The 230,686-nt window shown below is 42.1% G+C and carries 197 protein-coding genes, 3 tRNA genes, 3 rRNA genes, 1 other RNA gene and 4 pseudogenes (2 of these 208 running past the window's edge); 90 read left to right on the forward strand and 118 right to left on the reverse strand.

Translation table 11 applies throughout. The features are described 5' to 3' along the window. The 3 genes from ACGE0T_RS16285 to ACGE0T_RS16295 all read left to right on the forward strand — a co-directional run. Positions 1–1,477, forward strand: the 3' portion of a protein-coding gene (locus tag ACGE0T_RS16285) for a toxin-antitoxin system YwqK family antitoxin (RefSeq protein WP_459187654.1). The gene continues 410 nt to the left of window position 1, outside the view; the window shows 1,477 of its 1,887 coding nt (coding positions 411–1,887); the start codon falls outside the window, past its left edge; it ends in the stop codon at positions 1,475–1,477. Positions 1,478–1,627: 150 nt separating this feature from the next. Continuing rightward, on the forward strand, positions 1,628–2,134 hold the full coding sequence (locus tag ACGE0T_RS16290; RefSeq protein ID WP_459187655.1) for a DoxX family membrane protein: 507 nt from the start codon (positions 1,628–1,630) through the stop codon (positions 2,132–2,134). Between the two features lie 4 nt (positions 2,135–2,138). Further along, the gene (locus ACGE0T_RS16295; RefSeq protein WP_459187656.1) at positions 2,139–3,791 is read left to right on the forward strand and encodes a Gfo/Idh/MocA family oxidoreductase; all 1,653 of its coding nucleotides are present in this window, start codon (positions 2,139–2,141) and stop codon (positions 3,789–3,791) included. 764 nt (positions 3,792–4,555) lie between these two features. On the opposite strand, the gene ACGE0T_RS16300 is transcribed toward ACGE0T_RS16295, so the two are convergent. Both ACGE0T_RS16300 and ACGE0T_RS16305 read right to left on the reverse strand, forming a co-directional pair. Then, on the reverse strand, positions 4,556–6,655 hold the full coding sequence (locus tag ACGE0T_RS16300) for a TonB-dependent receptor domain-containing protein (RefSeq protein WP_459187657.1): 2,100 nt from the start codon (positions 6,653–6,655) through the stop codon (positions 4,556–4,558). A 90-nt stretch (positions 6,656–6,745) separates the two neighbouring features. Beyond that, on the reverse strand, positions 6,746–6,970 hold the full coding sequence (locus ACGE0T_RS16305; protein ID WP_459187658.1) for a hypothetical protein: 225 nt from the start codon (positions 6,968–6,970) through the stop codon (positions 6,746–6,748). Positions 6,971–7,331: 361 nt separating this feature from the next. Here ACGE0T_RS16305 and ACGE0T_RS16310 point away from each other — a divergent pair, with 361 nt between their 5' ends. The 5 genes from ACGE0T_RS16310 (at position 7,332) to ACGE0T_RS16330 (ending at position 13,368) form a co-directional block, all read left to right on the forward strand. Further along, the gene (locus ACGE0T_RS16310; RefSeq protein WP_459187659.1) at positions 7,332–8,399 is read left to right on the forward strand and encodes a tyrosine-type recombinase/integrase; all 1,068 of its coding nucleotides are present in this window, start codon (positions 7,332–7,334) and stop codon (positions 8,397–8,399) included. A 562-nt stretch (positions 8,400–8,961) separates the two neighbouring features. Next, a complete protein-coding gene (locus ACGE0T_RS16315; protein ID WP_459187660.1) occupies positions 8,962–9,759 on the forward strand; it encodes a DUF6261 family protein in 798 nt (265 codons plus the stop codon). Between the two features lie 84 nt (positions 9,760–9,843). Continuing rightward, the gene (locus tag ACGE0T_RS16320) at positions 9,844–11,739 is read left to right on the forward strand and encodes an InlB B-repeat-containing protein (RefSeq protein ID WP_459187661.1); all 1,896 of its coding nucleotides are present in this window, start codon (positions 9,844–9,846) and stop codon (positions 11,737–11,739) included. Positions 11,740–11,827: 88 nt separating this feature from the next. Further along, positions 11,828–12,106: an HU family DNA-binding protein gene (locus tag ACGE0T_RS16325; protein ID WP_459187662.1), complete on the forward strand. Its 279-nt coding sequence runs from the start codon at positions 11,828–11,830 to the stop codon at positions 12,104–12,106. Positions 12,107–12,159: 53 nt separating this feature from the next. Further along, positions 12,160–13,368, forward strand: a complete 1,209-nt coding sequence (locus ACGE0T_RS16330; protein WP_459187663.1) for a M12 family metallo-peptidase — start codon at positions 12,160–12,162, stop codon at positions 13,366–13,368. Positions 13,369–13,550: 182 nt separating this feature from the next. Here the strand turns inward: ACGE0T_RS16330 and ACGE0T_RS16335 are convergent, their stop codons facing one another. Continuing rightward, a complete protein-coding gene (locus ACGE0T_RS16335; protein WP_459187664.1) occupies positions 13,551–15,215 on the reverse strand; it encodes an AMP-binding protein in 1,665 nt (554 codons plus the stop codon). Positions 15,216–15,509: 294 nt separating this feature from the next. Here ACGE0T_RS16335 and mtaB point away from each other — a divergent pair, with 294 nt between their 5' ends. From mtaB to ACGE0T_RS16350, 3 genes are read left to right on the forward strand one after another with little or no spacing between them, the layout of a single operon-like run. Next, positions 15,510–16,829 (forward strand): tRNA (N(6)-L-threonylcarbamoyladenosine(37)-C(2))-methylthiotransferase MtaB, encoded by a 1,320-nt coding sequence (gene mtaB / locus ACGE0T_RS16340; protein ID WP_459187665.1) that lies wholly within the window; start codon positions 15,510–15,512, stop codon positions 16,827–16,829. Positions 16,830–16,842: 13 nt separating this feature from the next. Beyond that, positions 16,843–17,742, forward strand: a complete 900-nt coding sequence (locus ACGE0T_RS16345; RefSeq protein ID WP_459187666.1) for a lysophospholipid acyltransferase family protein — start codon at positions 16,843–16,845, stop codon at positions 17,740–17,742. 10 nt (positions 17,743–17,752) lie between these two features. Next, positions 17,753–18,772, forward strand: a complete 1,020-nt coding sequence (locus tag ACGE0T_RS16350) for a glycosyltransferase family 2 protein (RefSeq protein WP_459187667.1) — start codon at positions 17,753–17,755, stop codon at positions 18,770–18,772. Here ACGE0T_RS16350 and ACGE0T_RS16355 read toward each other — a convergent pair. From ACGE0T_RS16355 to ACGE0T_RS16365, 3 genes are all read right to left on the reverse strand, one after another. Continuing rightward, complete coding sequence (locus ACGE0T_RS16355; protein WP_459187668.1) at positions 18,767–19,414, reverse strand: MarC family protein; 648 nt, start codon at positions 19,412–19,414, stop codon at positions 18,767–18,769. The two genes, ACGE0T_RS16350 and ACGE0T_RS16355, sit on opposite strands and share 6 nt — an antisense overlap. Before the next feature lie 62 nt (positions 19,415–19,476). Further along, positions 19,477–20,721, reverse strand: a complete 1,245-nt coding sequence (locus ACGE0T_RS16360) for a PNGase F N-terminal domain-containing protein (RefSeq protein WP_459187669.1) — start codon at positions 20,719–20,721, stop codon at positions 19,477–19,479. A 6-nt stretch (positions 20,722–20,727) separates the two neighbouring features. Beyond that, on the reverse strand, positions 20,728–22,170 hold the full coding sequence (locus tag ACGE0T_RS16365) for a monomeric [FeFe] hydrogenase (RefSeq protein ID WP_459187670.1): 1,443 nt from the start codon (positions 22,168–22,170) through the stop codon (positions 20,728–20,730). Between the two features lie 237 nt (positions 22,171–22,407). On the opposite strand from ACGE0T_RS16365, the gene ACGE0T_RS16370 reads away from it, so the two are divergent. The 9 genes and pseudogenes from ACGE0T_RS16370 to ACGE0T_RS16410 form a co-directional block, all read left to right on the forward strand. Then, positions 22,408–22,599 (forward strand): hypothetical protein, encoded by a 192-nt coding sequence (locus ACGE0T_RS16370; RefSeq protein WP_459187671.1) that lies wholly within the window; start codon positions 22,408–22,410, stop codon positions 22,597–22,599. Next, complete coding sequence (gene lpxK, locus ACGE0T_RS16375; protein WP_459187672.1) at positions 22,590–23,699, forward strand: tetraacyldisaccharide 4'-kinase; 1,110 nt, start codon at positions 22,590–22,592, stop codon at positions 23,697–23,699. The genes ACGE0T_RS16370 and lpxK overlap by 10 nt, the downstream gene beginning before the upstream one ends. Next, positions 23,696–24,727: a thiamine-phosphate kinase gene (gene thiL / locus ACGE0T_RS16380; RefSeq protein WP_459187673.1), complete on the forward strand. Its 1,032-nt coding sequence runs from the start codon at positions 23,696–23,698 to the stop codon at positions 24,725–24,727. Before lpxK ends, thiL begins: the two co-directional genes overlap by 4 nt. A 75-nt stretch (positions 24,728–24,802) precedes the next feature. Continuing rightward, positions 24,803–24,875, forward strand: a tRNA-Phe gene (locus ACGE0T_RS16385). A 246-nt stretch (positions 24,876–25,121) separates the two neighbouring features. Next, positions 25,122–26,240 (forward strand): site-specific integrase, encoded by a 1,119-nt coding sequence (locus ACGE0T_RS16390; RefSeq protein ID WP_459190496.1) that lies wholly within the window; start codon positions 25,122–25,124, stop codon positions 26,238–26,240. Positions 26,241–26,495: 255 nt separating this feature from the next. Next, on the forward strand, positions 26,496–27,248 hold the full coding sequence (locus ACGE0T_RS16395; protein WP_459187674.1) for a hypothetical protein: 753 nt from the start codon (positions 26,496–26,498) through the stop codon (positions 27,246–27,248). After that, the gene (locus ACGE0T_RS16400) at positions 27,238–27,828 is read left to right on the forward strand and encodes a hypothetical protein (RefSeq protein ID WP_459187675.1); all 591 of its coding nucleotides are present in this window, start codon (positions 27,238–27,240) and stop codon (positions 27,826–27,828) included. The genes ACGE0T_RS16395 and ACGE0T_RS16400 overlap by 11 nt, the downstream gene beginning before the upstream one ends. Further along, positions 27,825–28,823 (forward strand): radical SAM protein, encoded by a 999-nt coding sequence (locus ACGE0T_RS16405; protein WP_459187676.1) that lies wholly within the window; start codon positions 27,825–27,827, stop codon positions 28,821–28,823. The genes ACGE0T_RS16400 and ACGE0T_RS16405 overlap by 4 nt, the downstream gene beginning before the upstream one ends. A gap of 314 nt (positions 28,824–29,137) precedes the next feature. Next, a pseudogene (locus tag ACGE0T_RS16410) lies at positions 29,138–29,387 on the forward strand (transposase); the annotation flags it as partial. Between the two features lie 103 nt (positions 29,388–29,490). Here the strand turns inward: ACGE0T_RS16410 and ACGE0T_RS16415 are convergent. The 6 genes and pseudogenes from ACGE0T_RS16415 to ACGE0T_RS16440 all read right to left on the reverse strand — a co-directional run. Then, positions 29,491–30,279 (reverse strand): annotated as a pseudogene (locus ACGE0T_RS16415) (DUF5712 family protein); the annotation flags it as partial. A 4-nt stretch (positions 30,280–30,283) separates the two neighbouring features. Then, positions 30,284–30,868 (reverse strand): BfmA/BtgA family mobilization protein, encoded by a 585-nt coding sequence (locus ACGE0T_RS16420; RefSeq protein ID WP_459187677.1) that lies wholly within the window; start codon positions 30,866–30,868, stop codon positions 30,284–30,286. 254 nt (positions 30,869–31,122) lie between these two features. Further along, positions 31,123–31,473, reverse strand: coding sequence for a helix-turn-helix domain-containing protein (locus ACGE0T_RS16425; RefSeq protein ID WP_459187678.1), 351 nt, complete (start codon positions 31,471–31,473; stop codon positions 31,123–31,125). Positions 31,474–31,602: 129 nt separating this feature from the next. After that, on the reverse strand, positions 31,603–32,013 hold the full coding sequence (locus ACGE0T_RS16430) for an RteC domain-containing protein (RefSeq protein ID WP_459187679.1): 411 nt from the start codon (positions 32,011–32,013) through the stop codon (positions 31,603–31,605). Continuing rightward, a complete protein-coding gene (locus ACGE0T_RS16435) occupies positions 31,976–32,215 on the reverse strand; it encodes a hypothetical protein (protein ID WP_459187680.1) in 240 nt (79 codons plus the stop codon). The genes ACGE0T_RS16430 and ACGE0T_RS16435 overlap by 38 nt, the downstream gene beginning before the upstream one ends. Positions 32,216–32,246: 31 nt before the next feature. After that, positions 32,247–32,768: an HXXEE domain-containing protein gene (locus tag ACGE0T_RS16440; protein WP_036614702.1), complete on the reverse strand. Its 522-nt coding sequence runs from the start codon at positions 32,766–32,768 to the stop codon at positions 32,247–32,249. A 166-nt stretch (positions 32,769–32,934) separates the two neighbouring features. Here ACGE0T_RS16440 and ACGE0T_RS16445 point away from each other — a divergent pair, with 166 nt between their 5' ends. After that, the gene (locus tag ACGE0T_RS16445; RefSeq protein WP_459187681.1) at positions 32,935–33,876 is read left to right on the forward strand and encodes a helix-turn-helix domain-containing protein; all 942 of its coding nucleotides are present in this window, start codon (positions 32,935–32,937) and stop codon (positions 33,874–33,876) included. A gap of 266 nt (positions 33,877–34,142) precedes the next feature. On the opposite strand, the gene ACGE0T_RS16450 is transcribed toward ACGE0T_RS16445, so the two are convergent. Together ACGE0T_RS16450 and ACGE0T_RS16455 are read right to left on the reverse strand one after the other, a co-directional pair. After that, positions 34,143–35,471 carry a site-specific integrase gene (locus ACGE0T_RS16450; RefSeq protein WP_459187682.1) on the reverse strand — a complete coding sequence of 443 codons (1,329 nt, stop codon included), beginning with the start codon at positions 35,469–35,471 and terminating at the stop codon, positions 34,143–34,145. A 25-nt stretch (positions 35,472–35,496) separates the two neighbouring features. Continuing rightward, the gene (locus tag ACGE0T_RS16455) at positions 35,497–36,729 is read right to left on the reverse strand and encodes a site-specific integrase (RefSeq protein WP_459187683.1); all 1,233 of its coding nucleotides are present in this window, start codon (positions 36,727–36,729) and stop codon (positions 35,497–35,499) included. A 319-nt stretch (positions 36,730–37,048) separates the two neighbouring features. Here ACGE0T_RS16455 and ACGE0T_RS16460 point away from each other — a divergent pair. Continuing rightward, positions 37,049–37,222: pseudogene (locus ACGE0T_RS16460) on the forward strand (tyrosine-type recombinase/integrase); the annotation flags it as partial. 54 nt (positions 37,223–37,276) lie between these two features. On the opposite strand, the gene ACGE0T_RS16465 reads toward ACGE0T_RS16460, so the two are convergent. The 13 genes from ACGE0T_RS16465 to ACGE0T_RS16525 form a co-directional block, all read right to left on the reverse strand. Next, positions 37,277–37,858, reverse strand: coding sequence for a hypothetical protein (locus ACGE0T_RS16465; protein WP_459187684.1), 582 nt, complete (start codon positions 37,856–37,858; stop codon positions 37,277–37,279). Positions 37,859–37,863: 5 nt separating this feature from the next. Then, positions 37,864–38,889: a ComEC/Rec2 family competence protein gene (locus ACGE0T_RS16470; RefSeq protein WP_459187685.1), complete on the reverse strand. Its 1,026-nt coding sequence runs from the start codon at positions 38,887–38,889 to the stop codon at positions 37,864–37,866. A 105-nt stretch (positions 38,890–38,994) separates the two neighbouring features. After that, entirely contained in the window at positions 38,995–39,273 is a 279-nt protein-coding gene (locus tag ACGE0T_RS16475; protein WP_459187686.1) for a helix-turn-helix domain-containing protein, read from the reverse strand. Positions 39,274–39,286: 13 nt separating this feature from the next. Further along, the gene (locus tag ACGE0T_RS16480) at positions 39,287–39,580 is read right to left on the reverse strand and encodes a DUF3876 domain-containing protein (RefSeq protein ID WP_459187687.1); all 294 of its coding nucleotides are present in this window, start codon (positions 39,578–39,580) and stop codon (positions 39,287–39,289) included. Further along, complete coding sequence (locus ACGE0T_RS16485; RefSeq protein ID WP_459187688.1) at positions 39,577–39,855, reverse strand: helix-turn-helix domain-containing protein; 279 nt, start codon at positions 39,853–39,855, stop codon at positions 39,577–39,579. The genes ACGE0T_RS16480 and ACGE0T_RS16485 overlap by 4 nt, the downstream gene beginning before the upstream one ends. Before the next feature lie 389 nt (positions 39,856–40,244). Further along, positions 40,245–40,589, reverse strand: coding sequence for a GNAT family N-acetyltransferase (locus tag ACGE0T_RS16490; protein WP_459187689.1), 345 nt, complete (start codon positions 40,587–40,589; stop codon positions 40,245–40,247). Positions 40,590–40,608: 19 nt separating this feature from the next. Next, on the reverse strand, positions 40,609–41,487 hold the full coding sequence (locus tag ACGE0T_RS16495) for a DUF5712 family protein (RefSeq protein WP_459187690.1): 879 nt from the start codon (positions 41,485–41,487) through the stop codon (positions 40,609–40,611). A gap of 3 nt (positions 41,488–41,490) precedes the next feature. Continuing rightward, entirely contained in the window at positions 41,491–42,075 is a 585-nt protein-coding gene (locus tag ACGE0T_RS16500; RefSeq protein WP_459187691.1) for a BfmA/BtgA family mobilization protein, read from the reverse strand. Between the two features lie 254 nt (positions 42,076–42,329). After that, positions 42,330–42,680 (reverse strand): helix-turn-helix domain-containing protein, encoded by a 351-nt coding sequence (locus ACGE0T_RS16505; RefSeq protein ID WP_106831478.1) that lies wholly within the window; start codon positions 42,678–42,680, stop codon positions 42,330–42,332. 129 nt (positions 42,681–42,809) lie between these two features. Continuing rightward, positions 42,810–43,220: an RteC domain-containing protein gene (locus ACGE0T_RS16510; RefSeq protein WP_459187692.1), complete on the reverse strand. Its 411-nt coding sequence runs from the start codon at positions 43,218–43,220 to the stop codon at positions 42,810–42,812. Then, positions 43,183–43,422, reverse strand: a complete 240-nt coding sequence (locus ACGE0T_RS16515; RefSeq protein WP_005645933.1) for a hypothetical protein — start codon at positions 43,420–43,422, stop codon at positions 43,183–43,185. The genes ACGE0T_RS16510 and ACGE0T_RS16515 overlap by 38 nt, the downstream gene beginning before the upstream one ends. Positions 43,423–43,433: 11 nt before the next feature. Further along, a complete protein-coding gene (locus tag ACGE0T_RS16520) occupies positions 43,434–44,315 on the reverse strand; it encodes a 23S rRNA (adenine(2030)-N(6))-methyltransferase RlmJ (protein ID WP_459187693.1) in 882 nt (293 codons plus the stop codon). A gap of 75 nt (positions 44,316–44,390) precedes the next feature. Beyond that, entirely contained in the window at positions 44,391–44,957 is a 567-nt protein-coding gene (locus tag ACGE0T_RS16525; protein ID WP_032583302.1) for a Crp/Fnr family transcriptional regulator, read from the reverse strand. Between the two features lie 614 nt (positions 44,958–45,571). Between ACGE0T_RS16525 and ACGE0T_RS16530 the strand changes: the two genes are divergently transcribed. Next, the gene (locus tag ACGE0T_RS16530) at positions 45,572–46,024 is read left to right on the forward strand and encodes a DUF3795 domain-containing protein (RefSeq protein ID WP_459187694.1); all 453 of its coding nucleotides are present in this window, start codon (positions 45,572–45,574) and stop codon (positions 46,022–46,024) included. A gap of 26 nt (positions 46,025–46,050) precedes the next feature. Here the strand turns inward: ACGE0T_RS16530 and ACGE0T_RS16535 are convergent, their stop codons facing one another. The 3 genes from ACGE0T_RS16535 to ACGE0T_RS16545 all read right to left on the reverse strand — a co-directional run bounded on the left by ACGE0T_RS16535 (position 46,051) and on the right by ACGE0T_RS16545 (position 49,037). Continuing rightward, positions 46,051–47,007, reverse strand: a complete 957-nt coding sequence (locus ACGE0T_RS16535; protein WP_459187695.1) for a ketopantoate reductase family protein — start codon at positions 47,005–47,007, stop codon at positions 46,051–46,053. Continuing rightward, entirely contained in the window at positions 47,004–47,870 is an 867-nt protein-coding gene (locus tag ACGE0T_RS16540) for a DUF6597 domain-containing transcriptional factor (protein WP_459190497.1), read from the reverse strand. Before ACGE0T_RS16540 ends, ACGE0T_RS16535 begins: the two co-directional genes overlap by 4 nt. Positions 47,871–48,104: 234 nt before the next feature. Further along, positions 48,105–49,037: a sugar phosphate isomerase/epimerase family protein gene (locus ACGE0T_RS16545; RefSeq protein ID WP_459187696.1), complete on the reverse strand. Its 933-nt coding sequence runs from the start codon at positions 49,035–49,037 to the stop codon at positions 48,105–48,107. Positions 49,038–49,203: 166 nt separating this feature from the next. Between ACGE0T_RS16545 and ACGE0T_RS16550 the strand changes: the two genes are divergently transcribed. Together ACGE0T_RS16550 and ACGE0T_RS16555 are read left to right on the forward strand one after the other, a co-directional pair. Continuing rightward, positions 49,204–49,485: a cupin domain-containing protein gene (locus ACGE0T_RS16550; RefSeq protein WP_459187697.1), complete on the forward strand. Its 282-nt coding sequence runs from the start codon at positions 49,204–49,206 to the stop codon at positions 49,483–49,485. A gap of 40 nt (positions 49,486–49,525) precedes the next feature. Further along, a complete protein-coding gene (locus tag ACGE0T_RS16555) occupies positions 49,526–49,594 on the forward strand; it encodes a hypothetical protein (RefSeq protein WP_459190498.1) in 69 nt (22 codons plus the stop codon). Between the two features lie 248 nt (positions 49,595–49,842). Here the strand turns inward: ACGE0T_RS16555 and ACGE0T_RS16560 are convergent, their stop codons facing one another. Then, positions 49,843–50,901 carry a 6-bladed beta-propeller gene (locus tag ACGE0T_RS16560; RefSeq protein ID WP_459187698.1) on the reverse strand — a complete coding sequence of 353 codons (1,059 nt, stop codon included), beginning with the start codon at positions 50,899–50,901 and terminating at the stop codon, positions 49,843–49,845. A 224-nt stretch (positions 50,902–51,125) separates the two neighbouring features. On the opposite strand from ACGE0T_RS16560, the gene ACGE0T_RS16565 reads away from it, so the two are divergent. Both ACGE0T_RS16565 and ACGE0T_RS16570 read left to right on the forward strand, forming a co-directional pair. Then, entirely contained in the window at positions 51,126–51,935 is an 810-nt protein-coding gene (locus tag ACGE0T_RS16565) for an MBL fold metallo-hydrolase (protein ID WP_459187699.1), read from the forward strand. 124 nt (positions 51,936–52,059) lie between these two features. Beyond that, positions 52,060–54,249: a glutamine synthetase III family protein gene (locus ACGE0T_RS16570; RefSeq protein ID WP_459187700.1), complete on the forward strand. Its 2,190-nt coding sequence runs from the start codon at positions 52,060–52,062 to the stop codon at positions 54,247–54,249. 80 nt (positions 54,250–54,329) lie between these two features. On the opposite strand, the gene ACGE0T_RS16575 is transcribed toward ACGE0T_RS16570, so the two are convergent. From ACGE0T_RS16575 to gltX, 7 genes are all read right to left on the reverse strand, one after another. Further along, positions 54,330–55,688 carry a TolC family protein gene (locus ACGE0T_RS16575; protein WP_459187701.1) on the reverse strand — a complete coding sequence of 453 codons (1,359 nt, stop codon included), beginning with the start codon at positions 55,686–55,688 and terminating at the stop codon, positions 54,330–54,332. A 15-nt stretch (positions 55,689–55,703) separates the two neighbouring features. Continuing rightward, complete coding sequence (locus ACGE0T_RS16580; protein ID WP_459187702.1) at positions 55,704–56,810, reverse strand: efflux RND transporter periplasmic adaptor subunit; 1,107 nt, start codon at positions 56,808–56,810, stop codon at positions 55,704–55,706. Between the two features lie 31 nt (positions 56,811–56,841). Next, on the reverse strand, positions 56,842–58,098 hold the full coding sequence (locus tag ACGE0T_RS16585; RefSeq protein ID WP_459187703.1) for an ABC transporter permease: 1,257 nt from the start codon (positions 58,096–58,098) through the stop codon (positions 56,842–56,844). A gap of 28 nt (positions 58,099–58,126) precedes the next feature. Further along, the gene (locus ACGE0T_RS16590) at positions 58,127–59,392 is read right to left on the reverse strand and encodes an ABC transporter permease (protein ID WP_459187704.1); all 1,266 of its coding nucleotides are present in this window, start codon (positions 59,390–59,392) and stop codon (positions 58,127–58,129) included. Then, positions 59,385–60,068, reverse strand: a complete 684-nt coding sequence (locus tag ACGE0T_RS16595) for an ABC transporter ATP-binding protein (RefSeq protein WP_459190499.1) — start codon at positions 60,066–60,068, stop codon at positions 59,385–59,387. Before ACGE0T_RS16595 ends, ACGE0T_RS16590 begins: the two co-directional genes overlap by 8 nt. A gap of 471 nt (positions 60,069–60,539) precedes the next feature. Continuing rightward, positions 60,540–61,778 carry a 3-deoxy-D-manno-octulosonic acid transferase gene (locus tag ACGE0T_RS16600; protein WP_459187705.1) on the reverse strand — a complete coding sequence of 413 codons (1,239 nt, stop codon included), beginning with the start codon at positions 61,776–61,778 and terminating at the stop codon, positions 60,540–60,542. A gap of 157 nt (positions 61,779–61,935) precedes the next feature. Further along, positions 61,936–63,453, reverse strand: coding sequence for a glutamate--tRNA ligase (gene gltX / locus ACGE0T_RS16605; protein WP_459187706.1), 1,518 nt, complete (start codon positions 63,451–63,453; stop codon positions 61,936–61,938). Positions 63,454–63,549: 96 nt separating this feature from the next. Here gltX and ACGE0T_RS16610 point away from each other — a divergent pair, with 96 nt between their 5' ends. Continuing rightward, complete coding sequence (locus ACGE0T_RS16610) at positions 63,550–65,580, forward strand: HD family phosphohydrolase (RefSeq protein WP_459187707.1); 2,031 nt, start codon at positions 63,550–63,552, stop codon at positions 65,578–65,580. Here ACGE0T_RS16610 and ACGE0T_RS16615 read toward each other — a convergent pair. Together ACGE0T_RS16615 and priA are read right to left on the reverse strand one after the other, a co-directional pair. After that, a complete protein-coding gene (locus tag ACGE0T_RS16615) occupies positions 65,555–66,049 on the reverse strand; it encodes a low molecular weight protein-tyrosine-phosphatase (protein ID WP_459190500.1) in 495 nt (164 codons plus the stop codon). The two genes, ACGE0T_RS16610 and ACGE0T_RS16615, sit on opposite strands and share 26 nt — an antisense overlap. Positions 66,050–66,086: 37 nt before the next feature. After that, on the reverse strand, positions 66,087–68,549 hold the full coding sequence (priA, locus tag ACGE0T_RS16620; protein WP_459187708.1) for a replication restart helicase PriA: 2,463 nt from the start codon (positions 68,547–68,549) through the stop codon (positions 66,087–66,089). A 229-nt stretch (positions 68,550–68,778) separates the two neighbouring features. On the opposite strand from priA, the gene ACGE0T_RS16625 reads away from it, so the two are divergent. The 5 genes from ACGE0T_RS16625 to ACGE0T_RS16645 all read left to right on the forward strand — a co-directional run bounded on the left by ACGE0T_RS16625 (position 68,779) and on the right by ACGE0T_RS16645 (position 77,734). After that, positions 68,779–70,458, forward strand: a complete 1,680-nt coding sequence (locus ACGE0T_RS16625; RefSeq protein WP_459187709.1) for a TldD/PmbA family protein — start codon at positions 68,779–68,781, stop codon at positions 70,456–70,458. Positions 70,459–70,487: 29 nt separating this feature from the next. Then, positions 70,488–72,191 (forward strand): metallopeptidase TldD-related protein, encoded by a 1,704-nt coding sequence (locus ACGE0T_RS16630; RefSeq protein WP_459187710.1) that lies wholly within the window; start codon positions 70,488–70,490, stop codon positions 72,189–72,191. Between the two features lie 114 nt (positions 72,192–72,305). Next, the gene (locus ACGE0T_RS16635; RefSeq protein WP_459187711.1) at positions 72,306–75,305 is read left to right on the forward strand and encodes a tetratricopeptide repeat protein; all 3,000 of its coding nucleotides are present in this window, start codon (positions 72,306–72,308) and stop codon (positions 75,303–75,305) included. Positions 75,306–75,311: 6 nt separating this feature from the next. Then, a complete protein-coding gene (locus ACGE0T_RS16640) occupies positions 75,312–77,063 on the forward strand; it encodes a TonB-dependent receptor (RefSeq protein WP_459187712.1) in 1,752 nt (583 codons plus the stop codon). Between the two features lie 17 nt (positions 77,064–77,080). Beyond that, entirely contained in the window at positions 77,081–77,734 is a 654-nt protein-coding gene (locus tag ACGE0T_RS16645) for an HAD family hydrolase (protein ID WP_459187713.1), read from the forward strand. Here ACGE0T_RS16645 and ACGE0T_RS16650 read toward each other — a convergent pair. Next, positions 77,726–78,700, reverse strand: coding sequence for an alpha/beta hydrolase (locus ACGE0T_RS16650; RefSeq protein WP_459187714.1), 975 nt, complete (start codon positions 78,698–78,700; stop codon positions 77,726–77,728). The two genes, ACGE0T_RS16645 and ACGE0T_RS16650, sit on opposite strands and share 9 nt — an antisense overlap. Before the next feature lie 266 nt (positions 78,701–78,966). Here ACGE0T_RS16650 and ACGE0T_RS16655 point away from each other — a divergent pair, with 266 nt between their 5' ends. The 4 genes from ACGE0T_RS16655 to ACGE0T_RS16670 all read left to right on the forward strand — a co-directional run bounded on the left by ACGE0T_RS16655 (position 78,967) and on the right by ACGE0T_RS16670 (position 83,159). Next, positions 78,967–80,367: a C1 family peptidase gene (locus tag ACGE0T_RS16655; protein ID WP_459187715.1), complete on the forward strand. Its 1,401-nt coding sequence runs from the start codon at positions 78,967–78,969 to the stop codon at positions 80,365–80,367. 200 nt (positions 80,368–80,567) lie between these two features. After that, a complete protein-coding gene (locus ACGE0T_RS16660) occupies positions 80,568–80,828 on the forward strand; it encodes a hypothetical protein (protein WP_459187716.1) in 261 nt (86 codons plus the stop codon). A 76-nt stretch (positions 80,829–80,904) separates the two neighbouring features. Continuing rightward, positions 80,905–82,026 carry a 6-bladed beta-propeller gene (locus ACGE0T_RS16665; RefSeq protein WP_459187717.1) on the forward strand — a complete coding sequence of 374 codons (1,122 nt, stop codon included), beginning with the start codon at positions 80,905–80,907 and terminating at the stop codon, positions 82,024–82,026. Further along, positions 82,023–83,159, forward strand: a complete 1,137-nt coding sequence (locus ACGE0T_RS16670; protein ID WP_459187718.1) for a 6-bladed beta-propeller — start codon at positions 82,023–82,025, stop codon at positions 83,157–83,159. The genes ACGE0T_RS16665 and ACGE0T_RS16670 overlap by 4 nt, the downstream gene beginning before the upstream one ends. An 8-nt stretch (positions 83,160–83,167) precedes the next feature. Here ACGE0T_RS16670 and ACGE0T_RS16675 read toward each other — a convergent pair whose 3' ends face one another. Then, the gene (locus tag ACGE0T_RS16675; RefSeq protein WP_459187719.1) at positions 83,168–83,431 is read right to left on the reverse strand and encodes a tetratricopeptide repeat protein; all 264 of its coding nucleotides are present in this window, start codon (positions 83,429–83,431) and stop codon (positions 83,168–83,170) included. Positions 83,432–83,612: 181 nt separating this feature from the next. Between ACGE0T_RS16675 and topA the strand changes: the two genes are divergently transcribed. The 3 genes from topA to ACGE0T_RS16690 all read left to right on the forward strand — a co-directional run bounded on the left by topA (position 83,613) and on the right by ACGE0T_RS16690 (position 88,296). Continuing rightward, positions 83,613–85,958, forward strand: a complete 2,346-nt coding sequence (topA, locus tag ACGE0T_RS16680; protein WP_459187720.1) for a type I DNA topoisomerase — start codon at positions 83,613–83,615, stop codon at positions 85,956–85,958. Positions 85,959–86,255: 297 nt separating this feature from the next. After that, on the forward strand, positions 86,256–86,693 hold the full coding sequence (locus tag ACGE0T_RS16685; protein ID WP_459187721.1) for a LytR/AlgR family response regulator transcription factor: 438 nt from the start codon (positions 86,256–86,258) through the stop codon (positions 86,691–86,693). 160 nt (positions 86,694–86,853) lie between these two features. Further along, positions 86,854–88,296 carry an endo-alpha-N-acetylgalactosaminidase family protein gene (locus ACGE0T_RS16690; RefSeq protein ID WP_459187722.1) on the forward strand — a complete coding sequence of 481 codons (1,443 nt, stop codon included), beginning with the start codon at positions 86,854–86,856 and terminating at the stop codon, positions 88,294–88,296. A 20-nt stretch (positions 88,297–88,316) separates the two neighbouring features. On the opposite strand, the gene ACGE0T_RS16695 is transcribed toward ACGE0T_RS16690, so the two are convergent. Both ACGE0T_RS16695 and ACGE0T_RS16700 read right to left on the reverse strand, forming a co-directional pair. After that, on the reverse strand, positions 88,317–89,516 hold the full coding sequence (locus ACGE0T_RS16695; protein WP_459187723.1) for a hypothetical protein: 1,200 nt from the start codon (positions 89,514–89,516) through the stop codon (positions 88,317–88,319). Then, positions 89,503–90,819: a DUF4270 family protein gene (locus ACGE0T_RS16700; RefSeq protein WP_459187724.1), complete on the reverse strand. Its 1,317-nt coding sequence runs from the start codon at positions 90,817–90,819 to the stop codon at positions 89,503–89,505. The genes ACGE0T_RS16695 and ACGE0T_RS16700 overlap by 14 nt, the downstream gene beginning before the upstream one ends. Before the next feature lie 250 nt (positions 90,820–91,069). Here ACGE0T_RS16700 and ACGE0T_RS16705 point away from each other — a divergent pair, with 250 nt between their 5' ends. From ACGE0T_RS16705 to ACGE0T_RS16720, 4 genes are all read left to right on the forward strand, one after another. After that, positions 91,070–92,071, forward strand: coding sequence for a Kelch repeat-containing protein (locus tag ACGE0T_RS16705; protein ID WP_459187725.1), 1,002 nt, complete (start codon positions 91,070–91,072; stop codon positions 92,069–92,071). Further along, on the forward strand, positions 92,061–92,405 hold the full coding sequence (locus ACGE0T_RS16710) for a DUF4907 domain-containing protein (protein WP_459187726.1): 345 nt from the start codon (positions 92,061–92,063) through the stop codon (positions 92,403–92,405). Before ACGE0T_RS16705 ends, ACGE0T_RS16710 begins: the two co-directional genes overlap by 11 nt. A gap of 201 nt (positions 92,406–92,606) precedes the next feature. Then, a complete protein-coding gene (locus ACGE0T_RS16715) occupies positions 92,607–92,786 on the forward strand; it encodes a hypothetical protein (protein WP_459187727.1) in 180 nt (59 codons plus the stop codon). A 105-nt stretch (positions 92,787–92,891) separates the two neighbouring features. Then, on the forward strand, positions 92,892–93,653 hold the full coding sequence (locus tag ACGE0T_RS16720) for a hypothetical protein (protein ID WP_459187728.1): 762 nt from the start codon (positions 92,892–92,894) through the stop codon (positions 93,651–93,653). A gap of 60 nt (positions 93,654–93,713) precedes the next feature. Here ACGE0T_RS16720 and eno read toward each other — a convergent pair whose 3' ends face one another. The 38 genes from eno to ACGE0T_RS16910 form a co-directional block, all read right to left on the reverse strand. Continuing rightward, positions 93,714–94,997: a phosphopyruvate hydratase gene (gene eno / locus ACGE0T_RS16725; RefSeq protein WP_459187729.1), complete on the reverse strand. Its 1,284-nt coding sequence runs from the start codon at positions 94,995–94,997 to the stop codon at positions 93,714–93,716. A 566-nt stretch (positions 94,998–95,563) separates the two neighbouring features. Next, positions 95,564–96,046, reverse strand: a complete 483-nt coding sequence (gene rplQ, locus ACGE0T_RS16730; RefSeq protein WP_459187730.1) for a 50S ribosomal protein L17 — start codon at positions 96,044–96,046, stop codon at positions 95,564–95,566. A gap of 8 nt (positions 96,047–96,054) precedes the next feature. After that, a complete protein-coding gene (locus tag ACGE0T_RS16735; RefSeq protein ID WP_459187731.1) occupies positions 96,055–97,047 on the reverse strand; it encodes a DNA-directed RNA polymerase subunit alpha in 993 nt (330 codons plus the stop codon). Between the two features lie 12 nt (positions 97,048–97,059). Then, a complete protein-coding gene (gene rpsD / locus ACGE0T_RS16740) occupies positions 97,060–97,665 on the reverse strand; it encodes a 30S ribosomal protein S4 (RefSeq protein ID WP_459187732.1) in 606 nt (201 codons plus the stop codon). Between the two features lie 123 nt (positions 97,666–97,788). Next, the gene (rpsK, locus tag ACGE0T_RS16745; protein WP_005634781.1) at positions 97,789–98,178 is read right to left on the reverse strand and encodes a 30S ribosomal protein S11; all 390 of its coding nucleotides are present in this window, start codon (positions 98,176–98,178) and stop codon (positions 97,789–97,791) included. Positions 98,179–98,189: 11 nt separating this feature from the next. Then, a complete protein-coding gene (gene rpsM, locus ACGE0T_RS16750) occupies positions 98,190–98,570 on the reverse strand; it encodes a 30S ribosomal protein S13 (RefSeq protein WP_459187733.1) in 381 nt (126 codons plus the stop codon). A gap of 35 nt (positions 98,571–98,605) precedes the next feature. After that, positions 98,606–98,722: a type B 50S ribosomal protein L36 gene (ykgO, locus tag ACGE0T_RS16755; protein WP_005645768.1), complete on the reverse strand. Its 117-nt coding sequence runs from the start codon at positions 98,720–98,722 to the stop codon at positions 98,606–98,608. 14 nt (positions 98,723–98,736) lie between these two features. Then, positions 98,737–98,955: a translation initiation factor IF-1 gene (infA, locus tag ACGE0T_RS16760; protein ID WP_005634776.1), complete on the reverse strand. Its 219-nt coding sequence runs from the start codon at positions 98,953–98,955 to the stop codon at positions 98,737–98,739. 10 nt (positions 98,956–98,965) lie between these two features. After that, on the reverse strand, positions 98,966–99,751 hold the full coding sequence (map, locus tag ACGE0T_RS16765; protein WP_459187734.1) for a type I methionyl aminopeptidase: 786 nt from the start codon (positions 99,749–99,751) through the stop codon (positions 98,966–98,968). Positions 99,752–99,755: 4 nt separating this feature from the next. Beyond that, the gene (secY, locus tag ACGE0T_RS16770) at positions 99,756–101,096 is read right to left on the reverse strand and encodes a preprotein translocase subunit SecY (RefSeq protein WP_459187735.1); all 1,341 of its coding nucleotides are present in this window, start codon (positions 101,094–101,096) and stop codon (positions 99,756–99,758) included. A gap of 3 nt (positions 101,097–101,099) precedes the next feature. After that, positions 101,100–101,546 (reverse strand): 50S ribosomal protein L15, encoded by a 447-nt coding sequence (rplO, locus tag ACGE0T_RS16775; RefSeq protein ID WP_459187736.1) that lies wholly within the window; start codon positions 101,544–101,546, stop codon positions 101,100–101,102. Positions 101,547–101,575: 29 nt separating this feature from the next. Next, entirely contained in the window at positions 101,576–101,752 is a 177-nt protein-coding gene (rpmD, locus tag ACGE0T_RS16780) for a 50S ribosomal protein L30 (protein WP_459187737.1), read from the reverse strand. A gap of 17 nt (positions 101,753–101,769) precedes the next feature. Continuing rightward, the gene (rpsE, locus tag ACGE0T_RS16785; protein WP_459187738.1) at positions 101,770–102,288 is read right to left on the reverse strand and encodes a 30S ribosomal protein S5; all 519 of its coding nucleotides are present in this window, start codon (positions 102,286–102,288) and stop codon (positions 101,770–101,772) included. Between the two features lie 5 nt (positions 102,289–102,293). Further along, positions 102,294–102,638 (reverse strand): 50S ribosomal protein L18, encoded by a 345-nt coding sequence (rplR, locus tag ACGE0T_RS16790; RefSeq protein ID WP_459187739.1) that lies wholly within the window; start codon positions 102,636–102,638, stop codon positions 102,294–102,296. A 21-nt stretch (positions 102,639–102,659) separates the two neighbouring features. Next, positions 102,660–103,211 (reverse strand): 50S ribosomal protein L6, encoded by a 552-nt coding sequence (gene rplF / locus ACGE0T_RS16795; protein ID WP_459187740.1) that lies wholly within the window; start codon positions 103,209–103,211, stop codon positions 102,660–102,662. 16 nt (positions 103,212–103,227) lie between these two features. Then, positions 103,228–103,623: a 30S ribosomal protein S8 gene (gene rpsH / locus ACGE0T_RS16800; RefSeq protein WP_459187741.1), complete on the reverse strand. Its 396-nt coding sequence runs from the start codon at positions 103,621–103,623 to the stop codon at positions 103,228–103,230. A gap of 57 nt (positions 103,624–103,680) precedes the next feature. Continuing rightward, positions 103,681–103,950, reverse strand: a complete 270-nt coding sequence (gene rpsN / locus ACGE0T_RS16805; RefSeq protein ID WP_459187742.1) for a 30S ribosomal protein S14 — start codon at positions 103,948–103,950, stop codon at positions 103,681–103,683. Between the two features lie 6 nt (positions 103,951–103,956). Continuing rightward, the gene (gene rplE, locus ACGE0T_RS16810; RefSeq protein ID WP_459187743.1) at positions 103,957–104,514 is read right to left on the reverse strand and encodes a 50S ribosomal protein L5; all 558 of its coding nucleotides are present in this window, start codon (positions 104,512–104,514) and stop codon (positions 103,957–103,959) included. Continuing rightward, on the reverse strand, positions 104,514–104,834 hold the full coding sequence (rplX, locus tag ACGE0T_RS16815; protein WP_459187744.1) for a 50S ribosomal protein L24: 321 nt from the start codon (positions 104,832–104,834) through the stop codon (positions 104,514–104,516). Before rplX ends, rplE begins: the two co-directional genes overlap by 1 nt. 19 nt (positions 104,835–104,853) lie before the next feature. Then, a complete protein-coding gene (gene rplN / locus ACGE0T_RS16820; RefSeq protein WP_459187745.1) occupies positions 104,854–105,219 on the reverse strand; it encodes a 50S ribosomal protein L14 in 366 nt (121 codons plus the stop codon). Position 105,220: 1 nt separating this feature from the next. Beyond that, positions 105,221–105,478 carry a 30S ribosomal protein S17 gene (gene rpsQ, locus ACGE0T_RS16825; protein WP_115497989.1) on the reverse strand — a complete coding sequence of 86 codons (258 nt, stop codon included), beginning with the start codon at positions 105,476–105,478 and terminating at the stop codon, positions 105,221–105,223. Positions 105,479–105,487: 9 nt separating this feature from the next. Continuing rightward, positions 105,488–105,685 (reverse strand): 50S ribosomal protein L29, encoded by a 198-nt coding sequence (gene rpmC, locus ACGE0T_RS16830; RefSeq protein WP_459187746.1) that lies wholly within the window; start codon positions 105,683–105,685, stop codon positions 105,488–105,490. 6 nt (positions 105,686–105,691) lie between these two features. Beyond that, entirely contained in the window at positions 105,692–106,126 is a 435-nt protein-coding gene (rplP, locus tag ACGE0T_RS16835) for a 50S ribosomal protein L16 (protein WP_005634742.1), read from the reverse strand. A gap of 20 nt (positions 106,127–106,146) precedes the next feature. Further along, positions 106,147–106,884 carry a 30S ribosomal protein S3 gene (gene rpsC / locus ACGE0T_RS16840; protein WP_459187747.1) on the reverse strand — a complete coding sequence of 246 codons (738 nt, stop codon included), beginning with the start codon at positions 106,882–106,884 and terminating at the stop codon, positions 106,147–106,149. A gap of 7 nt (positions 106,885–106,891) precedes the next feature. After that, the gene (gene rplV / locus ACGE0T_RS16845; protein WP_005634739.1) at positions 106,892–107,302 is read right to left on the reverse strand and encodes a 50S ribosomal protein L22; all 411 of its coding nucleotides are present in this window, start codon (positions 107,300–107,302) and stop codon (positions 106,892–106,894) included. 49 nt (positions 107,303–107,351) lie between these two features. After that, positions 107,352–107,621 carry a 30S ribosomal protein S19 gene (gene rpsS, locus ACGE0T_RS16850; protein WP_368340565.1) on the reverse strand — a complete coding sequence of 90 codons (270 nt, stop codon included), beginning with the start codon at positions 107,619–107,621 and terminating at the stop codon, positions 107,352–107,354. A 20-nt stretch (positions 107,622–107,641) separates the two neighbouring features. After that, positions 107,642–108,466: a 50S ribosomal protein L2 gene (gene rplB, locus ACGE0T_RS16855; protein ID WP_459187748.1), complete on the reverse strand. Its 825-nt coding sequence runs from the start codon at positions 108,464–108,466 to the stop codon at positions 107,642–107,644. An 8-nt stretch (positions 108,467–108,474) separates the two neighbouring features. Next, positions 108,475–108,768, reverse strand: a complete 294-nt coding sequence (gene rplW, locus ACGE0T_RS16860) for a 50S ribosomal protein L23 (protein ID WP_115497986.1) — start codon at positions 108,766–108,768, stop codon at positions 108,475–108,477. A gap of 11 nt (positions 108,769–108,779) precedes the next feature. After that, positions 108,780–109,409, reverse strand: coding sequence for a 50S ribosomal protein L4 (rplD, locus tag ACGE0T_RS16865; protein WP_459187749.1), 630 nt, complete (start codon positions 109,407–109,409; stop codon positions 108,780–108,782). Then, positions 109,409–110,026 (reverse strand): 50S ribosomal protein L3, encoded by a 618-nt coding sequence (rplC, locus tag ACGE0T_RS16870; RefSeq protein WP_459187750.1) that lies wholly within the window; start codon positions 110,024–110,026, stop codon positions 109,409–109,411. Before rplC ends, rplD begins: the two co-directional genes overlap by 1 nt. 21 nt (positions 110,027–110,047) lie before the next feature. Next, positions 110,048–110,353, reverse strand: a complete 306-nt coding sequence (rpsJ, locus tag ACGE0T_RS16875; protein ID WP_005634728.1) for a 30S ribosomal protein S10 — start codon at positions 110,351–110,353, stop codon at positions 110,048–110,050. Between the two features lie 21 nt (positions 110,354–110,374). After that, positions 110,375–112,501 (reverse strand): elongation factor G, encoded by a 2,127-nt coding sequence (gene fusA, locus ACGE0T_RS16880; protein ID WP_459187751.1) that lies wholly within the window; start codon positions 112,499–112,501, stop codon positions 110,375–110,377. A gap of 31 nt (positions 112,502–112,532) precedes the next feature. After that, complete coding sequence (rpsG, locus tag ACGE0T_RS16885) at positions 112,533–113,009, reverse strand: 30S ribosomal protein S7 (protein WP_459187752.1); 477 nt, start codon at positions 113,007–113,009, stop codon at positions 112,533–112,535. Positions 113,010–113,164: 155 nt separating this feature from the next. Then, the gene (rpsL, locus tag ACGE0T_RS16890) at positions 113,165–113,566 is read right to left on the reverse strand and encodes a 30S ribosomal protein S12 (RefSeq protein ID WP_459187753.1); all 402 of its coding nucleotides are present in this window, start codon (positions 113,564–113,566) and stop codon (positions 113,165–113,167) included. A gap of 314 nt (positions 113,567–113,880) precedes the next feature. Beyond that, on the reverse strand, positions 113,881–115,170 hold the full coding sequence (locus ACGE0T_RS16895; protein ID WP_459187754.1) for an FtsX-like permease family protein: 1,290 nt from the start codon (positions 115,168–115,170) through the stop codon (positions 113,881–113,883). Positions 115,171–115,177: 7 nt separating this feature from the next. Further along, complete coding sequence (locus ACGE0T_RS16900; RefSeq protein ID WP_459187755.1) at positions 115,178–116,482, reverse strand: ABC transporter permease; 1,305 nt, start codon at positions 116,480–116,482, stop codon at positions 115,178–115,180. Between the two features lie 71 nt (positions 116,483–116,553). Then, positions 116,554–117,834 (reverse strand): ABC transporter permease, encoded by a 1,281-nt coding sequence (locus ACGE0T_RS16905; protein ID WP_459187756.1) that lies wholly within the window; start codon positions 117,832–117,834, stop codon positions 116,554–116,556. Positions 117,835–117,849: 15 nt separating this feature from the next. Beyond that, positions 117,850–119,154 carry an ABC transporter permease gene (locus tag ACGE0T_RS16910; protein WP_459187757.1) on the reverse strand — a complete coding sequence of 435 codons (1,305 nt, stop codon included), beginning with the start codon at positions 119,152–119,154 and terminating at the stop codon, positions 117,850–117,852. A 160-nt stretch (positions 119,155–119,314) separates the two neighbouring features. On the opposite strand from ACGE0T_RS16910, the pseudogene ACGE0T_RS16915 reads away from it, so the two are divergent. Next, positions 119,315–119,554, forward strand: a pseudogene (locus ACGE0T_RS16915) (DUF4469 domain-containing protein); the annotation flags it as partial. Between the two features lie 118 nt (positions 119,555–119,672). On the opposite strand, the gene ACGE0T_RS16920 reads toward ACGE0T_RS16915, so the two are convergent. The 6 genes from ACGE0T_RS16920 to ACGE0T_RS16945 are packed head-to-tail and all read right to left on the reverse strand — an operon-like array spanning position 119,673 to position 126,762. After that, positions 119,673–120,338, reverse strand: a complete 666-nt coding sequence (locus tag ACGE0T_RS16920) for an ABC transporter ATP-binding protein (RefSeq protein WP_459187758.1) — start codon at positions 120,336–120,338, stop codon at positions 119,673–119,675. Positions 120,339–120,380: 42 nt separating this feature from the next. Continuing rightward, a complete protein-coding gene (locus ACGE0T_RS16925; protein WP_459187759.1) occupies positions 120,381–121,649 on the reverse strand; it encodes an ABC transporter permease in 1,269 nt (422 codons plus the stop codon). A 24-nt stretch (positions 121,650–121,673) separates the two neighbouring features. Next, the gene (locus ACGE0T_RS16930) at positions 121,674–122,936 is read right to left on the reverse strand and encodes an ABC transporter permease (protein WP_459187760.1); all 1,263 of its coding nucleotides are present in this window, start codon (positions 122,934–122,936) and stop codon (positions 121,674–121,676) included. A gap of 40 nt (positions 122,937–122,976) precedes the next feature. Next, complete coding sequence (locus tag ACGE0T_RS16935) at positions 122,977–124,245, reverse strand: ABC transporter permease (RefSeq protein ID WP_459187761.1); 1,269 nt, start codon at positions 124,243–124,245, stop codon at positions 122,977–122,979. Then, a complete protein-coding gene (locus ACGE0T_RS16940) occupies positions 124,238–125,506 on the reverse strand; it encodes an ABC transporter permease (protein ID WP_459187762.1) in 1,269 nt (422 codons plus the stop codon). The genes ACGE0T_RS16935 and ACGE0T_RS16940 overlap by 8 nt, the downstream gene beginning before the upstream one ends. 11 nt (positions 125,507–125,517) lie before the next feature. Further along, complete coding sequence (locus tag ACGE0T_RS16945; RefSeq protein WP_459187763.1) at positions 125,518–126,762, reverse strand: efflux RND transporter periplasmic adaptor subunit; 1,245 nt, start codon at positions 126,760–126,762, stop codon at positions 125,518–125,520. Between the two features lie 194 nt (positions 126,763–126,956). Between ACGE0T_RS16945 and ACGE0T_RS16950 the strand changes: the two genes are divergently transcribed. Continuing rightward, complete coding sequence (locus ACGE0T_RS16950; protein ID WP_459187764.1) at positions 126,957–127,793, forward strand: PepSY-like domain-containing protein; 837 nt, start codon at positions 126,957–126,959, stop codon at positions 127,791–127,793. Between the two features lie 300 nt (positions 127,794–128,093). Here ACGE0T_RS16950 and galB read toward each other — a convergent pair whose 3' ends face one another. After that, complete coding sequence (gene galB / locus ACGE0T_RS16955; RefSeq protein WP_459187765.1) at positions 128,094–130,598, reverse strand: beta-galactosidase GalB; 2,505 nt, start codon at positions 130,596–130,598, stop codon at positions 128,094–128,096. 92 nt (positions 130,599–130,690) lie between these two features. Here galB and ACGE0T_RS16960 point away from each other — a divergent pair, with 92 nt between their 5' ends. After that, positions 130,691–131,995 (forward strand): anaerobic C4-dicarboxylate transporter family protein, encoded by a 1,305-nt coding sequence (locus tag ACGE0T_RS16960; RefSeq protein WP_459187766.1) that lies wholly within the window; start codon positions 130,691–130,693, stop codon positions 131,993–131,995. Between the two features lie 160 nt (positions 131,996–132,155). Here ACGE0T_RS16960 and ssrA read toward each other — a convergent pair. From ssrA to ACGE0T_RS16975, 3 genes are all read right to left on the reverse strand, one after another. After that, positions 132,156–132,556, reverse strand: a transfer-messenger RNA (tmRNA) gene (gene ssrA, locus ACGE0T_RS16965). Positions 132,557–132,614: 58 nt separating this feature from the next. Then, positions 132,615–133,496 (reverse strand): alpha/beta hydrolase, encoded by an 882-nt coding sequence (locus ACGE0T_RS16970; RefSeq protein WP_459187767.1) that lies wholly within the window; start codon positions 133,494–133,496, stop codon positions 132,615–132,617. Positions 133,497–133,517: 21 nt separating this feature from the next. Further along, a complete protein-coding gene (locus ACGE0T_RS16975; protein WP_459187768.1) occupies positions 133,518–135,065 on the reverse strand; it encodes an arylsulfatase in 1,548 nt (515 codons plus the stop codon). Positions 135,066–135,254: 189 nt separating this feature from the next. Here ACGE0T_RS16975 and ACGE0T_RS16980 point away from each other — a divergent pair, with 189 nt between their 5' ends. The 3 genes from ACGE0T_RS16980 to ACGE0T_RS16990 are packed head-to-tail and all read left to right on the forward strand — an operon-like array spanning position 135,255 to position 136,577. Beyond that, positions 135,255–135,620, forward strand: coding sequence for an ISAon1 family transposase N-terminal region protein (locus tag ACGE0T_RS16980; protein WP_459187769.1), 366 nt, complete (start codon positions 135,255–135,257; stop codon positions 135,618–135,620). Positions 135,621–135,642: 22 nt separating this feature from the next. Then, positions 135,643–136,290, forward strand: coding sequence for an ISL3 family transposase (locus ACGE0T_RS16985; RefSeq protein WP_459187770.1), 648 nt, complete (start codon positions 135,643–135,645; stop codon positions 136,288–136,290). Next, positions 136,173–136,577: an ISL3 family transposase gene (locus tag ACGE0T_RS16990; RefSeq protein WP_459187771.1), complete on the forward strand. Its 405-nt coding sequence runs from the start codon at positions 136,173–136,175 to the stop codon at positions 136,575–136,577. The genes ACGE0T_RS16985 and ACGE0T_RS16990 overlap by 118 nt, the downstream gene beginning before the upstream one ends. A gap of 140 nt (positions 136,578–136,717) precedes the next feature. Here ACGE0T_RS16990 and rrf read toward each other — a convergent pair. The 10 genes from rrf to ACGE0T_RS17040 form a co-directional block, all read right to left on the reverse strand. After that, positions 136,718–136,828, reverse strand: a 5S ribosomal RNA gene (gene rrf / locus ACGE0T_RS16995). Positions 136,829–136,928: 100 nt separating this feature from the next. Further along, positions 136,929–139,806 (reverse strand): 23S ribosomal RNA (locus tag ACGE0T_RS17000). A 163-nt stretch (positions 139,807–139,969) separates the two neighbouring features. Next, positions 139,970–140,043, reverse strand: a tRNA-Ala gene (locus ACGE0T_RS17005). Positions 140,044–140,174: 131 nt separating this feature from the next. After that, positions 140,175–140,248, reverse strand: a tRNA-Ile gene (locus ACGE0T_RS17010). Positions 140,249–140,399: 151 nt separating this feature from the next. After that, positions 140,400–141,924: ribosomal RNA gene (locus ACGE0T_RS17015) — 16S ribosomal RNA — on the reverse strand. The 16S, 23S and 5S rRNA genes sit together here with 2 tRNA genes alongside, the layout of an rRNA operon. Before the next feature lie 438 nt (positions 141,925–142,362). Further along, positions 142,363–143,958, reverse strand: coding sequence for a beta-N-acetylhexosaminidase (locus tag ACGE0T_RS17020; RefSeq protein WP_459187772.1), 1,596 nt, complete (start codon positions 143,956–143,958; stop codon positions 142,363–142,365). Between the two features lie 208 nt (positions 143,959–144,166). Then, positions 144,167–145,384, reverse strand: a complete 1,218-nt coding sequence (locus ACGE0T_RS17025; RefSeq protein WP_459187773.1) for a glycosyltransferase WbsX family protein — start codon at positions 145,382–145,384, stop codon at positions 144,167–144,169. A gap of 18 nt (positions 145,385–145,402) precedes the next feature. After that, positions 145,403–147,112, reverse strand: a complete 1,710-nt coding sequence (locus ACGE0T_RS17030) for a RagB/SusD family nutrient uptake outer membrane protein (protein WP_459187774.1) — start codon at positions 147,110–147,112, stop codon at positions 145,403–145,405. A gap of 26 nt (positions 147,113–147,138) precedes the next feature. Beyond that, positions 147,139–150,663 (reverse strand): TonB-dependent receptor, encoded by a 3,525-nt coding sequence (locus tag ACGE0T_RS17035; protein ID WP_459187775.1) that lies wholly within the window; start codon positions 150,661–150,663, stop codon positions 147,139–147,141. Positions 150,664–150,919: 256 nt separating this feature from the next. Next, entirely contained in the window at positions 150,920–151,978 is a 1,059-nt protein-coding gene (locus tag ACGE0T_RS17040; RefSeq protein ID WP_459187776.1) for a FecR family protein, read from the reverse strand. A gap of 700 nt (positions 151,979–152,678) precedes the next feature. Here ACGE0T_RS17040 and ACGE0T_RS17045 point away from each other — a divergent pair. The 5 genes from ACGE0T_RS17045 to ACGE0T_RS17065 all read left to right on the forward strand — a co-directional run bounded on the left by ACGE0T_RS17045 (position 152,679) and on the right by ACGE0T_RS17065 (position 159,304). Then, the gene (locus ACGE0T_RS17045) at positions 152,679–153,230 is read left to right on the forward strand and encodes an RNA polymerase sigma-70 factor (protein WP_459190501.1); all 552 of its coding nucleotides are present in this window, start codon (positions 152,679–152,681) and stop codon (positions 153,228–153,230) included. 101 nt (positions 153,231–153,331) lie between these two features. Further along, positions 153,332–156,127: an outer membrane beta-barrel protein gene (locus tag ACGE0T_RS17050; protein ID WP_459187777.1), complete on the forward strand. Its 2,796-nt coding sequence runs from the start codon at positions 153,332–153,334 to the stop codon at positions 156,125–156,127. A gap of 186 nt (positions 156,128–156,313) precedes the next feature. Further along, complete coding sequence (locus ACGE0T_RS17055; RefSeq protein ID WP_459187778.1) at positions 156,314–157,867, forward strand: sulfatase family protein; 1,554 nt, start codon at positions 156,314–156,316, stop codon at positions 157,865–157,867. 134 nt (positions 157,868–158,001) lie between these two features. Further along, positions 158,002–158,661: a LysE family translocator gene (locus ACGE0T_RS17060; RefSeq protein WP_459187779.1), complete on the forward strand. Its 660-nt coding sequence runs from the start codon at positions 158,002–158,004 to the stop codon at positions 158,659–158,661. Between the two features lies 1 nt (position 158,662). Further along, positions 158,663–159,304 (forward strand): carbohydrate-binding family 9-like protein, encoded by a 642-nt coding sequence (locus ACGE0T_RS17065; RefSeq protein WP_459187780.1) that lies wholly within the window; start codon positions 158,663–158,665, stop codon positions 159,302–159,304. A 151-nt stretch (positions 159,305–159,455) separates the two neighbouring features. Here ACGE0T_RS17065 and ACGE0T_RS17070 read toward each other — a convergent pair whose 3' ends face one another. The 7 genes from ACGE0T_RS17070 to ACGE0T_RS17100 all read right to left on the reverse strand — a co-directional run bounded on the left by ACGE0T_RS17070 (position 159,456) and on the right by ACGE0T_RS17100 (position 169,566). Continuing rightward, a complete protein-coding gene (locus ACGE0T_RS17070; protein ID WP_459190502.1) occupies positions 159,456–160,505 on the reverse strand; it encodes a glycoside hydrolase family 43 protein in 1,050 nt (349 codons plus the stop codon). A gap of 82 nt (positions 160,506–160,587) precedes the next feature. Beyond that, complete coding sequence (locus ACGE0T_RS17075) at positions 160,588–163,116, reverse strand: glutaminase domain-containing protein (protein WP_459187781.1); 2,529 nt, start codon at positions 163,114–163,116, stop codon at positions 160,588–160,590. Between the two features lie 103 nt (positions 163,117–163,219). Continuing rightward, positions 163,220–163,828 (reverse strand): response regulator transcription factor, encoded by a 609-nt coding sequence (locus tag ACGE0T_RS17080; RefSeq protein ID WP_459187782.1) that lies wholly within the window; start codon positions 163,826–163,828, stop codon positions 163,220–163,222. A 4-nt stretch (positions 163,829–163,832) separates the two neighbouring features. Continuing rightward, the gene (locus ACGE0T_RS17085; protein WP_459187783.1) at positions 163,833–164,525 is read right to left on the reverse strand and encodes a hemerythrin domain-containing protein; all 693 of its coding nucleotides are present in this window, start codon (positions 164,523–164,525) and stop codon (positions 163,833–163,835) included. Positions 164,526–164,697: 172 nt separating this feature from the next. Continuing rightward, positions 164,698–166,554, reverse strand: coding sequence for a hypothetical protein (locus ACGE0T_RS17090; RefSeq protein WP_459187784.1), 1,857 nt, complete (start codon positions 166,552–166,554; stop codon positions 164,698–164,700). A 12-nt stretch (positions 166,555–166,566) separates the two neighbouring features. Further along, positions 166,567–167,826 (reverse strand): coiled-coil domain-containing protein, encoded by a 1,260-nt coding sequence (locus ACGE0T_RS17095; protein WP_459187785.1) that lies wholly within the window; start codon positions 167,824–167,826, stop codon positions 166,567–166,569. A gap of 594 nt (positions 167,827–168,420) precedes the next feature. Next, on the reverse strand, positions 168,421–169,566 hold the full coding sequence (locus ACGE0T_RS17100; RefSeq protein ID WP_459187786.1) for a Rid family hydrolase: 1,146 nt from the start codon (positions 169,564–169,566) through the stop codon (positions 168,421–168,423). A gap of 516 nt (positions 169,567–170,082) precedes the next feature. On the opposite strand from ACGE0T_RS17100, the gene ACGE0T_RS17105 reads away from it, so the two are divergent. The 3 genes from ACGE0T_RS17105 to ahpF all read left to right on the forward strand — a co-directional run bounded on the left by ACGE0T_RS17105 (position 170,083) and on the right by ahpF (position 173,287). Next, positions 170,083–171,006, forward strand: a complete 924-nt coding sequence (locus tag ACGE0T_RS17105; protein ID WP_459187787.1) for a cation diffusion facilitator family transporter — start codon at positions 170,083–170,085, stop codon at positions 171,004–171,006. A gap of 150 nt (positions 171,007–171,156) precedes the next feature. Beyond that, positions 171,157–171,723 carry an alkyl hydroperoxide reductase subunit C gene (ahpC, locus tag ACGE0T_RS17110; RefSeq protein ID WP_459187788.1) on the forward strand — a complete coding sequence of 189 codons (567 nt, stop codon included), beginning with the start codon at positions 171,157–171,159 and terminating at the stop codon, positions 171,721–171,723. Positions 171,724–171,733: 10 nt separating this feature from the next. Then, positions 171,734–173,287 (forward strand): alkyl hydroperoxide reductase subunit F, encoded by a 1,554-nt coding sequence (gene ahpF, locus ACGE0T_RS17115; protein ID WP_459187789.1) that lies wholly within the window; start codon positions 171,734–171,736, stop codon positions 173,285–173,287. 98 nt (positions 173,288–173,385) lie between these two features. On the opposite strand, the gene ACGE0T_RS17120 is transcribed toward ahpF, so the two are convergent. Beyond that, positions 173,386–175,716 carry a glycoside hydrolase family 20 protein gene (locus ACGE0T_RS17120; protein ID WP_459187790.1) on the reverse strand — a complete coding sequence of 777 codons (2,331 nt, stop codon included), beginning with the start codon at positions 175,714–175,716 and terminating at the stop codon, positions 173,386–173,388. A 157-nt stretch (positions 175,717–175,873) separates the two neighbouring features. Beyond that, a complete protein-coding gene (locus tag ACGE0T_RS17125; protein ID WP_459187791.1) occupies positions 175,874–176,731 on the reverse strand; it encodes an MBL fold metallo-hydrolase in 858 nt (285 codons plus the stop codon). Positions 176,732–176,915: 184 nt separating this feature from the next. On the opposite strand from ACGE0T_RS17125, the gene ACGE0T_RS17130 reads away from it, so the two are divergent. The 11 genes from ACGE0T_RS17130 (at position 176,916) to ACGE0T_RS17180 (ending at position 193,586) form a co-directional block, all read left to right on the forward strand. After that, entirely contained in the window at positions 176,916–177,836 is a 921-nt protein-coding gene (locus ACGE0T_RS17130) for a Mur ligase family protein (protein ID WP_459187792.1), read from the forward strand. Positions 177,837–177,838: 2 nt separating this feature from the next. Further along, the gene (locus ACGE0T_RS17135; protein WP_459187793.1) at positions 177,839–178,387 is read left to right on the forward strand and encodes a DUF4924 family protein; all 549 of its coding nucleotides are present in this window, start codon (positions 177,839–177,841) and stop codon (positions 178,385–178,387) included. Between the two features lie 4 nt (positions 178,388–178,391). Continuing rightward, on the forward strand, positions 178,392–179,258 hold the full coding sequence (gene rfbD / locus ACGE0T_RS17140; protein ID WP_459187794.1) for a dTDP-4-dehydrorhamnose reductase: 867 nt from the start codon (positions 178,392–178,394) through the stop codon (positions 179,256–179,258). Positions 179,259–179,274: 16 nt separating this feature from the next. After that, positions 179,275–179,862, forward strand: a complete 588-nt coding sequence (locus ACGE0T_RS17145) for an RNA polymerase sigma-70 factor (RefSeq protein WP_459187795.1) — start codon at positions 179,275–179,277, stop codon at positions 179,860–179,862. A 76-nt stretch (positions 179,863–179,938) separates the two neighbouring features. Next, positions 179,939–180,919 (forward strand): FecR family protein, encoded by a 981-nt coding sequence (locus ACGE0T_RS17150; protein WP_459187796.1) that lies wholly within the window; start codon positions 179,939–179,941, stop codon positions 180,917–180,919. Between the two features lie 116 nt (positions 180,920–181,035). Further along, on the forward strand, positions 181,036–184,452 hold the full coding sequence (locus ACGE0T_RS17155) for a TonB-dependent receptor (RefSeq protein ID WP_459187797.1): 3,417 nt from the start codon (positions 181,036–181,038) through the stop codon (positions 184,450–184,452). A gap of 18 nt (positions 184,453–184,470) precedes the next feature. Further along, positions 184,471–185,994, forward strand: a complete 1,524-nt coding sequence (locus ACGE0T_RS17160) for a RagB/SusD family nutrient uptake outer membrane protein (RefSeq protein WP_459187798.1) — start codon at positions 184,471–184,473, stop codon at positions 185,992–185,994. A 127-nt stretch (positions 185,995–186,121) separates the two neighbouring features. Next, on the forward strand, positions 186,122–188,134 hold the full coding sequence (locus ACGE0T_RS17165) for an MGH1-like glycoside hydrolase domain-containing protein (protein WP_459187799.1): 2,013 nt from the start codon (positions 186,122–186,124) through the stop codon (positions 188,132–188,134). A 10-nt stretch (positions 188,135–188,144) separates the two neighbouring features. Continuing rightward, positions 188,145–191,327, forward strand: a complete 3,183-nt coding sequence (gene lacZ, locus ACGE0T_RS17170) for a beta-galactosidase, LacZ type (RefSeq protein ID WP_459187800.1) — start codon at positions 188,145–188,147, stop codon at positions 191,325–191,327. Between the two features lie 81 nt (positions 191,328–191,408). Further along, on the forward strand, positions 191,409–192,989 hold the full coding sequence (locus ACGE0T_RS17175) for a peptide chain release factor 3 (protein ID WP_459187801.1): 1,581 nt from the start codon (positions 191,409–191,411) through the stop codon (positions 192,987–192,989). A gap of 3 nt (positions 192,990–192,992) precedes the next feature. Continuing rightward, on the forward strand, positions 192,993–193,586 hold the full coding sequence (locus tag ACGE0T_RS17180; RefSeq protein ID WP_459187802.1) for a rhomboid family intramembrane serine protease: 594 nt from the start codon (positions 192,993–192,995) through the stop codon (positions 193,584–193,586). On the opposite strand, the gene ACGE0T_RS17185 is transcribed toward ACGE0T_RS17180, so the two are convergent. The 3 genes from ACGE0T_RS17185 to ACGE0T_RS17195 form a co-directional block, all read right to left on the reverse strand. After that, positions 193,583–194,857 (reverse strand): DUF6080 domain-containing protein, encoded by a 1,275-nt coding sequence (locus tag ACGE0T_RS17185; RefSeq protein ID WP_459187803.1) that lies wholly within the window; start codon positions 194,855–194,857, stop codon positions 193,583–193,585. The two genes, ACGE0T_RS17180 and ACGE0T_RS17185, sit on opposite strands and share 4 nt — an antisense overlap. Positions 194,858–195,040: 183 nt before the next feature. Continuing rightward, positions 195,041–195,781, reverse strand: a complete 741-nt coding sequence (locus ACGE0T_RS17190) for a DNA-binding domain-containing protein (protein ID WP_459187804.1) — start codon at positions 195,779–195,781, stop codon at positions 195,041–195,043. Between the two features lie 111 nt (positions 195,782–195,892). Then, positions 195,893–198,835 (reverse strand): fimbrial protein, encoded by a 2,943-nt coding sequence (locus tag ACGE0T_RS17195; RefSeq protein ID WP_459187805.1) that lies wholly within the window; start codon positions 198,833–198,835, stop codon positions 195,893–195,895. 513 nt (positions 198,836–199,348) lie between these two features. Between ACGE0T_RS17195 and porV the strand changes: the two genes are divergently transcribed. From porV to ispF, 3 genes are read left to right on the forward strand one after another with little or no spacing between them, the layout of a single operon-like run. Then, positions 199,349–200,521, forward strand: a complete 1,173-nt coding sequence (porV, locus tag ACGE0T_RS17200; RefSeq protein WP_459187806.1) for a type IX secretion system outer membrane channel protein PorV — start codon at positions 199,349–199,351, stop codon at positions 200,519–200,521. A gap of 9 nt (positions 200,522–200,530) precedes the next feature. Further along, complete coding sequence (locus ACGE0T_RS17205; protein ID WP_459187807.1) at positions 200,531–201,706, forward strand: DUF418 domain-containing protein; 1,176 nt, start codon at positions 200,531–200,533, stop codon at positions 201,704–201,706. A 23-nt stretch (positions 201,707–201,729) separates the two neighbouring features. Then, the gene (ispF, locus tag ACGE0T_RS17210) at positions 201,730–202,206 is read left to right on the forward strand and encodes a 2-C-methyl-D-erythritol 2,4-cyclodiphosphate synthase (RefSeq protein ID WP_459187808.1); all 477 of its coding nucleotides are present in this window, start codon (positions 201,730–201,732) and stop codon (positions 202,204–202,206) included. Between the two features lie 7 nt (positions 202,207–202,213). On the opposite strand, the gene ACGE0T_RS17215 is transcribed toward ispF, so the two are convergent. Beyond that, a complete protein-coding gene (locus ACGE0T_RS17215; RefSeq protein WP_459187809.1) occupies positions 202,214–204,562 on the reverse strand; it encodes a sensor histidine kinase in 2,349 nt (782 codons plus the stop codon). Between the two features lie 130 nt (positions 204,563–204,692). On the opposite strand from ACGE0T_RS17215, the gene ACGE0T_RS17220 reads away from it, so the two are divergent. From ACGE0T_RS17220 to ACGE0T_RS17240, 5 genes are all read left to right on the forward strand, one after another. Then, positions 204,693–205,037: a translation initiation factor gene (locus ACGE0T_RS17220; RefSeq protein ID WP_459187810.1), complete on the forward strand. Its 345-nt coding sequence runs from the start codon at positions 204,693–204,695 to the stop codon at positions 205,035–205,037. Between the two features lie 9 nt (positions 205,038–205,046). Then, complete coding sequence (locus ACGE0T_RS17225; protein WP_459187811.1) at positions 205,047–208,271, forward strand: UvrD-helicase domain-containing protein; 3,225 nt, start codon at positions 205,047–205,049, stop codon at positions 208,269–208,271. Between the two features lie 73 nt (positions 208,272–208,344). After that, positions 208,345–209,007, forward strand: a complete 663-nt coding sequence (locus ACGE0T_RS17230; protein WP_459187812.1) for a phosphatidylserine decarboxylase family protein — start codon at positions 208,345–208,347, stop codon at positions 209,005–209,007. Positions 209,008–209,017: 10 nt separating this feature from the next. Continuing rightward, positions 209,018–209,716 carry a CDP-diacylglycerol--serine O-phosphatidyltransferase gene (gene pssA / locus ACGE0T_RS17235; protein ID WP_459187813.1) on the forward strand — a complete coding sequence of 233 codons (699 nt, stop codon included), beginning with the start codon at positions 209,018–209,020 and terminating at the stop codon, positions 209,714–209,716. A 52-nt stretch (positions 209,717–209,768) separates the two neighbouring features. Further along, on the forward strand, positions 209,769–210,032 hold the full coding sequence (locus ACGE0T_RS17240; protein ID WP_459187814.1) for a DUF4834 family protein: 264 nt from the start codon (positions 209,769–209,771) through the stop codon (positions 210,030–210,032). 99 nt (positions 210,033–210,131) lie between these two features. Here the strand turns inward: ACGE0T_RS17240 and ACGE0T_RS17245 are convergent, their stop codons facing one another. Together ACGE0T_RS17245 and ACGE0T_RS17250 are read right to left on the reverse strand one after the other, a co-directional pair. Continuing rightward, positions 210,132–210,575, reverse strand: a complete 444-nt coding sequence (locus ACGE0T_RS17245) for a nucleoside deaminase (RefSeq protein ID WP_459187815.1) — start codon at positions 210,573–210,575, stop codon at positions 210,132–210,134. Further along, complete coding sequence (locus ACGE0T_RS17250) at positions 210,572–210,799, reverse strand: hypothetical protein (protein WP_459187816.1); 228 nt, start codon at positions 210,797–210,799, stop codon at positions 210,572–210,574. The genes ACGE0T_RS17245 and ACGE0T_RS17250 overlap by 4 nt, the downstream gene beginning before the upstream one ends. A gap of 71 nt (positions 210,800–210,870) precedes the next feature. Between ACGE0T_RS17250 and ACGE0T_RS17255 the strand changes: the two genes are divergently transcribed. The 10 genes from ACGE0T_RS17255 (at position 210,871) to rsgA (ending at position 222,747) form a co-directional block, all read left to right on the forward strand. Then, positions 210,871–211,236 (forward strand): YraN family protein, encoded by a 366-nt coding sequence (locus ACGE0T_RS17255; RefSeq protein WP_459187817.1) that lies wholly within the window; start codon positions 210,871–210,873, stop codon positions 211,234–211,236. A gap of 20 nt (positions 211,237–211,256) precedes the next feature. Then, entirely contained in the window at positions 211,257–211,610 is a 354-nt protein-coding gene (locus tag ACGE0T_RS17260; RefSeq protein ID WP_459187818.1) for an MmcQ/YjbR family DNA-binding protein, read from the forward strand. Continuing rightward, positions 211,603–212,352, forward strand: coding sequence for a biotin--[acetyl-CoA-carboxylase] ligase (locus ACGE0T_RS17265; protein WP_459187819.1), 750 nt, complete (start codon positions 211,603–211,605; stop codon positions 212,350–212,352). Before ACGE0T_RS17260 ends, ACGE0T_RS17265 begins: the two co-directional genes overlap by 8 nt. A gap of 278 nt (positions 212,353–212,630) precedes the next feature. After that, on the forward strand, positions 212,631–213,341 hold the full coding sequence (gene pyrH / locus ACGE0T_RS17270; protein WP_459187820.1) for a UMP kinase: 711 nt from the start codon (positions 212,631–212,633) through the stop codon (positions 213,339–213,341). A gap of 3 nt (positions 213,342–213,344) precedes the next feature. After that, entirely contained in the window at positions 213,345–216,068 is a 2,724-nt protein-coding gene (locus tag ACGE0T_RS17275; RefSeq protein WP_459187821.1) for a substrate-binding domain-containing protein, read from the forward strand. Between the two features lie 370 nt (positions 216,069–216,438). Next, positions 216,439–217,308 carry a carbohydrate kinase family protein gene (locus ACGE0T_RS17280; protein ID WP_459187822.1) on the forward strand — a complete coding sequence of 290 codons (870 nt, stop codon included), beginning with the start codon at positions 216,439–216,441 and terminating at the stop codon, positions 217,306–217,308. A 2-nt stretch (positions 217,309–217,310) separates the two neighbouring features. Beyond that, a complete protein-coding gene (locus ACGE0T_RS17285) occupies positions 217,311–218,474 on the forward strand; it encodes an MFS transporter (RefSeq protein ID WP_459187823.1) in 1,164 nt (387 codons plus the stop codon). Positions 218,475–218,495: 21 nt separating this feature from the next. Continuing rightward, on the forward strand, positions 218,496–220,142 hold the full coding sequence (locus ACGE0T_RS17290) for a DUF4980 domain-containing protein (RefSeq protein WP_459187824.1): 1,647 nt from the start codon (positions 218,496–218,498) through the stop codon (positions 220,140–220,142). 1,030 nt (positions 220,143–221,172) lie between these two features. Beyond that, positions 221,173–221,736 (forward strand): ribosome recycling factor, encoded by a 564-nt coding sequence (gene frr / locus ACGE0T_RS17295; RefSeq protein WP_459187825.1) that lies wholly within the window; start codon positions 221,173–221,175, stop codon positions 221,734–221,736. A 78-nt stretch (positions 221,737–221,814) separates the two neighbouring features. Continuing rightward, entirely contained in the window at positions 221,815–222,747 is a 933-nt protein-coding gene (rsgA, locus tag ACGE0T_RS17300) for a ribosome small subunit-dependent GTPase A (protein WP_459187826.1), read from the forward strand. Here the strand turns inward: rsgA and dgt are convergent. Next, positions 222,744–224,069, reverse strand: a complete 1,326-nt coding sequence (gene dgt, locus ACGE0T_RS17305) for a dGTP triphosphohydrolase (protein ID WP_459187827.1) — start codon at positions 224,067–224,069, stop codon at positions 222,744–222,746. The genes rsgA and dgt overlap by 4 nt on opposite strands. Before the next feature lie 382 nt (positions 224,070–224,451). Here dgt and ACGE0T_RS17310 point away from each other — a divergent pair, with 382 nt between their 5' ends. From ACGE0T_RS17310 to ACGE0T_RS17320, 3 genes are all read left to right on the forward strand, one after another. Further along, complete coding sequence (locus ACGE0T_RS17310) at positions 224,452–227,451, forward strand: SusC/RagA family TonB-linked outer membrane protein (RefSeq protein WP_459187828.1); 3,000 nt, start codon at positions 224,452–224,454, stop codon at positions 227,449–227,451. Positions 227,452–227,465: 14 nt separating this feature from the next. After that, positions 227,466–229,160, forward strand: coding sequence for a SusD/RagB family nutrient-binding outer membrane lipoprotein (locus ACGE0T_RS17315; RefSeq protein WP_459187829.1), 1,695 nt, complete (start codon positions 227,466–227,468; stop codon positions 229,158–229,160). 512 nt (positions 229,161–229,672) lie between these two features. Continuing rightward, positions 229,673–230,686 carry the 5' end (the start) of a SusC/RagA family TonB-linked outer membrane protein gene (locus tag ACGE0T_RS17320; protein WP_459187830.1) on the forward strand. It continues 1,986 nt past the right edge of the window, so 1,014 of the gene's 3,000 nt are visible here — the first part of the coding sequence; its start codon is at positions 229,673–229,675; the stop codon falls past the right edge of the window.

A 230,686-nucleotide genomic window follows, 5' to 3' on the forward strand; every position in this document is an offset into this window, starting at 1 on the left:
TACAGTGAACCATTACAGCCATTTTTACCATTGCCTGACAAGCCGTAAGATCACCCTCGACAGTATTCGTGAAGTTTATCAATCTTATCATACCAACGGACAGCCCTATATTTTTTACCAGGCCACGCGGGGCAAGCTCGATGGGGTACGCCAACGGTGGAACTTTGATGGAAAGCCTGATTGGTTCGAACATTATAAAGACGGGGAACTCCACGGGGAAGAGATGAAATGGTATCCGAACGGACATCTGCTACTGGTTAACCATTATATTGATGGTAAGGAAGTATATCCAAAGGAATACTGGTATTCTACAGGAAATGATTATTATTCCAATGAAGCTCCTGACCGTTACGAGTATAAATATCAGGCATCAGAAGGTCTCCCTTCCTACTACATTGAAGAATCTTATGCTTTGGAGAACGGCAAGAAAAAATATCTCTTTGAGCGGAAGTATTTTGAAGAAAATTCCGACGAACCGATATACTACACAGGCGGCAGATATGATTCTGTAAAACGTGATATAGCGACTATCGGCTCTCAGAAGCGACTGGAAATAAAGAATTACTCCGATGGGCGGCTGCTTCGTTTCGAGAGTTATCCATACTCGGAGAAAGGAGCGCCGGGTGTCATGACTGAAAGTTATTCGGAAGAAGGCAATCTGATAGAAAAGAGTATGTACGACTATCATAGCGGGCACATGATACCTTTGCGCATCTATAACAGTAGAGGGGCGGACGTTAAGAAGATTGAATTTGCGGAATACATAAATCTAAAAGCGGACAGTTGCAACAAACGACTTGATTCCGGTAAAAATCATTATACAAATAGTAAAGACAAATTGTCCATACATTGGGAAAGAGGGGAGCTCTCATTATTGAATTCTCAAATGAAGGAAGATGAAGACGGATTTAAAGAATGGTATTATGATGGTTATCAACCTGACTTCGGTCTGCATTTCTTTCATTATTCGGGCTACGAAAGTTGGGGCTATTTCGCGATGAGCCATACTACGGGAGAAGTTTACGAATATCGCAGCAGAGATATTCCTTTGTTCTGTGGAAAATCCGGTCTTTTCCTTGTTGTCGATGAAGATCCGTATGAAGGATTATGCTGTGTGCGTATCTATCAAATACTTTCCGAAGGACGCCTGGCCGAAGTTGCCGTACTCGACCGGGGAGGATTTAACTTTAGCGAAGTTGATTTGAAAGATTTTATCTGGATAGGTCAAAGTTCATTCATAGCAAAGAAAAAGACTTTTGAGGATGAACTACAATACGATTTTTACGGTGAATGTACAGATAGTTGTTTGGAAGAGTACATTAAACAGGGTTATCTGCAAGAAGACGAGAATGGATGGGGATATGTGCAAGTTGATCTTCGTCCTGACGCCTTGCAGACCAGGCAGGAGGTTCCATCTTCACTGGAGGTTATTAATATGATGAATGCATGGGTCACATCATTATGCAATTCCGATTAATAAGATCACGCGGTTTCCGTTGGCTTCATTCCGTTTTTGCCATATATCCTAAACTCTCTGTTTTTCAAACTGATTGTTTCTTTTTTCTCCATCTTGCATTTTTATATTATATTTGTTGCATATCTTAAAATATGAAACAAATAATATGAAATGACACAAAAAGATTCTTACTCTGCAATGCAGTTGACTGCAATGGTTATACTGCGGTTATTCATTGGCTGGCATTTTGCTTACGAAGGATTGGTGAAAATCCTGAATCCGAAATGGACCTCGCTTCCTTACCTTCTCGATTCTAAAGGCTTTATGTCTGATTTTTTTGCCGGACTGGCCAGCGACCCGGCGATGATGAACATGGTAAACACACTGAATGAATGGGCTTTATTGCTAATCGGGCTTGGACTGATTACAGGTGCTTTCAGCAAACTCTCTTCTATTGGGGCTATGATATTGCTTGCGTTTTATTACCTCTCCCACCCTTCATTTATCGGAGCACAATATATGATGCCGTTTGAAGGCTCTTATTTATGGATAGACAAAAACCTGGTAGAAATGGCGGCATTGGCAGTACTGCTGGCTTTCCCCACTTCCCATATTATCGGGCTGGACCGCTATCTGAAAAAAGCGATACCTCTATTGTCTAAACTCAAATTAATGTAATATCATGGCTACAGAAAACAATAATATACCGAAGGATAAAGAAAATAAAGGACCACAATCAGAAGGGCGCCGCAATGCCTTGAAAGCATTAGCGACGATTCCGGTATTAGGAGCATTGGGATACGGAGTCTACAAGAAGCAGACATACGACAAACAATCGAAAAGCTTAGGCAGTTCTTTTAAATTCAATAAGGAGCATTATATGATTCCCGCCCAACCGGATGGGAAAAAAATTCGCATCGGAATGATCGGATTCGGTATCCGCGGCAAACAGTTGATGCGTGCAGCCGGTTTTGCCGAACCATCGTGGATTGACGGCCTGATTGAAGGTGCAAAAAACGACAGTAAAGACAAACGTTATGAACAATTCCTCCAACAGGATGACCTGAATATCGAAGTAACCGGCGTATGTGATATTTTTGATGTATATGGCGAAGCAGCTGTACTGGCAGCTTCCAATATATATCGTGAAGGTTCGAACGGTAAATTCGGCAAACGCCCGAAACGTTACAAAACCTATAAAGAATTATTGGCGGCAGACGATATCGATGCCGTTATTATTGCAACCCCCGACCACTGGCACAGCACCATGGCAATGGAGGCAGCCAGAGCAGGAAAGCATGTCTATGTCGAGAAACCTTTATCATGGACAGTTCCGGAAACATATCAGGTACGCCAAGTGGTTAAAGATACAGGCATAGTATTCCAGTTGGGCCACCAGGGACGGCAGACAGACAGTTATATCCGCGCAAAAGAAATTATCGATAAAGGTTTGATTGGCAAAGTATCGTTAATCGAGGTTTGTACCAACCGCAACGACCCGAACGGAGCTTGGGTATATCCGCTGATAGATGGGGCTTCTCCCGACACAATCGACTGGAAACAGTTTGAAGGGCCCGAAGAACGCATTAAAGAATATACCGACTACATGACATCAAACAACCTGCAACGGTATATAGGTCCGGATGCCCGCGACAAATTCAGTCTGGAACGTTTCTTCCGCTGGCGTTGCTGGTGGGACTACAGTACAGGTCTGAGCGGCGACTTGCTGACGCATGAGTATGATGCCATCAACCAGATATTCGGTGTAGGTATCCCCCACTCGGCTACTTCTTCCGGCGGCGTTTATTTCTTCAAAGACGGACGTACGGTACCTGATGTATTACAAACCACTTTCGAGTTCCCCGACCGGGATATGACCATGTTGTATAGTGCAACACTGGCAAGCAACCGTCCACGCGGCAAAGTGATTATGGGACATGATGCCCAGATGGAGTTGTCCAACACGATTACTTTGAAAGCAGACCCTGCTTCCGAAATCTATAAAGAAAAGATAGACAAAGGCATCATCAAACCGAACGAACCGTTCTACACGTATGTGCCGGGACAGAGTTCTGTGGATGCTATCACATCACCTACCGAATTATATTTTGCCCAACGCGGCTTGCTTTATACCTATGTAAGCGGTAAGCGCTATGATACGACTCACTTGCATATCCGTGAATGGCTGGAATGTATCCGTCAGGGTAAACAACCGAGCTGTAACATTGATGCTGCGTTTCAGGAAGCCATGACTGCCCATATGGGAACACATGCTTATCTGGAAGGACGTACAATGTATTGGGATAAAGAAAAAGAAGAAATAGTAAGAGGATAAACCTCCTTTTCAGAATAAACAGAAAGGTGTACCAAAAGCCCGTCAGGACATTTTGGTACACCTTCTTTCTTTTTCACAAAGTTATCATTTCAGGGCTTTAAGTGACATATTTATCAAATCTCCCCCTTTTTACTAACCGACCATCTATACACACGGTCTGTTTCAGGAAGAAACCGGCTCTTTTTCAGGATAAATAGGAAGAAATTCTATACTATCCGGTACCTTTTCACATTTACCCGGAAGGTATTTTCAATTAGTAGCGGTACTAATTCCAACTGTCTGCGCATAAAAAAGCAATAATCCGCGCGGCAAAACACCTATGTTTTAACTTTAAAGCATATATGTTTCGAAATCAAAACATATATACTCCGTTTTCAGATGTTATTGAGCATGACTACAACTCTGGAATGGTTCAAAAATCAGACCAGACGCAGATATTAAATAGATTATTATTCCCTTGGAAACAAGACTATATGATTAGACGCGGATGACGCAGATAAACGCGGATTAAGAGACGTAAAATATGTATTAATCCGCGTTTATCTGCGTCATCCGCGTCTAATAAAAATTCCCGCGTCATATCAATTCGCAAGAACTGCGTCATTTTCAGTAACAAACAGGCAAATCCCAACTCTGCGAGAACAGCGTATTTCCAATCTATCCCGAAGGGAGGCCCATACAAACAAAGCAGAGACGGGGTGTTTTGTCATTCTGTCATTTTGATAAAATGTCCGTATTCTCAATATCCAGCCCGGACAACTCTCCTACAAATTATAAGTCAGCGTCAACCAGGTTACTTGTGCATCCCGGTTGCGAACCTGTGTCATCTTCAACGCTTCGGTATCGACAATCGTTGTTTCTTCCAAAGTATTGAAGATATTGTTAATACTTACATTGGCACGGAGTTTCCGTTGGAAGAAATATTGGGACAGACCCGCATTCACGCTGGAACGATGTTTAATTTTTCCTTGTGGAGTCAACTGGTCGGATACATAGAAACCATCTATTTGCAATTCCGTAGTTGGAGTGATAGTTATATTTACGCTCCCTTTGACATCCGCACACACCATCGATTTCTTTTCATCATACCCGATCGAACGTCCGTCAATCTCATCACGATACACATTTCCGGCAAAGCCGATTGCCAACAAACGTACCGGACGCCACGTACCCGACAGTTCAAATCCTAAGGCCTGGCTATGGCCTATATTTTGTTTCTGCCAGATTTCAACGCCTTTTGCATCTTCCCGCAGTACATCCATAATACGGTTCGATTTATTACGATAATACAAGCTCGGGCTCAAACTGAATGTCCGGTTTGTAAACAGATAGGCCAACTCCAGAGAATGAATCATTTCATCTTTCAAATCAGGATTTCCCTGGCGGATATGAGTAGCATCACTTTGGTCGACAAACGGGTTCAGGTCTGCTCCATAAGGACGGATCGCACGTTGGATATAGCTCAACGAAAATTCTCCACCTTTCTCCACATGATAGGCAAACTTCGCTCTCGGATAAACACGGAAGCGGGAGGTCGTTTCATCATACGGTACTTTATCTCCGGTATTCTCATTCAAAGTTGTTTTAATATTCTGCCAGTTTAATTCACCCTGGACACCTACCTCTGCCGTAAAAGGATTCCATTTCTTCACAACGGAAGCATACAGAAGATTTGTACGACGGTAGAATTGGTATATATTTTCTTTCTGTATATCCGGTCCCCATACGCCACCTGTTTTCTTATTGCCTCCGGCATTGTATTTCTCATCTTTAAAAGTACCTATATAGCCTGCGTTAAACGACCAGTCCTCATCAAACATCTTACGGAACGCTCCGGATACATAGTAAGTATTCTTATTCTGATGGATAGCATAGTTGTCTTCTGCTATAATAGCTCCGGTTTCGGGCTTTTCATTCTGGTAGTCATTCCCTTCATCATAACCGAAATTATTATAGTTGAATACAACACTCAACTGATCCCGTGGATTACTGAAAGTATGGTTCCAACGAGCTTCGGCAGCATAGGCTTCCTGCCGTTGGTCATTATAACGGTGGCGGAACATTACCGGTTGGACGGAGCCATCGCTTGCCAGCTTTCCATTATTTATTTTACCGTAACGGCTATAATCCATCAAATAATACAGCCCGTATACGGAAATCAGGTCATTGGCACTCAGTTCATAACCGACATTCAAATCTGCCAAATGCACATCCGGCCTTGCTGCCGCATTATTATTCATTACGGTTGTTCCCGATTTATTGGTAGTTGTTTTACTGAACGTACGTTTACGGAACTCACGACGATAATTATATTTTCCAACAATATGGAATCTCCCGGGATGCAGGTTCACTACTGCCCCGGCATTATAGCGTTCCTGAAATCCCGCACCTACATTCAATTGCAGCGGAGAATCGCTTTTACGGTATAAAGCAGAAGACAAGTTTAGCAACCCGGCATCCCCGTCCGGAATCAATTCAATGGAAGGCATCGATGTCATAGACAAGCGGTTAAAGAACGAAGCCGGAAGTTGAATCAGCATATCCCCGCTATTCTCCTCCATCAATCCGTAAGGGACTCCATTTATCAATAAACCGGGATGGTTCGATCCACGGTAAGTAATGCCTCCCTCTATATCTGTTATTACAGAAGGCAGCAAACGGAAAGCATCCGCTGTTGTTACGGTTATGCTGCTCAGGTTTTCATCCACCTGCATCCGCTTTACTTCTCCCCCGCTCAATCCGCCAAAACGTTTTCCCTGGATTTGAATCGTATCCAAAGATAAGGTCCTGTCGACCGGAGTCTGTGAAAAAGAGGGCAGGCAGAATAAAGCAAGCACCGGAAGGATTAGGGTAATATGTCTCATAAATTATAAGTATTGTATATCGGTTTATAAACAAAAAAAGTCTGTATGTTATGCGCATACAGACTGTCCTTCTTCACTGTTTACTGAATATTATTCAGCAGGAGCAGCTTCAGTTGCCGGAGCTTCAGTAGCTGTAGCTGTAGAATCAGCTTCAGCAGGAGCAACTTCTTCAACAGCTGTTTCTTCAACAGCAGGAACTACTTCTTCAACTGTAGCAGTTTCTGCTACTTCTTCTGTAGATTCTGCGGATTTGTTTCCACAAGATGCGAATGAAACAGCTGCGATAACAGCAGCAAATGCAACTAACTTTTTCATTTTGTTCTTAATTTAAACGGTCTATAATATCTTCGTGTTGTAAAACGATGCAAATGTATGTATTAATTATACATGTTGTACAACATAAAGTATTTTTTTTTGAACTTTTTTTAAAGCTAAATACAAGCTGCTGATTATCTGAACCCTTTATTATAATCCATCCATGAGTCTCATGTCGACATTCGAACCGGAGGATGCGGGGACATCTTCCGGTTTACTTTTTATTTTTTTCATACAGCCATTGTTTTTCAAATTCAAGGCCTATTTTAGAATACTTCCCCTATGCCCCACCCCTCTTCCACTGTCGTGAAAAGGGGCTATCTTTATACCTTTTTGATACGATTTTATATATGTAATACGAATGGGAAAAAAGAAAAGGGAAAGACCTACAGGGAAAAGAGAATTGATACTATTGGAAGAATGGTTAAATTGTTTGGCGGCAAGGGAGCGTGCCGCCGGCCATATGCATACGGCATCCAATTATGAGAGCGCCTTGAGCTCGGTACAAAAGTATTTGGGAGCGGATGCAGGAAACTTCCTCCTTTCGGAGGTAGTGCCGGATTGGGTAGAAAGATATGCAGTCTACCTGAAAATGCAGCAGGGGCTGAAAGCGGGCAGTGCAAACTGCTATTTCCGTAACCTGCGTGCCATATATAACAAAGCAGTGAAGGAAGGGATACTGCCACCCTCGGCTATCCCTCCATTCCGCGGGGTGTCCATTCCGGTACCCCCTACCGCCAAGCGCACGCTGTCGGCAGAGGATATGCGGAAAATAACAGAGGCAAGATTGCCGGAAGGGACGCCGCCCCACACTAAAAACAATCTGGCCCGTGCACGGGACATCTTCTTGTTTCTCTTCCATGCGCGCGGCATGTGCTTTGTAGACGTGTTCAACCTCAGGAAAGAAAATGTACATGGCGACTATATCGGTTACAGCCGCAGTAAAACAGGAGTGGCATTGCAAGTTAAAATAACCCCCGAGCTGAAACTGTTGATGGAGCGTTACGAGGATGCCGACAGCCCCTACCTGTTTCCTTTCCTTCGCGAAAAGCTTCGCGGCAGTGGCAGCGGTATCTGCTGTAAATCCGCCCTCAGGCGCACCAACCGGTACCTTGGGAAATTAGGAGGCATGCTTGGCATCAGCAATCTGGTCACCACCTATTCGGCACGCCATACCTGGGCATCGCTTTTAGAATCGTGCGGGGTAAATACGTCGGTCATCAGCCAGGGATTGGGGCATAGCTCCGAACGGGTGACGCGTATCTATATGAAAGGCATGCCTTCGCATGTGCTGGATGGGGCAAATGAGCAGATGTTGGACTGTTTTTTACGTGGGCAAAAGAAAAAAGAAAAGGAGATAAATAAAAAATGTCCCCTTCTTTGTAAGAAAGGGACATTCCATATTTTCAAGTCTGCCTTTTTATTGTAAATCAAGGCTTATATGGCTGCAAATGTACAAGTTATTCCGACAAAAACAAATTATTCCGGTAAAAATGTAAAGAAACGCTAATGCATATTATTTAATAAATAACTTTCTAAAAGATTGATTTTATTTAGAAGTTGACTCTTAATATCCTGAATTTCAGCAAGGAGTGCATTGTCTTTATCCTTTGTCCCTTTCTTACAAAGAAAGAGACAATACTAAAGGGTAACAGATTAGATAATGACAAAGACGAATCCTCAAACCCCACTAAGGGTATTGCTGAAGATTTTGCTGCTATACACGGCTGTATTTTACAGACAGCCGCGTGTTGGGGCCCGGACAGGTGCATCCCATTCCGCAGGCATGCGAAAACAGGACATAGCGCCATTTTACACCGGCGGATGCATAAAAAAGCGCAAAAAACGCCTCCGCATCCCTGCGAAACTACAAAATAGCACTATAAAACACCTTCGCATGCCAACGAAAGCATCAAATAGTGCTATGTCCTGCTTTCGCATGCCTGCGGAACAATTCCCGGTTATTAAATATCTTCTAAAACTTTATTCACATGGCTAAAATTCAAACAATTCCCAAATCAAGGTTACGAAACAACGAATGGCTGGCAACAGGACGGGCCATCGAACAGCAAATCCAAGCAGCAGGTGCCGCTGCTTTAGGCGTAACCGCTCCCTTTGAAAATTTCAAAAGTGCACTGCAGGCTTACGATGACAGCCTGGTCAAACTATCCAAAAGTGCGCTGACCGCAGAAATGGGGACCGCCGACAAAAAACGAGACTCCATGCAATCCGCTATCCTTGGCCAGATACGCACCTTTGCCAACCATTTCGATGCCGACAAGCAAACGGCGGCAAAACGCCTGATTCCTTTTGCCGACAAATATAAAAATACAACCCAACTGAGCTTTAATGACCAGACCGGCATGACGGAAAACTTTATACAAGCAGCCGAATCCGATGCCATGAAAGCGGATTTTGAAACCCTCGGGCTGACCGCATGGATTGGCGAACTCAAAATAGCGAACGCCCGATGCGCCGCCCTCTCCGATGCACGCCGTACAGAATCCGGCTTGCGCAACACCCCGCAGAAATCTGCCGAAACCCGCCCGGCTTTTTACGCGGCCTACGATGCACTGGTGGGAGCCCTGAATGCGCTGGCCCTGGTGAACGGCGACGGCAAATACCTGGAACTCTTCACCTGGTGGAACGCCATGATAGACGAATACCGCGTATCCGTATCCCTGCGCCTCGGAAAAGGCAAAGGCGGAAAAACAGATGGCGGAAGCAGCAACCGCCCCAACCCCGATGCCGGAGGCGGAAGTGACGGGGACAAACCGGAGGAGCTTTGAAAGTTCCACTCCCCATAAATGTGTTTTCAGGATTATACGTCCTGATTTATATATTAATTATTAACAACTAAACAAACAGTTAAAATGAAAAGAACATTATTACTATTACTGTTATTAACAGTAGCGTTTTCAAGCTGTAAAAAGGATGACCCTGTAATTGTAGAATACACGGTGTCTTTTGAATCCAACGGAGGCAGCGGCCTGTCTCCCGTTAAAGTACCCGAAGGGGGCAAAGTGACCAAACCGGGCGACCCGATCAAAGAAGGTGAGACTTTCCTCGGCTGGTATAAGGAAACTGCTTTTACCACTGTTTGGGATTTTGAGAAGGATGTGGTTACTCAAAACCTTTCCCTGTATGCCCGCTGGGCCAAACCGGAGCAGCAGGTTTATACCGTAAGTTTCGAAACGAACGGCGGTAGCGAGGTGGCTCCGTTGAAGGTCATTGAAGGTGACAAGCTGGCCAAACCCACCGACCCTGTTAAAACGGATTGCAGTTTCCTCGGTTGGTATATTGATGCCGCGCTTACTGAAGCATGGCAGTTCAATACGTATACCGTAAAAGGGAACCTGACGTTATATGCCCGCTGGTCTAATCCGGGTGAAGTGGTTTATACGGTATCTTTTGACACGGATGGAGGCAGTGAGATAGAAGCAGTATCCGTTTTAGATAAAGAGACAGTGCTAAAACCTGCCAATCCTGAAAAAACAGGTTTCGAGTTTAAAGGCTGGTATTCCGATCCTGAGAAAGTAACGGTGTATGACTTTGAGTCTCTTGTTACTGCCGATATTACTTTGTATGCAAAATGGTTGAAATCCGAAGTAGCCTTAGTCGATTTTAATGTATCTGAATTGGCTGCGAACGGTATAGAGTGGGATGCTGTAACCAAGACGCTTGATATAACAAATGCGACCGGCAGTGCTACCCTTTATTTTAATGTGTCAGGAGTTTCTTCTGTAGATGTTAAACCAATCCACGCATATGACACACATGCTAAATCTATCGGAGGTGTCAGCGTGTTGGACGATATGGTAATAACAGGCGCAACAGTAGATGGCAAGATTGGTATGGAAGTCAAAGTCCCCGTTCAGGATAAAAATTTGAGAGTACCTTTGGATGTGTATGTAACGATCAGTGACGCCGGTAATGCGGGTAAACCAGAAATCATCACCATCACGAGCCGCCCTGATTATAACGGAACAGGTATCCAGCCTGTCATGATGAAAACAACAGATGATAAATTAGTCTTCTGGGCTCCGGTTAATGCGGAGGCAAAAGTAATGCCTGAAAAGGTATCATCGGATGCCAATACCGATATAACCGAGTCTTGCGGTCAGTTATTCCAGTGGGGCCGTAAGTTTGGTTTTGCTGCAACGAATAAAGCTTCAACGACTGATGCTGAGAAATTCGATGGTACAACCGATCCGTTAGGTTTTCCAAAAGGTCAGGGTGCCCTTGCTGAAATGAGCAAATGGGATGGCAAGTTCATCTTTAGTAGTTCTTCTACTCCAAATACCCAGTATAACTGGTTACTTTTTAATGAAGATGGCAGCGACAATCCTGCCAATACTGATATGGTTGATGGCGAATGGTATCAGAAATTGTGGAATAAAGGTACTGAGGATGCTCCTGTTAAAACCGAGTACGATCCTTGCCCAGAAGGTTGGCGTGTTCCGACCCTTACAGAGTGGAAGGCTATTGGTGCCGGTACTACTTTACCTACTGAAAGTTGGGATGGTACCAACAAGTTACTGTCCATCGCCGGTGCCGAAAGTGGTCAGAAGCTCATTTTGCCTGCTGCGGGCAACCGTCTCAGCAGTTCCGGCGCTTCCAGCGGTCAGGGTAGCAACGGCTACTACTGCTCGTCGTCGGTTCCGTCAGGCAGTGTCTACGCGCGCAGCGTGCACTTCGGTAGTGCCTCGCTGAACACGGGCACGGGCACCCGTGCCGGCGGGTTCTCGGTGCGTTGCGTCCAAGAATAAGAAAGGTCGGCGAATTGCCGACCGCATTCGATTGCCGCAACCGGGTAAAATCCGGCTATTGCGGCAATCTGATATAATAATAAATAATATGAATAAAACAGAATTGGCAAAACGGATATCTGAACGGATGTCTTTACCTTATCAGGAGATAATCTGTTTTCTGGAAGCATTCCATGCCGAACTGGCGGAAGTCTTCAGGGAAGAAGAGCGCCTCATAATTAAAAGCTTCGGCACATACTCGCTTTGGAAGCAGGCCGGACGCATGGGGCGTAATCCGAAAAACGGGAAGATGTATATGATACCTCCACGCATAAGCCTGAAATTCAAACCGGGCAAGGGACTGCTTGAGCGGTTGAATGAAGAGTAGGCTCCCCCGCAGGTATCTTTGTTGGAAAATTAATTAATAGAAAGGAATTTATTATGAAAAAAGTATTGTTGGCGGCAGGCATCCTGCTTGCACTCTCGTCTTGCAGCAAAGACGACCGTCTTATACCGAATGGGCCGGAACAGGCTGCGGCACCGGTCCGTATCGACCTCCGTACCCTGAATTATGAGGGCGTGATGACGCTCCTCTCCGAACAGACTTCATTAAAAGAGGTGACGTTTACGGACGGGGAGTTCACCCGCACCGTGCCGGAACTGGTGGCTTCGGAAAATCTGGACCCCGACCAGGCGGAATTGTTGGTCTTTAACTCGTCCAATCCCACCGATTCGGTGGAACTGGCCGTTTCGCCCGAATATGTTGCGGTACGGCTTACGGCGGACAGCAAGCTCCTTGCTTATCTTTCTTATGCGGACGGCAGGCAACAGGCAGAGGTGGCCGGTTTGTATGGACAGATAGCCCCTGCCACCCGCAGCGGCGACCCCCTGATGACGCGCAGTGCAGACAATAACTCCCTCCGTCTGGACCTTAGCGGCATACGGGAGGAAATGAAAGCCGGCAACGTGTACGAACTGCCTGAAAAGGAGCTTCAATACCACTCGCCTGTAGCTACCCGCGGCTTTTTCTCTAATCAGTACAAAAAGGTGACGCAGATTTTTAAACCCGCACCTGCTCCTGCACCTGCGCCTACTCTCAAAACACTTGCTCTCAAAACACCTACAGTCAATATTTATTTGCTCCGTGAGAAGGGTAGCAATCCACTTACCCACGAAATGAACTGGCAGGTAAATGACGCGATCAGCGCGTTGAAGGATGTACAGGGAAATGTAAAGTTCAATGTGAGTATCCTGAACTGTGATTTTAAGGGGTCAAGCAATAGCAAAGAAACGCTACCGAATTTCCGTACCTGGGTGAACAACAGCCAGTACAAAAACACGAACGGCATTTTTATATTATGCCGTTGGGGGGGCTGGAGCGATAATACTTTAGGCCGGGCTTATCTGAGGGATTATAATGTGAACAACGATGAGAAAGCCTATGGCATATCCTGTACCAATGCTTTTAATTGTTATACTATGGCCCATGAAATAGGACATATTTTTGGGGCAAATCACGTAACAGTAAAGTGGTATCAAATGTGGAACTCTGATGTAATGACGGTTCAAGATTTTGATTGGATAAGCAGCGGCAAACACAAAGACAATGCGAACCGGAAAGAAATCAAGAAAAGGTTGACACTGAATTAATACATCCGGTTGTAAACGTTCCATCTTATAAAAAAATGCCGGCCCTTTTTCCCTGTGGATGGGGAAAGAGGGTCGGTTTTCAAAACCTGGTAACTAAAAATAATCATTTTTTCGGAAAGAGGAAATACTCTTTTTATTTCAAACCGGCAAATTTAAACAGGCTCTCAACAAAATCTCAAATATCAATAATTTGCGTACAAATATCTCTTGATACTCTTCTTGGGAGTTTTCTCAAACTCGGTAGGATACAACTGGAGTTCGGAGACAGACTCGTAAGGAGCCAATAGTTTGTTCAATTCAATACGGTTCTGTTCCATGATAACCGGAAGGTCGGTATGGGAGATACCTGTTCCATCCACTGTATCATAGTCCGGATACACCAATCCTACCAACTTTCCGCCTCTTTCGATAATGATACTTTCCATTACAAAAGGAAGGTTGTTCAGTTTTGATTCGATTTCTTCCGGATAAATATTCTGTCCGCTCGGGCCAAGAATCATCGTTTTGCTACGTCCACGAATATAAATGCGGTTGTTTGCGTCGATTGTTCCCAAATCGCCGGTACGCAACCAGCCATCTTCCGTAAAGACATTACTTGTCGCTTCCTGGTTCTTATAATATCCCTTCATCACGTTTTCACCCTTAACCTGGATTTCTCCCACCGTATTATACGGGTCATCGGAATCGATACGTACCTGCATAATGCCTTTCAGTACCTGGCCGCAAGAGGTCGGGACATATTCCGCATTATTATCATAACTGATCAACGGGCCACATTCGGTCATTCCATAACCGATTGTAAACGGAAATTTAATCTTATATAAGAAATCCGCTACTTCCTGGTTCATTGCAGCCCCTCCTACAATTACTTCCCGGAAAGCTCCACCCATTGCATTTACCAGATGCTTACGGACCTGGGCATAGATACGGGAATCCAGCAAAGGAATATTCAAGGCAAGTTTCATAGAGGTCTTGCTAAGCTGCGGAAGGATCATCTTCTTATATATCTTCTCCAAAATCAAAGGAACGGTCAGAATCAAATTCGGCTTTACTTCCTCAAATGCCTTCAACAGGATTTTAGGAGACGGCACTTTTCCCAATAAATACACATGGGCACCTACAGCCATAGGCACCAGGAAATTGAAAGCACAACTATACGCATGAGCCAACGGCAGGAAACACAATTCCTTATCTCCCTGGAATAATAAATCCAGTGTCTTGGCATAAGTGACATTACCGGCAAGGTTATTCCCTGTCAGCATCACTCCTTTACTAAAGCCTGTTGTTCCTGATGTATAATTCAACAAAACAACTTTGTCGTTATCCAGCTCCGCATATTTAATATCATTCTTAGAGAAGCCATTCGGATATTTCTCAATCATCTTCTCATCCAATGCTTTCATTAATTTCTGGATGCTTTCGCCATCGCGCTGATGCAAGCAGCGGAAATCATTTAATGAGAATACCCCGCGAACCTCCTCTATCATATCTTCTTCCAGCGAATCCCAGATACGGTCGCTGACAAACAGAAAGACGGATTCCGAATGATTGATTATATGATGTACATCATTCGGGCTGAAATCCTGCAGGATGGGCACAATAATCGCTCCGTAAGTGACAGCAGCCATATAAACAATGCACCAACGCGCACTATCTTTACCAATTAAGGCAATCTTATCTCCACGCCGTATCTGGCACTCTTTAAACAGTATATGGATACGGGCTATTTCGGTAGCTACATCTCCGAATGTGAAGCTGTTTCCTTTACTATAATCGGTAAGTGCAGGAAGGCCCCAATTCTTCTTGAAACTCTCCTCATAGATTTTGATAAAATTCTCTTGTATCATATAGCACATTGTCTTGTTAAGTGTGCAAAAATACAGACTATCTGACAAATACACAACAGGTAAGCGGAGTTTAACCTGTTCCTCCCGTCTTCTCAGCCGGTTTCTTACCTTTCATCAAGCAGCCACTCACCAAAGAGCAATCGCTCAATCTCAAGCGGAACACACTTATTCCCCGTTGGGCAATAGATGCAGGAAAATGATGAGAATCCGGTTATCATCCTGGCCGAGCGATAAGAAGGCAGAACTGTCTTTATCCGAATATTTTCGCTAAATTTGTGCGATAAATAAAAGACAATGATTGACAAAACTGTTTTCGAAAATAAAATAGCCGCTTATTACACACTGGGGTGTAAACTTAATTTCGCCGAAACTTCGGCTATTGGAAAGACGCTTGCCGAACAAGGGGTTCGTAAAGCCCGTCCGGGAGAAAAAGCTGATATATGCGTTGTCAACACCTGTTCCGTTACAGAACTGGCTGATAAGAAATGTCGGCAGGCCATCCGCCGTATCAGCAAACAACATCCGGACGCATTTATCGTAGTGACCGGTTGTTACGCCCAACTAAAACCGGAAGAAGTCTCACATATAGAGGGTGTGGACCTTGTACTCGGCGCCGAGCAGAAACTGGATATATTAATGTATCTGGACGACCTGAAGAAAAAAGAAGCCGGAGGGGCTATTATCGCCTCCCAGACAAAAGATATACGGACATTTTCCCCTTCTTGTTCAGCTGACGACCGGACCCGCCACTTCTTGAAAGTGCAGGACGGTTGCGATTACTTCTGTTCCTACTGTACCATCCCGTTCGCCCGCGGACGGAGCCGCAACGGGACAATAGAGAGTATGGTAAAACAAGCACAGGAAGTTGCAAACAAAGGTGGGAAGGAAATTGTTCTAACAGGTGTAAACATCGGGGATTTTGGCAAAAGCACAGGGGAAACGTTTATCGACCTTATCCGCGCCCTTGATGAAGTGGACGGGATTCTCCGTTACCGTATTTCCTCTATCGAACCGAATCTGATTACTGATGAAGCAATTGATTTTGTGGCATCCAGCAAACGCTTCGCCCCGCATTTCCATATACCGCTGCAAAGTGGTAGTGATGCAGTATTAAAGTTGATGCGCCGCAGGTACGATACGGCTCTGTTCCGTCATAAAATCGAGAAGATAAAAGAAATCATGCCACATGCTTTCATCGGCGTAGATGTGATAGTAGGTACACGCGGAGAAACAGATGAATTGTTTGAAGAAGCACGTGCTTTTATCGATAGTCTGGACATCAGCCAGCTACATGTATTCAGTTATTCCGAACGTCCAGGCACGCAGGCTCTAAAAATAGACTATGTTGTCGCCCCGAAAACAAAACATGCACGTAGCCAGCAATTGTTGGATATTTCAGACCAAAAGTTCCATGCATTCTATGAAGCTCATATAGGTCAAGAAGCAAGCGTGCTGTTCGAACATACCAGGAAAGGAGGATTGATGCATGGTTTTACTGAGAATTATATCAAAGTGGAAGCACCGTACAATGCCTTATGGGTAAATGAAGCTCATTTGGTTACTTTAGGGGGATGGAATGAGGATAAGACGGCGTTACTGATTAAAAATAAATAATAGAAAATATTCCATGTGGACTAAAATACAATATGCGCTTATATTCTGCTGGGCAAAAGTTCACGCCTTGCTCCCTATGCGTGTATTATACCTTCTGTCGGATATCTTATACATTATAATATATAAGATTGCACGATACCGTGTAAAAGTTGTACGTGCAAATATGAAAGCGTCCTTTCCGGAAAAAACAGAAAAGGAACTACGCCGGTTGGAGCGGGACTTTTATCATCATTTCTCCGATTATATAGTCGAGACTATTAAGTTGGCGCATATTTCCAAAGAAGAGATACTGAGTCGTGCCGTTATCAGAAATCCGGAACTTATGGATGACCTGGCAGATAAAGGATATACTTGTTTCGTACTGTTAATGGGGCATTATGGTAACTGGGAGTGGTTTACCGCCGCAAGCCATTTCTTCAAAACACTAAGAGTATACCAAATATACCGTCCGTTGAAGAACAAAGCGTTTGACAAACTCTTTGTATATCTCCGTACCCGGTTCGGTTCTTGTGGCATAAAGAAAAACGATACCATACGCGATGTCATCAAATTAAAGAAAGACAAAACGCATGCTCTGGTTATATTTATAGCAGACCAGACCCCCAGTAAAGCCAACCTGCATTACTGGACCACTTTCTTAAATCAGGAAACATCTATTCTTACAGGACCTGAACGTATTGCCCGTAAAATGAATCTTCCGGTAGTATTCCTCGATGTAAAGAAAGTAAAAAGGGGGTACTACACAATGGATATGAGCCTGCTCACTCTTACTCCTAATGAAACTCCTGAAAATCAAATTACCGAACAATATGCCCGGTTAATGGAAAAAAGTATCCTGAACAATCCGGCATACTGGCTATGGACCCATAAGAGATGGAAACATAAAAGAGAAAATACAGCAAACCCTAATTAACCTGCATACAATGAAAAAAAAACTGTCGGTCGTCATCCTTAACTGGAACGGAAAAGAATTAATGGAAAAATATCTTCCATCTGTACTTGCGAACACTCCCGAAGAGTGGGCACAGGTGATTGTTGCCGACAATGGCTCTACCGATGGTTCACTCGATATGCTGAAAGAAAGATTCCCGGCTGTCGGAATCATAAAATTCGACCGTAACTATGGCTTTGCCGGTGGTTACAATCTTGCAATGGAACAAATAAACAGCGAATATACCGTTCTCCTTAACAGTGATGTTGAAACCCCGGCCGGATGGATAGACGCCCCGATGGCAGCGCTGGAAGCAGATTCCTCCATTGCATGTGCACAACCTAAAATCCGTTCGTTATGGGATAGGGAAAGCTTTGAATATGCAGGGGCTGCTGGTGGGTTCATAGACCACTACGGTTATCCTTATTGCCGCGGACGAGTCCTTCATATTGTCGAAAAAGATAACGGGCAATACGATACTCCTGCGAATTTACTTTGGGCTACCGGGGCCTGTATGTTTATCCGTACAGCCTTATATAAAGAAATGGGGGGTCTCGATGCTGAATTTTTCGCACATCAGGAAGAGATAGACCTATGCTGGCGCTTACGTTCACGCGGATACCGGATTGTATGTACACCGGAGTCTGTGGTCTACCATCTGGGAGGAGGAACACTTAACGCAGAAAGTCCGCGTAAAACATTCCTGAATTTCCGGAATAACCTGTTGATGCTATATAAAAATCTACCGGACAAGGAACTAAGGCAAGCCATGCGTGCCCGTTTCATCCTGGACTATATCGCAGCAACAAAGTTTCTGTTTTGTGGGCACATCTCCAATGCGAAAGCGGTATATAATGCACGGCAGTCTTTCTTTAAACTCAGAGATTCTTACCTGCCGGTCCGTCAAGAAAATTTACAGAAAGCGACCCTCAGCAATATACCGGAAATCTATCAGAAAAGCCTGATTGCCGCCTTCTATCTCAAAGGGAAAAGGAAGTTTACGGATTTATAAAGCCATTGCCGATTTCAACACATCAATCATAATCGGTTTGAATCCGCTGACAAAACATTCTACGGCTATAACCATCAGAATAAGTCCCATCAAACGCATCATTACATTATTTCCGGTCTCTCCCATATAACGGTTCAGACGGGTTGATGCCCTCAATATCAAGAAGGTAATAAAATAAATCAGAGCAATCGTCCCTATCAGTATTGCTTTTTTAGCCATAGTAGTTGCATCATCCATCAACATAATGGCATTTGCAATGGCTCCCGGACCGCAAAGCATCGGAATGGCAAGTGGCGTGATTGAAATATCATTCACATACCTCTTTACCTCATCTTCTTTCAGCTTGGCCTTCGCATACCGCGCCTGCAACATATCAAAACCAATCGTAAAAATGATAATGCCTCCGGCTATACGGAAACCATTCGTCGATATGCCAAAAAACTTAAAAAGGAACTGGCCGGAAAAAGTAAAAACCATCAGTGTAATAAAAGAAACAATCGTAGCTCTGCGGACTATCGTATGACGCTCCATCTCACTCATACCATTCGTCATGGTAAGAAACACCGGCATTGTACCCAACGGGTTCGTCAATGTAAAAAAGGAAGTAAAACATAACAGGAAGAAAGGCAGTAGTGTATCCATAATATTTTAATTTATCGGTTATCTATCGCAGGGACAGGTTGAACCTGTCCCTATTATATTAATCATTCGTCCCAAACCAAATAAGCCGATACCAGCCAATGGTTCAGTTTATTCCCATCTATTTCCTGGGCTTCCGGAATACTTACCGTAAATGTATGTTTTCCCGGTTGAATATCAAAAAGCTCCACTTCTTCCGGCATTACATCCGAACCCGGACACCAGTTGGAACGGGATAAGTCAGAAGATCCTAACGGTTCCTCCACCATCTTCTCCGAATACCCGTCCTTATCGATATAAGAAGCCAGACGCTGCTTTAACCAAACTCCTGTTCCCGGATTAAAACGACGGAAAGAAGCACAATCCGAACGCCATGGGACAAAGTTAAGAACTTCTTTTCCATCTACCGAAACAATATTCCTTTTTTGAACAAACTCATCACCTCCGGAATGCCCCCCATGTCCTGTAACGATATATTTCAACCGCACATTACGGGCACCATCCGGCACATCAAACTCAGTAGAGACATCTTTGCGTGCAAAAATATCCGGATACGTCTGTCCTTCATAATAAACCGTATTCATCAATGGCTCCACATGGCGGCGTTGCATCGGGTCGTAAGCAAGCTTCGACTCTGTGACATCGATATTCATGCTAACCACATAGCCTTCCGTTGTCCAGGTATCAATAAAAACACCCACATATGCTTCTCCTTCCAACAAAGGATACAAATCCGTTATATCCTGTTCCCAGCTTACACTGTCGGCCCACTGGTCTATATAAACAGGTTTACGGTGTTTTGTCAGGCTATCGTCCGGAGAACTATAATGCCCGACACCGAAAGGAGTCATAAAACGCATCAGTTCCACAGTCGGTTTATAATCGGGACCTGCTATAATACCGATCATGTTTTCAAGTTTCGTACTGTCCACTGCCGGGAACTGTTTTTCTCCACGGGCAATGTCCAATAAGTTTATACCCGATTCTTTTGGTAAAACAAAACAGGAACCGGATTTATCCCAACGGTCACCATTTGATGCGAGCGTTACCTGCAAATTAACAGATACGGTTCGTTTATAGTCCGGCAATGTTATCTTCTTCAAGATAATACGTCCGTTCATAAGATGATAAATACTGTCCGGCCCGGGAACATTATAAGCAGCCGGATACATATCCGGAGCAAAACGTACAGGCGTTTTGGCGAAAACCTGTACGGAATAATCTCCTGTCGCCGGAACTTCACGAGGACCGCATGCCGTAAAAAGCAATGCTCCCGCCAGCGAAAAGAGTAAAACGAGTTTTTTGTTCATTTATGTTTAGAATTTAGTAAGTTCCTTCATCAGTTGTTGCTGACTGGTAGCTTTATCACCATGGATACACGGACCGGTAACACATCCGCCTTCACATGCCATAACTTCTATAAATTGTGCCGGTGCTTTACCTGTCTTTGCATAAGCACGCAACAAAGCGACATTTTTCTTAGTCAGATTCGCCACCTGGATAGCTTTAACATCCTCGGCCTCATCCTTCAAATAAACCTTTACCGCATTGATCACACCACCACTTTGGGCAAAACCATGTGCTTCACGCACGGCATTGAATAAAACAGAAAAAGGTTGTGCTTCTTCTATCTTAATGCCTAAGCCGTCCAATACGGAACCGACTTCTTCAAATGTCATGGTAAAATCTACGGCAGGGTCCATTTTAACTTCTTTACGCTTCGCTACACACGGGCCGATAAAGACGATTTGGGCATCCGGATATTTCTCTTTAACAATCCGTGCCGTATAATACATCGGTGAACCGGTAGTAGAAATATACTTTTTCAAATCCGGTATATGCTTCTCTGCCAATTGAATATAGGAAGGACAACAACTGGTTGTCATAAAAGGCTGGCCTTCCGCTAATTTTTCTTTTAATTCTTCTGCTTCATGCTGGGTTGTAGCCATAGCACCCTGGGCAACCTCTACCACTTCAAGGAAACCCATTTCTTTAATCGCCCCGTATACATTTTCCACTGGAGCCTTAAACTGGGCTAAAATAGAGGGAGCAACAATTGCAACCATAGGCTCCTTATTACGCAACCGCTGAAGAATATCAAATACCTGGGAGATTTCGAAAATAGCACCAAACGGACATGCATTTATACATTTTCCACAATAGATACACTTCTTCTCATCGATATGCTCCACGCCATACTCATCTTTGCTGATTGCCTTTACCGGACAAACTTCCTCACAAGGAATCGGGATGTATACAATCGCATGATAAGGACAATTCTGATGGCATTTTCCACAACTGATACAAGTATCATGGTCTATTTCCGCCTGTCCGTTTTTCTTAAAACGGATCGCATCTTTCGGACAGTTCATATAACAACTGCGGGCCACACATCCACGACATAAATTAGTAATCTCATAGTTCACCGATACGCAGGAAGAACATGCTTCATCAACCACGCACATCAGGTTATCTTTTTTATTTTCGGAACGCAACAATGCCCGTTTGGCATATTCGGACAAAGGAGTCAATTCGTCCACTTCATCCTGCATATCAAACCCTAACAACGGCAAAGTTTTATACTTCCATACTGCCCGTTCCTTGTGAATGCAGCAACGACCTATTACCTTTGATTTCCTGGGACTTAATTCTATTGGCAGACGGTCAATTTCCCCTAATAGGCGGTTTTCTTTCCAAAGTTTTACTAACTTCGCCATCAAACCGTGGCGAACAATCATTACGTTATTGGTAAATGCCATGTATCTATAATTATTTGTGCTAACTATTATAAGAGCCACAAAGATAGAGAATTCCCTTCATATATACTAATACGACATTCCGAAGTAAACGGGCTTATTCTGTCAACGGTTTCCCCTGTCCGGTTATCAAGCGGCAAGGATATAAATCCTTCTTTATTACATTAATATAATCTAAATTACATTAGCATCAATAAGTTATGTTATCTTTGTAGCTTGATTAAAGTTCTTCGCTCAATTATGAAACAATTTTTAAAAATAATGTTTGCTTCGGCATTGGGGGTATTTGTAACAGTGAAATTGGTTAGTACCGCTTTTATTTTCATGCGGATAGGTATTGCCGATACAATGAAAAATACAGCCAATCCCCAAAACCTGTTCGACCGTTTCATAAGCATACCATATAAACCCTTTATAAACAGATGCCAATGAGCAATGATATCAAAATAAATTCCTGGTTGATACCGTTTACCTGGCTATACGGAATCTGTATACAAATACGTAATCAGCTTTTTAACTGGGGGATACTGCCTTCCGAGCAATATTCAGTTCCGATTATAAGTGTTGGAAACCTGGCAGTGGGAGGAACGGGAAAAACCCCACATACGGAATATCTGATTCGCCTATTGGAAAAGCAGTATCGTATAGCCGTGCTAAGTCGCGGGTATAAGCGAAAAACCTCAGGATTTATTTTAGCAGATGCACAAAGTACAAGCCAGGATATCGGGGACGAGCCTTATCAGATGAAAAGTAAATTTCCGGAGATACTGGTGGCTGTAGACAGTAACCGCCGCCGCGGTATCAGAAATTTATTAGACTTGCCCCATGACATACAGCCGGAAATTATTTTATTGGATGATGCTTTCCAGCATCGCTATGTTACTCCGTCACTGTCTATTATCCTGACAGATTACCATCGCCTTTTTTATTATGACAAACTAATGCCCAGCGGACGGTTACGTGAACCGGTAAGCGGCATACGGCGTGCGGACATTGTTGTTGTAACCAAATGCGAAAAAGAAATGAAGCCCATCGAGTTCCGTATCATCGAAAAGAATATGAAGCTCCAGGCAAACCAGCAACTTTTCTTTACCGGAATTTCTTATGGAGAAATCGAGCCGGTGTTCCCGGATATAGCCCGTCCGCTCACACACAATGAGATAGGAAAAGAAGACGACATGCTACTTATATCCGGTATCGCCTCTCCTGTCCATTTCATTCATGAAGCGCAGAAATATTCCAATAAAACATATATCGCAACTTTTCCAGACCATCATATTTTCAATAAATCCGATATTAAAAAATTAGATACGATTTATGAGCAAATGGAATCGCCCGGCAAGCTGATTCTTGTGACGGAAAAAGATGCGGCACGGTTAAAAAACACCCCGTTTATCCCGGAGGAGTGGAAGCAATCTTTATATTATTTGCCTATCACTATCGAATTTTATACGGAAAATAATTTTGACGAATTAATTAAAAGACATATAATCAACGTACAAAAAACAGCATTATACGCAAATACAAAATGAGTAACAGAACAGAAATAGCAACTTTAGGCGAGTTTGGTTTAATCCGCCATCTGACTGACAAAATTGAATTAAAAAATGCAAGCACAATCAAGGGAATAGGCGACGATGCAGCCGTTCTTTCCTACGAAGACAAGCAGGTACTTGTAACTACCGATTTGCTACTGGAAGGTATCCATTTTGACCTTACCTATGTCCCAATGAAACATTTGGGATACAAATCCGCTGTAGTAAACTTCTCCGACATTTATGCGATGAACGGGCTGCCTAAACAAATAACGGTATCTCTTGGCATCTCCAAACGTTTTTCAGTGGAAGACCTGGATGAATTTTATGCCGGAGTCAAACTGGCTTGCGAAGTTTATGGAGTTGATTTGGTTGGAGGGGATACTTCCGCTTCATTAACAGGCTTGTGTATCAGTATCACTTGTATCGGAGAAGGGGAAAAAGGCAAAGTTGTATTCCGCAGCGGAGCAAAAGAAACCGACTTAATCTGTGTTTCCGGAGATTTGGGTGCAGCTTATATGGGCTTGCAACTGCTGGAACGGGAAAAAAGAGTTTTTAAAGGAGAAAAAGATTTCACTCCCGATTTCTCCGGTAAAGAATATTTATTGGAACGCCAGTTAAAACCCGAAGCACGTAAAGACATCATAGAATTATTACATAATGCAGGAGTTGTTCCAACTGCCATGATGGATATTTCAGACGGTCTTTCTTCCGAATTACTCCATATTTCCAAAGAAAGTAATGTCGGTTGCCGGGTTTATGAAGATCGTATTCCTATCGATTATCAAACGGCAATCATGGCAGAACAATTTAACATGAGTCTCGTCACAGCTGCACTAAATGGTGGTGAAGATTATGAACTACTCTTTACTGTTCCTCTGACCGAACATGACAAAGTATCTGAAATGAAAGGAGTTAAAGTCATCGGCCATATCACGAAACCCGAACTTGGTAATTATTTAGTTGGTCGTGATGGTGGCGAAGTTGAACTGAAAGCCCAAGGCTGGAACTCCCTGAACGATTAAAATTTCAAGTTTTTTCTTTCAAACTATTGCAAAAACAAAAAAAGTCTCTATCTTTGCACCCGTTAAACAAAACAAGGTGCCATAGCTCAGTTGGTAGAGCAAAGGACTGAAAATCCTTGTGTCCCCGGTTCGATTCCTGGTGGCACCACTTTTAGAGAAAGCAAAAAGAAGTAAACTCCTGATATTCAATGAATATCGGGAGTTTTTATTTTTACCCACTACGCAAAAAACAGCAAATTTTGACCTACTTCGGTGGAGCAAAAGGTGGAGCAAATCAGGAGATAATACATCTCCACCTTTTGTCTTTGTTTGACTCTGTTTGTCAGCATGTTACATAGCGAAACTCTCTCCACTTTTCCATAATTTTGTATCACTTAAAACAAGTAGAAAAATGATGGAAAGAAATTCATTTAGTGTTTTGTTTTTCCTAAAGAAAACAAAACTATTGAAGAATGGTGAAGCTTCTGTATGTATGAGAATTACGGTTAATAATGTTCGTTCTGAAACGAATATCCGTAAAAGTATTACCCCTTCCCTATGGAATCAGGCGAAAGAATGTTCTCGTGGTAAAGACCGCAAATCAAACGACCTGAACAAGTATATCGAAGAAGCCCGAATCAAGTTATATAATATACATGCAGAGCTGAAAAAGGAAAGTCTACCTATAACAGCTACCATTCTTCGGGATAAATTCTTTAACTTGGAAGAAAAAGAAGAACCTAAAACACTTATAGCTACTTTTCAAGAGCATAACGACCAATGTCGCCAGTTGGTGGGTAAAGACTTCGCTTTGGTTACTGTACGTCGTTATGAAAGCTGTAAACGCTATTTAACTGAACTTATTAAAATCAAGTACGACAAAGACGATTTACCGCTCAAAGATATAAACGGAGAATTTATTCGGGCTTTTGACTTTTACTTGAAAACAGAAAAGGAATGTGCTCAAAATACCGTTATCCGTTATATGAAATGCCTGAAAAAGATTGCTAATCTATCTCTTGCCAATGAGTGGATTAGCAAAGACCCTTTTATTGGTATCAAGTTCCATGAAAAGGAAGTCAATCGGGAGTTCCTGACTTGGGATGAACTGCAAATCATAACAAATAAGAAATTTGATTTACCTCGTATTGATTTAGTACGTGATATTTTCATTTTTGGATGCTTCACGGGCTTGTCATTTATAGATATTAAGCAACTAACGGCTGAACATATCGTAAAAGACAGAGAAGGTAACTTTTGGATTCGCAAGGCTCGGCAGAAGACAAAGAATATGTGTAATATTCCGCTACTGGATATTCCTTTGGCCATTATTGAGAAGTATAAGGATAATCCAAAGTGTCAAAAACAGAATGTTTTACTGCCTGTTCCTTGCAATCAGAAAATGAATAGTTATCTGAAAGAAATCAGCGATTTGTGCGGGATTCATAAGGAAATTTCCACGCACACAGCCCGCCACAGCTATGCCACTACTGTGCGCTTACAAAATATCCAACTGATAAACAGTATATTATGATATGCTATTTTGAAAAGGGTAACGGTTTAGCAACGTGCTATCTACTTTAATATTCTTGATATTGCATCATTTTAATAACCTGCAACAAAGATAATGCTTAATTTGATAAAACAAAAAAAAGTAGCAAACAGAGATAAGCTTTCATTAAAAAAGCTTATATTTGTGTGTGCTACATTAAATACTTTTCATAGTTCTTATTAGGCGAAAAAGAGTATGTAGTATTCTTAGTTAACTTGCTGTTATACAAATATATGCATGGAATTATTAACAGAGTTATATAGAATCATATCTCCTAGTCAGTTCGAGATGCCAATGAAAAAGCATATTACTAATAATGTGTTAGTAAATATCAATCAAATCACTTGGATAGAAGACTCCTATGGTAATATGCACATAACCAAAGGAGTGTCTGATAAATACATATGCATAGCCGCGCACCTTGATGAAAAAGGAACTAAGGATAATATAAATAAAAGAACAGTGATTACTAGTAAGCAACTCGAAACGAATAATACAATATTGTATTCAGTGGGTGAGGATAATTTACAATGTGGCTTAGGTGCAGACGATAAAAATGGAATTTATATAGCCTTAAGATTGCTACAGTCACTCCCAATTTTAAAGGTGTCTTTTTTTGTAGAAGAAGAAATTGGGTGTATGGGTAGTCAAAATTCCGACTTACAATTTTATGATAATTGTGCTTTATTAATCGAATGTGATAAGAAAGGATCAAGTGAAATTGTAACAGAAGTTAGTGGAACAGAATTATGCCCCATATTTATAGCTAATAAACTACAGGATATTGGTAAAAAGTATGGTTATTCTTTAAGTAAAGGTGGAAAAACAGATGTCGTAGCTCTAAAAAGAAGGGAGTTGAAGACTCCTTGTGTTAATATATCATGTGGATATTACAACCCACACTCGAATAAAGAGTTTTCTGTTTTTGAAGATATTATTAATTGCATAAATTTTTGTAACAATATAATTAAAAACAGCTATGGATTATAAGGAAGTATTATGCAAAATGCCTGACATATTGGGTCATCCTTTTGTTATATCTTTGTTTTCACTTTTAGTAGGATCATGGTTAATAAACAGAATTAACTACAAAAAACAAACGAGAGATTTGAAACAAACAGAAGCGGTAAGACTTGCCAATGAGATAAGTGAACGAATAAATGCACCATTAAGTTTAATATATGCATACATAAGAAGAGGAGAATGTATTGACTGTGATGAGTTCTCAAATGAATTAAGACATGCATATACTTTTAGATTAAGAATGAGGGTTGCCTCTCAGTTTTATTTTTCAAACAGAGAAATAGCAATACACTATGATGAAATCATTAGGGAACTTAGAAAGATTAGAGACTTCGTAAGACATAAAGGAAGCTCTTCTGAAGATGAATTAATAAAAAAAGCAGAAGTCGCAAGAGAAGAGTTGCTAAAAAAATGGGGTATTGAAGTGGTTTCTAAAAATTTTGAACAAATAGGATTAAATAAAGCTATTTTGAATTGGTCTGATGTTATATGGAAATATGCTGATGATTACTTAATGGGAGTATTAAATAAAATTAATAGATTATGAAAAGAGAATTATTTAATATACAATGGCATTTAACCAATAAATGTCAAAATAAATGCATACATTGTTATATGTCAAATATTTCATCATCAGATGAAATCTCTTATAAAGATCTCAAAAAAATCATTAAGGCATCCGTTGATGAATTTCAAAATGAGGCAAAAGAGATAATGATTAATTTCACAGGTGGTGATCCATTGTTGTACAATGGAATATATGAGATCATATCATATACTGCCTCTTTAGGAGCTACTGTTGGAATTTTGGGAAATCCCCAAAGCATAACTGTAGAAAATTCGGAGATAATAAAATCATTAAATATTAAACATTTCCAGTTGAGTTTGGATGGGCTTCCTAATACACACAATTATATAAGAAAAAACGACTTTGCTTATGCCGAATTAAAACGAGCAGCAGATTTGCTGGTTGACAAGGGAGTCAACTTGCATATTATGTACACATTAAGAAAAGAAAATTTAAATGATTTAATAGGATGCATAAGATTAGCAAAAAATGATTTACATGCAAATAAGTTTAGTTTCACTAGAGATATAAACGATAAGTTCATTATCAACATGAAACCAATTGAACTAAGAAATATTTATCAAAATATATTTGAAAAAGTGTTATTAAATGAAGATAATATTTTGTCTTTGAAGGAAAATTTGTGGAAACTATTCTTATATGAATATGGCATTCTGAATTTAGATGATTATTCAACACATAAAAGATATGGTTGTGGTATTGGATACTCTGTTCTTTCCGTGATGCCTGACGGGACTGTATTACCTTGTAGCCATCTACCTTACGCTATAGGTAATATTAGAGAAAAAACACTTAGAGATATTTTTGATGTTTTTTCACAAAAATATCATGAATCATATAAAAATTTCGACTGCGTAGACTGTGACTTATCAAATATATGCAGAGGTTGTGCTGCGGTTGGATATACTAGCGATAATAAAATCGCAAAAAAAGACATACATTGTTGGATTTAAAAGTAATTAGAAATGAAAAAGAACATTGACAAAAAATGTATTAACAAAAAATGTATTAACAAGAAATGTATTGACAAGAAATTGATCTTTGAAATCAAATTGAAGCTTTCCAATTATTGTTGTGAAAGTGTTGATGGAGACTAAAAAATTATCATTGTGACCAAGAAAGCGAGCCTAAAAACTCGCTTTCCTAAAATTAGATTATTCTCACTACAATGATTCTTGGAACAGTCCATGAGATTGTACAAATAGAAAACTACGGGATTCTTCTCGTAGTTTTTTTATTAATCTATTAACTTTGTAAAAAACAATTTATGGACATTCCGAAAGAATTTTTAAGCAAAGTTTTCAGTCTCAATTTGAGACAGGTGAAAATGTGACAGCTTTCATGAAGGAGTTTCACACTCGTGTTTATGAGCAAATATTGGGAGCAGAGATGGATACCATTTAGGTTATGAAAAGCACTCCAATCAAGGAGATCATAGCGGCAACTCACGTAATGGCAGTTATAAGAAGCAGGTTCAAACCGAGATGAGCGAATCCATCATTCAGGTTCCTTGTGATTGAGCAGGTAACTTCGAGCCTGTGGTAATGCCTAAGCATCAATCCCGGGATTATCAGAGATCCGCTCCCTCTTTATTTTACCAAACCGTTTATATATCATTCCATTATTTTGCTTATTATCAAGATTGCAAGAAGTCTTGTTTTCTTTTTCACTGGATTGGAATGTTTCTTTTTTATTTTCGCCAGTAAAATACTGTCTTGGTTCTTGTAATTCCTGTTCCTGCATTTTCAGTTTATCATCTATGTTGCCGTTTTTCATAGTATTAGCATACTCAAAGGATTCAGATAATTGACGGTTGTAGCCGAACAATTTATCAAAGCCTTGTTCTGCCTGTTGGAATAGATTTACACGGTCAAAACCACCCGTTACCGTCCCTTTTTGGGTATTTTTATGGTTGGTAAGCGGTGATAACTTCTTTTTGTTTGTTTGGTCTTTACGGCTGATAATCAAATGACAGTGCATATTTAGTTCATTGTCGGAACGGTTGCGGTCGAAATGGATTTTGCCGTAAAACTTTATATCGGCTTCGGATAGTCCTTTGTTGAAGTTCTTAGCGTATTCGGGAATAAACACCTCTCGGATATACCGTTTCATGGCTTCGGCTTTCTCCTGTTCGGTGTTACCCATTGCCCGAAGCTCACTTTCTGATGGGCTGACATGGATAGCGAAAAACTTAGCATCCGTTTTCAGCAGTTGCCCGATATTGCTATCTATATCCTTAATAGCATTTGATTTGTAGATATTATCATCCGTCAGGTTGAAAAAGCCATCGGTATAGATTCCTTTTTCCATCCGTTCCAAATCTTCATGCTCGCAATAATTTGCTAATTGTCGGCTACTCCCTGCATTGTTGTATGTTCCTTTTGATGGTGGGGCAAAATCTATGTGCATGGCTCTATGTGTTTATCAGATTGGTTATCTCGGCTTTTAGGTTCTCTTTACGTTTGCTATCCATCACACCACAAGCGGATAACTCTGTATAGAGTTGTATCAATTGTAGCAACTTCTTATAGTCCCGTTGGTGTATCTGATAAAGGGCGGTAAGTTGTTTCCCTTGCTGGTTGATTACATCGGCGTGCTTGCCAAACTGCTCACTTACTTTTTGCAATACGGCTGTTTGCTTCTCCTTACTGGATTCCAGTTGTGAGAGGATAAGTGTTTCTAATGATTTGCCAATACTATCAAACCGAACTGCAATAGAATGGGCGGTGCGTATCATGGGATTTAGCTGTTCTTCCTCGTAGTGTCGGATGAAGCGGATAATATCATCCTGCCGTTTGTTTATCTTCGCCAGTTCCGATTTTACCGATTCAGGTGCTTCGGATGGGTTGATATGCGCCTTATCTATATACCCGAATGCTAACTTTACAACTTCACTCTTTTTCAGTGAATAGCGTTTGCATATCTTCTCTACCAAAGCTGCCGTTTCCTTGTCTATGGAAATGGTCGTGAATATCGTTTTTCGACTGCTATTTGGCATGGTAATTACTTTTTTATAGAAACATGAATGGATAAATGCTTGATAATAAGCATTACAAAGAAAATGCTTATTACAGGTGTCATTACAGCGTGTTCTTGTAACACGCTAAAGCCAAAGGCTTTGCCCCGCAGGGCAAGAGGGAAGAACAGGACTTGTCCAGTTCCCTCTTGCTTCATTTAGCGAAATGAGCTGAACCACAAGGCAAGGCGATTTCTGCTAAATAGGGAATGGTGACACTTCGTCAGGCAGTAATATTACCCACCTTGTTTTGCTTCGGTTTGCTTATCAAGTTGATTTTCCTTTTTGAACCGTTCATAGGTCTTGCTATCAGCTTTTTCCTGAACAAATGCCCGAATGTCAGCCGAACGATAATAGGTCTTATGACTTATCGTGAAGTAAGGGAGCTTACCACTTGCCCGATAACGCTGCAAGGTTCGGAAAGATACTTTCAGCAGGAAAGCTAAATCCTGATTGTCTAATAGTCGGTCGTTTTCATCCAGCACTTTATCGGTATTGATAAGAGATTGCAGGTTTTGACCTATCTCCCCAAGTTTCTTCGATAGCCTTTCCATCCACTTATCGAAATTTTCGTTGTCTATATACATTTTGCTTCGTTTTTAAGTTTAATATTATTGTTTTCAATCGATTGATGAAGCAAAGTTCGGCAAATGGGTGTAAATAAGTTAGGGGAGTAGATATACTACACCCCTAAGAATAGTTGGTAAATAATTGATTTACAAATAGCCTTTCTTTTCACTTTCTTCGGTAATGGCTTTCCGAAGTATATCCAAAAACTCGGTGCGTTTGTTGGCTTTCCGGCAAATTACATTCTCATGCTTTTTATGAATATCTCCTAATTTGATATTAAAGAGGTGTTCAAACGCTCTTCCGATTTCTGTAAGTGGTGATTTTGTTCCATTGTAGGTTACAACTCTTTCAGATAAGAAGGTTCCGCTAACCAGTTCCATGATTTCTATAAGATAGGTTTCATCTGTAAGATGAAGCGGTGAGAGTGGAAATTTATCCTTCCGGTTTTGGAACTGAACTGGATATTTAATTCGCATATTGAGTATGCGGATTTCTGTATTTACAAGTCCTATTGCTTCATCAATTAGCAATAGCAAAGTATTTTTCCCCCTGCTCAAATTGCACACGATGCGATTTGAGCCTGTTTAGTCCAAAAGAGAAGTAGCGTAATAATACTGCGCAATCTTGTTCACTTATAGCAATGCTTACCAAATGGTTAGCAAGTTCCTGTAATGCAGCCGTTAAATCGTTTACGGCAAATTCTTTCTGCGAGTATTCCGACAATAGTCGGAAAAATCTCTGTTCGGATAACTGATTCATTGTAACTATTATTTAAGATGAATTTGTTCATTCACAAATTATTTTTCATATATCTATCAAATTTAGATGCTAATTTATGAGCGAAAAATAGATTTAAAACAGCAACAAATACCCCTGCAATAAAACATGTCACAATCTCAATAACGGCAAATGAACGAACGATACTATTGATACCCCAGATAATATACGGTATTGAGAGCAAAGATGTAATAATAATAGGGATATATTTTCTAACTATCATCCATTGACCTATGTGGATTAAAATATGAAGTGAAAATCCTGAAAAGACAGCAATCCACACATTATACCATTGTAATGTTAAAGCCCAAACGGTTACAATGCCTATAATTATAAATTCTTCCAACACTGCTAATGCAAATGCCGGAACTGACAATCTCTCATAAAAAGAAATTTGTTTAGCTACTTTGGGGTACTTTTTCGCAATCCATGCCCCGTCTTTAGTAACCCAATGTTTGAAACCTATAATCTCTTCAAATTCGTGGAGCATAAAAATAATAGGGAACAGGCTTACAATTAGTTTTAATTCATTCATAATCTTTGATTTTATTGTTTTACAATTTATTTGCAAAGTTACTTTGCTTGGTATTTGGAGAATTGAAATTTAAGCCATAGATTTGTCCAATCACGCCAATATTTGAATAATGTATATAACAGCAGGGACATTTAATATTATACTACGACAGGTAAGTTTGCTTGAAATGGACGAAGCAGAGGTATTTAGTATATTAGGTATTGATAGTTCATTATTTGAGAAAGCGACAAATAAGATTGACAGCAGCATAGTAGGGCAATCTCTTGAATATATGGCAAGTCAAAGACCTAACATACGAATAGGACTTAAAATGGGATTTAACTTTCCCGTGTCTGTAATGGGAGTAATACTCAATCTATATCAGAACTGCCGTACTTTGAAAGATGTATTTCAAAAATCACCTCTTTATGCTCCTGCTGTCAATACGATATGTTTGTTTAGTAACCATTCTGATGAACAATATTTTTATCATTCAATGCAAGTTGCAGACAAATTTTCAGAAAATTATCCAATCGCAACAAGGCATGTTTACGAGTCTCAATATGGTATCATACTTCAACTTATCTATACTTTGACCGGGAAACATATTACTCCTGTATCGGTACATTCCCCATACAAGCAAGAAACTACACCTGATTTACTGGAAACTCTGATGCAATGTCCGGTAAGGTTCGATAAGCCGTTTATGATGATTTTTGATAAAGAGATACTTGAAACTCATATTACCAATGCAAATCCCGAAATGCTGTTTATAGCCGAGCAGTTGATTTCTGGGCAACTTGAAAAAGAACAGCAGCAATCAGTTTCATCTGTTGTCCGTAGGTATATACTTCAAACCGTTCCGGGAATAAACCTCAGTTTGAAAAGTACTGCTCGTGATTTGAATATGAGTGATCGTACTCTTCAACGAAAGTTATTATCTGAAAACACTTCATATCAAACAATTCTTGATGATGTGAGAAAAGAATTGGCAACCAAATACCTTAAAGAGAATATATCATTGGTTGAAATTTCTTTTTTGTTAGGTTTTGAAACTCAAAGTGCTTTTAATAAGTTTTTCAAAAAGCATTTTGAAAAGCAACCCTCTGTTTTTAGAAAGAATAATTGAATTAGGAACGAAAGATACCATATATCTGACAAATGCCATTTGATTCCAACTACATACTACATACATTTTTTCCGAAACGGATTAATAACATTAACTCTATCAGTGTAGCATCCAGTCTGTGCAAGTCTTAAGCTAAAAATACTACCCGAAGCGTAGCGCAGGTGTGGAGATTTTTAGCTTAACCCTTTAGGGCTTGGACTTGAACGGGCTGGATGCGGAGCTTACCTTTGTTAATGTTTTAGTCTGCTTTGGAAAAGACGCTCAAACTATTCCTCTTTGTTCTCTGGAAATATTTCATTAATTTTCTTCCAGTGAGGAAATTTCTTGTGTGCTACTTCGGAAGTAATATCACTTTCAGCAACTTGGTACTTACCACTTACTTTGGTAAATAACTGTTTCATATCCTCATTTACTTTCTGATTAGTGATTTTTGCGTAAATCTGTGTTGTTTGAATAGACTTATGTCCCATCAATTTGCAAACGGTTTCTATCGGTACACCTTGCGAAACTCCTATCAGAGTTCCGTAAGTATGACGGCTCATGTGGTAGGTTAAATCTCGCTCGATTCCGCATATTTTAGCAAGTCCTTTCATGTTTACGGCAAGGCTGGGACGGTTAATCATATTGAATACTTTATCACTTTTTCGTTCTTTCTCATACTTCTTTATAATCTGTAAAGGAATACTCAACAGTTTAATGCTGCATACTGTACCTGTTTTCTGACGGGAGATTTTTATCCATGTACTACCGTCTTGTTCCTCTATTAAGTTATTGATAGATAAAGCGCACATATCCGCATAGGATACACCTGTAAACACTGAAAAAACGAACCAATCTCTTGTGCGACTATATCTATAGGATGCTATAGGAGTGGTGAGTATCTTTTGAAACTCTTCTTCCGTCAAATGCCTGTGTAGTCTTTGTGGTGTTTCCGCTATAAAATTGATAAACGGATTACGCTTTAGAGTACCCTGATTAATAGATCGCCTTATTATTTTCTTCAAAATAATAATATGATTCAAGACTGTATGTGCTGACATTTTTCTTTCAACTCTTAGATAAAAGTCATAATCATTGATGAACTTGTGATTTAGACTGATTAAAGGTAAATCTTCTGTTTGATAGCGAGATAGAATAAAATTAGAAAGATGTTTATATACAGATAAATAGAGGTAATAGGTCGAATAAACACGGTTTACACCGACACGTTTTTCAAATTCCTCGTTATGTTCCTGAAAGAGTTGTAACAAGTTCGTTGCTTTAGCTCCTATGTCGTATAAGGCATTTTTTACCCTTTCGGCTGTTACATATCCTTCTATTTCTACAATTTTGGAATAATGCGTTTTTACTTGTTCTTCCAAACGGTCAAGTGTCTTATTTATCTGTACAAGTTCCTTTCTTTCTTTTTTCGCTCGTCCTTTCTTTGTGTCCCAATCAGAGGGAGAAAGATTTATCTTGGTACTGAATTGTACGGATTTAGCGTCTATCGTGATACGCCCGACAATCGGACAAGTTCCATCTTTACGGGGTTTTGAAGTATTGAGATAAAATAATATAGCAAACGTGCTTCGTTTGATTGATGTCTTTATTTCCATAATGATAATTGTATTAATGATGTTTTTATTGTTCTATACCTGTCAATCTGAATTTACCTTTTATCCGTTTCTCCAGTTTGTCGGTATCTTCCGATATTTTATTGTTGTTGATTTTTGCATAGACCTGTGTTGAACGTAAATCACGATGCCCTAACATACGGCTAACTGTTTCTATTGGTACTCCTTGCGAGAGGCAAATTTCAGTCGAGAAAGTATGTCGTCCGGCATGAAAAATTAGTTTACGTTTTATGTCGCATATTTCAGCAATAATTTTTAGATTCTTATTTAATCTGCCACAACTAAGCATGGGTAATAATTTACTATCAAGGGCTAATCCTTTGTATTTCTCAATAATTTGCAACGGGATTTCCATTAGGGGAATTTGACATGGTGTTCCTGTTTTTTGTCGAGTAGTTTCTATCCACAGAATACCGTCCGAAGCTCTTACTATATTTTTCTCTGTAAGATTACAAATGTCCCTGTACGCTAGACCTGTGAAAACTGAAAACAAAAACATATCACGGGTTAGATACCTGCACGGGTGATCTAACGGGGTGTTTATTATCTTGTTTAATTCATCACGAGTTAGATATTTTTGCGTAAGTTTTGGTTTTTCGGGAGAATACCCTTCAAATGGATCTTGGGTTATGATACCTTCTCCAATGGCGTATTTTATCATCTTACGCAAATAGGCTGTTATACCTAAGATAGTATTAGGTTTTCTGTGTAGTTCTATCCGCAAATAATAGTCATATTTCTCTATGAAAGAATAATCAAGTTGGGTAAACGGTATATCTGATAATTTGTATTTCAGTGTCATAAACCGTTTGAGGTGCTGCAAGGAGATTTCATGTTGTTGGTAAGTGGATAATTCACGATTTACCCCAACTCGCTTCCTAAATTCTTCATTATGGTGCGTGAAGAACTTGATTATTGTTTCCTGTTCGGATGCGATACCTTGAAAAGTATTTTTCAAATTGGTAGCGGTTACGCTGGTTCTATTCTCCTGTAGTTTTCGGTAAGTAGCACTAATTGACACAGCCATTTTATCAAGTGTACTGTTTACTTCGGTAGCGTGTTTGCTCTTACCCTTTACTCTACCTGAAACAATATCCCAAAGTGATGCTTTAGCGGTAATCTTTGCACTAAACTGTGCCACATCTCTGCCAATAGTAATTTTCCCAATAACGGGGCACTCACCGTTTTTCTTTTCATCGGTCTTTCTTAAGTAAAAATGTACTTTTAAGTCTGCTTTCATATCTCTGTTTTTTAAGTTGATAAAGTTACTTGTAACAGAGTTATTTGAAATGATGCAAGTTGCTGTCAAACAGACCGTTTAATGGTCTTATGAGGACAGCGAAAAGAGAAAAATGATTCTATGAATAGAGTTCCGCTTTAATTCATTGTTTTTCTGCTTGTTGGCTACCTCTAAAAAGGGTAACGGATAAGCAACGGAACTACTACTTAGAAATGCTCTTTTCTGCTTTTTCAATGATAGACAACTAAAGACCACAAGCGACATATAGACTTGATAATCTGCTATTTACATCTGACTGCTATTAATTACCTTTTTCGTTTATACTTATGCCACTTCTGTTTGCCTCGCTAATGGCGTTAGTATTGAGAATGTTGCCAAAATGTTAGGTCATTCCAATATCAGCATGACAAAACGGTATGCTCGTGTATTAGATCAGAGTATTTTAAATGATATGCAGAAGGTGAGGAGTAGTTTTACTTCTTCGAATGTATAATAAATATAGACTTGGCAAGGTGCTATTCTGCTGGGAATAGCACCTTAATCACTGCTATTTTATGTTTTCTTTCTCTGAATAGATCAGCAAAATCTCTTTAGCAAAATAATAAGCTCTTTGCTTAGCTCTGTACCAGAAAATTAGAGTAATAGGAATTGCAAGATACGCTCTCCAATCGTCATAGTAAGTTGCTATAATAACAATGGAGCTAAGAATAGCACATGTTAACATGGTTCTTGCAAAGGCATAACTATTACTAAAATCTTCTGCTCTATTATCTTTCGATATAAATACATTTCTCATAGCTATATTGAACAACTCTTTATTACAGGGGTTCTGATTTGATGTTTTCGCCTTCAGATTATCCTTTATAGAGGTATAATTATACACTTTTATCCTCTTTATGCATTTACCATCCAGAAGGTTTGAAGAAGGCATTCCTCCCCATGTAAAGAAATAGAAATATTCCAACCAGCCGCCTAATGTATTTAAAAGATAACCCAATCCAAAGGCAATTGCTGTATATCCAATTACATAATCTTTATCATATTCATATCCTAAAAAAGGCAAACATGATAACAACATTATGAATCCTGGCACAAGAGAAGATAGAATATCGTATGCTTTAAAATTCATATTTATTATTTTGCTTTATATTGACAAAGAAAATATGCATCAAGGTTTCTATTAAATTGTGGCTCTTCTGTCCACTCTCTTTTATGTCGGAAATCCCTTGCAAATTCTAAATTTTTAACATATATTTTAAGATAATCAGGAGAAATGTCAAGAATTACATAACCTGCTTGATTATTGGTTATTTTAACATTGCTCTTATACTGGCTGTAAGCAAGATATTTTGAACTTGCATTTCCAAATAGTGTTGCTTTGGGATTAACTATTTTTAAAAAATCATAACTTCGTCCAGAGTCTCTACCGTGATGGGGTGCAAATAAAATATCTGTATCCTTTACTAGGTCTGAATAGTTTTCTAAAATATGTTCCCATGTACTATCCTCACTATCTCCAGCAAACAAGATTTTCCAATGTCCTCCTCCTACTTTAGGAGGTGTATGTAAAATAACATATGAAGAATCATTCCAATTCTCACACTCATTACAGTCTTTTAGTAATTGTGATGTAGGGGATAAAATATGTATATCGTCATATTTGTAATATTCATTTGAGTTACCTGCAAAATACGTCAATCTCTTACATGGTTGAATTTTTCCATCTCTCAATTGTTTATAGTACTTCCAGTCTTCCATATTATAACCACCTGATCCGGCTTTATCTGAAATCTCTTTTTTGTTGTCTGTATCCCAAAAGTTAGATATACTAAAATTATTGAAGAGGTCTTTTATTCCATCTAAGTGATCCATGTCAGGATGAGTAACAATGAATCTGAAAATATTCTTTATACTGAATTTCTGTAAATATAAAATCGGATTATCGGGTATTTTTTTTTGTTTGTAATCTTTTTTGTCAGAAGGAACTTGTGTTCGTTCAAACATATTTTTCCTTATTTCAGATGCTTTGACTGCTTTTTCTTCTTCTGTATCAACATCATCGTACGCATTGCTAACATCTATTACGGTTACTCTACCAGAATCGTGTTGAATTATATTGCAGTCTCCTTCTAAGACGTTTAAAAAATGGATAGTTGACATATTACAATTTTAATTTATGATTAACTTATCACAAAAATACACATAAAAAAAGACTTAGAAGTCATTTCCCAAGTCTTTCTTAAAATATTCATTTAAAACAGCTTGTTATAAACAATTCTGTTCCAACAACTTTAATACTTCTGATTGTTTATAGAGTATTTTTCCCTTGATCTGAATAAACGGAATTTTCCCTGTATCTCGCCAGTCCTGCAAGGTTCGGGATGAAACGTGAAGCATCCGACAAACATCACGATTAGAAAGGAACTTTTCCCCATTCAGGTGCGGAGTACGGTTTTTAAGAGCATGTCGGGTTGTATCCAACAACTCATTCAGATCCGTGAAGAAAGAAGCAATATCCGTTGATTTTTTATCTAATATTTCCATTGTGGTATTCATTTTAGTTCCGCATATAGTCGCCTAATGCGGAGAGGGTTAATAAATCCAGTTGCCTATCGTAGCTAATACCCGACCGTTTCAAATTATAGTAAATGAAAAATCCGTCTTCATCTTCCTGTATCTCATAGGTGGCAGGGCTTGCCTGTCGGCTCGTTTCGTTGATATGGATGACGCTAAGTAAATAGCTATCACCATTTCGGTAAATGATAATTGTCTGATTCAGGTTGATGCTCTCCCAATTGCCGACTAATACACTTAAATCGAACATTCTGCCCGTATATTCTTTTTCTTTCATCGGGATTCCTTTTTAGAGTTGTTTATTAACTGTTCCACATCCGACACATGGTAATAACACTTCCGTCCAATTTGAGAGAATGGCAAAATACCGTTATCCCTGTACGACTGTAATGTTCTCGGCGATATTTGCAGTAGTCCGCAAACATCCTCGTTTCCTAACCATTGTTTTTTGTCCTGACTGTTCCCGCAAAAGTCTTTAACCTGATTGGAGAAATTCTTAAAACGCTCTTTAATCTTCTCAAACGTCTTGCTTTCGATTGCTATTATATCCATATAAAATCCTTTTACTGATTAATAATTTATCCTCATTGCAATGATTTTCAGGCAAAGTAAAGCAGAAGATTGGTTCGTTTTGGTAAATGTAATGCAGAGGCAAGAAGTGGCTGCGACTGGCGTTATTCACCAATCCCAACACATATTTTTTTCTTTTTTAATTGATATACATCTCTTTCATGCAGGGAATAGATAAGACAACACTTTTTAGAAATTTACTCTTTTTGAGAAACAAAAAGGAAGAAATTTATAAAAACCGCTTGCGGCTCGGTGTTGGCGTTCTATTACCGGAATGTACCTTTGTAAATCAACTAAATAAAGAACTATATTAACTCTTATCTTGAAAATAAGATATTAAATTCTTTACTGATATTGCATAGTTTGAGCCCTCAATAGATTGGAATCCTACCTCCGGCGAATGAACTGCTTTTCTCGTTGGTAGATTCTATTCTGATATGCCTATATTCATATTTTAAGGCTATTTCAGCTAAGAACTGAAGGAAGTGGGAGCCATGCCCGATGCGTTCTTTTTTGAAGCCTATTCGGGCTATAATCAGGTAATCGGGCGGAAATAGGCTTTCAAGTCTCCTGATATGCAAATATAAGTCTATTCGACTGTTTCTTCGGGTGGTTATTATATTGTCGGGTGTAAGATATACAAGCGAACGGCGGTACATAAACCGCTTCATCAGGTACATATCTATTGCCTCTTCTATTTCTTCGTATTCGTTCATAATGCTGATATTTATATTGTTATCTCCTAAATCCTCGCTTCGGTTTCTTCTTTTTTTTCGGTCGTTTTATCGGCTGTTCTTCGTTGCCGTTACTTGGTTCGGGAGTAAGAATACCTAATGCAGACGATAAGCCTAAATCGCTTCCTTGATTTACCGCCTGTTTCTTTTCCTTTTCACCGGAAATTATAGTTTGTTGGTTTTCTTGGGGTTGGCTGATAACTTTCTCCTGCATTTTGAGTTGTTCGGAGATACTTCCGTTCTTCATGGTGTTGTAGTATTCAAAGGATTCGGATAGAGGACGGTTGTACTTGAATAGCTTATCAAAACTTTGTTCTGTTTGTCGAAACAGGTTGGTACGGTCAAATCCTCCTTTGATTGCTCCTTTCTTTGTATTCTTATGGTTAGTAAGCGGTGATAGCTTTTTTTTATTGTTTTGGTCTTTCCGGCTGACAATCAAATGACAGTGCATATTCAGTTCATTGTCAGACCTATCTCTATCAAAATGTATCTTCCCGTAGAACTTTATATTTTCTGCCGATAATCCTTTGTTAAAATTCTTGGCATATTCAGGAATAACCACTTCACGGATATATTGTTTCATGGCTTCGGCTTGTTCCTGTTCGGTATTACCCATTGCCCGAAGTTCCTTTTCTGATGGGCTTATATGAATAGCATAGAACTTTGCATCCGTCTTTAGGAGTTGTCCGATATTACTGTCAATGTCTTTTATTACTTGGGATTTATAGATATTATCATCCGTTAGATTGAAAAAGCCTTCGGTATAGATTCCCTGCTCCATGCGTTCCATATCTTCATGCTCGAGATAATTACACAATTTCCGGCTACTGCCTGCATTGTTGTATGTACCTTTGGAGGGTGGCGGGAAATCTATATTCATGGATTAGTCGTTTATTAGTTCGTTAATTTCGGCTTTTAGGTTCTCTTTTCGTTTACCGTCCATTACTCCACAAGTAGTCAAATCTGAATACAGGCTAATCAGTTTCAATAACTTTGCACTATCCTTTTTCTGCACTTGTTGTAATGAACCAATATGTTTTCCCTGATTGTTTATTACATCGGCGTGTTTTTGGAACTGGTCGCTTATTTTGTACAATACTGCATGATATTTTTCTCGGCTCTGCTCCAACTGTGAAAGGATGAGCGTTTCCAATGCTTTGGCAATCGTATCAAATTTAGACGCTATTGTGTAGCTTGTCCGTATCATCGGATTTAATTGTTCTTCTTCATAATGGCGAATGAAACGGATAATATCATCCTGCCGTTTGTTAATCTTGGCAAGCTCTGACTTTACCGATTCGGGAGCATCGGCAGGATTGATATTTGCTTTCTCCAGATATAGAAAAGCCAATTTTACTATTTCCCCTTTTTTCAGCGAATAGCGTTTGCATAACTTTTCGATAAGTTTATCGGTCTCATTATCTATGGCAATGGTTGTAAATATGATATTTCGATTCTGTTTGGTCATAGTTATAACTATTTTATAGCTATTTATAAATTTAACTTGCTCATATAGAATTGTATATCAATTTGAGTTATAGCAAGTGTTATAACTGTGCTTTATGCTAAAGCACCAAAGCTGAAGGCTTTGCCCCGCAGGGCAAGAGGGAAGAACAGGACTTGTCCAGTTCCCTCTTGCTTCATTTAGCGAAACGAGCCGAGCCACAGGGCGAGGCGGTTTCTGCTAAATGGGGATTGTTAGCACTTCATTAGGTGGTAACATTACCCACCTTGTTCTGCTTCGGTTTGCTTATCGAGTTGATTTTCCTTTTTGAACCGTTCATAGGTCTTGCAATCAGCATTTTCTTGAATAAAAGTCCGGATGTCGGCTGCTCGATAATAGGTCTTATGACTTATGGTAAAGTAAGGAAGTTTGCCACTTGCCCGATACCGTTGCAAGGTTCGGAAAGATACTTTTAGCAGGAAAGCCAAATCTTGATTGTCGAGTATCTTATCGTTTTCGTCCAATACCTTGTCAGTATTGATAAGGGATTTTAGGTCTTGCCCGATTTCGGAGAGCTTCTTTGATAACCGTTCCATCCACTTGTCGAAGTTTTCGTTATCTATATACATTTTGCTTCATTTTTTAGTTTAACATTATTGTTTTCAATCGATTGATGAAGCAAAGTTCGGCAAATGAGTGTAAAAAAGTTAGGGGTGTACCACTGGTACACCCCCATAAATAGTTGCTAAATTGTTGATTTACAAATAGCCTTTCTTCTTGCTTTCTTCGATAATAACTTTACGAAGTGTATCTAAAAATTCAGTTACTTTGGATGGCTTACGCTTAATAACGCTTTCATGCTTCTTGTGAACATCCCCCAATTTGATATTGAAGAGATATTCAAATGCTTTTCCAATTTCTGTAAGGGGGGATTCTGTTCCAATATGCGTTACTACTCTCTTAGATAGGAATAGTCCGCTAACAAGCTCCATTATTTCAATAAGATAAGTTTCATCTGTTAGGTGTAGCGGGGATGATGGTAAGCTATTCTTTCGGTTCTGGAATTGAACCGGATATTTAATTCGCATATTGAGTATACGAAGTTCTGTGTTTACAAGTCCTATTGCTTCATCAATAAGCAATAACAAGGCATTTTTCCCCCTGCTCAAATTGTACTCGATGCGATTTAAGCCTGTTAAGTCCAAAGGAGAGATAACGTAACAATACAGCGTAGTCTTGTTCATTTATAGCAATGCTTGCCAAGTGATTGGCAAGTTCTTGTAATGCTGCCGTAAAATCATTTACGGTAAACTCTTTTTGTGAGTATTCCGACAATAACCGGAAAAATCTCTGTTCGGATAATTCTTTCATGATTCACACAATTAAAGATGTCTTTTGATTCTAATATTTTGTTTTTTATTTATGGTATCATTATATAAACTCCCATTAAATTTTTTATATTGAGCGTTTTTATAGATTTCAACCAGTTTTTTACTATAATCCTGAATCACTGCATTGGATTTTTGGAATAAGTTGGTTGCTAAGATTCCGCTTCCCAATATGCCGGGATTACAGATTACTGTATCTTTTTTTATAGCGTTCATAATCAGCTCTGAACACGTATAATCCTTAATGCCTGCCTTGTTAAATTTCTCAGACATGGATTTATTGAGTGCCTGTTTATCGTTAATGGTCATAAATCCGTACCACAACAAACACTTCATCCCCAATTTGGTAGCACTGATTAATACATCAAGATAAGTATTTGCATTGCTATTGGGTTTATCTATCTCGTAAGGGTCTATATGTAGAAACGTGGATTTGGGTAATGACGGCAATAGCTTTAATACTCCATCAATCGAATCGCAGTCAAAGGTTCTAATTGATGGTGCAACAGCTTGGTGTCTTACAAATGATTCAATATTCTCCAGTGCCTCTTTTTCTAAATCAAAGAATAGACACCCCTTAACATCATTATTCAATACTTTCATGGCTAATGCCGGAGAACCTAAATAGTTTCCATTTGCCATGCTTTCACTCTCTAATTGATAATAAAGGGAGTTTTTTAGTGTAGCATCTTTATTCGCTTCGTTCAGGAAGTGATAAATACCATATTCTTGTTCGGGAGTATGTGTCATTGTATAGATGGCACACGCTGAATTTGTTTCTACATATATCTGCGGTTTTTCTATTTGAAGAACCTCGCAGAGAACAAGATGTTTGAGAACATCGGGTTGTTTGCCGAAGTGAGTGTAAGTTACCATAATAATTCAGTTTATCATTATGGTGGCAATATTAGGTAGTAAAAAGCGAAAAAGCCTTGACGAAAGTCAAGACCTCTATTTTTGCAGCTGTTTTTTGCGGATTCTACTTAGAGTTTCAGGAGTTACACCGAGAAAAAGTGCTATTTCCTTTAAAGTTATTAGTTCTTGCAAATCAGGACATCTCTTCATTAACGTCTGATAGCGTTGTTCAGGAGTATCGCAATAGAACCCTAATAAGCGTTGGTATATCTCTGCAAACATGGTTTCGGCAATACGCCTGCCTAAACGCTGTGTTTCCATATCGGTTTCCCAAAATTGGTTGAGTTTGCTTAGAGATAGTAAATAGACCTCGCAATCAGTTGTTGCCTGTATGCTAACCGTTGCATCGGTTCTATTAATTAGAGATGGATAATCACATACGAAATCATTTTCAAAACTGTAACCAACAATCCATTCGTTACCGTTCGTATCTATGCGAGTAAGACGGAATATACCAGATGCAACAAAGCCTATATGGTTAGTTTTATCGTTTTGACGAACCATATATTCATTTTTTCTAAATACTTTTAGTGTGCCACTTTCAAGAAATAGTTTTTCTAATCTCGTAGTATCTACACTTTCATTCGCATTGAATTTATCCATGTTAAATGCTTTGTAATTACAAAGATACGAAGAATGATGGATATATTTGGCAAGGTTTCAACAAAATGATTTATCTTTGTGGTAGAGTTATTTGAAGCAATGGAAAAACACAGCAGACTAAAGAAGTTCGCTCGTTTCTATATCGTTACCCATTGTTATACTCTTCTTCTTCAAAAATCTATTATTCAATATATTACAATCACATTTCTTGTTACAAAACACATATAATGCCTTTATGAATATTTCAATGAAGAATTAACACATAAAATTGTCTCCAAAATTTCCAAATTATGACGATTCCTCGTATATTTGCAAAAGGAAATGTGTTGTGAAGAATTTCGCCGCAAAGTAGTGCAAAAATTTGGTGGAGCAATAGCGGGAGATTACTTCTTTTTTGAAAATATATCTATAAGAAATACAGCTACTTAAGTCAAAATGACGATTTCTGGTGGCACCACAAAAAATCAAGCAGTTATCTTATGATGACTGCTTTTTTTATGCCTATTTTGTTATTTTGATCCGGTATTCATGCTTGAGATAAACATATTCACTTAGTAGTAAGTAAAAGAAAAAATAATATATTTGTTCCGTAAATTATTTCAACTACTACTTCTATGGATTATGAATTTATAAAATCAAGACTCTCGCCTTGCGGATTACATTGTGGAAAATGTTTTGCTTTTGCAGACGGAGACATTATCCATTTAAGTCAAAAATTAAAAGATTCATTAGGAAAATTCGACATTTATGCAGAACGTTTTGTTTCACTATTAAACGAACCTGTTTTTGCTAACTATCCTTCATTCAAATTGTTGTTAAACTATTTTTCCATACCTAAGTGCAAAGGTTGTAGATATGAAAAATGTATATTATTCAAAAACTGTAAAGTAAGAGAGTGTAGTGAAGAAAAAAAGATTGATTTCTGTTTCCAATGTGATAAATTTCCATGTAATAATACCGGATTTGACGAACATTTAGAAAAACGCTCCGTTGATATTAATAATAGAATGAAAAAAATCGGTGTTGAGGCCTATTACAACGAAATTAAAGATAAAACAAGATATTAACGGTAGTTTTCTTTTCAAAGGCAACCTTAAACAGAGGATGCTGCCTCTTTCAATTTTATCAAATTAGGAGTAACTACACCATATTTTACCCCATAAGCAATCAGATCTTCAAGCATTTGCCGAACCTCTTCGGGAGAATGTCTCACATGACCGTCAAACATGAGTTGCAGAGCTTCATTGCTGTATATCTTCTTTGCAATTGGAACACTGAAGAACAAAGGCAACTGATATAATTTATTTGCCTTCTCCGCTTTTGCATCATATCCTCGTTTCAAGCAAATAGAAAAGCCTTCACGAATGGCCCGGATAGTCGTTCGGATAATAGACAAATCATTCACAAATTTAGCTGCACTACCAGCACTTAAAATTCCAGCAGTCAATCCTGCGGCGGTAGCGTAGTGGCTAATAATCCACAGTAATATCTGCCGGGAGGCAACAGGCTTCAGAGATGCACCCTCCAGAGCCTGTACGATTTTCCGCACACGGGGAGTTATCGCTCCATTCACCTCACCAATAGGAGTATGAGAATATTTCATTCCCGAGATAACACAATATATGCCGTCCGCTTCTCTTCCACCTCCAACCATAAACGGGAAACCAAAGAAATACTGTTCAGGCTTCAAAAAACAGGCAATTTCATCAAAACAATCCCAATTATTCTGAAAGAACAACACATGCGCTTTACCTGCCGATGTTCCTAAAACCGGTAATACGTCTGGAAGTTGTATCTTATTGGTTGCAACAATAATGTATTCAAAGTCATTTTGTGTATCCAGTTCATCAATCACATGAGGACGAAAGACCGTATCAACCGTTTTCTTCCTACCATTCCTGAAATCCTGACAAACAAGATGAATGCCCTGTTCTTCAATCTGTAACTTTTGGCCCTTCCGGACAAACACCGTTATATCATGTCCGGCTTCCGCCAGTTGCCAACCATACGTGCTGCCGATAATTCCTGCACCATAAATCAATATTTTCATTGTACATTATTTAATCGTAATTTATTGTTTTGCGTTTCACGTTCCCCATTGATAAAGATGGAATCAAATAAAAAAAGACTTTCTGAATAAGGATCACAAATAGAAAGATATTCCTTTGGAGTATAACCTATAAATGTTTTAAAATCTTTTATCAGGTGAGATTTATCACAATACCCCCTATCACAAGCCAATTGGCTTAAATTAGTTTGCGAACCAGTATGCAAACTATGTAAAACTTTTCGGAACCGGGATATTTGCAGGAACTTTTTAGGGTTTAAGCCTGTATACTCAACAAATACCCGTTTGAATTGCTTATATCCGAGGCAAGCCGATCGAGATAGTTCAGCAAGATCTTGTTCCTCTTTATTAATAGATCTAACAGCAGCATCCATTCTATCAAACCGATCGGAAGTAAAGTCGTTTAACTTCCTTAATAGATATTGCTCAATCAGATTGACACATTGATTGTTACCCCCGGCTTCCATTAGCCGTTTCTCTAAATCAAGCAAAGCAGTATCTCCCAGTAAATCAACATCCATATTCTTATTCCTTAATTCATCCATTGGAATACCAAAGATAGCCCTTGCTGCTACTGATTGAAAAACAATCATAATCAGATCGATAGTGCCAGAATAAATGATGTCAGTATAGAATGTTGATTGTCCGCATAAACTCGAACGAGGTTGGACTTCTTTATGTAAAGTAGAATAAATTCGGTCTCCTCGATGGAAAGCAAGCATAGCATGCCCCGACGGCACGTAACGCTGCGAACTTCGCTTTGCATTATCAATCGCTAAAAACCAATATTGTTTCACGTATGGCCTTAGTAACGTGGATGGTAATATTATCTGAAACTGCTCCATGCTGCTTGATTCTGCCAGCAAAAATAATCCTTCTTTATTGGAAAACGGTGTAAAAAGCGGACTTTGTTATTTTTCAAAAAACAGAAAAAATTTGGGATAAACCTGAATTTCATATGGATGGGATATTTACCATAGTATTTGAGCATCAGACAAGGGACATTACTTTATTTGAGAAACCTAAAAAATTAGCCGAGTAATAATCCTGTTTCGAACTTTACTCGGCTATCTGCTACTTTATTTTACAAATTTTGCTTTTTTCAAATACTCAGCACTTTTCTGTGCTGCCTTAAACATTTCATCCATAATTTGTTCCTGCGTATATTTACTGCCATCCGCATTTTTCTTTTCACGCAGACTTTGGGGGATTTCGATTTCTACAACATAATCTTTCATACCGTTTTTGTATAACTGGCTAAAAATCCCATTAAAATCGACTGTTCCGCTCTCTCCAATAACAAACTCATCTTTGATATGCAACATCTTTATACGTTCCGGATATTTCTTCAAATATGCTACTGGATCTTTACCACCTTTACCACACCAATAAACATCCAACTCAAAACATACATATTCAGGGTTGGTATGTTCAACAAGATATTCCCACATAATATCATTACTGTCTTTTAACTTGCCAAATTCTGCCGCATGATTATGGTATCCGAGCTTCAGCCCATATTCAGCTGCAACTTTACCAACCCTGTTGAAATAATCGCACATCTGTTGCAAACCTTCTACAGTATAATCTACCTGATAACTCGGAATAACGAAATACTTGCCACCACATGCTTTTTGAATTTCAAAAAGTTGACGCCAACGATTCATGATTTCGGTTTCATTACCCGGTTCTTCCTGAATACTCGAATGTGTAGAAATGATCTCAACCCCATACTTATCACACAACGCCTTGAATTCATTAGCAGGCAAACCGAATACATTCGTATCACCACCCCATTGTACAAGTTCGAAAACATTATATCCCATACGGCTAAGACGTTCTATAGACGCTTGAGGGTCTTTTTTCACGGCATCCATAACAGAGTAAAGTTGAATACCGATTTTTTTATTCTTTGCAGACACTGCCCCGGATATTGTGAGCAAGGCAATTGCAATAGCTGTAAAAACTAATGTTGTTAATACATTGTGATACGATTTGAATAAGTTTTTCATGTCTTTTTATTATTAAATTATTACTGATACACTGTTATCATCTATGTTTATTGGGTATAAAGATTTACAAAGTTAATTTATTGTTGGTTCTTATGTTTGCTTCATTTTCTATAAAGATTGTCTTATATTTGCATTATCAGTTATTTTAACGTTAAGCTATACTATTTTGCAAAATAATACTATAAAGTCATTGCAAGAACATTCTTTTTCTTTCAACCATGTATATATTGCTCCGGATGAGCAAATCGGGTTGTACAGACAATCTTCATGGGAACTTACGCTTATTGTTATCGGTTCGGGCATGAAACTTATCGGTGATACCACAGAATCATTTCAATGTGGAGAGGTGGTGATGATTCCCCCTGAAATTCCACACTGTTGGTTTTTTAATAATGACAGTACCAAGCCAAATGGCAAAATATCCAATATAACGGAAACAGAAAAATAGGTCTATATCGGAAATCTGTTATCATGTCGGATTTACAAATATTCCACATTTCAACCGGCTATTCAAAAAAACAAAGGGAAGTTCTCCCTCAAAATTCCGTTACGAATGATCGTTTACGGTTTGGATACACAAACCATTACAACCTGTTTAGATGCCTGGAACTATCATAAGACAACATACTGATTGAATGCAACTTAATAATAAATATGATAGTATGATAGTTAATTTTCACAACTTCACACTCAATACTTTTACTGGATTCCCAAATGCCAATCTCCTTCTTCTGCAGTTCGATAGCATACAAGGCTATTCCGAAAAGCCCGAAACAGGTAAACAGGATTGATATAATTTATAAAATCAGAAACGGAGATCATCGATGAATAATAATATAGGATTAGCATCTTCATCTTCTGAGTCATTTACAGATAAGATTATTTTCCCATCCTGGTATTTCATAAAATATTGAACATCTAAAATCCCCTTCGAATCATAAAAATAACAGGATAACACTTTCTTTTTTTGCTTGTCATACCTTACATAATTAACTTTTTCATCGAAAGAGAATATAAACCGAATACCTGATGCATCTTCCTGTATATACCTGAGCCCTGTCGCATACTTTGCATCGGTAGAGTTTAAATGCTCAATAATCTCTGCTATATCTTTGTTCTTTTTCTTTATTGCAGGAACTTTATATTTTTGAAAATCAACATAGTATGCAGGCACAACCTCCATTGCTTTTACCGAATAGATCGTATCATTTAAAAACTCCCAATATAAAATATCCGTATCAAAAGAATAACAATAATCAAATACGCTTATTCCAGATGTCAGATATCTGTTTTTTATATCAGAAATAAGATTCAAATTTTCATTTAATATTGCTAAAACAGGAACTTTCATTGTAGAGCCTTGATATTTTTTCCGACCGATAAACTTCTTATTGTTAATTGCATATATCGAATATATAGGTTCTTTCGTTTGCTTCGATGTGATGAAAGCTCCATCTTTGTCATAAATAAATAATTTTTGGAGATTATCATCATATACACAAACATTATTTCCTTTAAAAAAGAATGAATTAATATTTGTATATTCACCTGGACCTGGCCCTACTCCCCCTATAGTGTCCAAATAATTTCCGTTTATATCAAATACGATAAGACGGTGTTTATCATACACATAGATTTTATTGTCTCTAATCTCAATCTGATCTATATAGGTTAATAATGACTGATCACTTAGTTCAAGAGGTATTTTCCTTATATTATATCTTGCACAATCTCTTATGTCAAGAGCTTTTGAGCGGGATAAATCAACAGGTATAATTTCATATTTACCTCTCGAATCGTTTTCTTTGCCAGAAAAAGAACACAGGGTAAACAATATACTAATTGTATAAATAATGGTTTTCATGATTCTATTTGGGTTAGAAATATTCCATTTTGTCTGAGAATGACAAATATATTCTATTTTGATAAAGAATAAGCACATTTTCTAATTCTTTAGCTAAAATCAATAAATCAGCCTTGTATTTAATTATCCAGGGATATTAAATTTTACTGTATTATTAAAACTAATCGTATCTTTGATACCTGCATATCAATTGAACGTTGTATTCTAACTAAAAATTACCCTTTATGAAACTAACGGTCCTGGTAGACAACAATACATTTATTGACGAATATTACTGTGGAGAACCTGCTGTTTGCTACCATATTGAAGATAGTGACGATAAACTTTTGCTGGACACCGGCTATTCGGATTTGTTCATTAAAAACGCCCAGGCACTGCATATCGACTTATCATCCATATCGACTATCGTGTTCTCGCACGGACACGATGACCACACCAGAGGACTAAAATATCTGGTAGAAAATAATTTGTTAAAAGGAAAGCAAATCATAGCTCACCCGGATACTTTCAAACAACGTTCGCAAGACGGAAGATTCATCGGTGCTCCTTTATCAGAAACCAACCTGAACAAATATTGCCGTCTTTCCCTAAGTAAAAAGCCTATCCGCATAAACGAACATCTTACTTTTCTGGGAGAGATACCCTCACTAAATGATTTTGAGAAAAGAAAAGCATTCGGGACGATTATAAATGGAGACCAGATATCTGAAGACCGGGTGATGGACGACACGGCATTGGTTTATAATAACGGCAACGGCTTATTCATTATTACCGGTTGTTCTCATAGCGGCATTTGCAACATCATCGAATATGCCAAACTGGTCTGTAATGAAAATAAAATTCTGGGAGTGATTGGCGGTTTCCACCTGTTCGGTGTTTCTCCCCAACTAAAAAAGACGATAAACTATTTCCAGGAAAACAACATCAGACAGCTCTATCCATGTCATTGTGTCTCTTTTGACGCAAAAGCAGAAATACATAAATATATCCCCATCCATGAAGTAGGCGTCGGATTAACGATTACAATTGAGTAAATAGATTTTTCCAATCGGATATAACTTTATGCCAGTCTCTCATATATTTTTAACTACCGGGTGAAAGCAGGAATAAAGATTTGCTTGTATCTTTGCATGCGTTATAACATAAAAACATAACCGTATGTCAATCTCACGCTTCAACGCAGTGGAGAAAGCATCCAACCGAAAGGCTGTGGAAGCCATTACTCCAAAACAAAAAGTCTCTGAATATTATGGTGAAAATGTCTTCAACCGGAAGGCAATGCAAAAGTATCTCTCCAAAGAAACCTACAAAGCTCTGACTCATGCAATCGACAACGGCACCCCTATTGACCGGGAAATTGCCAACCATGTAGCGGCAGGGATGCGTATGTGGGCTTTGGAAAAAGGAGTTACCCACTACACACACTGGTTCCAACCATTGACCGACGGCACAGCCGAAAAACATGACGCTTTCGTAGAACACGACGGCAACGGTGGCATGATAGAAGAATTCAGTGGTAAATTGCTTGCCCAGCAGGAACCGGATGCATCCAGTTTCCCTAACGGAGGATTACGTAATACGTTTGAAGCCCGTGGATATTCAGCCTGGGACCCCTCCTCTCCCGCTTTTATCGTAGACGATACCTTATGTATCCCTACCGTATTTATCGCCTATACCGGCGAAGCACTCGACTATAAAACTCCATTAATCCGTTCTATCGAAGCATTGAACAAAGCCGCCAAAGAGGTTTGTAACTACTTCAATGAAGATGTGAACAAGATTATCACTTATTTAGGATGGGAACAGGAATATTTCCTTGTCGACGAAGACTTATATTCGGCACGTCCGGACCTGTCGCTGACAGAACGTACTTTGCTGGGACACGAAAGTGCTAAGAACCAGCAGCTGGACGACCACTATTTCGGTGCCATTCCTTCACGTGTACAGGAATTTATGAAAGACCTGGAAGTGGAATGCTATAAACTGGGTATTCCGGTTAAGACCCGCCACAACGAGGTTGCCCCGAACCAGTTCGAGCTGGCTCCTATTTATGAGGAATGTAACCTTGCCAACGACCATAACCAGTTATTGATGTCGGTAATGAAACGTGTTTCACGCCGCCATAACTTCCGTGTCCTGCTTCACGAAAAGCCCTTTATGGGAGTGAACGGTTCCGGTAAACATTGCAACTGGTCCATGGGGACAGACACGGGTATCAACCTGTTTTCGCCGGGTAAGGACAGGGAGGACAACCTGCGTTTTATTACTTTCGTTGTCAACTCCTTAATGGCAGTATATAAATTCAACCCGCTTTTGAAAGCAAGCATCGCTTCTGCCACAAACGCACACCGTCTGGGAGCCAACGAAGCACCGCCTGCTATTATCTCTTCATTCCTGGGAACTCAGATTTCAGAAATCCTGGATAAGTTCGAAAACTGCTCCATTGAAGATGCAATCGAAGTGGACGATAAAAAACGCTTGTATTTAGGATTCGGACAAATTCCGGAATTACTTCTCGATAATACCGACCGTAACCGTACATCACCTTTCGCCTTTACCGGAAACCGTTTTGAGTTCCGCGCATTGGGTTCATCTGCAAACTGCGGTTCCGCCATGCTTGCACTGAACTCTGCCGTGGCATATCAGTTATGCCAGTTTAAAAAAGATGTGGAAGCATTACGTGCTGCAGGCAAGAGCAAGGAAGCTGCTATCTTTGAAGTGTTGAAGGCTTATATCAAGGAATCCAAACCGATTCGTTTCGATGGTAACGGTTATTGTGACGAATGGAAAGAAGAAGCCGCACGCCGCGGTCTGGATTGTGAAAACAGCGTTCCACTACAATATGATGCTTACCTGAAACCGGATGTTATCCGGATGTTCAAAGAAACCGGTGTTCTGAATGAAAAGGAACTGGAAGCACGCAACGAAGTAAAATGGGAAATCTATATTAAAAAAGTACAGATTGAAGCACGTGTATTGGGTGACCTGTCGCTAAACCATATCATCCCGGTAGTATTACATTACCAGTCTCTATTGCTTAGCAATATTACTAAACTGAAAGAGACATTCGACCAGGAAGAATATGAAGAGTTGGCTGCCGAACCACGCCGTCTGGTACGGAAGATATCCAAACATGTAGGTGCTGTAACAAAGATGACAGATGAAATGATTGAAGCTCGTAAGAAAGCAAACCGTATCACAGACTTACGCAGCAAGGCAATTGCTTACCATGATACTGTTGCTCCTTACCTGGATGAAATCCGCGACCATATTGACGAACTGGAACTCATGGTCGACAACCAGATGTGGCCTCTGCCTAAATACAGAGAGCTGTTATTTATCCGCTGACAACGATATATACGTATATAAAAATACCACTCAGGAAAATAAATCCGAGTGGTATTTTTTTGGGCAAATTATGAAAATCATTAAAGAGTAATCGGTGTTCCGTTATAGAAGTCCAGAATCTTGGCACGGAAAATAAAATTGAACTTAGCCTGTGCCTGTTCCGCCAGACTCTGTGCGTATTTTGTTTTTGCTTCACCATATTCAAATACGGTACTCTTACCTGCCGAATAGCGTTCTTCCGCATACGAAAAAGCCTCTTTGCTTGCTATAACGGACTTGTCTGAAGAGATATACTTTTCCTGTGCTGCTGTTGCATTATAATAAGCCTGCTGGATTTCCTTATACAAGACTTTCTTTGTATTCTCCATTATCAATTCCTGATTCTGGATATTAATGCGTGCCGAACGGACGCTGTTGCGTACCTGAAAACGGTTGAACAGCGGAATACTCAAACTAAATCCGACTGTCTTTCTACCGTTTGTTTTCAGCTGGTCGCTAAAAGGTGTGTTTGTATACTCTCCATTCCCCGAATAGTGGTAGTAACCGTTACTATAGCTGGCACCAAAATATAATTTAGGATAATAGCCGGCTTGGGCCACTTTTAACATTTTCTTCTGGCTTTCCAGTAAATATTGCTGTTCCTTAATCTGCGGTTTGAAAGTCAGTGCATGGTCATATACATTTTCCGGAGGAATAATACTGCTCATATAACGCCCTACGGCATCGTCCGTATCCGGGACTACCACATCAAAGTTTTCTCCCATGCGTTCCAATTCAAGGCTCTGAGTCAAATCCAGAATAGCCAGGTTTACATTATTACGGGATTCCGTCAACGTAACTTCATCCTTTGCCAACTGCGCCTTCATATCATACAGTTGGGAAAGAGGAACCTTACCGGCGTTCACCAAAGCTTCGGTTTTCGCCACTTGCTCACTACTCAATGCGACCTGCAATTCCGCTATTTTCAAGACCTCCTTATTATACAGCACCTGCAAATAATAAGAAGCCACATTGATAGCCAAATCTTCTTTCGCCTTATTCAACGTTTCAGTTGCAGCCTTCAAGTCGAGGCGGCGTGCAGCAATGTCATTCGGAATCTTAAGACCATCGAATATAGGCATGTTCAATTGGATCGACGCACTGGTATTGGCAGAGTTCTGGTCTACAATCACTCCCGATTTGGAAGGAGACCGGCCGAAGTCGAAATTCTGCCCGACATTTGCATTCAAATCAGGCAACCAACTGAATTTGCTGGTGTGCAAATCCACTTTACGGCTTTCCTGTGCCTGCTCCTTTTGCTTCAAATCGATATTATGTTCGATGGCATAACGGATACATTCTTCCAACGACCACTGTTCCGGTGTCGTTTGGGCTGTTGCATTCACCCCTGCAGAAAGAAGGTACAAGGCGGATATAGATAGGAATAAATTCTTTTTCATACCACTTGTTTTAAATTATTTCTTTGACGGGTCGATTGCAGCTCCCCGGATTTTATCATTTTCTGTCAGTCCTTCCTTAATTTCAATCTTGATGCCGTCAGAAAGGCCGATCTTCACCGGATGGCGTTCAAACATCTGTTCTGGAGTTTCCTGTTTTACTATCTGGACAAAAGTAGAGTCGCCACTGAATTCAACAGTGCTTTCCGGAACTGTCAACACATTCTCAGCACGTTTCAGCACAATTTCAGCATTGGCACTATAACCGGCACGGATATAAGCGTCGGACGGAATCGTTGCTGCCGCTTTTATCTCAAACATTACGGCTCCGTTTTCTTCCACACCTTTCGGAGCTACATATTCCAGAACGGCATCAAACACACGGCTATCCAAAGCTCCGACTGTCAGTTTGATAGGCATACCTTCGTGGATACGTCCGACTTCCGTTTCGTCCACTTTCCCTTTAAATATCATATCGTTCATGTCGGCTACGGAAGCAATGGTTGTCCCATCGTTAAATGTATTCGACTGGATTACAGAGTTACCCACTTTGATAGGCACATCCAATATCATACCGGTAATTGTGGAACGTACCTGTGTCGTACTGGTTGATGCCGCACTTTTGGATATACCGTCACGGATAATATCGAGTGCATCCTGGGCATTCTCCACTTCCTCTTCCGCTTTCTTATAATTGGCAAGAGAAGCTTGATAATCCTCTTTCGCAATCACACCCTGTTCGAACAATTGCTTATCACGCTTATATGTTTCATTGATTTGCTCCATATTGATTTTGGCAACCCGGACACGTGATTCCGCACTGTTCAACTGCACCATTTCCGGTATTACCTTAATTCTGGCGATGATTTCACCGGATTTTACCATCTGTCCGGCTTCTTTCAGCAGTTCCGAGATAATTCCGGACATCTGAGGTTTGATCAATACCTCATCACGTGGTTCCACTTTACCGGTTGCCACTGTTTTCGTCTCCAATGTATCCCTTGCAGGCTGGACGATTTCATAAGTAGTGATTACCGGCTGTGATTTCTTCCATAAGAAGTAGAATGTACCAATTACTGCTAATCCGACCAGTACAAGAATTACGATTCTGACAATCTTTTTCATCTGATTTCTTATTTATTGTTTTATTATTATTCTATTCTTCGCGAATGGCATCAATCGCCTTTATCTGCATAGCACGCCAAGCTGGGATCAAACCTGCCAGCAATCCGCTGATAAGCAGGATAACCGTAGCCGCTACCGCTGTATTAATATTAATTTCCGGGTTGGAGAAGAACGTGTCACTGTCCCCGGCTGATTCCAGTACACGGTTAACTATATCCAACATAAATACCCCCACCGAGAGTCCCAGCAATCCCGCCAAAGCCGTTAGCAACAGGCTTTCGCTCATTACCTGGGATATAATATTCGCGGGTTTCGCACCCAAGGCACGTCTTACGCCAATTTCCTTCGTCCGCTCCTTTACCGTCACCATCATAATATTACTAACCCCGATGATACCTGCCAGCAAAGTCCCCATACCAACCAGCCATACCAGGATATCTATACCCGTAAACAACATATTAAATGTTTCCGCCTGCTTGGCAATACTGAAAGAACCGACCGCCTGCGGGTCTGTCGGCGAAATCTCATTCTGGGATTTCAGGATGGTTTTCACATCTTCCGTTATCTTATCACAGGAATAGCCGTCTTCCCCAGTAATACAGAGGAACCAGAACTTATCCCCATTATTGGTTGTCTGCTGCAAAGTGGTGAACGGAAGCATCACACTCTCTTCCGTCCTGCCGCCGATACTGGCACGCGGTTTTGCCTTTATCACTCCGATTACCTGGTAATAAATACCATTTACACGGACATATTGTCCGGTCGGGTCCTCACCGGGGTTGAATAATACTTCATATACACGGGTACCGATCAAACAGACCTTACGCTTTTCTTTCATATCTATTTCGTTGAACAAACGCCCGTAATAAATATGTTGTGTTTCAATATTAAAATAATCCGGATAAACGCCACGTACATTATAGCTTCCAGCTTTCTGCCCTCTGACAATATTATTAGCCCCCTGTTCACCCCAGTGCATTGGAGAAATATATTTTATGCCTTGTACTTTCTCTTTTATAGTCTCTATATCGCGGTTACGCATACTCCAGTTACGTCCTTTTTTGTACCCCTTATAAGGATCTCCGGTCCGTTCGGTATAAAAGAAACAGGAGTTGGTAGCAAATCCGTTTACATTCTTGAAGATGCCGTTCTGCATTCCTTTTCCGGAGCCCAGCAACAATACCAACATGAAGATTCCCCAGAATACACCGAAACAAGTCAGCACACTCCTCATTTTGTTCCGGGTAATGGTAACCCATATCTCCTGCCAACGGTCAATATCAAACATACTATCTGAATCTTATTTGTTAGTTAACTTATTCATCTCTCATTGCTTCGATTGCAGTAATCTTCACAGCTTTACGGGCAGGGAAATATCCCGCCAGCACACCTGCCAGCACCAACAATCCGGTAGCTGCCAATGCAATGCCCAAGCTTACTGTCGGGTCACGGAATACGGTCATATCATCACCCGAAGCGGCATTCCCCATATTCATCATCTGCATGGCATAGTTAATGCCTTCCGTCACACCAATTCCCAATACCATACCGATATAACCGAAGATAGCCGTTATCATTATGGATTCGATGATAATCAGTTTCAAGATAGAAAAAGGCGTAGCCCCGATTGCTTTACGTATTCCGAACTCTTTTGTACGTTCACGGACTGTTATCAACATAATATTGCTGACCCCTACAATACCGGCAGTCAAGGTACCGATACCGATAATCCACAGGAACAGCGTAATTCCGTTCATCATTCCATTCAGCATAAGGAAGTCCGCTGCTGTATTCCACATATAAAGAGCACCTTTATCCGAAGGGTCGAAACGATGCCGTTTGCCCATCAGTTCACGGAAACGGGTTTCAAAAGCCTCGTTCGCTTCTTTTGTTTTCAAACCTTTGATTGTAAACGAGATTTGTCCCAATCCATAGCTGGAATTATAAAGAGTCTGGCCGGTAGAAAACGGTATATAAGCCGGAGAATCATTGCTATTCCCTTCATCTTTATACACACCGACCACTTGGTAGACTATATTCCCCGAATTTATATATTTTCCGAGCGGATCTGCCGAATGAAATAATACCTCCTTCATACGTGGGCTGATAACGATTACTTTCCGTCTCTCTTTCAAATCGACTTCATTTATAAAGCGTCCGTTACCTTCCAGCATCTGGATGTTATCGATGATAGCATGTGCAGGAAATACTCCACGCAAAGAATAATTACCATATTCCTCACCTACCGACAAAGTATCGGAATGATAGACAACCGCACTCACCTTATCCACTTCCGGAAGCGCTTGTTTAATCGCATCCAAATCCTCATCCTTGAATTTAATGCTGCGGTTCGTTTGCATGCCCTTGTAAGGTGTCGTGGTATACCCCGGCCATACGGAAACTTTATTTGCGGACATATTCCTGAAGTTGTGCAAGATACCATTCCGCAGGCCGTTGCCTGCACCCAACAGGACAATCAGCATAAAGATACCCCATGCCACGGAAAAGCCGGTCAGGAATGTACGGAGCTTGTTTTTCTGTACCGTACTCCATATTTCACGGAAATTGTCAAAGTCAAACATATCCTTTTCCTTTTTCTATCGTTTCTATCAGACCATCCTTTACACGAATAATTTTGTTTGTCGCATCAGCAACAGATTGTTCGTGGGTCACGATAATCATGGTCATACCTTCCTGGTTTACATTCCGAAGAAGTTCCATTACCTCGACAGTCGTTTTACTGTCCAAAGCTCCGGTTGGTTCGTCCGCCAGAATAACCTGCGGCTTGGCAATCAGCGCACGGGCTATAGCCACACGCTGCTTTTGCCCCCCGGACATTTCATTCGGCATATGTTCCGCCCAATCCTTCAAACCGACCATATCCAGATATTCCATCGCCATTGCATTCCGCTTCTTACGGCTTATGCCCTGATAGTAGAGAGGCAATGCGACATTCTCGACTGCATTTTTAAAGGAGATAAGATTAAAAGACTGGAAGATAAAACCAATCATGCGGTTACGTAGTTCCGCCGCACGTGTTTCGCTCAGATTCTGTATTAACTGCCCATTCAGCATATAGGAACCCGTATCGTAAGTATCCAATATACCCAATATATTCAGTAAGGTTGATTTTCCGGAACCGGAAGCTCCCATGATAGATACCATCTCTCCTTTTTCAATATCCAAATCTATGCCTTTCAGCACATGCAACGGAGCACCATTGAAATACGTTTTGTTAATTCCTTTTAGCTGAATCATCATAATATGTTATTTCTTTATCCTGTAAGACGCACAATTATATAAAATGTTACACTAATAAGAAACATTTATTTATTGTACGGGCAAATATATCCTTTTATCAAATACCTTGCATCACAAGGTACTGGAAAATTCATATAATTAACTTTAATTATACACTAACTTTTAACAAAAGAACCTTTATAGACAAAAAAACAGAAGAAAACTAAAGCTATCTCTTATGATTTTCAAATATAGTGATAATACAATCATAAAAGGTGTAACTTAAAATTGTTTTTTAAATTCTATATTAAGCAAATCCCGTGGATGGTAGTGGACTATCGTTAGAAGCAATAAATATATAAACTAATTATCGTATAAAGCTTTGATATTTAAGGCATGGTTTATAAAAACAACGCTCAGCGTCGAGGAAAGGCGCCATTACAAAAACAGCAGCCTTTTTCCATTATATCAAATAATTATAAAACTCTCTTAAAGGGCAAGTTCTTTCAATATCTTTTCTGTAGCCCCGGCATTGTCATTCACGAAATGACCGGCACTCTCTCCTACCGCCTCCAATACTTCATGATAAGTCAGTAACTCATCCATTTTGCTACGGAATGCTTCTGTATCAGAGACGGAAAAACCTCCGCCAACAGCAATCAAATCACGCGCTTCCTTAAATTTTTGGTATCTGGGACCGAATAGAACAGGTATACCATACACAGCAGCTTCCAGCGTATTATGGATTCCGGCACCAAAGCCTCCACCGATATAGGCTATTGTTCCATAACGATAGATAGAAGAAAGCAGCCCGAAGCTATCTATAATCAGGCAGTCTTTTCCCTCCAGCAAACTTACGTCATGCAAAACTTCCGACAAACGGACAGACGGGCGCTTCAACAGCGACTCGATCGACATCAAATGTTCACGGTGTATTTCGTGAGGCGCAATAATCAGTTTCAAATCCGGATGCCCGTTAAAATATGGAATCAATATATTTTCATCCTGCGGCCAGGAACTACCTGCAATCAGAGTCGGTTGTTTTTCACCCTTTTCATTTGTCACAAACCTCTCCACATGAGGTAAATCGCGAGCCAGCTTACGTACATCCAGCACACGGTCGAAACGGGTATCTCCTGCCACCGTCACATTCGTAACGCCATATTCATTCAATAACGTTTGCGAGCGTTCATCCTGCACGAACAGATGAGTAAAACAATGCAGCATTTTCCTGTAAGTGCCGCCATACCACTGGAAGAATAATTGATCCTGACGGAAAATTGCCGAAATGATATAAACCGGTATATTCCGTGCTTTCAATTCCTTCAGGTAATTTCCCCAAAACTCATATTTAATAAATACAGCTATCGCCGGATTGGCAAGATTAAGGAATTTCTTCACCCGGTAAGGGGTATCGAAAGGAAGATAGCAAATGACATCCGCCCCATTATAATTTTTCCGGACTTCGTAACCGGAAGGAGAAAAAAAAGTGAGCAATATCTTGTATTCCGGATGTTCCGCCTTGATTTTTTCCATCATCGGGCGTCCCTGTTCAAACTCGCCCAAAGAGGCGGCATGAAACCAGATATATTTTGCATTCCGGTCTATCTTTTCACGAAGAATACTATTTGTTTTCCATTGTCCCAAACGCATCATCCTCGCCTTTTTATGGAAAGGTGATATCAATTCTATAATAAATGAATAGAAATGGATAATCAGGCTGTACATAAATTCATCTGTTAACGGTCTATGATTGGGGGATGTGTCAAAAAGCTATTACTGAACGCAGATTACGCAGAACACGCAGATTATTTATTGAAAAAATATGGTCTGCGCTCTGTCTGCGTTCCCTAATATATGCTTTTGACAACCCCTTATGACTTTATTATTTCAAAACCTCTATGGCTCTTTGTATACGTCTGATAGTTTCCTCTTTGCCAAGGGCCTCCGTTATATCAAAGATATGGGGTCCTTTGCCTTCACCTACCAACGCCAGACGAGTCGCATTCATAATGTTACCCAAATGGTACCCTTTGCTTTCAATCCAGGCTTTTACTTCTTCTTCCGTTCCTTCTATATCAAAAGGTTCGCGAACACGAAGCACCTCGATTAGTTCAGCCAGCTGTGCAGGGCTGTCTTCTTTCCAGCGTTTCTTGCGAGTCTTTTCGTCATATTCGGTCGGAGCTACAAAGAAAAAAGCACATACATCCCACAATTCCTTGATGAAGTTGACACGGTCTTTCATCATACCGACCACTTTTTCCACATAAGCGGGTTCCGCTTTTACTCCGTGGCTTTCGAGGATAGGCATAAACAAGGAGGCAGCCTCTTTATTATCCATTTCCTGTATATAATGGTGGTTGAACCATTTTCCTTTTTCGTAATCGAATTTTGCACCGCTCTTGCTGCAACGGCTCAGATCAAAATGCTCAATCAGGTCGTCCATGCTCATTACTTCCTGGTCGTTACCCGGATTCCAGCCCAACAAAGCAAGGAAATTCACCACAGCCTGCGGCAGGTAGCCACTCTCACGGTATCCTGATGATACATCACCGGTTTTAGGGTCGTGCCATTCTAACGGGAAAACAGGGAAGCCCAAGCGGTCGCCATCACGTTTACTCAGTTTTCCGTTTCCTTCCGGTTTCAATAACAGAGAAAGGTGGGCAAACTGCGGCATTGTATCCGTCCAACCGAAATAGCGGTACAGCAAGACATGAAGCGGGGCACTCGGCAACCATTCTTCACCACGGATAACATGGCTGACTTCCATCAGATGGTCGTCTACGATATTTGCCAGATGGTAAGTAGGCAACTGGTCGGCCGATTTATATAAAACCTTATCGTCCAGAATAGAAGAATTGATAACAACTTCTCCGCGGATCAGGTCGTTCACATGGATATCTTCATTCGGCTCGATTTTGGCACGGACCACATACTGCTTGCCTGCTTCAATCAATGCTTTCACTTCCTCGGCAGAAAGAGTCAGCGAGTTGCGCATCTGCATACGGGTGGAAGCGTCATACTGGAAGTTCGGAATCTCTTTACGCTTTGCTTCCAGTTCTTCCGGAGTGTCGAACGCAATGTAAGCACAATCGTTATCCAGCAACTGGTCTACATATTTTCTGTAAATCTCACGGCGTTCACTCTGGCGGTACGGGCCATACTGTCCACCGAAACCAACCCCTTCGTCGAACTTTATACCCAACCAGGTAAGCGCCTCGATAATATAGGCTTCCGCCCCCGGAACGAAACGTTGCGAGTCTGTATCTTCTATGCGGAGAATCAAATCGCCGCCTTGCTGTTTTGCAAATAAATAATTGTATAAAGCTGTACGAACACCTCCGATATGCAGTGCTCCCGTAGGACTCGGTGCAAACCGGACTCTAACTTTCCTTTGAGTCATAATTCCTTGTATTCTAAAAATGATGCGGCAAAAGTAGCCCTTTTTTTTCTCTTACTAAACTTTTTTATGTACATTTCGCCCACAAAGGAAAAACTTATGAAAGTAAAGAACTATAATATTCACCCCAGTGTATTTTTTATCACCGCAGCACTTCTTATTGCCTACTTTTTTCCACGGGAAGGGAAATTCCGTTACCAGTTCTACGAAGGTAAACCCTGGCGATACGGGCTGCTCACCGCACCGAGCGATTTTCCCATCTATAAAACCGATGCGGAAGTAGAAGCGGAAAAGGACAGTGCCTTAAAGAAATTCGAGCCTTATTACCGCATGGACCCGGAAGTGGGACCGGCACAAATAAGCAAACTCAGGAACGACTATAGCAAGGCGCTTAATAAACGGGCGACTCCTGCCTATATGCAATACATCGAAAACAGTTTGCAGAAACTATATAATAAAGGTATTATCCCGTCCCAGGAAATGGAGGATTTGAAGAAAGATCAATATCCCCGCATTAACCTACTGGAAAACAATACCGCCCAACCGTATTATAGCAGCGATTTCTTCACTACACGTACGGCATATGAGTTTATCATAGACAACTGCCCCTCTTATCTGAGCAAATCAATCCTGCAATCGTGTGATATAAATAATTACCTGACGGAAAATACATCTTATGACCAGGTTATGTCCGACAGGATTAAAGAAAACATACTGAACAGTGTCCCTCTGGCAAACGGGATGGTTCAGGCAGGCGAGCGGATCGTGGACCGCGGGGAAATTGTCGACAACAGGACTTATAATGTACTCCGTTCCCTGAAAATCGTGCATGAAGCCAAATCGGGCGGTGCACAGCGGCAAAGCCTTATCCTCGGAGGGCAATTCGTGCTGGTATTCGGTATCATGTTTTGCTTCTGGCTATACTTGTGGTCTTTCCGGTTAAAGATATTCCATAACAGAAAGAATGTATTATTCCTGCTACTCTGTATTTTCGTAAGTTGCATGATGACGGAACTTTGCGTAACATACGGCCTATTCAATATTTATATACTTCCCTATGCGATTGTGCCGATTGTAGTCCGTACCTTCTTCGACTCCCGGACAGCATTGTTTACGCATCTGGTTATTGTATTGATGTGTTCGCTGATGGTTCCGTTCCCGCACGAATTTCTGCTATTGCAGATCGTAGCCGGCATGGTCGTTACATTTAGTCTGAGAGAGTTATATGAACGTTCTCAGCTTATCCGCTGTGCATTCTTTATATTTACCTCCTATTCGCTTTGCTACATCAGCCTTGCCATTTACCAGGAAGCGGATTTCAATAAGATCAATTGGATGATGTTGCTCTATTTCGGTATCAATTTCATCTTACTGATGTTTACCTATATATTGGTATATATGCTTGAAAAGACATTCGGCTATGTATCCAGCATCACGCTGGTCGAGCTTTCCAACATAAATACGACCATCTTGAAAAGATTGTCGGAAACTGCTCCGGGAACTTTCCAGCACTCTTTGCAGGTATCCATCCTTGCTTCTGCCGCAGCAGACAAAATCGGTGCTGACACGCAATTGGTTCGTACGGGAGCCATGTACCACGATATAGGCAAGATGAGCAATCCGGCATTCTTCACTGAAAACCAGGGCAGTGTCAACCCGCATCACCAGCTTATGTTCGACCAGAGCGCCCGCGTCATTATCGACCATGTAAATGACGGCGTACGGATTGCAGAGAAGGCAATGCTTCCGAAAGCCATAACCGATTTCATTCGTACCCATCATGGGCGGGGCAAAGCAAAATACTTCTATAATTCCTATAAGAACGCTTATCCGGAGAAGGAAATAGACGATGAAGTTTTCACTTATCCGGGACCGAACCCGTTCTCTAAGGAGACGGCGATTCTAATGATGGCAGACTCAGTTGAGGCGGCATCCCGCAGCCTGAAAGAACACACGGAAGAAAGCATCCGACAACTGGTGAACAAAATTATCGACGGTCAGATAGCCGACGGCTTGATGAAAAACGCACCACTGACTTTCAGAGACGTGGAAACCATCAAAGACGTATTCGTAGATAAGCTAAAGATTATGTACCATACACGTATCAGCTATCCGGATTTGAAGAAGTAAGCGTTTCCAATAATCCGGAACAGGCATCTTCCAGCAAATCGAGCACCAACTCAAACCCTTCCGCCCCACTGTAGTAAGGGTCGGGCACATAGTCATATAATTTGTTACGGGAGAATTGCGTCATCCGGTGAATTTTGTTCTCGGATTCCAAATCCGGTGCTTTCCGCTTTAAATCCGAGATATTCTTGTCATCCATACCGATAATCAAATCAAAATCGAAAAAATCGGCTATACGGACAGGGCGGGAAATAGAATCCAAAACATATCCTCTGCGGGCGGCATGGGCACGCATACGCTGGTCGGCAGGCTCCCCTTCGTGATAACCGATTATCCCGGCTGAATCGATTTCAAAACGGGCTTCCATTCCCGCATCCTTCACCAGTTTCTTCATTACGGCTTCTGCCGATGGGGAACGGCATATATTTCCCAAACAAACGAATAATATCTTATACTTCTTTTCCATACACATTGTTTTCATCTTCTTATTTCTTCTTTAAATAAAACCATTAAGCCGGGTCCACATCATAATGGACAATCAGTTGTTTAAACGGCAGATAACGCTGCATCTCCGCATAAACGGTATCCAGTATTTCACGCACGGGAGCAATTGCCGCTGCAACTTCTATCTTTAAAACAATTTTCTTTATATGTAAGGTTTGCACACGGGTAACAGGAGGCGTAACAGGACCGAGCACCCGTTCTCCCAGCCGCTTCCGCAGACTCTCGGCATACAATGTGGACAGTTCTTGCAAAGCCGTATCATTACGGCTACGCAACACGATAACAATCAACCGGTAATAAGGAGGATAACGGAACATGCTGCGTTCGCTTAATTGCAGGCGGACCATTTCTTTATAAGCGAATTGTTGTACCATCCGGATTAAAGGATGTTCCGGCTGGGAGGTCTGCAAAACAACCGTGCCCTGCTTATCCCGCCTTCCGGCACGACCGCTCACCTGGACCATCAATTGATAAGCCCGTTCATGTGCCCGGAAATCCGGAAAGTTCATCAAGCTATCAGCATTCAAGATGCCGACCACACTGACATTTCCAAAATCCAATCCTTTTGAAAGCATTTGGGTCCCGATTAATATCTGGGTTTTTCCTTTCTCGAAATCAGCAATAATCCGTTCATAAGCTGTGCGGGTACGGGCAGTATCGAAGTCCAGTCGCTCCACTTTCGCATCCGGGAAAAGAGTGGCAATCTCCTCTTCAACCTTTTCTGTCCCGAACCCCATCATCCGCAAATCCGTACTCTTGCATTCCGGGCATTGCTGGGGCAACTGATAGGTATATCCGCAATAATGGCAAACCAACTGATTATGATATTTATGATAGGTCAGGCTGACGTCACAATTTACACAGTGAGGCACCCACCCACAACTCTTACATTCTATCATCGGGGCAAAACCACGGCGGTTCTGGAACAGGATAACCTGCTCACCTTGGGAAAGCGCAGTACTTACCTTTTCTACCAGCAGAGGGGAGAAAAGCGTATCTTTCATTATTTTCTTACGCTTAAGTTCCTTAATATCGACCGGAATAATGTCCGGCATCCGGCAATCCCCATAGCGGGTAGACAATTCCACCAACCCGTACTTTCCGATAGTTGCATTAAAATAGGAATCGATGGAAGGCGTGGCAGAGCCAAGCAAAGTCTTCGCTCCGTGCATACCCGCCAATACAATTGCTGCATTCCGGGCATGGTAACGGGGTGCCGGGTCTTGTTGCTTATATGTATTTTCGTGCTCTTCGTCCACGATAATCAGTCCCAGGCTTTTAAAGGGCAGGAACAAAGAGGAACGAACTCCTAATATCAGCATCGGTTCTCCCCCGTACAACAGCCGGTTCCATACCTCTACCCGTTCGTTGTCCGAGAATTTGGAATGGTATACCAGCAGCTTATCTCCAAACAGTTTAGCCAAGCGCTCGGTAATTTGGGTGGTTACGGCAATCTCCGGCAGCATATACAGGACTTGCCGTCCCATTTTCAGCACCTCATCTATCAAACGGACATATATCTCGGTTTTACCGCTGGATGTAACTCCATGTAACAAACAAACTTCGTGGGATTTGAACGCTTCGTGTATCTCCTCATAGGCTTGCTCCTGAGCCGGACTAAGCGGATTCGGATCCTGAAGGCGGCAAACAGACATCTGCAACCGGCTTACTTCTTTTTCATAACTTTCCAGAATACCGCGTTTGAGAAGCCCCTCCAGAATAGCAGTCGAACAACCACTACGTTCCAACAGTTCTTTTTTGGAAACCTCCTGTACCAATACGGGATTTAATGCATGACTCAAATCAAGGAAACAAACCAGTAAGTGTTCCTGCTTCTTCGCCCGTTTAAATTCTGAAAATACAGCCTGAAGCTTTTCTTCGTCACGATAATTATCGGACAGACGGATAAATGCCTGCGTTTTAGGGATAAAACCCCGTTTCAATTCTTCACTTACCATCACAGCACCCCGTGCCATAAGTGAGGCTATTACCGGAACCACATTTCTAAGCCCGGTCTTTTTCTCCAACTCGGCAACAGTCAGTTTCAATGTTCCGGAAAAAGCATCCAACACCACTTGTTCATTCGGACGTAACGGGGCATCCGCTTCAAAATCATCATTGTAAGTTACAGCAGTCTCGCTCTCTATTTTTAAGCCGGAAGGCAAAGCCGCTTTATACACATCCCCCAGCTTACATAAATAATAAGAAGAAAGCCACTGCCAGAACCGTAATTGCGGACGGCGCAGGATAGGTGTTGCATCCAACAAGGCATATATTTCTTTTATTTCGTAGGGAGTATCCGGCATCCGTTCATGTACGCTCATCACAATAGCCGTATAATAGCGTTTTTTACCGAAATGAACAATCACCCGGCACCCGGGTACTACGGACTTTTCCATATCCACCGGTATGCTGTATGTATAACTGTTCTCTAAAGGGAGCGGGAGTATAACGTCTGCGTACTTCATTCAAATCCTATTTTCAATTCATAGTTATGGTTTTCCTAAATCATAACTATGAATCGGGAAAAACATAACTATGGTTTCCTGATGCCAAAAGTAACAAAAAAAGACCGCACTCGTATAAAACGGATTCAAAAAGCCGTGCCATAACCGTATAAACCCAACTATTTTTTTACCTTTGCCTCATCTGATTTCCAGAAAGAATTATTACTCAAACTTTTTTATCTTTTACCTAATGAAAAAATCAAAAATTTTATTTCTTCTCATTTTAATGGGAATAACAGCGAGTCTGCAAGCACATACAACACTTGAAGAAATTCTAAAGAAAGAAGCACTGCGAAATCTGAGAAAATTATCCACCGAAGAAATTTCTGCTTATTATATCAGTTACCGGGTTTATGAATTCACTAATTTTTATACCGGCAGCTCTTTCGGAGAATTATTACCCTCCTATCAAAACAAGTCCAGATATGTACAAGCAATCGTGCGGGTCGGCTCTCCCCTACAGGATAATACCCACGAACTAAAAAACCAGGAAGATAATTATATGGATAATTTTCAAAGTTCCTGCATTGAAATTCCCATAGAAAATGATGAACAGGCAATATCCCTGCTTTTATGGAATTACACGGACGAAATATATAAAAAAGGAATACAACGTTTCCAGAAAATACTTTCGGATGCAACAGTAAAAACAGCTTCAGATGATAAATCGTCCGATTTCAGTGAAGAGAACAAGGAGGTATTCTCAGAAAAGCCCATATCCGACAAAGATTTCGCCAAACAAGCCACAGAATTAAGCAAACGTATCTGTCTGTATTCGGCCGAATTTAAAGAGAACAAAGATTTGGAAAGCGGTGAAGCCTCATTCCAGATCAATTTAACCCGCTCTTATTTTGTCGACACGGAAGGTAACAGTATAGCACAAAACTTACTGCAATACAACCTCACACTGAATGCCACAACCATTGCCGACGACGGGATGACATTGCCTCTGTACAAATCTTATTTTGCCAATTCTTTTAAAGAACTTCCGGAAAATCCGACAGTAAAAAAAGATGCCGGAGAAATAAGCCAAAAACTTTCCAAACTGAGAGATGCTCCCATAGCCGACACATATGCCGGTCCGGCACTACTATCACCGGAAGCAGCCGGAGTGTTGTTCCATGAATTTTTCGGTCACCGTCTTGAAGGTGCCAGAATGAAACAGGACAATGACGCACAGACTTTCAAAAAGAAAATAGGAGAAAAAGTTTTATCCGATGACATCTCCATTTATTTCGACCCGACCATTAAATACTATAAAAACATGCCGTTAAGCGGATATTATCTTTTTGATGACGAAGGAGTAAAAAGCCGTAAAGTTGAAATTATCAAAAATGGAATCCTGCAAGATTTTTTAATGAGCCGGACCCCTATCGACGGTCATCTTCATTCCAATGGACACGGACGTGGCATGATTTTCCTGAAACCGGTAACCCGACAATCAAATATGGTTATAGAGTCATCCACACCTAAAACGGATAAAGAATTACGCCAATGCCTGATTGATGAATTGAAAAAACAGAATAAGCCATATGGATATATTTTCGATAAAGTAAGTGGAGGTTTCACCAATATAAACCGGATTGATGCAAATGCCTTTTATGTAAATCCACTGCTTGTATACCGGATTTATATTGATGGCAGGCCAGACGAACTGGTTCGCGGTGTCAGCTTAATCGGAACCCCGTTATCGATGTTCTCACATATAGAGGCCTGTGGAGACGAACACCGGGTTTTCAACGGATATTGTGGTGCAGAATCCGGTAATATCCCGGTTTCCTGTGTTGCTCCTGCGGTTTATGTAAAAATGATTGAAACGCAAAAACAACCGAAATCCCACGTTTTACCTCCCATTTTACCACGTCCTTAAAAAATATCGTCCCATTAATAAAAAATATCATGAAAAATATACATTCCCTATTATCCCTGATTGCCACTATCATGCTGCTTTCTAATGGAACTCCAACAATATCAGCCAGCGAAACAGATAAAGACCCAGTATTAAACAGCATACAAAAAGAAATTCAACGGAACATGGAAGGGCTAAAGCTCGCCCATGTAGTATCCCCCTGTTTTATCGACTACCGAATGAATACACTTTCTCTACTGGTCGTTAAAGCTGTGTTAGGAAGCCTGGTATATGACAACATCGGAGAGGCGAATAATGGTACGGCGAATGTAGTCGTCGGCGACTACCAGAATACAAACCAGAACGTACTCCTCTCATACGAGCAGCTCTATCAGCACGAACAACCATCCCGAATGGTTAACGGCACAAATGACGAAGCAATCCGTACTGAAATATGGCGCGTTCTGGATAAAAAATATAAACAGGCCGCCGAGCAATACAACAACAAACAAAGTCTTATCAACCAGATAGAAATCCCGGAAGAAGAGAAAAATATTCCCGACTTTCAAAAAATGACAGCTTCCACTCATATCTATCCGGTTCATCAGCAACAACCCGACCGAAAAAAAATAAGTGAATACATCAAAGAAGCCTCCAAAGTCTTTGCTGATTATAAAAATATCGATAACTCCTATATCCGTATATATATCGGGAATGCAGACGTAAGATACTGTAACAGTGAAGGAACCATATGCCGTTACTCAAACAAGCTGGTCCTCATGTTTATTTATACTCAGGCACAGACTAAAGATGGGGAAACAATCAATTACGAAGCCAGTATGCCTTACAGTTCTTTTGAAGATTTACCCTCCCTGGAAAGTCTAAAAGCAATATGTAAAAAACAAGCGGAATTTATTCAGGAAATACAGAATGCCCCCATGATAGATGAACCTTATGTAGGTCCGGTACTCTTTGAAGGCGAAGCTGTAGCCGACCTGATCTGCAATCTTTTCGTCAACAATAACAATGGTATCATTGCCAAACGCAAGCCAATCCTAAGCGAAAGATTCAAAGGCTACGATAGCGAAAGAACCCGTGGTAACGCTTTAGACGCATTTATAAATAAAAAAGTGATTTCGCGTGACTTGTCACTTATAGCGATGAGCGGAACTCCCGAATATAAGGATAAAAAGTTATTCGGTTATTATCCGGTCGACGCTCAGGGAGTGGCTCCCGATAAAGCATGCACATTAATCAAGGATGGCGTATTAATCGACATGCTTACTTCCCGCACACCCACAAAATCATTCAGCCAATCCAACGGACATGCCAGAAGTTCTATCGGAGGTAATGATGCCGGGATATATCCCGGAGTGCTCCGTTTATGCAGCAAGCAAACAGAACCGGTTTCCCAACTCAAGCAAAAATTGATTAATGCAGCAAAAGAAGAAGACTATGCCTATGCCTACATCATACGCAAACTGAATGCCAATACCCCCATCCAAATCCGCCGGGTTGATGTTACCACCGGTACAGAAACACCTATACGGGGAGCTGTCATACAGGATTTGCTACTGCGTTCCATGAAGCGTATTTCCGGCGTATCGTCTGAAGAAAATATTTACAATCGTGTTGTTAATGATGTGAAAACATCTTACGTTGTGCCATCCGCAATTCTGTTGGATGAGGTGGATATCCTTAAAAATACCCGAATAGATTTTAAAAAGCCTTATATCGTAAGCAGACCTGAATAAAGTCTGCTTTCAAATTTCACTCATAGCAAACCGAAAATCAGGCATTTTTATCTATCTTTGCAACATATAATAGACTTATTGCGTTATATTTTTATAAAGAAAAGCAAAAGAGTGATGAAGAGAATACTTATTCCACTATGTTTAGTGTTGGGAAGTCATGTGGCAAGCGGGCAACGATCCCATCAGTTTGATGCACCGGACCGTCTGTTTGTAGAAGGTAAAGAACTATTCAGTTTAAAAAATTATTCCGGGTGTATCGACAAGCTGGAAGCTTATAAAGAACACTCCACGAATACGGACCTTATCCAGGAAGCAGACTATATGCTGGTTTGCTCCGCTTACGAACAGGGACGTGCGAACGCCGGAGAGTTATTAAAAGATTATCTGGAAAACTATCCGTCATCACGGCATAGCGATGAAATTAATTTCCTGATCGGTTCCGTCCATTTCGGAGAAGGAGAATATCAAAAAGCTATTTTCTGGCTCAGAGAAGCTGATATCGATATGCTAAGCCCTGAACAGCAGGAAACTTACTCGTTCCGTTTGGCGTACTCCTTACTTCAGACCGGCGACAAAGACAAAGCAAGAAGCTATTTCTCCCGTATTACCCAGGTTGGAAACAAATATAAAGAAGCATCTTCCTATTATGTCGCTTATATCGATTATGCTACAGGGAAATACAATAATGCGTTGATTGAATTCAATCGTTTAAAGGAAAACCCGACCTACCGGGAACAATCACTCTATTATATCGCACAGATCTATTTCATCCAAAGCAAATACGAAAAAGTGATAAACGAAGGGGAAGAACTTCTATCCTCTTATCCGAACAGTAAAAATAATAGCGAAGTATACCGGATTTTAGGTAACTCATACTACCATTTGGGAGACCAGAACAAAGCAATCAGTATGCTAAGCCAATATGTATCTTCCACCGACAATCCGTTGCGAGGAGATTTATACATATTGGGTGTTTGCTACTATAATAAAGGGAACTACCAGGATGCTATAAAGGCTTTGGGACGGACAGTCAACGAAAATGACGCCTTGACCCAGAATGCCTATCTTTATCTTGGGCAATCTTACCTGAAACTGGGGAATAAAAACAATGCACGTATGGCATTCGAAGCTGCGGCTACCGCATCTTACGATAAACAAATCAAAGAGGTTGCCTTGTACAACTATGCATTGTTGATACATGACACGGCGTTCACCGGTTTCGGAGAGTCTGTTACTATCTTTGAAGATTTCCTGAATGATTTCCCGAACTCACAATATGCCGACAAAGTAAACGACTACCTGGTAGAAGTGTATCTTACCACCAAGAATTACGATGCGGCATTAAAATCTATCAATAAGATCAAACATCCGAGTGTAAAGATACTGGAAGCCAAACAGGATATTTTGTTCCAGCTGGGAACACAGGCTTTTACAAATATGAAACTGGATGAAGCTGTTAGTTTATTCAGCCAGTCCATTTCTTTAGGCTCTTATAATATGGAAGCTCGCAACGAAGCCTATTTCTGGCGTGGAGAAGCTTATTACCGCTTGGGAGAATATACCAATGCCATATCGGACTTCCGTACTTACCTTAACAATACCCGCCAGCGTAACACCGATATGTATGCACTTGCTCATTACAACCTCGGTTATTGTTACTTCAAGCTGAGACAATACAGTGAAGCATTGAACCGTTTCCGCCAATATGCCGATTTGGAAAGCAACCAGCAGGCTGCTTCTTTGTCTGACGCTTATAACCGTATCGGCGACTGCCTTTACCAGAACCGCCAGTTCGCCATGGCAGAGGAAAACTACTCAAAGGCAGCTCAGCTACAACCTTCAGCCGGAGATTATTCTGTTTATCAGAAAGGCTTCCTGCTTGGCTTACAGAAAGACTACCAGGGAAAAATCAATGCGATGGACCGCTTGATTCGCGAATATCCGGAATCCCAATATGTAGACGATGCTTTGTATGAAAAAGGACGTACTTATGTGCTGATTGAAAACAGCCAGTCTGCTGCACAGGCTTTCCAACAACTAATCAGCAAGTTCCCTCAAAGCAGCCTTGCCCGTAAAGCCGGTATCCAGTTAGGTTTGCTTTATTTCAACAGTGACCAACCGGAAAAAGCAGCTGATGCCTATAAGCATGTTATCAGTAATTATCCGGGAAGTGAAGAAGCGAAAGTTGCCTTACAGGATTTGAAGTCCGTTTATCTTGAATTGAACGATATCAATTCGTTTGCAAACTATGCCAACTCTTTGGGCGGTAATGTCCATTTTGAAGTGAGCGAACAAGATTCTCTTACTTATCTGGCTGCTGAAAAATTATTTACGCGTGGTGATAACGAAGGAGCCCGCAAGAGCCTGAATAATTATTTACAAACATTCCCGGAAGGAGCATTCAGTGCAAACGCAAATTTCTATCTGGCAAGTATTGCTTTTGCTAAAAAAGAATATGACGAAGCAAAACGTCTGTTCGACACTGTTGTAAAGAGCGGAGACATCAAATTCCGCGAAGAAGCGATCGCACGTAAAGCGGAAATCGAATATGTAACGAAAGATTATCCGGCAGCATTAGAAAGTTTCAAACAATTGCAGGTAGTTGCCGAAAAACCGGAAAACAAACAGGCTGCCTCACTCGGGATTATGCGTTGTGCCGTACAGGCTGGCGAACCGAAAGAAGCACTGCTGGCTGCAACAGAGTTGTTGAAAGCGACCAAATTATCACCCGAACTACAGGCTGAAGCACATTATGCCCGTGCAAAAGCGTATATCGAACTGAAACAGGAAAACAAAGCTTTACCTGATTTGAAAGAATTGAGCAAAGATACACGTACGGTGCAAGGTGCAGAAGCGACTTACCTGCTGGCTCAACTCTATTTTAACGGTAATGACGACAAGAATGCAGAAAAAGTGCTGATGAATTTCATTGAAAACGGAACACCTCATCAATACTGGCTGGCACGCGGATTTATCCTGTTAGCTGATATTTATATCCACCGCGGCGACGATTTCCAGGCACGTCAATATCTGACCAGTTTGCAAAACAACTATAAGGGTGACGATGACATTGCAGGAATGATAAAGAACAGATTGGGTAAACTAAAGAATTAAAAAACGATGAAGACAGTATCTAATATAAAAGCCTTGTGCGTAATAACCCTGCTGGGTTCCGTTGCAACCGTCAGTGCGCAGGAAGACAAGACAAAGGAAAAAGACTTGAACCGAGAAATGACACTGGAACGGGAATATGACCCGACGGTGCAGGATGCCAACAAAGTCAACACACTTCCGGTGATAAAAATGCCGGTAGTTAAGAAAATGCCTATTTCTTATGCCACATTTACCGTGCCGGCAGACCCTGAAAAAGAAATCAGCCTGCTCCCTTCCGGCAATGTGATGACAGATATCCAATACAACAAGCGTCGTGGTTATTTTAACTTCGGTCTGGGTACGTATCTGAATATCAACGGCGATTTCGGATACCATATATTGAGTACGGAAAAAGACAATCTGAATATCTGGCTTTCCCACCGTTCCACTAACGGCAAAGTAAAATACATAGACTGGGACGAAAAAGTAAAAGCCAAACTGAATGATAACGTGGGAGGCATCAACTATAAGCATGCATTCGATAAGTTAGTATTTAATGCCGGTTTCAAATATGGCTACTCCGGCTTCAATTATTACGGGCTTCCGATGTATAACACCACTAACAGTTTCGACCCGGATTTTACAGACCGCAGTACAAACCAGGTAAACCAGACCGTGCAGGGTAAAGTCGGCATCGAATCAAAAGAAGGTGCTCCTTTCGGATATATGCTGGATTTGGGTTATACCTATTTTTCTCATAAATACGCATTAGAAAAAGAGTTGAACGGACCTGCCGAGAATACATTTGATGTAAAATTCGATTTGAATGCGGCTTTCGGTGGTAACCAACTTATTGGGTTAGGCGGTAGTTTCGAATACTTCAACTATAACCTCCCCTTAAAAGGCAATACTCCGTACCTGTTCTTCGAAAATCATGCGGAAGGTACCCTTTCTCCTTATTATAAGGTAGAAGGCGACAACTGGAATGTAAAACTGGGAGCTAATGTGATGTTCATTACCGGAGAAAACAAAAAGATAATGGCTTCTCCCAACATTGCAGCAGACATAGAAGTTGCAGACAAGACTGTATTGTATGCTATCGCAACCGGGAAATTATATTCCAACAGTATGTACGACATTTCCCAGGTAAACCGTTATATCAATCCTACCATGGAACTGCTTCCATCCCGTAACTTCCTGGATGCAACTATCGGTATCAAAAGTGGTATCGTTCCGGGATTCTGGTTTGACGTATTCGGAGGATATAAGATTACAAAGAATGACGTATTCTTTATTCCGGGCTATTATTACAGCAAAAACTATTTCGGCAACGTAAGCAATGCCTTCCAGGCTGATGCAGACCATTTATTTGCAGGAATCAACCTGAAATATAGCTATCAGGAACTATTCGATATTAATGTAAAAGGAGTTTATAATCACTGGAAAGTAAAATCTCCGGATGATTCTAACGTTACCTATGCTGCATATGGAAAGCCTAAAATGGAATTCACTGCCGGTGTAACGGTTCGTCCTATTCCCAAACTGTCTGCTTCTTTGGATTATTATCTGGCAACAGACCGCAAAACTATGGCTATCGGTTATGGAGAAAAGAAGATGAAGAACATCAATGAACTGAACCTGACCGGAACATATGCATTCAATGATACATTCGGATTGTACCTGAAACTAAATAACGTTTTATGCCAAAAATACGAAATGTATTATGGCTACCCGCTCCAAAGCTTCAGTGCAATGATTGGGGTAAACATCAATTTCTAACAGGTAGAAACAAGTAAATGCTAAATTATCGATATATTCTTTTAGACCTGGACGGTACGATTACAGACCCGGCTGAAGGTATTACAAAATCTGTAGAATATGCATTAAATCATTTCGGTATCGGGGTAGAAGACAGAAAAGTCCTCTACCCTTTTATCGGTCCTCCCCTCTACGATTCGTTTCGCGAATTCTATAATTTTACAGACGGACAGGCAAAGGAGGCGATTGTAAAATACCGGGAACGGTTTGCAGAAACCGGCATTTACGAAAATAAACTGTATGAGGGAATAAATGATTTTCTGGAAGCGGCTAACCTGCAAGGAAAATCTCTTATGTTAGCCACTTCCAAACCTACTATCTTTGCTAAACGTATCCTCGATTATTTCAATCTAAGCAAGTATTTCTCATTTGTTGCAGGCAGCGGGCTGGATGGCTCGTTTTATACCAAAGGAGACGTTATCCGCCATGTATTAGAAACAAACAAACTAAACAACCCCTCTGCCATCGTTATGGTTGGCGACCGCAAACATGATATTATCGGAGCAAAAGAGAATAACATCGACTCCATAGGCGTCCTTTATGGATATGGCGACCGGAAAGAATTGGAAAAAGCCGGGGCAAATTACATAGTCAATGATATTGCCGGGCTTAGGAATAAACTCTTATCGTAGATGCTTTTTAATGAAAGAGGTAAGACATGGAACTAATGCGGAACTCAGAGGCAATGAGGGATCCGCATAAACTGCCAACTGTTTATTCGGTTCTGTTGTATCACATTCTTTCAAAACATGGTTCATCTTATCTATCAGGCATATTTCAGCAAAAGGAGCCGATTGTTTGAGTAATTCTGCATCCTTTACAGAAACCTGAATATCGGTCTTCCCCTGAACAATCAGCACCGGAACCTTTAATGTTTTCACAATCTCCGACGGATTATATTTATAGCAAGAAATTAAAAAAGGCTGAACTGACGGACGAAACAAAGCCTGCAAACCTAATGGAACATTCGGTACTAACTTACCTCGTTTTAATGAATCGTTTATGGAAACGACCATATTCTGGATTACTTCCGGCTGAGACGAAACCTGCTCTTCCAATAATTCATACATAGGTCTTCCCGGACCTGCCAAAGAAATAAATGCTTTTACTTTCGGATTGTTCTGAGATGCCAACATTCCTATTAATGACCCTTCACTATGTCCGGCAATCAGAATACCGGAAAATCTTTTGTCACGGGCCAAAAGGTCTATCCAACCTTTCACATCCTCTACAAAGTCTTCCAAACGTACGGAATACTCATCTTTTCCTGCTGACGCACTGGATGCGATTCCGCGTTTATCAAAACGTAAAGAGGCTATATTCTGTTTCGCCAGATTATCTGCCAGGTATTTCAGCGAGTTATTCTTCATCTGTCCTATGGCCGAATTACCATCCATATCCGTTGGTCCGGAACCTGATATTAATAAAACGACCGGGATATTCTCTCCTTTTGCAGGCAGACAAAGCTTTCCGTTCAAAGTTCCATCCTTTGTATTCAACGCTATCGGTCGTTCATTCCCCGGAGCAAGCATTTGCCCGAAACAAGAAGTTCCAAACAAAGAAAATACACAAATAAGAAATAGCCGGAAATGTTTCATAAAACTCTTCTTTTAAAATTGGTTGACTCACGAAACAAATATATCGTTTTGTTTAACAAAACACAAAACAGAATTAATCTCATTTATCCGGAAAGGAACATTATTTATAACGCAAGACTCACAAAAACATTTTTAAATCCCGAATCTCGACCTTTTAAATTAATTTTTTAGCTTATATGGTTAATTTAGACAAAGATTTTATGGCTGCAATTTATTATTAAACTCTTATCTTTGCCTCTATAGAATCCTAAAAACACATTGGTCTTATGAAACAAAACTTCTTATGGATGTCCGCACTCGCTTTGAGTATTACCTTCTCGGCGCAAGCGCAACAGGACAAGGGCGGTATTTCGCCACAAATGCTACAGCAAATCAAACAAGCTTACCAAGGGACGCCGGCTGATAAAGCCATTCACAATGCCATTAGCAATAATGACATAAACAAACTGGCAGTTAATTCTGACAGTAAAAACAATTTCGACACGTATTTCTCGAACAAAGTAAACAGTAAAGGCATTACCAACCAGAAATCATCCGGTCGTTGCTGGCTGTTTACAGGTTTAAATGTATTTCGTGCACAAGCGATTGAAAAATATAAAATGGGCGACTTCCAATTCTCCCAGAACTATTCATTTTTCTGGGATCAACTGGAAAAAGCCAATCTATTCCTGCAAGGCATCATCGACACCCGCGAAAAGCCGATGGATGATAAAATGGTTGAATGGCTGTTTAAGAATCCTTTAAGCGATGGCGGCCAGTTTACCGGAATTTCCGACATACTGGGGAAATATGGTGTTGTGCCTTCTGACGTGATGGTTGAAACAAACAGTAGTGAAAGTACGGGCCGCATGGCTAACCTGATAGCACTGAAACTGAAAGAATTCGGTCTGCAATTGAGAGAAGCCTCCGCAAAAGGGACCAAAGTAACAGATTTGGAAAAGCAGAAAACAGAAATGCTGGGTACTGTTTACCGTATGTTAGTACTGAACCTGGGCGAACCTCCTACGAAATTTACGTGGACACGCAAAGATGCACAAGGCAAACCGGTTGAAACGAAAGAATATACTCCGAAATCATTCTTCGACGAATATATCGGACAAGACCTGACGAACAACTACGTGATGTTGATGAATGACCCGAGTCGTGATTTTTATAAATTGTATGAAATCGATTTCGACCGTCACCGTTATGACGGTAAAAACTGGACTTACGTAAACCTTCCGATTGAAGATATTAAAGAAATGGCTATTGCCTCAATCAAAGACAGCACTATGATGTATTTCTCCTGCGACGTAGGTAAATTTTTCGACCGTGAAAGAGGTTTGCTGGACGTTAATTACTACGATTACGGCTCGTTGATGGGAACAACTTTCGGTATGGACAAGAAACAGCGTATCCAGACATTCAGCAGCGGTTCGTCACATGCTATGACCTTGATGGCTGTTGACCTCGATGCTAACGGTACGCCTAAAAAATGGATGGTTGAAAATAGCTGGGGACCCGGAGCGAATGCCGGTCACCTGATTATGACCGACGAATGGTTCAACGAATACATGTTCCGCCTTGTTGTCGATAAAAAATATATCACCTCCAAGGTTCAAGAAGTATTAAAACAGAAACCGACCCGCCTCCCGGCATGGGACCCTATGTTTGCTCCGGAAGAATAAATATGTTCGAGTCGCTAACTGAATATTCTCTGCAGAAAAATTATCATCCCATATAATATCAAAAACATATTATATATTACAGCAAGAAACAATACAAATATTTAATTTTTGGGTGCCCTTATGAGATTAAGTGTATTTTTATTATCTAGTATATAAAAAACACCTATATTTGTAATATGATTTAATTTAAATCAATATTTATGAAAAAGAAATTTATATTATCAACATTACTGATAATGATTGTAACATTAGGATGGAGTTCTAATTCTGAAAAAACAGAACTATCGCCGTCTGATTTAGCATTAGAAAATATAACTGCTTTAACACAAAACATTACACCAAGATCCACTTGTCATTGGGCTACTCGTGATGCTTCAGAAAAAGAAGTTATTTGCATTGTTACAGGGGCAGGATATGAGTGTGCTTGTGGTGCTGTAAAGCCTGGGCATTCTACTGAGTAAAATTTTCTCATCTATTATTCCACACATTAATTTTACTACAATTATTAATGTGTGGAATATTCTTTAAACAACAAATATGAAAAAACTCATTTTATTATTATTGCCTTTATTATACGCATGCTCCTATCCTAAAGAGCAAACAGGATCGATTTCCGTTCCTACCATAAATATGAATGACCATACAAGTTTGATATTCGCAGACTGGATAGAAGATATTTCCTGTGTGGTGCTATCGGATAATTATTACCTTGAAAATTGGAAGGTCCTTTGTTATCTAAATTATATCTATGTCTATTCATTATCAGATTTTTCAGTCTTTGTTTATACAGATACTGGAAAACTTTTAAAAAAGATAGATAATAGAGGGAAGAACAAACTTGTATTCCCAACAGATATTTATATTGATACCCTAAAAAATGAATTGCTAATCTTAGATGACCACAAGTATCTCAATCAATATTCACTAAAAGGAGAATTTATCAGACGGAGAATATTACCCTTTACTGCCGTAAGCATGTGTATGCCTGATGAAACACATTTTTTATTTTACGACGGACGGTTAGAAACCAAGTCACCCTTTAATATCCTTATTTCTTTGCAAGATTCATTATCTATACAAAAAGCTGTTATTTACCGTGACACAAAAAAACATATAAATGGAAAAATCCCTCACAATACCTTTACTTTGGAACCAAAAAATAAAATAATGTACTGTCTTTTTCCGAATAACGATACAATCTATACGTATAATCCAAAGATTAATACTGTAGAGGCCTATTGCCGGTTAGATTTTTCCGGTGATTTGTTGGTAGAAGAAATGTTTCCGGCAAAAGGATTTTCGGATCAAGAGTTTGCTTCTTTAATGCAAAAGAAACAATATATCTTTACTATTAATGGTTTCTATCAGGCTTGCGGACATCTCTTTTTCAAGTTGGAAGGTAAACGGAATCATTATTGCATGCTTGACTTGAGAACAAACAAATTATCAACCTTCGACAGTGTATTCGACGGGCTATGCAGTGATATTGTAGGAGGGGACGGAGAACAGCTATATTTTACATTTAGGCGAAAGGATTTGATAGAACAATATACAGAAAAAAAGCCTTCATATAAATGTCTGGCTGAATTATTGTCGAAGGACGATAACGGAGATGATTGGATATTGATAAAGACAAAATTAAAAAAAATCAGACGATGAACCGTTTACTTTATATCTGTATTGGCAGCATACTTTTTATATTTACTTTTATCGCCTGTGATAAAAAGAGGGAATCACCTGTGCTGATAAGTAATTTAAAATCATTTTCGCCATCCGGCAACAAAATAAAATTATCCGAGCTATTGACTGATTCATGCCGTTTAATCCCATTGGAGACAACTGATGACTCTTTGTTAGGAAAGATTTATAAAATAAAGAAACATAACAACACCTATTACCTGCTTTCAGATGATCGGTGGATCCTCCGTTTTGATGAGAACGGGAAGTTTATTTCATCCTTGAATTGCCTGGGTAGTGGCCCCGAAGAGTATACGTATATAGGTGATTTTGACGTATATACAGTTGATGGTCGGGATGAAATATGGTTATGTGACTACGATCATATTAAGATCTATGATGCGGAGCATTTAACCTATTTGCAGTCCATCCATTATCCTTTTGTTATTAATAAATTCAAACGTATTGATGTTTCCCATATTTTACTATTGACAGGGCAAAACAAACAAATGTTAACATTATCAAATGAAGAGGGCAAAGTTATTTCCGTTTTTTTAGAGAAAGAGATTGCTTATATTGTTTGGCGTCCGGTTCAGTTCCGGCAATATTCTTCCCAATTGATATTTCAATTAGGTATGGCTAACAGCTATGTTTCTTTTGATCTGGAAAAGAAAAATTTCCACAGGGGTATCCTTTGCAATTGCCAAGAACTATTATCAGATAAAGAATTACTCGACTTATTCATACAATACGGACAAGACTATATCTGGCATATAGGCCAACGAAAGCCTTATATTCGAGGGATACAGAAGTTAAAAGAAAAAACCATTGTCAATATACGTTCTGAAAATGACGAATATATTGTTTCTGTCCCGGCAACCGCCGCCGAAGCATGTACAGTCGGAAGTTTTTCTGTTACATCCAACATAGAGAACGACCTATTCGGATTGAAAGATATGAGCTTTCTGAAAACAATAAACATTGGGGAAAGTTCATCCGGTCTATTACTCTATATAGAAGCGGATATGCTGCAAGACATACCAATAAAAGATAAAAATGGGATTATCCACGACATACAACCCGAGGACAATCCATGTTTGGTTGAGTTTTATTGATCTGGCTTTTAGTGATTATACATATCCTTATTATAGAAATTCATAATCCGTATCTGCGCATCGTATGCCACCTGCGCCGGGCTTTCCGGATTTATTTCTACTGCCTTTAAATAGTTATTCAGTCCTTGCCGAATATCCCCTTTTTTTATATACGCATTGCCACGCAAGTAATACGCCTCATCCGAAAAAGCGTTATTTTTAATATAATCATCCAACAAACGAATCGCTTCATCTGTTTTACCTTCAAGAATTAATTGTTTGATTGCATCCATACTTCCATTTATTGAATATTGGTAACTGTGAATTGAAAACCAGTGGCGCTGAAAAAGGTTCATCCATAAGAACTATCCTCATTTTCAACATCCGATTTTCAATTTTCAAATACAAAGATATAGGGTTACGTTAATTATTTATGTATGTTTGCAACCGATTTCTAAAAGAGAAGACGTTATTATGCAAAAAAATCTGGTTATAGTGGAGTCCCCTGCAAAGGCAAAAACCATTGAGAAATTTCTTGGAAAAGACTACAAAGTCATGTCAAGCTATGGGCATATCCGCGATTTGAAAACTAAAGAATTCAGTATTGATATTGAACACGATTACGCTCCTCAATATGTAGTTCCCACCGATAAGAAAAAATTGGTGAGCGAATTGAAAGCTGAAGCAAAGGGTGCCGAACAGGTATGGCTTGCATCCGATGAGGACCGTGAGGGAGAAGCAATATCATGGCATTTGTACGAAGTACTGGGGTTGAAACCGGAAAACACCAAGCGTATCGTTTTCCATGAAATCACAAAAAGTGCCATACTCCATGCCATCGAGACACCACGTAATATCGATATAAACCTGGTGAATGCACAACAGGCACGTCGTGTACTGGACCGCATTGTGGGTTTTGAACTTTCCCCTATTTTATGGAGAAAAGTAAAGCCTGCCCTCTCTGCCGGCCGTGTACAATCCGTAGCAGTACGTCTTATCGTAGAACGTGAACGTGAAATAAACAATTTCGTTTCGGAAGCAGCTTTCCGTATCATTGCCAATTTCATCCTGCCTGACGGAACAACTATCCTGAAAGCAGAACTGGGACGCAGGTTAAAAGACCCAAAAGAGGTAATTGACTTCCTCGAATCTTGCAAAAGCGCTTCTTTTACAATCGATGATATTACAACGAAACCGGTTAAGAAATCGCCGGCGCCTCCGTTTACAACTTCTACTTTGCAGCAGGAAGCAGCCCGCAAGCTGGGTTATTCCGTTTCGCAAACAATGATGATTGCACAACGTCTGTACGAATCCGGATTAATCACCTATATGCGTACCGACTCCGTAAACCTGAGTGATTTAGCTCTCGGTACGGCAAAAGAGGTAATTACCGGTACATATGGAGAAAAGTATTATAAATTCCGCCAATACCATACAAAAAGTAAAGGTGCACAGGAAGCACACGAAGCGATCCGTCCTACCTATATTAATAATGTAGAGATAAGCGGTACTCCACAGGAAAAGAAATTATACGAATTAATCCGTAAGCGTACAATTGCTTGCCAGATGGCAGATGCAGAACTCGAACGTACAACCATATCGGTAGGTGTCAGCGGCAAAACTGAAAAGTTCGTAGCAGTCGGCGAAGTGTTGGCCTTCGAAGGTTTCCTTCAGGTATATCTGGAAAGTAATGACGACGAGAATGAAAAAGAACAGGAAAACGGCTTACTACCACCGGTTAAGTTAAATGAAAAATTAAGCCTGAAAGATATTGTAGCAACCGAACGTTTTACCCAACGTCCGCCGCGCTACACAGAAGCAAGTCTGGTACGCCGCCTGGAAGAACTGGGTATCGGACGCCCTTCCACCTATGCCCCTACTATCCAGACAATCCAGAATCGCGAATATGTGGTAAAAGGAGATAAAGATGGTACGGAACGTAGATATTGCGTTATCACCCTTGCTAAAGACAAGATAAAAGAAACGGAAAAAACAGAAATAGTGGGAGCCGACCGGAATAAACTAATGCCGACAGACATTGGTACGGTTGTAAACGACTTCCTTATGGAGTATTTCCCGGATGTAATGGATTATAACTTTACCGCCAACGTTGAAAAAGAATTCGATGCGGTAGCAGAAGGTGAAATGGTTTGGACCAAAGCCATCGACAAATTCTATAAACTATTCCATCCGATCGTGGAAGCGACCTCCGCTGTTAAGACCGAACATAAAGTAGGAGAACGCGAACTGGGCATCGACCCGAAAAGCGGTAATCCCGTATTTGTAAAAATCGGACGTTATGGCCCTGTAGTCCAAATCGGACAGGCTCATGCAGAAGATAAAACAGCCCCCAAGCCCCAGTTTGCTACGTTGATGAAAGGGCAATCCATCGAAACAATTACATTGGAAGAAGCATTAAAACTATTCGACCTTCCACGTACAATCGGCGAATATGAAGGGAAAGATATGGTTGCCGCAATAGGACGTTTCGGGCCATTTATCCGCCACGACAGCAAGTTCATTTCAATTCCGAAAGATTTAAATCCGCTGACTATTACAGCAGATGAAGCAATCGAACTTATCCAGGAAAAACGGAAGAAAGACGAACAACGCTTCTTGAAAAAGTTCGATGAAGATCCCGATATGGAAATTCTGAACGGACGCTTCGGACCTTATATCGCTTATAAAGGAAATAATTACCGCATTCCCAAAACTGTGACCGATCCGGCTGCACTTACTTTAGAAGAATGCCTCAAAATTATTGCTGAAGCGGCTGAGAAAACAACAACTAAGAAAAGAACAAGCAGAAAAAAAGCTTGACCTCCTTTAGGGTACATGTAGCTAAAAATAGATGCGCGGATTGTCTCCACTACCCGGAACGTAGTAAAGACAATCCGCGCACATTATAAAAACAATCTGCGCCGCCAGTGGAAACAATCCGCGCAGCCAATTCTTATGATATAAACTCTCCCCAATATCTATTCCTATATCCATTTTTTCCATTTCCCCCACTTCATACGGCGTTTCACCGGCCAAGTTGTACCACTTATCGGCAATTAACCTTTATTTACCGAATATCCTACTTATTTTGCAACATAACTAAACGAGTAAAACACTATGCTTAAATGTATTACTTTCGATGGAGATGCATCTACCCTGAATACTTTGATGGGATATTTTGAGAAGTTGGATAAAGCATTGCACGAAGTACATGAAGTTTTGTACAAGGAGCAAAGCGAACAGCCAATCTTCGTACGTGAAGGAAGTAAGATTATCCGCCTGCATAAGGATGAAATACTTTTCCTTGAAGGTTTTGGCGATTATGTCAAGGTGCACCGTACCAGTGGCAAACCACTCCTTTCACAGTCGAGCCTCAAACGGTTTGAAGAAAACCTGGACCGTTCACTCTTTTGCCGGGTGCATCGTTCCTATATAGTCGCTTTATCCCAAATCAACTACATAGAGAGGAAACGCATCCGCATCGGCAATGAAATAATTCCTATCAGCGATTCCTATTTGCCGGGATTGATGGGGAAGCTGGCTTTAGCCGAATAAGGAGCCTTACTAATGCACAACCTTTTTTTAGCACTAATAATATTTAATAAGTGATGCTATAAAAAAATATATTTGTACTTTTCGCTGATTAAAATAACCCTTTGTTTTTCTTGTGTGATTAATTATAGGCCCAAAATATGTTTATTAAAACAGTTGTGTTATGAAAAAACCCTTTCTCTTTTTATGTATTCTACTGTCCGTAGTTGTAAATGCACAGAAACGCGATACGGTGTACGCGGATTTCCCTAAAGATTTTCAGATGAAAGTAAATCTACGTCACGATTATACAAAGACATTCGTGACAAAAATATTTATGTCGCAAGCTCTTTTTGACGGACGCTTCAAACATCGCGATAATGGAAAACAAACAGTGTATGCCACCTGTGAACAGACGCTCCAATTATTGAAAGGAATGGATAACATTACACTCGGCATGCCTAAGATAGCCTATCTGGTGGGATGGCAATACAACGGACATGATTCCAAATATCCCGCCTTCTTTGAAGGGAACGAGGCATTAAAGCGGCCAAACGACAAAAACGGTCTGGAAAGTATCCGCTGGCTAATGGCTGAAGGCAAAAAATATAATACGACAGTGAGCCTTCATATCAACATGATTGATACTTACGAAGGTAGCCCGCTATGGAACAAATATATTGCAAATGATGTGATAGCCCGTGATGAACGGGGATTCCTCCGTGGCGGAGAATGGGGTTACCAGATTAGTTATGCACAAGAATGGGCAAAAGGTTTCACACAGCAACGCATCGATAGTCTGTGCAAACTGTTGCCTATACAGGATGCGGGGACAATACATATCGACGCTTTTCACACGGCGGCACCAATAGCCTACAAAGATGAAAAAGGCGAATGGCAGATACGTACTCAATCACCTATCAGTTCCTACCTGCCATATACTCAGGAAGATGAGTTGGAAGCCCAACGAAATATTTTTCGCTATTTTGATTCCAAAGGCATTGACGTAACCAATGAGGGATTGCCTGATAATACGGATTTATTTATCGGATACCAACCAATGGTCTGGTGGTTCGGGCATGACGAAATTTATCTGAAATATCCAGCGTCCATTATTTGTGGAGGGAACAATGCGGACAGTGATTGGGGAGTCCTGTTTGGAAATAACCTGAACGGAGAAAAAGTTTTTATGAAAGGTCTGGACAATTACAGTGAATTTACAAGACGGTTCTGTACAATGACGGCAGTCTGCAATTACCTGAATCGTTTTGAGCGTCTATACCGGGTAGAAGGCGAGAATTATAAGGCTGTACAATTCTCGGGCAATGTCCATACGGAACTAGACAAAGGACATTTGCAAATCCGGCTGGGAAATGCTGTATTGGTAGACAATAATAACGTCATGGTTCCAGCCTTATGGATAGAAGGCAATCATATGATTGCTTATAGCCAGGATGGATATAAAGAAAAAATTTGGACGTTGCCTTCCGGCTATCCGGTATCAGGCAAAGTATCCATATATGCTGTCAATGAAAGCGGACGCTTCTATAAAGGCAAGCTGAAATATTCTTCCGGGAAGCTGAAACTTCGTGTCAATGCCGGAGAAATGTTGCTTTTATCTTTCTGATAAATATGAGGGATAAGTTTCTATAATTTCACTCTATAGAATAATTCGTTTAATGTATACGTTACAGTCAATCCTGTCAGGCCTCGCTGTAACGTATTCTCTTTCAACTTCATCCGGTCATAGAAAAGAGAAACATGAACACGTCCGTTCATTACGGGGAATCCCATACCCGCCGTTACCCTCCAGGAAAGGCCGGAATTTTTGTTCACTTGCATATAAGGCGTAGAAACGTCCACTCCCATTTTATAGATTGTCCGTTTCCAAAAACTATCGGAAGAAAAACCTCCCGGATAATACGAAACTCCGGTACGTAATTCATGTGCATCATGGAAACTGATGCGTGAATCTCCGGAGGTTAAAGAACTGTATTGCCGGAAATTATAATCAAGGGCATACGTCCACTTCTTATATTCTACAGAGCCTCCCACACCGATAAACCGGGGAAGAGTTTGCTTGATTGTTTTCTTCTCATAATTAGACGAATACGTATCGCTGGTCACCGTTTTCGTCTTTTTCAATGAAATAGATTGTTTAAATCCGTAAGTGGCGCCTAATGTCAAATGCAACTGCCGTCCTAAAGCACGGTGGTACTGTATGCCGAAATCGGCAGAGAATGCAGAACCGTACAACTTATCTGTTACATACATTGAGCTTTGGCTTTCTGTCTGGGTGATATTCCCGAATATATAATTCATATTAACCCCCAAGGATAGGGTCGGCAGCAATTTAACAGCATTGGTCCAGTAGACTTTAGACAAACCTCCATCTCCGCTGAATGTGCTGGTTGCATACGAACCGGGGGAACCTTCTATCTCCTGCGAGCTTTGAAAATAATAACCGACATAACTGTAAGGCGTAAGCCCTACTGCCGTATACCAGCAGGGCACGATACGTCCTGCCAACACAATACGTGAAAGGTTTCCGGTAAACGTATTATTTTGTGCCCCTTTCGAGTTATAAGATTCCAACTTTCCAAATACGGAAATATCAGCTAATAGACGGCAGCTATCTATACCAGTCAGCCCTGCCGGATTATCACTGCCTATCAGTTCTTTTCCACGCATACCGATAGATACGCCTCCCATTCCGGAAGTCGCACCATACATGCCGGTTTCGATTTCACCTATCCCAAACATGGAATAGGGGGATGAAGTCATTACATTCTGTGCTGAAAGGAAAGATGGTATCAGAAGGAAAAGAATATATTTAATAGCTTTCATAGACTTTATAAATTAGTTGTAAGACGATAGGACTGCGCCCTTGCTGGTCGGAAAAGGTCAGGTTCTTGAATGACCCGGTGTAATCTTCCTCCCGGAAAACCAGTTGCAGGTTATGTTTATACATATCAAAGGCACCGAGCTCTTCTTTCATAAACGTGCTGACATCAAAATAATAGTAAGTCTTTTCATCGTAAGTGTCATCACGTACCAGGGTTCCGGCTTGGACTTCTTCTCCCAAATAATCTTTTACAGCATCGGTTACCACATTATTTTCATCTGTAATATATAAGTAGAGGCTATCCGGCAGATTATCATATGTTGAATAGGTACCGGGTTCCGGGTATATTTTCAGGGAAGCAGATTCTATTATGACTTGTTTTCCCTGTTGTTGCAGATTATTCAAATAGGGAAATTTCAAACGGGTATACCAACCGATACCTCCGAATAGAAAACCCCGGTTGCCTATTTTCCCGGATGGCACTTCGACATTTTTCAATGGCAAGTTCTCCAATGCGGTTCCTTTCCTGTCGTGGCTGATATTATAAAATTGTTTCTCTGTATTCGGTTTAATAACGCACTCTGTTTCTTCCGTCAGTTCTCCTGCCACATGATAATGCAAAACCAATGTTGAAGAGGTATCATTTACCAGGAAAGACAGTACCGAATGGCTGACAGAACGGTCAGGCACAACAACAAGCCCTTTGAAATAGTCTTCAAAACGTTCGGAAGAAACAGATTGGTCCCTGCTGTGTAAACGCAGCAACAAATCTTTCCCAAAATCATCGGACAAACGGATAGATAGAGGTTCTCCGCCATTTGGATGAGGTTTAAACGTAAATTCTCCCATCGGCTCCGATTCATAAGCAAATGAAGAATTATTATATAAATAGCCATTATCATTCAATATTATTTTTTCTTTTAACCGGTGTACGGTAAAGCGTTGTTGCCGGGCAGTATCTCCTAAAAAATATGCTCCATAAGGCAGCGACAACACCAAAGAATCAAGAAAAACCGTTTCATCGGCATCTGTACTATAAGACGGTGCCAAATAAGGGAAATAAGCAGAAGCAATGACTGTTCCCCAAAGAGGATGTTTGTATTGCCCGGCCAAAGCTTTTTCCTGTCCGGTAGTTTCCAACGAATCTATCAAAGTCGAAGAAACAATGATCGTACTGGTATCAATCGATATATTACGAAATGCGGTGTTTACCAAACCAGAGCCATAATCATTGCCGGTATTATAACAAGAGAAACTGCCTGCAAATAAAAGGATAATAAAAAATGTTGATAGTGCTTTACTCATACATATATTGTTTAACCGGACGCAAAGAACTTTATTCAGTCTTTGTTTTACAAAAAAAAACTGCCAACAGGCTCTTTTAGTCTGTTAAAAGGGAGATGAGCAGGATAACTCTATTTTCCACATCCGAAAGCTTATTTATCATCTCCCATAGGGCATTCATCGAACGTAAAAGCCCATTTGCCGATTTAATTTGTGTGTCAATAAAAAGGTCTGTTCTTTTGTGTCCAGAAAATATAACACTGTATAAACGATGATGCATAAAAGATTTTCAGTATATCTGGCAGCTTTACTGCCCATATTATTTACCGCATGTGGTAATGAAGATAATGATAATTTAGTCGGCCATTGGGTTCGCGTTTCCGATTTCGACGGGTTGGCACGTAGTGATGCGGCTTCATTTACGATTGGGAATAAAGGATATATAGTTTGTGGTTATGACGGCAAGAAACGGTTAGCCGACCTCTGGGAGTATGATATGGAAACGGATGCCTGGACACAAAAAGCAAACTTCCCTGGTATAGGACGTAACTCGGCAGTTGCTTTCTCCATAGATAATAAAGGATATTGCGGTACCGGATATGACAGTGAAAACTATCTGAAAGATTTCTACGAATACGATCCTTCTTCCAATCAATGGACAAAGAAAACAGACTTCCCCGGTTCTGCCAGATATGGAGCGGTTGCTTTCGGAATTTCAGGAAAAGGATATATCGGTGCCGGATATGATGGAAATTATTTAAAAGATTTTTACGCCTACACGCCATCGACTGATTCGTGGACACAGATTGTCAGTATCGGGGGTACCAAACGACAAAATGCAACCAGTTTTGTAATCGGAGAATATGCATATGTGTGTTGTGGTATCAACAATGGTACATATGTAGATGATTTTTGGAGATTTGATCCTTCCACCGGACAATGGAAACAGCTTCGCAACCTATCAAATTCTTCGGATGATGATTACGATGATGATTATAATATTGTACGTGCCAACGGCTCTGCCATCGTTATCGATGGTGCAGCTTATCTGACTTGCGGAGATCAAAGTAGTGTCCGCAGTGATACCTGGAAATATTATCCTTCCACTGATTTGTGGGAGCAAATCCATGATTTCAAGGGCACAACACGTACGGTAGCAGTCGCTTTCTCTAACGGGACAAGGGGCTATATAGCAACGGGCAAAAGCAGTACTTATCGCTTTGACGACATTTGGGAACTTCACCCTTATGATTATGATCCAGATGATGAATAAGAAGATGATGAGAAATAAATGGATCGTCACGGGACTCTTGATACTGCCGTTGTTGTTTATTCTTTTTCATTTCTGCAAAGGAGAAATGGGGTCTCCCTGCAGCCGGCAACCGGAGTTGCAAACGTTTCAATTGGGGAATGGATGGGGTTACAGGATTGTATTGAACAAGAAGACGTTGATTTATCAACCCACCATTCCCGCAATTGATTCGATACGGTCTTTTCCTACTGAAACCAGTGCTCGCAAAACAGGTCTGCTGGTGTTGGGCAGGCTCAATCAAAACAAAGATTTTTCAATAACGATAGATGATTTAAAAGATTCACTCTCTGATTAGGTAAATTTAAAATTTTCAACAGAAGGAAAGACCTGCCAGTGATGGTCGGTCTTTTTCTCTTCGATATTTGAAATTTATTTTTATATTTGTATTTCTAACACTAACGAAAAAACCTATTCGACAAAAGGAAAATATCATAAATTGGAACATGAGTTTAAAAAACTGGACCCTGCTGCCACAGAAGCGATAAACTGTAGTGTTATGGGGACGTTAATCGAGAAAAACTCCGAAGATGAGGAAGCAGACAAACAATTACTAATCAGCGATATAGCCAAATTCAAACAAGGTACTATCCGTACTTCTTCTTTACCTATTACAGATAAAACGTATACTTGTTATCTTCCGGATGAGGAACATGCTGAAAAAATGACGGGGATATGATTTTTAAAAAGAAAGAGTAAATTTTACCGGAAAGTATCTTTATTTTGCATATACCACCAACTTACAAAAAAGATATCTTTGTAATCGATTTTACGTATATGCAAAATGACAAACTGGATTTATAATCTACTGGCTCTGCTTATTTTCCCTACTCTGCTGGGTATTATAGCCTTTTATTTTTTACAATCTTATTTACAAGATTGGATACTGATACTATCGTATGGTGCCGCATCTATAGTGGCCACCCTTTTAGCCTATTTTTTCTATAAGGGGAAATGGGCTACGCTTTTCTATTTTTTGATATTCTTCACAACACTTGCATTCAATATTCCTCTACAGAACTGGCTGTTCCATTCTGCTGACGATATTGCAAATTATGCTTCCATCGAAGATTTATATAACCCTGAAAAATCGGCTCTTTATTTTAAATTTGACTCTCCTTTAACAGTTGACTTATCAGGCAGGGGGTCTGTAACCATCACCCGTACAACACGTACCGGCAGACGTGGTACACATACCAGAACGACTCGTCATCAATATACCGTCATCCCTGTTTTTAATGATACATTACCTAAATCCCAATATACCAAACGGGAAGTAAAAGCTTGGATAACTTCAACCAAGAAACCTAACGGCAAAGAGGTGCTTTGCTATGAGAAATGTTCCTTCGACCTGGACAGCTATCGACAAGCGGCTGCCAAATCCCGTTGTAAGCTGCATCATGCTGACACGCCTTTTATCCGCCCTGTATACAATTCATTTATTACGAAAACAGAGTGGAAATATATTTCTATGAAGACCTTTTGTATCGTTTGCGGCATTCTGATATTTACGGGAATATGGATGAATAAAAGGAAAAGAAAATAACATAAAAAAAGGGACTGTCCAAAAAGTCGGATAGCCCCTTTTTCACATCATCTTACTTGATCATTTTTTGTAAGTTTTATAACCGTAAACAGCTCGTGCTCCCAATTCTTCTTCAATACGAAGCAATTGGTTGTATTTTGCCATACGGTCAGAACGACTTAAAGAACCTGTCTTAATCTGTCCTGAATTGGTAGCAACAGCAATGTCGGCGATAGTTGCATCTTCCGTTTCACCGGAACGATGGGATGTTACTGATGTATAACCGTTACGATGTGCCATTTCGATAGCGTCCAGAGTTTCGGTCAATGTACCGATCTGGTTTACCTTAATCAGGATAGAGTTGGCACAGCCTTCTTCTATACCCTTCTTAAGGAACTCTACGTTTGTAACGAACAGGTCATCACCCACTAACTGGCATTTGTTTCCTAACGCTTCAGTCAACATCTTCCAACCAGCCCAATCATTTTCGTCCATACCGTCCTCAATAGAGTCGATAGGGAATTTACTTACCAAGCCAGAAAGGTATTCCACTTGCTCTTTAGCTGTACGTTTAGCGCCTTTTGAACCTTCAAACTTAGTATAATCATATATTCCTTCATGATAAAATTCTGAAGAAGCGCAGTCCATGGCAATTGTTACATCTTTGCCTGGCTCATATCCGGCAGCTTTGATCGCAGCCATGATAGAATTTAATGCGTCTTCCGTACCATCCAATGCAGGGGCAAAACCACCTTCATCACCAACAGCAGTACTTAATCCACGGTCATGAAGGACTTTCTTCAAAGCATGGAAAACTTCAGCTCCCATACGTAACCCTTCACGGAAACAGCAAGCGCCAACCGGGCGAATCATAAATTCCTGGAAAGCGATAGGTGCATCGGAATGGGAACCACCATTGATAATATTCATCATTGGAACAGGCAATACGTATGCGTTGGTTCCTCCGATATAACGATACAAAGGCAAATCAAGGTAATTGGCTGCCGCTTTTGCTACAGCTAAAGAAACACCTAACATTGCATTTGCTCCTAAATTTGATTTTGTCTTTGTCCCATCTAATTCGATTAATTTGTGGTCAATGCCACGTTGATCCAAAGCACTCATGCCTAAAATTGCAGGAGCTATTATCTTATTAACATTGTCTACAGCTTTCAGAACGCCTTTTCCACCATAGCGTTTTTTATCACCATCCCTAAGTTCAATCGCTTCATTCTCTCCGGTAGAAGCACCGGAAGGAACAGCAGCACGGCCAAATGCACCGGAAGCTAAATGTACATCAACTTCAATTGTCGGATTACCACGTGAATCAAGGATTTCTCGTCCTATTACTTTTACAATTTCCATATCTCTAAAATATTTGAGTTTTTCTTTCGTACAAATATAACAACTCCCGAACAGCGAATGTTCCGGTTTTCAAATAGAATTCATCAATGATCAGATAAGTAGCCTATGTTATTCAACAAGAAAAGGCAAATCTCTCGATCGGATTATCGGATAAAAAGAGATATGTAAGCATAAATTTATCTGAAAGATATTGTCTTTGCTCCGTAAATAACCTACTTAACATCATTGAAATGTCGGTTTCAGCCTATTTTACACCCCCATCTTGAAGGTCATGTAATCCGGATGTCAAACTATACGAGACCCGGGTGTCAAGAAAATAAACACTATATTATTTTGATATTCAGTAATATATTTAATAAGAAAAAGAAGTTTATATTGCTCTTTCAAACTAAAGAGAATGATAGATATGATAGATGGCATGATAGTTAAATAAAGCAACTATCATCATTTAACCAACTATATAACAATTTCTTAACACGAGGTATGATAGTTATGACAGTATAAAAAACAAAAAGCTGATCTGCAAAACAGACCAGCTTTTTATATGTTTGTTGAAATTATTATGCTTATTCAGCAGCTTTTTCTTCAGCAGCCGGAGTTGCTTCTGTTGTTGCTTCAGCAACTGTAGACTTTTTACGAGAACGTCTTGTCTTTGTTGCTTTTTTAGCTGTATCTGTTTTCAGCATATTTTCATTATAGTCAACTAATTCAATGAAGCACATTGAAGCATTGTCACCTAAACGGTTACCAGTCTTAATAATTCTGGTATATCCACCCGGACGGTCACCAATCTTCTGAGATACTTCCTTGAATAATTCCGTTACAGCAAATTTGTCCTGCAAATTGCTGAATACCACACGTCTTGAGTGAGTTGTATCCTCTTTTGACTTAGTGATAAGCGGTTCTACAAACATACGCAGCGCTTTTGCCTTAGCCACGGTTGTAAAAATTCTCTTATGTTTGATCAGAGAACAAGCCATGTTAGAAAGCATTGCATCACGGTGAGTGTTTGTACGACCTAAGTGATTGAATTTTTTATTATGTCTCATCGCTATACTTACTCTTTATCTAATTTATATTTTGTGATATCCATACCGAATGAAAGGTTCAGACTCTCAAGCAGTTCATCAAGCTCTGTGAGTGACTTCTTCCCGAAGTTACGGAATTTCAACAAATCATTTTTATTGAATTTAACCAACTCACCTAACGTTTCTACATCTGCTGCCTTTAAGCAGTTCAATGCACGAACAGAAAGATCCATATCCGAAAGCTTGCTCTTAAGCAACTGACGCATATGAAGAACTTCTTCATCGAACTCTTCATTTCCGTCTGTATCCACTGTCTCAATAGCAATCTTTTCATCTGAGAACAACATGAAATGATGAATCAAAATCTTAGCTGCTTCTTTCAACGCTTCCTTCGGATGAATAGAACCATCAGTGGCTATTTCAAGAACCAACTTTTCGTAGTCCGTCTTCTGCTCAACACGGAAGTTTTCAATCGAATATTTGACATTACGGATAGGCGTATAAATAGAGTCGATAGCAATAACATGTATATCTGCATTCGGATCTCTATTTTCGTCTGCCGGAACGTATCCACGTCCTTTATTAATAGTCAACTCGATCTGGAAACCAGCGTTCGGATCTAAACGACAAATAACCAACTCAGGATTCAATACTTCGAATCCGGTCAATTGTTTACCTATATCACCGGCTTTGAACACTTCCGAACCCGAAACAGTAATACTTACTTTTTCATTCTCTATGTCGTCTACAATATGCTTGAACCGTACCTGTTTAAGATTCAAGATTATGTTTGTCACATCCTCAATCACGCCCGGAATTGTATCAAATTCATGATCAACCCCTTCGATTTTAATGGATGTAATAGCAAAACCTTCAAGTGACGACAGGAGAATACGGCGCAGAGCATTACCTATAGTAATACCATAGCCGGGTTCCAACGGACGAAATTCAAACTTTCCGAAGAAATTGTCCGCTTCCAACATTAATACTTTATCGGGTTTTTGAAATGCTAATATCGCCATGGAAATCAATTATTATTTAGAATACAATTCTACGATCAACTGCTCTTTAATGTTTTCAGGAATGTCAGCTCTTTCCGGCAGATGCAGTAATTTTCCGCTGTAAGAAGACTGATCCCATTCAATCCAAGGATACTTGCTGTGATTGAAACCTGACAACGCATCAGCAATCACTTCCATAGACTTAGATTTTTCTCTAACACCAATAACCTGACCGGCTTTTACAGAGTAAGAAGGAATATTTACAACTTTACCGTCTACTGTAATGTGACGATGAGAAACTAACTGACGGGCAGCAGCTCTTGTCGGAGCAATACCCAAACGATAAACGATATTATCCAAACGGCCTTCCAATAATTGAAGAAGAACTTCACCTGTAATACCTTTTGAACTCTGAGCTTTATCGAACAAGTTTCTAAATTGTTTTTCCAACACACCGTAAGTGTATTTGGCTTTCTGCTTCTCACGAAGCTGAATACCATATTCAGAAGTTTTTCTCTTCCGTGAATTACCGTGTTGTCCAGGAGGATAGTTCTTCTTAGAAAGAACTTTATCCGGTCCGAATATTGCCTCGCCAAACTTACGAGCAATTCTTGTTTTAGGTCCAGTATATCTTGCCATTTTTTTATTTTTTTAAATGTTCTGTATGAATCTGGAACCGTGCAGCCGCGATTACAGAGAGGATAAGGTCTTTATGCAATCTATTCACAATTCCGGATTCAATGTTCAAGAAACTATAGTTAATTATACTCTTCTCTTTTTAGGAGGACGACAACCATTATGTGGCAACGGAGTAACATCAACAATTTCTGTTACTTCAATACCGGCACCGTGGATAGTTCTGATAGCAGACTCACGTCCGTTACCCGGTCCCTTTACGAATACTTTTACTTTTCTCAAACCAAGATCATAAGCTACTTTAGCACAATCTTGTGCTGCCATCTGAGCGGCATACGGAGTGTTCTTCTTAGAACTTCTAAATCCCATCTTACCTGCAGAAGACCAGCTAATTACCTGACCTTCGCTATTAGCAAGAGACACAATAATATTGTTAAAAGAAGAATGAATATGAGCTTGACCGTAAGCGTCAACTTTTACGTTTCTCTTCTTTGCTGCGACTGTTTTCTTTGCCATATCAATTCTTATTATTTAGTAGCTTTTTTCTTATTTGCAACAGTTTTCTTCTTACCCTTACGAGTACGAGCATTGTTCTTTGTACTCTGACCTCTCAAAGGCAGACCAATACGGTGACGAACACCTCTATAACATCCGATATCCATCAGACGTTTGATGTTCAGCTGAACTTCAGAACGAAGATCACCTTCTACCTTAAATTCTGCGCCAATAATTTCACGTACTTTAGCAGCCTGATCATCAGTCCAGTCTTTTACTTTGATATCACGATCAATACCTGCTTTTGCTAAAATTGAGTTAGAAGCACTACGACCGATACCGTAAATATAGGTCAAGGCAATTTCTCCTCTTTTATTTTGTGGCAAGTCTACACCAACTATTCTTATAGCCATATTACTTACTTAAATTATTTTGCAAAAATAATAAATTATCCTTGACGTTGTTTATACTTAGGATTTTTCTTGTTAATTACGTATAAGCGTCCCTTTCTTCTTACGATCTTACATTCGGGAGTACGCTTCTTTAAAGATGCTCTTACTTTCATATCTTGTTGTTTTTTTATTTGTACCTAAAAGCTATTCGACCTTTTGATAGATCATATGGAGACATTTCAACTCTAACCTTATCACCAGGAAGAATCTTTATATAATGCATCCGCATTTTCCCTGAGATATGGGCTGTTATTTCATGTCCGTTCTCTAATTCTACACGAAACATTGCGTTTGACAATGCTTCTACAATAACTCCATCTTGCTCAATTGCTGACTGTTTAGCCATATAAATCAAATTAAATTGCGCTATTACCTAAAATTTCTTCTATAAATTCGAATGAAGATAAAATCTGAGGACCATCTGGACGGATAGCAATACAATGTTCAAAATGAGCGGAGCATTTTCTATCTTTTGTCCTAACTGTCCAACCGTCTTTTTCAAAAACCACATTTTTACTTCCCATATTGATCATTGGCTCAATACAAATACACATTCCACTTCTCAATAAAGGACCACAACCTGGGCGTCCGTAATTTGGAACTTCAGGTTCCTCATGCATCTTACGTCCGATACCGTGACCTACCAGTTCTCTGACAACAGAATAACCATTCGATTCACAATATGCCTGTACTGCATGACTGATATCACCTAAGCGTCTTCCTTCAACAGCATGTTGGATTCCTAAATAAAGAGATTCTTTTGTCGTCTTTAATAGTTTCTTTACCTCTGGGGAAACTTCTCCTACACAAAAGGTATAAGCAGAATCACCAACAAAACCATTCAATATAGTTCCACAATCAACAGAAATGACATCACCTTCCTTTAAAATAGCTTTCGCAGAAGGAATTCCATGAACAACCTGTTCATTTACGGAAGCACAAATTGAATTAGGAAAACCACCGTATCCTAAAAAAGCCGGAACCGCACCATTATCTCTAATGAATTCTTCGGCAATCTTATCTAGTTGTAGTGTAGTAACTCCCGGAGCAATATGTTTAGATAGTTCTCCCAGAGTTTTACCAACCAATTGATTGGCATCACGCATCAACTCTATCTCTTCATCTGTCTTTAAATAGATCATTCTATTAATAAGCTGCAACTGAACCTGTACGTCCTTTAATTCTTCCTGACTTCAATAAACCGTCATAGTGACGCATCAGCAAATGACTTTCCACTTGTTGTAAAGTATCCAATACAACACCAACCAAAATCAACAAAGATGTTCCACCAAAGAATTGGGAGAATCCCATACTTACACCAGCAATTCTTGCAAAAGCAGGCATAATTGCCACTAACGCCAAGAAAAATGCACCGGGCAAAGTAATACGGTCCATAATGGTATCTAAATAGTCTTTGGTATGTTTACCTGGTTTTACACCTGGAATGAAACCATTGTTTCTCTTCAAATCATCTGACATCTGAGTCGGATTGATTGTAATAGCTGTATAAAAATAAGTAAACAAGATAATCAGTACAGCAAATACAAAATTGTACCAAAATCCCGTATTATCCATAAATGCAGCAACAAATGGTGAACGTTCTCCAGTATTTGAAAAACCTACAATTGAAATAGGAATAAACATAATTGCCTGAGCAAAAATGATAGGCATTACGTTTGCAGCATTCACCTTTAATGGGATATACTGGCGGGCACCACCATATTGTTTATTACCAATAATTCTTTTTGCATACTGTACAGGAACCTTACGAGTACCCTGCACCAACAGGATTGCACCTGCGATAACCAGCAAAAGGAACAACATTTCAAACAAGAACATAACCAGACCACCGGTTTTTTCACTTGTTCTGGAAATAAATTCTTCAAACAATGAATGCGGCAGACGGGCTATAATACCAACTAAAATGATAAATGAAATACCATTTCCAACACCTTTATCTGTAATTCTTTCACCTAGCCATAAGATAAACATACTTCCTGCAGCCAAAATAACTGTGGAAGAAATTGTAAACCAAATACCTGCAGGTAAAGCAGCACCAGCAGCCTTCAGCTGTACACTTAAGTTAACAAGATACGTTGGACCTTGGAACAGAAGAATAGCAACAGTCAGGTAGCGCGTCCATTGGTTGATTTTTCGGCGACCACTCTCACCCTCTCTCTGTAATTTCTGGAAAGAAGGAACTGCAATTGCAAGCAACTGCATTACGATGGAAGCGGAGATATAAGGCATAATCCCTAATGCAAAAATAGATGCATTAGAGAACGCACCTCCCGAAAACATATCCAACAGCGCAAGCAATCCGCCTCTTGTCTGTTCCTGCAAAGCGGTCAACGCTTTAGGGTCAATACCCGGAAGTACTACATACGTACCAAAACGATATATAGCAACCAACAAAAGAGTGGTGAGGATCCGATTTCTCAGATCCTCTATCTTCCAGATATTTTTGATTGTTTCTACAGCTCTCATAACTTAGAGTTTAACAACAGTACCACCTACAGCCTGGATAGCAGCTTCAGCACTTTTAGAGAAAGCGTGAGCCTCTACTTCTAATTTAGCTGTCAAGTTACCATTACCTAGAATTTTAACCAACTGTGAAGCTGAAATGAAACCAGCTTCAATTAACTCATTGATACCAATCTTAGTGATCTGCAAAGCATCAGCCATTCCTTGTAATGTAGAAAGATTGATCGCTTTGTATTCAACGCGGTTAATATTCTTGAAACCAAATTTAGGCAAGCGTCTCTGTATAGGCATCTGACCACCTTCAAAACCAATCTTTTTTGAATAGCCAGATCTTGACTTTGCTCCTTTATGACCTCTTGTTGAAGTACCTCCTAATCCTGAACCCGGACCACGGCCGATTCTTTTTCTGGTCTTGGTAGATCCTTCAGCAGGTTTTAAATTTGATAAATTCATATCGTATAATTTATTTTTTCAACCGATTATTACTTTTCTACTGAAACCAAATGTTTCACTTTCTCAACCATACCCAGAATAGCCGGAGTAGCGTTATGTTCTACTACCTGATTCATTTTTCTCAGACCCAGTGCATCAAGAGTTCTCTTTTGGTCTTTCGGGCATTTAATTCTACTTTTAACTTGCTTAACTTTAATAGTTGCCATCTTTATATCCTCCCTAATTAACCTTTGAATACTTTTTCTACAGCAACACCTCTGTTCTGAGCAACCATCAACGGGCTTCTCAACTCATTTAATGCAGCAATAGTTGCTTTCACTAAGTTATGAGGATTTGAAGAACCTTTTGATTTTGCCAAAACGTCTGTGATACCAACACTTTCCAATACAGCACGCATAGCACCACCAGCTTTAACACCGGTACCGTGAGATGCAGGTTTGATAAGCACCTGAGCACCACCAAACTTAGCCAATTGTTCGTGAGGAATTGTACCCTTATGAACAGGAACTTTGATCAGATTCTTTTTAGCAGCTTCTACACCTTTAGCAATAGCTGTAGTTACTTCACCAGCTTTACCTAAGCCCCAGCCGATGATACCATCTTCATTTCCCACTACTACAATAGCAGCAAAACTGAAAGTACGTCCACCTTTTGTAACTTTAGTAACACGATTAATTGCAACTAATCGGTCCTTCAACTCTATGTCGTTGGTCGATTTAACTCTATTATTAACTCCTGCCATCTTCATTAAAATTTAAGGCCGCCGTTACGTGCAGCATCTGCTAATTCTTTAATTCTCCCATGATACAGGTAACCGTTACGGTCGAAAACAACTGTCTGCACACCAGCTTCCTGAGCAGCTTTAGCAACCTGCTCGCCAACTTTAGCAGCGATTTCTTTTTTCGGTGCTTTAACATCCAGCTTCAAAGAAGAAGCTGCAGCTAAAGTCTTACCTGTAGTATCATCTATTACCTGTGCATAGATCTGTTTATTGCTTCTAAACACAGTCAGGCGCGGACGTTCAGTTGTTCCTGAAACTTTGCCGCGTACACCTGCTTTTATCTTTAATCTTCTTTCTTCCTTCGTTGTCATGATAATTTCAGTTTACGTAGATTACTTACCAGCTGACTTACCAGACTTTCTGCGAATTTCTTCACCCACAAATTTGATACCTTTACCTTTATAGGGCTCCGGCATTCTGAATGAACGAATCTTAGCACAAATCTGACCTAATAATTGTTTATCAGCTGATTCAAGGATAATAAGAGGATTTTTATTTCTCTCTGCCTTTGTTTCAACTTTTACTTCTTTAGGCAACAACATATAAATATTATGTGTATAACCTAAAGAAAGATCCAACAACTGACCTGTATTTGATGCACGATAACCAACACCAACAAGTTCCAGTTCCTTCTTGTATCCTTCAGCAACACCAATCACCATATTGTTTACCAATGCACGGTATAATCCATGCAAAGCACGATGATTCTTTTCGTCAGTCGGACGAGTCAGATGAATAATACCATCTTCAAATGTTACTTTAATATCAGGATTTACAACCTGAGTCAGTTCGCCTTTCGGACCCTTTACAGTCACCTCATTATCCTTAATAGTAACCGTAACACCTGCTGGTACATGAATGGGTAATTTTCCTATTCTTGACATTCTTCTTTCCTCCTAATTAATAAACATAACATAATACTTCGCCACCGATCTTCAGATCGCGAGCTTCTTTGTCTGTCATCACACCCTTAGAAGTAGAAAGAACTGCAATACCCAATCCGTTCAATACTCTCGGCATGTCTTTGTAGCCAGTGTACTTACGCAAACCTGGAGTAGAAACTCTCTCAAGTTTCTTGATTGCATTTACTTTGTTTACCAAGTCATACTTCAAGGCAATCTTAATTGTACCTTGAGGACCTTCTTCTACAAACTTAAAATTAAGAATGTAGCCCTTGTCGAAAAGGATCTTCGTGATCTCTTTCTTTAAATTTGACGCCGGCACTTCTACAACTCTGTGCTTCGCTTTAATTGCATTACGCAATCTTGTCAAATAATCTGCAATAGGATCTGTCATATAATAAATAATTAAATTGATCCGGCCACCCGGACAATATTTAAATTAAAAAAACTCTTACCAACTTGCTTTCTTTACACCTGGGATTAAACCTTGAGATGCCATTTCACGCAATTGAATACGAGAAATACCGAATTGGCGTACATAACCTTTCGGACGACCTGTAATTTTGCAACGATTGTGCAAACGTACAGGAGAAGCATTTTTAGGTAAAGCCTGCAAAGCTTCATAGTCGCCTGCAGCTTTAAGTTCAGCTCTTTTTGCTGCATATTTAGCAACTAACTTCGCTCTTTTAACCTCACGGGCCTTCATTGATTCCTTAGCCATAACTACTTAATCTTTTTTTGCATTTTTAAAAGGCAACCCAAATTCTCTCAATAGAGCATACCCTTCTTCATCTGTTTTCGCAGAGGTCACAAAGGTAATATTCATTCCCAATATTTTGGTAATATTATCGATATTTATTTCAGGGAAAATGATTTGTTCCTGAATTCCGAGGGTATAATTACCTCTTCCGTCCAATTTACTTTCGATGCCCTTGAAGTCACGGATACGAGGAAGAGCAATACGAACAAGTCTTTCCAGGAATTCGTACATTTGCTCACGACGTAATGTTACCATCACACCAATAGGCATTTTCTTACGTAATTTGAAGTTAGAGATATCCTTCTTTGAAACTGTTGCTACAGCCTTCTGGCCTGTGATAGTAGACAATTCACTGATTGCGATATCAATAATCTTTTTATCAGCGGCAGCCATACCTAAACCTTGATTGATAACAATCTTCTTCAGTACGGGAACCTGCATAACGGTTTTATAACCGAACTCTTTCGTCAAAGCAGGAACAATTCTGTCCTGATATTCTTTCTTAAGACTGGCAGTATTGCTCATTACTTAATTTCCTCCCCTGATTTTTTAGAATAACGCACTAAAGCACCTTTTTCGTCTAATTTACGACCAATACGTGTCGGTTTACCGGATTTCGGATCAACTACGTTAAGGTTGGAAATATGAATAGGAGCTTCTTTCTTTTCAATTCCTCCCTGAGGATTTTTTGCATTAGGCTTAGTATGCTTTGATACCATATTAATACCTTCAACAATTGCACGATTGTCTTTTACAAGAACCTGTAAAACACGACCTGTCTTACCTTTGTCCTCACCGGTATTAACAAAAACTATATCGCCTTTTTTGATATGTAATTTGCTCATTACTTTAAGTTTTACAAAATTAAAGCACTTCAGGTGCAAGTGAAACGATTTTCATGTTTGTTGCACGAAGTTCTCTGGCAACCGGACCAAAGATACGGCTTCCACGAATATCACCACCGGCATTCAATAATACACATGCATTATCATCAAAACGGATGTATGAACCATCCTGACGGCGGATTTCTTTTTTAGTGCGAACAATGATAGCCTTAGAAACAGCCCCCTTCTTCACATCACTTGATGGGATTACACTCTTAATTGCAACTACAATTACATCCCCAACAGAAGCATAACGTTTTCTGGTTCCGCCTAAAACACGGATACATAAACATTCTTTAGCGCCACTGTTATCTGCTACTACTAGTCTTGATTCTTGTTGTATCATGTTACTTAGCCCTTTCGATTATTTGAACTAATCTCCATCTTTTTGTTTTGCTCAAAGGACGAGTTTCCATAATCTTTACAGTATCGCCGATACCGCATTCATTCTTTTCGTCGTGAGCATGATATTTTTTCGTTTTACTAACGAACTTACCATAAATGGGGTGTTTTTCCTTCCATTTAATAGCAACAGTGATACTTTTGTCCATCTTGTTGCTAGTAACCACGCCCGTTCTTTCTTTTCTTAAATTTCTAGTTTCCATCAGGCTCAATTATTTGTTGTTAAGTTCTCTCTGGCGCAATTCTGTTTTCATGCGCGCAATCATCCTGCGTTGTTGTTTAATCTGAGCAGGGTTATCACTCGGAGAAATGCTGTGGTTAATTACTTTCTGATCGTAAGCAGCCACTTCTGCATCAATTCTTTCTACCAGCTCCTTCGTGCTTAATTCTCTAATTTCTGCAATCTTCATAACCAATTACGCATTTTGATTAGCCATATCATAATCACGTCTCACAACAAATTTCGTTGTTACCGGAAGCTTTTGAGCAGCTAAGCGCAAAGCTTCTTTAGCAATATCAAAAGGAACCCCTTCGATTTCGAAAATCAAACGACCTGGAGTAACAGGCGCAACAAATCCTTCCGGATTACCTTTACCTTTACCCATACGTACTTCAGCAGGCTTCTTTGTGATTGGTTTATCCGGGAATATACGAACCCAAACCTGACCCTGACGTTGCATGTAACGAGTTACAGCGATACGGGCAGCTTCGATCTGACGACCGGTAATCCATTTATTTTCTAAAGCTTTTATACCAAAAGAACCGAATGCCAGCTGGTTGCCACGTTGAGCTTCACCCTTCATGCGACCTTTCTGCTGTCTTCTGAACTTGGTTTTTTTAGGTTGTAACATTTCTTCTTAAATTCTAACGTTTAACGATTAGCTTTCTTTCTCTTGAAGTTCTTATCTCTGTTGCCGCCGGCATTTTCATTTCTATTACGGCCAGATTCCTTAGTAGCAGTGAATGAAGGAGCAAGATCTCTCTTACCATAAACTTCACCACGACAAATCCAAACCTTAACACCAAGCAGTCCAACTTTTGTCAACGCTTCAGCCAAAGCATAATCAATATCTGCCCTGAATGTGTGCAACGGAGTTCTTCCTTCTTTATACATTTCTGAACGAGCCATTTCAGCACCATTCAAACGACCAGAGACTTGCACTTTAATACCTTCGGCACCCATTCTCATGGTAGAGGCAATAGCCATCTTAATAGCACGACGATATGCAATTTTTCCTTCAAGCTGACGAGCAATGTTGTTTGCTACAATAACTGCGTCCAATTCAGGTCTTTTTACCTCAAAGATGTTAATCTGAACTTCTTTATCGGTAATTTTCTTCAACTCTTCTTTCAATTTATCAACTTCCTGACCACCTTTACCGATGATAATACCCGGACGTGATGTACAAACTGTAATTGTAATCAACTTCAGCGTACGTTCAATAACGACGCGAGATACACTAGCTTTAGCAAGACGAGCATTCAGATATTTACGGATTTTGCTATCTTCCAGCAAAGTATCTCCGTATTTTTTGCCGCCATACCAATTGGAATCCCAACCACGGATGATTCCCAAACGATTACTAACCGGATTAACTTTTTGTCCCATCTACAAATTAATTTTGACTATCGTTTTTACTAAGTGTATCAACAAACAGAGTTACATGGTTCGAACGTTTGCGAATTCTGTAACCTCTTCCCTGAGGAGCAGGACGCATTCTTTTCAATGTAGTAGCGCAATCAACGCTGATTGAAGATACGCACAACTCTCCAGCTTCTGCTTTACGTTCATTCTTCTGTTCCCAGTTAGCGATTGCTGAACGAAGCAATTTTTCTACTCTTGCTGCAGCTTCCTTGTTAGAAAACTTCAAAACACCAAGTGCGCGGAATACTTCCATACCGCGGATCATGTCTACAACGAGACGCATCTTGCGGGGAGAAGTCGGCACATTACGCAATTTTGCGAAGTACATGGTCTTCTGGGCTTCTTTTCTTGCTTCAGCTGATATTCTTTTTCTAGCACCCATTTTATTGATTCTTTTTATTTTCAGATTCCTGAATTCCTGTTACTACCGATTATTTTTTCTTGTTACCGGCGTGACCACGGAACGTACGAGTAGGAGAAAACTCTCCCAGTTTGTGACCTACCATATTCTCGGTTACGAAAACAGGAATAAATTTATTTCCATTGTGAACTGCAATAGTATGGCCTACAAAGTCAGGCGAAATCATTGAAGCTCTTGCCCATGTCTTAACGACTGCTTTCTTTCCTGACTCATTCATAGCCAAGACTTTATTTTCCAGCTTTACATTAATATACGGGCCTTTTTTTAACGAACGACTCATAGTTTACTTAATTAATCAGATTATTTCTTTCTTCTTTCAATGATATATTTTGAAGAATGCTTCTTAGGAGCTCTTGTCTTCAAGCCCTTAGCATACAAGCCATTACGAGATCTAGGATGACCTCCGGAAGCACGACCTTCACCACCACCCATTGGGTGATCAACCGGGTTCATAACAACACCACGGTTGCGAGGACGACGACCTAACCATCTAGAACGACCGGCTTTACCTGATTTTTCAAGACCATGGTCTGAGTTACCTACGCTACCAATTGTAGCCTTACAAGCAGCAAGAATCTTTCTGGTTTCGCCAGAAGGCATCTTAATAATTGCATAATCGCCTTCTTTTGAAGTCAGCTGAGCAAAAGCACCGGCAGAACGTACTAACTTAGCACCCTGTCCCGGACGAAGCTCAATATTATGAATAATAGTACCAACGGGAATATTTGCCATCGGCAAAGTATTACCTACCTCAGGAGCTACATCGCTACCTGAAACCACTGTTTGGCCAACTTCCAAGCCATTCGGAGCGATGATATAACTCTTTGCTCCGTCTGCATAATACAACAATGCAATACGAGAAGTACGGTTTGGATCGTACTCGATAGACTTAACTGTTGCAGGAATGCCATCTTTGTTTCTCTTGAAATCGATAAAACGGTACTTCTGTTTGTGACCGCCACCAAGATAACGCATTGTCATCTTACCTGTGTTGTTACGACCACCTGTACTGCTTTTACCTGCTACAAGAGACTTTTCTGGTGTACTTGCAGTGATTTTATCAAATGCACCAATAACTTTGTGTCTCTGCCCCGGTGTTGTGGGCTTTAATTTACGTATTCCCATTTCTTTTTTTAGATATTACTAAAGAAATCAATTGTTTCTCCTTCTTTCAACGTTACGATAGCCTTTTTAAAAGCTGATTGTTTACCATTGATAATACCGGATTTCGTATAACGGCTTTTCTGTTTGCCTGAGTAGTTGATGGTATTCACATCAACTACTGTTACATTATACATATCTTCAATGGCTTTTTTAATCTCTAACTTATTGGCATCAGGAGAAACACGAAAACCATAACGATTAGCCATTTTTTCTGTAATCGCTGTCTGCTTCTCTGTTACTATAGGTTTAATAATAATTCCCATTCTTCTACTCCTTATGCATTAAACAGTTTTTCAATAGCAGCTACAGAACTTTCAGTCAGAACCAGATTTGCAGCATCCAGTACTCTGTATGTGTTTAATTCAGAAGCTGTTACGACATTTGCCTTTTCTAAATTTCGAGCCGACAAATATACGAAATTATTTTTCTCGGATAAAACCATAAGTAACTTTTTATCAGCCACTTTTAGGTTTTTAGCAATTGTTATAAATTCTTTAGTCTTAGGAGCTTCGAATGCGAAATCTTCTACAACTACAATTGCATTATTCTTTGCTTTATAAGCCAAAGCAGACTTACGAGCCAGACCCTTTACTTTTTTGTTCAATTTGAACTCATAATCTCTGGGTTTCGGACCGAATACACGACCACCACCTACTAATACCGGAGAGTTGATATCACCACGACGAGCACCACCACCACCTTTCTGACGGATCAGCTTACGCGTACTACCTGAAACTTCACTTCTCTCTTTAGATTTATGAGTTCCCTGACGCTGATTAGCCAAATACTGCTTTACATCCAAGTAAATAGCATGATCGTTCGGTTCTATGCCAAAAATTGCATCGTTCAAAGTTACCTTTCTTCCGGTATCTTCACCTTTAATATTATATACGCTCAGTTCCATTACTTTTCAATTAATAAGATTGAACCTTTTGCTCCAGGAACAGAACCTTTAACTAATAAAAGATTGTGCTCCGGCATCACCTTGATCACTTGCAGGTTCTGAACTGTTACACGTTCATTACCCATTTGACCACCCATGCGCATTCCTTTGAATACTTTTGCAGGGTAAGAACAAGCACCGATAGAACCCGGTTTACGGGCGCGATTATGCTGACCGTGGGTAGTCTGACCTACACCACCGAAACCGTGACGTTTAACAACGCCCTGGAAACCTTTACCTTTAGATGTACCAACTACATCTACGAAGCCTGCATTTTCCAAAAAGTCTACAGTGATTACATCACCGAGCTTATATTCAGCTTCAAAATTCTTGAACTCGGCCAAGTATCTCTTGGGAGCTACACCGGCTTTTTTAAAGTGGCCCATTTCCGGCTGAGTTGTGTGTTTCTCTTTTTTATCTTCGAAACCCAACTGTACAGCTTCATAGCCATCATTTTCCAAAGTCTTAATCTGTGTAACTACACAAGGACCCACTTCGATAACAGTGCATGGAAGATTTTTTCCCTCGGCACTGAAAACGGATGTCATTCCGATTTTTTTTCCTAATAATCCTGGCATTTCACTTAATTTTTAAATAACTCACACTTTAATTTCAACTTCTACACCGCTAGGTAATTCCAGCTTCATCAATGCATCAACTGTTTTTGCAGTTGAGCTGTAGATATCGATTAATCTCTTATAAGAAGAGAGTTCGAACTGCTCACGAGATTTCTTGTTAACGAAAGTTGAGCGGTTCACAGTAAAGATACGTTTGTGGGTAGGCAGAGGTATCGGACCACTTACTACAGCCCCAGTAGCCTTTACAGTCTTTACGATCTTCTCAGCAGATTTGTCTACCAAAGAATAATCGTAAGACTTTAATTTAATTCTGATCTTTTGGCTCATATTTATTTATATGTTTCTAAATTATTTGATCAAATCTGCACGTCCCTGTACTTCTGTCAATACCTGCTTAGCGATAGAAGAAGATACCTGAGCATAATGAGAGAACTGCATTGAAGAAGTTGCACGACCTGAAGTAATAGTACGCAAAGCTGTTACATAACCGAATGTTTCAGCCAAAGGTACTTTAGCTTTCACAACACGTGCACCGGTACGGCTTGTTTCCATGCCTTCAACCTGACCACGACGTTTGTTCAAGTCGCCAATTACATCACCCATACTTTCTTCCGGAGTTACCACTTCCATCTGCATGATCGGTTCCATCAAAGCAGGACCTGCCTTTTCTGAAGCGCTCTTGAATGCCTGGATAGCACAAATTTCAAAAGACAACTGGTCAGAGTCAACCGGGTGGAATGAACCATCAATCAGTGTAACTTTCAGTTTATCTAACGGGTAACCGGCAAGAACACCATTCTTCATTGCTTTTTCAAAACCTTTCTGTACAGAAGGGATGAATTCCTTAGGAATGTTACCACCCTTTACTTCATCTATGAACTGCAAAGTACCTTCGAAACCTGCATCAGCCGGCTCGATACGAACGATAATATCCGCAAACTTACCACGACCACCAGACTGTTTCTTGTACACTTCACGAAGTTCAACAGATTTTGTGATAGCTTCCTTGTAAGTAACCTGAGGTTTACCTTGATTACATTCTACTTTAAATTCACGACGCAGACGGTCAACAATGATATCCAAGTGAAGTTCACCCATACCACTAATTACAGTCTGACCTGTTTCTTCGTTAGTCTGAACACGGAATGTAGGATCCTCTTCAGCCAGTTTAGCCAATCCCATACCCAGTTTATCCAAATCTTTCTGAGTTTTAGGCTCTACTGCGATACCGATAACCGGATCTGGGAATTCCATAGATTCCAGTGTAATCGGATGAGCTTCGTCACAAAGAGTATCACCTGTACGGATATCTTTGAAACCAACACCTGCACCTATATCACCACAACCGATAGCTTCCATCGGATTCTGTTTGTTTGAATGCATCTGGAACAGACGTGAAATACGTTCTTTCTTGTCAGAACGAGTGTTGAACACGTAAGAACCAGCCTGCAAAGCACCTGAATAAACACGGAAGAAACACAAACGGCCAACATACGGGTCAGTTGCAATCTTAAATGCCAAAGCAGTCAACGGTTCGTCGAATGACGGTTTACGAGTGATTACTTTTTCAGGATCTCTCGGATCTGTACCTTCGATGGCAGCAGTGTCAGCCGGGCTCGGCAGATATGCACAAACTGCATTCAACAAAGTCTGAACACCTTTATTCTTGAAAGAAGAACCACAAATCATCGGATTGATCTGCATTGCGATTGTACCCTTGCGGATAGCTGCGCGAATTTCGTCTTCTGTAATAGTAGAAGGATCGTCGAAATATTTTTCCATCAAAGCATCGTCGCATTCAGCCAGAACTTCGAGCATTTTATCTCTCCATTCTTCAGCTTCTGCCAACAGGTCTGCCGGAATTTCTTCAACAGAATATTCAGCACCCATTGTTTCATCGTGCCAAAGGATAGCTTTCATGATAACCAGGTCAACAACGCCTTTAAATGTTTCTTCAGCGCCGATAGGTATCTGAATAGGACATGGATTTGCACCAAGTACATCCTTTACCTGACGAACCACTTCAAAGAAGTTTGCGCCGGAACGGTCCATTTTATTCACATAACCAATTCTGGGTACATTATATTTATCAGCCTGACGCCATACAGTTTCAGACTGCGGTTCAACACCACCTACAGCACAGAAAGCAGCTACAGCACCATCCAGGATACGCAAAGAACGTTCAACTTCAACTGTAAAGTCAACGTGTCCCGGAGTATCAATCAGGTTAATTTTATATTTATCATTGTTGTAATTCCAGAAAGTAGTAGTCGCAGCAGAAGTGATAGTGATACCACGTTCCTGTTCCTGCTCCATCCAGTCCATTGTTGCAGCACCGTCGTGAACTTCACCAATTTTGTGAGTCAGACCTGTGTAGAAAAGGATACGTTCAGAAGTCGTAGTCTTTCCTGCATCGATGTGCGCCATGATACCGATGTTTCTGGTATACTTTAATTGTTCGTCAGCTTTTGCCATCTTTTTTATTATCTCCTAAATAATTGATAAATTAAAATCTGAAGTGAGCGAATGCACGGTTAGCTTCAGCCATACGGTGCATATCTTCTTTTCTTTTGAATGCGCCACCCTGGTTGTTGAAAGCATCTACAATCTCTGCAGACAACTTATCAGCCATAGTCTTACCTCCTCTTTTGCGAGAGTAGAGGATCAGGTTTTTCATACAAATTGATTCTTTACGATCAGGGCGAATTTCAGTAGGTACCTGGAAAGTAGCACCACCTACACGGCGGGATTTCACTTCGACTTGAGGAGTAATATTGTCGAGTGCAGCTTTCCAAATTTCGAGAGCAGACTTTTCTTCGTTAGGTAATTTAGCCTTAACGTTTTCCAATGCGGAATAGAAAATTTCGAAGGCAGTATTTTTCTTGCCATCATACATTAAATGGTTAACGAATCTCGTAACCTTAACATCACCGAAAACAGGATCCGGGAGGATCTGTCTTTTCTTTGGTTTTGCTTTTCTCATTTGTTTTCAAAAATTTCGTTCTTGTTCTTGGTTGCCTTTAATTTGTCTTCAACGGTTCCGCCGAACCATTTACTCAACCTATAGCCTATCCAAATAACTCAAACCAGCTTTAATACTTTAATTTAAATTCTCAGTTTGAAGGGATGTAAACTTAATTACTTTTTACCTTTAGCAGCTGCCTGTCCTGGTTTCGGACGTTTTGCGCCGTATTTGGAACGTCTCTGAGTACGTCCGTTTACGCCAGCTGTATCCAAGGTTCCACGTACAATGTGATAACGCACACCTGGAAGGTCCTTAACACGACCACCACGAACCAATACGATTGAGTGCTCCTGCAAGTTATGTCCTTCTCCCGGAATGTAAGAGTTTACTTCTTTACCATTTGTTAAACGAACTCTCGCTACTTTACGCATTGCAGAGTTAGGCTTTTTCGGGGTTGTTGTATAAACACGTACACAAACGCCACGTCTCTGAGGACAAGCATCCAATGCAGGTGATTTACCTTTTACCACCAAAGTTTCCCTTCCTTTTCTAACTAATTGCTGAATTGTAGGCATTTCTTTTCTTTTTTAAACTTTGAATGTGTTATTATTATAATTATCTTCTTCTTTATTTCGAGCCGCAAAGATATGCATTATTTTCGGATTATCAACGACTTGTACCTACTTTATTACATATCCGGCGCTAAAAACGCTGCAAAGTTACATATTTGTTTCCGTACCGCAAGGGGAAGTTTTATTCTATTTACCGTTATTTAACATTTTAAAAGAGGTAAAGATGTAGAAAACAAGCTTGCCCTCCCTATACATTAATATATATAGGGAACAGGCAAGCCAGTCAAAAAAACAAGAACGTGTGTGTCTATGGTGGTTTATTCATAATGTAACGCATCGGCAGGTGCCAGGTTTGCCGCCTTACCGGCGGGGAGCCAGATCGCAACAACAATGGCAACTGCAAGTATCAGCCAGGTCAAACAGTTGGTCAGGATAAAACGCACAATGATTTTATCAGGCAAATAGCCCATATTGTCTTTATATTGTCCCAGTGTTTCTATCAGGCCGGCATAAACGAATTGAACTTCTATAAACAAGGCCGGCAATGTCACTACCGCCAGCAGGCACAGCCCTTCCCCAATAAACAACCCACGTATTCCGGCACGGCTCGAACCCATTGCCATGCGCAAACCTATCTCGTCCCTCCTCACCCGGATACGGTACCAGAAGGTTCCTATCACACAAAGGATCGTATTCACGAGGAAGAACAGCATCATCGATTCCCTTATCTGTATATCCCTTGTCATTCCAAAGGCGACATCCTGGTAATCCATCCGGTCGTTATAGGATTGTACGTTATATAGATAGAAGTTCCCTATGCGCAATTCGTGCTTCATGGCTTCTTTAAAAGACTCAAGGAAGTTGGCATCGGAGACCGATTCGCGGCTTCGGACGGCAATCTCCATATCCATGATATTGCCTGCATCCAGGCGGATAGGTTTATAGGCACACATAAACGGGCGCTCATAATCGAAGCGCTTGACTTGTCCGACGACACCTTTCACCTGCATATATTCATCGGGGAGATTAACACTCTCCAGGATATCGCCTACCGGATTCTGTCCTGGGAAGAAGGTCTTTCCGGTCAAGCCGCAAATCACGACGTCGTGAGGGCCTGACCAGTCAAAGTCCTTCATGGAGACAGGCTTTCCCTCGGGAGTCGTATAGCGGAATACATGGAAATAGTCCGTCCGGTAGTCAAAGGATAGCGTTACGATTTGCCCTGTCAGGGAGGTATCCTGCCTGTTCCTGTAGGGATAGCAGTTCATGCTGCCGTCGCCGGGGGAGTTCGTTTGGTGGGTGACGGTATAGGATTCCACATCCGTATACCGGCTGATGCGGTCGAGTATCCGCTCATAGTTCTTTTCCAAAGCAGTGGAGTCGCTTTCACCGGGTTTGTAGTCGGGTGCTTCCTCGGGCAGCAGGTCAACGGTGACCCGCCAGGTATGGTCGAGGTTGCGGTGGGAAGGCAGGCTCCGGTTGTATCCCAACACGCAGAAGTAATCCACTACATACCACATCAGGCAGAATACCAGCAGCAGTTCCACCAGTATCCAGGCATTCGCCTTCCGCCGGTTCCATAGTTGTATCAATATCTGTTTCAGCATACCTTGTTCATTTTACATTCAATGAATAGACAATCTGGCGGTGCGATGCCCTCCAGGCCGGAATCAATGCAGACAGCAGATTCAGCAGCAGGCAAATCAGCAGCGTGATGCCAAACACCCGGTAGTTCACCAACATCGAGAAGTCGAATATACCTTCTGCCCCTTCCGGGAACTGCGATACAGAGAAGGAACCCATCTGCATAATCCATCTACGGCTCAGATGAAGCAGCCAATAGGAGAACATCAGCCCTATCCCTCCTCCCAGCAGGGTAAAGAGGAAGTTCTCCACCACAATCTGCCGCATCAGGGTACCGACCGGAGCACCAAAGGCACGTCGTACACCCATCTCCGCCAGCCTTCGTTCCATCCGCGAGTCGGTCATGCCCGAGAGGTTCACGGCGGGGACAAGCAGCAGGATAAAGAACACCCCACCATATATAAGGAACGACTTTACATACTCAGGCGGCTCGCTGCTGTAGGAGCGGAAAAGGGATTGCCAGTACGAATCAGGCTGTCCCATCACCGTAAACTCCGCGTCTTGCAAGGTCTGGCTATAGCGACGCACATTCGCCTGCACCTCTGCCTGTACCTCCGAGAGGCTTGTTCCCGGAGCTACCAGAAGATAGGAAGCAAACCGTCCGAGCGAACCCGTCCGTTCCACTGGCACTTCCGTCTTGTAGGCATCACTGGCGGTATAAGGTATCCACATGGAAGCAAACGTATTGTCCGCCACCTGCGGGACATCCTTCACAACTCCGCAGACACGGTACTGCCGATAGTTGGCTGTGACGAACTTCCCGACTGCCTCCGTTGTTCCGAACAGACGCCGAGCGAAGCTCTCCGAAATCACAGCCGTTTGTATACCCGACTGCTGGTCGGCTTCAGTAAAGGGTTGCCCTTGGAGGAAACGGAAGGAGAATACCTTCCAGAACCCTGTATTCACGAAGCGGGTGGTTATGCGGAACTGCTCCAGGCGGTCTTCCGTCAGTATATAGTTAGCCCCGCCGCCCGAGTAAGTAAGCCCTACCGCCTCTACGCCTTTCAGCGAACTGAGACAGGTGGATACCACTTGTTCGGATATACGCCAACTGGGGCTTCGCTGCTCTGCCCCCAGCTTAACCTTGCCCGCCCACATCACCAGCATCCTTCCCCGGTTCGTCTCCGGATAGATATCGGCTATCTTGATAAAGAAGACAATGGAGAGTACCATCACCATCGAAACGGAGAGTCCTGTCCCTATTATGTACACCAAGCTGAAGAGCCGCTCCTGCCGGAGCAGGTTCCAGGCTTGTTTAAGATATTGTATATACATATTAATAGTGTATTATCAGATTCGTTACTCGTATCACCGGATTGCTTCGTAGCAGATTACCGGGCTGTACCTTATTCATAATGCAACGCATCCGCCGGAACCATCCGCGAAGCCCGTTTGGCGGGAATCCAGATTGCCAGCAGAATCATGCAGGCAAGTACCAGCCAAGTAATACAATTGGTCAGCAGGAAACGTACCACCGTGCGGTCTGGCAGGAATGCCAGGTCTTTAGACTCCTGCCCCAACGTATCGACCATGCCGGCATAAACGAACTGCATTTCTATTAGCATCGCGGGAATGGTTATAATAGCCAACAGGCACAGGCCTTCCACGAAAAACTGCCGCAGGATGCCCTGTTGCGTAGCCCCCATTGCCATCCTCAGCCCCACTTCCTCGCGCCTCACCCGGATACGGTACCAGAAGGTTCCCATCACACAGAGCAAGATGTTCAGCAGAAAGAAGAGCAGCAGTGCCGAATAGATACGCACATTTCCCGTCTGTCCGAAACTTGCCGAGGTCTCCTTCTCTATCTGTTTGTACGACTTGATGCTTTGCAGGTAGAAATTCCCTATCCGCAGTTCGTCGTACATCTTCTCCTTGAACTTCCGCAGGAAAACGGCGTCCGAATACATATCGCTGCTACGGACGGCTATTTCCATGTCTTCTATATTATCAGCATCCGCCTTCACGGGCAGATAGAAGGTACTTTGGGTACGCAGGTAGCTGAAGCGCTTAATATCGCCCACTACCCCTTTGATGATATGGCTATCATCTTCATACACCACCTCTTTGCCTATTCCGCCAGCACTGCCGAACAACTGGTCCGACACACGCTTGCTTATCACCATCGCCTTAGGGTCTGCCCAGTCGAAATCCTCGACCGATACTGGCTTCCCGTCCGGATAGCGGTAGCCGAACACCCGGAAGAAGTCCTCGCGCGGGTCGAAGTCCACCATCTGCCCAGAGGCTTCCTTCAAGGTGTCTTCCTTATTACGGAAGTAGTCCCCCATATAGTTGCCACTGTTGGGTGATGAATAGATAGTTATCACACTTACCGCCTCGATGCCGTCGAACCGGCGCAGACGGTCCAGCACCCGGGCATAGTTTACCTCTAACGCCGTAGAGTCGCTTTCGCCCGCCTTGTAGTCTGGGTGGCTCTCCGGCAACTGCCGGACGTTGACCTGCCAGGTATGCGAGATGTCGCGGCTTGCCGGTAAGTTCTCGTTGTAGCCAAGCACAAAGAAGTAGTCCACCATATACCATACGAGGCAGAATACCAGCAGCAACTCCACCAATAGCCATAGGTTGTTGCGCCTTCTGTTCCATAACTGGATAAATATCGTCTTTAGCATTTGCTCCTCCCTCCTTTATTTAGCGTTTAGTGAAAAGATTATCTCCCGGTGGGCGGCACGCCAGGCAGGTATCATGGCGGAAAACAGGTTCAGCAGGAAGCAGACTACCAGCGTAATGCCGAACACATAGCCGTTTATCAGCATCGAAGGCGAGAGCACTACATCTTCAAACTGTTCCGGATCGCTAAAGCCGGTAGCGATGACTTGCATAATCCAGTTGCGCGACACGACCACTATCGAATAGGAAAGCAGCAGCCCGAAGAACCCTCCAAGCAGGGTGAAAAGGAAGTTCTCCACGAGCACCTGTTTCATCAGCGACAACGACGGTGCACCGAAAGCCCTCCTTACGCCCATTTCCGCCAACCTGCGTTCCATGCGCGAATCCGCCATTCCGGAAAGGCTTACAGCAGGGACGAACAGCAGGAGGAAGAATATCACACCGTACTGCAGCAGCACCTTCGTGAAGTCGACGGGCGAACTGCTCCACCGCCGGAAGATGGACTGCCAATGCTTATCCGGCTGACCGTACAGGGAAAAGGTTACATCCGGCATCGTTTGGTCCAGACGCTCCACGCACGCCTCCACCTCCTGTTTTACCCGGTCTATGTCTCCTCCTTTTTCAACCAGGATATATCCTTTAAAGTACCCCAACATGCCGGTACTGTCCCATCCTTTCGCTGAATAGTTAGGACAGGCGGTGTAAGGCATCCATAGTTGTGCATAAGATACCGGCGTAATGAGCGAAGCGTCTTCCACTACGCCGCAAACGCGGTAGTTGGCAAAATTCAGGCTGATGTACTGTCCTTCGGCTTTCCCGTCCCCAAACAGCCGGGTAGCGGTGGAGCGCGAAAGCACTACCGTCTTTATCCCCGATTGCAGGTCGGCTTCGGTAAAAGGCTTGCCCTCGGTGAAGCGGAACGGGAAGACGGTCCAGAATGACCGGTCTACGAACCCGACAGTCACCGGTATATCCTCCTTGCGGTTTTCCGGCTGGATAAAATAGGCGGAAACGAAGTCGTTGTAGGTGATAGCCACAGTCTCCACGCCTTTCAAATCGCCGGTGATTGTTTTCAATGCTTGCAGGGAGAGCAGTCCCGAACTGCTGCCTTTCTCCTTCAGCTTTACAACCGAACCGCTCGCCGCCACCAATGTACGGCTTCTGTTCGTCTCCGGATAAACCGGCGCCACCTTCAGGTAGATAATGATGGAAAGCACCATCACCATCGTGACCGACAGCCCCGTCCCGACTATATATATCAAGCTGAAAAGGCGTTCCTGCCGTATCAGGTTCCATGCTTGTTTGAAATAGAGTCTAATCATATGTTTATTCTGTTATCTTTGTACTTCATTCTAAACTAAATCTATCATATCCCATGGATAAAGCAACACCAGACGACAGACCTGCCTCACGCACTGTCCTGATTCGCCTCAGCGAATGCAATCTCCCCGGTTCAGGTAACACCTTCCGGGCGACCATCCCGAAGTAGGCATCACCATCGCCCATCTGGATAGCGGCCTGACCTATACCGTACCCCCTTCCATGCTGATAATCAACCAGTCCACCCGCCTCTGCTTTCTACCTTCCCACCCGTTCGTGGCCGGTGAATGGGAAATTGAAATAGCTACGCAATACAACCGTTCGTACCGCCCTTACAAGCAGCCCCGTAAAGGTTCGCTAACCTTTACCGTACGGGAGTCTGTCACCCCCTCTGTTACATGAGTGCAGCATTGTTATGCTGCATATCGCAGTATTTGTATGCTACATGATGCAGCATAGCAATGCTGCACACCCGCACACGATAAGGGTAAACGTCCGCACACGGGAGGGAGAGACAGCCTCACTGCACCTGCCGCCCGTCGAAGAAGCGGATGGTGCGGCTGGTCTGCTGCGCCTGCGCTTCGTTGTGGGTTACCATTACGATGGTGCGGCCGTCTTCCTTGTTCAGCTTATGGAGCAGTTCCATGACTTCGATACCCATTTTCGAGTCCAGGTTACCGGTAGGCTCATCGGCAAGGATTATCTCCGGGTTGCCTACAATGGCACGGGCGATAGCTACGCGCTGGCACTGACCGCCGGATAGCTGTGTCGGGAAATGGCGCATACGGTGGCTCAGGCCTACCTTTTCGAGTACGGCAACAGCGGCCTCGCGGCGTTCCTTGGCGCTGACCTTGCGGTACAGAAGCGGCAACTCCACGTTGTCCAGCACATTCAGCGAGTTTATCAGATGGAACGACTGGAAGACGAAGCCCAACTGCTTGTTACGGAAAGCAGCCAGTTCCTTGTCGTTCATGTTTACCGTATTCACTCCGTTTATCTCGACCGTTCCCGAGGTGGGGGCATCGAGCAGTCCCATGATATTGAGCAGTGTGGACTTTCCGCATCCGGAAGGGCCCATGATACTGAGGAATTCTCCTTTTTGAACAGTCAGGTTGACGTTTTCCAATGCTACGGTTTCTATCTCTTTTGTACGATAGATTTTCTCCAGGTTTGTAAGTGTAATCATATCAGTCTTTATTTATATGTTGTTTATTCGTTATCGTATGGTTTATTCGTAATGCAGGGATTCTGCCGGGGCCATCTTGGATGCTTTCTTTACCGGATACCAGATGCCGAGGCAAACCATGCCCGCCATCAGCAGGTAGGTAGCGCCGAAGGTGATCAGGAAACGCCCCACGCCCAGCGGGATACGGTAGCTGTCCAGCCTGTCGAGATACATCATGTTGAATGCATAAACAAGCACTGGGACGACGGTCAGCATCAGCAGGCACAGCCCTTCGAGGTACATAAAGCGGCGGATGGATACCCGTGTTGCCCCCAATGCCACCCGCAGCCCTATTTCGCCACGGCGGCTCTGCGTACGGAGCCAGAAGGTCCCGATGACGCCGAAAAAGACGTTGGCAAGAAGGAAGAGCATGACGGATAGTTTCTGGCGGGATTCGTCTTCCTGATAAGAGAGCATGGTGCTGCGTCTCTCTTTCAAGGACTGGACGCCGTAGACATTCAGGTTGTTCACCGTCAGCAAATCGCCCATGTCGCTGAGGATTTCATTCATTTCCTCTTTGGTATACTCCTTTTTCATGCGTACGCAAAGTTCGGCGCTGGGGGCGTTGAAATACTCCACAAAATCATTAAAGGTAGCGCCTTTCAGCACATGGTAATAGCAGGGTTCGGCACGCTGGTATTCCGTTGCACGGACAGCGGGACAGACAGCGGCTATCTTCAGTTCCTCCTGGGTCGAGTTGTCCATAATGACACGCCGCCCTTTGCCACTCTCGCCGTGGTAGAAGATGTCTTCCATCGTTTGGGTGATGACGATAGGGTTGTGCACATCCTCCAAAGCAGAGGTGATGGGATTGCCGTCGGTATCTTTGATGCGGAAGACGTCGAAGTACTCGGGTGTAACACGGCGTACCTGGAAACTTTGCTGCGATGCAACAGCAGTGTCCCCGTCGAGCGGGCGAAGTCCCCACCACGAATTGCCACCCGAATACGGGCAGGAGTAGTAAGTGACGCAAACCCCGTCTACCATCGGATAGCGGCGTATCTGGTCCATCAGCTTCAACAGGTCTTCAGGTTCCGAAGAGGTGTACTCGGAAGCGGGCACGTAATTAGGGGCGTGCTCGTTCAGCGAACTGAGCTTGAAGCGCCAGACGTTTGTGATATCTACTCCCATAGGGGCATGGTAGGTACGAAAGTCCACCCAGTAGGCATCCAGCATGGTCCATACCGTGGCGAGCACGACCAGCAGTTCGGCGAATATCCAACCGTTGCTGCGGCGCTGGTGCCAGATGATTTTTAATAAGTGCTTTATCATTGTCAGTCTTTTATTTATTTCTGGTTACTTGCTGTTAATGGCCGATACGATCTCTTGCCGGGATACCCGCCATGCCGGTATCGATGCGCTGAACAGATTCAGCAGGGTGGCGAAGCAGAGCGCGGAGATAAAGAATACCGGTTTCAGCAGCATGGAAGCGTTGATGGAGACATCCGGTGATATCAGAAACGCTTTGAACAGCTGGAGGAAGACGATGGATAGCAACAACCCGAGGACACTACCGATAAGGGTCACGACCATATTCTCCGACAATACCTGTGTGATAAGCTTCAGCCGGGAAGCGCCGAAGGCACGGCGGAGGCCTAACTCGTCCGACCGTTTCTGTACGGACGACTGTACAACACTTATCAGGTTGAGGGCAGGCACCAACAGCAGGAAGAGCAGCAGGGCGCCGGTATCCAGCAGATAATCTGTCAGGGTTACAGTCCGCCAGAAACCGTTGTTGCCGATGGCGATGTCCAGGCGGTCCAATGCGCCTGAACCGGCTATCTGTAGTTCGTATTCTTTCTGTCCGGCATTGAAACGCTTGATATTCTCTGCCAACTCTGCACGGATTGCATCCAGTTCGGAGGGACTGTGTGCCAGCATGATGGCACTAAAATCGCCGGCTACATCCTCGCATACGCCCCTTTGCATATCTGCATTTACCGTATAAGGCATCCAGATTTCGGCATAGGCATCCGAGGCTGCGGTGGTTACTTCCTTCACCACGCCTACCACTTTATAGTCTACATAATCGACAACGATGTACTTCCCCACCGGCTCTTCCGAGCCGAACAGGCTTGCCGCCAAACGGTCGGAGATGACGACTACGGGGATGGCCGACTGGAAATCGGCCTCCGTAAACGGGTGTCCCGCCACGAACGAGAAATCGAAGACTTTCCAGAAACCGGGGTCTGTGTACTTAATCCTGTATTCTTCGAACAGGCGCTTTCCGGGCAGGGACACCGGGCGGGTTTCGCTGCCGAAGCCGGTTACGGCTTCCGGTGTCTTCAGGGTGTAATAACACTCCTTCAGTACGCGGGGCGACATCTGGCCGTTGTTGCTGTTGCCTGTCCCTGTGAGGGATTTGGCGGTTGTCCCGTAAACGTACAACATGCGTCCGCGGTTGGACTCGGGGCTGTAGCCCGTCAGTTTTATCTGGAACATAAGCACCACTACCATAACCATGGCTATGGAGAGGGCGGTCCCGAGGATGGAGATGGCACTTACCAACGGTGTCTCACGGAGGGTGCCCAGGGCTTGTTTGATGTATTGCTTTATCATTTCTCGATATTATTAATTTATTCGTAATGGAGTGCGCCGGCTATTCGTAATGCAACGCGTCGGCCGGATTCATCTTTGCGATTCGCTTTGCCGGGAACCAGATGCCTATCCATATCATAACCGCCATCAGCAGGTAGGCGCCACCGAAGGCTATCGTAAACCGCCACCACGTGAAAGGCAGACGCACGGTATCGGGCAAGTCGAAGTAGAGCATGTTGGCGATGAACAGCAGAACAAAGGGGATGGTGAATGCCAGCAGGCAAAGTCCTTCCACATCCAGAAAACGTTTCAACTGGCTGCGTGAAGAGCCGAGGGCGGTACGCAGCCCCATCTCGCCCCTGCGGTATTGCGTGCGGAGCCAGAAGGTTCCGATAATGCCGAAAAAGACGTTTACCAGCATGAAGGCGACAAGGGCGAGTTTCTTCTTCATATTGTCTTGCCGGCTCTTCAACATTTCAGAACGCAGGTCTTTGAGGGAAGTGACGCTGGATACGTAGATGTTATTTACGGTCAAGCGGTCGCTCATGTCTTGCAGGAAGCGTTCCATATCTTCGGCACGGAAGCCGTCTTTCATACGTATGAGGCAGTCCATATTTTCAGCTTTCCTTCCGTCTGCCGACTCCACCATATCCTGCTCCGTACGCAGAAGAAGATAGAAACAAGGTCTGCTTTTTGCATATTCGGTCTGGCGTATGGGAGTACTTACGGCTGCAATATCCATGGACTCAGTATTTGTAGAACTCCATTTCACCTTTTGTCCCTTGCCCGGAAGCCCTTCGAAGAAAAGTGCTTCCATATCGGCTGAAATCACCAGGTCGCCGCTATTTTCCTCCACGGCCTTACGAAGTGGCTCGCCTGTGCTTGTTTTCATCCGGAATACGTCAAAATAAGACGGGCTTACCTCAAAGCGTTGGTAACTTTCAGATTTCTCCGCCGTATCTGCATCTGCCCGTATAAGGCTGGACCATGAATTACTCCAAGTATAAGGACAGGCTATTGCGGCAAGGCTAACTTCTTCTACCTGCGGGGTTTTCCGGATATTCTCAGCAAGACGGACCAAGTCCTCCCCATCGGTAGTGTTATGGACCGAGTCCTGTACAAAACCGGGAGTCGTTGGATCCATCTTACCGATATTCACTTTATATACATTCTCTATATCGAACCCCATAGGGGAATAGTAGGTGTAGGTATCGACCAATAACGAATCTATCATCCCCCATAAGACGGCTACTACGATCAGTAGTTCGGTAAATATCCAGCCATTGCTGCTACGTTGCTTCCAAATGATTTTCAATATCTGTTTAATCATACTCTTCGTTGTCTTTTAAAGATGAAACAATCTGTTGGCGGGCGATACGGATTGCCGGGATACCGGCTGAAAGCAGATTGAGCAACAGGCTGAACAATAATGCAGCCAGAAAAACAAGGGGCTGGAACAACATGTCGCCATTCAACATCGTATCGCTGTCTTTCAACAGGAACTCTTTGCACAAAAACAGCATAATAAATGAAAGTATCAACCCTATCACTCCACCTAAAAGCGTAATTAGGCAATTCTCATACAATACCTGGCGTATCAAAACCCCGAAAGTCGCTCCGAATGCTTTGCGTACGCCCATCTCGGAACGGCGTTTCTGTACTGCCGAATAGGTTACTCCCAACAAGTTCAGTGCAGGAACAAGCAACAGGAATAGCAACAATCCGCCGGTCTCGGCAAGAAAGTCTTTCAACTCTACTTTATACTGCCCAATACAACCAATGGCCATATCAAAACGGGTAATCGGATTATGAAAGAAATTAATCTGGCATTCTTTTTTTGTTGCGTTATAGCGGGCTATCTGTCCAAGCAGTTCAGTACGGATTGGCTCAAAATCATTGCTGCTCTTTGCCAGTATACAAGTGGAAAAGGCTCCCGACATATTCTCCGAAGAGGTATTGTTCAATAAGATACGGTCAGTGGTATAGGGAGTCCAGACATCACCGTATGCCGTATCTGCTGCGCGGCTTACGTCCTCTACCACTCCACAAATCGTATAAGTGCTCAGGTCTATGATAACCGGCTTACCTACTGCCTCGGTGGTCCCATATAGTTTCTGTGCCACAGTGCGGGACACGACAGCCTGCGGAATGGCAGAGTCGAAATCTGCCTGAGTGAATGGTTTACCGTCCAGAAAACGGAACGAGAATATCTTCCAGAAGCCCGGGTCTACATATTTGATTGAATAGGTCTTATACATCCGTTTACCGGGTATGGATAATGGCTTCGACTGGGAGGTGTAAGCACTAACGGCTTCCGGCAGTTTCAAGGTGTAGAAACACTCTTTTGCGGCTTCAACGGACATATTTCCGCGACTCCAGCCATTATCACTCCGTACTTCGGTTCCGGCATCCACATATAGCATACGGTCGCGGTTCACTTCCGGCGAGAAGCTGGCAAACTGTATCTGGAATATCAGGATGACACTCATAACCATCGCAATCGAAATGGCTGTTCCGGCGATGGAGATAACGCTGACGAGGCGGTTCTCTTTCAGCATGTAAAACGCCTGCTTGAAGTATTGCTTAATCATATCGTATCTTGTTATTTTATCTTTAGCTTGTTCTTGTCTTTATACGGGCTCATATCGGAGATGATGACTTCGTCGCCTTCTTCCAGACCGCTTACTACTTCCACGTATTCAAAGTTGCTGTCACCCAAACGTACCTTACGCTTTTGCACTTGGTCGCCATTTACGACAAAAAGTTCGTATTCGCCTTTCCCTACATAATAGGAGCTGTTGGCTATGCGGAGCACGTCGTCTTTGACGGCATTCATTACGTAGACATCGGTTTTCAGGCCGGAGCGGAGGCGTTTGTGGTTGTCTTCTTCCAACTGGACGGTAAAGGAGATGACGCCGTTTTTAGACAGGGGGGTGACATCGCTTACTACGCCGTTCAGTTTATCGTTTCCTATTTTGACTACGGCTTTGCTGCCGGTAGCAATGCGGTCGCCGTAGGTATCGGCTATCTCGCCTTCTATCTTGAAATGGGACAGGTCGGAAACGATGGCTACTTTAGAGCCCTGGTTGATTTGTACCCCTATCTCGTTGTTCACATAGGTAAGTATCGCTTTACGTGGGGAACAGATACGGGCGTCGTCGAGGATTCGTTTGGTCTCGGCAAGACTCTTGCGGAAAATGTTCAGCTCGAGTTCCTTCACTTTCAGGTCGGCTTCAGCAAGGGCTTGTTCGTTTTTGTATTTCTGTTGGTCTTCTTCCAGCTTGAGGCGGCTGACGTTGTAGTCGAGTTCCACTTGGCGGACTTTATCGGTGGTTCCGGCGCCGAGGCTGTCGAGGTAACGTTCGTTGCGGAGCTCCACTTCCTTACGGTCCAGTTCCATACGGGAAACTTTCAGGTTCATTTCCATCTCCGACAGTTTATTGTGGTTGATTACACGTTGTTGTTCGAGCTGGAGACGTTTCATATGTTCTTCATCCAACTGTTTGTTATAATCGGTTTCGGCACTCTGCAAGTCCAGTTTTAAAATCGGGGTGCCTACGTCTACGGAATCGCCGCCTTTCTTATAAATCTCCATAATACGGGAGTTGATTGGCGAGTTGATGATTTCTTCGAAAGCGGGAATCACTTTGCCGGAAGCGCTGACGGATACTTCTATCGCTCCTTTATCTACTTTGGATATATGTATGTCTTTCCTGTTCAGGCTGGTTTGCAACATGGAAATGATACCTATGACCAAAGCGATAAGGGCTCCTGCGATAGAACCTATCTTTATAATCTGCTTCCGCTGTTCTTTTCTTTGCACCTCTTTCGATATCTCTCTGTCCATCTTATTTGTTTTTATTTAATGCATTGTTTGACTTGCCCCCGTAAAGGCAAACTCCGTGCCAAAAACATAAAAGCCTGATTTCGTGTAGGTACTCCGGTTCGAAACTGTCCGATTCCGAACACTCTGTTCGTTTTTATGCAAAACCTTTTCGCCGGTTTCCTTGTTTTTCGCTTACAACTTAAACAAGAGTAACGATGAACGCTAAAATTTCAATCTTAACGATTCTTGCCGGCTTCTCCCTGGTATTTGCGGGTTGCAGCAAGAATGACGACTTTTTCCCGGATGATGTCCAGGTGCCCCAGACAGTGACCGACGCTTTCAACTCCATTTACCCGGAAGCCAAAGACACGAAATGGACGGTAAAGAATGATTACTATGTAGCTACGTTCGAGAATAATACGCTCGACAATACTGCCTGGTTCGACCACGAAGCCACATGGGCAATGATTAAGACGGAAATACCTTCGGGACTCTTACCGCAGGCTGTACGTTCCGCCGTAAAACAGAGTTACTCGGACTGGGTAATCCAGGATGCCGACACCATCGGACGTGCCAACATGGGTACGGTCTATAAAGTGGAAATAGAGAAAAATGACGAGGATACGGATTTATACTATTCCGTATACGGGGACTTGATAAAGGCGGTGGACAATCAGAACGATACGGATGCTCCCATTGTTGTGCCGAAGGAGGTTATCAGTCTGATAAATATCACATTCAGCGGAGCCGAGCTTTTGGATATGGAAGCAGGCGAACAGGGATATACCTTATATATGCTGGATAAAACGGTGTTTAAGATCGCTCAACTGAACAAAGATTACAGGTGGCAGAGCACGACGTGGAAGTTGTCGCTGCAAGAAGTGCCGGAGATTGTTACGCAGGCTTTTGAAAGCTCGGCCTACAGCAACGACCCGGTCAGTTCCATTTACACGCTATTAAATGCAAACGGTACGTTCTTCCTGTTCAACCTGATTCATAACGGGGTATTTACGACGGTGAAGTTTGATGCGATAGGGAATATTGTCGAGTGAGTATGCGGAAAAGGAGAGCCTTCCTTTTCATTAAACAAGTCAGGGAATTTTTCCTTCGCTGCCAAGTCCGTACAAAGTGTCAAGCTATCAACTAAAAGTTTCACCCGTTGAAACTAAAAGTTCTACCCGTTGAAACTTTTAGTTTCAGCCGTGGAAACAAAAAGTTTCAAGGCTTGTATTTTTTTTGAAACTCCGTACCAATAAGAATGCATACCCGCTCCTATTCATTCTCATATGAAATAAAAACAGGATGCTCCTGTGAGTGGAACATCCTGTTTTTACTTAAACTACATCTACAACTTATTCGCTCAATATTTCAATCGTTGCTCCTTTCAAACCGGAAGAAGTGGCTTCAAAGTAAATTGCTCCGGGTTGCTCGCCTGCCTCTACTATAGCAGTCAATTGACCGCTGAACAGCTTCATCGCAGGAGCCTGGAAGGATTCCAGACTGGCAGGGTCGCCATTTGCAGCAGCACGGAAAGAACCGACTCCGCGGACATTGAACTTAATGAGGTTGGTTGCATTCGGGCAGAAATTGCCGTTCTTATCCACTACACGGACATTGATGAAGGCCAAATCTTTTCCGTCTGCCGACAGGCGGTTGCGGTCTACCGACAATTCGATATGGTGCGGCTTGCCGGCTGTATGGACAACTTCTTCTGCTACGGCATTACCGTCTTTATCGTAGGCTACGACTTTGAGCGTTCCCGGCTCATATTTGGTGTCCATCCACATCAAACGATAACGTTTCTGGCGTTCAAAGCTCTTTTGTGCGGCTTCCGTATAACTGCTGTCGATACCGATACTCAGGTCTTTTGTACGTTTGCCCTGGCTCTTCCCGTTAATGAAAAGTTCTGCCGCAGGGTAATTGGTGTAGACAAATACGGGGGTTACTTCTCCTTCGCGTCCCGGCCAGGTCCAGTGAGGCAGGACATGCAAAGTGCGTTCTGCTTTATTCCAATGGCTGCGGTATAAATAGTAACGGTCTTTAGGTATACCTGCCAGGTCGATAATACCGAACAGGGAGCTATGGCTTGGCCAATCGGTGTAGTAAGGGGTCGGCTCACCTAAATAATCAAATCCGGTCCATACAAACTCTCCGATGCAATAAGGCAGGTCTTCGTGCTGGATAAAATCATCTTCGGGGAGGTTCGACCAGCCACAATGTTCGACATCGTAAGATGAACTTTGGTGGTCGTCGTATTTTGCCATCGCTTTGCGCTCTACCGGGAATTTATATACGCCGCGTGAACTTACGGTTGAAGCGGTTTCGCTTCCCAGGATAATCTGCTGGGGTAGCTTCTTATAATTTACCTGGTATCTGAACGGACGGTAATTGAAACCCGCCACATCCATAACTGCGGCGAAATTATTATTTACAACGGCATCCGGGGCATCCATTCCCTGAGTGACAGGGCGGGTCGGGTCTTCGCGGTGGCAGATGTCCTGCAATCTTTTGGCTATCTTGCAATCGCCCTCATTCCATTGATTAGGCACTTCATTGCCGATGCACCACATGACAACGCTCGGATTGTTCCGGAAATTATGAATCAGGTTGACTAAATCATTTTCTACCCATTCGTTAAAGAAGAGGTTATATCCGTTCTTGCACTTAGCCACATTCCACTCGTCGAAACTTTCTGCCATAAGCATCATACCCATCTCGTCGCAGGCACGAACCAGTTCCGGTGCAGGCATGTTATGGGAGGTACGGATTGCGTTGCAGCCCATATCTTTCAGAATACGGATTTGACGGCGAATAGCGGCATCGTTCACGGCTGCTCCCAACGGACCCAGGTCATGGTGGTTGCAAACGCCCTTAAACACAGTTTTCTCTCCGTTCAGGAAAAAGCCTTTATTTGGTATAATTTCGATGGAACGGATACCGAATGGGGTGGTATAAACGTCTTTCAGTTTATCGCCTTCAAATAAACGGGTTTCTACGGAGTACAGGGCAGGCATGTCGGGCGACCATAGTGTCGGCGTCTGTACAAAGAACTCCTGGTCCATCTGACCGTTATTGTACTTCATTTGCGACAAAGAGGTACGAAGTCCTACGATACGTTGTTTATTGGGATTCCACAGGCTTGTTTCTACCGTATAGTTATCCGGGTTGGCTCCTTCGGGAAGGGATACTTTGGTATGGACTGTGACCTTGGCATGGTCTTTATTTACAATCGGAGTCTTTACATAGGTTCCCCAAACCGGGATATGGGCATCTTCCGTCACAATTATATGTACATTCCGGTATAATCCGGCACCGGGATACCAGCGGGACGACTCCGGCAAGTTTTCCAGACGTACGGCCAACAGGTTCTTTTCGCCGGGTTTCAGATACTTCGTTATATCAAAATGGAAGGAATTGTATCCATAAGGCCAGTATCCTACTTTCTGACCATTGATATACACATTTGCATGGCTCATTGCGCCGTCAAACAAAATGGTGGCTTTCTTGCCTGCAGTAAACTGAGGTACTTCAAATTCCGTACGGTACCAGCCTACGCCGACAAAAGGCAGTCCTCCGGTACGTCCGGCATGTTCCATTGCATCGGTCTGACCGTCTTGGGCAATAGCAACATCTTGCTTGTCGTTCTGGGCACTGAAAGGACCATAAATAGCCCAGTCGTGCGGGACAACTACGTTTTGCCATTTAGCATCATTAAATGCAGGTTTTATAAACTCATCACTGTCTTCACGCGTGAATTTCCAATTTTTTTCCAGCAGGAATTCGCTCCGGACCTGAGCAACCAAAGTAGAGATACACCCTAATAGTCCTAACAGGGTTACGAAATAGCTTCTTTTCATTCGTATTTAATGTTTTTATAGTATTTAGCCCAACAAAAATAATTATTTTTGCGACTTTCACAAACTAAACCAACAAAATACATCACTTATTTATGCTGTTACAATTAGCCTTTGTTTTAATCGCAATCATTATCGGAGCCCGTCTTGGAGGTATCGGATTAGGAGTTTTAGGTGGGCTGGGATTAGCTATTCTGACCTTTGTATTCGGACTGGAACCAACCTCTCCCCCAATAGATGTAATGCTGATGATTGTTGCCGTTATTGCAGCAGCCAGTTGTATGCAAGCAGCCGGTGGATTGGACCTGATGGTTAAGTGGGCGGAAAAACTATTACGGAAGAATCCTTCCAAAATTACCATATTGAGCCCTTTGGTGACTTATATCTTTACTTTTATAGCAGGAACGGGGCATGTGGCTTATTCGGTTCTCCCGGTGATTGCCGAAGTGGCAACCGAAACAAAGATTCGCCCGGAACGTCCTTTGGGTATTGCAGTTATCGCTTCCCAACAGGCGATTACAGCCAGTCCTATATCCGCTGCGACTGTAGCGTTATTGAGTATGCTTACTGCACAAGGGTTTAATATCAGCTTATTCGATATATTAATCATCTCTGTCCCGTGTACATTAGCTGGTGTATTAGCAGGGGCTTTCTACTCTCTCCGGGTAGGAAAAGAGTTGGTAGATGATCCGGAATACCAAAGAAGATTAGCTAACGGGGATTTCACAAATCATGCATATAAATCGGCAGAATTAAAGAATAAGAAAGCGGCAGGATTATCTGTCGGTATATTTATTTTAGCTACGGTCGGTATCATCCTGTTTGGTTCGGTTGAGAGCCTTCGCCCTGTATTTGACGGTAGCCAGCTTTCCATGAGCTACATTATCGAGATTTTAATGCTCTCTGCCGCTGCCATCATTTTGATGGCAACGAAGACGGATGGCATTAAAGCGGTTCAGGGTTCTGTGTTTTCTGCGGGTATGCAAGCGGTAGTTGCAATCTTCGGTATTGCTTGGATGGGCGATACTTTCCTTGGTGGAAATATGACTGAATTAAAAGGGTCCATCGAACATATTGTGACTGAAATGCCTTGGTTATTCGGTATCGCATTGTTCCTTATGTCTATTCTTTTATTTAGCCAAGCCGCCACAATCCGAGCCTTGCTGCCTCTAGGGATTGCTTTAGGTATTTCGCCATATATGCTGATCGCTCTATTCCCTACGGTAAACGGATATTTCTTTATTCCTAATTATCCTACGGTAGTTGCCGCCATCAACTTCGACCGCACAGGAACTACGCATATCGGTAAATACATACTGAACCATTCATTCATGATGCCTGGATTGATTGCTACAGCGGTTTCTGTTGGTTTGGGGTTATTGTTAATCAGGTTCTTCTAATATGTTTCTTCCACATAGGGAGAAAGGTATCTATCCCAGCTCTAAAGAAACATAAAACTGTAAATCATAGCATTTTCAACTTTCAATTTTCATAAAGCGGATGTAAAATAAGATGCGATAAGGCAAATAAGGCTGATAGTCAGTTGACTATCAGCCTTATTTGTGGAGCTGGAGAGATTCGAACTCTCGTCCAAACGAGGAATTAATTCGCTTTCTACATGTTTATCTTCGCCTTCGATTGTCGGAGCCAAGCAAGACCGAAGCCACCCACTTGACCCTTATCCTCTAAATTTTCGCCTGAAACCCGAGGCTTATTTCAAACTATCTCCGATATTGCTGCACCACCTGATCGGACCGCTTCGGAGCCACAGCATCCGGGTGATGTCACGTCCCCGCAACTTTTGCAGGGATTAAGCTTCAATCTACTATACTTCGATTAAGCAGCGTAAGCGTATTCTCTTTCGCCAGTTAATTGTTTGTTGTCTGAGATTTAAGTGCAAGCCAACCACGCACTACATGCTTACAAACCACTTCTACCCGCTGTCAAAACCGGTCAGCCCCATGATTTGTGGCACAAAGATACATAAAAAACAGGTATCTCTGTACTCTATTAACTTTTTTATTCTATCACACCAATCTCCCGGAACCAATCTTCCACTCTATCCGGCCATTCATTCACAGCAGCTCCCGTATCGCGCAGACCATACCCATGACCGCCTTTACTATAGAGATGCATCCATGCCGGAACACCTGCTTCTTTCAAAGCATAATAATAAAACAGGCTGCTATATATATGCGGATTATCATCTTCTGCCTGAATAAGCATGGTCGGAGGTGTCGCAGAGGATACTTTTAACTCTGGTGACAACTGAAATTTATCTCCACTCAAATAGGCCGGATAAACCAACAAGCAGAAATCAGGACGGCAACTCACTTTGTCTGCAGCATCCACAGCCGGATAAGTTCGTTCTGCAAAGTTGTTACTTACCATTGCGGATAGATGTCCACCTGCAGAAAAGCCCATAACCCCGATTCTGTTAGGGTCTATATCCAACTCTTCGGCATGAGCACGAACATAACCTATCGCCCTCTGTACATCCTGTAAAGGGGCTGCATGTTTTTCCCTGCCTTCTCTGCGTGGAACACGATATTTCAAAAGGACAGCCGTTACACCTATATTATTCAACCATTCGCATATTTCAGTTCCTTCCAAGTCGTATGCAAGTATGTTATATCCGCCTCCCGGACAAACGACCATAGCTGCTCCACTGGCAACTTCATCCGGAGCCCGATAGATTGTGATAGTAGGCTCACTTACATCGGTCATACGCAATACTGGCTCACCTCCTATTTTATCTCCTTCGGAACTACTTTTTTCTGTCAGTTTAGCTACCTCACCCGGTGCTCCTTTCGGAAATAGTAAAACTGAATTCTTCTGAGCCATTACAGAACTCACCACACAACAAACTCCTATGAACAGGAGCATACATTTTCTTGTCATATTATTCACTGTTTAATCAGGTTATATATTTTTTATCTGAGGGTAATTCGGGCTATATATCATGGTGTTTTTACGGACAACCAACTGGCCATCCTTTACAAATTCTTCTCCACGTTCCGATAGATGCAAAATCATAGCCTGCCGCATATCTTTCAATATTTTAGAATAAGCTGGTTTTCCGGAACATTCTTTTAATTCCAACGGATCCTTCTGCAAGTCAAACAATTGTTCTTTCCCTGTATGGAAATTCCAGATATATTTAATTTTACCATCCGTTAATCCACACCAGTAATTATCCTCACTGTAACAGGTAGCATGCTCCATATCTATATATGAACGCCATTCTTTTTGTTTTCCCTGAACCAATTTTAATAAAGACATACCATCCATATCCGGTGGAACAGAATCTCCTGCCAACTCTATAAATGTCGGCAGAAAATCCCTTAACTCTACAGGTTTGTCTACTTTCGTTCCGCCAGGGAGCACGTTGGAAACACCTAACGGCCATTTCACGACAAAAGGAATATGTGAAGAGCCTTCATAAGGATACGTTTTCCTCCAATGATAATGATCGCCTAACATGTCTCCATGATCTGCGGTAAAACAGATAATAGCATCATCATACATATCCTTCTCTTTCAACGCTGTTATTATTTGTCCTATCTGATCATCTATGAACGTTATATTTGCATAATAATGCCGGCGTGAATTCACAGCATAGTCCTCTCCAAAATTTCCAAAAGCGGCATCCGGAGAGGCCTTCAGGGGATCTGTTTTTTCAGCATACTGACTACACCAATCTCCAATTGCCGGGAGCGGGATTTCCACATTCCGATACATATCCAGATAGCGTTTAGGAGGGTCATAAGGACTATGAGGACGTGCAAAAGAAACTTTCAGGAAAAGAGGTTTGTAACTATTATAATTCTGTATTAATTCACAAGCGGTCTGCCCCGTCCATGAAGTAGGATGCAAATGTTCATCCAATTCATAAGTACCAGCTTTATGTGCATTCCAGCCGATACCTGTAAGATCCGGATTTTCTCCCGGAGCCTGCAATTGAAACCATTCCCGATAATCACTGATAAAATCTTTAGTCTCGACACGACCACTTTCATCTATTAAGGTCGCATGAAAACCATGAAGGGCTTTTTGTGGAAACCAGTGCATTTTTCCGATACCAAAAGTATAATATCCCAGGTTCCTTAGCATTTGAGGCATTTCATAAGTATATTTTTCCGCCATTCGCCCATATCCTAACATACCATGTTTCCAGGGAGACATTCCGGTTAACAGCCCTGCACGTGCCGGAGTACTACTCGGAGAAGAAGAGTAACCACAAGCAAACAAAGTTCCCTCTTCCGCCAATTTATCAATATTAGGAGTGATTACAGACCGATTGCCCATGCATCCCAAAGCATCCCCACGATGTTGGTCTGTCATTATAAAAATGACATGAGGCTTCTTTACTCGTTTCTTTTCAAGTGGATTCTCTGCATATACAAGCCGATTTAAACCAGTACCTGTACCAATTAATAGGGATGACTTAAGAAATGTTCTTCTCCTCATGTCTTACAAAATATCTTATTCAAATCACGAAGATAAATATCTTACCGGATATTCAATCATAGGAATAACTATATTTTCGAAGAACTATGTTTACGGATAACGCGGATAGAGCGGATTAAGGCTCATACCGAAAATCTGAGGGATTAAAATAATAAATCGTATCTTAGCCTGAGTAAAAAAAGAAAAGCAATGAGTTACGATGAATTTCTTCGTTTTATCTTTCCAGATGGAATGTTCGATTATTTTGAGTTGTCAGATTTCCAAGAAAAGCCAGATCAGGTAGAAATATACTTTGAAGAGAAGAATATACATCCCACGGAATATACAACAGACAAATTAGAGAGCAAGGGTTTTTATGAACAAGTCAGGATGCACGATTATCCGATGCGTAGTCGTACTTGTTTATTGTTTATCAAGAAACGTCGCTGGTTCAATCACCGTACAGGTAAATATGTAAGCCGCAATTGGAAATTAGTGGCAGAAGGAACGCAAATAACGACAGAGTTTGCGTCTTTTTTAAAAGCATTGGATCGACTCTCGAGCTCTAAGCATTAGTCTTTTGGCGGATCATTACGGGATGGATGCTAAACAGTTGGAGTCGCAATACAAAAATCATCTGAGTCATTTTAAGAATTGGGAACAGCGTTCCCATGCCCAAGAGTGGATTCTCTTCGAGAAAAACATAGGGCCCTATGTCGGGCTGGACGAAACAGCTCTTTCTTCAGGAGAGTTGTATACAATCCTGATAAACAAAGATGCGAAAGGTAAAAAAGGTACCATCATCGCCATGGTTAAAGGTACATCCGCAGAAAAGGTTTCTCAAGTATTGCTCAAACTTTCCCGTCGCAGGCGTTTTCAGGTTCGTGAAATCACCTTGGACATGGCTCCCAATATGGCTCAGATAACCCGTGTTTGTTTTCCTGCCGCCAAACAGGTTATCGACCGTTTTCATGTTCAGAAGCTCGCTTTTGAAGCTGTACAGGAAATGCGTATAAAGGCACGATGGGAGGCATTGGATAAAGAAATGGTCGAGCTTACCTATGCAAAACATCCGGTCAGCCCTTTGTCCCTGAAACATTTGAGAATGGGGACAGCCGCAAACAACTGTTGGCAAGAAGCCGGTACCTTTTATTCAAGAAAGATGAACTTTGGTCTGAGAGCCAAAGAAAAAGGGCCAGGATTCTTTTCCGGGAATATCCCGATATTAAGAAAGCCTATTACTTAAGCATGAGGCTGGGCTTGATATATCACCAGGTAAAATCGGCAGATATTGCCTTGACACGCCTGGCACATTGGTATGACGAGGTAGACAGATCCGGTTTTCTTTCTTTTGGAACTGTAGCCAGGACTATACAAGCACATTACTTAAATATTGTTGCCTTTTTTAGAAGACGACCAACCAATGCTGCAAGTGAATCCTTCAATGCTAAAATAAAAGCTTTCAGGGCACAACTCAGAGGGGTGAGGGATGTCACTTTTTTCTTATTCAGGCTTGCTAATATTTATGCTTAAAATTTAATCCCCTCAGGATTTCAGTATGAGCCCGGATTAAGCGTACCTCGTTCTTCTTTCCGTGCCCATATCGCCACATACGAAAAAAGGAGCTAGCCTTTCGACTAACTCCTTTTCCTCTCTAAGCTTTCGCTTGTTTAAGACGGCGGCTACCTACTCTCCCACTTTTACGCAGTACCATCGGCGTGGTTGGGCTTAACTTCTCTGTTCGGAATGGGAAGAGGTGGATCCCCAACGCTATAACCACCTTAATATCGTTTATTAAGATTTTGACTGGACAACTCCATATTTTGGAGTAACTCTTCGAGCCATATGGCTTTCGCCATCTGCTGATATATCAATCCTTTATGTATAAGAAAGTCTCGGGCTATTAGTACTACTCGGCTTCGACATTACTGCCCTTACACCTGTAGCCTATCAACGTTGTAGTCTACAACGACCCTTGAGGGAGATCTTATCTTGAGGCTGGCTTCGTACTTAGATGCTTTCAGCACTTATCCAATCCAGACTTAGATACCCGGCGGTGCACCTGGCGGTACAACCGGTAAACCAGTGGTCTGTCCAACACGGTCCTCTCGTACTAGTGTCAGAACCCCTCAAATCTCCTACGCCCACGATAGATAGAGACCGAACTGTCTCACGACGTTCTGAACCCAGCTCGCGTGCCACTTTAATGGGCGAACAGCCCAACCCTTGGGACCTTCTCCAGCCCCAGGATGTGACGAGCCGACATCGAGGTGCCAAACCATTCCGTCGATATGAGCTCTTGGGAATGATCAGCCTGTTATCCCCGGAGTACCTTTTATCCTTTGAGCGATGGCCCTTCCATGCGGAACCACCGGATCACTATGCTCTAGTTTCCTACCTGATCGACTTGTTTGTCTCCCAGTCAAGCACCCTTATGCCATTACACTCTGCGACCGGTTACCAATCGGTCTGAGGGTACCTTTAGAAGCCTCCGTTACTCTTTTGGAGGCGACCACCCCAGTCAAACTACCCACCATACAGTGTCCCCGCATGCCGCGGGTTAGAACTCAAACAATCAAAGGGCCGTATTTCAACGACGGCTCCACAAATACTGGCGTACCTGCTTCGTTGCCTCCGGCCTATCCTACACATCAAGTGCCCAAATTCAATGTAAAGCTATAGTAAAGGTTCACGGGGTCTTTTCGTCCCATCGCGGGTAATCGGCATCTTCACCGATACTACAATTTCACCGAGCTCACGGTTGAGACAGTGTCCAGATCATTACACCATTCGTGCAGGTCGGAACTTACCCGACAAGGAATTTCGCTACCTTAGGACCGTTATAGTTACGGCCGCCGTTTACTGGGGCTTCAATTCAATGCTTCTCTTGCGATGACATCTCCTCTTAACCTTCCAGCACCGGGCAGGTGTCAGGCTGTATACTTCATATTTCTATTTCGCACAGCCATGTGTTTTTGTTAAACAGTTGCCTGGACCTATTCTCTGCGCCCACCTGTTACAGTGGGACCCTTTATCCCGAAGTTACAGGGTCAATTTGCCTAGTTCCTTAACCGTGAATCACTCGAGCGCCTCAGTATTTTCAACCCAACTACGTGTGTCCGTTTGTGGTACGGGTACTACAATGATATGCTTAGCGGATTTTCTAGGGAGCCTGTTTACATCCATATTGCCTTGTGCAAGCACTCGGCATACTGTCAGGTTCGACTCTGGGTGCGGATTTGCCTACACCCATCGACGTCTACACCCTTTAACCACCTATTCCGTCAGATGGCAGGATTGTCACTTCTCCGTCTCCACATCGCTCACTGTACTAGTAAGGGAATATTAACCCTTTCTTCCATCGGAATCGCCGTTCGGCTTATCCTTAGGCCCCGACTTACCCTGATCCGATTAACGTTGATCAGGAAACCTTAGTCTTTCGGCGAGGGGGTTTCTCACCCCCTTTATCGTTACTTATACCTACATTTGCTTTTCCAGTTACTCCAGCAAGGGTTATCCCTCACCTTCGACGCCACTGGAATGCTCCCCTACCATGTGTTACCACATCCATAGCTTCGGTAAACGGTTTATGCCCGAGTATTATCCACGCCGGACTCCTCGACTAGTGAGCTGTTACGCACTCTTTAAATGAATGGCTGCTTCCAAGCCAACATCCTAGCTGTCTCTGCAGTCTGACTTCGTTAGTTCAACTTAACCGTTATTTGGGGACCTTAGCTGATGGTCTGGATTCTTCTCCTCTCGGACGCGGACCTTAGCACCCGCGCCCTCACTCCTTATCAATATATAGCACGCATTCGGAGTTTATCTGGACTTGATAGGCGGTGAAGCCCTCGCATCCAATCAGTCGCTCTACCTCATGCTATACTAAATAAAGGCTGCACCTAAATGCATTTCGGGGAGTACGAGCTATCTCCAAGTTTGATTAGCCTTTCACCCCTACCCTCAGTTCATCCGAAAGCTTTTCAACGCTTACCGGTTCGGTCCTCCAGTTGGTGTTACCCAACCTTCAACCTGACCAAGGGTAGATCACTTGGTTTCGCGTCTACTCCCTCCGACTATGTCGCCCTGTTAAGACTCGCTTTCGCTTCGGCTCCGTACCTGAAATACTTAACCTTGCCGGAGAAAGTAACTCGTAGGTTCATTATGCAAAAGGCACGCCGTCACCACTTAATGTGGCTCCGACCGCTTGTAGGCAGACGGGTTCAGGGTCTATTTCACTCCTCTGTTCGAGGTTCTTTTCACCTTTCCCTCACGGTACTGGTTCGCTATCGGTCTCTCGGGAGTATTTAGCCTTACGGGATGGGCCCCGCTGATTCACACAGGATTTCTCGTGTCCCGCGCTACTCAGGATACCACTAGGCTGCGTCAGGGAGTCGTGTACCGGGCTGTCACCGTTTGTTGCCGTCCTTTCCAGAACGTTCCACTTCCCTGAGTTTTTGCCACGTCGTGGTCCTACTACCCCGTTGTTGCCTAAACAACAACGGTTTGGGCTGTTCCGCGTTCGCTCGCCACTACTTGCGGAATCACTGTTGTTTTCTTCTCCTATGGGTACTTAGATGTTTCAGTTCCCCACGTTTGCCTTCCTTACGGAATGATTGGCCTTCTACCAACCGGGTTGCCCCATTCGGAAATCCTCGGATCAATGGTTATTTGCACCTACCCGAAGCTTATCGCAGCTTATCACGTCCTTCTTCGCCTCCGAGAGCCAAGGCATCCACCGTCTGCCCTTGCTTACTTTCTTTATACACGGCACCGATTAGTGCCGGATTGATATATCTTCAGCTTGCTCTGTTTTGTTACTTTTTTTTGAAGTTGTCCAATACGTCAAAGATCTTTTTCAGGTGACAGTTGACAAGTGACAGTTGACAATTAAGCAACTATGTTGTCCAATATCCCTTTTTTTGTGGAGAATAACGGATTCGAACCGTTGACCCTCTGCGTGCAAGGCAGATGCTCTAGCCAGCTGAGCTAATCCCCCAAGGTTCAGGTGACAGTTGAAATGTGACAATGGACTGTTTTTTGTCCCACACTCTGACTGTAAACCGGATTTGAGTTTTTCTTTATCGTTAACTGTCAACTTTCAATTGTCAACTGTCAACTTTTAAGAAGTAGTCCCAGGCAGAGTTGAACTGCCGACCTCTACATTATCAGTGTAGCGCTCTAACCAACTGAGCTATAGGACTGTCAACTTTTCTAGCCCGGGATTGTCATCCCAGCTTCTTGTTTTCTCTCTCTTCTTTTGTCGAGATCTATATATGAATACATATTCAACCGTAGTACAAGAACATACTGTCTTGTTTATGAGACCACCATAGTCATATCTCTGTGCTCCAGAAAGGAGGTGTTCCAGCCGCACCTTCCGGTACGGCTACCTTGTTACGACTTAGCCCCAGTCACCAGTTTTACCCTAGGCCGATCCTTGCGGTTACGGACTTCAGGTACCCCCGGCTCCCATGGCTTGACGGGCGGTGTGTACAAGGCCCGGGAACGTATTCACCGCGCCATGGCTGATGCGCGATTACTAGCGAATCCAGCTTCACGAAGTCGGGTTGCAGACTTCGATCCGAACTGAGATGGGGTTTGGAGATTGGCATCCTGTCGCCAGGTAGCTGCCCTTTGTCCCCACCATTGTAACACGTGTGTCGCCCCGGATGTAAGGGCCGTGCTGATTTGACGTCATCCCCACCTTCCTCACAGCTTACGCTGGCAGTCTCACCAGAGTCCTCAGCTTGACCTGTTAGTAACTAGTGATAAGGGTTGCGCTCGTTATGGCACTTAAGCCGACACCTCACGGCACGAGCTGACGACAACCATGCAGCACCTCGCAAATGGCTATTGCTAGAAAGGGTGTTTCCACCCCGGTCCAAATGCGTTCAAACCCGGGTAAGGTTCCTCGCGTATCATCGAATTAAACCACATGTTCCTCCGCTTGTGCGGGCCCCCGTCAATTCCTTTGAGTTTCACCGTTGCCGGCGTACTCCCCAGGTGGATTACTTAACGCTTTCGCTGTAGAGCTTACATTGTATCGCAAACTCCTAGTAATCATCGTTTACTGCGTGGACTACCAGGGTATCTAATCCTGTTTGATCCCCACGCTTTCGTGCTTCAGTGTCAGTTATGGTTTAGTAAGCTGCCTTCGCAATCGGAGTTCTGCGTGATATCTATGCATTTCACCGCTACACCACGCATTCCGCCTACCTCAAACACACTCAAGTAATCCAGTTTCAACGGCAATTTTATGGTTGAGCCACAAACTTTCACCGCTGACTTAAATTACGACCTACGCACCCTTTAAACCCAATAAATCCGGATAACGCTCGCATCCTCCGTATTACCGCGGCTGCTGGCACGGAGTTAGCCGATGCTTATTCATACGGTACATACAAAACGGGACACGTCCCGCATTTTATTCCCATATAAAAGAAGTTTACAATCCATAGAACCTTCATCCTTCACGCGACTTGGCTGGTTCAGGCTCGCGCCCATTGACCAATATTCCTCACTGCTGCCTCCCGTAGGAGTTTGGTCCGTGTCTCAGTACCAATGTGGGGGACCTTCCTCTCAGAACCCCTATCCATCGTCGGTTTGGTGGGCCGTTACCCCGCCAACTGCCTAATGGAACGCATGCCTATCTATCAGCGATGAATCTTTAACAAATATTCCCATGCGGGACCCCTGTTTTATGGGGTATTAATCCGACTTTCGCCGGGCTATCCCCCTCTGATAGGTAAGTTGCATACGCGTTACTCACCCGTGCGCCGGTCGCCACCCGGTATTGCTACCTGTGCTGCCCCTCGACTTGCATGTGTTAAGCCTGTCGCTAGCGTTCATCCTGAGCCAGGATCAAACTCTTCGTTGTTAATTTTGTTTGTCTTGCCCAGAATATAACTATCCTTTTTATCGTAGTCTCTTTTCCTTGACGGTATGTTCGTATTTCTACGTTTTCTTGTACTACTTTAGTTGATATGTAAATCTTTCAAAGAACTTGTTTCGCTACTCGTTATTTTTGCGAACGTGGATGCAAAGATAAGGACTTTTATTTTATACTTCCAAATGTTTCAGGAAGTTTTTTTCTAAAAGTTTTTTTCATCATGTTCAACCGCCGTTCTCTCTCGAATGCGGGTGCAAAAGTAGTGCTGTAGAACATAGCTTCCAAATATTTCCACAACTTTTTTTCATCTTTTTTTTAACACAACAAACGGTTATTAATGGTACACGTACGCGATGAATTTCCGCACATACATGACTACTCTTTGCATTAATCAATAATCATTCCCCTAATACTTTTGAACATTCTTTACTTTTCCGAACCAATTACAATACCTTGCGCAGCCCATTTTTCTTTAAAAATATCCAATGTTTGCACAAAACGAGTATAATCTTTGTTCGAAATATCAGTCCATCCGGTTTCAGCATAAGCAGCCAAACGTGGAAAAACCTTCAAATTCAGACTCTCCACAGTTGGGACAAATTCACCCCACATCTGACAACCTAAACCTAAAACCTTTTTCTGCTGCACATCCGTCAATCCATCGGGCACAGGATTAAATGAATACGCTTTTTCTAAAGGAATCGATTCATATGTATAATCCAGATAAGTATATTCATGATATGAATTTACAATATCATACCCTTGTTCTATTGTTTCTTTAATTAGCTTAGGATCTCCTTTCCAAAAATGAACAATCGTGCCGGAAGCCAGTTGTTGTTTGACTTCCGTATCTGATTTATCTTGGTATTCATGCAATTTAGCTCCTGTAATTTCATTCCAGCCCATCATTCTACGTCCCTTGTCGGCTAACAAATTAGACATATTATTTGTAAAAAACACTTGTAATTCTGCTGGTGTTTTAATCTTATTTTTAGCCATATAAGAACGGATAGCCGGGGATTCTTTCCACTGGTCATACCTGACTTCATCCCCTCCTATATGAAATACGGGAGCAGGGAATAATGCTATAACTTCATCCATCACGTCTTCCATAAACCGAATTACACGAGGATCCGACACATTATAAACATCATATTGAACACCAAATTTACATGGAACTTTTATTTGTTTGCCACTTGTACCCAACCAGGGATAGGAAGCGATTGCCGCACTGGCATGACCTGGCATTTCCACTTCCGGCACAACCATTATATGACGTTTTGCAGCATAATCAACCACTTCCTTTATTTGTTCCTGTGTGTAAAATCCTCCGTGAGGCTTTCCATCGTATACGTTACTTCCAAAATGATTTATCTCTGAAGAATCACGATAAGCACCCACTTCTGTCAACCGGGGATATTTCTTTATTTCTATACGCCATCCATGGTCTTCTGTCAAATGCCAATGAAAAACATTCATTTTTAATGCAGCCATTTGATCCAACAAACTCAGTACAACATCTTTTCCTTTAAAATAACGTCCCTCATCCAGCATAAATGCACGCCACGAAAAAGCCGGATAATCGGTCACTATCGCTTTCTGTACCTGATATTTACCATCTTTCTCCTTTATTATCTGCCGTAATGTCTGAATACCATTTAAGACACCAGCCGGTGTATTTGCTTGAATCTGAATATTCCCGGAGGCTACGTTTAATATGTATCCCTCTTTTTCTTCCGATAAGACCGTAGGTTCCAATATCAGTGATATGTCCGCTTTTTTCACACCTTCTTTCAAATCCGTATCTAAAGAAAAATCAGAAGCTAAATAAGATTGCAATAATTTCGCTTCATTTGACAATCCATCCGAATAAGCTATCACCGGTAACTTATTCAATTTGACAAATCCCGGTGTATACGAGACCGATACCGATTGTGGAATAATTTTATACTCCTCTATTGGTGGAGCCTGACAAGCACAAAGAAACAGGAGACAAAACAAGAAGAGACAATTCGCTTTCATACAATATTAGATTATAAAGTTTAATAATAAAGCCACTTACCCGGAATTATCTCGATAAGTGACTTTACAAAAGTAAGATAAAGGGATATTATCTACAAATTTATCCCAATAATGGGATTAATTCCCTACACAATAAAATAACCCTTACAAACTCTATCCGGAAAAACCGGCAGATTTGTAAGGGCTAAAAAATATTTTCTAATGGCTGCTACTTTGTATATCTTTCGTATTTACCATCTATCATAACATCTTTTACGGCATCCAAATAATCAAAACCATATTTCATATCCGGCAATAAGTAAGCACCTTCCACCCACTCATTCCATGCATAAACAGTGATTAACTTCGGATGCTCCGGATGCTTGTCGCAATACGCTTTTGCCTTTTGCAAAAAGGCTGCAAAACTTTGTGGAGACTGATTGAGATGTACCACATCTTCCTGAGTTTTATGAGGAAAACGTGGAGTGTCATCCCATCCAATCGAAGCGTTCGGGAAATAGGGAATAGAGACCGCTTCATCCCATTTCTGAAGACGTTCCAATGCTTCTGTTCCCCAACGGACATAATCTTCATAGATCGGGCCACCCCAATTATACTGCGTTAAACTATTAATCTCCAAAGTCTCAATCTTTTTCAGCAAGTCATCATTTGGCATACCTCCTGCCATTAACTGAATATGCAAATCCGAGAACCCTGCTTTTTTCACTTCTTTCCTGAAATATTCCAAACCTTTACAAGTTTCTTCTAAACTTCCAAACGTTTTAATCAGGTTATCCAGACTAAAAACAGAGAATACCGGTTTACCATCCAACTTCAGATAATTGGGTTGTTTAAAATATTGTTCAATGACACGTTTTACCACTATCCTGAAGTTTTCCCAATCAATAGCTCCATCCCATAAGCGAGAATCATCCTCTTTATACCGATGAACATTCCAATAATTTCGTGCTACATCATGGTCTGCCCACATAATATAAAAATTCATTTTATGGTTATTTTTGGCTTTCAAAAAGCCATCATTCAAACAACCTTCCAAAAACGGACCATTATTAAACCAGTACCAGTCAAAAATAAAAGTATTTACACCATGCTCTGTAGCGGCATCAATCCATTTCTCCATTACCTTTGGGTCATTATCCAATTCATATCCCCATAGAGGCACTTTCGGCTGATAGTGTCCCTCAAAACGAGGATTTCCTTTTTTAATGATTTCCCATTCCCCTGTCCCTTCCGGCCACAGAACTTCACGCCCCATCGGATCATCATGACAAGAAGGCCAAATGTAAGCTGCCACATAATATTCTGGAATTCCTTTACTATTTGTTATATTGTCTCCTTTCTTTTCTGCCTGCATATTCAAACAGCCACACAACAATAAGCACATGCATAAAGTGCAATAAAATAACATATTCAAATTCTTTCTCATACTAGTACAATTTTATGATTAATTCCATCCCGGATTCTGTTTCAGATTTGGATTCAATGTCAACTCATCTTGTGGAATTGAATACAAATAATCTTGTTTCTCTCTGAACTGATAGCCATTTGGCATTACACCTTTAAAATAATCAATCAGTCCATTTTCATCTACCTTCGATTTAAAATCAGGATATTGTGTAAGATCAACGGGATATCCTTTCGGTCTTTTATTTTTAAATAAAGCACTTGCCGCCCATCTCATATAATCTTCATCCCGCTGTCCTTCCAATGCCATTTCGACTCTTCTTTCTCTGCGAATTTCGTATAGCTCGTCGGTAATAGAATAGCCATAGTCCATCTTATTTTTGTCCGAACTTTGCGCATTAACGGTAAAATCAGGCATTCCTGCCCGTTTTCTTAATAAATTCAAAGCATCATATGCAACCGAATTATCCAATTCACACTTTGCCTCTGCATAATTAAGCAAAACTTCACCATACCGTATAAGGATAAGCCCTGTTTCCGCTTGAGTCTCCCAAGATTTACCAGCAGCCGGAGAACTTGGATTTGCTGTTTTCTTTATCTGAAAACCAGTCGGACACAATTGTAAAGCACCTCCTTCAATAGCGGGTCTGGTAAAATAAGCATTTTCTCCAACCGACATTAAATCTCCAGGAATCCAGACTGTCGATTTTAAACGGGCATCACAGTCTTCCGCTATTTTCGTCAAAAAGGCATTACCCTTATGGGTCGCAGCTGTGTTCAAATAGTCGTAAAGCTTGCCATCCTTACCCAAATAAGAAGAAACAAGTTCCCAAGTAATCCCCTTCGAATCGCTGTTATACGTAATAAATCCCTGAGTAGCATTACCAGCCCCTTCAGCAGCATTGAAAGCCCGGTATAAAAGTACTTCATTAATATCCGACATATTATCGAAACCGAACAATTTATAATAATCTTCATCTGGATTACCCGTATTATAGATACCTACTTTATAATCCCCTTTCATTAGCTCTCCCGCTGCTTCCACGCAAATTCTAAAATATTTAGCCGGATCAGCACCGGCTGTCCCAAACTCCGTATCGGCATTATATTTTTGCCAAGAACCTTCAAACAATGCAACCCGCGTCTTAAATGCCAATGCAGCTTCTTTATTTATACGGTTATTACCGACATCTTCTCTCAATTCAAGATGCACAACGGCATTATCCAGATCCGCCAATATAGAATCCGCTATCAACAAACGGGAATCTCGAGGACGCATTAATGCTTCGGTATCGTCCATTTCGAGTACATGCGAATACCAAGGGACATCCCCATACTTTTTCAACAAATTGAAATAGAACCAAGCCCGGAAAAAGTAGGCCTCACCCAAATACTGTTTATAAGCATCATACCCGCTCGCACATTTTGTGTAATTTTCAAAGAATATATTAATATTGCGAATACTTGTCCATTCTCCGGTCCAGTTACCTGTTGATTTAGAACGGGCTCCATTCATAATTACACTTGGACTGCCGACAATCATATCATCATTATCCGTGCCCAGATCAGCAACCATTTGTGTCCAAGGGCTAAAAGAAGGATAAAACTGACGTGTGTAATACTCCAATTCCGTTGAAGTGCTCCAATAGTCATCCATCGTGATCTTATCCATTGGCTGCAAATCAATAAACTTCTCACATGAACATAATAATATCATGAATGAGACTGCTATCAATATGTATCGTTTCATAACCTTTTCTCTTTAATAAATTAAACTTAATATGTCACAGTCAAACCAATAGAATAAATTCTATCGGCACCATAGGTCAAGCGTCCCGAACCGGCTGTGCCAAAAAATTCACCACCTGTAGGGAAGCCTACCGGAGCAACCGGATCTATCCCGTTCGGTAACTTCGAGAATGTCAACAAGTTTTCTCCGGAGAAATAGATCCGAAGCTTTTCCAAATGCATCTTTGAAGTAATGCTACGAGGGAAATTATAGCCTACCTGAACATTCTGCAAACGTAAATAAGCCGCATTTTGCAGATAACGCGTATTCGCATGATTTTTATTCTTCGCTTCTTCCGTATTATTCAAATAAGGTCTGGGCCAATAAGCATCCGTATTTATATTGGCATCCCCTTCATATAATCCGCTATATTTAGAACCCGGCTGATCTCTAAAATAATCCAAATGTTCAGGAGTCAGACAAGACTCCCACCAACCGCCCATAAATCCCCAATATATATTAGACCCACGGTAGAAATACATATCCTTTTTAGCAACGCCTCTCCAAAGCATAGAGAAATCAAAACCTTTATAAGACACGCCTCCGTTTATCGTATATTGATAATGGGGTTGATCATTACCGATAACCGATAAATCACCATGATCTCCAATCGTATTCGTTCCGTTGTTGACCTTACCGTCATGATTTATATCCTCATATTTTAAATCTCCGGTATTCCAATCGGCGGCAATATGAGTCATATCGACTTTTGACAAATATGAATCCAGATCCTCTTGCGAGCGAAACAAATCATTCACTGTATATCCCCAAATATCTCCGACTTCGGCTCCTTCATACCAGGTAGACAATGTTCCTGTCGGATTAAAATATTTTGTAACGACAGATTTATAGTCATACAAACTTACACCGATATTATACGATAGCCCGTTTTCCAACGCATGTTTCCAGTTCAAACTGATTTCCCAACCGCGGGTTCGCAAAGTCGAATTATTCTCTTTTGGAACACTCGTACCCAATACACCCGGCATCGCCTGAGACGGTCCGACCATATCAATAGTCCGTCTTTCAAACCAATCCGCAGTAGCCGACAATCGATTATTTAAGAAAGACAAATCCACCCCGACATTGGTAGTTGCAGCCGTTTCCCATGTCAAATTCCTATTCACCAAATTAGGTCCAGAAGTATACCCCACAGGCCTTGTTGAGCCATAATTAAATATCCAATTCAATTTATCCGCAGAGATAGGAATTAATTCCAAGTCACTGTATGGAGAGATATTTTGATTCCCCAATTGCCCCCAAGATGCACGGACTTTCATTGTATTGACATAAGGCTCAATATTTTTCCAGAATGACTCATTATACAAATTCCAGCCAATCGAGAAGGAAGGAAATGTTCCCCATCTTTTTCCATTACGAAAAACATACGATCCATCATAGCGAACATTCGCTTCAAATAAATATTTCTCTTTATAGTTATAATTCAATCTTGCAAAATAACTCTCCGTAGCATTATGTGCCAAAGCCTCTGATAAAAGAGCATCACCTGTTGCTGTCGGGAATGAAGGTACTTTTTCCGAAATTAAATCAGTTTTATAACCTTGAACCCATGACTCATCTCCCCGTTCAAACTGCATACCCGCTAAAATGGTAAAGTTATGTTCCTCATTGATATCAAAATCATATGAAGTATAGATGTTTGTCGTCCAATACTTTTTTATATATTTCTTCCGAGTCAGATTGTTCGGGATACTTATACCGTTTTCATATGGTTGATTATTTATATCATATGTATATATATACTTTTCCACTTCTGAAATTTCCTGGTTATATACATTATAAGCAAAATCTGCATTAATCTTCCATCCCTTCAACGGGCGAAGTTCCATCCGAAAGTTATTCCAGAAATCAATATCATCTTGTTTGTCTGTCCCTGCCTGCATGGAAGGAATATGAGACTCAAACATATAATTACCGAATCCGTCATATAAAGGTGTAATAGGATAATTTCGAGAAATATGCCGATACAAAAAAGAATAATCACCCTCATTGGTCATATTCGGCTTCTCCCTGATTTTCTTTGCAAAGCGTGTTTCATAGCCAAAATCCCACCAATCAGTAATGGCCACACTGATTTTTCCTAAGGTATTCATTCTTTTAAAGTAATCCGTACCATAATTCAGCACACTACTATCATCCATATAACCTGCTGAAAAGTAATACGAAACTTTATCTGAACCTCCATGCAATGAAATATCATGTTTTTGATTCACACTGTTTCCGAAATAAATATCCCACCAATCGGTATTGGCATAATTCAAGTTTGCATTGTTCCATACATTCCCTTCCGGCATTGCTCCGAAAATTGTTGCTCCAGCTGGCCAATTGGGTATCGAGTTTCTGATATAATCAAAATCTCCTTTCTGATAGGCAATTACACGGTCTATGGTTTCATTGCTGAACGGATGTCCTCCCATATTATCTCCCGCTTCATTTAAAAGTCGGGTCCAAGTATACGAATCCAGGCTTTTAGGTAATTTCTGCGGAGTTTTAATTATCAGATTCCCCGTATAAGAAACACTTACTTTTTCATTTCGTTTACCTTTCTTCGTCGTAATCAAAATTACGCCATAAGGCGCCCTTGCACCATAAATTGCAGATGCCGCAGCATCTTTTAATACTGAAACAGACTCTATATCTTCCGGGTTCAAATTATTTAAATCGCCGGGAAAACCATCTATGACAACATATGGCGATCCCCCATTTAGAGAGCCCATACCACGAATTGAGATATTCATCGTTGCTCCCGGTTCAAATCCGTCCTGAGTACCTATATCAAAATTAAACCCCGGGGCTGCGCCTTGTAGCAACTGCGATACAGTCGATGCCTGACGGTCTTTAAAATCTTTATCAGAAATCACATTTACAGCACCTGTCAGGTTTACTTTCTTTTGGGTGCCGTAGCCAACCACAACGACCTCTTCCAAATGTTTTGTATCTTCCTGTATTTCCACATGAATCACATTATTCCCTTTGACCGGAACTTCACTTGAAATATAACCGATATAGGAAATCAATAATATATCCGAGGAAGAAACCTCTAAAGAAAATTTACCATCCACATCTGTCACAGTCCCATTTGTCGGTGAATCTTTCACCAATATATTCGCACCTATAACAGGCTCACCTGTATGTTTATCTTTGACAACTCCTGCTATCTTACGCTTGTCCTGTGTACTTTTAGGAGCATCGCCTACTGTAAGAATTATATCCTTGTCTACAATTTTATAAGCAATATTTGAATTTTCAAATATCTGATTCAGGATCATAAAAACCGATTTATCTTTCACATCCACTGAAACTTTCCGGTGAACGTCAATAATCTTACTATTATAAAAGAAATGAAAATCAGTTTGTGTCTCTATCTCCTCCAATACATCCAGAATCGTTCGATTCGTCATATTCATCGAGAGTACCGCCTTTTGCGCATATGACTGTGATGCAAAGGCCAATCCCATTGATAAAAAAAGTAATAGACTGGTCAACTTCATGATTCTTGTGATTTTAGACTGCAATATAAAGGCATTAATATTCCCTTTATATTGGAAATAATGAATCTTTACCATACTTTTGTAATTGATTTAAGATTAAAAAAATGAGTTCTTTAGCTCTGTTTAAAGACCGGCTATTGAATTTTTTCATACGGAAAGATGCTGGTAACATTTTTCCGTATGTTTTTATAGGGTCTGTCATTGTTCCCTTATTCCATAGGCATCGCATTAACGTTAAACATCAAAAACATCCTTTCTATTTTTTCTTTCTCAGAATTACAACCGTATGTTGTATTCCCTCACTATCATCCCGAGTGGTCTGCTTGATAGCATAATCTATTTGAGATGATATTTTCAAATATTCAAGCACCTGGTTCAACTGCTTATTTTCGAAAACACCGGTAAAACAATAGGTATTGATAACCGAGTCTTCTATTTCAAACCTGACGTTATAGAAATAGGACAATTTTTTCAGCACTTCAGGCAAAGGCAAATCCTTAAACATCAAACGTCCGTTCACCCAATCCGTTTCGTATACGGTATTCACATTACTTATGGAGATACGCCCTGTTTTTAAATCACAGACCGCCTTTTCCGAAGGGACAAGCTTTTCTTTTATCCGGATTCCCCGGTTAGTATTCATTTCCAGACTAACAGAACCATTTACCAGTGTTGTCTGTATGATATCATCATTTTCATAAGCTTGCAGATTAAATTCGGTACCTAAAACCCTCACTTGCATTTTATCTTCGGATACACTGACAATAAATGGTTTCTCCGGATTATGTGCAACCTTAAAATAGCCTTCTCCAATCAGCGTAACCCTTCTTTCATCTTTGTCATATGGCAAAGGATATGACAACGTACTTCCCGAATTTAAATAAACAACTGATCCATCCGGCAAATCAAAGCTTGTCCGCATCCCCATGTTTGCACGGACTGTTATAAACTGTTGGTTGGGAATTGAAGATTGTTGCATCCGGAATGCAATTGCCGTAGACAATATCAGAACACCTAAAAAACAAGCAGCGGCAATAGATATACGATATAGCCCGATTCTTCTGTTCGATTTTGTGATTCGCTTCTGTACTTTCCGGTAAGCGGTCAAAGTATCTCTCGAAAGTATCCGCTCTTGTGTTTGAAATGCATAATAAAGGTCTGCAATCTGCAACAAAGTTCTTTCATTCTCTTTATCAGTCAAAAGCCACTTTTCCACCTGGCATTTCTCTTCTTCCGATACGCTACCTTTTATGTACTTGAAAAGTAAAGATGTATCCGGTTCCATTTCTATCATATGTCTATCTTCCTGTCTCATTCTATATATAAGACAAACCCAGGCAAACCATACCCTAAACGAAAGATGTTTTATTTTAGAAAAAATTTCAGTTAACATTAAACAAACTCCCAGCCATTTAGAAATTCAAGTATTCTTTTCACATTTTATGCCTTTCACATAAAAAAACGACTCGAAGATTTCTTAGATTCTATCTTATGATTTATTATTTTGATAATTATAATAATTAAAAACCATATCTATAAAAAGAAAGAAAAACAGCTATTAAAACATATTTAAATCGTAATCAAAAGTAATATTCAAAGGGTAGTTTTCTGAAAAACATCAGGTCGATTAAAAGAAAGATGGGCATGAAAAAAATATTAAACCGGTATCTACAGGCTTTCCGGTAGATGTCCTCGTCTTGGAAATAAAAAAATGTAACTTTTTATACAAGAAAAATAATTACGCCTCCCATATTTCCCCTTATTCCACCGTTTTTATGTGAGTTTTCTTTATCTTTGTCCTAAAGACTAAAACAACGTAGAAGCGTTTAGACATTATCTCGGTTCTCGATATCTGGTAAATATCCCACCCCCCAAGATACTAGCTTGGATGCCTGTGCCTTTATAGGCGTGGGATGTTCGGATTTATTATGCCGATTGGTTTACCAAAGCCAGAGAATCTAATAAATCTAACATTTCTCACGTTATTTTGGCTTACCAAACAAGGGGGAAAGGGCATGGATGACAATCATTTAGTAACTCTACTACAGCAGGGAGATAATATAGCTTATAAACAACTGTTTATTAAATATTATTCCCCCCTCTGCGAATATGCATCCCAATATATATCAGATGAAGATTCTGAAGAATTAATACAAGACTTAATGCTTTTTCTATGGGAAACAAGAGAAAACCTGGTGATTGAGACATCATTGAAATCATATCTTTTTATCTCAGCCAAACATCGCTGCCTGAATGCTATCAAGAAAAAACAATATCATGAACGTATTCATAACCAAATCTATGAAAAAATTAAAGACCAGTTTGAAGACCCAGATTATTATTTTATCAATGAATTAACAGAAAATATACAGAAAGCGATTGAAAACCTGCCGGAAACCTATCGGGAAACATTTTCTTTAAGTCGTTTCGGAGAATGTACAAACGCACAAATTGCAGAAAAACTCGGCGTATCTATAAAAACCGTAGAATACCGAATCTCGCAGGCTTTAAGGATTCTGCGCCATGTTCTCCATGACTATTTACCATTACTGACAGGCATTCTGTAATTTGTTAATAAATTAAAATCAGGCCAACCCTTATTAAACTTCCCTCCTGTTTTTGCGTCTATCTTGTCAAGCTTAATATCGGATAAGTTAATACAAAAGTTATGAAATCGGGAAGATATTTTTTAATTCTGTTTTTAATTCTACTGGCTACATCCACATACGCACAGCAGGGAAAGGTTGACATTACAGGGACAATTGTTGAGGAAGGAACCGGCGACCCAATCGAACAGGCAACTATACGATTACTGAATGTGAAAGACAGTTCTATGGTTGGCGGCGTAGCCAGTGCCCGAAACGGAGATTTTATACTAAAGAATATAAAGACCGGAAGCTATTTATTGCACGTATCTTTTGTCGGTTTCGATCCGCTATACCAGCCACTTCGTATTACCGGAAAAAATAATCCTGTTAAATTAGGCAAACTTGCCTTAGCCGATGGAAGTATCCAGTTAGGAGAAGCTGTCGTGATAGGCAAAGCCCCGGAAGTAGTGGTCCGGAACGACACGATGGAGTATAATGCCGATTCTTATAAAGTTGCCGAAGGTTCCATGTTGGAAGACCTTCTGAAAAAAATGCCCGGTGTGGAAGTCAGCAGCGAAGGAAAAGTAACAGTCAATGGAAAAGAAATCAAAAAGGTATTGATAGACGGGAAAGAGTTTTTCTCCGACGACCCGAAAGTCGCGTCTAAAAACCTGCCCTCCAAGATGATTGAGAAAGTACAGGTTCTCGATAAAAAGAGTGATATGGCTATCATGACCGGATTCGACGATGGAGAGGAAGAAACCGTAATCAACCTGACCGTAAAACCCGGCATGAAACAAGGATGGTTTGGTAATGCGTTTGCAGGATACGGAAGCAAGGACAGATATGAAGGGAATGCGATGGTAAACCGTTTCATAAATAATGACCAGTTTACGATTATGGGAGGGCTTAACAACACCAACAATATGGGATTCTCCGACCTGGCTTCCACCATGTTCTCCGGTATGGGAGGCGGTGGCCGTAGAGGTTTCGGACGGGGAGCAGGAAATGGTATCACCTCTTCCGGAAATGCAGGCGCAAACTTCAGTAAAGAATTTAATTCCAAAATGACAATCGGAGGTAATGCACGTTATTCACACTCCGATAATGAAGCAATCAGCAAAAGCAACCAGCAAAATATTTTAACGGGTGACAGCAGTACATATTATAATGAAAGAAATTATAGTAATACAACCAATAATAATATCGGGGCAGACCTCCGTATGGAATGGAAACCCGATACATTGACTCAGCTTATCGTCCGTCCGAGCTTCGGATACAGCCAAAGCCGGAATGTTGAAAGTGGAGATTTCGAAACACTTACCCAATACTCGGACACTATAAATAAAGGAAAATCTGACTACTCATCGGAAGGGAGAGGATATAATCTGAACCTGAATGTAGACTTCAGCCGTAAGCTGAACAGCAAGGGACGTGTATTCAGTTTCTCACTCTCCGGAGGATTGAGTGATTCATATAATAACGGAATGAACTATTCGGAAACAGATTATGTACTTCTGAATAAAGACTCCATCATCGACCAGCAATTCCGTTACGACAACAACAGTTATAATTACAGGGCATACCTGTCGTGGGTAGAACCTATCGGGCACAATAACTTTATTCAAGCCACTTATAGTTTCCGGCAGAACAGGCAGGAATCGTTAAAAAAGACATTTGCCTGGTCTGATGAAACCCAAGATTACACAGAGTTGGATACTGCCTATAGCAAAAGCTACCGCAATAATTTTATCAATCAGCGGGTAAGCCTCAGCTTCAAATCACAACGGGCAAAATTCAACTATACGTTAGGATTAAATCTGGACCCTTCATACAGTAGCAGCGAAAATTTCGTAGGAGACAGCATTTTTTCCAAATATTCACGCAGCGTTGTCAACCTCTCCCCTATGGCACAGTTCAATTACCTGTTTGACAAACGCACGAATCTGCGTATCCAATACAGTGGCCGGACCAGCCAGCCCAGCATGACACAACTACAGCCGGTAGCCGATGTGACCGACCCTTTGAATACTGTTATCGGTAATCCGGATTTGAACCCCAAGTATACCAATAATCTATCCATCCGTTTTCAGAAATTTATTCCTGAAAAGCAACGGGCATTCATGATTATGGTAAACGGAAACTATGTAATGAATGATATCGTAAGCTATTCCGAATACGATAAGGAAAGCGGAAAGAAAATCACCACCTATAAAAACGTAAACGGGAATTACGGGGCCAATGCCCGTGTAATGCTCAACACCCCGTTACGCAACAAGAAATTCTCGGTAAATACGATGACAATGGGCTCTTTCAATAACAGCAATGGTTTTATTAACGGAGAAAAGAACACCAACAAGAACATTGTCGTTACAGAACGAGCCGGTATCGATTTTCGTTCCACCTATCTCGATTTAGGAGTAAACGGTAATTTCAGCTATAATGGAACAACAAACTCCCTTCAGGCACAAAATAACCAGAATGTGTTTAATTATGGAGTAGGCGGAAGCACAACTATTTATCTGCCTCTGAACTTTAAGGTTGAAAGCGACATCAATTATTCCACAAACTCCGGATATACCAGTGGCTACCAACAACAAGAAGTATTATGGAACGCCGCCGCTTCTTTTTCTTTCCTGAAAAATAACTCCGGTACTTTACGTTTTAAAATATACGATATCCTGCAACAACGCAGCAACATATCCCGAAGTGTAACGGCGACAAATATCACAGATTCGGAATACAACACGTTAAGCAGTTACTTCATGGTACATTTCATCTATCGTTTCAGCATCTTCAAAGGGGGGGCTACCGCTGCCGATGCGATGGGTGGAGGAAGACGTTTCGGCGGACCAAGAGGAGGAAGACCGTTTTAAGTTGACAGTTGACAAGTGACAGTTGACAGTTAGGCTTCGCACCCGGTATACGAAACGGCTCGGCTGAAAGCCGAAATAACTGTCAACTGTCACTTGTCAACTGTCAACTATTTTACTACCTTTATCGGGCATTTCATTCTCCTGCAACGGAGCATGTTGATAAACAACAAATAACACAATAATATCATGAAATCAAACGTCTTAATTGGTTTAGGTTTCGGGGCATCGCTATTTGTCCCAATTCCGTCCCATGCACAAAAAGGGAAAGAAGTAAAACAACAAACGCCTAATGTCATTTTTATCTATGCCGATGATTTGGGATATGGCGATTTGCAATGCTATGATGGCACCCGTGTTGAAACACCCAATGTTAATAAACTGGCAGCAAATGGAATCCGTTTCCTAAACGCTCATGCAACTGCTGCAACCAGTACCCCGTCACGTTATTCCATGCTCACCGGCGAATATGCCTGGAGACGGCCGGGGACAGATATTGCTGCAGGAAACGCCGGTATGATTATCCGCCCTGAACGTTATACGATTGCGGATATGTTCAAAAACAGCGGATATGTAACCGCAGCCATTGGCAAATGGCATTTGGGATTAGGAGATAAAGACGGAGAACAAGACTGGAATGCCCCGCTCCCAATGGCGCTTGGCGATTTAGGCTTCGACTATTCTTATATTATGGCTGCCACAGCCGACCGTGTACCTTGTGTATTCATTGAAAACGGGAAAGTAGCCAATTACGATCCTTCTGCACCTATTGAGGTCAGTTATGTAGAGCCATTCAAAGGAGAGCCCCTTGGCAAAGACCATCCCGAATTACTGTATAACCTTAAGCATAGTCATGGGCATGATATGGCAATAGTCAACGGTATCGGACGAATCGGGTATATGAAAGGCGGCGGCAAAGCGCTATGGAAAGATGAAAATATTGCAGATTCGATTGTTACTCATGCCATAGACTTCATTAAAAAGAACCAGAACCAACCATTCTTTATGTATTTCGCTACAAACGATGTACATGTACCCCGCTTTCCGCACGAACGTTTCAGAGGCAAGAACCCGATGGGACTAAGAGGCGATGCTATCGTGCAGTTTGACTGGAGCGTGGGGCAGCTTATGGAGGCTTTGGACAAACTCGGCCTTAAAGAAAACACTTTGATTATCCTTTCCAGCGACAACGGTCCGGTTTTGGACGACGGTTACGATGACCATGCTGAAGAATTAGCAGGTGACCACAAACCGGGCGGACCGCTCCGTGGGGGAAAATACAGTGCTTTTGAAGCAGGAACCCGTATCCCTGCCATTGTGAGCTGGCCGAAAGAAGTGAAAAAAGGACAGGTATCCGATGTATTGGTTTCACAAATCGACTGGTTCAAATCGCTCGCCACTTTAGTGGGAGCAACCTTACCTCAAGGAACAGCCCCCGACAGTTACAACCGTTTAGGGAACTGGCTGGGCACAGACCCGACCGACCGTCCCTGGGTAGTAGAACAGGCAAGCGACCATACTTTATCCCTACGGACCAAAGACTGGAAATACATCGAATCCAGCAACGGCCCTAAAATGGTACCCTGGGGACCCAAAATCGAAACAGGCTATCTGAAGTCGCCTCAACTATATGATATGCGGAAAGTTACCGAACAGGAAAATGAAGCGGAAAAACATCCGGAAATCGTATACAAGCTCCAGGAAACACTAAAAGATATCCGTGCTAACCGGATAAAAATGTAGTACATACATATACGATATTGAACACAAAAACAGATGGTCTGAAGCAATTGTTTCAGACCATTTTTTTGTTTTTACATGTTTTTATCGGGAATAGACATTATCTTTGCAAATTACAGTCAGAAAATAAAAGGTTGATGCTGGGATTGATAAGTAAAGGAATTGTTATAGGTATATTGGTGTCCGCACCTATGGGGCCTATAGGTATGTTATGTATACAAAGGACCCTGAACAAAGGACGGTGGCATGGTTTTGTCACAGGTTTGGGTGCCGCCCTTTCAGATGTAATATATGCAGCTCTCACTTGCCTGGGGATGGGGGTTGTGGTCAATTTTGTAGAAGCCAACCAGGCACCTCTCCAATTAATAGGAAGTATCGTTCTTGGCATATTCGGATACTATATTTTTCAAAGCAACCCTGTTAGAGGACTTCGAAAACAAAAAGAAAAAAAGTTATCATTTACACAAGATTTTATTACAGCATTTCTTCTTACCTTTAGCAACGTATTAATTGTATTACTATACATAGGATTATTCGCCCGGTTCGGATTTATATTACCTGAATACTCGGTCTGGATGTTGATAGGCGGTATATTTTTTATCGGGGTAGGAGCCGTGCTTTGGTGGTTCGGCATTACCTATATAGTAGCTAAACTGAAGAAATGGTTTAATGTAAGAGGTATATGGTTGTTAAATAGGATTGTAGGTTCGGTCATCATTGTATTAGCAATTATAGGGGCTTTATCTGTGCTTCTGACCGCTTATTTCCAGCTTCCGTTACTCCAAATCTATAATTAAAATGAAGAAACTTAAAGTACCGTATTTAGGAACATTGGACGTTTTGGACTTATCATCCGTAGGCTACCTGATGGAAGCCAAGGCACGCCGGGAGTCCATTGATGTAGTCAACTGGGAAGAATATCCTTATAAACCCATTGTTGCTTTCGATATTGCAAGAACAGAAGCAAACTTGTACATCCGCTATTTTGTAAAAGGAAATTCGCTCAAAGCTGTATATAGTACAGACGGGTCCCCGGTGTACCAGGATAGTTGTGTGGAATTTTTCATGAAACGTGTCGACGACCACAACTACTACAATTTTGAATTTAACTGTATCGGCACCTGCGATGCCTCCCATCGTCAGTCCCGTGACGTCAAAAAATCCCTGACACCGGATGAGTATGCATCTATTCGCCGCTATTCTTCCCTGGAACGTGCCACATTCACCGAGAGAACAGGTGTTCATTCCTGGGAACTGGTTGTTGCTATTCCTTTTCGTGTGATGGGATTGGATCCTGACAATTTACCGGAAAAGATTCTGGGTAATTTCTATAAATGTGCCGACAATACGGCATTTCCGCATTTTGTCAGTTGGAGTCCGATAGGCCTTCCCGAACCTAATTTCCATTGTCCCGAATATTTCGGAGAAATCTATTTATAATGAGAATATAGAAAAAACGCAATGGGATGACTTAGGATTCACCTCATTGCGTTTTTTCTACATTTTATGATAACAGAGATAGCCACCTACCCCCCTTTCGCAAAACATATATGCTTTGAAAACGAAACACTATACTTAGAAAAACAAGTTATTATTGTGCTGTTGTTGGTCCTTCGACATACAGTTTACCATTCTCGTCAACTCCCATTTTGTCAATGAAAACGACACGTTCTTCACCTGTCTTTTCTGTACGTCCATGATATACACAATACATTTGCTTGCCGTCTTTCGACCAGGTAATACTGTTGTGACCGGTACCTGTAACAATACCTCCCTTCTCCACATTCTTCTCAAGAACCGGATTATCTGCCGATTTGGTAAACGGACCGAGCGGATTCTTTGCCGTAGCATAGCCGACAGCATAATTCTTTCCTCCGAAATAGTTCGCCGAATACATCATATAATATGTATCCCCTTTCTTGAAGGTATAAGGACCTTCTGTCCAGCGGCGGTTCACTTCGCCAGAGGTTACAGAACGGCTTTCCCATTCAGCCTGCTTGTCATCCAATTTTACAGGCGGACGAAGTACCAGGACAGGTTCGCCAATTACTCCTGTCAAATCCGGCTTCACTTCAATCGCATAAATCCAACTTTCTTCTATCTCATCAAACATGCCTGCTTTTCTTGCCTGTTCCGCAATCTCGCTCTCTACCGGATTCTTATAGCAACAACGGGAATAATACATATAGGTATGTCCATTTCCGTCATCAACCAAGTTCCCGTCGATTACCGGATAGCCCGGGTCAAACAAAGGTCCGGAAGAAAGTTCTTTAAAAGGGCCTGTCGGTTTATCGGCAACAGCCACCCCTATACGGAAATTTTCCAATTCATTTGTTGGGTTTTCCTTCCAGTCGGCACTAAACAACATATAGAATTTACCGTTACGTTCGTATACCTCGGGAGCCCAGAAATTGGCTACACCCCACGAACCCTCGATATTACCACGATATACCTGGCCTTCCGGTTTCCAATTCACCAAGTCCGGAGAAGAATAGGCACAAAAGCCGTCGACGGCTCCACCACCGGTTCCATACATATAATATATACCATCAGAAGCCAGTAAGACATAAGGGTCGCCGAACTGAACCGGAAGTGGATTGGAAAAGGTTACCGTTTCTGCTTGTTTGTCCTTGTTCTTCATTACACAAGAGAACAGTGGCAAACTTGCCAGGGCAAGAGCCAGCATGACGGATTTTCCGATTTGTTTCATAAATAGCTAATTTTTAATGTTTATATTTATTTTCAAGCATCTTCATAAAATAACCTCCTACAACAGAACGTGCCTGGAATCCACGCTGGGATGCAGTAGAAGTGAAATGCCAGTCACTCAACGGGACACGTGATGTCGTTACATTGGCATAATCCCATACCGGAAGCATCAGTGCTTCAAAATCAGCCGAAGAACCGGTCAGACAAGCTGTCCACAGAATCCAGTCTGATTTCGTATAGTCTTCACGATTATCCAGAGGTAAACCGTATTTATTCTGTTTTGTCTGATAATAAGCCATTTCCTTTGTAGCTACTTCAGCAGGGAATATATTGAATCCCAGCAAACGGTCCCAAACCAGGTTGTATTTCTGGCTCCATGTTCCCGATTTATCAAATGTCAAACGATAGTGGTCACCATCAGCAGCCATATCCACCCATTTGTTTGCCATTTCTTTTGCTGCATTCAGATAACGTTCTGCTATCTCTTTCTTTCCTAACATGTCTGCCATCTTTCCATAACCGGCAATACCCATAATCGCTTTAATAGAAAGATTTGCATTGTGGGCGAAATGACCGGCAAAGTCGTCTGTACATAACTGGTTTTCCGGGTCTAATCCTTCTTTTAACAAATAATCAGCCCAAACAGTCAGGACATCCCAATGTTTAGCGGCATACTCGGCATTTCCTTCTATTTCGGAAATTGCAGCCGTAAGAATCAACATATTTCCACTTTCTTCTACCGGCATATCGCCACCATAGGTTTGTCCGTTAGCTTTCGGATACGTACCGACATCATGAGCAGCAAACGGTTTAGTCCATTTTCCGCTTTCACTGTAATAGAAAATCGGATTCAACATCCCTTTCAACAACTCCGGATTATAACATAAGAACATAGGTGCAGACGGATAAGTAATATCTACCGTACCAATCGAACCGTTACTGAAGTTTTCTTTTGAAAAGAAAAGAAGCGTACCGTCTTTATCTGTTACAAGCTTATGTGCAGCAATTGCCTGACGATATGCAAGGGCACAAAGTTCGGCATATTTCTTTCCTCCGGCTGCTGTAGCATCCCGCATCAAAGCAGCATCAAAATCGCCACAACGTTTCACTATTTCCGGATATAAACGGGCTCCGTTTTCAAATGCCTGGTAAATATCCACCTGCCCGTCATGTTTCCAATAAGGCATACGGTTATCACCGAAATACTGGATAGAGTAGATATCATCATAACCAACCATCAAATGTCCGGCCACCGTATTTTGAGACACCTTCCCTAAATTATCCGCATATGCCAATACGGTCATTTGTTTTTGCATGTCAGAAGATACATTTTCGGCTTTTCCGGAAACCATGCCGGTTGCCATAAAGTCTTTTTTGGCTGCTGAATATTCATCAATCGCTAATGAAACACGAGGTGATTTTTCAGAGGCAAGATAGAAATATCCCCAGTCTATCCGAATATCATCACCGGTTTTTGCCAATACGGGTTGCTCTTCTGTTCCGGTCTTCAGGTAACACATTCCGTTTTCTTCTATCATTTCAAATGAAACCGGTTGGTCTGTCGAATTTACAGCCCATTGCGGAGTAGCTTCCAGATAGACCTGTACATCGTGTTCTTTTCCATCCAATGCACGAACCTGATAAGTTATATAATTATAAGGAGAAGTCAGAGCTTCCAAATCATCCATCAGGAAAGGAGCCGTAAAAATTAAATCCAATTGCACGCCACCACATTCAAAAGTATAGAATGTTTGTGTTGGCATCACATTTACACGCTTCTGTATGGCACGTTCGTTAAATGAGTTAGGACGTTCCACTTTCTTTACAAGTCCCAAATCCACATAGGCACCTCCTCCATTGTTATGACAATGGGCAGCCAGGACATTTCCTGTCGGTTTTATATTCCTGGCGATTTCATCTGGTATCTCTTTCAGCAAATCATAGTCCAGACCATTTCCTGTAACAGCTATCAAAGCGCCATTCAGATATACTTCAATATTATCATCATGTGAATATTGAAGCACGAGCGATTCTTTTTCCATTCCTTCAGGCCAGTCGAATGTACGGCGGACCCAAATATCATCGGTTTTCCATGGGGTAGAATAATTGGGATTATCCGTTGTTCCGAAGCCGGCTTTCCCTGTTTTCCAGCCTTGGGGATTGAAATCGACTGCCATCCAATCCGCAGCAGGCTGGCTTTCCGTATAAAGTCCTTCCCAAGCCCCAGCGGCAGCAGTTTGTATAATCGGAGATACATCAAAATCTTCCATGCCCATAAAACGATAAGATTTTCCATCTACACGTATTCCTCCAAGGAGAGGGAAATTCTTTCCGGTCCAATGACGAATTGTCTCGTCATTCAACTTATCGGTGAACGACCAGGCACTGGTATACGGGTCGATCGTAACTAATGGTACCGCAGGAGCGCGGAGATTATTTTCTGCTGCAGGAACATACGTTTCAACAGCGTTTTTTGGTGCACAGGCACTAAGTAGAGTAGTTAATACCCCTAAAGCGGCTAACTTACATGTTTTGTTATTCATTTCAACAAAGTTTTTATAATACTATAATTCCATTACACAACGAGTCATGGTCAACACTTAAATAAAGACTAAAGAAAGAGAAAACGGAATTAATATTAAGTCCTCAGGAAGTCTTAATATCACTCAGCTCCACTAACTTATTCACAATAGCATATACGGTTAAACCACTGGCACTATGAATCTGTAGTTTTCTGGCAATATTTCGCCGATGGGTAATAACCGTATGTGTAGAAAGGAATAAACGGTCGGCAATCTCCCGGTTGGTCATGCCCTTCACCACACAAACAACAATCTCTTTTTCACGGGTGCTTAATGTTTGTTGTTCTTCATTATCTCCATTCTCCCCTTCATTTTTCTTATTAAGCAATTCCAGCTTATGTTTGATTTCATCGGGGCTATCGTAAATACTGAATTGTTCGTCATACGACTTAAGCAATGCCTGGTCTGCCACAGAATACACGAATGCCACACATTTCATATCCGGGCATCCGGCTTCTTCCTTAATATGCTCCAAGGCGAAATAGCCCGGCATAGCAGGATTAATAATAAGAATATCCGGATTTACAGCCCGCAATGTCTCCACCAACAAATCCGCAGACATCACTTCTGTCAAATTGAGATGAAAACCGGACAGTTTCTTCAAAATTATTTCCAGCCCACAACGCAAAATGGCGGATGGTTCTGCAATCACTATTTTTAAATGGTTACTCATAACATTACTTCAAAGATTTTTCAAGCGCCAAGATAACCGGAACAAACAAATAATCCTCTACATGGTTATGAGATGCCAAATCCTGTTCTGTTGCAAAAATATCAAACAATACACTATTCAACAAATTGCTTCCGGGACCCGGATAATACTTCAGCAGGATATTCTTCAACTCGGTTATTTTCATTTCTATCTGGTCATGCCGCTTACGGAAAATCGTAATATTATACCTCGCATCCTTCACCCCATCCAATAGTCCGCGTACATAAGGAAATACAGTTTTTTCCTCATAAGACATATGCTTGTTTACCTCTTCCGCGTATTCATCAAAAAAACGGGTGATAACAAAAGCCACATCCTTCGGACATTCTTCTATAGCTTCCACCAGTTTACGGCGGATATGGGGTAAACGGAAATTCAAAAAATAATCATGGGCATTATGCAGGTAGGTAATCAACGATTCAACAGACAATCCTTTATCTATCTCTGATACCGGAACCATACTATCCCCTGTCAGGAAATTCACCACAGTTAAAAAAGTATGAGTGTCCACTCCGTTCAGCCTGCAAACTTCCCCTATATTCTTTTCCCCGAAGCCTAAAGCTATACCGAAACGGCTCATTACAAGCACCATCGGATAGTTTTCGCCTATCAGGTCACTCATTTTATCAGTTTCTTTATATTTTTCTATTTTGTACATAGATTCCGCCTCTCTTTTTCAGGGTTTTGAATCTGTCAAAGATACGACTTTTTTACGACAATACAGGTTGCAGAATAAAATGCCTGCGATATATATAAAAAGGAATCACCGAACAGTTCATAACCAGAACTGCCTGATGATTCCTTCACATATTAAAGAGATGATTCCTTTTTTATGCAATCCAAATATATCCTATACCACGGGCATACACTCCATCAACACGTTTTACCCATATAATCACACCATATAATCCTTGTTCCGGATTTGCTTTCCTAATAGTAAATTTTCTTTTATCCGAACTATCGTAAGAAACAGAAAAGCCTGTAGCTACCGTATTTTTTGCATCAAAGTTGGATGGATAACCACCAAGTATTTTACCATAGGTTGCTTTATCAACATTATAATCCACAGCGTTACCATTGTAATAATCATATTTAAAACCTTTTTCATGTATTAAGCCTGTCCCGTCAAAACCGACTTCTCCATCTAAATCAGGTCTTTTCACATCATAAGCGACCCAAAAAGAAAGGTCTTTTGCCTTAGTTTCATCTGTATCAACAATACTACTCTTTAATTTGAGGACTTCAACTTCTACCTTTTCTATCTTATTTGCAGCAAGAACTGTATTTACATCAGGCTTCAATCCCGCATAGTAAGTGACAGACGTACTTGAAAAAGCTATATTACTACATCCTGAGCCACTATGATCATGTTTTTCTCTAATCAACACACCATCAGTAAGACTAGTAGACGGGTCCACTAACAAATAAAAGCTGGTTACCACGGGAATATTCGATAAATCAAATGCAGGAGATAATACTTTTACTGCGTCTGTTTTATTTGGATTCCACAATATATGTAATCCTGTATAATCCTGCGATATATTATCAAATGCAACAATAAATTCATTAGGAACTTTACTATCAGTTACCCGTTCTATGCTAAAAATCTTCACATCATCAAAATCATCGATCACAGAAGATTTGGTTTGTCCTTTGGTCAAATAGAAAGATGAAGCGACAACACCATCTAACGAGACTCCATTAGCTGTATTTAAAACAATATTAATTGCAGGCTTCTTTGTCGCATTATCCACATAAGTATCACTTACTATTACAATACTTGTGATAAAGTCACGCAGTGCAGGAATTGTAAACGATTCAGTATTACCATTATTAATTATAGTAAACGTATATGCCAAATTATCCTGTTTGAGATTTACTTTACTAAAATTAAGATTTTGAGAATTTGCAACATTGATTGTTTTCTCTTCTCCGTCTTTTCCTTCTTTATATTTAATGATATAATGACCTTTAGCATCTGTTTGGACAGAAGTAATGACCATGTTTTGTTGAAGAGCCAATACCGAACTTTCCAAGGCAGACAATTTACTATTCAACTCTGTCTCAACTCGTTTTGTTTCTGAAGAGGCCTTATCTGCAGTCGCTTTTATTGCAACTATTTCAGTCTCCATGGCTGCACAATCCGATATAACAGAATTCGCCTTTTTCTGGGCATTTTCAATATCTACGGCCAAAGCATCATACTTATTCTTCATGCCTTGTATATCAGAATTTAGCTGTTCTGCCTCTTTACTTAAAGCACCATGCTTTTCTATTGCATCTTGCAAGTCTATCTGGGCTTGAGCCATTTCCACTTCCAATGCGGCTTGCTTTTGTTGCCCGCTCAATATGTCCGCCTGTGCTTTTGCCACCTCTCCCTTCAAGTTTTCGTGTCTTTCAACAGTTTCATCCAAAAGAGTTTGTGTTGCATCAGACTGAGCCTTTAATATCACATAATGTCCCTGTAAGGTCGAAACTTCAGAATTCTGGGCATTTAAACTATCGCGTACCCCTGTTAGATAGGATGCTGAAAAATCAACTAACAAATCGTGAAATTCCTCTGAAGTATAAAGAGCTGCATTATGTTGTTCCAGATTAGAGATCCGTTCATCCAATCTTTTATGACACCCTGTAAATAGTAATACTATTCCCAATAGCATCATAACAAAAGTTTTATTATTATTCATATACCCTTAAAATCAAATGGATGATACTGTAGATAAACTAAATGCAGGAGACAATACTTTAACCTCACCGCTAGTTCCCGGGCTCCATAACAGATGCAAGCCTGAATAATTCTGTGATATATTATCAAAGACTAAAACAAATTCATTAGGAACTTTACTGTCTGTTACCCGCTCTATACTATAAATCTTCACATCAGTAAAATCCTCTATCGCAGTAGATTTTGTTTGTCCCTTAATCAAATGGAAAGATGTCTGTGTCACACCACTCAAAGAAGTCCCGTTCGATGTATTCAAAACGATATTCATAGCCGGTTTATTCGTCACAGCATCTTTATAAGTGCTGCTCACAACAACGATACTTGTGATAAAATCACGTGCTGCCGGAAGAGTAAATGTCTCGGTCTGACCATCATTTGTGATTGTAAAAGTATAAGCCAAATTATCTTTATCAACAAGCTGGACCTTGCTGAAATTGAGATTCTCAGAATTAGCAACGTTTATCGTTTTTTCTTCTGCATCTTTTCCCTCTTTATATTTAATTATATAATTATTCTTTGCATCTGTCTGAACAGATGTGATAACCATATTTTGTTGAAGTGCCAATACAGAGCTTTCCAATGAAGATAATTTGCTATTCAATTCAGTCTCAACTCGTTGAACTTCTTTAAGCGCATTATCTGCAACTTCTTTTATAGCTGCAACTTCAACCTTCAGAGCGTCACATGCTGCTACAGCCGAATCGGCTCTTGTCTGAGCTTGTTTCACCTCATTATCCAGAGTCTCATGCATTTGAACCAGATTTGCTAAATCAGTTTTTGCCTGTTCCACTTCCTCACTTAACTCTCCGTATTTCCGGATTGTTTCCTGTATGTCAGCCTGTGCCTGGACTATTTCAGCTTCCAAAGCTGCTTGTTTCTGTTGTCCTTCCTGTATATCAGCTTGTGCCTTAACGACTTCTGTCTGTAAACTTTCATGTCTTCCAATAGTAGTATTTAAAAGAGTCTGCGTGGCATCTGATTGTTCTTTTAGTACTGAATGTTTTCCATGTAGCACAGAAATGTCGGAACTTTGCGTACTTAAACTATCCCGCACTCCTGCAACATAAGATGCAGAAAATTTTGTCAACAAATTGTGGAAGTCTGCTGAAGTATAATAATCAGCATTGAATTGTTCCAGATCAGATAGCCGTTCATCTAATCTCTTATGACACCCAGTGAACAGCAATACTGCACTAAGAAGTGTCAAAATGAAAGTTGTTTTCTTATTTCTCATATGGTTAAAAAAACATCCCCACCCATCGGATGCAATTAAGAATCGTATTAAGAATGTGGAGTGGTTACAAATAAATTCATCACATTCTTTATTATTACATAAAGTTTATTAGATTATTTATTGATTTAGTTTATTTCATTGAAATATATTCATCTTTGTTACAATAGCTTTTTGTCTTTTACAAACGATCTCCTTATAATGGATCATTGGTTACACAACAACATAATTTTTACTTGGGCTATATTAATTAGGGTTATCTATTTCTCTACAAAAATAGATTTATTTATCTATTAAAAAAAAACGCCATTTTAATTACGTTAACAACTAAGCATCAAGTTCATAGCTCAATACTACATTTGTGAAAAGCCCATGCAATTTGAATATCAAAAACACCAACCGTTCATTTCAATTCAAGAACAACAACATTGCAGTTTTATGGATACACAAACAATAAACCATTATTAATATACAATAACAATACTTTATCTTCAAAACATTCATATTAAAATGAATGCAAGAGATATACCTCTATAAAAAACGGACCTACAACACTAATAAGCATACACATAGATAAAACAACAAAGCTCAACATTCTTACAACACAGCAAAAGCCTCATTCCCTTCCTTCGTTACTGCCATGCACTCAATTTCAACCAGCCAACCCGTACGGCAGACCGGAGCGCGGACAATCAAATAAGGCATTTCCGGATAATTAGTAATCATAAATTGTTTTATCCGTGCATAATCTGCTGTATCACGTACATAAATAATCGCTTGCATAATATCATCGAGGGTAGCGTTCGCTTCTTGCAACAAGGAGGTTATATTCTCGATCATACGTCCGGCCTGTCGAATCACATCACCGGGATAAACAATATCTCCATGGTTGTCGATACTGGCTGTACCTGAAATAAAGATATGCCGACGATCTCCATAAGTAACAGCAACGCCTCGTTCAAACGTCACACCATATTCATACGTTTTATTTAAATGAGTCGGAGCATAGAGGTAACAAACTTGTTCTGGGACTATTCCATATACCGCATACGTATCCATTGTTACGAAAACCATCGGATCGACATGCCGCCCTTCGATTCCTGTACTTGCAATATAATGAGTATCTTCCTTCAGGTTTTGTGTAGCGAATACTTCTTTACGTGCTTTCACTACTCCGGGATAATTCACATCCACATTTTGTACGAATATCCAGGTACGCAAACAATTTGCAGCCAAAGTACATCCAGCACTCATGAGCTGCATAATATAATCCCGGAAAATAAGACGTGTCTGGTATTCTGAATTGGCAGCCTTATTACAAAGATTTGCTCCAATAATTTGACGGTAATTGCCATGACCGGCTTCAAACAAGCCGCTGGATAACACTCGGGTCTGTACACCTGTCTGCAACCATGCCCAAAGTGCAATCTTTGTTCCATTCATTGGAGCTTGTTGTACGATGGATAAAGCGCAATAAGGCTGTAACCTCTCCCGCTCCATCAACTCTTCCGTCTGGTTCGTTACATCACTTAAAAAATAACGGCGGAACAGACAACTTGGATTCCCCGAAAGCTCCATGACACAAGCACTATAGGCTTCCTGTATGGATTGCAGTTGCGTATGAAAATCATCCATACACTCTACCTGCTGAAGAAGTAAATGATATTCGGTAATTCCCCGGTTCGTTTCAAATGAAGTGATTTGTATCTCAGTCTTATTATAGAGTTTTTTTATTAAATTCATGGTTACATCATTTCTTTTTCCCAAAGATATAAAAAGATTTTTTATTTGAGACAGGTAAAACTGTCGTTTAAGAAGAGCTTGAAGATTGTCTTACAAAGGTCAAACATTGGCAACAACGGTCACTTTAATGCTTTTTCATAAGAAAATCACAATTAGTAGGTAGAAATGCCATTCTTTTTACTCACCAATAGGTATTGTGAGCTTTTATATGAAGGGCTAACTTTGCAATGTCATTAAAAGAAGACATAACACTATTAGTATAATCGCTATATCAAAACCTGTGCTAATTATAGTAAGCATATAAGATGATAACACTTTACGGAAAATTTTTATTGGTTATTTCCGTACATAAAAAGAGTCTCCTGTGAAGGATAGCTCTTTTTATTTTTTAGTTAACAAGCCACAGCAGACAGCTCCTCCTATTCTTCTATGAATGCAAAGCCTGACTGCCGACTGTTACTTGTGAACTGTCAACTGAAACAAGTATTGAGATGTTATTATAAAAACTAAATAAATATGGAAATACACAGTCATGAACATCACGATCATCATCACCACGAGATTAGTTCTCTGAACAAGGCATTTATTATAGGTATTACATTAAACCTGATATTTGTTATTGCAGAATTTATAGCCGGTTTCTGGTTTAATTCTCTCGGACTGCTTTCGGATGCCGGTCATAACCTGGGAGACGTAGCGAGTTTAGTCCTTGCCATGCTTGCATTCCGGCTGGCAAAAGTACATCCAACATCAAGTTATACCTACGGTTACAAAAAAAGTACTGTATTGGTATCCTTATTAAACGCCGTCATCCTATTGGTTGCTGTCGGTATTATTATTGCAGAAAGTATCAGTAAACTATTTCATCCCCAACCGGTAGCCGGTGATGCCATTGCCTGGGTGGCAGGCATCGGAGTCGTAATAAACGGGATAACAGCATGGCTTTTCATGAAGGACAAGGACAAAGACCTGAATGTGAAAGGAGCCTATTTGCACATGGCGGCAGATGCGTTAGTTTCAATCGGAGTTGTTGCTTCCGGGCTTCTGATAGCCCGTACCGGTTGGTATATCGTAGACCCGGTCATCGGATTAATCATTGCCGTTATTATTGTTTATTCCACATGGGGATTATTGCGGGACAGTATCCGTCTCTCTCTCGATGGTGTACCTTCCGGAACAAATCCTGAAGAAGTTGCCCGATTAATCAATTCGGTTTCCGGTGTAAAAAATGTGCATCATCTTCATATATGGGCTATCAGTACCACCGAAACGGCACTTACCGCCCACGTATTCATAAACAATGCCTTGATGATGGAATCCATCAAACAAGAAATAAAAGAAAGGCTCCATTCCTCAGGAATCGGACACGCTACACTGGAGTTTGAAACAGACAATACCTGCTGTAAAGAGAACGCCTGCGAAACAACTCCTGCAGATTAATTGTTTATACCGAAAGAAAAGAATAAAAACAGACGCCATCTATCGGCAGATAAATTTTTTCAATTTGAAAAATTCTTTCAATCAGCCAGTTACGTCATAACTTTGCAGTGAAACAAAAAATAAGTATAACAAATTTAATGGTAAAAATCTATGGAACCGATTATTAATTCACAAGTACCCGAGTTTAAAGTTCAAGCATATCAGAACGGTAGTTTCAAAACAGTAAGCAGCGAAGATATCAAAGGCAAATGGGCCATCTTCTTCTTCTATCCGGCAGACTTCACATTTGTATGCCCGACAGAATTAGTGGACATGGCAGACAAATATGCTAAATTCCAGGAAATGGGTGTTGAAATCTATTCTGTAAGTACAGACTCCCACTTCGTACACAAAGCATGGCATGATGCTTCCGAAACAATCCGTAAAATCAAATATCCGATGCTTGCAGACCCTACAGGTGTATTGAGCCGTGCATTCGGAGTAATGATTGAAGAAGATGGCATGGCTTACCGCGGTACATTCGTTGTAAACCCGGAAGGCAAAATAAAAATTGCCGAAATCCACGACAACGGTATCGGACGTAATGCAGACGAATTGTTACGCAAGGTTGAAGCTGCACAGTTCGTAGCTTCCCATCCGAACGAAGTTTGCCCTGCCAAATGGAAGAAAGGGGATGCAACATTGAAACCAAGCATTGATTTGGTTGGTAAAATCTAACTGAAACAATATGTTGGATGTAGCAATGAAAAACCAGCTTGCCGGAATATTTTCCGGTCTGGCTGGTAACTATACCTTTGATATCCGGGTTTCACCTCAACATGAAAGCAAGGATGAATTATTGGAATTGCTAAATGATGTAGCTTCTTGTTCCGATAAAATATCCTGCCAGGTAAACGATGGAGAAGGATTGCAATTCACGCTGGTAAAAGACGGAAAGCCCACCGGTATTAAATTCCGTGCCGTTCCTAACGGACATGAGTTTACATCTTTATTGCTTGCCATCCTCAACAGCGACGGAAAAGGTAAAAATATTCCGGATGAAAGCATACAGAACCGTGTCAAATCCCTGAAAGGTCCTATCCATCTGACTACCTATGTTTCCCTGACGTGTACCAACTGTCCGGACGTAGTGCAGGCATTAAATGCCATGACTACTTTAAACAGCGGGATTACACATGAAACAGTAGACGGAGCTATCAACCAGAAAGAGGTTGAAGAGATGAAGGTGCAGGGAGTCCCTTCCGTATTTGCTGACGGCAAGCTGATTCATGTAGGACGCAGTGATTTCGGAGAACTTCTATCCAAGCTGGAAGAAGCGTATGGCCTGAATGAAAATGCCGGGGATACAAAGGTAAAGGATTACGACGTATTAGTGATAGGCGGAGGTCCCGCAGGCTCATCTGCAGCTATTTATTCTGCACGTAAAGGATTGAAAGTAGGCGTTGTAGCGGAGCGGATAGGCGGACAGGTTAAAGAAACCGTAGGCATAGAGAACCTTATTTCGGTTCCGCAAACTACAGGTACTAAGCTTGCCGATGATTTACGGACTCATATGAACGACTATACAATCGACATGCTGGAGCATCGCCGGATAGAAAAGGTGGAAATTAACGGAATAGACAAACTATTGACAACGGCCAATGGTGAAAAATTCTCGGCTCCTGCCGTTATTATCGCAACCGGTGCAAGCTGGCGAAAACTGAATGTTCCGGGAGAAACCGAGTATATCGGTCGAGGTGTTGCTTTTTGTCCTCACTGTGACGGTCCTTTTTATAAAGGAAAGCATGTAGCTGTAGTCGGAGGAGGAAATTCCGGAATCGAAGCGGCAATCGACCTTGCCGGTATCTGTTCTAAAGTAACTGTCCTCGAATTTATGGACGAACTGAAAGCGGATAAAGTTTTACAGGAGAAAGCAAAAAGCCTTTCGAATGTCGAGATATTCCTGCATACCCAATCCATTGAAGTGATGGGAAACGGAGAGAAAGTTACCGGATTACGTATAAAAGACCGTAAAACGGAAGCCGAACGGACTATCGAATTAGATGGCATATTCGTACAAATCGGTCTTGCCGCAAACAGCGGGCCATTCAAAGAAATCGTAGATACAAACAAGCCGGGAGAAATCATTATCGATGCACATTGCCGGACAAGCGTTCCGGGCATTTATGCTGCAGGAGATGTTTCAACCGTTCCTTATAAACAAATAATCATAGCGATGGGAGAAGGAGCGAAAGCGGCATTGTCCGCTTTCGATGACAGAGTACGAGGTTTATTTGGTTAATCATTTTTCGGCTATGATGAAAGAAAGTCTGTTTAACGCGTTTGTTAGACAGACTTTCCTACGTTTTAGCAGGACACTCCTGCCAATACTATATGATTCTAATCAATATTGATTTCATCAACGAACAAGAAAGCAGGATTTCCTGCGCCACCATGCCATGCAGGAAGTTTATCGCTTTTGATAATCACTTCCACATAACGCGCTTTTACCGGTGCAAAAGTTATTTCCTGAGGATACAGGCCGTCCTTATCATCGGCTTTCAGAGAAGCAATGCTTTTATTTGCCACTTCTTTAAAAGTAGCCCCGTCTTCCGAAACAAGAACGGTAACACCCGAAGCTCCCATAATCCAGTCGCCTTTCACTACATTTGTATTGAAAGATACCTTACTTATTTCCATAGGTTCTTTCAAATCGATTGTTGCATCCAGGTCCTTTCCCTGAAAACCTAACCAGCGTCCTGTTTTATAATTATCGTTCCCACTCAAACCATCCACAAGTACTGCAGCCCCATTGAAGGCATATCCTTTGCTGGGTTCTTCTTTCAGTTTGATCGGTTTAGCTGTTGCTTTACCATACGTAATCTTCTCGGAAAATACACGGCTATTGTTTCCATCAGGACGGATCACAACCGCTTTCACGTCGGAATTTTCTTTGATATTCAAAGGAGCCTCATATTTGCTGCTTGCAGCAGTCGGTTCGCTGCCATCCAATGTATAATGAATATCACCGCCTCCCAACGTGGAAAGAGCGACTATAATCTGCCCGTTTTCAGTATCCGGGGTGAATGTAGCACTTATATCAAAAATCTGCTTGCCATAATTATATCCTAAACGGTCATACAGGGAAGTCAACCGAACCAAACGGTCCAGGAAATTCCGGTAGTCCTTCTTGGCTGGTTCCGTCCACTGGATTTCCGCCAAAGCAGCAATACGTGGCATTGTCATATATTGGCGTTGTGAGAAGGTCGGCAAATATTCAGCCCACAGGTTTGCCTGTACACCGATAATATGCTTTTTCTCGTTATCTGCTAATTCTGCAGGAACCGGCTCATAACCATATACCTTTTCCAACGGATTATATCCGCCGATAGCCAACGGTTCATTTTCCGTATCGGTAGACTGGTAATAATCAAAATAGAGATATGAACTCGGAGTCATAATCGCATCATGTCCCTGCTTGGCTGCTTCAATGCCACCTTCTACGCCTCTCCAACTCATTACTGTAGCATTGGGGGCAAGACCACCTTCCAGAATTTCATCCCATCCGATGATATGGCGTCCTTTGCTTTCCACAAATTTCTCCATACGGGAAATCACATAACTCTGCAGATATTCTTCCGCGCTATGTTTGGAATCCCCTTTTATACCTTCCGCCTTAATACGCGCCTGACATTTAGGACATTTTTCCCAACGTACTTTAGGGCATTCATCACCTCCTATATGGATATACTCGGAAGGGAAAATATCTATTACTTCAGCTAATACATCTTCAAGGAATTGCATCGCTTTCTCATTTCCGGCACAGATCACGTCTTCAGAAACACCCCACTGCGTCCATACTTCATACGGTCCGCCGGTACAACCCAGTTCCGGATACGAAGCCAGTGCAGCTTGCTGGTGACCGGGCAGGTCTATTTCAGGAATAATAGTGATAAATCTTTTTTCCGCATAATCTATTACTTCACGTATTTCATCCTGGGTATAAAAACCACCGTATTCTTTTCCATCATATTCACCGGAGTTTCTACCGATAACCGTTTCCTTACGTTTGGAACCGATTTCCGTCAGTTTCGGATACTTTTTGATTTCAATACGCCAACCTTGGTCGTCGGTCAAATGCCAGTGAAGCACATTCAGATTGTGCAGGGCAAGAATATCTATATACGATTTCATTTCGTCCACAGTCAGGAAGTGACGGCTTACGTCCACCATCATACCCCGGTAACCAAAACGAGGATAATCGTTAACCTGTACGGCAGGCAATTCCACATCCATAGCCTGGGCGGTGGCAGGGATAGCCTTGCGCAGAGTTTGTACTCCATAGAATATTCCGGCTTCCGAAGCCCCGGCTATCTCTACTCCTTTATCGCTAACGGACAGACGATACCCTTCCGGATGGCTGATTGTTTTATCGATCGTCAACTTAATACAAGGTTTGTCTTCTTCTTTGGATGAGGTCCGGATATTATATCCGACTGACGATTTGATGTAGGAAGCCAAAAAACCGGCAGTCCGTTCCATCTTACTGTTTCCTTCTTCATATACAATCACTGTTGCCGGAGTCAATAAATAAGGTGCTTCGTTTTGTGTTGTAATCTCCTGAGGCAAAGGAATGACATTAAAGTTCGCTTCCGCTTTTTTCCTTTCGGCACATGCTACCAGGCTTGCACCGGCCACCAGTAACAAGGTGTACTTTGTTAGTTTGTTCATGCGTTTAATTTTATTGTTTACGGTATTAATAATTTATATTGTGACAAATTGCAACGATTGTTTCCCATTCCCTTCCAATCCGGAAGCAGAATGGCTTCAAAGATAAGAATAAATTCATTCACTATCACTATACTGAATAGAATCAGACAGATAGATACTACAGATTTACGTTCCCGGACAAATCGATTCTCCTTGATTTCTTATAATAGTCATTTACTTTCTTGACCGTACTACAGGAAGAATAGGCATCATGACAATAAATCAACGCTTGCCCATTTCCCGCAGCCTCTTCCAGCATACGGATTTTTTCGCTGTAAGAAATGACCGGATACGTATCATAAGCTGAAATCCATTCGGGAGAAACACTGGCTTCCAATGGGATAACATCACCGGCAAATACATACGTCTGTTCCGGTGTTTCCAGATAAGGGGCTATTTGTCCGGAGGTATGTCCGTCGAACAGGCGTAAATTAATACCCTTGCATAATTCCGTATCCTCCTCTATCAACCGGAGTTTCCCATTATTTGCAACCGCCTGCATATTTTCCGGGAAATAAGAGTCTTTTTCCAGCGCATTCGGATGAAGAAAATTATCCCATTGTTTCCGGCTTACCCAATGGGTCGCATTAGGAAATGACAAAATAAACGCCTCTTTACCTTCGGATTGCATATTTTTTCTTGTGACATATCCGCAATGGTCAAAATGCAGGTGGGTAAGAACCACATCGGTTACCTGCTCCGGGTGTACTCCCCGTTTCAATAATTCATCTGTCAAATCCACCAAACCAAAAAACCGGTAATACGCTAATAAACGAAGATGCTTGTCACCGGCACCTGTATCGATAAGAATAATACGCCCGTCGTCTGTGGTAACCAAAACACTGCGCATAGCCAACACACAGCCGTTCTTCTCATCACTGGGATAGCGACGGCTCCATGCCGTCTTAGGAATGGCACCGAACATGGCACCTCCATCTGCATAAAAATATCCGGTATCGATAAGTTCTATCTTCATATTCTCTTTTTTATTTACAAAAATAGATATATAAGGCAAAATAAATTCATAACTATGATTTTTTCAATTCATAACTATGAATCAGGAAAATCATAACTATCATTTTTGTTTCCGAAAGAAAAAATAAAAGAACCGGGCCGATGCTTCATGAAATTTACGTACTTTTGCATTCAAATTTCAAGCAATGCGAAAAGTTCATTTAATCTCCATAACCGAACCGCTTCTAAATGATTTAGCCGTAGCGCTTAAACATAAAGGCTATGAAGTTAGTGCCTCAGGAAAAGGATTAACGGAAGATGCTGTTTCTCTACTTAAAAAAGAAGGCTGTACATGCTATGGCGACGGATGGTACCCGGAGAGATTGACTAAAGATATTCAGTTTGTTGTATTAGGAGCAACTGTTAAACAGGATAATATCGAATTGGTGCGGGCAAAAGAATTAGGTTTGCTTGTACTGTCTATTCCTGAATTTATATTTCAGCGGACAAAGGCCAAGACAAGGGTCGTTATAGCCGGTAGCAAAGGGAAGAAATCGATTATTTCGATGATTGCCTACACGCTAAAAAGGCAAAAACTTGCATTCGACTTTGCCCTGACCAGCAAAATTCCCCTGCTACAAAACCGCGTAAATCTGAGTTATGAGGCAAGGATCGCTATCATAGAAGGCGACGAACATATAACGTCACCTTTGGAAAAACGCTTCCAACTGGAATTTTATCGTCCGCATATTGCCATATTGACCAATCTGGAATGGACTCCGAAAAGCGACCATGTTACTCCGGAAGCATATTACAATACGTATCACAATTTTGTTGCTTCCATCGAACGTGAAGGCAAGCTTATCTATTTCTCGGGAGACCCGGTGGTAGAGCAACTTGCCGGAAAAGTCCGTGAAGATATAACAGCTATCGCCTATGGGGAACATGAAACCATAGAGCTGGATGGGAAAACATATCTGAAAACACGTTACGGAAATTTCCCCGTCAACATCCCGGATCCTTATTTCCTGACTAACCTGAATGCCGCACGACTGGTATGCAGGCTATTAGGTATAAAAGATTCCGATTTTTATCAGGCATTATCCGAATATAGTATATCTTTGTAAGCATGATCATAGCAAAACAAAAGAGAAAAGAAAATATAGCCGAGTATCTGTTATACATGTGGCAGGTAGAAGATCTGATACGTGCCAATCATTTTGATATCGAAACCATCCGCACTACGGTTATTTCCCGCTACGACCAACCGGAAGAAGTGAAAGAAGAAATTTCCCGCTGGTATGAAGAGCTTATCGAAATGATGATATCCGAAGGTGTAAAGGAAAAAGGGCATATCCAATTAAACAAAAACGTTATCATATCGCTGACAGACCTGCACCTGCGTTTACTCCGCTCCCCCAAGGAGATGGTATACGGGGCAGCCTATTACAAAATGTTGCCTTATATCGTACAGCTCCGGGCAAAATCGGGAGGTGAAGACCTGCCTGAACTGGAAACTTGCTTCAATGCCATTTACGGTTTCCTTATGCTAAGAATGCAAGGAAAAGAAATAAGCTCCGAAACAATGGAGGCCATCAAACAAATCAGTTCCTTCCTGGCCCTACTGGCTGAAAAATATCGTGCCGATATGAATGGAGAACTGAACTTAGACGATTAAAGACATGAAAACAATCTTAGTCACAGGTGCCAACGGACAGTTGGGTAATTCGATTCGCCTGAAAACAAACCAACATCCGCAATACAATTTCCTTTTTACGGATGTCGACACATTAGATATAACAGATGCTGCCGCAGTGAAAGCTATGGTTAAAGATAATCAGGTAAACTATATACTGAACTGTGCAGCCTACACCGCTGTAGATAAAGCCGAAGACAATGAGGACTTGTGCCGTCGTTTGAATTGCGATGCCGTGCACGTATTGGGTGAAGCAGCCCGAGAAGCCAATGCGAAAATCATCCATGTCTCTACGGATTATGTGTTCAGCGGTACAAATTACCGTCCATATAAGGAAACCGACGACACGCGTCCGGTGTCAGCCTATGGCCGTACCAAACTGGCCGGTGAAGAAGCCTTGGTAAAAGTTTGCCCAGATGCGGTAATTATCCGTACCGCCTGGCTGTATTCCGAATTTGGAAATAACTTTGTTAAGACAGTCCTTCGTCTGGGGAAAGAGCGGGATCAACTCGGTTTTGTTTTCGACCAGGCAGGTACCCCGACATATGCAGGCGATCTTGCCGAAGCCATCCTGACAATTGTTACGGCTGATGAAAAAGGGACTTTTGTTCCGGGAATCTATCATTATTCAAACGAGGGGGTATGTAGTTGGTACGATTTCACAGTAAAAGTATTACAAATAGCAGGCATAGAATGCAATGTCCGCCCGATTGAAACAAAAGATTATCCTACACGGGCTGTACGTCCGCCTTATAGCGTATTGAATAAGGGTAAAATAAAAGAAACATACGGTATTACTATCCCGCATTGGGAAGAAAGCCTCCGTATTTGTTTAAAGCAATTACTCACATGAAACAGAATATTCTGCATTGAAAAAACTAACGTTTGACATAGAAAAAGTCAGGCAAGGAGACCTTCCGGCATTCCGTCGGTTTTTCCTGGTTTTATATCCGCGCCTGGTAGCTTTGGCTTCCAGGTTTGTAGATGAACATACCGCAGAAGATCTGGTCCAAAATGTTTTTTTATTTTACTGGGAGAAAAAAGAAACCATAGAGGTTAACGACATAAAGTCCTTTCTATATAAATGTACGCAAAATAGCTGTCTGGATCATTTAAAACATCAAATGGTTATAGAGGAATATGAGAGAAAAGTCCGTATCGGAGAACTCCGTATGCTTTGGATTGAAGAACATTCCGATGAAAATGATGTAATAAAATCTATTATAAGTAACGATTTGCAGGATATAATTAATGACTCTATTGAAAAGTTATCCCCAAAGTGTGCAAAAATATTCCGTTTATGTTATTTCGAGGATATGAGCCATAAAGCTATCGCCGAAGCAATGGGCCTTTCCACCCGTACGGTAGAATGGCATATTCGTCAGGCGATTGTATTTCTTCGAAAAGACTTACACCACCTTTTCATACTCATCTTATGTTTTTCAACATATAAGTAAAAAAAACAGAAAAAATCCCCCGTAGTTTTCCCTTGCTTAATCTTCGTTTATATACAAGCGATACTTATAGAGCAAGATGAACGAAGAAGAAATCATAAAATATTTAAATGCCCAGTCCACTTCAGCCGAAGCGGAAGCAGTTGAAAACTGGATATTGGCAGAAAAAGAGAATGCCGATACCTTTTTTGAAATAGAACGACTTTGGACCATAAAACGCGAAGCAGCCATTGCCCGTTCCAACCGGGCAGAAACAGCCTATCAACGCCTGTCCCGTTTATTGAAGCCACAATCCCGAAAATATAAGCTGTTCAGCCCGTACTATTTGAAATATGCAGCAGTCGGTTTGATCGCTTTATTAATCACTATCGATATTTTTTATGAGCGCCAGGTAGTTCCGGATGCGGTAAATATTGTTGAAGTGCCCAAAGGACAGCGTGTTAACCTTGTTTTATCGGATGGAACGAAAGTATGCCTGAATTCAAACAGCCGGTTGCATTATCCTGCCGTTTTCTCAAACAAGCAACGTCATGTGGAATTGGAAGGAGAAGCTTTTTTTGAAGTAACACACGATGAAAAATGCCCGTTCATTGTGCAGGTCCCGGATATGACGATAAAAGTGCTGGGTACAACCTTCAATGTAAAAGCCTATCGGGATGAAGATACATACGTCACGTTGAAATCCGGAAAAGTAGAAGTCTGTACAACTGATAAGCAGGAATCGGCGATGTTGAACCCGAACGAACAGGCTTCCTATTCAAAACTGACAGGATTGAAGTTGCACCGTGTGAACGGCAATGCTTTTTATGTCTGGAAAGCCGGCGAAATTGCTTATGTCGATAACTCCCTTTCTGAGATAGCAAAAGACTTGGAACGTCGTTTCAATGTTCATATAAGAATCGAGGGAGAGAGGCTTGCCGAAAGAAAATTCTCTTTACGTGTGGAAAAGAATGCGACCTTATCCCAGATTCTCGCTTTATTAAGAGGTACCCGTCAGTTGGATTTCAATCAGGATGGCGACCAGGTAATAATTTATAAAAACGGATCGCCTATGGAATAAAACAGATATATAAAATAAAGAGCCGGAAATGCTCCAACACTTCCAGCTCCCAAACGATTAATCAAATAAATTTTCTAAGAACCTAAATTTATTACTAACTAATCATCTACAAATGTATGGATTATATTATGAAAAGTATGCTTCGATGTGAGAGATTTTCATCGTGGCAAAGAAAAAGTTTATCTATTATGAGATGTCTGCTTTTATTTATTTTCTTTGGAACTCTACCAATGTTCGCAGAAAGTACATATTCACAGTCTGCCCGTTTTTCTCTGGATATGGAAAATGCCACAGTTCAGGAAGTCCTTTCCGTTATTGAACAGAAAAGTCTGTATTATTTCACTTATAATATGGAACAAATTGATGTACATCGTAAAGTATCAATCAATGTAAATAATGAAAGTATTACAGATGTACTGGGTCAGTTATTTTCCGGTGAGAATATTAAATATGATATTGACGACAAACATATAGTTTTATATAAAGGGACAAACCGTAATGTCGCTTTGATGAAAGCTCAACAAGTGCGTAAGATAACAGGAACAGTCAAAGATGATAAAGGAGAGCCTATTATCGGAGCTAATATAGTTGAACAAGGAACAAGTAACGGTACAATATCTGATGTAGACGGCCATTTTTCCTTGGAAATATCAAATAACAGCGACCTGATCGTTTCTTATATCGGCTATATACAACAGAGAATCGCTCCAGGAAAAAAGAATACAATAAACGTAGTACTGTCGGAAGACACTAAAAAACTGGAAGAGGTAGTCGTTATTGGTTACGGAACACAGAAAAAATCGGATGTATCCGGCTCTGTAACCACTGTTGCCGGTGAAAAGCTGGCAAATTTACCCACAGCAGGTGCCGCCGAAGCCCTACAAGGAATGGCACCGGGTCTGTCTGTTAATTTCGGAACAGGCGCTCCGGGTAGTGACCCTACAATAACCGTACGCGGTATGACATCCTGGGGTTCCAGTAATGAACCGCTGGTCGTAATTGACGGAGTACCGGGCGACATGGCATATCTAAATCCGGAAGACATCAAATCCATGACGGTACTGAAAGATGCAGCAACAGCCGCTATCTATGGGGCACGTGCCGCTGCCGGTGTTATTCTGATCGAAACACATCGTGGAGGAAAGCAAGAGCCTAAAATCACAGTTTCCGCCTATTTTGGTATGGACGACCTGCCCAAACGGATGGAAGTCTGTAATTCGGAAGAATTCATAAAAGTACGCAAAATGGCATTGACCAATGCCGGCTTACCCCAAAGCCGCTGGCCCAAATACATTGCAGCATACGAAGAAAACCCCGGTCAGTTTGCAGATACAGACTGGCAGAGAGAATATTACCGTCGTGGTCTGACTCAGAAATATAACTTGGGATATATCGCAGGAAATGAAATAATGAATGTGGCCTTATCCGGTTTCTATTCTTCTACAGAAGGTATTATCGTCGGCACAGACTCGGAAAAATTCGGTTTCCGTTTGAATTCCGATATCAAGCGTGGCAAGTTCAAAATGGGAGAATCCATCAGTTACGGACGCAAGACTACGACTCCGGAAGCTGATACAGGTTTCCCCGGTATGTATCAGACAACAAATATCGAACCTCTGGTATCAGTTTACGATCCGAATAATGACGGCGGTTATGGCGGTGCAATACCCGGTATGGGAATGTCGGATGCGGCAAATCCGGTCGCATTCAATAACCTGATCAAAACGACTAATGCCAATGATTATATATCGGCATCCGCCTATATCCAGTATGAACCGATAGAAGACCTCATCATTAAATTTCAGGCGGGACGTAATATGAATTTCTATCATTATAAGACATTCACACCCACCTATTATGTAGGAGCCAGCAAAGTAAACAAAATAGCTTCTTTATACGAAGAAAGAAGCAAGCGGACAGAAGACTTGCTGGAGCTAACAGCCAATTATAATAAAACATTTGCAGAAAAGCACAGCCTGCAGGCACTACTGGGTATCTCCCAGGAAGAGAACAGATATGATGACCAATCCGGTTCAGCTTCCCAGTTCGAGAACAACGACATGCAATACCTGGAACACGGGCAAACCAATTTTGCTGTAGGAGGAGGATACAACCGTTACGCACTGCGCTCTGCTTTCGGCCGTGTCAGTTATAACTACGACTATCGTTATATGGCAATGGTATCAGCCCGTTACGATGGTTCTTCCCGTTTCGGTGAAGGTAATAAATGGGGGTTCTTTCCTTCCGCTTCCTTAGGCTGGAACATTGCAAATGAAAGTTTTTGGACAAAGATGAAAGAGACAGTTTCGACCTTTAAGCTACGTTTGAGCTACGGTGCTTTAGGTAACCAATCGATTGGTAATTATAAATATATTCCTCGTCTGACATCCAATACAAATAACCTGAACTATCCGTTCGGAGGCAATCTGATCAGTATGGGATATGCTGTTATCGGTCTGCCTTCCACACATATCAAATGGGAAACCACATTATACAAAAATATCGGTATTGACCTGGGCTTCTGGAACAACAAACTCGAATTTTCGGCCGAAGCTTATATCAAGAATACCAAGGATATGCTGTCGTCTAAAAATATCAGTGCCTGTACAGGTTTCGGAAGCCTTATCGTAAATGAAGGACGTTTGCGTACAACAGGTTTCGAAATGCAGGCAATTTATCATGGAAGCGTAGGACGTAAATTTAAATACGACCTCGATCTGAACGTTTCGCATTACAAGAGTGTCCTCAAAGAAATGTCCGATCCCGGTTATCTGGACGAATACGGTCCGGCACGAACCTATGTAGGCGGTGAAATCGGAGAATTCTGGGTGCTGAAAACCGACGGTATTTTCCAAAACCAGAAAGAAGTAGATGATTGGAACGCCCAGCACGGTTCGAAAGATGCTTCCGGCAACTGGATACCTTTGCAACCGGCTGCAGCCCCCGGTGATATTCGCTTTATCGATCAAAATGGAGATGGGAAACTGGACTCAAACGACAAAGTAAAAGTAGGTAGCGGTAATCCTAAAGCCATTGTCGGATTCAATGTGAACCTGCGTTACGGAGCTTTCGACCTGGTGGCAAACTTCTATGGTAATTTCGGAGTGAAGCGTTATAATTATATGAAACGCCAGTTACAACGTATGGATAAGGTATTCAACTACGGTAAGGATGCCTTAAATGCATGGACACCGGAAAACACGGATACGGATATTCCACGTGCGGTAGTAGGCGATCCTAACGGTAATATCCAAACTTCAGACCGTTTTGTTGAAAATGGAGATTTCCTGCGCCTGAATAATTTGCAGGTAGGTTATAACATGCCATCTAAAGTATGCAAGTCTCTACGTATCGAAAACTTACGTGTTTACCTTGCAGCAAACCGCTTGTTTACGATTACCGGTTATAAAGGATACGATCCCGCAACCGGAGCAACATCCAATAGTGATAGCGGAACTACTTATATGGGTATCGACGACGCATTATATCCTTTAAGCCGTTCTTATATGATCGGTTTGAAATTTGGTTTTTAATCATTAAAGAAGAATATCATGAAACTGAAGAATATATTTATCGCAGGTCTGGCGCTTAATCTTGGGTTAACAGCTTGCACCGGTTCCTTCCTCGATGAAAAGACAAATCCCAACTACCTGACTCCTTCCACATTCTGGAAATCAGAAGGAGACATACTCAAAGGACTTACATCCGCCTATGCCTATTTGCAGCCGAATATGGGATGGGGAATGCCTTTTGAACGGTATATTGTAATCGACAACTACCGAAGTGATGAACTGGACTTCCGTGCTGATGTAACCTCATGGATGAACCTGGCAATGTATAACAACACGCCAAACGATGCTTTGGGCTACAGCGAATGGAGCGACCTGTTCAAAGGCATCAATTACTCCAATCAATGTATTGACAATATCCCTAACGTAGAGGGAATAACAGAAGAAGTAAAGAACCGTTCGTTGGCGGAAGCCCGTTTCCTGCGTGCTTACTATTATTACCGGTTGTATCTGAATTTCGGTGAACGATTGCCTCTGTACGAACATGAGCTGAAAGGTACGGACGAAGAATTCTATCCTCAGCAATCGCAACCCGGAGTCATCACCAGCTTTATCGAAAAGGAATTGTCCGAAGTACAAAGCTACTTGCCCGAACCTGACGAATGGAAACCGGAAGAGGCAGGACGCGCCACCAAATATATGGCGGCAGGCATACTTGCTAAATTCTATATGTTCCGCAATCAGCAGGATAAAGCGGAAAAAGAATTGAAAAAGATCATCGACAGCGAGAAATATGATTTGATCGACAACTATGCTGATTTGTGGGACGGATTACATAAAAACAGCAAGGAAGCCGTGTTTGAAGTGCAGTACTCCGGAAATATGGACGGTGGTCGTCGCGAGTTTAACCGCATCGCCCTCCACCTGGCCTCCAGTGATGCCGAAGGATACGAAGAGGCATACCCCTCTTTCTGGTTATTCGATGTCATGAAGCAGGATAAAACGGTTGACGGTAAATACAGCGACCGTCTGTATGCCACAATCCTCTTTGATGATCCGGAAACAAAAGCATTCTACATGGAAGAAGGCAAGCATTTCAGCGACTACCATTCGAAAGATGCTATTTACTGGCATAAGTTTATGACCTGGGACGAATCTTTGAGCCAGTACTGGGACTATAGTGCTTTTAATATTCCTATAATCCGCTATGCAGATGTCCTTTTACTATATGCTGAATGTCTTAATCACAGAGGGGCTACTCCACAGGCTATCGACTATATCAATCAGGTACGTGAACGTGTAAATGTTACGGCTCTCCCGAAAGACATGAGCAAGGATGCCGTACTTAAACATTTGCAGGATGTGGAACGCCCCTGCGAACTCGCCCTTGAAGGCTCACGATGGTATGACCTGGTGCGCTGGGGCATTGTGGAACAATCACTGAGAGCACACAAGAAACCTTTCGTGGATAATTATGTAGACAGCAAACACAAACTGTTGCCTATCCCGCACGATGAATTCCTGTTAAATCCTGACTGGGAACAAAATCCGAATTTCTCCAAATAAAAGCATCCTGTTGCATACAGGCTCGATGTAACATTACATACAGATTTCATGTAATGTTACACAGAGCCTGTGTGTATAAATCGAATAATCCTTTACAGGAGCTTTCACTTTATAAACATTTTTAATCATGAATAAGATAATAAACCATCTTTCGGTTTGTTCCGCCCTTTTATTGTCTTCCTGTTGCACAGGAGTGAAGAGCGACGTTTCGCCGGAAGAAATAAAAAATGACCGCAACGACTTTTACAACCTGATAAATATCAAGAATGTACCGCAAACGGAAAAAGACCGGGACCTCTTCGTATTTGCAGACCTGGGTTCATGGACCGGATATGCATTACCGGAAAATGAGGCTACCCGGCTGGCGGGCAGTTTTGTAGGTCCTTATATGATGACCGGCAGGGGATGGATTGCCCGTTCGCTTGCAGAGCCGGTTATCCGGGTCGACGGCAAAAAGTATGACCTTGCCCGTAATATACAGACTTCAAAATATTATCCGGGCAAACTGGTACAGGAATTCAGAAACGAACAGTTAAGCTTCGTGACTGAGTTATGCTTCTCGTCTGCCCGTACAGCAGTAATCCGTTCCAAAGTAAAGAATACAGGTTCAAAAGAAGTAACCATATCTTTACAATGGCTCGGCGGAGTTTACGAAAATAGTGCTACTTTGTCGGCAACCGGAAAAGGAGTGAAGATTCTGAATAACCGGGAACAGACACTAACCTTTGTCTCGTTTAATACAGCCGAAGACGTACGGTTGATTGGAAAAGACAGTCTGCTTGTTGTCGAAAAAGCGAACTTACAGCTCCCCCCCGGCAGCGATTTTGAAACAGTGTCTACCCAGACCTTTGCGTTCGATGAGGCGGCTTTGAACAAAGAACTCGAACAACTTAAAGGATTGGATGCCGACCAGGTTTTCGCTGAGAATGAAAAACGGTGGAATACGTATCTGTCCTCCCTATTCGAAAATGACAGCCCATTCATGAAAGAGAACAAATACAGGCATGTGGTAGCAAAAGCCCTGATGACACTGGTCGCCAACTGGCGTACCCCGTCAGGTGATATCCTGCACGACGGAACCTACCCTTCCTATAACGGTTTCTTTGGTGTTTGGTCGTGGGACTCATGGAAACATGCTGCAGCCAATGCTTTGTATAACCCTGAAGAAGCAAAAAACGAGGTACGCTGCCTTTTCGATTATCAGGCGGAAAATGGGATGATACCCGATTTTGTGAGCCGCAATAAAGAACGTATCAACTGGCGTGATACAAAACCCCCTTTGGCTGCATGGGCTGTTAAATGCATTTATGACGCTACCGGCGACAAAGCTTTTGTGGCAGAAATGTTCGATAAGCTGTACAAATATCACCAATGGTGGTACACCGACCGCGACCACGACAAGAATGGCATCTGCGAATATGGTTCTACGGATGGGAGCCTGATAGCAGCCTGCTGGGAAAGCGGCATGGATAACGGAGTTCGTTTCGACGACGCTGTTATGCTGAAGAATGAACCGGAGAACGCCTGGTCGATGAACCAGGAAAATATCTGTCTCAACTCCTTCCTTTATGCGGAAAAAGGTTTTCTGGCAGAAATGGCGGAAATACTCGGAAGAAATGAACTGGCATCCCAATTGAAACAAGAGGCGGAAAGCCTGAAAGTACATATCCAAACAAAGATGTTCGACGAAGAAACCGGCTTCTTTTACGATACCCGGCTGGGAACAGGCGAGTTTATCAAAGTGATGGGCGCCGAATGCTGGTTGCCGCTTTGGGCAGGTGTAGCCACTCCGGAGCAGGCACGGAAAGTATTGGATAAGATGCTCGACCCGCAGAAATTCAACTCGAAAATTCCATTGGGGACATTAGAAATCAGCCACCCGAAACTTCGTCCGACCCGTGGATACTGGCGCGGTCCGGTTTGGATAGACCAGGTCTATTTCGGAGTTATGGGACTACGAAGCTATGGCTTTGACAAGGAAGCAGACGGATTTGTTGCCAAATACATCGACAATGCCCAGGGATTGCTTACGGACGGACCTATCCATGAAAACTATAATCCGCTTACGGGTGAAACTCTGAACTGTCCGAACTTTAGCTGGTCGTCGGCTGTAACTATAAAAATGTTGTTGAATAAATAAGCATACAGATATGAGAAAACAAGTATTGTTAGCTATAGGAATGTCCGTTTCTTTGTTTGCCGCCCATGCCCAATATGACGGGGCTCCAATGGAAAAGCCACAGGTGAAAAAGGAGGCGGTGAAAGAAGTGCGTCGTGATAAATATCCCCATTCGGATAACGACTGGGAAAACTTCGATGTACTGCATATCAACCGCTTGCCTTCCGCCGCCACCTTTATGGGATATCCGACGAAAAAACTTGCCATCGAGGGTGTGAAGTCGGCATCCCCCTATTATATGTGCCTGAATGGAACCTGGAAGTTCCATTATGTTCCGAAAGTTGCCGAACGACCTATGGACTTCTGGAAGCAGGACTTTGATCTGTCCGGTTGGTCCGATATTACTGTGCCGGGAAACTGGGAACTCCAAGGCTTCGGGTATCCTTTTTATGTAGGCAGCGGGTATGGATTTAAAAAGAACCCGCCACTGATTCTTGCCGACAACAGCCCTGTCGGCTCTTATAAACGGAAGTTCACCGTCCCTGCCAACTGGAAAAACCGTCAGGTTATTCTTCATTTTGGTTCCGTTGCTTCATCCTTCTATGTTTGGGTGAATGGTAAACAGGTCGGTTATTCGCAAGACTCCAAGACACCTGCCGAATTCGACCTTTCCGGTTATCTGAACTGGGGCGGAGAGAATGAGATAGCCGTTCAGGTCTTTAAATTCAGCGACGGATACTATCTGGAAGACCAGGATTTCTGGCGCTTTGCAGGCATACAGCGTGACGTGTATCTGTATGCCCGTCCGCAGACACATATCCGCGATTTCGAGGTAGTGACCGATCTGGATAACTTGTACACCGACGCCGATTTCAGCCTGTATCTCGAATTAGGAAACAGAAACCCGAAGAAGATAAAAGGCGCCGAAATAGAAATCGACCTCCAGGAACCGGATGGACGCAGCATCTATACGGAACGGAAAAAGCAACAGAAAGGGAATCCGGATATCGAATTCCATAAGAAGGTCATCGCCCCGAAACTTTGGAGTGCGGAGAAACCCCATCTGTATCGCCTGCTTTTAACCTTGCGGGTGAACGGAAAAGTAGAAGAGGTCGTTTCCCGCCAAATCGGTTTCCGGGAATGTGAAACGAAGCATGCCCAGCTATGGGTAAACGGCAAGCCAATATATATAAAAGGAGTGAACAGGCACGAGCATGACCCTCATACCGGACATGTGGTCGATGAAGCTTCGATGATTAAGGACATACAATTGATGAAACAATTCAATATCAACAGCGTACGCACCTCTCATTACCCGAACGACCCGCGCTGGTACGAACTTTGCGACCAGTATGGCATCTATGTGGTGGATGAAGCCAATATCGAAAGCCACGGAATGGGCTACGCCCCCGACAAGTGCCTTGCCAACCAGCCCGAATGGGAAAAAGCCTTTGTAGACCGTACGGAACGCATGTTTGAAAGGGATAAAAACCATCCTTGCGTCATTGTCTGGTCGCTGGGAAATGAAACCGGCGAAGGATGCAACTTCGCCACGACTTATAAATGGATACATGCCCACGACAGGTCGCACCGCCCGGTTCATTCGGAAGACGGAATCAAAGGACCTTATACCGATATATTCTGTCCGATGTACAAAAAGCTGGATGTATTGCTGAACTGGACCCTTTATCTGCCGAACAAGCCGCTTATCCTCTGCGAATACGCACATGCCATGGGCAACAGCGTCGGCAATTTGCAGGACTACTGGGATGTGATAGAGAAATATCCGAGCTTGCAGGGCGGATTTATCTGGGACTGGGTAGACCAGGGAATTGCACAGAAAACTCCCGACGGCCGTTTCTATTGGGCATACGGCGGCGATATGGCACCGGAAGGGACACCGAGCAGCAAGAACTTCTGCATGAACGGACTGGTTGCTGCCGACCGCACCTTGAAACCGCATATCTGGGAAGTGAAGAAAGTTTACCAGAATATCACTTTCCGCTTGGCAGACTACCATCAAGGGTTAGTCGAGCTGACAAACAAATTCTTCTTTACCGACCTCTCCGATTTCACATTCGGCTGGCGTCTGGAAGGAAACGGCGAAGTACTGGCAAACGGAACGATTGACAACGTCGAACTGCCTGCCCAAGAGAAAGGCCTGTTCAAAACATCCTTCCCTGCTATTGATGAAAAGCCCGGAGTAGAGTACTATCTGAACTTCTACGCCTATCAAAAATCGGATGCAGGATTGCTGAAAGCCGGTGAAGAACTTGCCTGCGAGCAGATAAAACTACCGTTTGGCAAACCCGCTCTGTCTTCGCAGCCCGCCGTTCCGGTGAAAGCAGAAGAACATTCCGGCCGCATGGAAGTGACAAGCGGAAAGATGAAAGTATCTTTCGACCTCTCTACCGGCGCCTTATGCTCCTACCAGTCCGATGGCAAGGAAATGATAAAGGAAGCCCTACGTCCTAACTTCTGGCGTCCGTCTACAGACAATGATTTGGGAAGCGACCTGGCAAAACGTTGCGACCCGTGGCGGCATGCCGGACGGGATGCCAAACTGGTACGAATCGAAAAGCAACAAACCGGTACCGGTACATACGAACTGACATCGACCTACCAGTTGTCGGAATCGGTGGGACACTCCTCCTTTATCGTGAAATATCTGGTTTCAGGAGAAGGATATGTAGATGTAAACTGTCTTTTCATCCCAGCCAATGATACCTTGCCATTGCTTCCTCGCCTGGGAGTGAGCCTGACATTGAACCGGGAATACGACCAGATGGAATGGTTCGGACGGGGCCCGCACGAGAATTATTCCGACCGCCTGACAAGTGCTTTTGTCGGACGCTATAAAGGCAGTATATGGGAACAGTATTTCCCTTACGACCGTCCGCAAGAAAACGGCAATAAGACCGAAGTCCGCTGGATGACTCTCACCAATACATCGGGCAGCGGGTTGAAAGCCGAAGGTCAGCCGTATATAAGCACCAGTGCCTACCTCTTCCCGACCGAAGACCTGAGTGAAGCAGACCTGAAGAAGCACCAGCGCCACATGTCCGACATACAGCCGAAAAACATGGTTACCTGGAACATCGACTGGAAACAAATGGGCGTAGGCGGCGATACAAGCTGGGGTGCCTATCCGCATCAACCGTATCTGATACCTGCTGTAAGACACAGTTTTGGATTCCGTTTATATCCGTTATAATTAGATAGGGGCAGGTTTGGAACCTGCCCCTTCGTTTTGTATCTTTGCCGCGTCTTTGTAAAATACAACATTAAGAACAAGATGAGTCAATATTCAGAAGAAATAGAAAGAAGAAGAACGTTTGCTATCGTCAGCCACCCGGATGCCGGTAAGACCACACTGACTGAAAAGCTGTTGCTTTTCGGAGGTGCCATCCACGTAGCCGGTGCCGTAAAGTCCAACAAGATTAAAAAGACAGCGACCTCCGACTGGATGGAGATTGAAAAGCAACGCGGTATTTCTGTTGCAACTTCCGTTATGGCTTTCGATTATTCGGACCATAAGATTAACATCCTCGATACTCCCGGCCACCAGGACTTCGCGGAAGATACGTTCCGGACATTGACTGCTGTAGACAGTGTTATTATCGTGATTGACGCCGCCAAAGGTGTGGAAGCACAGACCCGCAAACTGATGGAAGTCTGCCGCATGCGGAAAACCCCCGTTATCGTATTCGTCAACAAGATGGACCGCGAAGGGAAAGACCCGTTCGATTTGCTGGACGAGGTGGAAGAAGAACTGAAAATCCATGTACGCCCCTTAAGCTGGCCGATCGACATGGGACAGCGTTTCCGCGGCGTATATAATATTTACGAACAAAAGCTGAACCTCTATACCCCCAGCAAACAATACGTTACCGAGAATATCGAGTTCAAAGACATAACCAGCCCGGAACTGGAAAACTATATCGACCCGAACCAGGCCGAAAAGCTCCGCGCAGACATCGAACTAATCGAAGGCGTTTATCCTGAATTTGACGTAGCTACTTACTTAAAAGGAGATATTGCTCCGGTATTCTTCGGTTCCGCCCTGAACAACTTCGGGGTGAAAGAGTTGCTGGACTGCTTTATCAACATCGCTCCGTCTCCCCGTCCGATACAGGCAGTGGAACGCATGGTAGACCCGGAAGAAGACAACTTCACCGGCTTTATTTTCAAGATACATGCCAATATGGACCCGAACCACCGCAGTTGCATCGCTTTCGTAAAGATATGTTCCGGACGTTTCGAGCGCAATGCCAACTACAAGCACGTACGTTTCGGCAAGATGATGCGTTTCAGCAGCCCTACCGCTTTCATGGCACAAAAGAAAGAGGTGGTGGACGAAGCCTATGCAGGAGATATCATCGGTTTGCCGGACACAGGTAACTTCAAAATCGGCGATACACTGACTTCCGGCGAAGAACTCCATTTCAAAGGACTGCCCAGCTTCTCACCGGAAATGTTCAAATACATCGAGAATGCCGACCCGATGAAGGCAAAGCAATTGAACAAGGGTATCGAGCAGTTGATGGACGAAGGGGTTGCCCAGTTGTTCACCAACCAGTTCAACGGACGCAAGATTATCGGAACGGTAGGACAATTGCAGTTCGAGGTTATCCAGTACCGCCTGCTCCACGAATACGGCGCACAATGTAAATGGGAACCTATCAGCCTTTACAAAGCCTGCTGGATTGAAAGCGACAACCAGGCAACACTGGACAATTTCAAGAAACGCAAATCCCAATATATGGCCCTCGACAAAGAAGGACGCGACGTGTATCTGGCGGACTCCGGCTATGTATTGATGATGGCGCAACAGGATTTCCCTGATATTAAATTCCACTTCACTTCAGAATTTTAAAGTATGCTTACATATATCCTGATAGGTGTTACAGCCGTTGTTTCTTACCTCTGCTTCGGGAATGAAAACCTCTTCCGGAAGCTGGCGTTTATCCCCTACCGCACCATTCACAATAAAGAATGGTACCGGTTGGTTACGCATGGTTTTGTACATGCCGACATGACGCACCTGTTGGTGAATATGTTTACCTTCTGGTCGTTCGGAACCTATATGGAATCTTTGTTCCAGTATGTAGGTTTCGGGAAGGCCGCCTACCTTGTCCTCTACTTCGGCGGGATGATAGTCGCTTCGCTTTACGACCTGATTAAACGGCGCAACGACCCGTATTATGTATCTATCGGGGCTTCCGGGGCGGTATCGGCGGTATTGTTCGCCTCCATCTTTTTCAACCCCTGGGGTAAGATATTGTTTTTCGCGGTATTGCCGATTCCGGGTATTATCTTCGGGGTGATTTATCTGGCATACTGCCAGTATATGGCAAAGCAGGCAGGCGATAATGTGAACCATAACGCCCATTTCTACGGGGCGGTATTCGGGTTCTTGTTCCCTATCCTGCTACGTCCGTCGCTGTTCCAGCAGTTTCTCTCTTTCTTTTAAGCGATTTCCTCCCACAGCCGTATAAACTCCACACAGTTCTGGGTAAAAGTGATGAAGAACAGGAGAACGACTATCCAGTCCAGTACCCTGTACATCCGCACCGGCAACTTGGTGTAAAACCAGCCTATCAATATCGGAACGGCAAACAGCCAATGCCCTCCGAACAGCACGCCTTCGTTCATCCCGAAACGGAAAACGAAATGGATAACGGCATCCACCCCCAGAAACATCAGCAACAGCCAAACATACCTGTTACCCAGATTGAAACAGACCGATGCCACCACCAGCAACAGCAAAAAGACCACCACGGCATTCAGCCATCCATGCAAATATTCGGTAGGACGGTATACCACCACCTTATCTACCGGCTGAGGGACAAGAGGAGTCGTTATTACGGTATTCCCCCAGAAGTCGATAAGCGCATGTTTACTGAAACTCTCTTCTTTCGGTTCATATACGCTGAACTGCCGGGATTTCTCCACAGGCACTTCCGGTTTAAACAGAAAGTCCTTGCACGCATACACTCCCCAGAGGAAAAAGACGCATACCGCAAAAGAGAGCAAAATCCGTGCGGTTGTTTGTAGCTTATGCAAGAAAGAGGTCTTGTTCAGCCAAACGGCCAATACCGGTTTAAGCGCATTCGTAGCCGTCGCGCCCCCGCATAAAAAGGAGAGGAAAAAGGCGGTACGCCCTTTGATACGCCCCGTCAGTTTATACTCACGGGACAGCATTAATAAAGAGAACAGCAACAGGAAGAATGAAAACGGATAGGTTTCGGGAGTGAAAGACAATACCACCGTGGTAAAAAAGCTGCCGCAAAACAAAGTCAACAGCAAAGCGCGATGAGTGGACAACAGCACGATCTGCTTCAGATAGCGGTATAAAAGCACCAAACCGCCGGTTATTAACAAGTCTGTTATAATCAGCGAAATAACAGCATACCCCCCACCTTTCAACAGGGTTATTAACAGGGTTATCAACAGGTTCTTAAACAAGTGGAAGAAACAGAAGAAGGGATGAAGCAGGTCGAACACCCCGCCGGCAGCATAGAGATGGTACAGGTTTTCATATCCCAGATAACTGCTTTTATACCAAAGGGAAGGTTCCATCAAATCCGTATCATACAGCACATGGTAGCCCATCCAACCGTAAAGCAGGAAGAAGAAAAGGAAAAGCCCCGCTTCTACCCCGCTCACAGGAAACAGGGTACGTCTTACCGCTCTCAGTTCGATACGGAGAGCCCTGAGAAGGATGGATATATATTCCGGCATCTTCAATGTCCTTTTTAATAGCCCCTTTTTTATCCGCGAGGCGCAAAGATAGAAATTTTCCCGGCTCCTTCCAAAAGCAAAGCTGTTGCGGATGATGCAACAGCTCTATTGCGACCCCCGCAACAGGGTTGTTGCACCACCCGCAACAGTACTGTTCGACCTACCTCAACAGTAGGGACGATATCAAAGTTCCTCCGGCTTATCTCCTGCAGATGTGCCCACATACACCGGAACCGTAACCGTGCGCGGCTCTTTCAGCAAAGTGCGTCCCGAGTTCAATTGGGTGCAGACCGCCAGTTCGTAGGTATCTTCGGCAAGCCCGGCAGGGATAAGCAAGGTTAGTTCCGAGGGTTTGTTTACTACAATGGCATCTTCATCCAACTTGGTTACAGCGCCTTTGCTGTTGGTCAGGGAAACACCTACTGCGGCATGCTCTCCTCCCACTTTCAGGCAGGCACCGCGTACGAAGAGGTTGTGCCCCGGGGTCATCTTTCCGTCCCGGTATCCGCTCTTGCGGTCTTCCACTTCGAGGATATACATTACGTTGTTCTTTTCGCCGAGAATATGTACGGAGGTCTTGGCGATTTCTTCGCGGAGCACCTTGCCCTGAACCATTGAAACATAGATATCGTTTTTCTCGGGGTTCCACTTGCCGCTTTCCACCACACCTGTAAAGCGGGGAACGGCATAAAACAAACCCGTATTGAGTTGGTAGCCGTTCATCAATAACTGTGCGCATTTGCGTTGGAAAAGAGCTACGACATGCGCCTGTGTTTCCGGTCTGAGTCCGGTATCTTCGGCTTGCATTTCTTCCAATACTTTGTCGAGGTCTGCTTTGCCTGTACTTTCGAGTACGAGGATTTTGTCGTTAGGGTCTGCGGTTACCGTGTTGTCGGTAAGCCAGCCTTTTAAGGTATTTGCCATTGTGAATTTGTTTTAGGGCAGCCGGGGGATTTCCCGGCTGCCGGGTTTAACTATGATTGTTTAGAAATAAAATCGAATGAATCAAGAAAGCGGATGGGACAGGCGGTTTGCCTACTTTTTTTCTCGGATACACCTAACCGAGTACCCGAACGTCCTGTACTCTTCGCCCCGCCCGAACGTAGCACTGCTGAAGCCCACGTAACAGGCGTCCGTACTACCGGACAGAACCGACGACGACCAGTAGCCGCCTTTGTTACCCTGACTGACGGACAAACCATCAATGATGTACCGATAGCCCGCAGCAGGCAACACTAAATTAAGACCATTACTTCCGGGGATTGTGAGGATACGATTACCGGAAGAGCCATTGTTAGTTCCCTTACCCACCAGCTTATCCAATTCTCCGGAACTATCACCTGTCCAAATCGGGATACGCCATCCCTTCGGACAGGGATTGTTGGTATTGGTACTGCCTTTTGTAAATGTCCAGAGGTCATCCAAGTGGCCGGATTTCAACCAGTCGGAGCCATTACTGTTATTCCATTTTATAAACTTGCCGGCATAAGGAGGCTGCATACTTTCCTCTACACTGGATGGCCAGTCGGAACCGGTATAGATATCAGAAGCATCATTACCATATGTAAAAGGCACATTACGTCCCCACTGATACATATAACCGTTACCAGCTACGCCATCCGTAGTAACAGTTTGTGATATTTGTTTGGCACCGCAATTGACAGGCGCCCAATATAGCCCCTCATATTCTACAGCCGAGTAATAAAGGGCTGAACCGTCTTCTATCGGATAACCGACATAAGAAGCGCCACGCCAGATGGTATAGGATTTGAGTTCATTGTTGTTCTGTTTGAAACTAATTACTGCTTTATGGAGCTGGTAGGCTGCATCTGTTCCTGTTGATTGATTGACAACGATGTTGTATGTGTATTTACGGCGGTTGCCGGCAATCTCTGTTTTTGCAAGTTTGCTATTGTTTAACCAGGTATTACCGCCATTGGTTGAATTACAATAATCCGTGTCATAGAGAATCTCTGATGTCACAGGTGCAAACATGCTATAAAAGGATACGGTCAATGTTTTGCTGGCTGTATTATTTACCCGGTAGCCTATGGCTGCATCATGATGAGTCGTTTCATAGCCATTTATATTTTCCGCTATCCAAGCGTCCGCCTCGCTGAAACTTACCGTTACGGTTGTTTTCATATTGGTTGCACTCTTGTTTGTGATGGTTAGCGTCTGGGCTGTAGGAAGGCTCTCCGGAAAACCCTCTTTGGAAAGAACCAGTTTTACTTTATAAGAGAAGTTTTCCTCATCCGTATCGGCGGTTTCATAGGTCAGCCATGCCGGGCCATCGATGCTGGAGCCGCCTGCACATTGTCCTTCTATAATAAGTTCCGGAACCTCGTTGTCGGCAGCAGCATTAAGTACGACAGTTGCAGGAGAAGAAAGGACCGGTTTTCCTAAAGGCGTTGAAACGGCTACTACTGTTTCGCTTCCGCTTACCTTGTCTACAAAACGGATAACGGCTTTGGGGTATTCATCTTTATCATAACCCGGTTTTACAGATACGGTATATTGATAACCGGAAACGGAAGCCTTTGTAACAGGGGCAGCCTCGCTTACTTCCAGCCAGTCGTATTGCTGGGCGGCAACGCTGCCGGAATAGGTTTTCCGTACTTCCGGCTCGTGGGTGGTAGCGATTTCTACGGTGAAGTTATCGCCGTCATTCAGGGTATTCATGGTTACGGTGCGGGTATCAGCATTATAACTTATCTTATCTTTCAAAGCATCAGCAATGGTAATAGTGGCTTCGCCTCCGTCAGTGCCTGCATTCGGGTCGTAGTCGTCCAGACTGCCGCCTTCGTCCCATTCGGCTACATCCAGCGTAAAGTCCAGGTGGTATTCGTCCGCTTTTGTAATACCGATAGTGTACCGGTGGTTATTGTTTATTTCCAGCACAACCTCCCCACCATCAGCCGTTTGCTGGATAAACGGTATCTGATAAGAAACATCTTTTACCTCTGTTTTATTTACCTGATAGCTACCGCTTAGAATCAGGTAGCCTTTATCTTCCAACGGGCTGGGATAACTGTAGAATGCAGATACCTGCAAGCCTTCATTGGCTTTCTCCCCTTCAAATGCGCATGCCGGGTAAGTAATTAACTCCCCGTCTGCTGCTGAGGCAGCGCCATATACTTTTGCAGGGAAGAAGGTAGTCCCTCTCCGTCCATTCCCCATAGATATAGACTCCAGATGGAATTTGGAATCCTTCTCTATATTGCTTACATCGAAACGGGCCATTGTGCGGGTCAGCTTAAAACCGACCTGTACACGAGCCGAAGAACTAAAGTCTGTCAGGTCGATAGGGGTTGTTTGTGCCCCTGTCATCGGAAGGGGCAAGCCTAATGCCTCGGAGGTAGCGGTTAATAATGGGGAATGGAACTTGCAGAAGTCTTTCTCCGAAGGGGTTCCATCTGTCAGGACACCTGTTTCCATATCATAAGTAAGCGGGGTGAAATAGGTATCGGCTACCGGAGTGCCGTCTGTAGGATTCATCAGTTCCGTTTGGTTGGCTATGCAGTAGAGACGGACAAACAGGCCTTTTTGCAGTTCCAGCAAGGCGGTAGTCGTGGCATTGTCAACGCTCGGTGTAAGGTCTAATTCTTTTGCCCCGGTAGGTAGTGCCGAACCGTCCTGCCGGTAGGAGAACCGTTCGCGGAAAGTATAAACGTCTCCTTCGGCTTTCGCTCCGAATACATAGACATCGAGCGTTGCGATTTCGTTTTCCGCTTCGGTGGCAATGGGAGCATCGGCTTTCGTTTCCGCCTTCGTTGTTTTCACTGTGAGCTTGTTCTTAAAGGAAATAAGCACTTCGCGTTTGTTTGCACTGTCCGCTTCATCCGTAGATGTCCGGTTTGTCTTGTCCGATTCCGATGTACAGGAGGCAAGCAGCACGGCAGCAAGCAGATATACGCTTGCCGCGAGTGCCTGTACCGGTCTGATAGAGGGACATAGACCTTGTAGTTTTGTGTTCATATTCATATATAATTAATTGTTTGTTACTACCCTATTCATGTATGCAGATTGACGCAGATTTCATTTTCTGACGCGGATGACGCGGATTAAATACAGAAAACAGCCCATCAACAATTGTTGGTTTTCTCTCTTTTCTCTTAATCCGCGTAATTCGCGCAAATCCGCGTCTAAAATTATTACGTCCAATTATTGACCTCCGCGCCAGCTATCTCATCATCTGCAATAAAGTCTGCGAGTTCTCCAAAGACTAAGTTAAAAATTAGAATCTCTTAATATTTTTCATGCCGTGAAAGTTGTTGAGATTCATATATCCTCACGGTTTTGAGCATTTTTCATAAGTAATAAGCCTTAATAATCAAAGGATTATAACATTAATGTATAATAATATCTTTATATATTTGTCAAATCTTAACTTAGTCTTTGGAGAACTACCTATTCTTATTCCACCATAACTTTACCATAACAGTACAATAAACACCCGACAAATGCGTTTATATGTAAAAATCAATTACGATGGATATAACCAAAATCTGTATTATACAGTTTCTCAGTTTATGTATGTTATGTTCTACCTCAAAGGCAGAAGAAATAGATAAAACCAGATTTACTCCGCTCAACACGGCAGTTCCTTCCTTATCCATAGCCCCAGATGCACGCGGGGGAGCTATGGGAGACAACGGCACCTCTACCTTGCCGGATATAAATTCGCAGTATTGGAACGCTTCAAAATATCTGTTTATGCACAGCAAGGCGGGTATATCCCTCTCCTATACCCCCTGGCTGCATAAGCTGATTAACGACATCGCATTGATAAATCTCTCCGGCTACTACCAAACCGGCAAGTATGAAGAACAAGCGATAGGCGCATCCCTCCGGTATTTCTCTTTGGGCAGCGTGCCTGCATATAATGGCGACATCCCCCTGTCCATCCATCCCTATGAAATGGCTTTCGATTTCAGCTATAGCCGCAAGCTATCCCAATCTTACTCCACGGCTGTTACCTTACGCTATATCCGCTCCGATATGGGGACAGCCCCACAGGATGCACCGTATGCCGGAAATGCTTTCTCTGCCGACATATCCGGCTATCTCCACAAATACCTGAGGATGCAAACGAAAGACGTACTATGGACATTCGGGTTCAATCTTTCCAATATCGGGACACGTATCTCTTACGATGAAGGCAACAGCTACCACTTCCTGCCTGCCAAACTTGCCATCGGTTCCGGCTTATCCTACCCATTGAATACGAGCAGCCGCCTCAGCCTGCATCTGGATGTAAGCAAATACCTTGTGCCCACCGAACCTATCCGGGGTGCAAGCGAAAATGAAGCCGATTTCATCAAAAGGCAAGAGAAGTATCGCTCTATGTCGGGTATTGTTGGTATCTTTGAATCGTTTGGAGATTCCCCAGACGGATTTGCCGGAGAATTACGCGAAATAATGGTTTCATTTGGAGCGGAATACAGCTACAAGGAACAGTTTTTCATCCGTAGCGGTTACTTCTATGAGAATAAACAAATGGGAAACCGCCAATATCTCTCGGCAGGGGCAGGCTTCCGGATCAGTGCTTTTCAAATAGATGCAGCCTATCTGGTTAGTACCACCCGCAACAATCCGTTGGACCAGACTCTCCGTTTTACACTGTCATTTGATTTGGAAAGTATTAAAACTCTATTAAAATAAACAGAACGCATGGAGTCTCCTGTTAAGAAATCATCACGCATCGAGGTAGTAGATGCCTTACGAGGTTTTGCCGTAATGGCGATTATTTTAGTTCATAATCTGGAACATTTCATTTTCCCAGTCTACCCGACCGATTCACCCAATTGGTTGCATATCCTGGACTTGGGCGTGTTTAATGCCACATTTGCCCTGTTTGCCGGCAAATCGTATGCCATCTTCGCTTTATTGTTCGGATTTACATTTTATATCCAAAGCAATAACCAGAAGGTACAGGGAAAAGACTTCGGCTACCGTTTTTTATGGAGGCTGGTGCTGTTGGTGGGATTTGCCACATTAAATGCCGCCTTCTTCCCGGCAGGCGATGTTTTGCTACTGTTTGCCGTAGTCGGATTGGTCTTGTTTATCGTCCGCAACTGGAGCGACAAGGCTGTATTGATAACGGCTATCCTGTTCCTGTTGCAACCGATCGAGTGGTTCCATTACATTGCGAGCCTCGTTAACCCGTCTTACCAACTGCCAGATTTAGGCGTAGGCGCCATGTATGGCAGAGTGGCGGAATATACCAAAGCCGGGGATTTCGGCACATTTATCTTGGAGAATATCACCTACGGACAGAAAGCCAGCCTGCTGTGGGCTATCGGGGCAGGCCGCTACCTGCAAACAGCCGGGCTGTTCCTGCTGGGACTCTATATCGGAAGGAAGGAACTTTTTGTAACATCCGAAAAGCATACCGCCTTTTGGATAAAGGCGCTGATTATCGGTGCTGTTGCTTTCGCTCCGTTATACCAGTTGAAAGAGCTGGTTATGGGGAATGACGCACTTATTCAAAACACGGTCGGAACGGTATTCGATATGTGGCAGAAACTGGCATTTACCTTTGTGCTGGTCGCTTCATTCGTATTGCTGTACCAAAGGGAAGCATTCCGCAAAGCGGTATCTAATTTACGTTTCTACGGAAAGATGAGCCTTACCAACTATATCACGCAGTCTATTTTCGGGGCTCTCATTTATTTCCCGTTCGGGCTTTATCTGGCGCCTTATTGCGGTTATACTCTCAGTTTGCTTATCGGTTTCGCATCTTTCTTCCTGCAAATACTGTTCTGTAAATGGTGGCTCGGTAAACACAAACAAGGTCCGCTGGAAAGCATCTGGCACAAATGGACCTGGATAGGCACAACGAAATAAGATAACGATTAAATAGAAAAGCAATGAAAATACGAGTTGGCTTCGGTTATGATGTACATGCCCTGGTTCCGGACCGCGACCTGTGGCTGGGGGGTATAAAGATTGAACATACAATGGGCCTGCAAGGGCATAGTGATGCGGATGTATTAATCCATGCTATTTGCGATGCGCTGCTGGGGGCTGCAAATATGCGGGATATAGGTTACCATTTTCCCGATACCGCGGGCGAATATAAGGATATAGACAGTAAAATCCTTTTATTCGATACCATGGAACTATTACGGGATGCGGGATATACACTGAGCAATATCGATGCTACGATTGCAGCCGAACGCCCGAAACTGAATCCCCATATTCCGGAAATGAAACGGGTTCTGGCAGATGTGCTGCAAGTGGATGCCGATGATATTTCCATCAAAGCGACAACGACTGAAAAGCTTGGTTTTACCGGACGGCAGGAAGGTATCTCTGCCTATGCCGTTGTTCTGATACAGAAATAAACAAGGCTTACTCTGCCGGAGATGAAGTATCTTTTGTCTCCGGCAATGAGCCAAAGACTTCACAGGGGATGGTAAACCAGAAGGTACTGCCTTCCCCTTCTTTCGATTCCACTCCGATTTCTCCTTTCAGGCATTCGATAATCATCTGGCAGATGGACAAGCCCAGCCCGGAACCTTGGATAAAGGCGTCAAACTTGGCAAACCGTTCGAATACGTGAGGGACGTTTTCTTCGGCTATGCCTTTTCCCGTATCGGTCACATAAAAGCGCAATCCTCCTTCTATTTCTTCATACCCCATTGTAATAGAGCCTTCGTTGGTGAACTTGCAGGCATTCGTCAGGAAATTCGTAATCACCTGTATCAGCCGGTTTCTCTCGGAATGGATGAAACAGGGGTCTGCCGGGACATTACATTTTAGAGCGACATTGGGTTTTACCTTATCACTAAATACTTGGAACAGGCGGTTCAACATCTCCGTCACATCCACATAACTAAAGGTAAAGTCCAGTTTGCCCGCCTCAATCTTGGAGAGGTCGAGTATATCATTAATAAGTTGCAACAGCAGTTCATTATTTGTCTCTATTATTTTACGGAACTCATCCCGTTCCTCGGCGGGGCTATCCTCCTGAGCTATCAAATTGGAGAAACCGACGATGGCATTCAGCGGGGTCCGTATCTCATGGCTCATATTGGCAAGGAAAGCAGACTTCAGGCGGTTGGCTTCTTCTATCTTCTCTTTCTCCCGCAATTCCTCCTCCATCTTTTTCCTATCGGAAATGACAACAGAACTCCCTACCAACATGCTAACGGCATCCTCCGGCCCTCTTTCTCCAACAATGGCATAACATTCCAACCAGTCGTACAAGCCTGTATCCGGGCGGAAGAAACGAAATTCCTCATGCATTATATCCGTCTTTTCCATTATAAGCTGATGGTAGGCCCTCCGTACCTTGGAATTGTCATCCGGATGTATCATCCTAAAGAAGTCGTCTTCTTCCACGGTATACCGTCCGTTTTTATACATAGTTTCCGAAGCGAAGGATTCCTGGTCACAATGAATCTGCCTTTTATGTACATCCCATACCCATGCCGTAGTTCTACTGGCTTTCAGTATCAGGCGGTATTTCCGGTTCAATTCTTCGGTACGTTTCGCTGCAAGATATTCTTTCTCATTCTCACGCTGTTTCAGAATAAGGAGACGCATACGAAGGAAGATAATTGAAAGCAAAAGAAAAAAGATAACGACTCCGCCGATAATGGGCATCTTATATTTCTCTATAAATGTGGGAGGCTCGTCAAAATAAACCGCACTACCGGGATAATTAGAAGGGGCTATGCCATGTGTATATAAATGCTGATAGTTCAGATAGGTTTTTGGGGTTCCTGCTATCAGGTCGCTGCAAACACACGGCCCACCTTGCAACTTTTTTTTCATAGTAGCCACTACGGTTTCATTAAAATCGTCGACAGAGATATAATGTCCGCCGGCAAAGTTCCCATTCTCCAAGCCTAAATCGACAACAAGGTAGACCGGAGGGTTCGAAAAACTGTTTGTCATCTTCTGCACATTATCCACCAGATAATGGTTCTCATCCTTTTGGGGTGTGGCATACCAAGAGTAATAAATGATACCTGTATTCTTATTGCTATATGTAGTAAGCGTGTCCAGCAAATTCTCGGTGGAAAGTTCCGGCCATGAAAGCACATCCAGTTGTATCTTGGGAAATTCTTGTTCCAATACAGACTGTAACTCCTGACGGGTCAGGATGCTGATATAGCGGTTGTCGGCGATAAATGCCACCTTATTCAATCCGGGCTGCAACTTTTGCATCGTTTCGATTGTCTCGCGGATATACAGAGGCTGCCGAAGGGTACATACGTCATAGCCATCGACAATCGTCGATGTAGGTACCATCGTTTTATCGGGGTCCAGTTTGCGCTCCACCATATCTTTTGTATTCCGTGGCACCATTCCGCGTGAATAACAGATAAGGATGGGGACGTCTTTCCATTCGTCATCGAACAGCGGACGGATAAGAAGCCATGCCGGATCGCCTATACAAACAACCATTTTGGGCGGAACAGCATATTCCTCCCGCAAATAGGCCAGTTTATCCAAAATCTCGGTGGTATCCTTGATAGCCGGAATTTGTAATTCTTCTCCCCTTACCAGATACCCTTCCGATGTAAATGTAGTGCGGATTGTCTCAAAAGTCTCATGGGTCCAGGTTTCATTAAAATTGATGGAATGGAATACAAGAATATAATCTTTGGGAGTATGCTGCTGGGCAAACAACGCCTGGCAACAACAAAATAAATGTATTAATAAGATAAATATATAACCGGACTTCCTCATACCCTATCAGATAAAGCAACAATATTCATTGAAAATCATACTGTTTCGGCAAAGATAGGTAATATTGTCTGTAATATTGTTTATCCCGCCGTTAATTTGTAGATTTGAACCCATAAAGAATAATGAATATATGAAGAATAATGACTGGAAAGACCGTCTGGGTGTGATGTATTCTACCAACCCGGATTTTCAATATAATACAGGAAACGAAGAGGAAGAAGATACCCTTCCTAAAGAAAAACAGCAATTACGTATATCCCTCGACAAACGGAACAGAGGCGGAAAAGCCGTTACTCTGGTTACCGGTTTCCGCGGAACAACCGCAGACATGGAAGCTTTGGGCAAGATGCTGAAAGTGAAATGCGGAGTCGGCGGTTCCGCCAAAGACGGCGAAATTATCGTACAAGGCGACCTTCGACCGAAAGTATTGGAAATCCTGCAAAAAGAAGGTTACACCAAAAGCCGTATCATCTAATCGTTTATTATGCTGACTGTTTACAGAGCTTCTGCCGGAGCCGGAAAAACCCATAAGTTGACCGGCGAATATTTGACCCTGCTGTTCAACGGACCGGGAGCATTCCGCCGTATCCTTGCCGTAACCTTTACCAACAAGGCAACAGATGAGATGAAAAGCCGTATCGTAAGCGAACTTTACAATCTGGCTTCCGGAAAAAAGTCCGATTATGTGGATTTACTGCAATCCGCTTATTCCCTCACAGAAGAACAGGTAAGAAAACAGGCGGCAAAAATACAGATTGACATCCTACATGACTATTCGGCTTTTAATATCAGCACCATAGACCGCTTCTTCCAGCAAACCATGCGTGCCTTCACCCGGGAAATCGGTTTGCAGGGTGGATATGGCATCGAGATGGACCAGGAGTTGGTCCTCACCGCCGCCATCGACAGTTTGCTGGGTGACTTGGAAAAGCCAGAAAGCAAGGAACTATTAGGATGGTTACTCCGTTTTGCAGAAGATAAGATCGAGAACGGTGGAGAATGGAATCTCCGTAAAGACATCATGGCACTCAGCCGGGAAGTTTTCAAAGAAAGCTACAAAACATTCAGCGAGCAGGTAAACCGGGATATTTCCGATAAGAAAGCGCTGGAAACCTATAAAAACGATTTATACGGCATTATCCGTTCGGTCGAGACTAACGCAAAAGAATTAGGAGAACGCGGCTTAGCCGTCATGAACAAATACGGGCTGAAACAGGAAGACTTCTCCAGAGGTAATATCACCGTCTCCCTCTTTGCCAAGCTGGCACAGGGAGAAATGAAAACTCCGAATGCCACGTTTTGCAATATGGCGGACAATATCGAGGCCTGTTTCAAAAAAACAACGCCTATAGGAACCCGCCAGATTATAGGATGTGCTTTTGATGACGGACTGAACGACTGCATCAAAGGTATCATCGCCCTTTTCGGCAATCTAACGGCATACAATACGGCACGTGAAATTGTCCGTTATTACTATACCTTAGGAATCCTGACGGATGTATCCCGCCAGATTGCAGCCTACCGGGAAGAAAAGAATATCATGCTGATAGCCGATACGACCGAACTGTTGAACAAAGTAATAGGCGGTAGCGACACTCCCTTCGTTTACGAGAAGACAGGAACGCATGTAGACCATTACATGATAGACGAATTTCAGGACACCAGCGGTATGCAGTGGAATAATTTCCGTCCGTTGATAGAGGAAAGTCTTTCCCATGCCCGTGCCAACCTGATTGTAGGAGATGTGAAACAGAGTATCTACCGTTTCCGCAACTCGGACTGGAAACTGCTGGACAAGCAGGTTAAGGCAGATTTCTCTGCGGAACAATTACGGGAGGATACTTTAAAAGACAACTGGCGAAGCTGCCGGCATATTGTGGAATTTAACAATGCCCTTTTTACTACTATCCCGGGGGTACTACAGGTTTTCTATAACGAAACCCTCTCTGCTTCCTCACTGAATGAGGAACAACAAGCGGAATACTTCACCAAAATCATGTCTGCCTACGATAAGAGTTATCAGCAGGTGCCACTGCCTTTCCAGAAAAAAGACGGGCATGTGCGAATTGAATTTTTATCCGGCGATGAAGAGAAAGACTGGAAAGAAGAAGCGATGGAATGTATACCGAAAATCCTTCAACAGCTACAGGATAATGGTTACGCCCTGAAAGATATTGCCATTCTGGTACGGACAAACCAGGAAGGAGCTAAGGTTGCCGATACTCTACTGAGTTATAAAGAAGAACATCCGTCCGAACAGTACCATTACGATATTATATCGGACGACGCACTATTCATCAGTAGTTCGGCTGCCGTACGTTTTATTATCTCAGTATTGCGTTACCTGAAAAATCCGGAAGATATGATAAATGGGCGGATCGTTCTATACTCTTATCAGGTACTTACCGGCACCTTCGGGACGGAAGAGACTTCTTTCCCTCCGGAAATAATCCGTTCGCTGCATGCGTTGTCGCGTCAATCGCTATACGAAATTACTGAAGGATTATTCCGTCTGTTCTCTGTAAACTTCCCGGAAAACGAACAGGTATTCGTACAGGCATTTCTGGATATGGTTTCGGAATATGGTCAGAAAGAAAGTGCCGACCTCGGACGTTTCCTTAAATGGTGGGACGAAACCGGCTATAAAAAGACAATCGCAACACCCGATGCACAGAACGCTATCCGGATTATGACAGTTCACAAATCGAAAGGACTCGGATTCAAAGCGGTTATCGTTCCTTTCGGAGATTGGGAAATAGACCATAAACCGACCAAACCTGTCATTCTCTGGTGCCATCCGGAAGAAAAGCCATTCGACCGTCTTCATCTGGTTCCTGTCCGCTACGGGCAAGGACTGGCAAACACCATTTTTGCAGAAGATTATTTCCGGGAACGGCTGCATGCTTTTATCGATAACCTGAATACATTATATGTTGCATTTACACGTGCTAAGGAAGAGCTCATCGTTTTCTCCCCACGCCCCAAAAAGATAAAAGAAGAGACCGGAGACGTCGAACGTATTTCCACACTGACTGATGCACTCTGGGCTGGCTTGCATACAACTGCCGGTACTACCCGCGACGGTGAACCGCTTATCTCTTTGCCTGACTCGTTCAATCTTGCCGACGGCATATTCGAACTGGGCAACTGGTGGCATCCTGTATCCCCAAAAGAGAATGGCGAAACAGAAGAAATCGAAATGACAAATCTAAAATCCATTTCACCGGACGACCGGTTGCGGCTTCGCTTGCATGGTAAAGGCTTCTTCTTTGATAATGAGCGCAGAAAGCACGGTACACTGATGCACGAAGTGCTAAGCCACATCCATACCCGAAAAGATATTCCCGTTTCCGTAGAAACTTATCGCCTCTCAGGTGTTATTAATAAAGAGGAGGCTGCCGAACTGAAACAAAGACTCGGCAATTTGCTGGATAATCCGGAAGTCGCACCCTGGTATAATGGCGAAGCACGCATATTAAATGAAGTGGACATCCTGTTCGGAAACGGTTTATCGAAACGTCCCGACCGGGTAATGATTACCGGAGACCGGGTCATTGTGGTTGATTATAAATTCGGAGAACATCCGGATAAACGTTATCACAGCCAGGTCAGAAATTATCTGAAACTCATTCGTCAGATGGGATACGAACAAGTGGAAGGATATCTTTGGTATGTCGAATTAGACCAAATAGAAGCGGTGAAAGGGTGATATATTTTTGTTATTCGGTAAAAATGAATATTTTTGCAAATTCTTATATTAAACATAGCAGATAAATTAAAGAATGAAAGTACATAAGGAAGGAACAGGTCTGTTGTTAACTTTATTCACAATATTCTTCATTGTGAATGTTACACTGTACCACACAATTGGTAAAAGCTGGGTATTCTATACTGTAGCTTCCATTACCACTGCCTTGTTTTTATTGGTACTTAACTTTTTCCGCAGTCCGTTCCGCCGTTTCCCTTACGACTCGGAAGGATTGGTTATTGCACCCGCCGATGGTACGATTGTAGCTATTGAAGAAGTGATGGAAAACGAAATACTGCACAAGAAATGTTTGCAGGTTTCTATTTTTATGTCTGTTTTCAACGTACATGCCAACTGGTTTCCTGTTAACGGAACGGTAAAGCATGTTTCACACCAGAACGGTCGTTTCATGGCGGCATATTTACCTAAAAGCAGTACTGAGAACGAACGTTCGGCAGTAGTTATCACTACCAAGAATGGAGTAGACGTGTTGGCACGCCAGATTGCCGGAGCCATGGCACGCCGTATCGTAACCTATGCAAAAGTCGGAGAGAAATGCCATGTTGACGAACAAATGGGTTTCATCAAATTCGGTTCGCGGGTCGACGTATATCTGCCGATAGGAACTGAAGTACTGGTTGAAATGGATCAGAAAGTTACCGGCAACCAAACACCGATAGCCCGTTTAAACAAATAATAAAAAGACGATGATTAGAAAGAGTATTCCAAATTTCATAACTTGCCTGAATCTGGTATCCGGGTGCATTGCATGTGTAATGGCACTAAAAGGCGACCTTCCTCTGGCTACCTTATGGATTATTCTTGCTGCCATATTTGATTTCTTCGACGGTTTTGCCGCCCGTATGCTAAAGGCTTATTCTCCGATAGGGAAAGAATTGGATTCGTTGGCAGACGTTGTCAGCTTTGGTGTGGCACCGGGTATGATTGTTTACCACTTGCTGGAACAGGCATGCCTATCTGCTCCAATAGGCTGTATAGGAAGTTATATTCCTTACCTGGCTTTTGTTATACCCGCTTTATCCGGTTTACGGCTTGCCAAGTTTAATATCGATGAACGGCAGACTACCTCATTTATCGGCCTGCCGGTACCGGCACATGCCTTATTCTGGGCTTCCTTAGGATATTCGGTTGCTCCGTTTATTCCAGCTCATGAATATTTATTTATCGGCGTTACCGTTGTTTTGTCTGTCCTGACCTCTTTATTGCTGGTATCGGAAATCCCGATGTTCTCTCTGAAAATCAAATCCCTCAAATGGAAAGGCAACGAACTCCGCTATATATTAGTGACATGTGCAGTCCTATTCTTCGCCTTGTTCGGAGTATTAGGAATTGCAGGGACTATTTTACTCTACATTCTCTTGTCTATTTTTAACAGAAGAGGATAAACAAGATTTGATATCTTCGTGTTTGGTAATTGAAACTTCAAAGTAAAGAGTTATGTTTAAATTTTTGTTTGTCATGTTTTTCTTCTTTATCCTGTTAGTATTTCTAATGGGCTTCTCTATTTTACGGGCTTTTAAAAACATTTTATTCGGCAGTGGCGGTAACACCAGAAAAAAGAGTGAAGGACATCACAGACAAAACAGCAATAATAACTACTCGGAACAGCGGAATACCAAAGAGTATTCTCATGCATCCTCACGTAAAAAGATTTTCACCAAAGATGAAGGTGAATATGTGGATTATGAGGAAGTGAAATAATACTTTGAGAAAATATTCTCACCCCGATGAGAAAAAAATTTCACTGTGAAGAGAAGAAAGTTTCATAAGGATGAAACAAAAGAAAGCCGCTATATAAATTTAACGCCGCTGCCTGAAGAAATTCTGCATCTCCTGCATACATTCCGTTTCCATCACGCCTTGTTTTATCACAGCTTTAGGATGCATGGCCTTAGGGGCAAACTGCTGGAAACCTCTTTTCTCGTCCGAGGCCCCGTATACAATCCTACTAACCTGTGCCCATCCGATAGCTCCGGCACACATCACACAGGGTTCCACCGTCACATACAGACTGCATCCCGTTAAATATTTGGCTCCCAAAACACCGACTGCTGCCGTAATCGCCAACATTTCCGCATGTGCCGTCGGGTCGTTCAGCCGTTCAGTTTGGTTATGGGCACGGGCAATAATCCGGTTATTACATACCACTACCGCACCGACAGGCACTTCGCCCTCAGCTGCGGCTGCACGCGCTTCCACCAGCGCTTGCTTCATAAAATACTCGTCATCGAAAGGATTTATCATCGTCTCATTTCATTTTCATTGAAGAGGGTAGGATAATCCTCTTCGAGCGTTTTCAGTATATGCGACAGGATGGTTTCACGATACCAACGTGACTTATTAATGATTTTATATCTGGAGAGATAACGTGTCACGGCTTTATGCTCATCGTCATTAAGCATGAATGTAACCTTATGCACACGCGGGTGGTTAGGTTGCGGGGCCGAATATTTACGTTTTATTTTCATATGCGTGCAAATGTACAAGTGAAAGGGCAAATAAAAAAGAAAAACATTATATTTGTGCATATTAAATAGGGATGGCCAAACGAAACGACACAGGAAAAGAAGGAGAAAACATCGCCCGCGAATATCTGGAAAAACGGGGATACGTTGTTTCACATACCAACTGGCACTGGCATCATTATGAGCTGGATATCGTAGCTGTAGCAGAGGGCGAACTGGTGGTTGTAGAAGTTAAGACCCGCTCCGAAGATTACCTGCTCGCACCGGAAGATGCCGTCGATAATGCAAAGATTCGCCGTATCGTAGTTGCCGCAGATGCCTACGCCCGTCTTTTCAGCATCGAATTGCCTGTACGTTTCGACATCATTACCCTAATAAAGAAAAAGGAAGGATACGAAATAGAACACATTGAAGATGCGTTTTATGCCCCCTGCCGTTAATCTTTTAAATGGAATAAACGATGAATATAGAAGAAGTCCGCGAATATTGCCTGTCGTTGAAGAACACAACAGAGTGTTTCCCTTTCGACGATGTATCGCTTGTTTTTAAGGTCGAAGGGAAAATGTACCTGCTCCTTCCCCTCGATGCCGTCGAACCTCATGTATCATTGAAGTGCAGTACCGATTACACGGAAGACCTGCGCGAACGCTACAATGCCGTGGAAGGCGCTTTCCATTTCAACAAGAAATACTGGAATACCATTTATCTGGAACGGGATATGCCAGACGATGAGATATGCCATTGGATTCATCATTCCTACCGGGAAGTCATTTCCAAATTACCCCGTAAAATTAGAGACACATACAATGAATAACGAAAAGGATACACCACGGATTATCCGTTTGCAGGAAACAGACTCTACCAATAACTACCTGCGTGAACTATCCCGCCATGAGACATTGCCGGAAGGCAGCCTTGTCGTCGCCGATTTCCAGACCTGTGGAAAAGGACAGCCGGGCAACACTTGGGAATCGGAAAAAGGAAAGAACCTAATGTTCAGCATACTGCTTTATCCGGATTTTCTTCCGGCAAACCGCCAGTTCCTTATCTCCCAGATTGCCGCATTAAGCGTCAAAGAGACTTTAGATGCTTATACGGAAGGAGTTTCCGTCAAGTGGCCGAACGACATTTACCGGGAAGATAAAAAGATATGCGGCATGCTTATCGAGAACGATTTATCAGGCCGGAACCTGTATTGCTCCGTAATTGGTATCGGCATCAACATCAACCAGCAACTATTCCGCAGCAATGCACCCAATCCGGTTTCTTTATACCAAATTACAGGAAAAGAACAGGACCGCGAAGAAGTTTTAAAGCGTTTCCTCCGTATCTTCTCCAACTATTACCTTGCCCTTCTGCAAGAGAAAGAGGATGAAATACGCACGGCCTATATGAAAGCGCTCTTCCGCAATAACGGTTTCTATCCGTACCGGGATGAACAAGGCGAGTTCGAGGCTCGTATCCATGCCATCGAACCGACCGGCCACCTGCTCCTCCAGCTCCATGACGGAAGCATACGGCGATATGCGTTTAAAGAAGTATCCCACCTGTTATAAAAATTACGACAGTCCGTTCTTTCCGCTGAAAGGAGGACTGTCGCAAAAGTCAGGAATAAAGTCTCGGTTAATCTTCTGTGCCTTCAAAATAAGCAGAACTAATTCTTTTTGTCGGACAAATATACAGGCCCGATATTACAATCGTATGACATTTCTCATACATTAATAGATTGCCCCCCGATTATTTTTAAACCACTAAATGGGTTGATGCCATTGCAAACTAACCTAAATACTGTATTTTTGCGTGAACAACAATCTATTTAACAAATTAAGGTGATATGGCTCAATACAAACGTATCCTGTTGAAACTAAGCGGCGAGTCGCTTATGGGTGGTAAACAATATGGTATAGACGAAGTCCGTCTGAATGAATATGCTGCACAAATCAAGGAAATTGCCGAGATGGGCGTGCAAATCGGTATCGTGATTGGCGGCGGTAATATCTTCCGTGGTTTAAGCGGTGCATCCAAAGGATTCGACCGTGTAAAAGGCGACCAGATGGGGATGCTGGCAACGGTTATCAACAGTTTGGCATTAAGCTCCGCCCTTGTTGCACAGGGAGTAAAAGCAAAAGTCCTGACAGCTATCCGTATGGAACCGATTGGAGAATTTTACAATAAATGGCGTGCTATCGAATTGCTTGAACAGGGGAATGTCGTAATCATGTCGGGCGGTACCGGCAACCCGTTCTTTACAACCGATACAGGCTCATCCCTGCGTGGTATTGAAATCGAGGCAGACGTCATGTTAAAAGGAACCCGTGTAGACGGTATCTATACAGCCGACCCGGAAAAAGACCCGACAGCTACGAAGTTCAGCGATATTACCTACGATGAAATCTACACCCGCGGCCTGAAGGTGATGGACCTTACGGCAACTACGATGTGCAAAGAAAACAATCTCCCCATTATCGTATTCGATATGGATACAAACGGAAACCTGAAAAAGGTGATGAGTGGGGAAAACATCGGTACTTACGTTCATAATTAGCATGTGAAATACAAACTGTCCATATTCCTTTTGCTGTTTCTACTGCTGGGATGTTCCGGAGGCGGGAAAGAGAAGAAATATGTGATAGGTATATCCCAGTGTATGCTGGATGATGATTGGAGGCAGGAGATGATACGCGAAGCAGGCATCGAAGCCTCCAATTATGATAATCTGGAAGTCATTATTAAAGATGCCAACAGCAACAATAACGAGCAAATCCGCCAAATCCGCGAACTTATCGACCGGAAAGTGGATGTGCTTGTTATCTCTCCCTTAGAATCCTCCCCTATTTCCAATATTGCCGAAGAAGCTTACCGCACCGGTATCCCGACCATTATTACCGACCGGAAAGTAAATACCAACCAATACACGACTTTTATTGGAGCCAACAACTATAACATTGGTTTTGCAGCCGGAGAATACGCCGCCCGTCATTTGCCACCGAATGCCACCATCCTCGAAATATGGGGTGCCATGGGTTCTTCCCCTGCACAGGAACGGCATAATGGATTTAAAGAGGCCTTGCAAAACCGTAAAGATTTGACCTTCCGTACGATTGCCGGGGAATGGCGGTATGATACGGCACAAAAACTGTTGAAAGGGACAGACTTTTCCCATCCCATCGATTTAGTATATGCTCATAACGACATGATGGCCATTGCCGCAAGGGAACATTTTCTGTCTGTCGATTCCATACGTGGCAAAGAGTTACGCATTATAGGAATGGATGCCGTCTCTCGGAAAGGATTGGAAGCGATTGCTGACGGACGCATCAATGTTTCTTTCCTTTATCCGACCGGAGGAGACCAGGTAATACGTACCGCCATGCAACTGCTTGAAGGGAAACCGGTGGAAAAATTTATCTCGCTGCATAGCGGCATGGTCGATAAGGAAGCGGCACAGACCCTGTTGTTCCAGTCCGAACGGATGAACAACTATCAGGAACGTATCGAAAAACAGCGTAGCCGCATGGACGACCTGTTAAACCGCTTTTTGTTCCTGCAAAACTCTTTATGGGTGATATCCTTGTTGATGATCGGCTTCATATCCCTTTCCGTCTATGTATTCTTTATCAACCGCAAAATACGGAACACCAACCGGGAACTGCGGGCTATCAATAAGAAAGAAGAGGAACAACGCCGCAAACTGATCGCACTAAATGCAGAAATAGAAGAAGTAACAGCCTCCAAGCTCCAATTCTTCACAAACATATCCCACGAGGTACGAACTCCGTTAACATTGATACTGGGTCCGTTGGAACGGCTACAGACGCTGATGCACGACTCGCCATTCCTTCCGGATTTGGAGCTGATTCATAAGAATGCCTCCCGCCTGCTACGCGTTATCAACCAGATTCTGGATTTCCGTAAAGTTGAAAACAAACAGGAGCGGCTGAAAATACGGGAAACAGACCTTGTCACTTTTGTATCTGAAGTCAAATCCTATTTCAACAGTATGGCAGAGGTTCGTTCCATCCGTTATACCTTTGCTTCCGACAGTAAAGATTGCCGCATCTGGTTCGACCCTGATATGCTGGAAAAAGTATTGGTAAACCTCCTTTCCAATGCCTTCAAGTTTACGGCGGAAGGTGGAGAAATCAACCTCATAGTAACGACTTCCGATGAATGGGCGACTCTGAGTGTAAAAGACAACGGTTCCGGTATCAGTCCCGAAAATATCCCTTATCTGTTCAACCGGTTCTATTCGGAAAACAGCCGTACCGGAACAGGCATAGGGCTTCATCTGGCAAATGAATATATCCGGATGCACAACGGAAAAATTACGGTAGAAAGCACTTTAGGCAAAGGAAGTACCTTCACAATACAGCTTCACCGGGATAAAACGGAACTGAAAGGTGAATATATTACCGAACTTCCGGTCTCGCACCTGGCTTACGACGCCGCTAATCTGGATGATACGGAAGAGAAAACGCTACTCGCCAAGCAGTATCCCTATACCATCCTGATTGTGGAAGACGATGATGATGTACGCTCATTCCTCGCCCGGGAGTTGGAAACCAATTTCACCGTACAGACAGCAACAAACGGCAAAGAAGCAGTATCCCTGCTGCAACAAGAAACCTTTTCATTGGTGCTTACAGATGTGATGATGCCGGAGATGAACGGTTTCGAACTTTGCAAAGCAATTAAGACGAACCTGATAACCAGCCATATTCCTGTAATTCTGCTCACCGCCCTTTCCGATGAACGGCAACGTATGTATGGCATATCGGGAGGCGCGAATGGTTACATACAGAAACCTTTCCAGGTTAATTTCGTAAAGCTACGTATCATACGTATCCTGGAAGAACAGAAACATCTGCGTGAAAACCTGCTTAAAAAATTGCAGGAGAATAATCTTTTGATGACGCAACCGGAGAAAGTGGAAAGTATGGACGACCTCTTCCTCCGTAAATTCCTCTCCCGCATAGAAGAGGTGTATGCCGACCCTGAGTTTACTATTGAAAAACTAAGCGACACACTCGGACTCTCCCGCGGGCATCTCCACCGCAAGATAAAAGAACTTACCGGAACATCCCCGATAGATTTCCTCCGCAACTACCGGCTGAAAAAAGCGGCAGCTTTACTCAAACAAAAACAATATACCGTCAGCGAAATCGCTTACCAGACAGGATTCTCTTCTTCCGCTTATTTCGCTAAATGCTTTAAAGCGGAGTTTAAGATGACACCGAGCGAATATGTGAATCAGGTGACAATTGACAGGTGACAATTGACAGTTGGGGAAAGGCGTTGATATGGATGATGACCTGCGTCGGGTATCGACGCCGAGCGGCGCGTATCATCGACGCAGGGGCGCGCATGCCGTAGACGCCGCCTTGCGCGTGTTGCAGACGCAAGGCGGTGCGGGCTGTCGACGCAAGCTCACGAATAAAAGAAGAGCGGATGTGACATTTGTTATAACTTATGTCTTTTTTGTTATCATCTGTTTTATAGCGTGTTGCTACTTTTGCTTCTACAAAAACATCACTACGGTGTAATGGTTAATACTTGTAATTTGTATAAATCGGGGTTGTAACATACAGCCCTAATGCTTAGATTTGTTTATCATTAGTATGGATTCAATAAAAAATCATATCATGAAAAAAGAAAGACCAATCGTAGCCGGTATCGGCGAGTTATTGTGGGACGTATTGCCCACCGGAAAAAGAGCAGGTGGTGCACCTATCAATTTTGTATATCATGCTACACAACTGGGAGCGGAAGGTTATGCAATCAGTGCAGTAGGAAATGATTTATCCGGTACGGAAATCGTACAGGAACTGGATAAAAGCCATATCGGGCACTGCCTGGGTACTGTCAACTATCCAACAGGCAGTGTGATGGTCGAACTGAAAAACGGCATACCCGATTATACGATTATCGAAGGGGTGGCATGGGACCATATTCCACTTACACAGGAAGCCATCGACCTGATGGAAAAGGCCGATGCCGTTTGTTATGGAACTTTGGCCTTGCGTTTCCCGGAATCGAGGTCGACCATCCTGACGCTATTGAACCATATATCCAGAGATGCCATCCGTTTTTTCGACATCAATATCCGTCAACATTACTATTCAAAAGAGTTAATAGAGGAATTGCTTGCCCAGGCGAATATCTTCAAAATTAATGATGAAGAACTGGAACTGCTTCGTCCGATGTTCGGTCTGGAAGGGGATACGGAAGCTTGCTGCCATTGGTTTATCGAAAAATACAACCTTCGTTATCTGGTGCTTACGGCAGGCAGTGCATTCAGTACCATTTATACGGCTACCGAATCGTCGACTATCGAAACGCCCAAAGTAAAAGTTGAAGATACCGTAGGCGCCGGCGATTCTTTCTCCGGAGCATTTATTTACTCCATATTGACAGGTAAATCATTACGCGAAGCCCATCAGAAAGCGGTGGAAACAGCGGCTTTCGTTTGTACAAAGAAAGGGGCATGGCCTGCTTATCCTGAAAAAGACTGAATATGAAAGAAAAAACTCTCTATATGAAATTAATCCCGGTGATGTTGGTATACTTCACCATGGGATTCGTGGATTTGGTAGGTATTGCCTCCAATTATGTAAAACTGGATTTGAACCTGACCGACTCGGAAGCGAATATCTTTCCTTCGCTTGTATTCTTCTGGTTCCTGATTTTCTCCATTCCTACAGGAATGATGATGAACCGGATAGGACGTAAAAAGACGGTTTTATTGAGTTTGGTTGTGACGTTCGCCTCCCTGCTGCTTCCGATATTCGGCGATAGTTACGCGTTGATGCTGGCATCCTTCTCACTGTTGGGAATCGGAAACGCATTGATGCAAACTTCCCTGAATCCGTTATTGTCCAATATCATTACCGGAGACAAACTGGCAAGCAGCCTGACTTTCGGGCAGTTTGTCAAAGCGATAGCATCCTTCCTCGCCCCCTACATTGCGATGTGGGGAGCAACGGCTGCTATTCCCTCACTCGGACTTGGCTGGCGTATTTTATTCCCTGTTTATATGGTAATCGCAATTATTGCCATTTTCTTATTAGGGGCAACTTCTATTGAGGAAGAAAAACAGGAAGAAAAACCGTCTACCTATGCCGAATGCCTGTCTTTATTGGGAAAACCGTTTATCCTGTTCATGTTTATCGGTATCATGTGCCATGTCGGCATTGATGTAGGGACAAACACTACCGCACCCAAAATCCTTATGGAGCGGTTGGGCATGACAATCCATGAAGCGTCTTTCGCTACAAGCCTATACTTTATCTTCCGTACCATCGGATGTCTGACCGGTTCATTTATCCTGGCACATTGGGAGTCCAAGAAATTCTTTATTGTGAGTGTGGCCTGTATGCTTCTTTCCATGGCGGGCTTCTTCCTGTTCGATAGCAAACTGCTTATCTATACCTGCATTGCATTAGTAGGATTCGGGAACTCGAATGTATTTTCCATCTTGTTCTCGCAGGCATTGCTGTCGAGACCACAACAGCAAAACGAAGTATCCGGATTGATGATTATGGGACTTTTCGGAGGAACGATATTCCCATTGCTCATGGGATTTGCTTCGGATGCTGTCCAATCACAAACAGGCGCCTTATTCATACTGACAATAGGCGTTTTATACCTGCTTGCTTTATCACTTAAATTAAAACATTAATATCTTTATAAACATACATACATGAAAAGCAAATCAGTTTTAATTCTCACCAGTGCCTTGTTAACCTGTTTTTCCACCGTGGATGCACAGGATATAACAATGAAAATAACAAAGAAGTACTTAAATCTTCCGGTTTCCCAGCAGACCGACCGTGCCATGATGACTTTCGATGTAAAAGGGAAGCAGGAACGGGCATTCAATATCCGCCTGGCACCGGACAAACCGGACTATTGGGTATTTTGCGACATGTCGGCTCTCAAAAATAAGGAAATCAAAATCTCTTATAAAGGGGACAAAGCCGGACTCGACAAGATTTACCAGGCGGACGAAATAGCCGGGCAAGATAGCATGTACAAAGAATGCAACCGTCCGCAAATACATTATACGCAACGCCGGGGATGGAACAACGACCCCAACGGACTGCTTTATTATGACGGGGAATATCATCTGTTTTACCAACATAACCCGTATGAACGGGAATGGGAAAACATGCATTGGGGACATGCCGTAAGTAAAGACCTTATCCATTGGGAAGAACTGCCAATCGCTCTCTACCCGGATGAACACGGCACCATGTTTTCCGGCTCTGCCGTAATCGATTATAAGAATACCTCCGGATTCGGAAAAGGGAATACGCCTCCGATGGTTGCCATCTACACAGCCGATAATCCGGAAAAACAAATCCAATGTATCGCCTATAGCTTGGATAAAGGACGTACATGGACAAAATACGCAGGAAATCCTGTAATCGATTCCAAGGCCATATGGAACAGTAAAGATACACGTGACCCGAAAGTGTTCTGGCATCAGCCTTCCAACAAATGGGTACTGGTACTTAACGAACGCGACGGACATTCCATTTATAATTCCGATAACCTGAAAGACTGGACGTTCGAAAGCCATATCACCGGTTTCTGGGAATGCCCGGAATTATTCGAATTGTCTGTCGATGGGGATAAGAACAATACCAAGTGGGTGATGTACGGTGCATCCGGTACCTATATGATAGGTAGCTTCGACGGAAAGAAATTTACGCCGGAAGCGGGTAAATACTATTATTCCACAGGCTCTATCTATGCAGCCCAGACATTTACAAACATTCCTGAATCCGACGGACGGCGCATACAAATAGGCTGGGGACGTATCTCACATCCGGGAATGCCTTTCAATGGCATGATGTTGTTCCCCACAGAGTTGTCCCTGCATAAAACCAAAGACGGTATCCGCTTATTCAGTAAACCGATCAAAGAACTGGAAATGTTGCAGACTAAAGCTGGAGAATGGAACGGCTTGTCAGCCGAAGAAGCCAGCCGGAAACTTCAGGCCTACAACAATAACGGAGCACTTCGCATACGCACTACCATCAAACTGTCTCATGCAACAGGAGCCGGATTAAACCTTTTCGGGCAATCTCTTCTAAACTATGATATGAATTCCAATCTTGTCAACGGGGTATTCTATTCACCGGAAGATATGACCAGCATGGAAATTACAGCGGATATTCTTATAGACAAAACATCTGTTGAGGTTTACATCGATAATGGGGCTTACTCCTACTCTATGGAAAGAAAACCTGATATTAAAAATAAAGAAGGATTCCATTTCTGGGGCAACAACATTGAAGTAAAAAATCTGGAAGTGTATACACTCAATTCTATCTGGAAATAAATAGCCTCCGGCACAAAAACAAAAAGCGGCGTGACGTATTTTATTCTTATCCGAGTAAAATAGTTGTCACGCCTCTTTTATTTCCCCCACTAACAATTTGACACTAACGCCTACAAACCGAAATGCAACAGTTCCATTTTATCAAAATGATAAAGTTCCCCCTCCATACGCAGCTTATACGGGACAAATGCGGGACACGTTTCAAATATCGTGCCCACGCGGAGTTTAGGTTTGTCAGTTTGTATACCCGAATGGATTTATGCTTCCGAAAAGACAGGAGAAGGCATTTGTTTTTTAACACAGATTTTCCCCAAAAAAATATGGATTAAGGAATATAAAACCTGTATTAATCCGCGTTCTCCGCGCTATTCACGCCAAATCATATTGTTGTGATTTCTGAAATATTATAATCTTTTTAATATTCGCTTCAGGTTTGATTTCTATCCATTCTGGAGCTACGCCTCTACCTAATACCATCCAAAAACAAAGCATATATGATTCGAAATCGAAACATACATGCTTTGAAGTCAAAACATGTATGTTTTATCCGCCCAGATAGTTATTTTTTAGTGCGCAAACAGTTGGAATTATCCGTGGAGATAGTTGGAATTTCCCTCCAAATACATAGAAATAGATGCCGGATAGTACAGAAAAGCCGCCGTTTTGAATATAAAAAGAGTCCGGATCTTCCTAAAAAGACTTTTACACATTTATATCGAGTTAGCGAAAAAGGCTATATTCAAGCAAAATGCTATTCAATAGCACAAATGTCAAACATTTTAAAACACACAGAAACAACGATTTTCTGCCCTTTGAAATGACCTCAAAAATTAGTCAGCCCCTTTTTCCATCGAAATCATATCCCGTTCAAACCTAACCAGGAAATATACTAAGAGACTTTTTGTTATCTTTATTTTTTATCTATCTTTGCATGAAGGTTATTCGGTTATAATACACGATTATACCTGAAACGAACCTGAATAATTCATATTTTTGTACACAAATAAAACAGAAATAAATAGACAATCTTATGGCAGATACGAAACAACAGGTAAAAGCTGCGGAAGAAAAAATGACGTTCGCTATCGAGTATCTTGACGAACAGTTGGCTCACATCCGCGCAGGTAAAGCGAATCCGAAAATTCTGGATGGCATAAAAGTTATGTACTATGGTAGTCCGGTACCTCTTACCAATGTTGCATCAGTAAATACTCCGGATGCGAAAACCATTATTATCACTCCGTGGGAAAAGCCGTTAATCAAGGATATTGAAAAGGCAATCATGAACTCGGAAATCGGTATTACTCCGGAAAATAACGGAGAAATTATCCGTCTGGGTATTCCTCCACTGACAGAAGACCGTCGACGTACGCTGGCTAAGCAGTCCAAGCAGGAAGCCGAAACAGCAAAAGTGAGTATCCGCAATGCACGCCGTGATGCAATCGAAGCCTTGAAAAAGATGATTAAAACGGATAATATCCCGGAAGATGTTGAAAAAGATGCAGAAGCTGAAGTTCAGAAAGTACACGATAAGTTTATCAAGAAAGTAGATGAACTTTTCGCTGCAAAAGAAAAAGAAATAATGACAGTTTAAAATAATTAGAAATTGGAAGATTGAGAATTGGTTATTACCTGATTCTCAATTTTTCAATTATATCATTTCGCCATAAATATGAAAGGATTGGTTGTTAAAAACACAGGTAGTTGGTATACAGTCCGCACAGATGAAGGACAGGATGTTGAAAGTAAGATAAAAGGCAATTTCCGCCTGAAAGAAATACGCACCACCAACCCTGTGGCAGTAGGCGACCGGGTAAATATAGAAATAAATGCAGAAGGAACTGCCTTCATCACGGAAATAGAAGACCGCAAAAACTATATCATCCGCCGTGCCTCCAACCTTTCCAAACAATCCCACATTATTGCTGCCAATCTGGATCAGGCAATGCTGATTGTCACAGTCAATTTTCCCATTACGACAACCATATTTATCGACCGTTTTCTTGCTACAGCCGAAGCCTACCGTGTTCCGGTAAAACTGGTATTCAACAAGACCGACCGATATCATGATGAAGAAAAGGAATTGATGGAAGCACTGATTAACTTATATACAAGCATCGGTTATCCATGCTCCAAACTCAGTGCCCGTTACGAAGACGGACTTGATGAATTAAAAGCAGACCTGAAAGATAAAATCACTCTTCTATCCGGACATTCCGGAGTAGGGAAATCTACCATTATCAATAAACTGGTACCGGGAGCCACTCTCCGCACCGGCGATATATCCGAATATCACAATAAAGGGACCCATACGACCACATTTTCTGAAATGATTTCTCTGCCGGAAGGTGGATACCTGATCGATACCCCGGGAATAAAAGGATTCGGTACGATTGAAATGGAAGAAGCGGAAATCAGCCACTATTTCCCGGAAATATTCAAATTTTCCTCCGATTGTAAGTTCAGTAACTGTACACACAGGCATGAACCGGGTTGCGCCGTATTACATGCTCTGGAAGAGCACTACATAAGCGAATCCCGGTATAAAAGTTATCTGAGTATTCTCGCTGATAAGCAGGAAAGCAAATACAGAGAAGAATATTAAACGGCAGGCAAGCTCATACCTGTTATTTTACGATATAAATCGAGGGCATATACATCCGTCATACCGGATATATAATCCAATACACATTGTAACTTACCGTAAACAGTCGGAGCATTCGTATCATATTGCTCCGGGATACGTTGCAAAAGCAGTTTGCTATAAGCATGTCCCTGATTCATTACAGCTTCTGTCAGGCTATCTATCAGATGGCTGAAAATATGGTAACCAGCCAATTCGATATCCAATACTTCCTTCGCCTTATATATTTTCTTATAGGCTGTTTCGGAACAGATGGCATATGCACTTCTTGCCTGTTCACAGATATTATTAATCAAAGGAGAATTATAAGTGCCGTCTAAAATCCCTGTTTCATTCTCCAGAAATACCCTCGAACATTCGTCAACCAACAAACCAATAATACAGGAACGCAAGTAAGCGATTTGCTCGTTGGTATCATCTACCATTTTCATTACACGGACTATATGCTCGAGGCGGTCGCCTTCAAAAAAATTCAAAAGAAGCCGGATTGCCTCCTCTGTAGTCAGGATATGCAATTTACAAGCATCCTCGATATCCATAATCTGATAACAGATATCATCGGCTGCCTCAACCAAATAAACCAGCGGGTAACGGATAAATTTATTATTATCCTCCGGATTACGTCCAATACCTAACTCTTCAGCTATACTTAAATAGGCCTGTTCTTCGGATTGAAAGAAACCGAACTTCCCTTTCTTCCCTGCATAAACGGAAGCATAAGGATATTTCACGATAGAAGCCAATGTACTATAAGTTAGTGCAAATCCTCCCTTCCGGCGTCCGACAAACTGGTGTGTAAGCAAACGCATCGCATTGGCATTCCCTTCAAAATGGCGGAAATCACTGAACCGTCCTCCTTCTTTCAAAATCTGTTCTTCCAGATTCTTTCCGTTTCCTTCTGAAAAATAAGCGGAGATAGCACGTTCGCCGGAATGTCCGAAAGGAGGATTCCCCATATCATGGGCCAGGCAAGCTGCCGAAACAATAGAACCTATCTCCGGAAAGTTTATGCTTCCATCCGGATATCTCTTCATTAATTCCTTTGCGACATTATTTCCTAAAGAACGTCCTACGCAAGAAACTTCCAGGCTATGTGTCAAACGATTATGTACAAAAATACTGCCCGGTAGCGGAAATACCTGTGTTTTATTTTGTAACCGGCGAAAAGGTGATGAAAAAATGAGGCGATCGTAATCACGTTGGAAATCAGTCCGCTCATGTTTGCGTTCGTGATATTCTTCCATGCCGAAGCGCTTACCGGATAATAGTTGGGTCCAGTTCATAGCTTATACATTATATTATATGCGAATGTAGGAAAAAATAAATTAGGGAAAGAAAATAACCGAAGAAAACTTCTATTGTATCAAATGCTTACAGACTTTACAACTTTTTAAAAAAACATGTGCTTTATCAGAACCAAAATGCATTAACAATTGTTACAATTAAAGAGCATAATTACACCCTTTAAAATGAAAACAACCATATTATGAAAATAAAAAGACATTCCACTTTCATCTTCTCATTGTACTTTTACAGTAGAAACCACAATATACATAGTTTTTAACACCTCATTCCCTAAATATATTATTTAACACCTAAGAACTTAACTTTAAGCAGAATATGGACCATAAGACAGTTCCTGTTTTGTCTAAAAAATCTAAATTCATGAGAAAGAGTTTATTACTGTTTGTACTGATATGTCTCGCGACATGTACAAATGTGCTATGGGCACAAAAAAAAGTGAATGGCATCGTAATGGACAAAGATGCCAATATGCCATTAATTGGCTGTAATGTTGTTGAAAAAGGAACAACAAACGGAACTGTTACCGATTTAGATGGTAAGTATGAACTGGAAGTAGGAGAAAATGCAACCCTGCAATTTTCTTACTTAGGCATGACAACAAAAGAAGAACCGGTGAACGGCCACACAGTAATCAACGTAGACATGTCTTCCGACACACAGAAAATCGAAGAAGTCGTAGTTACTGCCATGGGTATTCAGCGTAAGGCAAAATCGTTAACTTACGCAACCCAACAAGTCGGGAACCAGGAGCTGACCCGTGCCAAAGATGCCAATATGATTAATTCTTTGCAAGGGAAAACAGCAGGTTTAGTTATTACTCCTAATGCTACCGGTGCCGGAGGTTCTTCAAAAATTGTTCTTCGCGGTAATAAATCAGCCTATGGAAACAACCAACCGCTTATCGTAATCGATGGTGTCCCTATGAACAACCCGAAAACGACACAACTTACCGGCGAATATGAAGGACGTGACGGTGGTGATGCCCTTTCCAACCTGAACCCTGACGATATTTCCAGTATGAACGTACTGAAAGGAGCTTCTGCTGCCGCTCTATATGGTAGTATGGCGGCAAACGGGGTTATTATGATTACGACCAAGAAAGGTAGAGAAGGAGCAGCTCGTGTGGATTTCTCTTCAAATATCACAATAGAAACTCCGCTGACAGCACCGCAGCTACAAGGACGTTACGGAGCCATCCTATCCGGCGAGCAGCTAAATGCCAAGAGCTGGGGAGAACGAATAAACAATACTGACAAAGATGCCAAAAAACGCCTGAATGATTTCTTCCGTACCGGCTCCACCTATATCAACTCTGTTACTATTAATGGAGGTACGGAAAAAGTACAAAGTTTCTTATCCTATGCTAATACAACAGCCATAGGCATGATGCCGACAAATGATTTCGAACGTCATAATATGACAGCACGCGAATCATTCAAATTATTCAAAGAGCGCCTGACAATCGATGCTTCCCTGTCCTATATTACGCAGAAAGCGACGAATCGTCCCGGTGGCGGTACTTATTCGAATCCATTGACCGGTGCTTATACATTTCCTGTAAATGGCGACTGGGGTTATTATAAAAATAACTATGAGGTTTATAATGCAGGGCGCAATCTGATGGGGCAAAACTGGTACACAGCATTAGACGACTTCACGGTCAATCCCTATTGGGCTTTAAATCGTATTAAAGCAACAGAAAAACGGAATCGCATCATGGCATCAGCAACAGCCAAACTGAAAATAACGGATTATCTGAATATCCAGGGACGCCTAAGCCTGGATAATACATTCGATAAATTTGAACGCAAATGGCATGCCACAACTGTCGAGACGTGGGCACCCGGAGGCAATGGACGTTATCGCCAAGAACGTTTCGAAGCACAACAATTTTATGGGGATGTAATGATTAATTTCAACAAAACATGGGATGAAAAATGGGAGTTAAACGCATCTTTAGGCTCCAGTTTTATGGATACCAAAGTTGAAAACCAACTCTTAGACAGTGATAAATATGGTTTGATACTTCCTAACTTTTTCGTTCCTGAAAATATTGCAGGTAATGGCAATCAAAAAACCGACAACCCGAGAAAGCGCCTGAATTCCGTATTCGGAACGGTGCAGTTTGGTTATAACAATATGATTTATCTGGATATTACCGGGCGTAATGATTGGTCTTCGGCCTTGGCTTATACTCGGAACGTCTCCTATTTTTATCCGTCTTTCGGTTTGACAGGCCTATTAAACGAAATGATTCCGATGACAGAGAAAATTAACCTGCTGAAAGTTCGTGGTTCTTATTCTATTGTAGGTAATGATGTCCCCGCTTATATAACTTATCCGATGGACGGATTTAATTTAGGTCAGTTGGAACCAAACACAAAAGCCCCGTTTACCGAAATGAAACCGGAAAAGATGCATTCTATGGAATTCGGCCTGGATTTGGCAATGTTCAACAACCGGTTCAATTTCGATTTTACATATTACAAGACAAACAACAAGAATCAATACTTTACGATTGATGCACCTCCAGGCTCCGGCTATGAAAGCTATTATATCAATGCAGGAAATATACAAAACCAGGGATTTGAAACCTCTGCTAGTTACCGGTTCGACTTTGCCAAGGACTGGAGCTGGAAAACCGATTTCAACGCATCTTATAATAATAATAAGATCAAGGAATTGGACGAACGCTTGAAAGAAGGCGTACAAATCGGCAGTGGAGCCGGTTTTCGGTTTATGCTGAAAGAAGGCGGTTCATTTGGTGACATCTATGGCAAAGATGTAAAACGTAATGACGATGGTTCCGTAGTAATCGAAAAAGACGCTCCGGTATTAGGAGATGAACAATACTTAGGAAACGTAAACTCCAAGTGGCAATTAGGATGGGGAAACACTTTCACTTATAAAGATTTCTCTTTATATTTCTTGTTCGACGGCAAAATAGGAGGCCACACTGTCGGTATGACACAAAGTTATCTGGATAGCTACGGCGTAACAAAAGCAACAGCCGATGCTCGTGACAACGGTGGTGTAGATGTTGGCAATGGTGTAATTATTGATGCCCAGAAATATTATGAAGCTGTGGCAGGTAAAGACAAAGCTGGTGGACAATATGTTCATTCTGCGACAAACTTCCGCATGCGTGAACTGTCTCTCGGATATACTTTCCGCAATTTAATAGGGGCATCCAAAAATCTTAGCCTGGCATTTATTGCCCGCAACTTATTCTTCCTTTATAAAGATTCTCCACACGACCCGGATATGTCTGTATCTACAGACAATGCCTGGCAGGGATTTGAAACGTTCGGCTTGCCTGCCTCCCGAAGCTATGGAATCAATCTGAAAGTAACCTTTTAACAAATTAGCCAATCATGAATAAAAATATATTTAACCCAAGAAAAACAACATTATATGTTGGAGTCATAACGTTACTAACAGGGGCAATCTCTTGTACCGGTAATTTTGAATCAATCAATACCAATCCGAATGGGATTAAATCGGAAGAAGTATCACTGGAAGCTCGTTTTTCCCAGCCTATCACTTCCATTTATCTGAACTACCAAAATAGAAATTTTGAATTTCAGTTGCAACAAAATTTAAATGCCGACCTATACTCCGGTTACATGGCAAACCCAACTCCGTTTGGCGGCAACTTCAATAATTCGACTTACAATATGAATGAAGGCTGGAACGAGATGGCGTTCAAAGTTGGAGAATTATATGTAATGAAACCTATCAGTATTATTCTGGAATCAACCAAAGAGGCGGACTTTACATCTATTGCCAAAATTATCCGGGTGGAAGCCATGCATCGTGTTGCCGATACTTACGGTCCGATACCTTATACAAAGGCGATGCAAGGTGGAACAAGCGTTCCTTATGATGACTTGGCGACTATTTATAAAACATTCCTGAAAGAACTGGAAGAAAGCGTAAACAACCTGACAACCTTTGTAGAAGCAGGTTCTGCTGACCCGACACGTTTGTCCAAATTCGACATTGTATGCGGTGCCGATCATGTACAATGGATACGTTTTGCGAACTCTTTACGTCTGCGCCTGGCAATGCATATTTCAAAAGTCGAACCACAATTAGCAAAAGAGACAGCAGAAGCTGCCGTTAACCATAAATATGGCGTACTGATGGCCGGAAATAAAAACGTAGAGGTAACAGATGCTACGTTACAAAATCCGTTGAATGAAATTAATTACGCATATGGAGATATTCGTATTGGTGCTTCTTTGGTTAGTTTACTGGATGGATACAAAGACCCTCGTTTACAAATCTATGTAAGACCGATTGGATGGTTTAAAGATAAAGATGCACCACAGGATATTAAAGACCAAAATGGAAATGTAACTAATAACATAGGCAACTATATAGGTATTCGCCAAGGCATTATCATCCCTGATAAAACGAATTATCAAATGTACTCGACCATCAATATGCCGAGTGAGAACAAATACACGAACCAAGTCGGTAATAACAGCATATCCAATGCATTACCCTGGATGAAAGTTGCGGAAGTATACTTCTTGCGGGCAGAAGGAGCTTTAAGAGGTTGGAATATGGGAGGTAGCGCCCAACGATTTTATGAAGACGGTATTAAAGTTTCATTTGATGAATATGGTATTTCTGCAGATAAATATACCAATTATATTAACAACGCAACTGGAGTTGCCACAGACTGCAAAGACCCGTTCAATCCGGAAAATAATATTTCAGGACTTGACAAAGCAACTGTAAAATGGGACGAAAGTGCTTCCAATGAAGATAAACTGCATAAAATTATTAACCAGAAATGGATAGCCATGTTTCCGGAAGGGCAGGAAGCATGGAGTGAATTCCGCCGGACAGGTTATCCCAAATTATTCCCGGTCAAAACAAATTACAGTGCAAATGTTGACGGTGGCATTGCTGACGGTGATTTTGTAAAACGTCTTCGTTTCCCTCGTAATGACCGCAACTCCAATGCGGCAGAAGTTGAAAAAGCAAAAGCTTATCTAAACGGTCCGGATAACGAAGCTACGCGTTTGTGGTGGGATATCGCTGGTGGCAATTTCTAACAATCAGAATTTCATATAAAATAGTTCAGGCATGGATTCCACGAGTTTCGTGGAATCCATGCCTGAACTATTTTATAAAGAAAACCAATGTCTGTAGCTCATAACCATAAAAAAGAGATAAAATAATAAATTAGTAAAAAATGCAATCAAGGAAAACTTCTATTGTATCAAGCACTTACATACTTTTAAAATTACCAAACAAAAGAACACAAAATAAATATATAAGTCTTACTAGAACTATGTCCGTTCTTTACCCATTATTTGGCAAATGTATACAAAATAGATATAAAAGCAAGTAAAAATGTTAATAAAACAGCCTATTGATTCTGTTTTTTAGGTGTTATCGTTAACACTTTGTAATGCTATATTCTATTTTCTATATATAACAGTAGTTAATGTGATTTAGTTCTAGTAAGACAACGTCAAACATATTATTTAATTTTTACAAAATCAACTCTAAGTTAAATATGAACTGTTTTAAATTTATTAATTTGCCTAAACAATCTAAATTCATGAAAAAGAGTTTATTACTGTTTGTACTGTTATGTATAGGAACATGTACAAATGTGCTGTGGGCACAAAAGAAAGTGAACGGCGTCGTAATGGATAAAGATGCCAACATGCCATTAATTGGCTGTAATGTTGTTGAAAAAGGAACTACCAATGGTACAGTTACCGACTTAGACGGTAAATACGAACTGGAAGTAGGCAACAACGCTATCCTACAATTTTCTTTTTTGGGTATGACTACAATAGAAGAGCCACTGGATGGTCGTACCGTAATTAACGTAGACATGTCTTCCGATACAAAGAAAATCGAAGAAGTCGTAGTAACAGCTATGGGTATCCAACGTAAAGCAAAATCGTTGACTTATGCGACCCAACAAGTGGGGAACCAAGAGCTTACCCGTGCAAAAGATGCAAACATGATTAATGCTTTGCAAGGTAAGGCAGCAGGTTTGGTTATTACTCCAAATGCAACGGGAGCTGGAGGTTCTTCCAAAATTGTCCTCCGTGGTAACAAATCTGCTTATGGAAACAACCAACCACTTATTGTTATAGATGGTGTTCCTATGAACAACCCGAAAACAACACAGCTTGCCGGCGAATACGAAGGACGTGACGGTGGTGATGCACTTTCCAATCTGAACCCGGACGACATTGCCAGTATGAATGTGCTGAAAGGTGCTTCTGCAGCTGCGTTGTATGGTAGTATGGCGGCAAATGGCGTTATCATGATTACAACAAAGAAAGGTAGAGAAGGAGCAGCTCGTGTAGATTTTTCTTCCAATATCACATTAGAAACTCCGCTGACAGCACCCAAATTGCAAGGACGCTATGGAGCAATTCTAACCGGTGACCAGCTAAGTGCTAAAAGTTGGGGTGAAAGAGTTAACAACAACGACAAAGAAGCCAAAAAACGCCTGAATGATTTTTACCGTACCGGCTCTACTTACATCAACTCTGTTACTATCAATGGTGGTACTGAAAAAGTACAGAGCTTCTTGTCTTATGCAAACACATCT

This window comes from Parabacteroides sp. APC149_11_2_Y6 (assembly GCF_054506995.1).

Bases quoted from the DNA above. Each gene is read 5' to 3' on its own strand.
- ACGE0T_RS16290 (WP_459187655.1), top strand. From the start codon at position 1,628: ATGACACAAAAAGATTCTTACTCTGCAATGCAGTTGACTGCAATGGTT.
- ACGE0T_RS16295 (WP_459187656.1), top strand. From the start codon at position 2,139: ATGGCTACAGAAAACAATAATATACCGAAGGATAAAGAAAATAAAGGA.
- ACGE0T_RS16300 (WP_459187657.1), bottom strand. From the start codon at position 6,655: ATGAGACATATTACCCTAATCCTTCCGGTGCTTGCTTTATTCTGCCTG.
- ACGE0T_RS16305 (WP_459187658.1), bottom strand. From the start codon at position 6,970: ATGAAAAAGTTAGTTGCATTTGCTGCTGTTATCGCAGCTGTTTCATTC.
- ACGE0T_RS16310 (WP_459187659.1), top strand. From the start codon at position 7,332: ATGGGAAAAAAGAAAAGGGAAAGACCTACAGGGAAAAGAGAATTGATA.
- ACGE0T_RS16315 (WP_459187660.1), top strand. From the start codon at position 8,962: ATGGCTAAAATTCAAACAATTCCCAAATCAAGGTTACGAAACAACGAA.
- ACGE0T_RS16320 (WP_459187661.1), top strand. From the start codon at position 9,844: ATGAAAAGAACATTATTACTATTACTGTTATTAACAGTAGCGTTTTCA.
- ACGE0T_RS16325 (WP_459187662.1), top strand. From the start codon at position 11,828: ATGAATAAAACAGAATTGGCAAAACGGATATCTGAACGGATGTCTTTA.
- ACGE0T_RS16330 (WP_459187663.1), top strand. From the start codon at position 12,160: ATGAAAAAAGTATTGTTGGCGGCAGGCATCCTGCTTGCACTCTCGTCT.
- ACGE0T_RS16335 (WP_459187664.1), bottom strand. From the start codon at position 15,215: ATGATACAAGAGAATTTTATCAAAATCTATGAGGAGAGTTTCAAGAAG.
- mtaB (WP_459187665.1), top strand. From the start codon at position 15,510: ATGATTGACAAAACTGTTTTCGAAAATAAAATAGCCGCTTATTACACA.
- ACGE0T_RS16345 (WP_459187666.1), top strand. From the start codon at position 16,843: ATGTGGACTAAAATACAATATGCGCTTATATTCTGCTGGGCAAAAGTT.
- ACGE0T_RS16350 (WP_459187667.1), top strand. From the start codon at position 17,753: ATGAAAAAAAAACTGTCGGTCGTCATCCTTAACTGGAACGGAAAAGAA.
- ACGE0T_RS16355 (WP_459187668.1), bottom strand. From the start codon at position 19,414: ATGGATACACTACTGCCTTTCTTCCTGTTATGTTTTACTTCCTTTTTT.
- ACGE0T_RS16360 (WP_459187669.1), bottom strand. From the start codon at position 20,721: ATGAACAAAAAACTCGTTTTACTCTTTTCGCTGGCGGGAGCATTGCTT.
- ACGE0T_RS16365 (WP_459187670.1), bottom strand. From the start codon at position 22,170: ATGGCATTTACCAATAACGTAATGATTGTTCGCCACGGTTTGATGGCG.
- ACGE0T_RS16370 (WP_459187671.1), top strand. From the start codon at position 22,408: ATGAAACAATTTTTAAAAATAATGTTTGCTTCGGCATTGGGGGTATTT.
- lpxK (WP_459187672.1), top strand. From the start codon at position 22,590: ATGCCAATGAGCAATGATATCAAAATAAATTCCTGGTTGATACCGTTT.
- thiL (WP_459187673.1), top strand. From the start codon at position 23,696: ATGAGTAACAGAACAGAAATAGCAACTTTAGGCGAGTTTGGTTTAATC.
- ACGE0T_RS16390 (WP_459190496.1), top strand. From the start codon at position 25,122: ATGGAAAGAAATTCATTTAGTGTTTTGTTTTTCCTAAAGAAAACAAAA.
- ACGE0T_RS16395 (WP_459187674.1), top strand. From the start codon at position 26,496: ATGGAATTATTAACAGAGTTATATAGAATCATATCTCCTAGTCAGTTC.
- ACGE0T_RS16400 (WP_459187675.1), top strand. From the start codon at position 27,238: ATGGATTATAAGGAAGTATTATGCAAAATGCCTGACATATTGGGTCAT.
- ACGE0T_RS16405 (WP_459187676.1), top strand. From the start codon at position 27,825: ATGAAAAGAGAATTATTTAATATACAATGGCATTTAACCAATAAATGT.
- ACGE0T_RS16420 (WP_459187677.1), bottom strand. From the start codon at position 30,868: ATGCCAAATAGCAGTCGAAAAACGATATTCACGACCATTTCCATAGAC.
- ACGE0T_RS16425 (WP_459187678.1), bottom strand. From the start codon at position 31,473: ATGTATATAGACAACGAAAATTTCGATAAGTGGATGGAAAGGCTATCG.
- ACGE0T_RS16435 (WP_459187680.1), bottom strand. From the start codon at position 32,215: ATGAATCAGTTATCCGAACAGAGATTTTTCCGACTATTGTCGGAATAC.
- ACGE0T_RS16440 (WP_036614702.1), bottom strand. From the start codon at position 32,768: ATGAATGAATTAAAACTAATTGTAAGCCTGTTCCCTATTATTTTTATG.
- ACGE0T_RS16445 (WP_459187681.1), top strand. From the start codon at position 32,935: ATGGACGAAGCAGAGGTATTTAGTATATTAGGTATTGATAGTTCATTA.
- ACGE0T_RS16450 (WP_459187682.1), bottom strand. From the start codon at position 35,471: ATGGAAATAAAGACATCAATCAAACGAAGCACGTTTGCTATATTATTT.
- ACGE0T_RS16455 (WP_459187683.1), bottom strand. From the start codon at position 36,729: ATGAAAGCAGACTTAAAAGTACATTTTTACTTAAGAAAGACCGATGAA.
- ACGE0T_RS16465 (WP_459187684.1), bottom strand. From the start codon at position 37,858: ATGAATTTTAAAGCATACGATATTCTATCTTCTCTTGTGCCAGGATTC.
- ACGE0T_RS16470 (WP_459187685.1), bottom strand. From the start codon at position 38,889: ATGTCAACTATCCATTTTTTAAACGTCTTAGAAGGAGACTGCAATATA.
- ACGE0T_RS16475 (WP_459187686.1), bottom strand. From the start codon at position 39,273: ATGGAAATATTAGATAAAAAATCAACGGATATTGCTTCTTTCTTCACG.
- ACGE0T_RS16480 (WP_459187687.1), bottom strand. From the start codon at position 39,580: ATGAAAGAAAAAGAATATACGGGCAGAATGTTCGATTTAAGTGTATTA.
- ACGE0T_RS16485 (WP_459187688.1), bottom strand. From the start codon at position 39,855: ATGGATATAATAGCAATCGAAAGCAAGACGTTTGAGAAGATTAAAGAG.
- ACGE0T_RS16490 (WP_459187689.1), bottom strand. From the start codon at position 40,589: ATGAACGAATACGAAGAAATAGAAGAGGCAATAGATATGTACCTGATG.
- ACGE0T_RS16495 (WP_459187690.1), bottom strand. From the start codon at position 41,487: ATGAATATAGATTTCCCGCCACCCTCCAAAGGTACATACAACAATGCA.
- ACGE0T_RS16500 (WP_459187691.1), bottom strand. From the start codon at position 42,075: ATGACCAAACAGAATCGAAATATCATATTTACAACCATTGCCATAGAT.
- ACGE0T_RS16505 (WP_106831478.1), bottom strand. From the start codon at position 42,680: ATGTATATAGATAACGAAAACTTCGACAAGTGGATGGAACGGTTATCA.
- ACGE0T_RS16515 (WP_005645933.1), bottom strand. From the start codon at position 43,422: ATGAAAGAATTATCCGAACAGAGATTTTTCCGGTTATTGTCGGAATAC.
- ACGE0T_RS16520 (WP_459187693.1), bottom strand. From the start codon at position 44,315: ATGGTAACTTACACTCACTTCGGCAAACAACCCGATGTTCTCAAACAT.
- ACGE0T_RS16525 (WP_032583302.1), bottom strand. From the start codon at position 44,957: ATGGATAAATTCAATGCGAATGAAAGTGTAGATACTACGAGATTAGAA.
- ACGE0T_RS16530 (WP_459187694.1), top strand. From the start codon at position 45,572: ATGGATTATGAATTTATAAAATCAAGACTCTCGCCTTGCGGATTACAT.
- ACGE0T_RS16535 (WP_459187695.1), bottom strand. From the start codon at position 47,007: ATGAAAATATTGATTTATGGTGCAGGAATTATCGGCAGCACGTATGGT.
- ACGE0T_RS16540 (WP_459190497.1), bottom strand. From the start codon at position 47,870: ATGGAGCAGTTTCAGATAATATTACCATCCACGTTACTAAGGCCATAC.
- ACGE0T_RS16545 (WP_459187696.1), bottom strand. From the start codon at position 49,037: ATGAAAAACTTATTCAAATCGTATCACAATGTATTAACAACATTAGTT.
- ACGE0T_RS16560 (WP_459187698.1), bottom strand. From the start codon at position 50,901: ATGAAAACCATTATTTATACAATTAGTATATTGTTTACCCTGTGTTCT.
- ACGE0T_RS16565 (WP_459187699.1), top strand. From the start codon at position 51,126: ATGAAACTAACGGTCCTGGTAGACAACAATACATTTATTGACGAATAT.
- ACGE0T_RS16570 (WP_459187700.1), top strand. From the start codon at position 52,060: ATGTCAATCTCACGCTTCAACGCAGTGGAGAAAGCATCCAACCGAAAG.
- ACGE0T_RS16575 (WP_459187701.1), bottom strand. From the start codon at position 55,688: ATGAAAAAGAATTTATTCCTATCTATATCCGCCTTGTACCTTCTTTCT.
- ACGE0T_RS16580 (WP_459187702.1), bottom strand. From the start codon at position 56,810: ATGAAAAAGATTGTCAGAATCGTAATTCTTGTACTGGTCGGATTAGCA.
- ACGE0T_RS16585 (WP_459187703.1), bottom strand. From the start codon at position 58,098: ATGTTTGATATTGACCGTTGGCAGGAGATATGGGTTACCATTACCCGG.
- ACGE0T_RS16590 (WP_459187704.1), bottom strand. From the start codon at position 59,392: ATGTTTGACTTTGACAATTTCCGTGAAATATGGAGTACGGTACAGAAA.
- ACGE0T_RS16595 (WP_459190499.1), bottom strand. From the start codon at position 60,068: ATGATTCAGCTAAAAGGAATTAACAAAACGTATTTCAATGGTGCTCCG.
- ACGE0T_RS16600 (WP_459187705.1), bottom strand. From the start codon at position 61,778: ATGTACAGCCTGATTATCCATTTCTATTCATTTATTATAGAATTGATA.
- gltX (WP_459187706.1), bottom strand. From the start codon at position 63,453: ATGACTCAAAGGAAAGTTAGAGTCCGGTTTGCACCGAGTCCTACGGGA.
- ACGE0T_RS16610 (WP_459187707.1), top strand. From the start codon at position 63,550: ATGAAAGTAAAGAACTATAATATTCACCCCAGTGTATTTTTTATCACC.
- ACGE0T_RS16615 (WP_459190500.1), bottom strand. From the start codon at position 66,049: ATGTGTATGGAAAAGAAGTATAAGATATTATTCGTTTGTTTGGGAAAT.
- priA (WP_459187708.1), bottom strand. From the start codon at position 68,549: ATGAAGTACGCAGACGTTATACTCCCGCTCCCTTTAGAGAACAGTTAT.
- ACGE0T_RS16625 (WP_459187709.1), top strand. From the start codon at position 68,779: ATGAAAAAATCAAAAATTTTATTTCTTCTCATTTTAATGGGAATAACA.
- ACGE0T_RS16630 (WP_459187710.1), top strand. From the start codon at position 70,488: ATGAAAAATATACATTCCCTATTATCCCTGATTGCCACTATCATGCTG.
- ACGE0T_RS16635 (WP_459187711.1), top strand. From the start codon at position 72,306: ATGAAGAGAATACTTATTCCACTATGTTTAGTGTTGGGAAGTCATGTG.
- ACGE0T_RS16640 (WP_459187712.1), top strand. From the start codon at position 75,312: ATGAAGACAGTATCTAATATAAAAGCCTTGTGCGTAATAACCCTGCTG.
- ACGE0T_RS16645 (WP_459187713.1), top strand. From the start codon at position 77,081: ATGCTAAATTATCGATATATTCTTTTAGACCTGGACGGTACGATTACA.
- ACGE0T_RS16650 (WP_459187714.1), bottom strand. From the start codon at position 78,700: ATGAAACATTTCCGGCTATTTCTTATTTGTGTATTTTCTTTGTTTGGA.
- ACGE0T_RS16655 (WP_459187715.1), top strand. From the start codon at position 78,967: ATGAAACAAAACTTCTTATGGATGTCCGCACTCGCTTTGAGTATTACC.
- ACGE0T_RS16660 (WP_459187716.1), top strand. From the start codon at position 80,568: ATGAAAAAGAAATTTATATTATCAACATTACTGATAATGATTGTAACA.
- ACGE0T_RS16665 (WP_459187717.1), top strand. From the start codon at position 80,905: ATGAAAAAACTCATTTTATTATTATTGCCTTTATTATACGCATGCTCC.
- ACGE0T_RS16670 (WP_459187718.1), top strand. From the start codon at position 82,023: ATGAACCGTTTACTTTATATCTGTATTGGCAGCATACTTTTTATATTT.
- ACGE0T_RS16675 (WP_459187719.1), bottom strand. From the start codon at position 83,431: ATGGATGCAATCAAACAATTAATTCTTGAAGGTAAAACAGATGAAGCG.
- topA (WP_459187720.1), top strand. From the start codon at position 83,613: ATGCAAAAAAATCTGGTTATAGTGGAGTCCCCTGCAAAGGCAAAAACC.
- ACGE0T_RS16685 (WP_459187721.1), top strand. From the start codon at position 86,256: ATGCTTAAATGTATTACTTTCGATGGAGATGCATCTACCCTGAATACT.
- ACGE0T_RS16690 (WP_459187722.1), top strand. From the start codon at position 86,854: ATGAAAAAACCCTTTCTCTTTTTATGTATTCTACTGTCCGTAGTTGTA.
- ACGE0T_RS16695 (WP_459187723.1), bottom strand. From the start codon at position 89,516: ATGAAAGCTATTAAATATATTCTTTTCCTTCTGATACCATCTTTCCTT.
- ACGE0T_RS16700 (WP_459187724.1), bottom strand. From the start codon at position 90,819: ATGAGTAAAGCACTATCAACATTTTTTATTATCCTTTTATTTGCAGGC.
- ACGE0T_RS16705 (WP_459187725.1), top strand. From the start codon at position 91,070: ATGATGCATAAAAGATTTTCAGTATATCTGGCAGCTTTACTGCCCATA.
- ACGE0T_RS16710 (WP_459187726.1), top strand. From the start codon at position 92,061: ATGATGAATAAGAAGATGATGAGAAATAAATGGATCGTCACGGGACTC.
- ACGE0T_RS16715 (WP_459187727.1), top strand. From the start codon at position 92,607: ATGGGGACGTTAATCGAGAAAAACTCCGAAGATGAGGAAGCAGACAAA.
- ACGE0T_RS16720 (WP_459187728.1), top strand. From the start codon at position 92,892: ATGACAAACTGGATTTATAATCTACTGGCTCTGCTTATTTTCCCTACT.
- eno (WP_459187729.1), bottom strand. From the start codon at position 94,997: ATGGAAATTGTAAAAGTAATAGGACGAGAAATCCTTGATTCACGTGGT.
- rplQ (WP_459187730.1), bottom strand. From the start codon at position 96,046: ATGAGACATAATAAAAAATTCAATCACTTAGGTCGTACAAACACTCAC.
- ACGE0T_RS16735 (WP_459187731.1), bottom strand. From the start codon at position 97,047: ATGGCGATATTAGCATTTCAAAAACCCGATAAAGTATTAATGTTGGAA.
- rpsD (WP_459187732.1), bottom strand. From the start codon at position 97,665: ATGGCAAGATATACTGGACCTAAAACAAGAATTGCTCGTAAGTTTGGC.
- rpsK (WP_005634781.1), bottom strand. From the start codon at position 98,178: ATGGCAAAGAAAACAGTCGCAGCAAAGAAGAGAAACGTAAAAGTTGAC.
- rpsM (WP_459187733.1), bottom strand. From the start codon at position 98,570: ATGGCTATAAGAATAGTTGGTGTAGACTTGCCACAAAATAAAAGAGGA.
- ykgO (WP_005645768.1), bottom strand. From the start codon at position 98,722: ATGAAAGTAAGAGCATCTTTAAAGAAGCGTACTCCCGAATGTAAGATC.
- infA (WP_005634776.1), bottom strand. From the start codon at position 98,955: ATGGCTAAACAGTCAGCAATTGAGCAAGATGGAGTTATTGTAGAAGCA.
- map (WP_459187734.1), bottom strand. From the start codon at position 99,751: ATGATCTATTTAAAGACAGATGAAGAGATAGAGTTGATGCGTGATGCC.
- secY (WP_459187735.1), bottom strand. From the start codon at position 101,096: ATGAGAGCTGTAGAAACAATCAAAAATATCTGGAAGATAGAGGATCTG.
- rplO (WP_459187736.1), bottom strand. From the start codon at position 101,546: ATGAATTTATCAAATTTAAAACCTGCTGAAGGATCTACCAAGACCAGA.
- rpmD (WP_459187737.1), bottom strand. From the start codon at position 101,752: ATGGCAACTATTAAAGTTAAGCAAGTTAAAAGTAGAATTAAATGCCCG.
- rpsE (WP_459187738.1), bottom strand. From the start codon at position 102,288: ATGGCAGGAGTTAATAATAGAGTTAAATCGACCAACGACATAGAGTTG.
- rplR (WP_459187739.1), bottom strand. From the start codon at position 102,638: ATGACAACGAAGGAAGAAAGAAGATTAAAGATAAAAGCAGGTGTACGC.
- rplF (WP_459187740.1), bottom strand. From the start codon at position 103,211: ATGTCAAGAATAGGAAAATTACCCATTCATGTACCAGCAGGTGTTACG.
- rpsH (WP_459187741.1), bottom strand. From the start codon at position 103,623: ATGACAGATCCTATTGCAGATTATTTGACAAGATTGCGTAATGCAATT.
- rpsN (WP_459187742.1), bottom strand. From the start codon at position 103,950: ATGGCTAAGGAATCAATGAAGGCCCGTGAGGTTAAAAGAGCGAAGTTA.
- rplE (WP_459187743.1), bottom strand. From the start codon at position 104,514: ATGAGCAATACTGCCAGTCTTAAGAAAGAATATCAGGACAGAATTGTT.
- rplX (WP_459187744.1), bottom strand. From the start codon at position 104,834: ATGAGCAAATTACATATCAAAAAAGGCGATATAGTTTTTGTTAATACC.
- rplN (WP_459187745.1), bottom strand. From the start codon at position 105,219: ATGATACAACAAGAATCAAGACTAGTAGTAGCAGATAACAGTGGCGCT.
- rpsQ (WP_115497989.1), bottom strand. From the start codon at position 105,478: ATGGAAACTAGAAATTTAAGAAAAGAAAGAACGGGCGTGGTTACTAGC.
- rpmC (WP_459187746.1), bottom strand. From the start codon at position 105,685: ATGAAGATTGCAGAAATTAGAGAATTAAGCACGAAGGAGCTGGTAGAA.
- rplP (WP_005634742.1), bottom strand. From the start codon at position 106,126: ATGTTACAACCTAAAAAAACCAAGTTCAGAAGACAGCAGAAAGGTCGC.
- rpsC (WP_459187747.1), bottom strand. From the start codon at position 106,884: ATGGGACAAAAAGTTAATCCGGTTAGTAATCGTTTGGGAATCATCCGT.
- rplV (WP_005634739.1), bottom strand. From the start codon at position 107,302: ATGGGTGCTAGAAAAAGAATATCAGCTGAAGCAAGAAAAGAAGCCCAG.
- rpsS (WP_368340565.1), bottom strand. From the start codon at position 107,621: ATGAGTCGTTCGTTAAAAAAAGGCCCGTATATTAATGTAAAGCTGGAA.
- rplB (WP_459187748.1), bottom strand. From the start codon at position 108,466: ATGGGAATACGTAAATTAAAGCCCACAACACCGGGGCAGAGACACAAA.
- rplW (WP_115497986.1), bottom strand. From the start codon at position 108,768: ATGGGAATTATTATTAAACCTATAGTAACAGAGAAGCAGACAGCGATT.
- rplD (WP_459187749.1), bottom strand. From the start codon at position 109,409: ATGGAACTGAGCGTATATAATATTAAAGGTGAAGATACCGGAAGAAAG.
- rplC (WP_459187750.1), bottom strand. From the start codon at position 110,026: ATGCCAGGATTATTAGGAAAAAAAATCGGAATGACATCCGTTTTCAGT.
- rpsJ (WP_005634728.1), bottom strand. From the start codon at position 110,353: ATGAGCCAAAAGATCAGAATTAAATTAAAGTCTTACGATTATTCTTTG.
- fusA (WP_459187751.1), bottom strand. From the start codon at position 112,501: ATGGCAAAAGCTGACGAACAATTAAAGTATACCAGAAACATCGGTATC.
- rpsG (WP_459187752.1), bottom strand. From the start codon at position 113,009: ATGAGAAAAGCAAAACCAAAGAAAAGACAGATCCTCCCGGATCCTGTT.
- rpsL (WP_459187753.1), bottom strand. From the start codon at position 113,566: ATGCCTACAATTCAGCAATTAGTTAGAAAAGGAAGGGAAACTTTGGTG.
- ACGE0T_RS16895 (WP_459187754.1), bottom strand. From the start codon at position 115,170: ATGCTGAAACAGATATTGATACAACTATGGAACCGGCGGAAGGCGAAT.
- ACGE0T_RS16900 (WP_459187755.1), bottom strand. From the start codon at position 116,482: ATGTATATACAATATCTTAAACAAGCCTGGAACCTGCTCCGGCAGGAG.
- ACGE0T_RS16905 (WP_459187756.1), bottom strand. From the start codon at position 117,834: ATGCTAAAGACGATATTTATCCAGTTATGGAACAGAAGGCGCAACAAC.
- ACGE0T_RS16910 (WP_459187757.1), bottom strand. From the start codon at position 119,154: ATGATTAGACTCTATTTCAAACAAGCATGGAACCTGATACGGCAGGAA.
- ACGE0T_RS16920 (WP_459187758.1), bottom strand. From the start codon at position 120,338: ATGATTACACTTACAAACCTGGAGAAAATCTATCGTACAAAAGAGATA.
- ACGE0T_RS16925 (WP_459187759.1), bottom strand. From the start codon at position 121,649: ATGATAAAGCACTTATTAAAAATCATCTGGCACCAGCGCCGCAGCAAC.
- ACGE0T_RS16930 (WP_459187760.1), bottom strand. From the start codon at position 122,936: ATGATAAAGCAATACATCAAACAAGCCCTGGGCACCCTCCGTGAGACA.
- ACGE0T_RS16935 (WP_459187761.1), bottom strand. From the start codon at position 124,245: ATGATTAAACAGATATTGAAAATCATTTGGAAGCAACGTAGCAGCAAT.
- ACGE0T_RS16940 (WP_459187762.1), bottom strand. From the start codon at position 125,506: ATGATTAAGCAATACTTCAAGCAGGCGTTTTACATGCTGAAAGAGAAC.
- ACGE0T_RS16945 (WP_459187763.1), bottom strand. From the start codon at position 126,762: ATGGACAGAGAGATATCGAAAGAGGTGCAAAGAAAAGAACAGCGGAAG.
- ACGE0T_RS16950 (WP_459187764.1), top strand. From the start codon at position 126,957: ATGAACGCTAAAATTTCAATCTTAACGATTCTTGCCGGCTTCTCCCTG.
- galB (WP_459187765.1), bottom strand. From the start codon at position 130,598: ATGAAAAGAAGCTATTTCGTAACCCTGTTAGGACTATTAGGGTGTATC.
- ACGE0T_RS16960 (WP_459187766.1), top strand. From the start codon at position 130,691: ATGCTGTTACAATTAGCCTTTGTTTTAATCGCAATCATTATCGGAGCC.
- ACGE0T_RS16970 (WP_459187767.1), bottom strand. From the start codon at position 133,496: ATGACAAGAAAATGTATGCTCCTGTTCATAGGAGTTTGTTGTGTGGTG.
- ACGE0T_RS16975 (WP_459187768.1), bottom strand. From the start codon at position 135,065: ATGAGGAGAAGAACATTTCTTAAGTCATCCCTATTAATTGGTACAGGT.
- ACGE0T_RS16980 (WP_459187769.1), top strand. From the start codon at position 135,255: ATGAGTTACGATGAATTTCTTCGTTTTATCTTTCCAGATGGAATGTTC.
- ACGE0T_RS16985 (WP_459187770.1), top strand. From the start codon at position 135,643: ATGGATGCTAAACAGTTGGAGTCGCAATACAAAAATCATCTGAGTCAT.
- ACGE0T_RS17020 (WP_459187772.1), bottom strand. From the start codon at position 143,958: ATGAAAGCGAATTGTCTCTTCTTGTTTTGTCTCCTGTTTCTTTGTGCT.
- ACGE0T_RS17025 (WP_459187773.1), bottom strand. From the start codon at position 145,384: ATGAGAAAGAATTTGAATATGTTATTTTATTGCACTTTATGCATGTGC.
- ACGE0T_RS17030 (WP_459187774.1), bottom strand. From the start codon at position 147,112: ATGAAACGATACATATTGATAGCAGTCTCATTCATGATATTATTATGT.
- ACGE0T_RS17035 (WP_459187775.1), bottom strand. From the start codon at position 150,663: ATGAAGTTGACCAGTCTATTACTTTTTTTATCAATGGGATTGGCCTTT.
- ACGE0T_RS17040 (WP_459187776.1), bottom strand. From the start codon at position 151,978: ATGAGACAGGAAGATAGACATATGATAGAAATGGAACCGGATACATCT.
- ACGE0T_RS17045 (WP_459190501.1), top strand. From the start codon at position 152,679: ATGGATGACAATCATTTAGTAACTCTACTACAGCAGGGAGATAATATA.
- ACGE0T_RS17050 (WP_459187777.1), top strand. From the start codon at position 153,332: ATGAAATCGGGAAGATATTTTTTAATTCTGTTTTTAATTCTACTGGCT.
- ACGE0T_RS17055 (WP_459187778.1), top strand. From the start codon at position 156,314: ATGAAATCAAACGTCTTAATTGGTTTAGGTTTCGGGGCATCGCTATTT.
- ACGE0T_RS17060 (WP_459187779.1), top strand. From the start codon at position 158,002: ATGCTGGGATTGATAAGTAAAGGAATTGTTATAGGTATATTGGTGTCC.
- ACGE0T_RS17065 (WP_459187780.1), top strand. From the start codon at position 158,663: ATGAAGAAACTTAAAGTACCGTATTTAGGAACATTGGACGTTTTGGAC.
- ACGE0T_RS17070 (WP_459190502.1), bottom strand. From the start codon at position 160,505: ATGAAGAACAAGGACAAACAAGCAGAAACGGTAACCTTTTCCAATCCA.
- ACGE0T_RS17075 (WP_459187781.1), bottom strand. From the start codon at position 163,116: ATGAATAACAAAACATGTAAGTTAGCCGCTTTAGGGGTATTAACTACT.
- ACGE0T_RS17080 (WP_459187782.1), bottom strand. From the start codon at position 163,828: ATGAGTAACCATTTAAAAATAGTGATTGCAGAACCATCCGCCATTTTG.
- ACGE0T_RS17085 (WP_459187783.1), bottom strand. From the start codon at position 164,525: ATGTACAAAATAGAAAAATATAAAGAAACTGATAAAATGAGTGACCTG.
- ACGE0T_RS17090 (WP_459187784.1), bottom strand. From the start codon at position 166,554: ATGAATAATAATAAAACTTTTGTTATGATGCTATTGGGAATAGTATTA.
- ACGE0T_RS17095 (WP_459187785.1), bottom strand. From the start codon at position 167,826: ATGAGAAATAAGAAAACAACTTTCATTTTGACACTTCTTAGTGCAGTA.
- ACGE0T_RS17100 (WP_459187786.1), bottom strand. From the start codon at position 169,566: ATGAATTTAATAAAAAAACTCTATAATAAGACTGAGATACAAATCACT.
- ACGE0T_RS17105 (WP_459187787.1), top strand. From the start codon at position 170,083: ATGGAAATACACAGTCATGAACATCACGATCATCATCACCACGAGATT.
- ahpC (WP_459187788.1), top strand. From the start codon at position 171,157: ATGGAACCGATTATTAATTCACAAGTACCCGAGTTTAAAGTTCAAGCA.
- ahpF (WP_459187789.1), top strand. From the start codon at position 171,734: ATGTTGGATGTAGCAATGAAAAACCAGCTTGCCGGAATATTTTCCGGT.
- ACGE0T_RS17120 (WP_459187790.1), bottom strand. From the start codon at position 175,716: ATGAACAAACTAACAAAGTACACCTTGTTACTGGTGGCCGGTGCAAGC.
- ACGE0T_RS17125 (WP_459187791.1), bottom strand. From the start codon at position 176,731: ATGAAGATAGAACTTATCGATACCGGATATTTTTATGCAGATGGAGGT.
- ACGE0T_RS17130 (WP_459187792.1), top strand. From the start codon at position 176,916: ATGCGAAAAGTTCATTTAATCTCCATAACCGAACCGCTTCTAAATGAT.
- ACGE0T_RS17135 (WP_459187793.1), top strand. From the start codon at position 177,839: ATGATCATAGCAAAACAAAAGAGAAAAGAAAATATAGCCGAGTATCTG.
- rfbD (WP_459187794.1), top strand. From the start codon at position 178,392: ATGAAAACAATCTTAGTCACAGGTGCCAACGGACAGTTGGGTAATTCG.
- ACGE0T_RS17150 (WP_459187796.1), top strand. From the start codon at position 179,939: ATGAACGAAGAAGAAATCATAAAATATTTAAATGCCCAGTCCACTTCA.
- ACGE0T_RS17155 (WP_459187797.1), top strand. From the start codon at position 181,036: ATGGATTATATTATGAAAAGTATGCTTCGATGTGAGAGATTTTCATCG.
- ACGE0T_RS17160 (WP_459187798.1), top strand. From the start codon at position 184,471: ATGAAACTGAAGAATATATTTATCGCAGGTCTGGCGCTTAATCTTGGG.
- ACGE0T_RS17165 (WP_459187799.1), top strand. From the start codon at position 186,122: ATGAATAAGATAATAAACCATCTTTCGGTTTGTTCCGCCCTTTTATTG.
- lacZ (WP_459187800.1), top strand. From the start codon at position 188,145: ATGAGAAAACAAGTATTGTTAGCTATAGGAATGTCCGTTTCTTTGTTT.
- ACGE0T_RS17175 (WP_459187801.1), top strand. From the start codon at position 191,409: ATGAGTCAATATTCAGAAGAAATAGAAAGAAGAAGAACGTTTGCTATC.
- ACGE0T_RS17180 (WP_459187802.1), top strand. From the start codon at position 192,993: ATGCTTACATATATCCTGATAGGTGTTACAGCCGTTGTTTCTTACCTC.
- ACGE0T_RS17185 (WP_459187803.1), bottom strand. From the start codon at position 194,857: ATGCCGGAATATATATCCATCCTTCTCAGGGCTCTCCGTATCGAACTG.
- ACGE0T_RS17190 (WP_459187804.1), bottom strand. From the start codon at position 195,781: ATGGCAAATACCTTAAAAGGCTGGCTTACCGACAACACGGTAACCGCA.
- ACGE0T_RS17195 (WP_459187805.1), bottom strand. From the start codon at position 198,835: ATGAACACAAAACTACAAGGTCTATGTCCCTCTATCAGACCGGTACAG.
- porV (WP_459187806.1), top strand. From the start codon at position 199,349: ATGGATATAACCAAAATCTGTATTATACAGTTTCTCAGTTTATGTATG.
- ACGE0T_RS17205 (WP_459187807.1), top strand. From the start codon at position 200,531: ATGGAGTCTCCTGTTAAGAAATCATCACGCATCGAGGTAGTAGATGCC.
- ispF (WP_459187808.1), top strand. From the start codon at position 201,730: ATGAAAATACGAGTTGGCTTCGGTTATGATGTACATGCCCTGGTTCCG.
- ACGE0T_RS17215 (WP_459187809.1), bottom strand. From the start codon at position 204,562: ATGAGGAAGTCCGGTTATATATTTATCTTATTAATACATTTATTTTGT.
- ACGE0T_RS17220 (WP_459187810.1), top strand. From the start codon at position 204,693: ATGAAGAATAATGACTGGAAAGACCGTCTGGGTGTGATGTATTCTACC.
- ACGE0T_RS17225 (WP_459187811.1), top strand. From the start codon at position 205,047: ATGCTGACTGTTTACAGAGCTTCTGCCGGAGCCGGAAAAACCCATAAG.
- ACGE0T_RS17230 (WP_459187812.1), top strand. From the start codon at position 208,345: ATGAAAGTACATAAGGAAGGAACAGGTCTGTTGTTAACTTTATTCACA.
- pssA (WP_459187813.1), top strand. From the start codon at position 209,018: ATGATTAGAAAGAGTATTCCAAATTTCATAACTTGCCTGAATCTGGTA.
- ACGE0T_RS17240 (WP_459187814.1), top strand. From the start codon at position 209,769: ATGTTTAAATTTTTGTTTGTCATGTTTTTCTTCTTTATCCTGTTAGTA.
- ACGE0T_RS17245 (WP_459187815.1), bottom strand. From the start codon at position 210,575: ATGATAAATCCTTTCGATGACGAGTATTTTATGAAGCAAGCGCTGGTG.
- ACGE0T_RS17250 (WP_459187816.1), bottom strand. From the start codon at position 210,799: ATGAAAATAAAACGTAAATATTCGGCCCCGCAACCTAACCACCCGCGT.
- ACGE0T_RS17255 (WP_459187817.1), top strand. From the start codon at position 210,871: ATGGCCAAACGAAACGACACAGGAAAAGAAGGAGAAAACATCGCCCGC.
- ACGE0T_RS17260 (WP_459187818.1), top strand. From the start codon at position 211,257: ATGAATATAGAAGAAGTCCGCGAATATTGCCTGTCGTTGAAGAACACA.
- ACGE0T_RS17265 (WP_459187819.1), top strand. From the start codon at position 211,603: ATGAATAACGAAAAGGATACACCACGGATTATCCGTTTGCAGGAAACA.
- pyrH (WP_459187820.1), top strand. From the start codon at position 212,631: ATGGCTCAATACAAACGTATCCTGTTGAAACTAAGCGGCGAGTCGCTT.
- ACGE0T_RS17280 (WP_459187822.1), top strand. From the start codon at position 216,439: ATGAAAAAAGAAAGACCAATCGTAGCCGGTATCGGCGAGTTATTGTGG.
- ACGE0T_RS17285 (WP_459187823.1), top strand. From the start codon at position 217,311: ATGAAAGAAAAAACTCTCTATATGAAATTAATCCCGGTGATGTTGGTA.
- ACGE0T_RS17290 (WP_459187824.1), top strand. From the start codon at position 218,496: ATGAAAAGCAAATCAGTTTTAATTCTCACCAGTGCCTTGTTAACCTGT.
- frr (WP_459187825.1), top strand. From the start codon at position 221,173: ATGGCAGATACGAAACAACAGGTAAAAGCTGCGGAAGAAAAAATGACG.
- rsgA (WP_459187826.1), top strand. From the start codon at position 221,815: ATGAAAGGATTGGTTGTTAAAAACACAGGTAGTTGGTATACAGTCCGC.
- dgt (WP_459187827.1), bottom strand. From the start codon at position 224,069: ATGAACTGGACCCAACTATTATCCGGTAAGCGCTTCGGCATGGAAGAA.
- ACGE0T_RS17310 (WP_459187828.1), top strand. From the start codon at position 224,452: ATGAGAAAGAGTTTATTACTGTTTGTACTGATATGTCTCGCGACATGT.
- ACGE0T_RS17315 (WP_459187829.1), top strand. From the start codon at position 227,466: ATGAATAAAAATATATTTAACCCAAGAAAAACAACATTATATGTTGGA.